This is a genomic window from Hyphomonas oceanitis, assembly GCF_036964545.1.
Taxonomy (GTDB): domain Bacteria; phylum Pseudomonadota; class Alphaproteobacteria; order Caulobacterales; family Hyphomonadaceae; genus Hyphomonas; species Hyphomonas oceanitis.
The window spans coordinates 1-222185 of record NZ_JBALTL010000002.1 but is presented as its reverse complement, the minus strand read 5'-3'; the positions used below and the strand labels follow the sequence as shown (position 1 = coordinate 222185).

Sequence of the window (222185 nt, the reverse complement as noted above, 5' to 3'; positions counted from 1 at the left end):
GTCTGGGCTGTCGGTGACTGCATTCCGGGACCCATGCTGGCGCACAAGGCAGAGGATGACGGCGCGGCTGTCGCCGAGCTGATCGCCGGCAAGGCGGGCCATGTCGACTATAATCTCGTGCCGAGCGTCGTTTACACGAACCCGGAAATCGCCTGGGTCGGCAAGAACGAGGAAGAGCTGAAGGCCGCTGGCGTCGAGTATGTGAAGGGCAAGTTCCCCTTCATGGCCAACTCCCGCGCACGCACGAACCACGAGACCGTCGGCTTCGTGAAAATCCTCGCGGAAAAAGGCACGGACAAGATTCTCGGCGCCCACATGATCGGCGTCGGTGTTGGCGAGATGATTGCCGAGATCTGCGTCGCCATGGAATTCGGCGCGGCTTCGGAAGACATCGCCCGCACCTCTCACGCCCACCCGACCCTGTCGGAAGCCGTCCGTCAGGCAGCCATGGGCGTCGAAGGCTGGACGATGCAAATGTAGGCAGGCATCCCCCCTGGGGGTGTTTGCGCGCAGGCCAAAAGCGGGAATAGACTAAACCCTGAGTGAGTTCAGGGGGACGTCTCAATGATCCGGTGCATGAAATTGACGGGGGCGGCCCTGTGCCTTGCCCTGCTGGGAATGCCTTCCTTGGCGCAGGGGGCGGACCCGCGCGCGCCCGCACCTGCGGCGCCCAATCCCAATGCGATCCTCGCAGAACTGTCGAACGTGGCGCAGATCACGGCCGCGGCGAAGAAGTGCAACTGGACATATCCGATCAATGTGACCGCGTCGGAAGCCATGCTGGCGATCAGAGCGGCGGACCTGAAGGCCATGGTGCCACCGGACGTTCGCGGACAGGTAGACACCGCAGTGGCGCAAGCCACGGCCAGCGTCACCGAGATGGCCTGCAAGCAGGCTGACGGATCGGACCTGCCGCAACAGCACCAGATCACCATGTTTGTGATGGACCAGTACTGGCGCATGATCGCACACGTCGATGTGTTGGGGAGCCTGCGCTGGGGCGAGGTGTTCCATTATACGCCAGCCGAACGCGCGGCACTCGACAAGGAGATCGCGCATATCAAGGAATTCAAGGGCTACGGCTATAATGAAGCCGCAAACCCGCTTGAGACACTGGCCGACAAGACCCAGGGGCTGGCCTGCCGGGAGCGGGCGTCAAATGTCGAACGCTGCCGTCCCGTGCCTGCCGAACTGGAAGGCAGTGCGCCAACCGTGAAGGTCATGATCGAAGTGACCGAATCCTTCGGCAAGGCGGTGGCCGCCGAGAAGATCAAGGAAAAGCAGGCAGCAGCGGCGGCCATCGGCGACGTCACGCAGTTCCGGGTGATCGGTGACGAGACCTGCACACTCGACACGCTGGCCCTGAAATATGGCGACGCGAAAATTCACTCCGTCACGCGGGAAGATACTTTCGGCAGTTCGACGGATACAGTCGCTTTCGTCGAGAAATTCAGGCTCGGAAAACCTGAGCGGGTCGGCTGGATCCTCCTGTACCTCAACACGATGGATTTGACAGGCGATGAGCGCTACTTTGTCCTGGCTCAGGATGGCGGAGAGTGGAGCGAAGAGGATGCGCGGATCGGCGCCGGGGACGTGACCGACCTCTATGCGGCGCAAGTTGCCCTGATTGACAGTCTGCCTGCGTCCGAAAAAGCGGCAGCGACAGAAAAAGCCAAGGCGGCGATCACTGAAACCTATTTCACAAATTTCGTGTCGATGGGTCTAATGCAAGCCATAAACGGCAGCGGCGGCCTGCAGCTTACCCCGTGCACCGCTGACTGATTAAAGCAGGCGCTTGCCGCTGGACGATCTAACGACGCCCGCTTACCCTGCCCCGCATGTACAGACATGCCGGAGCCGGATGGAGCATCAGGCCGTTCACACGGAACGACCGGATCGCGTGCCTGCGTATCTTTCGTGATTGCCTGCGCGCGTTTCCATGGCGGGGCGAATGGCAGGCCTACCTGCCGGTCCTGCAGAACGCCTTTGCGAATGCCCGCGTGCTGGTGGCGGAAGAGCGCTCGGCAGGTATTATCGGATTCCTGACACTCAATGTCTCGACCGGGTATGTGGACCACCTCTTCGTGCATGACGACTGGCGGCTTTGCGGTGTGGGACGCGGCCTCCTGGATGTGGCGCAGAGCGAGGCGGGAAAACCGCTGACGCTGGACGTGGATGCGCAGAATACAGGTGCGCGCAAAGCCTATGAGCATATGGGCTGGCAGGTCGTCGCCGATGCGCGGCCCTTACGGCCCGGCCAGCAAGTGAGGCTGATCAGCCCCTGAAACCTACTCGGCGGCTCGCATGAGCGCCTGCATACGGTCCAGCCAGGCCATCCAGCCTGCACGGCCTGCTTCAGTGAGGAACACGCGCGTCTGGGGCCGCTTGCCGACGAAGCGTTTCTCTATGCGGACATAGCCCGCCTCTTCCAGCTTGCGCAGATGGGTGGAAAGATTGCCGTCGGTGGCGCCGACCTTGTCCTTCAGCTCACCGAAGATGGCAGGACTGACGGAGGTGAGATAGGCCATGATGCCAAGCCTGAGGCGGCCATGGATGACATCGTCGATATCATTGTGGTCGAAGGGGTTTTCGCTGGCCATGGCGGCTTACACAGTCTCCGACGGTTCACCGCGAAGCAGGAGTATGCCGGGCAGGAAAACCGTCAGTCCGGCGACCAGCGCCCCAAGCAGCCAGACCATGTTCGTACCCGTGAGGAAGACGGCGGCGGCAACACTGGCAATGGCGCCCCACCCTGCCAGCGTCAGGACACGGCTGCCGGATATGAGCCCCGAGGTGAGCTGTGACAGGCCATAGGCGCCCAGCACGACCGGAACGGACCAGACGAAGGCATCACTGGCGCCGCCATCAGCAATTGAGCGCAAGATGGCACCGGAGAAAAAGGCAAAAAGCATCATGCCTGCACCCATCCAGACAAGCGACGACACGCGGTTTCCGGTAGAGGCTGCGCCCGGCTTGCTGAGCGGGAAGGTCAGCTGGAGCAGCTTGAAGCCGCCGAAGCCCAGCACGCCATAAGCTGCCCACATCCACGCGAAGGCGATCGGCTGCAGGCCGAACATGCCTTCGGCAATGGCATAATGGCCGAGATAGGCGAGCGTGGTCAGGCCTCCCCACCAGCTGAGGAAACGTCCGCCGAGCAGCGGCGCGTTCTGGCCCGCTTCGGCCATGTCTCGCAGATAGGATAGGTCGTCGGTGAGGGATGAATGGCTCATGAGGAAGGCTCCGATATCAACTTTGAAATACAAAGTAGTTTGCAAATTTTCCAGAGTCAAGCCGGTGTCAGGCTTTACGCGGCCGCGACACTCGCCATGGCGGAAAAAGCCCGTTAAGCGGGGGGATGACCGAGACGCGTTCCGACGATCCTGAAACCCTCTATGCCGCGCCCGCCAAATGGGTGGCCAGCGGCGCCGGGGCCCAAGGCAACCTGTTCCTCACCGGACGCGCAGGAACCGGCAAGACGACCATGCTGCGCAAGTTCCTCGCTGGCGCGGGCGACAAGGCGGTCGTGCTGGCGCCGACAGGCGTCGCGGCGATGAATGCCGGCGGGCAAACGATCCATTCCTTCTTCAAGCTGCCACCGCGCCTTGTGGAGCCGGGCGACATCAAGCGCCTGCGCTCGACACGCCTGATCAAGGCCGTGGAGACTGTGATCATCGACGAAATATCGATGGTGCGGGCCGACATGCTGGATGCCATCGATCGCAGCCTCAAGCTGAACCGGATGTCGAAGCGCCCGTTCGGCGGTGTTCGGATGATCCTGTCGGGCGATCTGCACCAGCTGCCGCCCGTCGTCTCGAACAGCGAAGCACCGATCCTGCAGGACCGTTATGGCGGCAGCTATTTCTTCAATGCGCCGGCGTTCAAGGATGCCGAGTTTGCCCTGCTCGCGCTGAAACATGTGTTCCGGCAGGAAGACCCGCGCTTTCTGGCGCTGCTGGGCGCGCTGCGCACAGGCAAGGTGACGCCGATGGACGAGGCCGTGCTGCGCAGTGTCGTGTCGTCGCGCAGCGCCGTGGATGCGTCCGAAACGCATGTCGTGCTGACACCAAACAATGCCAATGCCAACCGCATCAACCAGGCTCGGCTTGACGGCCTGAAGACCCGCTCGAAAACCTTCTCGGCTGAAGTGCAGGGACAGTTCGAGGAGAAGGCCTTTCCGACCGAAGCCGATCTCGTGCTGAAGGAAGGCGCCCGCGTCATGCTGATCCGGAACGATCCGGAAGGGCGCTGGGTCAACGGCTCGCTGGCGATCGTGGAAGGCTTTTCCGGCAAGGGCGTGATCGTTTCGATTGACGGAAAAGCCTATGAGATCGAGCCGTCAGCCTGGGAAAAATACCGCTACGATCTGGAGCCCGAGACCAAGAAGGTGAAGCGCGAAGTCGTCGGCACGTTCAAGCAGATGCCGCTACGCCTTGCCTATGCCGTGACGATCCACAAGGCGCAGGGCCTGACGCTGGACAAGGTGTTTATCGACTTTGACAGCGGCATGTTTGCCCATGGGCAAGCCTATGTCGCCTTCTCACGCGCGCGGACGCTGGAAGGGCTGGAGATCAGCCGCGAACTGCGCCCGCGTGACCTTGTGCTCGACCGTGACGCGTTCGCCTTCGGCAAGCTCGAGACGATTGAGGATACAGATGCCTATCTGCTGGCGAAGTTTGCCCGCGACGACAGCGCCCTGATCTGAAAAGCGCTGCGCCTAGGCGAAGACCTGCGAATAGGACGGCGCGGCATAAGGCGCCCGAGCGCGCACCATCGTGTTGCCGATGAGGTCATGCACGCAGCGCCGGTCTGCCCGGAACAGGCCGACAGCATAACCGCCACAGAACGGGATCAGATTCACGATCAATCGGCCAAGTGTGTTGCGCATGATGACCGCGCCAAGGGCTGGTTTCTGCCCGTTCGGGTCTGTCACGACCGCGCCGAACATGAGCTTGCCAATCGTCGCCTGCATGCCTGAGCTTTCCAGCAGGGTGCCGTAGAGCGCCTGCGCCAGGAAGCAGACGGCGCCAAACTTCAGTATTTCAATATTGGCGCGGGCCTCTTCGGGCGAGCCGACGTCTGCGCTGGCCAGTGCGCTGATGGCGCTGGTGAGAGACGGCATGAACATGATGCCGACCGGAATCAGGATGAGCAACTCGTCGATGATGCGCGCAGCGATGCGGCGGCCGAAAACGGGCTTACCGGCTGGCTTGCCTTGCGTCTCGCCCGATTGTGACGACGCGTAGGACGGCATTGGAATGGAAGATGGGGCCGCGGGCGCCGCTTGGCCACGCATGCTGCGCTCGGCTTCAAGAAAGGCGCGGGCCTCAGGGCTGAGATCACCTGCGGGATGTGCGGGCGCGCCGAAGACGCCAGCCGACGATGTCACCGCAGGGCGCTTGCCGAAGCTTGGCGCACCTGTTGTGCCTGCTCTCTTTTTACCAAAAGTCGCCATACGGCTGTCCTCCGTTTGCCATCTCCATACACGCAGGAGTTTAGGTTCCGGTGGACTCTAAGGGGGCAATTTTCCGCCCCGTGTTAAGGAAATGACTAGGCGAGCTTGCGAATTTCCTCAGCCAGCTGGCGGTCATTGTCGGTGACGATCTTCTCAAGCACGTGGACACGCTCTTTCAGCCGGTCGATCTCGGACTGCATGCGCGCCACATCCTTTTCGGACGCCGCATCGGCCTGCTGGTTATGTTTCATCTTGAAATAGTTCTTGAGCACGCCCGCACCGACACAAATCAGTACGATGATGACGACCATCTGAAATGGATCCATTTTAAGCGCCTCCAAGCATTATCGATAGTCGATATATGGGCAAGTCTCGGCCCGATGCAAGGCCTATTATTGCCCGGTCGAACCGAAACCGCCAGTGCCACGACTGGTCTCGTCCAGCGTATCGACCTTGGCCCAGCCCAGTTGGGTGACCGGGGCTAACACCAGTTGGGCGATGCGTTCGCCGCGCGCGATGGTGAACGGCTCGGCGCCGAGATTGATCAGGATGACCTTGATTTCGCCGCGATAATCACTGTCGATCGTGCCGGGTGTGTTGAGGCATGTAAGGCCATGCTTGGCCGCAAGCCCTGACCGCGGACGGACCTGGATCTCGTAGCCTTCGGGAATGGCGACGCTGAGGCCGGTCGGCACCATGGCGCGGGCGCCAGGCGCCAGAACCATCGGCTCATCCTCTGGTACGGCGGCGCGTACGTCCATGCCGGCCGAACCGGCGGTTTCATAGGCGGGCAGGTTCAGCCCTTCGAAATGCGGGAGCGGACGGACGCTGACAGTGACGTTTTTCATGGGGCGCAGCCGTGTTCGAGTCGCGTCGCGGAGTCAAGTAAGGGCGCGCGCGAGATAGAGGACTTCCTTCGTGTCATCGGCATAGGAACGCCGTCCGATCTCCTCAAAGCCAAGCCGTGTGTGGAAGCGGAGGGAGCCGGGATTGGGCGGACGCAGGTTCACTTCGCAGGTGATCCATGGCGTTTTTCCAGCATAGGCGCGGAAGGCGTCTTCATAGAGCGCTGCGCCGACGCCCTGCCCCCGGCCTGTTTCAGCAATGGCGATGCGGTCGACATAGATGAAATCGTCGCCCCATTTTTCGAGCCAGCGCAGATTGGCACTGTCATAGCCCATTTCGCCGGGGGGGATGAGGTTGATGAAGCCGAGCAGTGTGCCGTCTTCACGCGTGGCGACGCGGGCATCATGGAGGCTGAGCCACCTGCCGAGCGTTGCCTCGGTCTCGTCTCCCACACCGGGAACACCGGCCTGATTGATGACGTGGAGGGCTGGCAGGTCGGATGTTTCATAAGGGCGGATAATCATGCCCGGCGGGTGCGCCATGGCGACCGACCTGTCAAGACGGCCCTATTCCGCCGCGAGCTTCAGGCCACCATCCCCGCCGAGTTCAGCCGCAATCTTGCGGGCGAGACGAGTGGCAACCTCTTCCTTGCCCATGCGGGGCCAGCGTTCGGACTGGTCATGCGTGATCAGCACGACTTCATTCTCGGCGCCGCCCATGACATCGCCGGACACGTCATTGGCGACGATCCAGTCACAGCCCTTCCGGTCGAGCTTGGCGCGGGCATAGTCTTCCACATCATGCGTCTCGGCGGCAAAGCCGATGACGAGGCGCGGGCGGTTCTTGCGCTTGTTGGAGAGCGTCTTGAGGATATCCGGGTTTTCGGCGAGTTCCATGGCCGGGGCTTCGGCATCAGTCGCCTTGATCTTCAGCTTCTTGGTGGCCGCGCGCGCCGGGCGCCAGTCGGCAACGGCTGCGACGGAGACGAACACGTCAGCCGGAAGCGCGTCTTCGCAGGCCTTGAGCATCTGGCGGGCGGTCTCGACCTTCACGAGCGTGACGCCGCGCGGTGGCGCGAGGGCGACAGGGCCGGAGACGAGCGTCACGTCTGCGCCTTGCGCAGCGAGTGCCGCAGCGATGGCATAGCCCTGACGGCCGGAGGAGTGATTGGAGAGGTAACGGACGGGATCAAGCGGTTCGCGTGTCGGGCCTGCGGTGATGAGGGCGTGCACGCCCGCCAGCGCGCCCTGCCCTTGCCCCCCAAGCTGCGCTTCAATCTCGGCCACGATGGCACCGATTTCCGGCAGGCGTCCCGGGCCGAACTCGCCGCAGGCCATGGCGCCTTCGTCGGGCTCCATGACGGTCACGCCGTCGGCGCGCAGCTGGGCGACATTGCGGATCGTCGCCGCGTGCTGCCACATGCGCACGTTCATGGCGGGCACCATCAGGACAGGCTTGTCGGTGGCGAGCAGCATGGTGGAGGCAAGATCATTGGCGAGGCCGGCATTCGCCTTGGCCATCAGATCGGCCGTAGCGGGGCAGACGACGACGAGATCGGCCGAACGCGAGAGCTGGATATGGCCCATCTCGGCTTCTTCATCGAGGTCGAACAGCTCTGTATAGGCCTTGTCGCCGGAGAGCGCGGACACCGATAGCGGCGTGACGAATTCCTGACCGGCTTTGGTCACAATGCAGCGGCTCGCTATGCCGCGACGGCCAAGTTCGCGGATCAGCTCGAGGCTCTTGTAGGCAGCGATGCCGCCGCCGATGACGAGGAGAATGCGTTTCTGTTCCATGGCCTTCAGATAGGTTGCTGGCGCTGTCTTACCGCAAAATCCTTGCACAAGCCTCACAAAACCCCGTGAAACCGCAGTGACTGGTAAAGATTCAGCAGGGTTTCAGTCAGGAAACCGGTCCGGGCGAATGCGTGTGACAGATCCGGGCCGGTAAACAATGACCGTCTTGTAGGGATTCCGAGGGGGTTTCTTGACCCTTATCACGGTCTTCCCGGAGAATTCTGTGTCCATTCTGCGGGTCGGTGACAGGCCATGTTCGGTGACGGTGCTGCCGCGAAAGATGCGAATGCCGGATTTTTGCTCGCGCGGCGTAACCCGGATGATCCGGGTCTGGTTCGACACATGCGCGCTAGCCCCGCGTGGCCCGCCTTGCAGTTCACCCAGTGGGGCGGCGCCTGATTGGGGGAAGACCCCCCTCTGATCGAACGGCGCCGACAGGATGAGGCTATCGCGGGCGGCCGCAGTTGGCGCGAGCAGTGCGATGCCTGCAACAGAAAACAGGATGGCCTTCATGACGCGCCCCTTCCGACTCGGACAGGGCAAGCGTAGGCCAATCGTTAATACAGATTAAGGGCTTACACCCGGCACGGGAGTGCCAGGCCGAAAGCAGGCGCCTCAGGCGAGAGCGAGAATGCTGCCATAGGCAATCAGCGCCAGAATGATGACCAGCCCGAACCAGCCCCACCAGGGCGCGAAGGGGGCACGCCGGACCGTTGGCGGACCGTTCGCGGGTTCATCAAGGGACGCTTCGAACCTATCCATGACCTCCGGCAGGCGTTTCAGGCGGTTGGTGATTTCCTTCAGATTGCCGCTGATGAGGCGCGCGGCGCCCTCGGGGCCGAAACTGCGCCGCACCCAGCCGCCAACGACAGGCTCGGACGCCGTCCAGATATTGTGGCCGGGATCAATGGCGCGGGCGACGCCTTCGACCTGAACCATCGTCTTCTGGAGCAGGACCAGTTCGGGGCGCATCTCCATGCCGAAGGTCTGGGTGTAATCGAAGAGCTGGAGGATCACGCGGCCCATAGAGACCTCTTCGGCGGGCTTTCCGTGGACCGGCTCGCCGATGGACCGCAGGGCCTGCGCAAAGTCCCCGACCGACTGGGTGGAAGGGACATAGCCTGCCTCAAAGTGGACTTCGGCGATGCGCATGTAATCGCGCTTCAGGAAGCCCCAGAGGATTTCAGCGAGGAAACGGCGTTCGGTCATCCCGATGCGGCCGATGATGCCGAAATCGACCAGAGCCACCTTGCCTTCCGGCGTGATGATGATGTTGCCTTCGTGCATGTCTGCATGGAAGACGCCATGCTCGATCGCATGGGTGAGGAAGCCGCGTGTAATGTCATTGGCAAGCGCGACGCGGTCGATGGCCGGATTGGCCAGCGCGTCCGGGTGGGTGAGCGGAATGCCCTCGACCCAGCCGGTGGTGAGCACACGGCGACCGGTCCTGTCCCAGTCGACTGGCGGGACCTGGAAATAGCCGCTCTTTTCACTGAGCGCGCGCATCTCGTCGGCGCCGCCAGCCTCAAGACGCAGGTCTGTCTCGCGCATCATGGCGGCGGAAATGGTCTCGGTGAAAGCGACGGGCTTGAGACGGCGGCTTTCGACGGAGACGCCTTCGACCATGCGTGCCGCGCGCTTCATGGCGGAGAGTTCGCGCAGGAGCTGACCTTCAATGCCGGGGCGCAGGATCTTGACCGCAAGCGGACCGCTCGCCGTTTCCATGCGGTGAACCTGCGCGAGGGACGCCGCTGCGATGGGCTTGCCAAGGTCCGGGAAGAGTCGATTGGCTTCTTCTGCGCCGAACTCCTCAACCAGTGCTGCGCGGGCAAGTTTCACATCAAACGGCGGCAGCTTGTCCTTCAGGCGGCTGAGATCCATCGTTACTTCGGCGCCAAAGACGTCCGGGCGCGTCGCAAGGAACTGGCCGAGCTTGATATAGGCGGGCCCGAGCTTTTCGAGGGCCCGGGCGAGGCGTTCGCCGGGGCGTCCGCGGGCACCGCCGCTGAACACACGCAAGATGCCGCCGGCCATACGCGCAGGCAGCGGCAGACGCGACTGGTAAGCCCCCGGCAGGATCACGTCATGACGGGCGAGCGCGGTGCCCGCGCGCATCAGGCGCAGATAGTCTGACACTGCGCCCATCAGGCCACTCCATCCGGGCGGGAACCATCCCGCAGACCGGGGCGTTGTGAGAGCAATATTAACAAAACAAGGGGCCTGACATGTCTGGTTCAAATGCGAACAATAACGGTTTTCTGTACTTCCTCGTGGGCGCACTGCTGGTCGGCGTGATCGGCTTCGGCGTCTACTATTTCACGCAGGACCACAGCGCCAAGGCCGACCTCGAAATCTCGGTTGGCGATGACGGCATCAAGGTCGACGGCAACTAGCCGGCCCCGCATCAGACCGCCCAGCCAAAGTGCAGGGCGGCGATGCCACCGGAAAAGTTAGTCACGGAAACGCGGGAGAATCCCGCGTTTTCCATTTCTGCGCGGAAGGTTTCCTGGTCCGGGAACTGACGGATGGATTCCACAAGGTATTGGTAGCTCTCCCGGTCACCGGCAACGAGGCTGCCGAGGCGCGGGATGACGTTATAGCTGTAGGTGTCATAGGCCGCCTGCAGGGCGGGCGCTGTCATGTGGCTGAATTCCAGCACGCCGAGACGGCCACCCGGTTTCAGCACGCGGCGAAACTCTTTGAGCCCCTCAACGCGGTCAGCAAAATTGCGAATGCCGAATGACACCGTCACAGCATCGAAGCTGCGGTCGGGATAGGGCAGGTTCTGCCCATCGGCGCAGACCCAATCAAGCCGCCCATTCCATTTTGCATTGTCGGCCCGCGCCTTGCCGGCTTCCAGCATGGCATCATTGATATCGCAGACGATGGCCGTGGCCTTCGTATCAATACCGCGCCGCTTGCCGGCCTTGTCGGCAAGTTCAAGGAAAGCGCGCGCCAGTTCGCCTGTGCCGCCAGCAACATCGAGATGGCGTTCGCCCGGCTGGGGGTTAAGCTTGTTCATGGCGTCATGCTTCCACAGGCGGTGCACGCCTGCGGACATGAGATCGTTCATCAGGTCATACCGTGAGGCGACCGAGCGGAATACGCCCTTCACCCGGGCGACCTTCTCGGACTCCGTCACCTCCTCGAAACCGAAGGAGACCTTGCGCTCTGTTTCTGCGTCTGACATGCGCGCCACCATAGTTGCCTGAACCGCCATAAGCTATATGCGATAAGAATGCCTGAATTACCCGAAGTCGAGACAGTTCGCCGCGGACTCGCCCCTGTCATGGAGGGCGAGATCATCCAGTCATTGCTGCAGAACCGGGCGGACCTGCGTTTCCCCTTCCCCGAGCGGTTTGCCGAACGTGTGAGCGGCGCGCGGATTGAGCGCATGGGGCGGCGGGCAAAGTTCCTGACGCTGGACCTGTCGACGGGCGAAGTTTTGGTCATGCATCTCGGCATGACAGGGCGGTTCACGGTTGGCGGAAATGCAACGGGGGACTTCCACCACGCGACCGGCAATGACGCGCGCCACGACCATGTCGTGTTCCAGATGCAGGACGGCCAGACGGTGACCTATAACGATCCGCGCCGGTTCGGCTTCATGGAGCTGTGGCCAGCGGCGACCTTCGACACCTATCCACGCCTGATGGCGATGGGGCCGGAGCCGCTGTCGAACGGATTTTCGGCGGCCTATCTGGATATGGCCCTGAAGGGCAAGGCGACACCGATCAAGGCAGCGCTGCTCGACCAATCAGTCATTGCCGGGCTCGGCAATATCTATGTGTGCGAAGCGCTCTACCGCGCGGGCATTTCACCCAAGCGCAAGGCCGCCAGCATTCCCGGCCAACGCGCGGCGCGGCTGGCGCCTGCCATTAATCAGGTGATTGCCGAAGCGATTGATGCGGGTGGATCCTCGATTTCCGACTTTGCCAATGCGAGCGGGGAGCTTGGCTATTTCCAGCACCGGTTCGATGTCTATGACCGCGAGTACAAGCCCTGCAAGGCGTGCGGGGCGCCAATCCGGCGGATCGTCCAGTCCGGGCGGTCGACCTTCTATTGCGGCACCTGCCAGCGCTAGCGGCCGGGCTTCAGCCCAAGACGCCAGAGCGGCGCGCCAAGGCCGCCGGATACCATCGCTGCCAGAATCTGGGGGGCTGGCCAGATGCGGCTGACGGGTGCGGCGAACCCGTCGCGCACCAGCGGAAGGATGCGGGAGTCCGACTGGTAGACCGGTGTGAACAGGAAACTCATCAGCTGGAACAGGCGCACATGCAGGGCGCGCATCTTCGCATAGTCGGCCAGGGCATCGCGGACATCCTGCTTGCGACCAAGGGCGCGGCCGAGTGCAAAGGCATCCAGCAGGGCCATATTGGCCCCCTGCCCGAGCTGCGGGCTGGCCGCATGCCAGCTGTCGCCAACATGGACCATGCGGCCCGCGACGGCAGGCCAGTGCGTGCGGTGGCGATAGCGGGCGAAAGTCAGGTCGTCATGGGACCGAAGGGTCGCGAGGAGGGATTCCGTCTCGGGCCAGAGCGAGAGGGCCGCGTCGCGCCAATGGGTGAGCGGGGCAGCGCGCCAAGCGTCATGCTGGTCGCCGCGAATGGACCAGAAATAGGTGGCCGTGTCGGGCGCACCGGGCGTGGCCCGACCGGACGGCATGACCCCGGCCATGCGGCTGGCCGCTTCGTAGCGCTGTTCAAGGGCATCGGCATGGAAACCCGTCGCAGGCCAGGGCAATGTGGCCCAGAGCGCGCCATAGGGTAGTTCACGGCTCGGCGTTGTGGAGAGTACCGAGCGTACACCCAGGGCATCGACGATCAGATCGAACGGACCGTGCGTGGCGCCGCTGGCATCGACGAGTACGGCATCTTTCGGATTGGCCGCCGTAATGCGGGTGGAGGTCTCGATCCGCGCGCCTGCAGTCATTGCTGCACCATGGACCAGATTGAACAGGGCCGGGCGCTGGATGGAGACGCCCATGAGGGCTTTGCGCAGAGCGCCATAGCGGACGTCCAGTACGGTCCGCCCTGAAGGCCGGGACAGACCGTAGAGCCGCCGGATGGGTGCGCCGAGCGTCTCGGCCTCTGCGCGCAGGCCCAGCTCATCCAGAATGGTGAGGCCGGTCTCCTGAAGGATCAGGCCCGAGCCAATGGGCCCCACGGTCTCGAACTGGTCGAAGACAGTGACGCGGTGGCCCTCACGGGCAAGGAACGCCGCCGCCGCGAGGCCGCCAATGCCCGCGCCCGCAATGCCGATATTGAGTAAAGCCGCCAATTCCTGTCCCCCAACCGGCCTGCGTGCACCCTAGGCGAGGCGCATGACAGGCCGCAAGAGGACCGCTCGCTGGCTAGAAGACGGCCTTCACTTCAGGCTCTTCCATCATTTCCTTGTGGACGAGTGGAATGGGCGGGCCGCCATAGGACAGGAACTCGTCGTGGAAGGCCTGCCAGCCGGCACGCGGGTCATCTGCGTAATGCACCGCCGTCCAATCCTCGCGTAGCTTGCGGATCATGAGCTTGCCCATCGTGTAGTTGAGATAGGCCGGGTCATAGGTGCCGCGGGCCGCTTGCTGGGTCGCGTTGCCAACGTCCTGGTAGCACTCGTTACGGAAGAGGTCGTAGCTCTCCTCGACCGTCATGCCCTCGGCGTGAAGACCAATGGCGGAGAGATAGCGACAATCGCGCAGCAGGGCATTGGAGAGCTGACCGACATGGGTTTCAGCGTCGCCGTCGTGCAGGCCCGCATCATACATCATCTCTTCGGAATAGTGCGCCCAGCCCTCGGCGAAAGCATAGCCGACGAACAGCTTGCCGAGCACGGATTCCGACCGGTTCGAATGTAGGAAGTTCAGGAAGTGGCCGGGCCAGACTTCGTGCACGCTGGTGAAGAGCAGGTCTTCCTTGCCGGGCACGTAGGCGTTGCGGGTTTCCTCGTCCCAGGTCGGGTCTGGCGGGGAGATGTAGTAGACCGAAGGCAGGCCGGTTTCGTAGGGCCCCGGAATGTCGATATAGGCGGAGTTCTGCCGGTTATAGGGCGGGGATTCCTCGACGAGCGCCTGCTCTGTGCCGGGGATGGTGACGATATTGTTCGCCTCGATGAAGGCGCGAAGTTCCGGCAGCTGTTCGCGGGCTTCCTCGACCGGGCCAACCTCGGGCTTGTTCGATCCCATCTTGGCCATGCAGTCGCCAAGCGAGAGGCCGGGCGCATAGGCCGTGCAGGCCTCTTTCAGGGCGGTCTGGTTGCGCTTCAGGTCAGCCTCGCCGATGGCTTTCAGCTCAGCCAGCGGTACGTCGACCGCTTCTGTGAGGCGAACCATGTCGGAGAATTTCTCTGCGCCGAGGGCGTAGCCGTCCTTGGTGGCGGGCACCGAGCCGATATGGTCGGACAGGGCTTGCATGGCAACTGACGCGGCCGCTGTGGCCTCATCGAACTCGGCCTGCAGGGCCTCGTCCTTCACATCCGCGAAGGCGGCCTTGGCGTCGCCCGAATAATATTCTGCGAAACCGCCAAAGCCGGCCTGGCCGTATTTGAGATAGGTTTCGGGCAGCGGCAGCTCGAGGTTCGCCTCGATCTGCTTGGCGGCGGCGGGCACTGCTTTCGCGTATTTGATGAAGGCCTTCATGCGCGTTTCAGCGTCTGCATAGGGCCGGGCGATGTAGACGTTCGGGTCCAGCGCGCCGACATAGAAGCTTGGATTTTTGTGGGGCCAGTCGGCTTCGGTCAGCCAGAACAGTTCGCCCTGCAGGACGTGGATCAGGTAGCTGCGTTCATACTTGTCATTATCCGACAGCGCCGCATCGTCGAGGGCTTCAGCCGCTTCGATCGCCTGCTTGCGCTGGTCGACGGCGAACTGCAGGCCTGAGGGCGACCAGTCAGGCAACTGGCCGTCGAATTCGTGACGGCCCTGATAGATCGCGAAACCGGGATTGACGGGAAAATAAGACTCGAGGAAATCGGAGAGGTAGGCACCCCAGGCGGTGCTGGTGTCGATGGCCATCGGATCTGCCGCAACGGGCGTCGGCGTTGGCGTTGGGACTTCAGCCGCCGGTTCGGGCGCTTCGACATAGAGGTCAGGTTCCTGGCCCGCCATCTTGTTCGTGCAGCCTGTGGCGGCAAGTGCCACCAGCGAGACAGCCATCATCAATCCGTGAATTTTCATGGGACTTCCCTCTCCTGAAGCGCGCGTGGACGCACGTGTCTTTTTGTTACACTGACACATTCCCGGCGGAGGCCGCCAGTCACATTTATCAGGATTCTGCAGTTGGCAATCGCGGGCTAGACCATTCCGCCATCGGTTGGCAGGCCGAACAGGATGCGGCCCGTCAGTTCCCATGTTGAGGGCGCCGTGACGATATGCTGCGTGATGGCGTGGCTATCTCTGAAGCGGCGCTGCAGGTCAGAGGATTCGAACAGCGCGGCCCCGCCGCCGAGGTCGTAAAGCGTGCGGCAAATGTCTGCACCGGTGCGCGTCATGTGGGTGCAGGCCATGCGCAGGGCGGCGCGGCGCTCCATGGGGATGGCGCCCTCCCCTGTCGCTACGGCCCATGTCTGGTCGATCTCGTCGAAGAGATAGGCGCGGGCGGCACGCCAGGCCGCTTCGCATTTCGCAAACTCGGCCTGCATTGTCTGACGCTCGGCGAGCGTCTTGGCGGAACCTTGGGATTTCTTGGTGGTCGCCAATGCGGCGAAGGCATCCAACGCGCCGCGTGCATTGCCGAGCGCAACAGCCGACACGCCGAGCGACAGGAGCCCGAAGGCCGGGAATTTGAACAGGCCGCCTGTCTCGTGCGGCTGATCCACCATCAGCGACACGGACTGCGCCTTGGGCACCGCGATGTCCTTCACCTCGAAATCGCCGGAGCCCGTGCCCTTGAGGCCCATGACATGCCATGTGTCGAGCAGCGTCGCCTCGCTGGCCGGGAAGACCATCATGCGGGCATCCGGCGCGCCGCTGGGCAGGCGCTTCATCTCGCCATTCTCCCAGACCGTGCAGCCGCCGCAGAGCCATGTGCAATTGGCCGAGCCCGAGCCCCACTGCCAACGCCCGGAAACGCGGTAATGGTCGCCTTCGTCCACGGCCTTGCCCATGGGGGCAAACACGCCGCCCGTGATGATGTCGGGATCGGAATAGATCTCGCTGGCAGTGTCGGGCGCCATATAGGCTGCATTGAGCGCTGTCGTAGCGCCGATCATGGCGCACCAGCCAGCGCTGGCATTAGCCGTTGCCACAGCCTCGACCGCTTCGACAATCTCGCGGGGCGTCAGCTCAAGGCCGCCAAAGCTTTTGGGCGTGACCATGCGGAACAGGCCCGCCTTGGCCATCTTCGCGGCGAGATCAGCCGGGAGACGGCGGACCTCTTCCATTTCCGCCGCGCGGGCGGAGAGTTCAGGCGCGAGTGCGCGGGCATTGGCGAGCGTGTCAGTCGGTGTGAATGTATCAGGCATTCTCGAAGACTAGACCTGAATGCGAAACGATCAAGGCTTCAGTTCGTCGTGGTATTTTGCCGGGGCGGCATGGCGCCAGGACATGGTCAGCGCGGAGCGAAGGGTTGCCTCGTCGCAGGCGGCAAGCCAGATGGAAGTCGCGCCCTTGTCACCCCACTTGTTCGCCACCTTGAAGAAGATGTCTGCTTCGGCCTCGACCAGCATGGCCTGCTCCTCAGGCGTCAGGAAAACGTTCGAGAATTCATGGTGGGGCGGCAGCGTGCAGAAGATCTTGCCTTTGGGCACATCCACGCGAAAACTGGCCCAGTCAAAATGCGGTTTCTCGATTGCGTGGGGGAAGGTGAGCGCCACGCCGCACAACTGGTCAGACGTGATCATCCGGTCCCTCCCAGACATAGCGAACGTCGGGCTCCCGTTCCTCATTCGCCGATCCGTCGGTGAATGCCACAGCTTCGAACCCATGTCCTTCATAGAATTGGCGCGCCGCGTCATTGCATTGGAACGTCCATAATTCCAGACGTGGAACCGTGAGCATGGCCATGTGAAGCAGCGCAGTGCCAACGCCCTGCCGCCAAAAAGGCAAGGCAACATAGAGGTGGTCGAGTTCCCATTCCTTGCGCGCAGAGAATCCGGCAATACCGGCAGGGCTCGATGCAAGCCAGACATCCGAACCGGGGATCACATCGTCGCGAAAATATTCAAACACTTCGTCTTGTGTATGCACGACCGCAAGCAAGGGCATTGCGGCCGCCCTTGCCTGCATATGGATTTCGGCCAAGACTCGGGCATCGTCTGCGTTCGCCTGGCGCATGGACATATCCCGGATCATGCGGGGCCCTTCATAATGACAAGGCGCCGAGAATGGCGGCCATGAGCAGGGCAAACATCAATATGACAATGTAGAGGCTGTCGAGCGTGACGGTTCGCAAAACCGAACTGAACGCGCCCCGTCCGTACACCACCCTGTTCAGGCGGTAGAGGTAGAAATTGGAATAGACGATCAGAGCGAGGCTGACCCAGCCGAGACCGATGAATGGCACCAGGACAAGGCCGATGGACATGGCGAAGAACAGCGCGGAATGGAAATGCAGCGAGACGATCAGATGGTCGAAGAACAGGAATTGTCGTCGCCAGAAATAGACCAGGGCGAGCAGGCAGGCATAGACCGGAAGCAGCACGAACATCATTCGCGGGATCCAGCGCTGGGTCTCCTCGGCCAATCGTCCCGGCTCGTCCATGATTTCGGCAAAACGGGCCGCATCCTTGTCGCCGTTCGCCCCCGCCTCTCGCACGGCATCCAGCGCCTCACGCGGCATGAACCCGGCCCATTCCTCATCAGGCGGCGGCGCAACGTCACCTTCAGCATTCGGCACCGTGGGCGTTACCAGCCCGGGTATGCCGCCGCGCCAGACCTGTTCAGCCTGGTCGAGACCGCGGATCGCAGACTGATATTCCTCGTCGGTCATATCCCCATCATTATGGGACGCTTCGATTTCCGCCCGGGCATCCTCGAAATCCTGGGTGCCCTTGGGCATGAATGCGACGCCCTTCCCCATGATCAACGGCATCAGAATGAAAAAGATAAGCGACGCGAGCACGTAGAGGCGGAAGGGCGGCAGGAAGCGGGCGCGCTGACCGTCAAGATAGTGACGAGTCATGCGGCCGGGATGCGCCATCAGGTCGGGCACAGTTTTCGCGAAGCGGCTGTCGATGGAGAAGAGCGTTTCGACGCTCTCGCCGAGTAGCGACCAGAACGGTCGGCGCAGGCTGTGCGCGCCCTGCCCGCACTCCGGGCAATAATTGGCCTTGAGCGGTTCGCCGCAATTCAGGCAACGCGTGCCATTTGCCTCGCGCCGGCCCTCGGCGAGACCTGCGAACGCATCGGCGCCGGCGTGCTCAAGCGCCGTGTCGACAGCATCTCCCAGCGGATCACTCATTTGATTCCTCCACCCCTAGCGGAATACCAACGGTTTTTTCGCCATGAAACGGCGTGTCGCCGCGTCATATCGCAAGGTCTGGCCAACCGGCGCAAGCCCATATGTTTGCGCGCGCAGGAACTCCATCAGGCCTTTGCGCCTGCCGGCATCCTTGAGAGCGTCCGGTGTCAGCGTCTCGCCAATTACCACAGGCAGGGCCGTTCCCATGCGGCGTTTCACTTCGCGGAAAACGAGGGCGAGGCGCAGCTCGAGCGAAAAATGGCTGGCGAGTTGGAAGAGGCGCGAGTTCTGGCCCTCGAAATAGACCGGCGTCACATGCGCGCCTGAATGCGAGATCAGCTTGGCCGTGAAGGGCTTCCATTCGTCGTCAACAGCGGTGCGGTCGAACGGACGCGGCGTCGTGGCAACGCCACCGCCCGGAAACACGATGACGCAGCCGCCCGCCTTCACATGGTCCAGCGCTTGTTTACGCATAGCGACATTGGCCGCGAGCGCTTCCTTCGTGCCGGAAAAATCAACAGGCAGGATATAGGGGCGCGCCTCGGGCACCCCATCGAGGGCGGAATTGGTGAGGACCTTGAAATCCATCCGGCGCAGGCTGATCCGCCAGCAGATGACGAGGCCATCAAGCACGCCGAAGGGATGGTTCGCAACGATGACCAGCGGGCCCGTGCGCGGGATCTCGGCAAGCCGGGAGGCCGAGAACTGCACATCGAGATCGAGCAGGCGCATGGCCGCCTCGAAGAAGGGCACATCATGGGCGAGATGATCGCGGTAGTGCTCGTAGAGCTGTTTGATCTTCGGCTGGCCGGACATGCGCTCGACCGTACGGATGAGGTGCCGCTTAAGCGGATCGTCGAAATAGGACGCGTAGGAAAGCTCGGGCGACTCCAGCGTCTCGGTTGTCATTTAAAGTCTCAACATCCGCGCAAGATTGTTCTTCTGGATGTCCGACGAGCCGCCGACAATGGGCATGCCGAGCAGGTCGCGGACATTGCGTTCGATGTCATAGGCATCCGACAGGCCATAGGCGCCGATGACCTGCTGGCAGGCGAGGCCGATCTCGACGCCCGTGTCAGCGACATAGAGCTTCGCCATGGCCGTTTCGACGCTGCACGGCATATGCTCGCTGGCGAGCCAGGCGGCGTGGTAGAGCATGTGGCGGCAGGCGGCGAGCTTGGTGCGCGCGGTAACGAGCTTATGCGCGATGGCCTGGTGTTTGGAGATCGGCTTGCCGAACTGGGTGCGCTCCTGCGCATAGGCCCAGGCCTCTTCCAGCGCGGCGCGGGCAATGCCATAGGCGACGGCGGTGATCTCGATCTTCTCGACATCAAGGGCGCGGCCGGCAAGCGCCTCCCAACCCTTGTTCCATTTCTCGGGGCCACCGACGATGGCGCTGGCCGGCAGGCGGACGTCATCGAGGAAGACATCCATCGAGTCCGTATAGCGCAGGTTGGCATGTTCCAGCGGCTGCATCGAGACGCCGGTCGCATCGGTCGGCACAAGGACGAAGGTGAGGTTGCCGTGCCGGTCTTCCGGCCCGCCGGAGCGGCAGAGGCAGTAGATATAGTCAGACCAGTCGGCGCCCGTGCACCAGCGCTTGGCGCCATTGATGACGATCTCGTCGCCCTCACGCGTGACGCGGGTTTCGACGCTCGGCAGGTCGCCGCCGACATTGGGCTCTGAGAGGCCATAGCAGAGGAACATTTCGCCGCGCGCCAGCTTGGGCAGCAGGGCTTCCTTCTGTTCCTTCGAGCCGTTTTCGGAAATATTGAGGCCGCCATAGAAAGCAGCGTGGATGAAGGGCCCCGCCATGCTGGGACCGCCCTGACAGAGCTCCTCGATCACGGCGGCGGCGGCGTAGATGTCCTCGCCCTGCCCGCCATATTCTTCCGGGATGGTCAGGCCGATCAGGCCCATCTCGGCGAGCTCCTTGAACAGCGCGCGGTCCCATGTATGCGCCTTGTCCCATTCGCGGCGCTTCTCACGTGGCATCTTGTCGGCCACCCAGCGCAACAGCTGGCGGCGCAGTTCGGTGACATGGGCGGGTTCGGGGGCAAAGGATGTGGTCATGTGCGATACCTAGTGCGATTGCCGCGAACGGGAAAGCCGGATGTCGCTATGCCTCCCCTATCCGCGCCGCGTCAAACGGTGTGGTCTGGTAAACCTGGTTGATCCAGTTGCCGAAGAGAAGGTGCGCGTGGCTGCGCCAGCGGTTCAGCGGCTGCGCGGTCGTGTCGTCCTTCGGGAAATAGCCATAGGGCGGCTTGATCGCTTTTCCGGCGGCCACATCGCGCTCATACTCTTCCTTCAGCGAGGTCGAATCATACTCGATATGGTTGAAGCAGTAGAGATTGCGCTGAGCCGGCTCAGACAGGAGACAGGGGCCAGTCACATCGGACTCCATCAGCAATTGCAGGCCCGGCGCCTTGGCAATGTCATCGGCGCGCACTTCGGTCCAGCGGCTGACCGGGATCTGGAAATCGTCGGAAAAGCCGGAAAGGAAAGGTGATGTCGGCACCAGGTTGCGGTGGCGGTAAACGCCGAACGCCTTCTCCGCCAGCGTATGCTTGGGCACGCCGTGCAGGTGCCAGGCGGCCGCCATGGCGCCCCAGCAGATGAAGAAGCTGGAATGGACGTTTGTGCGTGTCCAGTCGAGAATCTCGGTGAGTTCCTGCCAGTAGCCGACGTCTTCGTATTCCAGCGTCTCGACCGGGGCGCCCGTAATGATGAAACCGTCAAACTTGCGGTCACGCACGTCCGCCCAGTTCTGGTAGAAGCTGATCAGGTGCTCTTCGGGCGTATTCTTGGGCGTGTGCCCGCCAACCATGATCAGCGTCAGCTCCACCTGCAGCGGCGAGGCGCCGATCAGGCGCGCGATCTGCGCCTCGGTGCGGATCTTGTTTGGCATCAGGTTCAGGAGGCCGATCTGCAGCGGGCGGATATCCTGACGGATGGCATCCGTCTCGCTCATCACGGAAACACCTTCGCGCACGAGCACATCGCGGGCGGGCAGCGTATCTGGGATCCTGATTGGCATAGCCATGACTCCAATTCTTCAGCATCGCGAGAAAGGGAGGCGGATTGCAGGCGTCTGCTGGCAGTTCCGCGCGGCCTTTTAGCGACTTGTTTAACGTGGCTGCAAGCCGACCGGCCAAATCACCACGAAAACGCAGATAGCGCTGACAGGCCCCGCCGTCAAATTTCTGTTGCGGTTGCCGCACTGAAACCGCTCGACTCGGATAAAATGTTCTGCTTATGTTCTCTTACAGGAGCCCCCATGCGTCAGCCGACAGAGATCGAGTCCCTCTACATCGACTTCGACGCGTTCTTTGCCAACGCGGAGAAGCAATTGCGCCCGGAATTACGGGACCGGCCGGTCGGGGTCATCCCGCTCCAATCGGACCATACGAGCCTTATCGCCCGTTGCTATCTCGCCAAGCAGGCCGGCATCAAGCGGGGCACATCCGTGCGCGAGGCGCGGGCGCTCTGCCCGGATATCGCCCTGCCCGTGGCGCGGCACGATGTTTATGTAAAGCTGCATCACCAGATCCTGGCAGAGATCGACCGGCACACGCCCGTGCACCGGGTCTGGTCGGTCGATGAAATGGAGTGCGCCCTGAGCGGTTCTGAGCGCCAGCGCTGCGAAGCGCTCGCCGGAGACATTCGCGAAGGTCTGCGGCAGAATATTGGTCCCTGGCTGACGCCGTCGATCGGGCTGGCGCCGAACCAGTTCCTCGCCAAGGTCGCTGCCGAAATGGACAAGCCAAACGGGTTTGTCATCCTGCGCCCGGAAGACCTGCCGGGGCGACTGTTCGATCTTGAGCTGACAGACCTGCCCGGCATTTCCAGTGGCATGTATGCGCGCCTTGGCCGAGCCGGCGTCTACACGGTCGAGCAGCTCTGGAACCTTTCGCCCAAGCAGGCGCGCCAGATATGGAACAGTGTCGAAGGTGAGCGCATGTGGGCTCAGCTGCATGGCTATGCCGTGTCACGCCCCGAAACCGTGCGACGCATGTTCGGGCATGGACGTGTCCTGTCGAATGACTGGCGCCAGCCTGACAAGGCGCGCGAATGCCTGCGCCTGCTGACCGCCAAGGCGGCGCGGCGCCTGCGCCGGGAGAATTATACGGCCAGCATGCTCGCCGTTTCCATGTCGTGCACCGACGGGCGGCGCTGGAGCGGTGAGCGCAGCTTTTTCCCGGCGCGCGATGATCATACATTCCTGCACGAGGCGAGCCTGCTCTATGACACAGGCCTTGCCGCCCTGCGCACCAGCCGACTGAAGAAGGTGTCTGTCATCCTGCACGGTCTGAACCAGAGCGGCGAAGCTAGCGCGGACCTGTTTGACCATCAAGACAGCCGTTCGGAACGCCACCGCTGGGAGCGGGTGACGGACGCAATGGATGCATTGAACGCACGCCATGGCACCTGCGTTGTGTCGCTCGGGACCCATAACGAACCGCCGGGCGGCTATGCCGGGGCCAAGATCGCCTTTGGCCGTGTGCCGGAGCTCAACGAATTCGATATGGTTGCTGACCGTTCCGGAACGGCCTGACCGCAAGGCTCAGCGTGAGCGCATCGGATGAAGCCGGTGCACGAGGCGTGGAAGCATGCGGCCGGAAATGGACGGGGACTCAGCTTCGCCATCCCGCTCGGCGCCCATCCGCATGTAGAATTTCATCGCGTCAGGATCGCAGTCAATCACGAGGTCGCGTGCTCCGGAATCCTGTGCGACACGGCAGGCCCAAACATACATCATCTGGCCAGTGCCTTCGCCGAGGCGCGTGGGCTCGACAAAGAGTTTCTCGAGCCAGGCCGTGTCACCGTCCAGCGCGACCTGGGCGACACCGGCAATGCCGCGAATATCGTCGGCCACGATAACGATGCTTGATTCCACATCTTCTTCAGCGATGGTCAATTCCGCGCGGAACTCCTCCAGCATGTCATCCGGATAACCCCAAACCGCCTTTGACCGCATGCAGAGGTCCGTCAGGGTGGCGTACTCGTAGTGGCTGGGTGAGCGAAGGCGCATTCTATTCACCCGTCAGCTTGGGTGCACGTTTTTCCTTGAAGGCCGCGACAGCTTCGCGGCGATCCCCCAGATAATTCGACACGCTTTCCCAGCCGATACTGGCATCCATGAGCTGGGCCGCCAGCGCGCGCAACGGAATGTTGGCGGTGGTCTTGGTCCAGCGCACGGCCCATTTGGGATTCGCCTGCAGCTTGGCGACAAGTTCTTGCACTTTCGCGTCAAGCTCCGCTGCGGGCACGGCATAGTTGATGAGGCCGAGGCGTTCGGCCTCTTTCGCGCTCAGCAGGTCGCCCGTCATCAGCAATTCCTTGGCCTTGGCAAAGCCGATCAGCTGCGGCCAGATCAGTGCGCCACCATCGCCAGCCACGAGGCCAACCTTCACGTGCGGGTCACCGATCTTGGCCGTCTCATCCGCAATGATGATGTCGCAGAGCAGCGCGATGGTCGCCCCGAGACCGGCGGCTGCTCCGTTCATGCGGCAGATGATCGGCTTTTCCATATTCAGCAGCGTCGTGACGATCTGCTTGGCGTCCCAACCGATGGCGCGGAAGCGTTCGGGATGGTTTATCTGCTCCTCGAACCAGTCGAAATCACCACCTGCGCAAAAGGCCCGGCCCTTGGCGGTCAGGATGATGATGTCGCTCTCGCTGTCGCGTTGCAGGCAATTGAATACGAGCGCGAGTTCAGTGTGCATCTGCTCGTCCACGCCATTGACCGGATGGTCCGATGTGATCGCGGCGGTGAGAACGCGGCCCTCGCGGGAGAAGGTGAAACGCTGCCATTTATCCTGCGTGATATCGTAACTGGTGCTCATGCTTCTTCTCCCACTTTCACAACGCGTCGTCCAAAATTTTCGCCGCGGAACAGGCCGCAGAAGGCTTCGGGCATGGCGGCGATGCCATTAAAGCGTTCTTCGTTGCTCTTCAGTTTTCCCGTCGCCAGCAGGCCCGCCATGGTCTGCAGGGCTTCGGGAAAGTCGCGGGCGAAATCGAACACGACGAGGCCCTGCATGTTCACACGGTGCGTGATGAAGGGCTTTGTGTTGACGATGCCAGGCGTCTCTTCCGGCGTCAGGTTATAGTCGGCCACCTGTCCTGAAATGCAGATTCGCCCGTTGAGCGCCATCAGCGGCAGGACGCGGTTGACCATCTCATTACCGACATTGTCGAACAGGATATCGACGCCCTTGGGAAAGTGTTCGGCGATGGCCGCTGTCAGGTCTGTCGCTGTCTTGTAATTGATGGCCGCATCGAAGCCTGCCTCGCTCGTCAGGAATTCGCACTTGGAATCCGCGCCTGCGATACCGACCACTTTCGATGCACCCCAGGCCTTTGCGAGCTGCCCCGCCGTGGCGCCGACTGGCCCGCCTGCGGAGGTGACCAGCACGGCGTCGCCTTCCTTGAACTTCGCGACCGTCTTCATCCCGAACCATGCTGTCAGGCCCGGCACGCCAAGGACACCGATCCAGGCGCTGAGCGGCACAGGCGCTTCAGGCACCTTGCCGACAAAGCCCCTGCCCGACTGGATCGAATGCGTCTTCCAGCCCCCGGCGCAGAATACTTTCGTGCCAACCGGATAGGCCTCGTTCTGGCTGGCATCCACGACGCCGACGCTGAAACCGTCAATCGGCTTGCCGAGCGGCAACGCCATGGCATAGGAATCGCCGCCTGACAGGCGCGAACGCGTGCCGGGATCGACCGAACACCAGACATGCGCCACCCGGAACTGCCCCTCTTTCGGCTCCGGAAGCGCCGCAGTCTCCAGCCCAAAGTCTTCCGGCACGGGCGGTCCGTCGCAATAGCGCTTCAGCACGATCTGCTGCATCTCGGCCATCAATGATATCTCCCAGAGCTTTCGAGACAGCATAGGGGGCAAGTGGTTCGTGTCACGCCATGACTTCGGGGCACGCTCATACTATGACCTGCAGATCATAGATGTGAGGAGTTATCGATGCCGAAGGATGTCCTGTTCCTGTTACCGCCGGGATTTGAGGATAAGGGGCGCCGCGAGTTCTGCCCGGAATGCGCCGAGATATGGGGCGTGCTCAGCTATTTCCCCGCCATCCGCGATGCGCTAGACATTGTGCATGTGGGGCTTGAGCATCCACGCTCAGAGATCGTGGCCCTGATTGGTGAGGGCAATCACAACGCGCCGACGCTCGTGCTGCATCCCGACACGCAGGTGCATCCGGACCTTGATGTGCAGGAGGCCAATGGCCTGCGCTACCTGCCGAGCGCCCGCAGCATCGCGCGCCATTTTGCCCATCGCTACGGCACGCCGGTTCCACGCGGCAGCTAAGCGACTTGCGCTGCCCTTGGGGCAGGCCCGCACCAAACAGGAAAACAAAGGCAGGAGACGTTCATGACAAGCAAGCCCGTAAAGACCCGCATCACCGAAATGCTGGGCATCGAAAAGCCGATCATTCAGGCCGCCATGGGCTGGATCGCCCGCTCGCATCTTTCGTCAGCCGTCTCCAATGCCGGGGGCATGGGCATTATCGAAACCTCGTCCGGCGAACTGGACGCTGTGCGTGAGGAAATCCTCAAGATGCGCGACCTGACCGACAAGCCGTTCGGCGTGAATGTGGCGCAGGCCTTTGTGCGCGACCCGAACATTGTCGACTTCATCATCAATCAGGGCATCAAGTTCGTCACGACATCGGCGGGTGACCCGATGAAATATACGAGCATGCTCAAAGAGGCAGGCCTGACCGTTTTCCACGTCGTGCCTAGCCTGCAAGGCGCGCTGCGCGCCATCGAGGCGGGCGTTGACGGCCTGATCGTCGAGGGCGGCGAAGGCGGCGGCTTCAAGAACCCTAAGGATGTGGCCTCAATGGTGCTGATCCCGCAGGTATGCGAGGCGGTGGACGTGCCGGTGGTGGCCGCGGGCGGCATCATGGACGGGCGGACGATGGCGGCGGCCTTTGCGCTCGGCGCCGAAGGCGTGCTGATGGGCACGCGCATTCTCTCGTCTGCCGAAAGCCCGGTGCACCAGAACTGGAAAGACGCGATCGTTAAGGCGGAGGCCACCGATACGGTCTTCCTCAACCGCGCCGGACCCGGCCCTGCCCTGCGGGCCCTGCGCACCGAGCGCACGACACGGCTCGAAACCGAAGGCAGCCCGAACATATTCGGTGAGTTTGCCGATACGCAGGCCGTGTACTTCGGCGGCGACCTTGAAGCGGGCATTGCGCTGACGGGACAGGTGGCGGGCCGTATCCATGACGTGAAGCCGGTGGCCCAGATATTCGAGGAAACGATTGCCGAATATCACGCGACACTTTCACGCTTGGCAGTCTAAGCCGCTCAGGCAAGCTGGTTTTTGCCAGGGTTTGAAGATAAACCGGACATAACCAGTCTGAGGACACTTGATGACCCCAAAGCATATTATGCTCGGCGCAGCCGCCGCGCTAACCCTGACTCTCCCTGCCTGCGAAAAGACATCCAGCGATGAGAGCGAGGCCGTTGCACCAGCCGCACCCGCAGCCGCAGCGCTGCCGGAAATAACGGTCACGGAAGCCGAGTTGCGTGACAATCCTTTCCGCCGCGAATGGACCGCCGATTTCGGCGTGCCGCCATTTAACGACATCCGCGACACGCATTACTTGCCGGCTGTGAAGAAGGGCATTCTGGAACAGCGCGCCGAAATTGCCACGATCGTCGATAATCCTGATGCGCCCACATTCGAGAACACAATCGTGGCACTCGACCAGACCGGTGCATCGCTCGACAAGGTGATGAAGACATTCGGCAACATCACCAATACGGATACGAACGACACGCTCAGCGCGCTTGAATCGGAAATCTACCCGATGCTGACGCGGGAATCCGATGCGATCAGCTTTAACCCTGCCCTCTTCGAACGGGTGCAGGCTGTCTACGCGAAGCGCGACCGGCTCGGGCTGGACGAACAGGACGCACGCCTGCTGGAACTGACCCATCGCAGTTTCGTGCGCCAGGGCGCCGCGCTTAGCCCGGACGCGAAGGCAGAGGTGGCCGCGATCAATGCGGAACTCTCCAGCCTGACAACCGAATTCGGCAAGAACCTGCTGCTGGCAACAAAGTCGTTCAAGATTGAGGTGACCGACGAAGCATCGCTTGCCGGCCTGTCGGACGATTTCAAGAATGCCATCAAGGTGGACGGCGAGGACAAATGGATCCTGACGGTCGACCGTTCCGTCTACGAGACCTTCATGACCGAGGGCGAAAACCGTGACCTGCGCAAGCAGATGTTCGACGGCTACCGCCTGCGCGCCTCATCCGGCGAACATGACAATGGACCCATCCTGATACGGATTGCGCAGCTGCGCGCCAAACGGGCCGAGCTGATGGGATACACATCCCACGCAGCCTATCAGTTGGCGCCACGGATGGCCAAGACGCCCGAGCAGGCCGAAGCCTTCCTCGTGCGCGTACTGGAACCCGCCCTTTTCCGTGCGAAAGAAGAGCGCGCTGACATGCAGGCGTTGATCAGCGATGACTTCCAGCTGGAAGGCCAGGACTGGTGGTTCTACGCCGATAAAGTGCGCCAGGCGCGATATGCCTTCGATGGCAATGCGCTGAAGCCTTATTTTGAAATCGGCGCTGTGCGGCAGGGCGTCTTTGATGTCGCCAGCCATCTTTTCAATATCAGCTTCACACTCGTTCCGACCGACACATGGAACCCGCACGTCCAGGCGTGGGACGTGAAGGACAGTGCGACCGGCGAGCATCTTGGCCTGTTCATGGCCGACATGTATTCGCGCGACTCCAAGCGTGGCGGGGCGTGGATGAGTTCGTTCCGCAACGCATCGAATGTGGACGAGAATATTCGCCCCATCGTGGTCAACAATCTGAACATCACGCCTCCGGCCAAGGGCGAGCCGACCTTGCTCTCCTATGATGAGGTTGAGACCGTATTCCACGAGTTCGGTCACGGCTTGCACGGCATGCTGACCCAGGTAAAATATTCGACCTTTTCCGGTGTCGATGGGCCCAAGGACTATACCGAATTTCCGTCCCAGCTGCTGGAGCACTGGGCAGACGACCCGGAAGTGCTGGCCAAATATGCGAAGCACTACAAGACAGGCGAGGTCATTCCGCTCGAACTGGTCGACAAGATGAACGCCGCTGCGACCTTCAACCAGGGCTTCAAGACAACCGAGTATATCGCCGCTTCCCTGCTCGACCTGCGCTGGCATTCGCTGTCCTCCGAGGAAGCCGCAAAGATCACCGACGCGCGCGCCTTCGAGAAACAGGTTCTGGAAGACTATGGAATCCCGCCGGAAATCGAGCCGCGCTATCGCTCGCAATATTTCAGCCATATATTCGCAGGCGGATATTCGGCCGGGTATTATGGTTATCTCTGGGCAGAAATTCTCGATGCCGACGGGTTCGCTGCCTTCAAGGAGACAGGCGATATCTACAATCCGGAGCTGGCGGCCAAACTGAAGAAATGGATTTACGAGGCCGGCGGCATGCGTGAGGCCGATGACCTCTACCGCAATTTCCGCGGCTCGGACCCGACGATTGAGCCCCTCCTCAAAAATCGCGGTTTTATCGAAGACAAGCCGAGTGAAGGCTGAAGCGTCCTGCCCTCAAAAACAAAAAAAAGCCCGCTGATGTGAACCAGCGGGCTTTTTAATTTTGTGCGTCGGAAATCAGATCGAGGTTTCGACTGATTCCTTGCAGATGATGGCTTTGACATCCTCAACCGTATTGGCCTCGCGCAGCGCATCGCGAACCGCAGGCTGACGGAAAACCCGGCTCACCTGCGCAAGCGCCCGCAAATGATCGGCGCCGGCTGACAAAGGCGCCAGCAGCATGAAGATCAGGTCGCAGGGCCGGTCGTCGATGGCTTCAAAGTCCACGCCTGTCGCCAGACGCATGAAACCGCCGATCGGCGCGTCGATGCCCTCGACACGCGCGTGCGGAATGGCAACGCCTTCTCCCACACCCGTCGAGCCGAGACGTTCGCGCTCCATGACGGAATCCTCGATTTCGCGTGCGGAAATCCCCGTCACACGCCCAAGCTCTTCAGACAGGGCATGCAAGGCCTGTTTCCGGCTGGTCGCCTCGAAACAAGGAAGAATGATCCCGCCTTTGAGCAGGGAGCTGAGATCGGTTGCCATAAACGCTGCTTCCGTATGCGGGCTTCAGTTCCTGGGCGTATTGGCCGGGTCAACCCAGCCGATATGCCCATCCGGGCGGCGGTAGACCATATTCAGGCCATCATGGCCAGCATTCCTGAACATGAGCGCCGGGACCTCCTGCAGTTCCAACTGCATGACGGCTTCGGAAACGCTCATTTTACGAATGCTTACGGAGGTTTCGGCCACGGTCAGCGGAACGTCCGAGATATCTTCGATCTCGTCTTCGAAATCTTCAGTATCGGCGCCGGTTCCATTGACCTTGAACACTGCGCCCATTGCCATTTCAGCCGGAAGTGGCGCGGACGGGTTGGCGTGGTGGTCCTTCAGGCGGCGCTTGTAGCGGCGCACGCGCTTTTCCATCTTGCCGAGGCTGTCTTCCAGGGCGGCGTAAGGATCGCCTGCCTTGCCGGTCGATTGCAGCACAATGCCCGAGGGGAGGTGAACATTGCAGTCCACCTCGACGAGATGACCTTGCTGCGAGACATAGACGCTCGCCTCTCCCGTGCGATTGAAATACTTACTGACTGCCGCCTCCAGGCCGTCTTCGATGCGGCTCCTGAGAGCTTCTCCGAGATCCATATGCTTGCCAGTAATTTGTATCTGCATGGGCGGTCTCCTTTGCTATTCGAGACATGGAAGTATGGCTCAGATTTGAGTCCGACGCGAATCGATTTGGTGAAAACCCTTGCTTATCCAAGGTTAATCTTTCTCCAGCCCGTCTAAACGTCAGCGGATGTGCCTGCTTTCTTGCCATACCCATGCTTCTTCAAGAGGCCGCGAAACTGGTGATATGTGAGACTGAGGGCCTCGGCGGCCCGGCCCTGATGGCCCTGCGCACCGGCCATGGCCTCATCAATGAGGCGCAGCTCCACCTGGGCGATCTCGGCATTGAAATCGACCGGCCCATGCCGCGCGCTGACAGCCGGTTCGGCTTGAGAGGCGGCCCGAACGGCTTCTGCTTTGGGCACGGCGCCCGGCCGCCACGGCGAGGCGAAAGGGTTCAGCGCCGCCGGATCAAACCGCACGGGCTCGTTCGGCGCCTCAAGCATGGACCGATGGGCCAGGCGCTGCGCGAAATTGCGCAATTCGCGCACATTTCCGGGCCAGTCATGACTTTCGATGGCCGCCACCGCCGATGGCGCAAATCCGGGGAAATCCTGCGCCATCTCGATGGCCATACGGCGCGCAAAGAAATCGGCGAGCAGGCTTGCATCGCCCGGCCGCGCGCGCAAAGGCGGCAGCGTGATGACATCAAAGGCAAGGCGATCCAGCAGGTCGGCCCGGAATTCATTGCGTTCGGCCATGGCTGGCAGGTCCGCATTCGTCGCCGCCACAATGCGCACATTCGTGCTGAGCACGCGCGAGCCGCCGAGGCGCTGCAATTCGCCATACTCCACGATGCGCAGCAGTTTTTCCTGCACCTGCTGGCTGGCCGTCGCGATCTCGTCGAGGAAAATCGTGCCGCCATCGGCGAGTTCGAACCGGCCCTTGCGCTGTTCGGTGGCGCCGGTGAAAGCGCCGCGCTCATGCCCGAACAATTCGGAATCCAGCAATTGCTCGGAAAGTGCGGCGCAATTGACCTTGATGAAGGGCCCTTCCCAGCGCTTTGACAGGAAGTGAAGTCGCTCGCCGATCAGCTCCTTGCCGGTGCCGCGTTCGCCGATAACGAGGATCGGGCGCTCAAGCGGCGCAACGCGGGAGACATGCTCCTGCGCGCTGAGCCAGGCCGGAGCTTCGCCAATAAGCTGGGTGGTTTCGCCAATCATGAGGCGTATTTAGCCATTCTTTATTGCATAATCGACTAATTTTTTCGTCTATTTGACCGATTCGTTGTTAACGGAATGGCTCTGAAATCTTTTTTTCTTATATTTTTCAATGCACTATGAAATTAATTTTCACTTGGCACGGTCCTTGAAATGAGATTGGCACTCAGAGCGACGGGGCGTCGCATTCAACAAGAAGGACCAAGCCCAAGATGGACGACCGCAATTACCGAACAGAAGCTCGCAGCGACGCTGGCCGATTTGGCCGCTGGCTGTCGACCCGCCCTGCCGAGAGCTGGATGTTTTTCGGCATCGGCGTCTTCCTCGGCGGCCTCTTCTTCTAAATCCTCCCAGTCAAATACGAAAGGATACCCACATGGGTCTGTTCTCCCGCCTCGGTGACATCATCAACTCCAACATCAACGCGATGCTGGACGGTGCTGAAAACCCCGAAAAAATCGCCCGCCTGATCATCCAGGAAATGGAAGACACGCTGGTCGAAGTGCGCACGGCCGCTGCCCGCGCCATGGCCGACAAGAAAGAAATGGAACGCGAAGTCGTTCACTTCACGTCGGCACGTGACGAATGGGCCGCCAAGGCTGAACTCGCCATCGACAAGGGCCGTGAAGACCTTGCCCGCGGCGCGCTGATCGCCAAGCAAAAGGCCGACGGCGAAATCGTCCGCCGCAAGGCTGCCATGGACGCTGCCGAAGAAGCCTTCGAAAAGCGCCAGGAAGACCTCGGCAAGCTGCAAGCCAAGCTGGATGAAGCCAAGGCCAAGCATCGCTCGCTGATGATGCGCCGCGAAGCCGCCGAGCAACGCATCCGCGTCCGCAGCCAGGTCTATGACGGCCGGGTCGATGACGCCCTTGCCCGCTACAACACGATTGAGCGCAAGGTCGACGAAATGGAAGCCTATGCGGACACGATCAAAGGTCGCGAGCCGAGCCTCGAAGCCGAGTTCGCAGCCCTCGAGCAGAACGAGAGCGTCGAGAAGGAACTTGAAGCCCTGAAAGCCAAGCGCTCGAAGGCGTCTTCCAAGTCCTCGAAATCGGAGGCCTGATCCATGGTATTCTCACTTGTCTGCCTCTTCGGCTTCCTGACGGTGGTCTGCACGCCGGGCCTCGTTGCCCAGTACCGCGCCGAACGCCGGGAGGGCTAAGCCATGGATGAAGGCCTTATAGCCCTCGTTGCCATCCTCAGCATCTTCGTCTTCCTGCCCGGAATGCTGTTCCACTACATTTCCCAGTGGCGCCGGCAAAAGACACTCCAGCCGGACGACGAGCGGATGCTGGAAGACCTCTGGCGCTCGGCCAAGGCGATGGAACGCCGGCTCGAGACGCTGGAAGCCCTTCTGGCCCACGATGACGACGACAACAGGGAGCGCGGCCGCCCCGTGCGCCGCCCCCGCTCAACCCTCGACGACTAAAGGAACATAGCCCATGACCCGCCCTTATTCCGACCACGACTCCACCTCGGAGTACCGGTCTCCCAACCCGAAGCGCTTCTATCGCTCGCGCAATGACAAGGTGATTGCCGGTGTCTGCGGCGGCCTCGCCGAACGGTTCGGCTGGGAACCCATCCTGATACGCGTCCTCTTCGTGCTGGCAACGCTCTTCATGTTCGGCCCGCTCTCGATCATCATCTACATGACGATCTGGATCATTACGCCGCGCACCCCGCTTGGCCGCACGATCACACCTGAGGAAGACGCCTTCTGGCGCGGCGTGTCTGACCGCCCGCGCGCAACGTTCGGTCACCTGAAGTACACCTTCATGGATCTCGACGATCGCCTGCAATCCATTGAGCGCAAAGTGACCTCCGACGAATGGCGCCTGCGCAAGGAATTCCGCGACCTGGAACGCGGCAACTAGAAACCATCCCACCTGACTTGATGACTTAACCCCAAACCCGACAAAGGACCGGAACAATGAGCAAGGGGACACTGCTTTACAATAATTGGCTGCTCGGAGGCGTAGCCGTACTGATCGTCCTGGCCATCGCGGCCGTGGCCAGCCTGAATGGAGGGGTTGCGCTGGAGATGGGCGGACTGGAGATGACGCTGGCGCCGCACGAGAATGGCGGTTTGCTCCACCTCTCCTTCGTGCGAGCTGCCTAGGCGTCTCCCCGCTTCAGGGCGCGCAGGATAAGGCGCACCGGACTGACCGCCGCAAGCGCGTCAGCCGGCGTCGGGGCCGGGCCACCGAGGATCATGGCGGACAGAATACCGCCAGCCCACGGCCCCCAGGTAAACCCACGCGCGCCGAAGCCGTTCACGATAAAAATACCCGGTAAAACAGGGGCGTCCGCATTCACCGGGCGCCCTTTTTTCAGGCCGTCAAACAGGTCCAGCGCCGCGGCATGGTCCGGCACCGGGCCGACCAGCGGGAGGCGGTCGACTGTGGTGGCCCGCAGCGCAGCACGGGAGACCGGCGTGTGATCGCGGGCATCGCGTATCCACCAGGGCGAAAGGGCTTCGAGGCCTTGCGCATTCTCCGCGCGGGCCGCGTCGGATACTTCAATGATGCCGGCAGGCGCGGGCTCGAACGTGGCGCCCCAGAGGCGATCGGTTCCGTGGGCAAGGGCATAGGTGCCGCTGGTGACGGCGTCGGGCGGTGCGGCGGTGGCATCGCCTACCCATTCGACCTGTCCGAGGCGGGCAACGAGGCTCAGCCATGGGAGCTGATCTGCTGTATCCATTGCAGTTGCGAGGATGATCGCATCGAAGGCTTCGCCGTTTACGGTGCGCGCCTCCATGTCCAGATTGGCCGTCTCACCGAGGCGCAGGTTGGCACCAGCAAGCAACGCGGGGATGAGCTGGGCGGGGCGCAGGATCATGGCGCGCTTGTGCAAGAGGCCGCCATTCTGAATGGATTCAAGGTCTTCCAGCGGCAAAGGCGGGTCGGCGAGCAGCTTGGCGAAGCGGGCCAGGTCTGTGTCATCCTTGGGGAGCTGGCGGACATCGGTTTCGGTGACGCCGGGCAGGGTTTCATAGGCGCTGCGGGCGGCGAGATAGGCGTCGATCAGCAGGCGGGCCTGCACCGTATCGCCCGCATCCAGGCGTGGCATCAACAGGGCCAGCTTGTTGCCGCTGGCGCCACTGGCCACTTCGGTCTCCTTGTCGAACACGGTGACCTCAGCCCCTGCATCCACCATCGCGCGAGCGGCAGAAGCGCCCGCTATGCCCCCGCCGATGACGGCAATACGGGTATTTGCCTGACCATTCCCGGACCATTCGCGGATCGTTCCCGGGGCAATGCGGGGGTCTGGCGGGGATTCCATGGGTGTTTCGATGGTCGCTTCGAGCCGTTCGCGCTTGCGGCCATGGCCCGGCTGGCGCGTGACCTCAAAGCCGGCGCCTGCCAGCCCCCGGCGGACGGCGCCCGCGACGGTGAACGTGCCGAGGCGCGCGCCGGGCGCGGAATGGAGGGAGAGTTCGGGATAGATCCACTCGCCCCACATGTCTTCATTCTTGGCCGGGCTGAAGCCATCAAGGAACCATGCGTCGGCGCGGAAGCGGGCGGCGGGGAGGGCCTCGCGAATGTCACCCAGATGGAGCGTGAGGCTGATGCCGGCCTCCGGCCAGACCATGCGGCGCACGCCCTGGACGGGTCCCGGCCATTTGGAAATCAGGAGGGCGGCCAGCTCTTCGAGTTCCGGCCAACTGGCGAGGGCGCGGGCGGCGTCTTCGACGTGGAGCGGGAAGGCTTCGAAACTGACAAAGTGGAGGCGGGCCGTGGGCGAGGGCCGGTGCATTTCCCATAGCTGCCAGAGGGCAAGGAAATTGAGGCCGGTGCCGAAGCCTGTTTCGGCGACGGTGTAGACTTCCCTCCCCCGCCAAGCCTCCGGCAGGCCGCAACCCTGCAGGAAAACGGCGCGCGTTTCCGCCAGGCCGTCACCGGCGGTGAAGTAGACATCATCATGCGCGCGGGCGACGGGGGTGCCGTCGTCGCGCCAGTCAATCTCGGGAGGTGTGAGCAGGCGGGCCATTCAGGCTGAACTAGCGGATGCGCGGGGAGTTGCACAGCCACTGCCTCACCCGCGCCCGTCCTTCGACTTCGCTCAGGATGAGCGCTCTCGCTAGCGAAACCTGCGGGAATTGCCGATCAGGTCGCCGAGGGCCATCAGCGATGCACGGCCAACCTGCGTGACGGTCGGCTTGCGGCGGTGAACGTGGCCGACAAAGTCGCCGCAATTGGAACCGGCAAGGCGATAGGATGCGCCAAGCGCGCGGCGGGCGCGGGCCTCGACATGGAGCGGATCGGCGCCGCCTGTCTGGCCATGATGCCTGATGCGGCGGCCTGCCGAAAAGTCTTCCAGCGACTGTTCGGTGACGCCATCATGCTTGCGCGAATTCGAGATAACCGTGCCGCGCGCGGTGACCACGCCATAATGCGTCAGCACCCCGCCAAAGGGGATGGAAACGACGTCGCCGGGCTGGAAATGCCCGAATGATTTCAGGTCTTTGCTCATGGTGAAAGCCTAGCCTAATTTCATCAATCTGGCCAGAACACTGCAGCTCTCCGAGATTTAATCCAACGATTTGCCAAGTCACGCGTTGATTGAATGACCGCAATAAAGCGGCCGCAAGAAAGGACACCACTATGGATAAGGAACACATCAAGGGCGCTGCCAAAAAAGCCGAAGGTTCGGTCAAGGAAGCGACAGGCAAGGCCATGGGCGACAAGTCGCTCGAAATGAAAGGCAAAGCCGACAAGGTTGAAGGCGAAGCCCGCAAGACGGCTGGCGACGTGAAAGACGCCTTCAAGAAAAAGTAAGCCCGCACGGCGGGTTTTGAAACACCTTCCCAGGGCCGCCCTTATTGGGCGGCTTTTTCTTGCGACATGATACGCCGGAACCCCTATATTCAGGCCATTCAGAGAATGGAGCTTGCATGACCGACATTACAATCACACTCGAAGATGGCCCCACGGGCGGGCGTTATGTGGCCGTCGTGGACGGTCATGAAGCCGAAATGACTTTTTCCAAGGCCGGCACGAGCCGCATCATTATCGACCATACCGCTGTTCCGCAGGCCCTTGCCGGCAAGGGCGTTGGCATCGCGCTGGTGAAGCGCGGCGTGGAAGACGCGCGCAAGAATGGCGTGAAGATCATTCCGCTTTGCCCCTATGCCAAGGCGCAGATTGGCAAGCACCCTGAATGGCAGGACGTGCTGGCATGAGCGGCGAGACCATCACGCATGATGCCGCCGCACGCCGCTACAGCCTGGTGATCGACGGGACCGAGGCCTACCTGACCTATGAGCGCCCGGCGAAGGACCGCATGCACATCACGCACACAATCGTGCCGGACAAGATTGGCGGGCGCGGCCTTGGCAAGCGCCTTGTGACGCGCGCGATGGAAGACGCGATTGCGGCGGGCGACAAGGTGTCATCTTCCTGCTGGTATGCGACCGCGCTGATCGAGAAAAAGCCGGAATGGGCCGCGCAGCAGGCATGAGCGAGCCGTTCTGGAAAACCAAGACGCTGCACGAGATGAACCCGCAGGAGTGGGAATCGCTGTGCGACGGCTGTGGCAAATGCTGCCTGCTGAAACTGGAAGACGAGGACACGGGCGAGATCGCCTATACGAAACTGCACTGCAAGCTGCTGGACGGCACGACCTGCCAGTGCACGAACTATGTGAACCGCAAATCCATCGTCGAGGATTGCGTGAAGCTGACGCCTGCGGGCATCGAGGAAATCAACTGGATGCCGAAGACCTGCGCCTACCGGCTGGTCATGGATCGCAAGCCCTTACCCGACTGGCACCACCTGGTCTGCGGCGACCGCGAACGCGTGCACGCGACCGGCAATTCCGTGCGTGGAAAGACGGTTTCCGAAGACACCGTCTTCGAGGACGACATGGAAGACTGGATCGTGGAGTGGGACGAGGAGGCGTGAGGGCCTGTATTGGGCGCAATAGAAGACATTCGACCATTGCGGCCCCAACGGTCGATATTGGCCCCTTTCGGACATTGTCCAAGTGAGCCAACTATGGCAAGAAACTTTGAACAGGAGGCAGGCATGTCTGGAGTTTCGAGGACACTCGCGTTCTTGGTGGCGTGCCTCATTCTGACAAGCTGCGCGCCTCAGCGACCGTCAGGTGTTCCCAAAGAAGCTGAGGCTGCTTGGTCTCTCAAGGGGGATTGGACTTGGACCTGGAAACGAGCGCTGAGCTCAGGATGTGTGGCATGGATGGCAAAGGATAGCTGGGCGTCTGTCCAGCTAGTTGTCGATTCCAATTGCGAGGACAAGCGCGGCGACGGCTACCTTGATGGACGTGGCATTTCGTATTTTTCTTTCCAAGACTACCTTGTTTTCAGGGCGTGCTGGCCTTGGACGCCCCAGGATTGGTCGGACCTGATAGTGTTTGATGATGAGGGCATGATCAGTAACATACTCGAGTGCCCGCACGTTCTTTCAAAAGAGCACATCATTGAGCTTCGATTGATCGCGGCACAGGCTTTGGCCAAAGCAACGACCGATGCGGAAAAACGATTGTTGGCCCGGATCGACCAGCGTTTGGCTGCGACAGATGGGGGGGCTCTATCGAGTGGGCAGGCAGGCTGCAGAAGTTCCCGCGATAAATCGAGCGATAGTCAAGACCTCTGGACTTTGCGCTAGCTGAAAGTCACGAGCGTGCATTCTCGGCGACATTCCTCCGACAGGCCGGGCCTCCCTCGAGCGACAGCAATGGAACACCAATGCCGTTTGAGGTAGATTGGCCCGCCAACGTGGCGGAACTGGTAGACGCCGCGCTACAGCGCGCCCGGTAGCGGGTGCAGGTTCAACCCCTGTCGTTGGCAATGACAGCTCTTGGCGATTTTCCGCCTTTCGAGACTCGGCTTGCCAGTGTCTGCATCGGGATGAAGCGGTCAAATCGCGTCCTTCACTGGATCGCCAGTTTTTGGCAGAAGCCGTCGCGGGCCGCCCGCCCGCGAAACCCATCCTTAATGCGCCGCTGTCACTCTGGCGGGATGGACACGTTGCCTGCCTTTCTTTCGCATCTGGAGCATGAGCGTCGGCTGGCGGAGAATACGGTTGAGGCCTATGGCAGCGATCTGGCGGACTTCTTCAATTTCCTGCGCGTGCACCTTGGCGAGGAGCCGACGCCAAAAGCGTTAGGCCGGCTGAAGGCGCGGGATATTCGGGCGCATCTTGCGCAGCGGCGGCGCGACGGCCTGTCGGACGCCTCGATTGCGCGGCTGATGTCGTCGATCAAGGCGCTGTATCGCTGGCTGAGCCGGGCGCACGATATCGAGAATGCCGAGATCGCCTATTTGCAGGGGCCGAAACGCAAGGCGCGCCTGCCCCGCCCCGTCTCCATCGAGGCGGCCAAGGACATGATCTTCGAGGCGGAGACGGACCCGGATTCCGCCACATGGATCGGCGCGCGCGATGCCGCCGTGCTGAGCCTGCTCTATGGCGGGGGCCTGCGGATATCCGAAGCGCTGAACCTGACGGGGGCGGACCTTCCGGCGCCGGAGCGCCTCCGCATCAGCGGCAAGGGTGGCAAGGTGCGGATCGTGCCGCTGATACCGGCGGTGCGCGAGGCGGTGGATGCCTATGCGGCGGTGTGCCCCTATGCGCTGACCAAGGCGGGGCCCCTCTTCCGGGGCGCCAAGGGCGGGGCGCTGAACCCGCGCCTGATACAGGGCTTGGTGCAGAAGCTGCGCGGCGTGCTGGGCCTGCCGGACACGGCGACGCCGCATGCCCTGCGTCATGCCTTTGCGACGCACCTGCTGGCCGCCGGGGCGGACCTGCGCGCGATCCAGACACTGCTGGGGCATGCGTCGCTCTCGACGACGCAGGTGTATACGGGCGTGGATGCGAGCCGGTTGCGCGAAGTGCACGCGGCGGCGCACCCGCGGGCTTGAGGTGGTGGGACTTTGAGGAACTCATCCTGAGCGAAATCGAAGGACGGGTTCCGGGCGCCCGCGCTCGTCCTTCGACTTCGCTCAGGATGAGCGCTCTGATGCGTTAAGGCGCGAGCTGCGCCGTGATGGCATCGGCCAGCAGCCAGCCAGAGGGTGTGAGCGACAGGATAGCGCCATCGTAACGGGCCCAGCCCTGCTCGACAAAGACGTCGATCTTCTCGCGCGGGACGGTCTCGTTCGACAACATCTCGATACGATCGAGATTGATGCCGCCAGCCGGACGCAGGCCCATGGCCATCAGTTCACGGGCAATATCGAGCGGCGGCAGCGCGCCTGCCTCGCTCCAGCCGGAGCCGAGCGCCTGGACATTGGCAATATAGGCATTGGGCTGGCGCTGCGCCTCACTGGCATAGCGCTTTCCGCCGACCGTGACGCGGCCATGCGCGCCGGGGCCAACGCCGATCCAGTCGCCGCCATTCCAGTAGATCATGTTGTGACGCGACCGGTATTTCGGGGCCGAGGCGTGGTTGGAAACTTCATAGGCTTCAAGGCCCGCGCTGGTCGTGATGGTCTGTGTCAGGTCGTAAAGGTCTGCCTGCGCGTCCGGGCCCATCGGGACCAGCTCGCCGCGCTCGACCGATTTGCCGAAGGCTGTGCGCTGTTCGATGGTGAGTTCATAGAGCGAGAGGTGGGGCGCGCCGAGGGCCAGCGCATCCGACAGCTCCTCCCCCCACTCATCCAGCGACTGGCTGGGGCGGGCATAGATGAAATCGACCGAGACATTGCGGAAGACCTTCAGCGCCCGGTCGACGGCCGCGCGGGCGGAGGCGGCATCATGGTCGCGGCCGAGGAAGGCGAGCGCATTGTCGCGCAGGGACTGGACGCCGATGGAGAGCCGGTTGACGCCAGCAGCCTTCAGGCCGCGCAGGTCGGCGCGCATGATGTCGTTCGGGTTGGCCTCCAGCGTGATCTCGGCGTCGAGCTTCACGCCAAATGTGGAATCCGCCGTGGCGAGGATTGTTTCAATCTCGGACGGCGTCAGCAGTGAGGGCGTGCCGCCCCCGAAATAGACGGTATCCAGCGCACCATGCTCCGGCATGCGCGGGCGGTGGATGCGGATGTCGTCATTGATGGCCTTGAGCAACGGGCCATTGTCGCGCGACTTGGCTGCATACACATTGAAGTCGCAGTAAGGGCAAATCTTGGAACAGTACGGCCAATGGACGTAGAGCCCGAATCCATAATGTGGACCGAACGGGGCGACGGTGCCGGCCATTACAGTAATGCCGCCTTGAGCTTGGCCACGGCAACAGCGCGGTGGCTCATGTCATGCTTGCGGGCAGGCTCCATCTCGCCGAATGTGATCGTCTCGCCTTCAGCAACAAATACGGGATCATAGCCAAAACCAAGCTCACCGCGCGGCGGCCAGACGAGCTGGCCATGCACTTCGCCCTCGTAGACTTCCTCATGCCCGTCCGGCCAGACCACGCCCAGGGCGCAGACGAATTTAGCGGAGCGGTCAGTGGCGCCGATCTCTTTCAGTTCCGCCTCCACCTTCTCCATCGCGCGGTAAAAATCGCGCGGTTCGCCAGCCCAGCGTGCGGAATAAATACCCGGCGCACCGCCCAAAGCCGTCACGGCGAGGCCGGAATCGTCAGACAGGGCGGGTGAACCGGTCGCGAGCATGGCTGCGCGCGCCTTGAGCAAAGCGTTGCCTGCGAAGGTGGATTCGGTCTCCTCGGGTTCCGCCAGATCAAGTTCCAATGCAGAAACCACTGTGAATCCAAGAGGTTCGAAAAGGTCTTTCAGTTCTGCCACTTTCCCCTTGTTATGGGTTGCAGCGACGAGACGGCCGGGCGTGAGGGTACGAGGTATAATTTTTTCACCTGCATATGAAATGGTTCAATTGTTGCTTTACCTGCAAATACCTATATCGTTAAACGGTAAAGGTGTGCGGTTTTGCGATAAGCGTGATCGAGGCATAGACCATGAGTGAAGAGCGGTGAAGAGACTGGCATGAGCAAACAGGCAAGAAACTCGATGGCCGCCATCATGACGGTACTCGTAACCATCGTTATGTGGATGACGGCGATTATTGGCCTGATCTTCCTCGCCAGTGTGGGCGCGGCCATCATTGCGCATCAGAATGGCGGATCGCTTGATACGCTGAACATCTCCGTCACCGACGGCACTGAAAGCCTGCCGGCCCTGATTGCCGGTCTGGTCGGCGGTCTGGTTGCCATTCCCGCCATTATCTATGTCTGCATTCAGCTGCGCCGCATTCTGGCGACGCTGGCAGAGGGCGACCCTTTCGTGCCGCAGAACGCCTCCCGCCTCACCCGCGTGGCCGCAACGATTGCCATCACACAATTTCTACGCATCGCCGTTGCGTTGGTGATACTCATGAATTTCGACAATACGACAGTCGGCCTGAATCTCGACCTGATCGCCTGGGCCTCGGTTGCGGCCCTCTTCATCCTGTCCCAGGTCTTCCGTGAAGGCACACGCCTTCGCGACGAAGAAAAAATGACCATATAGGAGGGTCGAAGATGTCTATTCGTGTAACCCTCGACCGTGTGTTGCTGGACCGTCGCATGTCCCTGACCGAGCTGTCGGAACGTGTCGGCGTGACGCTCGCCAACCTGTCCATCCTGAAAACCGGCAAGGCCAAGGCCGTACGTTTCTCGACGCTGGAAGCCCTTTGCCGTGAACTCGACTGCCAGCCGGGAGACCTGCTCGTGTTCGACGAAGAAGGCGAGGAAGACCGAAAACAGGTCGCCGCTGAATAGGCGGGCGATCCTTTGACGGAACAAGCGGCCCCGCCCCACGTAGAGGCCACATGAAAACTGCATCCATCGCTATCGCCGCTCTCTGCCTGCTCGCTGCTTGTGGCGGCAAGGACAATGAAGTCGGCGAGTTCAAGAATGACTGGGTCGGCAACGAGATCAAGATCAAGTCACTGACCGATCCGAAGATCGACGGCGTCATCTGCCACCTCTCCTATTTCGACCGCGGATTCTGGGATCGCGTCGGCAAGGGCAACTGGTTCGAGAACCCGTCCAACTCTTCCATATCCTGCCTGCAGACCGGCCCTGTCACGGTCCACAATATCGCTCTCGACAAGTCAGGCGAGGAAGTGTTCGACCAGAACCAGAGCCTGATCTTCAAGCAGCTCGCCGTGCGCCGCATCTATGATGTCGACAGCGACAGCCTGATGTATGTGTCCTTCAGCCGGAAGATCACAAATGGCTCGGCCAAGATGAGCCTGTCGACCGTGCCGCTTTATGGCCGCGAAGTGACCTGGGAACGCGGCAAGCCGTCAGCGGAATAAGTCCTATACGGCAGGGGCAGATTGTGTGGCTTCGGCCGCAAGGCCATATCCGATCAAGATAATAATCGGATGCCCGCCATGTCCCCCTTCCCCGCCCTTTTCATATCCCACGGTGCCCCGAGCATTGGCCTGGACCCGAGCCCCGCGCGGGACTTCCTTGCTGGCCTTGGCAATGCCTATGAGCGACCGCGCGCCATTCTGGTGATCTCGGCCCATTACGACGCACGGCGCCCCACGCTGACCTCCGGCGCGCAGCCTGAGACGATCCATGATTTCGGCGGCTTCCCTGACGAGCTTTACCGCATGACCTATCCGGCACCGGGCGATCCCGTGCTGGCTGCAGAAATTGCCTCCTTGCTGCAAGCGGCTGGCTTTGAGGCTGGCGGTGACCCGGCGCGGGGGCTGGACCATGGGGCGTGGGTGCCGCTGAAACTGATGTATCCCGAAGCCGATGTGCCGGTCATCCAGTTGTCGATCAACATGGCGGAAACACCCGACTGGCATTTCAGGCTGGGCGAGGCGCTGGCACCCCTGCGCGAGCGCGGCGTGCTGATTATCGGATCGGGCAGCCTGACACATAATCTGCGCGCCGTCTTTTCAGGGGGCTTCCAGATCGATAGTCCGCCGCCAGCCTGGGTGACGAAGTTTGCCGACTGGATGGATGCGCATCTCGAAGAAGGTGACACGGACAGTGTGCTGCAGGCCGTGAAGCAGGCACCACATGGCCGCGACAATCACCCGACCATGGATCATATCCTGCCGCTCTTCGTGGCCATGGGCGCTGGGGGCAGCACCGCGCGCCGCATCCACCACAGCACGACCTATGGCGCGCTGACGATGGATGCCTATGCGTTTGGAGGCATATAGGGCATCCCCCTTATTCTAATGGTGGTTCATCCCGGCTATAGGCTGGCACGCGCCTTGGGAGAGACAGCATGAACCATCTCTTGCGAACCGCCGAAGAACGCCGCCGCGAGATCCAGCGCAATGCCGATCGCATGGGCATAGATGACGCCTATATCTCAGAGCTCGTTGAGACCTTCTATGCCCGCGTGCGGGCTGACGCGGATCTGGGCCCGATCTTCGAGAAGGAGATTGGCGACAATTGGGCGCCGCACCTCGCCCGCATGAAAGACTTCTGGGCCTCGGTTGCCATGAATGCCGGACGCTATACCGGCAAGCCGGTGCCCGCGCACACGAAGCTGACCGGCGTGGACGCAACCCATTTCCAGACATGGCTTGGCCTGTTCCAGCAGGTACTGGAAGACACTGCGCCCAGCCCCGAAGCCGTGCCCTATTTCATGGAACGGGCGCAGCGCATCGCCAAGAGCCTGCAGCTGGCCATGTTTGGCCTGCAGAACCTGCCGACGCGCAACTAGGCCAGCGCGGCCTTCTGCGCTTCGAAGAGATTGTTGCAGCCCATTTCAGCGAGGCGGAGCATTTCATCCAGCTCCTTGCGCGTCAGCGGGCGTTCCTCGCCTGTACCCTGCACTTCGATAAAGCCGCCATCGGAGCTCATGACGACGTTCATGTCGGCTTCGCCCTGGCTGTCTTCGGGATAGTCGACATCCAGCACCGGATGGTTCTGGTAGACGCCAACGGAGATTGCTGCGGCCTGTTTCAGGATCGGATCCATCTTGATGACGCCTTCAGACTTCAGGTAGCGGCAGGCGAGCGCAAGGGCGACGAAGCCGCCCGTGATCGAGGCTGTGCGCGTGCCGCCATCGGCCTGCAGCACGTCGCAGTCGATCGTGACCTGGTTTTCGCCGAGCGCGGCAAGATCAACGACGGAGCGCAGGGAACGCCCGATCAGACGCTGGATTTCCTGCGTGCGGCCGGATTGCTTGCCAGCGGCGGCTTCGCGGCGACCGCGCGTGTGCGTGGCGCGCGGCAGCATGCCGTATTCAGCCGTTACCCAGCCAGCGCCCTTGCCTTTCATCCAGCCCGGAACGCCCTTTTCCCAGCTTGCGGTGCAGAGGACATGCGTGTTGCCGAACTTCGCGAGGCACGATCCTTCGGCATACCTTGTCACGTTGGTCTCGAGCGTTATCTCGCGCAACTGATCGAAGGCGCGGCCCGAAGGGCGGATAAGGTCTGTCATGGCGAGGTCCTCTTTTCTGTGCCGCCTGATTGCGGGTTTTCCCGCGCCTGTCTACACCGGAGCGGCACCAGAGATGACAAGAGGGGGCCACATGGCCAGTGATATCGAGATCGCCCGGGCGGCGACGAAGAAGCCTGTAACCGAAATCGGCGCCCGGCTCGGCATACCGCCTGAAGACCTGATCCCCTATGGCCATGACAAGGCAAAGATCGCCGCGCATTATCTCTCAAACCTCGGCGCCAAGCCTGACGGCAAGCTGATTCTCGTCACCGCGATCAACCCGACGCCCGCCGGTGAAGGCAAGACGACGACCAGCGTGGGCCTCGCCGATGCGATGAACGGGATTGGCGCGAACACCCTCCTCTGCCTGCGTGAGCCCTCGCTTGGCCCCTGCTTCGGCATGAAGGGCGGCGCAGCAGGCGGCGGCCATGCGCAGGTCGTGCCGATGGAAGACATCAACCTCCATTTCACCGGCGACTTCCACGCCATCACCTCGGCGCACAATTTGCTCGCTGCGATGGTGGACAATCATATCCACTGGGGCGCCGCCAGCGGCCTTGAAGCCAGCCGCGTGACCTGGCGCCGTGTGCTCGACATGAATGACCGCAACCTGCGCAGCGTGGTCACCGGCCTTGGTGGCCCGGCCAATGGCGCGACGATGGAGAGCGGCTTCGACATTACGGTTGCCTCCGAGATCATGGCGATCCTCTGCCTCGCGACCGATGCCGCTGACCTTGAACGACGCCTTGACCGCATCATTGTCGGCTATCGCCGCGACCGCACGGCCGTCACCTGCGCCGATATCAAGGCAACCGGCGCGCTGATGGCGCTGCTGAAGGATGCGATCCTGCCCAACCTCGTGCAGACGCTGGAGAACAATCCCTGCCTGATCCATGGCGGCCCGTTCGCCAATATCGCACATGGCTGCAACTCGGTGATCGCAACTCAGGCTGCCTTGAAAATGGCCGACTATGTGGTGACCGAGGCGGGCTTTGGCGCAGACCTTGGCGCGGAGAAATTCTTTGACATCAAGTGTCGCCAGGCCGGGCTGAAACCGGACGCTGCCGTGCTTGTGGCGACAGTAAAAGCGCTGAAAATGCATGGCGGACTGGCGAAGAGTGAGCTGGCAAGCGTCAGCTATGAGGCGCTGAATGACGGGCTCAGCAATCTCGGGCGGCATATCGAGAACCTGCAGCAATACGGCCTGCCCGTGATCGTCGCGATCAACCGGTTCACCAGCGATACCGAAGGCGAGATTGATGCCGTGGAAGCCTATTGCGCCAAGGTCGGCGTGCCCGTGGCGCTGTGCACGCACTGGGCCGAAGGCGGCCGGGGCGCCGAAGCCCTCGCGCGGATCGTGACAGAGACGCTGGCGACAAAACCGGCTGACTTCCGCACGCTCTATCCGGATGACATGCCCCTCTTCGACAAGATCGAGACCGTCGCCCGCCGCATCTACCGGGCCGATCATGTCGAGGCGCCGCGCGCCGTGCGCGACCAGCTCGCACGCTGGGAGGCCGACGGGTTCGGCCACCTGCCGGTCTGCATCGCCAAAACGCAGTACAGTTTCTCAACCGACCCCACACGCGTCGGCGCGCCGGAAGGCCACACGGTGCGCCTGCGCGAAGTGCGGCTTTCGGCAGGGGCTGGATTCATTGTCGCCATTTGCGGGGACATCATGACCATGCCGGGCCTGCCCCGTCACCCGGCCGCCGAGAGCATCCACCTCAACGATCAGGGGCTGATCGAGGGTCTTTTCTAGGCAAATCCTCTGACCGATTGTCCTTCGACTTCGCTCAGGATGAGCGATTTGCGTGGGTGTTGACTCATATTAGCAAAAAAGCTAATTAGCATTCATGCAAAACAGCGTGTTCAAAGCCTTGGCCCATCCTGCCCGCCGGCAAATCCTTGCGCTGCTGCGCAAAGGGCCGCGTCTGGCGGGCGATCTCGCGGCCGAATTCGACTCGAGCTGGCCGACGATGAGCCGGCACCTGGCCGTGCTGAAGGAGGCTGACCTGATCACCGCCGAGCGGCAGGGCAACCAAATTCTCTACCGCGTGAACACGAGCGTGCTGGAAGATGCCGCAACGGCCCTGCTGGGCCTGATCGGCAGTGACAATGGCGACGACGAGCTAAAGGAGGCCGCAGAATGAAACCTTACATCCGCACCGGACTGATCTGGTCTGCGCTCATGATCGCGATCATGGTGGCCGCGACGGTCTGGACACTTCACGCGCTACCGGCTGAAGGCCCCATCCCGGTTCACTTTAGTCTGGACGGCACACCGAACCGCTACGGCTCACGTCTGGAAGTCATGCTGGTGTTCTCGTTTGTGCCTGTCATTGCCGCCATCGTGTCGGCCATTCTGGCTGCCGCACCATATCTTGATCCGCGTGGGTCGAACATAGATGTCGGTCGCAAGGCCTATGTCGCGGTCTGGATTGGCGTCATGATCGTCCTCGCATTGGCTCATGTCGGTAGTTGCATGGTTCTGCTGAATACCATTCACGGCACACCAGCTGGTCCGGGCATTGTGCGCGGGATCATTGCCGGCTGCGCGCTTCTGTTCGTTGCCATAGGAAATTACCTGCCCAAGACGCGGCCCAGCTACATGTTCGGCGTGCGCACGCCCTGGACCCTGTCATCCGATATGGCATGGGAAAAAACCCACCGTCTGGCGGGGCGCCTGTTCATCATTGCGGGCGTGCTCGGCTTCATTGGCGCTTTCGTGTGGAGCGGTATCTGGCTGGCGTTGCAACTGTCGGCGCTTGTCTTCGCGGCGGCCATTATCAGCGTCGTCTATTCCTATTTCGCCTGGCGGGCGGCGGATGACCATGACGAAGGCACCAGCCTCACTGTCTGACCCCCTATTGTACAGGGGCCCCCGGCCCCCTAATCAATAGACATGGTCCTGACCCCCGAAAGCCAATCCCTGATGCAGCGCCTTGACCAGCGCTCGCGCGACATCTTCAAGGAGATTGTCGAGGGCTACCTGTCGACGGGTGAGCCGGTGGGCTCGCGCACGCTCTCCAAGGGCGGCATTGCGCTCTCCCCGGCCTCGATCCGCAATGTCATGGCCGACCTGACGGACCTTGGCCTGCTCGACGCGCCGCATATTTCTGCCGGGCGCGCGCCCACCCACAGGGGCCTGCGCCTCTTCGTCGACGGCTTTCTCGAGATTGGCGAGCCATCCGGCAGCGACAAGCGCGAGATCGAGGACCGGTTGCGCAGCGCCGGCAGCGACCTTGAAGCCGTGTTGGGCGAGGCCTCCGGCATTCTCTCGGGCCTCACCGGCGGGGCGGGCCTTGTCGCCTCCCCCACCCGCGATACGCCTGTGCGCCATGTTGAATTCGTGCCGCTGGCGGGCCGCGATGCGCTCTGCGTGCTGGTGACAGAAGACGGCGATGTTGAAAACCGCCTTGTGCGCGTGCCTGAAGGCCTGCCCGCCACGACGCTGATCGAGGCGGGAAACTATCTCTCCACGCGCCTCAAGGGCCGCACACTGGCCGAGGCGGCTGTGGATGTGCGCGAAGAAATCCGCTCGCACAGGGCTGCACTTGATGCGGCCGCTTCGTCCCTCGTGGAGGAAGGCCTTGCCCAGTGGAGCGGCGATGCGCCGGGCCGGGGCCGGTCGCTGATCATACGCGGGCGCGCCAACCTGCTGGAAGATGCCAAGGCCGCCGGCGACCTTGACCGTGTGCGCCAGCTGTTCAACGAGCTTGAACGGCAGCAGTCCCTGCTCGATATCCTCGATACGACACGCGAAGCCGATGGGGTTCGCCTGTTTATTGGCGCAGAGAACCAGCTTTTTCCGCTTTCGGGTTCAAGTGTCATCGTTGCCCCCTATATGGGAGGCGCAAAACATGTCATCGGCGCGCTGGGCGTCATCGGCCCCACAAGGCTGAACTATGCCCGCGTGATACCGATGGTGGATTATACCGCGAAGGTGATCGGCGAAATCCTCGCCGCCCGGCGCACGAAGGATGGGAAGTGATGAGCGACGAGACCAAGAACGGCGAAAGCGCCGACATCGATCCAAACGCCTCGAAGGCTGACCTCAAGGCGGCCGCTGATGCCATGCTGAAAAATGCACGGGCGCAGGCCGCTGAAACAATGGAAGCCGAAGCCGACGCAGAGATTTCGCCGGAACAGGAAGCCATGCGCCTGAAAATCGAGAAGGACGAACTGCGCGAACAGCTGCTGCGCACGCTCGCCGACCTCGACAATACGCGCAAGCGCGCCGAACGCCAGATTTCCGAAGCCCGCGTCTATGCCATCGAACGCTTTGCCGGCGACCTGCTCAGCGTGTCGGACAATCTTGCCCGCGCCCTCGCCGCCCTGCCGGACGAAGACCGCGCCAATCTCTCTGACGCCGGCAACAACCTGCTGAGCGGCATCGAGATGACCGCCAAGGAACTGGAAACCGCGCTCGGCCGCCATGGCGTGAAGCCGATCGACGACGCCCCCGGCGCCGTGTTCGACCCGAACCTGCACCAGGCCGTCGCGCAGATCCCGTCAGACCAGCCCTCCGGCACGATCGCCTCAGTCTTCCAGCCCGGCTGGAAAATCGGCGAACGCACGCTCCGGGCCGCTATGGTGGCCGTCAGCGCTGGTGGGGCGAACTAAACTATCAACGTGACGTTGTGACATATAGGCTCGCTCTCAACCGGAGCGTAAACCTGAAGTATGTCCAATGACGACGAGACACCGCAAGCTGTGGAGCAGCCCGTTCGCGAGATACCGAGGCCGTTGTTGAATCGCGAGGCGGCAACGGCAAGGAGCCGCTCAGTTTCCGGACCATCACAATCGGACACTTTGCGAATTGCCGCGCCAGCCTATCCCAGAATATGGCTTGCCTGGCTCATGGCAGGGCCGTTGAACCCGACAATACTCATATGGGTCGTCTTCTTCATGATCGACGGGGAAGTCTCGCCGTGGACCGTATTTTGGTTCGTCTCATTTCCGAGTGCTATCGCAGCCTTACTGGGAACCGAACTCGCCCGTGGGCGGAGCGCTTATTCGTCCAAGTACTTGATTTTGCTATCGCTCAAGATGTGGCTGCTGGTGAGCGTATTTTTTATTGTCCTTGCGAGCCCGTTGGCATTCAGCACCGCGCCCGGCCTTCTAATCTTGTTTTTAGGTATTGCGATTGTTTTCGGATTGCCCGCAGCACTTGCCGGCGCAGTCGTTGCGCGCTTGATCGTGTTTCGTCGAAAACACCCTCTGACTAACGGACAACTTTCCACGCCGTGACCGTTCCCGGCGTCCAGTTCGGGACGATGACCACGTCGCCGAATTCGGTGAGGTCGCTCTGCTGGATGCCTTCTTCGCTCGTGTCGAGCAGCTTGGTCACCGCGCCGTCTTCGCCGACATAGTGGATCTGTCCGCTCCAGGATGAGACGAGATAGCCGCCGCCCGGCACGATGCCGATGCCGTCGCCATTTGTCATGCCACTGGCGATCTCGGTGATCGCGCCCTCAGGCGTCACACTCAGCAGCGAACCCGTTGTCATGGTCGACACAAGCATCCGCTCGCCATCGCCCAGCACACCATTGATGCCGGCCAGGCGCTCGTCTTCCAGCCAGACCGAGGCCACGCCATCACGGATGCGATAGATGCGGGCCTGACGGGAATCGGAGACATAGATGTCGCCCTGCCATGCCGTGATGTCGTTCAGGAAAGCCGCGCCTTCGACCGGGATCTTCTCGCCAAGTCCGCCCTTGTCGACATCGAACACCATGACGGCGTCAATGTCGGCGGTGTAGACCTTGCCATCCGCGACCACGATGCCTTTGGGACCATTTAGCTTTGCGCCCCAATAGCGCTCGATCAGTTCACCTTCGGGCGATACTTTGGAAATGAACCCGTCGCCATCCTTGGCGCCGCCTTCCCCCATGCCGACATTCGACACGAGATAATTGCCATCCGGCGCAAGAGCCACGCTCTCGGGCGCAGCGAAATTCTCGGCGACCCAGAGTTTTTCCAGCGTTGGCACGGCGGCAACCTCGGCGGTCGGCGTGGCGCAGGCAGCGAGAAGCGCGAAAGCGGGCAATGTCAGATAGCGCATCATGTGGAATGTCCCCCTGAAGTTTGTGGCCTGCCATCTTGTGGGCAGTCCGCTCACTATGCCGGTGTCAGGCGGGCGAGGCCAGCCCCGTCGGGTCTCAGGCCTTGATCTCTACATAGACTCCGCAGGAATCATCGCGCGCCTTGAGGCGCGGCATGTCGCGGTCCGGTGTGCTCTCGAATGCCCGAAGGCTCGTGATCGCCGCGCCCAGACCGTCTTCCGCGACAAGCGCCATGAAGTCTTCCGGCGTGTGCGTCTGATAGGGCGAGACAAGCCGGTAGAGCCCGTCGCTCATCAGGCATATCCGGTCGCCCGCCTGCAGCGTCATCACCTGCGTCTGCAGGTTCGTCGCCGCGCGCGGATCAAGGCCGAAGCCCGTGGCCTGTTCATTCGATCGGCGCCGCGCCGCCTGCAAATGAGCCATCTTCGCCTCATGCGTGCCCGCCAGCAGCGTTCGCGCCACATCCGTCTCGTCATCCGCCTTGTCCGGCGAGCCGATCACGGTGACCACACTGCCGCGCTGATGGAAGCCCATACAGTCACCCAGCCAGGCGAACGTGGCCGTGTCGCCCTCAAGGCGCATCCACATGCCCGACGCGATGGGCAGCGCCTCGCCCGGCAGGCTGTCGAGCGGCAGGCGCGTTTCCTTGATTGCGCGCTGACGCACATCCGTCAGGACATGCTCGAAATAGGCCTCAAGCGTCTCGCCTTCATGTGGCGCGATGATCAGCCGGTCACTCAGGGCCTGCGCGACCCATGCGGCGCCACTTTCAGCCCGGTTGAACGGCCTCAGATCAGTCACATCGGTCGCCCCGTCCAGGACCCAGGCGGTACCAGCGGACGCGTCGAAGCCCACCCGGTCGTCACCGGTCTTGCCCGGCGTGCCGGGATCGTTGACGGTGTCGAGAATGGTGAGCTGCATGGCGCTACGAGACCTGGCTGCGGCGGTCATTGCCCTGCCGGTCCACCATCCAGCCCGGATATTCAGGCGTCAGCGCCGATATCTCGTCGAGCTTTGCCAGTTCTTCATCAGAGAATTTCACGTCGATACTCGCAAGGTTGTCGGTCAGCTGCTCGGCTGTGCGGGCGCCGATGATGACACTGGTAACGTGTTTCTGGTGCAGCAGCCAGGCGAGCGAGACCTGCGCCACGCTGACGCCGCGCGATTCCGCCATCGGCCGCATCACGTCAATAATGTCAAAGCCCTTGTCCTTGTCGACGGGCGGGAAGTCGAACACCGTGCGGCGCGCATCGTTGGGGCCGCCGCCATCACGGCTGAACTTGCCGGAGAGAAAACCGCCAGCCAGCGGGCTCCATGGCAGGATGGCCAGCTCCTGATCCTTCGCCAGCGGCACGACTTCGCGCTCAAGCTCGCGCCCGGCGATGGAATAGTACATCTGGCAGCTCTCGAACCGGTGCAGGCCCTTCTCGCGGGCATAGGCAATCGCCTTCATGATCAGCCAGGCCGGCATGTTGCAGAGGCCCACATAGCGCACCTTGTTGTGGCGCACGAGCAGGTCCAGCGCCTCCACCGTCTCCTCGATGGGCGTCAGCGGATCGGTGCCATGCACCTGATAGAGATCGATATAGTCGAGCCCGAGCCGTTCAAGGCTCGCGTCCACGCTGTCCATGATATGCTTGCGCGACAGGCCTGAAATATTGCGCGCCTTGTTCTCGCGGCGCTCGGCCTCGGCCTTTTCGGCGTCCGAGGCGTCTTCCGGCACAACCATGGACACCCGGCCAAAAACTTTGGTGGCGACGACGATCTCGTCGCGCGGCAGGTTATTGTTGCGGATCGCCTGGCCCAGCATCCGTTCGGAGACGCCGGCGGAATAGACATCCGCCGTATCAAAAAAGTTCACGCCCGCGTCAAAGGCGGTGCGCACCAGCGCATCGGCCTCGTCCTGCTGCTGCTTGCCGATGAACTTCCAGATCCCCCCTTCGCCGCCAAATGTCATCGTGCCGAGGCAAATGCGCGAGACGACAAGTCCCGTACGTCCGAGTTTCGAATAGATCATGGGGGCATCTTTCCTGCTGATTTTACCTGCAAGACATGGGTTCCCCGGACCGGCGAGGCAACCATACGCACCTTCAGAGTTTGCGCGCCCTGCGTGTCAAATCGGTAATCCCCGCCAAATGGGCCTGCCCGGGGGTGTTGATACAGGTTAAACCGCGTGTAAAAGCGCGTCTTTACCCCTTGAGCGGGGATCGTGGCTCACCATATCGCACCTGAACAGGCGAACGGCTTTAAACTCCGGCCTCGCCACCTCATATGAACCCTTGAGAGCCACTGGCTTCCGGGGCTGCTGAGCAGACCGAACCCAAACACGGCCCGTGGCGGCTAACTGAAGAGAGACCTGAACTATGAGCAAGATTATCGGTATTGACCTTGGGACCACGAACTCCTGCGTCGCCGTCATGGAAGGTGGCACCGCGAAAGTCATCGAGAACGCTGAAGGCGCACGCACAACGCCCTCCGTTGTTGCCTTCACGGAAAGCGGCGAACGCCTGATCGGCCAGCCAGCCAAACGCCAGGCCGTCACCAACCCGGACTTCACCTATTACGCCATCAAGCGCCTGATCGGCCGCACCTATAACGACCCGACCGCCCAGAAGGACAAGGCCATGTCCCCCTTCGGCATCGTCGAGGGCAAGGCAGGTGACGCATGGGTCAAAGGCCGCGACCAGGACTATTCCCCGCAAGAAATCTCCGCCTTCATTCTCACCAAGATGAAGGAAACGGCCGAGGATTACCTTGGCTCGACCGTTACGCAGGCCGTGATCACCGTTCCGGCCTACTTCAACGACGCCCAGCGCCAGGCGACGAAAGATGCAGGCAAGATTGCCGGCCTCGAAGTGCTGCGCATCATCAACGAGCCAACCGCTGCTGCGCTCGCCTACGGTCTCGACAAGGGCGAGAACAAGACAATCGCCGTTTATGACCTTGGTGGTGGTACATTCGACGTCTCGCTGCTCGAAATCGGTGATGGCGTGTTTGAAGTGCTGTCGACCAATGGCGACACGTTCCTCGGTGGTGAAGACTTCGACCTTCGCATCGTCGACTTCCTCGCAACCGAGTTCAAGAAAGAACAGGGCATCGACCTGAAGGCCGACAAGCTGGCCCTCCAGCGTCTCAAGGAAGAAGCCGAGAAGGCCAAGAAGGAACTTTCGTCTGCCAGCCAGTACGAAGTGAACCTTCCCTTCATCACGGCCGACGCCACAGGCCCGAAACACCTCAACATCAAGCTGACACGCGCCAAGCTCGAAAGCCTTGTCGAAGATCTCGTCAAACGCACGATCGACCCGTGCCAGAAAGCCCTGAAAGACGCTGGCAAGACAGCAGCCGACATTGACGAAGTCGTTCTCGTCGGCGGCATGACGCGTATGCCGGCCGTGCAGGAAGCGGTGAAGAAGTTCTTCAACCGCGAGCCGCACAAGGGCGTCAACCCGGACGAAGTCGTGGCGCTCGGCGCTGCGATCCAGGGCGGCGTGCTGCAAGGCGACGTGAAAGACGTGGTCCTGCTCGACGTGACGCCGCTTTCGCTCGGCATCGAGACGCTGGGCGGCGTGTTCACCCGTCTTATCGACCGCAACACGACCATCCCGACCAAGAAAAGCCAGGTCTTCTCGACCGCTGACGACAATCAGGGCGCTGTGACCATCAAGGTGGCTCAGGGCGAACGCGAAATGGCGGCTGACAACAAGCAGCTTGGCCAGTTCAACCTTGAAGGCATCCCGCCTGCCCCGCGCGGCCTGCCGCAGATCGAAGTCACCTTCGACATCGACGCCAACGGCATCGTGTCCGTGTCCGCCAAGGACAAGGCCACCGGCAAGGAACAGCAGATCACCATCCAGGCGGATGGCGGCCTGACGGACGAGGACATCAAGAAAATGATGGCCGACGCCGAAGCCAATGCCGGTGCGGATAAAGCCCGCCGCGAACTGGTCGAAGCCAAGAACAATTCCGAAGCGCTGATCCACCAGACTGAAAAGCAGGTGGTCGAGCATGCGGACAAGGTCTCGGCTGAAGTCAAAGCTGAAATCGAGAAAGCCATCGAAGAGCTGAAAGCCTCCCGTGAGGGCGACAATGTCGGCGACATCCAGGCCAAACATCAGGCCCTGATGACCGCTGCCATGAAGCTCGGCGAAGCGATCTATGCCAACCAGCAGGAAGCGGAAGCTACTGCGGATGCTGCGGCTGACTCGGCCGCTGACAGCGACGACGTCGTCGACGCTGACTTCGAAGAAGTCGACGGCAAGAACAGCTAAACCTGATTAGTCCTCCCAGAATGAAGAAACCCGCCGGAGCGATCCGGCGGGTTTTTCTTATCCGAGGTGGTCCGGAACGAGTTTGACCGGCAGGTCATCGCGTATGAATTTCACCCCAACGACCAGCGCCTTTTGCCACACGAGCTGGCAATGCGCACGGGACGACCGCCCCGTGTTCGGGTTCAGGACGATCAGATCGAAATGCTCGGGCAGCAGGTAGACGTCAGACATGACCAAACGCGCCCCGGTTTGCGACATGTCACGGATCAGCACTTCAAATGTGCTGGTCAGCTCATTGATCGCAATGCGCCCGGCTTTGAGCGTCCTTTGACGCGGCGCCCGGCGTTCAACGCGATGTTCGAAGGAATGATTCTGTATCATACCACATATACGGCATTAAATAGCCGTTGGATCACGCTATGCGTACGCCAAAGCAGGGCACAATCTCAGTCTGTAAAACGAACGCCGATTACAGTCCCCTTCTGCCATGCCGTAAGGCAGGCATGACGATCGGACTTGCCGGTATTTGGATTAAGTACGAGCAGGTCGAACTTTTCCGGCGCAATCCAGACAGCCTTTAGCACAAGGCGCGCGCCACGCTCCGACATGTCACGGATCATGCAATCGAACGTGCTCGCGTGCCCGTTCACCTCAATACGCCCTGCCTTCAGCGTGCGATGGCGGCCTTCAGACCGCGCATCGGCGGTGGATGTCGTGGGGGTATTGAGCACATCAGTCATATACGGACTATGCCCAGAAGGGGTATTATGTTCCGTATAATATACAGTTTGGACTACACAGCAGCCGTGGCGGGCCGGGCAATCCATTTGCCCGGCCCTCGACTTGTGCGGCCTAGATCGTCACAACGACCTTGCCCATCGCCTTACGGTCCATCAGCTCGCGGATTGCGTCAGCCGATTTTTCGAGCGGATAGGTGTTCGAAATGTGCGGGCGGATCTTGCCGTCGGCATAGAGTTTGAACATCTCGGCGCAGTTCTGCGCATGGGCTTTCGGATCGCGCGCGACCGCAGCACCCCAGAACACGCCGCGAATGTCGCAGCTTTTCAGCAGGGTCAGGTTCAGCGGGATTTTCGGGATGCCGGCCGGGAAGCCGATCACGAGATAGCGCCCTTCCCAGTTCATCGCGCGCACGCTTGGCTCGGCATAGTCGCCACCGACCGCGTCATAGATGATGTCCACGCCGCCGCCGCCCGCTTCCTTGATATCGTCGGAGAGCTGTTTCTGCTGCGCGCGGTCAAGATCGCCCGTCGGATAGACAATGCCCTTATCGGCGCCCTTGGAGAGGCAGAAATCCACCTTTTCCTGCGTCGAACAGGCGGCGATCACGGTCAGGCCCATGGCCTTGCCAAGTTCCACCGCTGCGATGCCGACGCCGCCAGCCGCGCCCAGCACGAGCAGGCTTTCGCCCTTCTTCGGGTCGGCCCGGTCCTTCAGGGCATAATAGCTGGTGCCATAGGTCATCAGGAAAGCGGCCGCTTCCTCGAACGGCATGCCGTCCGGAATGGCCATTGTGCCGTGCGCCGAGGCGACGACATATTCAGCCATGCCGCCATTTCCGCATGAAGCCAGAACGCGGTCACCCGCTTTCACATGGGTCACGCCCTCGCCGACCGCCTTGACCACACCGGCAATCTCGCCGCCGGGGCTGAACGGACGCGGGGGTTTGAACTGGTACATGTCCTGAATGATCAGCACATCGGGAAAGTTCACGCCGCAGGCTTTCACCTCGATCAGAACCTGGTTCTTGCCGGCTTCCGGCATTGCCACATCCTCGATCACGAGTTTTTCGGGGCCACCCACTTCTTTCGACAGTACAGCCTTCATGTTCTGGCTTCCTTACCTTGTTGTTTCTGTTGCCAGACGGTAGCGGTGTGGCTGGCATAATCCAAGTGTGACGTAAGGGAGATGTCCGACATGACGACCAAATGGGCGCTCGTTCTGCATGGCGGTGCCGGGCCGATTTTCGGCCAGGATTACTCTGCGCAGGAAAAACACCTCGCCTCCCTGCTCAAGGATGGCGGCAAGCGTCTCGCCGATGGCGAAGCTGCCGTGGACGTGGTCGAGGCCATGGTCGCCGCGATGGAGGCCTCCGGCCTCTACCTTGCCGGCAAGGGCGCCGCACCAAACCTGAACGGTGACTATGAACTCGACGCCGCCATCATGGACGGCCGCACCCGCAATGCTGGCGCTGTCGGTGCGCTGCAGGGGGTGCGCAGCCCCATCGCCGCCGCCCGCATGGTCATGGACCGGACGCCGAATGTCCTCATCGTGGGCGAAAGCGCCCGCCGCCTCGCCGATGCCGCTGGCCTCGCCACGGTGAAAGACCCCGCCGCCTATTACGAGCCCGTGGATGAGCGCACCCGCCAGGTCGGCGCGCCTGAGATCGGCACGGTCGGCGCCGTCGCGCTGGACTCCTATGGCGACATGGCCGCTGCCACGTCCACCGCTGGCGTCATGAACAAGACACCCGGCCGCCTCGGCGACACGCCGGTGATCGGCGCAGGTACATGGGCTGACGAACGCTGCGCGATTTCCTGCACGGGCCTTGGGGAATATTTCATCCGCGCCAATGCCGCCGCCGATGTCTCAGCCCGCATCCGCTATGGCGGCGACACGCTTATCTCCGCCGTTCAGGGCGCGCTGGACGATGTGAAACGTCTCGGCGGCGAAGGCGGCATGATTGCCGTTTCGGCCGATGGCGAGATGGCGGCCTTCTTCAATTCCGGCGGCATGAAGCGCGCCATGGCCGATTCCAATGGCCGGTTCGAGGTCGCGACTTTCCTGTGATGATTGTTTTCTGGATATTGTTGGGAATGGCCATTTTCGCCTTTGCCCTTGCCGCACAGATGCGGATGATCATCTCGGTCGCGCTGCGCCGCGCACTGGCCGACAAGTTTGGCGGCCTCCCCACCGATGCCGCCTACCGGCTTGCCGTAATCGAGGCAGCCAGCCCTGCCCAGGCCAGCGAGGCGGCCATTCACCTCGCCAAGACCTATCCCAATCCCCTCTCGCACCTGCGCCTTGCCCGGCGCGCATCCCTCATTGCCCCCGTCCTGATCCTGCTCCTCCTGATCATCGGACGGCTTGCCCTTGGAGTGATCTGACATGCGCGGTTATTTCTCGATCGGTTCGGAACGCATCTCGAAGCCGATGAATCTCGGCGCCCTGATGCGCACGGCCAATGCCTTCGGCGCGAGCTACGTGTTCTCGATTGATGCCGAACATCGCCTGCGCGACGCCTATCAGGCCGACACGTCAAAATCGGCTGGCCAGATCCCCTATTACCAATGGGATTCAGTCGACGAGATGCAGATGCCCCGTGGCTGCCAGCTCGTCGGCATTGAGCTGACCGATGACGCCGTCATGCTGCCAACCTTCCGCCATCCGCCGCAGGCCGCCTACATTCTCGGCCCCGAAAAGGGCAACCTGTCGGACGAAATCCTCGCCCGCTGCGCTCATGTCGTGAAAATCCCGACCAAGTTCTGCATCAATGTCAGCCTGGCTGGCGCGCTTGTCATGTATGACCGCCACCTCTCAATGGGCGGCTATGCCCCGCGGCCCATCATGCCGGGCGGCCTGGGCGGCGATGGCAGGCCCGCCGATCACGGGCGCGCCTGATCAGCGCCCCAGCAAGCGCTGAACGATCCCCATCGCACCCGTCAGGCGCAAGCCGCCGTGGATGATCAGCGCGTAGCAAACCTCGCCCTCGTCACCGACAGGTACGTGCGTGTCCTCAGGGCCTTTCACGGCCAGATCGCCGGGACCATAGCTGCCCGTGGCATCGCTGTAGCCGCCTGCAAGAACGAGCGTATATTCCTGCGCGCCATGCGTATGCCGCGGCACCGTCGCGCCGGGCTGGATCCGATACAGTTCCACCCGCGCATCGCTGCCAATATCGAGATTCAACCGGCTGATGCCCCGTGCCGGCCGTTTCCAGCCGCTCCGCGCATGAGCCTCTCGCGCGAGCTTCGCTACCGGCGCCGGCAAGCGTTCTATTTCATTACTCTCTCCTGTCGCGGCGCCCGTGTGCGAAACCTCGACCGTCCCGGCTGCATCAATGGCTGCAAAGACACGGTCAAGCGCGTCCGCCGCCATAGGCGAGCCCTCTTCCGCTTCCAGAAATACACCAGCGGCCGCTTCGCTGCTCGCCACCGCATCGCGCACATCCTGGCGCAACGCACCTTGCGTCTCGACCAGCAGCGCCAGGCCCGGATCAAGCGTGCCGGCTGCATAGGCCGCATAGAGTTCGCTGTAATGGGACCCCGTCTCGGTCATCAGGCAGCTCCGTGCGCCAGGAGGGACAATCTATTCGGCGTCATCAAGGCCACCCCGCATCCTGGCAAAGGCAAGACGTATACGGCTTTTGACTGTGCCCAGTGGAATGCCATAGGCCTCTGCGATCTCTGAATGTGAGAGACCATCATAAAAGGCTGCCTGCAACAAGACCAGCTGTTCCTCGGGCAGGTTGGCCATCGCGGCACGCACCTTTTCTTCCATCTGTCCACGGGCCACGGCGGCATCGGGCTGTTCGGCGGCCGCGGGCTGCAGCATCGGCTCGTCCGGTTCCAGCTCCGGCCGGGTCGTGCGGCGTTGCGCGTCGATGCGGCGATTACGGGCCACCCGAAAGATCCATGTCGAGACTGAAGCCTGCTGGCGATCATACAGGCCAGCCTTGCGCCAGACAGTAACCATGACTTCCTGAACCAGTTCCTCGGCTTCCGATTCCGCGGCCCCGAGGCGCTGCATGTAGCTTTTCAGGCGGGGCGCATAGAAGGCAAACAGCTCGGCAAATGACTCCCGGCACTGGTCAGACGCAATCTTGACCATGCAATCAGCATGACGCTCGCGCTGCTCCAGGTCGACCTTTCGGCCAGAGGCATCATTCACTTTGAGTCTCTTTGTTCCAACAGCAACATAGTATCGACTCGTGCCCGATTGCACGCAACCTTGCAAACCTGAAACCCGCCCTGTCGAGCGTAGCTCGCAACCGTCGTAGTTTGGCCTTAACTCTGATGCCATAAGAATAAACCTTAAGTGTGCCAGAAGGGTTATGTATACAACATGCAATATTTTATTAGGCGACGCAAACTGATTGCGATTTTCACGCTCCTGGCAGGTACAATGATCCCGAACGCCTGGGCTCAGCCGACGGCCATCGGCCGTTACAATGACTGGTCGGTGTTCACCGACACAAATGGTGGCGAAACAGTGTGTTACGCCGCCACGCCTGCGACAGACAAGGCCCCTGCCTCGGCCGATCATGGTGAAGTCTGGTACTATGTCACCAACTGGAAATCCGGCCGTGCGCGCAACCAGCCAAGCCTCAAAGTGGGCTTCAAATTGCGCGAAAGTTCCGGTGGAAAGGCCAGCGTGGGGCGCTCCTCATGGTCGCTTTTCTCCGTCGGACAGGAGGCTTTCGCAAGCGATGCCGACGACAAGCGCATCGTTGACGCCCTCAAGAAGGGCTCCGAACTGCGTGTCGAAGCCGTGTCCGAGCGCAATACGCAGGTCGCCTATCACTTCTCGCTGAAGGGCTCGGCTGCCGCCATCGACAAGGCCGCCGCCATCTGTCGCTAGTCACCCATCCGGCAGCGCGAACTGGTCCGCATTGAGCCCCTCGGCCGCCCTGTAGGGCGCGAGGATGGCCGGCAGGTCTGCCGTAAAATCACCACTCGTCTGCATCGGCCCTGCCAGGCGCACCGTGCGCGTGCCATAGTCGAGCACCGACATCAGAAGCGGAACGCCGGCCGAATGGGCGATGTGATAATAGCCGCTCTTCCACTGGGTTGCCCGCTGGCGCGTGCCTTCTGGTGCCACGGCCAGGAACAGGCTGTCGGCTGCGGCAAACGCCGCCCGCATCTGGCCAACAATATCCGTTGACTGGCCCCGCTCGATGGGAATGCATCCCGTCCGCTTCACCAGCCAGCCAAAAGGCCCCGTCGTCAGCGATTTCTTGCCCATATAGCTCAGCTTGACGCGGTACCAGCCGGCCACCGCCAGCATGTTGATCCCGTCCCAGTTGGACGTATGCGGCGCGGCCAGGATCACCATTTTCGGATCGGCCGGCCAGTCATCGATCAGTCGCCACCCGCCAAGGCGCAAGTACAATCCACACAGGTGATGGACGATTTCAGAGCCGAAACCGCGATAGGCCGAGGGCCGTCCCAGCCGTCGGCCGGGTTCTGGAGGGGGGGGCAGGCGCCAGCATCGCGCCACGTTTCATGTTTCGCCCCGCCTTGGCCAGCGCGAATTGAGGTCGATGGCCGAAAAAAGAAAACGCCCGCCAGCGCGGGGCTGACGGGCGTTTCGTAACTCTGGCCTTTTCAGGCTGCAGATCAGCTTTCGGTGATAGGCGTCAGGATGATCTCGACGCGGCGGTTGGCGCGGCGGCCAGCTTCGGTCGAGTTGTCGGCGATCGGCTGGGTTTCACCCATGCCATAGGCCTGAAGGCGAACCGGGGTTACACCCTGATTGATCAGGTAGGATTTGACCGAATTGGCGCGGCGCTCGGACAGGGCCTGGTTATAGGCATCATCACCATCGGAGCTGGCATGGCCAACAATGTCGACAGCCGTCGACGGATAGTTGACGATCGTGTTCGAGACATCGTTGAGCGACTGGTAGAAGCCCGGCAGGATTTCTGCGCTGTTCACGTTGAACGTCACGTTCGATGGCATGGTCAGGGCAATCTGGTCGCCATTACGGGCCACTTCGATGCCGGTACCGGCCGTTGCGGCGCGCAGTTCGCGCTCCTGCTTGTCCATGTACGCGCCAGCGGCACCGCCGGCGATCGCGCCGACAACAGCGCCGATGGCTGCGTTACGGCCGTCATCACCGCCCGCCAGCGTGCCGAGGCCTGCGCCTGCAATGGCGCCAGCGCCGGAACCGATCAGGACACGGTTGCTTGGGCCGGTTTCACAAGCTGTAGGGATAAGGGCGAGCGCGACTGCGCCAAGAATGAGATGTCTCATGGAGATCCTCCAAATTGCGGGCAGGGTTTTTTTAACTCAGCCCCGTTGATAAGCGTTCAATACGCGTGAACCGGGCTTTCGGTTGCGCGTGTGGCAAATTAAAGGCTGCCACATTAACTTCCGTCCATAATGCCCTGCCGCCGACGGTTTCTGCGCCGGTCAGCCCATGCTATAGCGCGATTTCATGACAATCACACTCGATCTCTCTCGCAAGCCCGACCAGCCCCAGGGCCAACGTTCCCTGGCCGGAATGCCCCTCCCTGCGCTGAAGGCAGAGCTTGAGGCCATGGGGCTCGATCCCAAGAAGGCCTCCATGCGCGCCAAGCAGATTTCGCGCTGGAGCCAGTATTTCGGCGCCACCAGCTTCGAGGGCATGACCGATATCGGCAAGGAGCTGCGCGCAGAGCTCGCCGCATGCTTCACGCTCGACCGCCCGGAGATCGCCGATCATCAGGTCTCGAAGGATGGCACCCAGAAATGGCTGTCGCGCTTCCAGCCCGGCGTTGAAGGCGAAAGCGTCTACATTCCCAGCGTCGGCATGGATGGCGGGGCGCTCTGCGTGTCCTCCCAGGTCGGCTGCACACTGAACTGCACCTTCTGCCATACCGGCACACAGGCCCTCGTGCGCAATCTCACCGCGCAGGAAATCACCGCCCAGGTCATGATTGCCCGCGACGCGCTCAATGAATGGCCCTCCTCCATCGAAGCACGCAACCTCACCAATATCGTCTTCATGGGCATGGGCGAGCCGCTCTATAATCTGGATAACGTCGCCGCCGCCATCGACACGATCTCGGACGGCGACGGCATTTCCATCGGCCGGCGCCGCATCACCGTCTCCACCGCCGGCGTCGCCCCGAAAATCCCCGAGCTGGGTGAGCGCACAAACGCCATGCTCGCCATCTCGCTGCACGCCACCAATGACGACCTGCGCAACGAGCTGGTGCCGATCAACCGCAAGTACGACCTGCAAATGCTGTTCGAAGCGATCCGCGCCTATCCGGGCAGTGGCAACTCGCGCCGCGTCACGTTCGAATATGTCATGCTGAAAGGCATCAATGACACGCAGGCCGAGGCGCGCGAGCTTGTCCGCCTGCTGAAGGGTGTGCCTGCCAAGATCAACCTGATCCCGTTCAACCCCTGGCCGGGCAGCCCCTATGAATGTTCCGACTGGGAAACCATCGAAGCCTTCGCCGAGATCGTGAACCGGGCCGGCTATGCCTCCCCCATCCGCACCCCGCGCGGCCGCGACATCGACGCCGCCTGCGGCCAGCTCCGCTCCGAAAGCGTCAAGAAATCCGCCGCCGAAAAACGCCGCGAAGCACTGGAAGCCGCCGCTTCGCCGGAGGCGTGAGGGCGGGATGGCCAGAGCCGTGAGAGCCGCCTCCAGCCCTTACGGGTCTAACCGTAAATCTGTTTGTACGTCTTAGTAGCGAACTCGATCAACAGAATATTATTGTCTTTGATACTCTCGCGGATGTGATCCGCCTCGATTGCCATCATATCCTTCAAGTGCTTCAAAACCATAGGGTTATCCCAATTCCATGTTGGAGAAGCGACGCCAGCTACAAACGCTTCAATGCGTTTGAAGTGCCATGTGAGCATCTCTACAGCTTCCTGACACTGCCCATAGTTGTCAAAGTTAAACACTTGTCCCTTCGCCGCCAATGACCTTAGCTTTATTACTGAAGGCCGGGCTTCTTGGAGGGCATCTAGCCAGCGTTCCTTGTCGCGGGCTCCATTGCTTTTGATGTACGCGATTGCACCTTTGACGTCTCTGTCTTCCCCATCTATCGGCGCGTAGCTTATCATTCCGATTTTTGCGAACTCCATGAGTGTGACCGGCTTGGACATCTCGGCTGTGTAGGTGTGAGCGGCTTCGATTAGAGCATCAATGAACTCGGCCTGCCTCTTTGCCTTGTCCTGCCGTTGCCAGTTCCTCAACGCCAAGAACGCAATGATCGCTGTCGTGATGGTCGCAAGCGTCCTTATGACCTCAAGCCAATTGACGCTGGTGATGGCTTCGAATGACCAGACAAGTTCATCGCACATTGAGTTTGATCAGCACTAAGGTTGTGTTGAACCAATGGCGGTCAACTTGTTCCTTCCTCAATGTATGGATTCGCAGCCACCTGCCACTGCGCGCGGATCCTCACCTCCGCACCAAAACGACACCGCCAACAATAATCACCAGCGCGCCTGACGCAAATACGATCAGGATGCGGCGCAGGTCGAACAGCACAATCGTATCCAGCCCCACTTTGCCCGTCTGCCAGTGGAGCCATTCGCCGCCGATCTCGCTGGCCAGCGTGGCATTGCCCGATGAGAGCACGATCAGGCCATTGCCCTTCGCCGGGTCGAGGCGCGCCGTGGTGTTGATGGCCGGGAAGTTGCTGCCATCATGGCCGATGACAAATCCCCCTGCCCCGTTCGGCGCATAGAGGGATTCGCCAAGGCCCCAGACCGGCAGGCTATAAACAAACGCCTCCGGCGCGGCCATCGCTGCCAGCGTCTCCGGGCTCAGCACACCGCGCCCCGGCACAGCGCCGGGCGCCGCCACCTGCGCCTCCAGAAACCGTGTCATGTCAGCCACCGACGTATAGAGCGACGCCGCTCCCGTGGCGGTGAACCTGTAATGGACCGCCTCTGATCCGTCCGCCGCATAGATCTCCGCAAGATGCTCCGGATCGGGATCAACAAAGGTCGACGCGCTCATCCCCAGCGGCGCAAACACCGCGCGGCGCATGTAGTCATTGAACGCCTCGCCCGACACTTCTTCGATGACCAGCTGCAGGACAAGATACCCGCCGCCCGAATAGCGCCATGTCCCGTCCGCTCGCGCGCCGACGCGCACAACACCGCTCCGGCCGGGATAGGCGTCCACCGGGTCGGTCAGCTCATCCACAATGGACGGCAGGTCCACATCCGGGCCAAAACCGAGAAAGCCGAGCCCATCCGTCAGGCCCGCGCTATGGCTCAGCAAGCGGCGCACCGTCACCTGATCATTGTCGAACGCGCTCTCCGGCAGCTGCCAGCGCGTCAGATAGCGCGAGACCGGGGCATCAAGGTCCACACGCCCGTCCTCGACAAGCGTCATCACGCCCCACGCCGTCAGCCATTTGCTGACCGAAGCGACCTGAAAAAGCGACTCCGCATTCACCGGGCGCCCATGCGATGCAAACCAGCTGCCTGACGTCTGCCCGCCTTCCAGCAGAACGATGGCCATATTGCCCTCGGACTCCGCCGCATATCGCCCCTCAGCCCAGAGCAGGAACGCCTCTGCATCCCCCCGCTCCGCCACCATAGGCCGCCACCACCCCTCACGCGCACCCACAGCCACCACCATGGCCCAAAGCCCGAGCGCAACCATAACCGCCAGAATGATACCCAAGACGCGTTTCATCCAGTCATTGCGACCATTTCCGAAGACCATCGTCAATCGTTGGACCGTAAGGCCGTCAGCCTTTAGAGTTACGATGACCTGACAAGCAGGGTGAGAGAACACATGCGCAAGCAGTATCACTTCAGGCCCAGCCCCGATGGGTTCTACGCGTGGGATGTTGACCGACTGGTCCAATTGTCTGGACCGCTTGCGCTGCAAGCCGTGGGACTCGAGCAAATTGCCGAGCTGGACGAAGCCTATTGGTTTTCAGCAGGCAACATCCCTTCGTGCCGGAGCATCGCCGAGCATTTTAAACTCATGATGGCGGCAGACCTTCAATACCCCATCATCCTCTGCGCGGAGGGGCGACTCATGGATGGCATGCACAGAATCACGAAAGCCCTCGCTCTAGGACAAAAGACAATTCCAAGCGTCCAGTTTGAAGAAACCCCAGAGCCGGATTTCACAGACATCCAACCGCACGACCTGCCCTATTGACCCGCCCCCGCCTAGCGCAGTTTCGCAATCTTGAGCTTGTCCAGCTTCGCGCGCGTATGGATCGATTCCTCGCTGCGCGTCATCGCCTTGCTGATGGCTTTGAGCCCCATGCCTTTCTTGGCCAGCGTGTGCAGCTTCTGCACCTCGTCGGTTGTCCATGGCTGGCGGTGGCGTTCGAATTTCTCGGCCATGGCGGCCTCCTTCTGGCAGGGCCGCACCATTGGGGCGGGGCTGGCCGCAGCCTAGCCCACACCGTCCGCCAGCGCGACCCTTCCCCGGCATCCCAAACGCCCCACAGAATTCTGCGCTTTGCCTGTCTGGAATTTGCCACGAACGCCCGCTAGCGTTCCCGAATGGTCCACGAATACCCCCGGAAGCCCCTTGGAATACTCCTCAGCGCCCTCGCGCTGGCCCTTCTTGTCGCCTGCAAGCCCCCAGCCGCGCACGCCTGCAACCCGGTCACGTTCGATGCCACGCCCTACACGGTCTGCGCCTATGATGTCGCGACAACCGACATACGCCTCTTCCTCACCCATCCGGACGGCGCACCCTATGCCCAGTTCGACCGGCTGCGCGACACGCTCCAGTCAGACGGATACGCCCTCGCCTTCGCCATGAATGGCGGCATGTATCATGACGACCGGCGCGCCGTCGGCCTCTATGTCGAAGACGGCGTCCAGCAGGCCCCGCTGGTCAAATCGGCCGGTCCCGGCAATTTCGGCATGCTGCCCAACGGCGTCTTCTGGTTAGACGATGGTGCAGCAGGCATTACAGAAACCAATGCCTATGCCACACGCTTCGATGCCGCCCCGCCGCGCTATGCGTCCCAGTCCGGCCCCATGCTCGTGCTGGACGGCCAACTGCATCCGGACTTCAACGAGAACGGCCCCAGCAAGAAACGCCGCAATGGCGTCGGCCTCAGCCCGGATGGACAAACGCTCTACTTTGCCATCAGCGACACAGCCGTAAACTTCCACAGCTTCGCCCGCCTCTTCCGCGACCAGCTCGGCACGCCCAATGCGCTCTATCTCGACGGCGTCGTCTCGCGCCTCTACGCGGCCGACCTCCAGCGCGACGAACCCGGCCTCGACCTCGGCCCCATCGTCGCCGTTGTCACGGACGCGCCCTGACACAATTCGGCCCTGCGCCAGACCTATGCTAGGCTAAGGTCAATGCAGGAGCCTGCGCCATGATTGCCGACACGGTTTGCGTCATCTTTGGAATCTATGCCCTCGCCGCAGGAACCGGCATGGTGATCGAGCCTGCCCGCGCGGGCCGCCTGCTTGCCGCCTTCGAGAACAGCCCGGAAGTGGCTTACGTCACCGGCGCCTTCATGTTCTTCCTTGGCGCGGGCGTGCTCGCTTTCACTGACGGCTTCAGCACGGTCACGCAGGGCATCAGCACATTCATCGCCGCCGTGATGGTGGTGGAAAGCCTGCTCCTTCTCGCCTGGCCAAAGCCCATCCTCGCCCTCGGCCGCTGGATGATGCCGGAGGACGACCATGTGCGCGGCTTCGGCCTTGTCACCATGGCCTTCGGTTTGGTTATCGCCGTGCTCGGCACCATATAGGGACCCATGACGATCAGACATTTCACGAAAAACATGGCTCTCGTGCTTGGCGTCCTCGCCGGAGCGCTTCAGGCGACCGGTGAAGGCCAATGCAGCGATCAGAACGCATCCATAATCGAAAGTGCGCTGGAATCCCGGCTTGAGGCCGAATCCAGTGCTGTTGTCTGGATGAGGAACAACAAGAAATTTGAGCTGAACAGCTGTCTCGCCTCGGGCGATGGCAATGAAGGCGAGGGCACGCTTTCGTTTACCGGAGCGGACGGCGCCGCGTATTGGGTCAAAGGGCGCGCCAGGCTCAACCCGGGTGGAAAAATCGTCTCAAACGAATTCATTGATGCCAGTAACAGCTTCAAAACCCTCGCCATCATGAAGGCGGGCGCGATGGCCGCCGGTGCCGGCGGGGGCTGATGGCGGGTGGAGCCGCGTCATCCTCCGCTTGCATTGCTTCCGGAATTCGCCTCTTTTTGTCCGCTGAATATGCATAGAAAGACGCGTTGAAATGTCCAATCCGCCCCTGACGCTTTACGGCCTGAAGAATTGCGACACATGCAAGAAGGCCATGCAGGCGCTGACGGCGGCTGACCATGAGGTCGCCTTTGTCGACATCCGCGAAGAAGCAGACCTGCCCGCCCGCGTCCCCGCCTGGCTGAAGGCTGTCGGCGCCGAGGCGCTCGTCAACCGCCGCTCCACCACATGGCGCGGCCTCACCACCGACCAACAGGCCAAGGCCCTCGGCGACGGCGCCGCCGCGCTCCTCATCGAAAACCCGACCCTGATCAAGCGCCCCGTCATAGACACCGGCGCCGACATCCTCGTCGGCTGGACCAGCGGCACCGAGCAGGCCCTGCAGAACTGACGCTGCCCACGGCCTGCCATCCCCTCCAGGGGTCATGACGTCCGCCCGCGCCGTGGCTAGGATTGCGAGAAGGAGAGCCATGACCCATGCTTCGTTTCGCTTTTGCTGCCGCCCTGTTCGCGCTTGTCACCCACGCCCCAGCTAGCGCCGAAGAGGCCGCCGCCTGCCCGGCCCGGACCGAGCAGAACCTCTATAATCTCGGCTACCAGGTTAAGAGCGGTCTCGAACACGATACGGTCAAAGTATTTCAGTACGCCGCGGCAGCGGTAGACCAATGCTCAGACCGGACTGACGTGAATGGCCTCGCCGTTCCGCTGCTTGATGCGGTGGCAAAAGCATTCCCGCCAGGTGAATCCCAGCTGGTTGCCCTCTCCAAAGCCTATGAAGCCGTGATCAACAATGGCCGCGCCTGGCGAGTCGAGATTCCGAGCGTTACGATTACCCTCCCCGATGGCAGCGCGAGCCAGGTCGATACCTACAGCGCGGTCACCGACTATCATTACAAGTCGATCATACCCCAATTGCTGACGCTAGCCGATGCCGGGACCGTCCACCCGATGTTCACGGGCGCGCCGCTCGCAGAATGCCCTTTCCCGCCAAGTGCTGAGGACCGTGTGCTGAAAGAGGCGAAAGCTCTGCGCGATGCGGCCGAGAACCGCTGGGATGGCGAGGTCACTTTCGCGACCAATCGCCTGCGGGCCCTGCGCGATGCCTGCGATTTTCTCCGTCCCCGGCTGACATATGAACTCGGTGAGCTTTATGCCCATGCCGCCACAGAGCAGCACACGATGACCCATAACGAAAAGGCGGTCGAACTCGCGGGACATGCGGTGACCGAACTCGAAGACTTCATGACCTATGCCGGTCTCGAGCCGCCCCTTGCAGACTGGAAATTTAACGTGCCAGCCGACATTGCAAACATGAAGAAACTTATCACTGACAACTGACCGCGCCGCCAACGCCGCCACCCCGGAACGCCCCATGACCCACCCACTGACCCGCACGCTTTTCTCACTCGGCCTCACGGCGCTGGCGACCTGCCTGCCAGCCGCCCATGCCGCGCCCGATGGCACCTGCCCGGCCGATGCCGAACAGCAGCTCTATGACATGGAAACGTCCATCCGGCAGGGCACGCAGAAAGACCCCGTCGCGATTGTCACAATGGCAGAATGGGCGATCGAAACCTGCCCCGACCGGCCTGACGCGCAGGCGATCGCCGCCACGCTGATGAGCGCGGCCGTACGCACGACGAATGATCTGGATGTGCTGGACCGCTACATGACGGTGATGCTGACGGCGATCCGGCAGAGCGACTATGCCTGGAATACCAAGCAGGACCCCAGTGTCCTCAAACAAGCCGATGGCAGCGAAGCCAGTTACTTCGGCTATAGCACCGCCACCGGGGTACTGACCGGAACGGCCCTGCCCTATCTCACCGCCATGGCCGGATCGGGCCGTATCCACCCCGCCATTTCCGGTGAACCACTCGGCATATGTCCCTATGCCGACCATTCGGATAGCCGACTTGAGAGTGAAGTCAGCCTGTGGGACAAATCCATAAAGGGAAAAAATGGCGATCCCATTTTCACATGGGCCGAGAACCGCCTTACAGCGCTGCACGCCGCCTGCCCCACCCATCGGCACGACCTGGATTTCTACCTCGCCCGCCTCTACGGCCAGGAAGTCGAAACCCTCACCCACTGGAACCACAATTACATGGAGGCGATGAATTACGGCAGCGGGGGCTACTACTGGTCCAACGCCTTCGCCGGCGATCCCATCTTCAGTGAAGAAAAGATGCAGGTGAAGAAGGCCGAACTGGACGCCAAGGCCCGCCCGCTTGCGGAAAAAGCCAAGCCCTATCTCGCCGCATTTTTCTACACACAGCCCGGTGAGGACCGGACTTTCGACACAAAACTGGATGCAGCAAAGGTCTGGCGAGACGCAGTCGAAAAGCTGGACGCCGCGCCGGAGTAGCGCGCGCGCCTACTCCCGCGTATCAAACGCCTCGCGTGACACTTCGATCTCTTCGAGATGGCGCTCGGCCCAGACCCAGACGCCGCAAAAGGCCGCGCCAAGGCTCTCGCCCAGCGCCGTCAGCGCATATTCCACCTTTGGCGGCACAACCGGATAGACCGTCCGCGTCACCAGTCCGTCGCGTTCCATCAGGCGCAGTGTCTGCGTCAGCATCTTCTGGCTGATGCCTTCAATCGCCCGCCCGATTTCGGAAAAGCGCATCACACCCTTTTCGTTCAGCTCCTCCAGGATCAGCATGGTCCACTTGTCGGCCACACGTCCGATCAGCTCATTGACCAGTCGGTCCACCTTGGGGTCGGTCTCCGGCGAGGGCGTATCGAGATGATGCTCCGCCTCGGCAATCTGCGCCGGTGTAAACGATGAAATGCCTGCCATGACGCATACTCTCTTTTTGGTAAGTATAATTCTTTCAGGTGCCTTCTTACGCAAAGAGAGCATGTCACCATCTTCAGCTCAACACCGCTGAACACAAGGAGCCATGCGATGAAAACCAAAGGCAACACGATCCTGATGACAGGCGGCGGGTCCGGCATTGGCCGCGAACTCGCCCGCGAACTCCACGCCCTCGGCAACACGGTCATCGTGGCAGGCCGCACATCGGCCAGCCTCGCGGAAACCATCAGGGATCGCGACGGCATGCACGCCCGCACACTGGATGTAAGCGCCCCCGATGACATTGCCCGCTTTGCTGCGGAACTGGTGAAAGACTTCCCCGCCCTGAACACGCTGTTCAACAATGCCGGCGTCATGGCCAAGGAAGACTGGCTGGCCGATCCGGTCGACCTCACGATCACAGAGAACACGATCACCACCAATCTCCTCGGCCCGATCCGCCTGACGGCCGCCCTCCTGCCCCACCTGCGCGCCCAGCCCGTCGCGCGGGTCGTGAACGTCACGTCAGGCCTCGCCTATGTGCCGCTGGCTCACACACCCGCCTACAGCGCCTCAAAGGCCGGCATGCACGCCTGGACACAGTCGCTCCGCTACCTCCTGCAGGATACGAATGTCGAGATGATCGAGCTCGCCCCGCCCGGCGTGCAGACCGATCTCACCCCCGGCCAGTCGACCCGCGAAGTCTACATGCCACTCAAGGATTTCATCGCCGAAACAATGGAAAGCTTCAGCATCGAGGACACACCCGATGAAGTCGCCGTCGAGCGCGCCAAGATGCTCCGAAGCGCCGAACGCGAAGGCCGCTTCGACCAGACCTTCAAGATGTTGAACGACAGCTACCAGGGCTGACCCATATGCGGGCGGGCGCGCCAAGAGGCCGCGCCCGCCCGCATTGACCCAGGCGCTCCGCTATGGCCCAAGGCGCCGGATCGGAGCGCCCATGTCAGATGCCATCAGCCTGTTCGTCTCTTCCCGTTTCAACGGGCCACCGGGCATGGGCAATGGCGGCTTCTCGGCCGGCCTTGCCGCGCAGCTGATTGATGGCCCGGCAGAGGTTTCCCTCCGCGCGTCCGTACCGCTCGACACGCCCCTCAGTCTCGTGCCCACGCAAGGCGAGCACGCATACGAATGCCGACAGGGCGACCAGATTGTCATGACAGCCAGCCGTGCTGCGCCGCTTGCGCCCCTGCCATCGCCGCCGCCCTCCCTCGCGATCGCCCGCAAGGGCCGCGACCATTATCCCCCGGTCGAAACGCATGCCTTTCCGGCCTGTTTCGTCTGCGGCCCCGCCCGCGCAGACGATGGCCTCTGCATCTTCACGGGCCAGCCGGATGGCTTCGACGGCGTTGCCGACACATGGACGCCGTCTGAGGCCTTTGCAGACAAGACCGGCCAGATCAGGCGCGAAGTTCTCTGGGCCGCGCTGGACTGCCCCGGCGCCTTTGCCATTGGCTTTGAGGACAGGCCCATGGTGCTCGCCCGCATCATCGCCGAGATCCACGCGCGCCCCCGCGCCGGCGAGGAGGTCATCGTCGCCGCCTGGCACCTCTATGATGAAGGCCGCAAGCACGGCGCCGCCACGGGCCTGTTCTCCGCAGACGGCACACTGCTCGCCCAGTCCGAACAACTCTGGATCGACCTGAAGCCCCCGGTGACCGCCGCCTGAGCCCGCCCGGCTCCGCCTTTCACTCCGTCACAATTCACGCTAAGCGTCGCTGCGTCCGGGGCGCCCAAGCCCCTGAGCTGGAGGGCTCTCCGAGTTGCGCAATGACGATGCCTGAGCTCCACTCCACCCCGGCCAGACCAACGCTGGACAGCGTGCAGGCGCTAAGGGGGCTGGCCGCCGTGATGGTGGTCTTCTTCCACGCCCAGACCGCAGAACTCGCCCCGGGCATCTGGGCGCGCGGCTATGCCGGTGTCGACCTGTTCTTCGTCATATCCGGTTTCATTCTCACCTATGTCTCGCGCGACTATACCCGCGACCTGCCGACCGTCGCGCGCTTCCTCTATGCGCGCGCCACGCGGGTCTATCCCCTCTGGTGGGTCTTCGCATTGATCCTGCCGCTCTATTTTCTCGTCACCTATGGTGCGCCCCTGCCGCCCGATCAGTCCGCCCTGATCACCAACCCGCCCGCCTATATCCTGAAATCCCTGCTGCTCTGGCCGCAGTCGGAAATGCCGGTGCTGAAAGTCGGCTGGACACTCATCCACGAGCTATTCTTTTACATGATCTTCAGTCTCGCACTGCTGTTCAGGCGCTCGGCCCTGCCGGTCCTGCTCATCGTCTGGGCGGGCCTGACACTGCTCGGTTCCTGGCTGGTTCAGGGCGCAAACCTGGAGAGCCCGGTTCTGGCGCTCGCCACCTCGCACCTGACGCTGGAATTCATCGCCGGGGCCTTTGTCGCCCTTGCGGTGACGCACCGGCTTCACATCCAGCCACGCATCATCCTCCTGCTGGGATTGGCCGGACTTGTCGCTGCGCTGGTTCTCTACACGACTCCCACGCCAAGGTCGCTGCTATGGGGCCGGGTGGGCGTCTTCACCCTGCCCTGCTGCGCCCTGCTCTATGGAAGTGTCGTGATGGAGCAGAACCGGGGCCTGCGCATCCCCGGCTGGTGCGTCGCGCTCGGCAACTGGTCCTACGCGCTTTACCTCGTGCACACGATCATCATTCTCGGCCTGCAGCGTCTCTCGCGCGAAGCAGGCCTCAGGCTCCCGGAAGGCTGGAAAACCTGGCTCGTCTATTCAGAGCCGGGCATCGTCGGCAATCTGGTCTTCGTCCTCGCCATCTTCGCGCTCAGCATCCCCGCTGCTGCCTTGGCGCACATCTATATCGAACGCCCACTGCTGCAGCTCACACGGAAAGTCATGCAGCGCCCCGGCGCGGCCGCCTGAGCCCGCCTTACGCCACGAGCGTTCCCAGGCGAAGCAGCGCGCTCTCCCAGCCTTCCTGCACCCCTGCGAGCAGGTCAGACCCGTCCACGGCCAGTGTCTGCAGCGTGAGGACCAGCCGTGTGCCCGGCCCGTCCGGCAGGAACTCCGCCGCGACCAGGCTAACACCTTCCAGGGCCTCAAGGCCCGCGATACTCTCTGTGTAGATGATCCGGCTGTCAGGCACGATGTCATGGTATCGCGCCCGCACGATCGCGATCGCCTCCTCGCCCATTATGCAGCTTGTCACATCCTCTCCGTTCACGGAAAAATCTTCAGCATCAAGCCTGAGATCGATTTCATCGGACGGCGAGCCCCAGATGCGACGCTTCTCCGGATCGGCCCAGGCGTCGAACACATGCGCCGGGCTGACGGCATAGGTTCGCTCCATTGTGACTGTGTCGTGGCGGATCGTGTCATGGCTCATGTCTGCTTGCCTTCTTGTCAGGTGTGTCGAGAAAATTGCCCAGCCGGTCGAGGCGCGCGGCCCAGGCCTGCTGGTATTGCGTGATCCAACCATCGAGTTCCGCCAGTCGCGCGGTCTCCAGACGGCACCGCCGCACCCGGCCCTGCTTGCGCGTTGACACGAGGCCGGCCGATTCCAGCACGCGCACGTGCTGGAGAAAGCTCGGCAGCGCCATGCCATAAGGCTCGGCCAGTTCAGCAATGCTCGCCTCGCCAAGGCTCAGCTGCGCGATGACACCGCGCCGCGTGGCATCAGCGAGTGCCTGAAAGCCTCGGTCGAGGGCGATGGGGTCAGCGGATGAATACTTAGGCATACGCCTATCTATTCCGCGGCCCGACCGAGAGTCAAGTCACTTAGGCAAATGCCTAAGTTTAGACCACACCCCCTTTCAATTCCGGCGCAACCCGCCTATCATTTCAGCCATCCGAGGGGTGTCCGCGATGGTCGCGGGCTGAGAGTTACCCTTTGAACCTGATCCGGCTCATACCGGCGCGAGGGACGGAGGACAGACTTGACGCTCGACGAGTTCACAGCGCATTGCAAATCCCTCGCCCACTCGACCTATGTCTGCCAGTGGGGCGGCTCCCATGTCTGGAAGATCGGCGGCAAGGTCTACGCCATTGCGGGCGACGCTAACGGCGAGATCACCGGCGTCTCCTTCAAGGTCACGCCTATCGCCTTCCATATCCTGAAAGAGCAGCCCGGCTGCCGCGGCGCGCCGCATCTTGCCTCGCGCGGAATGAAATGGATCCAGCGCACCGGCGACGAGACCATGTCCGACGCCGAACTCCTCACCTATATCCGCGACAGCTACCGGCTCGTCGCCGCCGGCCTCACCAAGAAACTCCAGAAAGAACTCGGCCTCTCGCCCGCCGTCCCGAAAGGGTTTCCGTCATGAGCAAAGGCGCCCTCGCCGCGCCAAGTGTGGAAGACGCCTTTGACGCTTTCCCGCCGCCTGCGCGCACCTACCTCCTGAAGCTACGCGATCTCATCCGCGCCACCGCGCAGGAGACACAAGGCGTCGGCCCGCTCACCGAAACCCTGAAATGGGGCGAGCCCGCCTACCTCACCAATGCAACCAAGAGCGGCACCACCATCCGCCTCGGCTGGAAGCCCGCCGCGCCGAACACCGCCCAGCTCCTCGTCCATTGCTCCACCACGCTCGTGAACGACTGGCGCGAACGCTACGCCGACACGCTCGCCTTCTCCGGCACGCGCGCCATCGACCTCGATATCACCGCGCCCCTGCCGCGCGCCGAACTCGCCCATTGCATCGCAATGGCCCTCACCTATCACGCAAGAAAGCCAGCCAAATGAACAAGCCCGCCGACCAGTCCGCCTTCGAAACGCCCACCGTCACCACGGGCCCCCTCCCCGCCAGCCGCAAGGTCTATTCCCATCCGCTGCCGGACCTCGCCGTCCCGCACCGCGAGATCGACCTTCACCCCAGCGCGAACGAGCCGCCCGTCGCCGTCTACGACACGTCCGGCCCCTACACAGACCCGTCGGTCACCATCGACGTGGAAAAAGGCCTCGCCCGCGACCGGCGCGAATGGATCCTGGAACGCGGCGGCGTCGAGGAATACGAAGGCCGCCATGTGAAGCCGGAAGACAATGGCGGCGCCAATGGCAAATACCTCGCCCGCGAATTCCCCGTCCGCCACAAGCCGCTGCGCGGTCTCGATGGCCACATGGTCACGCAATACGAATTCGCCAAGGCCGGCGTGATCACCAAGGAAATGATCTACGTCGCCACCCGCGAAAACATGGGCCGCGCTGAGGCCCATGAGGACGCCGCCGCCACCATTGCCGACGGCCAGAGCTTCGGCGCCCATATTCCCGAATTCATCACGCCGGAATTCGTCCGCGACGAGATCGCCTCGGGCCGCGCCATCATCCCCGCGAACATCAACCATGCCGAGCTTGAGCCGCAGATCATCGGCCGCAACTTCCTCGTGAAGATCAACGCAAACATCGGCAACTCGGCCGTCACCTCATCGGTGGAGGAAGAAGTCGACAAGATGGTGTGGGCCATCCGCTGGGGCGCCGACAATGTGATGGACCTCTCGACAGGCCGCAACATCCACAACACGCGCGAATGGATCCTGCGCAACTCCCCCGTCCCCATCGGCACCGTGCCGATCTATCAGGCGCTGGAAAAGGTCGACGGCGTCGCTGAAAACCTTACCTGGGAAATCTATCGCGACACGCTGATCGAACAGGCCGAACAGGGCGTCGACTATTTCACCATCCACGCAGGCGTGCGCCTCGCCTATATCCACCTCACCGCCAACCGCGTCACCGGCATCGTCTCGCGCGGCGGCTCGATCATGGCGAAATGGATGCTGGCCCACCATAAAGAGAGCTTCCTCTACACGCACTTCGAGGAAATCTGCGACATCATGCGCAAGTATGACGTCTCCTTCTCCCTCGGCGATGGCCTGCGCCCCGGCGCCACGGCCGACGCCAATGACGCCGCCCAGTTCGCCGAACTCGAAACCCTCGGTGAGCTGACGAAAGTCGCCTGGGCCAGGGGCTGCCAGGTCATGATCGAAGGGCCCGGCCACGTGCCGATGCACAAGATCAAGGTCAACATGGACAAGCAGCTGCGCGAATGCGGCGAGGCGCCCTTCTACACGCTCGGCCCCCTCACCACGGACATCGCCCCCGGCTATGACCATATCACGTCCGGCATCGGCGCCGCGATGATCGGCTGGTTCGGCACGGCCATGCTCTGCTATGTGACGCCCAAGGAGCATCTCGGCCTGCCAGACCGCGACGACGTCAAGGTCGGCGTCATCACCTACAAGCTCGCCGCCCACGCGGCAGATCTCGCCAAGGGCCACCCGACCGCCCACCTGCGCGACGATGCCGTCTCCCGCGCCCGGTTTGATTTCCGCTGGGAAGACCAGTTCAACCTGGCGCTGGACCCCGAAACCGCCCGCGACTTCCACGACCAGACCCTCCCCAAGGAGGCCCACAAGGTCGCCCACTTCTGCTCCATGTGCGGCCCCAAATTCTGCAGCATGAAGATCACGCAAGAAGTCCGCGACTACACCGCCGGCCTCTCCGACAACGAACGCGCCGACCTCGAAAAACAAGCCGCCGCCGCCCGCGCCGGCATGGCGGAGAAGAGCAAGGAATTCATGGACAAGGGCGGCGAGATTTATCTCTCGGAGAGTGGAGAAAAGCGCGAGGCGATTGATTAACCGAAGGGAAGTCGAAGGGGCATGAGGCCACTGGCCAAAATTTTATATGGAGCTTGATGGAACTACATCATCGTCAGTCAAAACCACCATTTCTCCCTTTATGTCGAGCTTATCAAATAAATCGAGCCCAAACCTGAAGAGCGTGCGATATGAGTTGTGCATAATGTTTAGCGCGTCTCTAGCTCCGGGCTGATTCCATTCTCCAGCTTTCTCCAAGAGCAACTCATCTTTACTAGGAGGAATACTGCTGTCATTCCGAAATTTAAGTATTTCTGAGGGGTCACCAGGAATCAAAAATTCCAGCTTTGGAATTCGGCGCCCCGACCATTCCATCTCACATAGACTCCAATGCCCCAATGCCCCTCTCGCCCCTATAGGAGCATTGTGAACTATTAAATCGCGGTAGAGAGATGTTTGCCTAATAGAATAAGGACCTTCACTAACAACGATATCCCTGACCCACCGCTCAATACTACCGGGCTCCTTTGACTTGAATTTTTTAATCGCAGAGTTCGCGGTAGTTACGGTATTTTCCGATCCATCAGCAAGTACACCGGAAAGCTCGCAAAGATAGTCTCTAAGCGTTCCAAAGTCGAAAAGCGCAGAATGAAGTGAGAGTATTAGCTCATTTTGCCAAAGATCCTGATAGGACTTGGGTTGGAGGTCGTCTTTTAACGCCCTTGCACGAAGCGCCTTATAGTACACTTCATGTACTTCCCTTAAACGAGCGTCACAGATGAGTGTCTGGATCGATATCCTACTTAGGACATCCCATGCCTGCATCTTATCGCGGTTCAGTGCCCACGTAGAACCTTGAGACGCTCGCAATTGGAGGTCTTTTCCTAAAAAGCCATCACCAAGAAAAAATGAATGCCATTCGGGCGGTCTAACCCCATTCGCAGTATCGGGATCGGATATAAATTCACACCCGATTGGAACCAAGCCGATCATATCGCAAATTTTGTAGAGATGACCAAATTCTCGAATCTTGAATTGGCCAGTTGGTCGATCAAGTCCGATCATGACCCTACATATTTCGTCTTGCACCCAATTGGCCACCTTTGTCCCACCCAAACATCTCACAGTTCGGTCGGTAGCTGGCCAGTTGCTCATAAATTTCAGGTCGGTCTGATGGGATTCCATTAGCATTTCCAATTGGTATTTTTATGCAAATAATCAGCACTTTAAGAAATTTAGCAAGCAAGCGTAGGGTGGGCCCACGCGGAGCGATACCCACCGCTATTACGCACCGCACACATCGCTTGGTGGGTTACGCCTTCGGCTAACCCACCCTACGGGGTCCCGCCTTGCCGCCGCCCCCCACCCCCGCCTTGAGCCCCGCCCTGATACCGTTTACGTCTAGGCCTCGGCTCAACGTAAGGTAATCGCGGCGGCGCATATCCCATGACCCAGACAGACTTCAACGCCCTGCTCGGCCCCGGCGCGCCTGATGAGGCCGCCCCGCCCGCGCCCCTCACCGGCCGCGAGCTGGAGGCGCTGCTCAGCCCCCTCACGCCCGAGGCCTTCGCCACTGACTATTTCGCCCGCCAGTCGCTCAATGTCGAAGGCCCCGAGAACAAGTTCGCCCATATCTTCAGCTGGGCGCGGCTGAAGCAGGCCCTCGCGCGCGGCGAGACCCTTCAGGACCGGCGCTTCAACCTCATGGCCTCCTTCGCGGGTGGCGAGGCCGATGGCAGCCGCCGCCCCATGTTCGAAGTGCAGATCCCCCAGGTCACCGAGCTGCTGACCGCCGGCGCCACCATCTGCATCACCAATATCCACATGGCCGACCCCGCGCTTGCCCGCTGGGCGCAGGCCCTCCGCACCCAGCTCAACTTTTCCGGCACGGTGGGCGTCAATTGCTATGTCTCGCCCGATGGCGCGGGCCTGCCCATGCACTATGACCGGCGCGTCGCCACCACGCTGCAAATCGCCGGCCGCAAGCGCTGGACCTTCTCCACCGAGGCCGCGCGCCCCTGGCCCGACGCCAACGCCACGTATAAGGACGGCCAGATCGTCTCCGCCGCCGCAGACCCCGGCACGCCCCCCGCGGACATGACCTTCCGCACCGTGGAGCTAAGCCCCGGAGACCTGCTCTGCCTGCCCGCCGGCGCCTGGCATTCGGCCCGCGGCGTGGGCGTGTCGCTGGCGCTCAACGTCTATTTCGCGCCCCGCAACCTGTTCGACCAGCTCGCCCCCCTGCTACTGGAATTTGCCAGTGCGAGCGGCCAGTGGCGCGGCGGCCCGCCTGCCACGGTCGGCGCCATTGACGGCCGCATGCCGCCCCCCGTCGCCGCCTATATGCGCGCGCGGCTGGAAGAGTTTTACACGCAGGCCCGCACCATCATCGACAACCCGCAAGGCATGGCGCGCCCCTGGCTCGACGCCCTCACCGACGGCCCCTATACGGGCTGGACGCCAGACCCCGTCCAGCCCCTGCCCCGCGCCACGGCGGAAGACCGCTTCCGCGTCGCCCGCGCCGCGCCCCTGCGCTTCATCGAAACCGGCGACACGCTGGCCCTGCCCTGCGACGGCGGCCTGCTCACCTTCCCCGCCACGCTCGCGCCCATCCTCCGCCGCATGACAACCGAAACCGCCGGTTTCACCCTCCCGGACGTCATCACCTGGCCCGAAAGCGCCACCGCCCCGCCCCCCAAGGACATCATCCTCCACCTGCAAATACTGTACAGGAACGGGCTGTTGGAGATGGTTTAGGGGGATGAAATTCCGCCGCATGAAGATCACCCGGCAAGTCCGCGACTACCCCGCCGGCCTCTCCGACAACGAACGCACCGACCTCGAAAAACAAGCCGCCGACGCCAGAGCGGGCATGTTGGAGAAGAGCAAGGAATTCATGGACAAAGGCGGGGAGATTTACGTTGAAGGGTAGTTCGCAACAAAGTGAACAAAAAAAGAACAACGTTATCAGGTCATTTACCGAATTCCCTCATGAGGGGTATTGCGAAAATGGCGACGCTACATATTGTAATAAAACTAACATGGAGAATTTCAATATGGCTGAACGAAAACCATTCATCAAAGCTATCGAGCCAGATGTCGAATTGGTTGAATTGCTAGCCAAAGCTAAAGATCGCGGCAATGTCACGGACGCTGAACTTCTGGAGCAGCGGATCAGCTTTGCCTATGGCAATGCACCAGAATCAAAAGCCATTACTAAGGAAAGCATTCGCAAAGCATCGAAGCGAATTCGATTAGTAGGGGTTTGAGCCACCCGCCCGATGGTTGTTAGAGAGCAGGACGATCCCGACTTTTTTGCCCGAGTGCAAGAGCAAAACTTGCTCCGGCAATATGATCTTCTGACTAACTGTATCGAGATCGGACTGCGAGGCGGACCAGAGGCATTTGACAAGTATGTGCTGTGGGCGCTGAACCATTCAGCTGTAGCGAACATAACCCAGTCGGCAGGCAGATACCGAGAGGAACCGATCTATGTTGGTTCTCATGTCCCACCACATTTTAAGGATGTGCCAAATGCAATGGACAGGTTCTTCTCATTTATTCATGAAAACTGGCATTATCAAAATCATCCGACGTTAATTCCGGCTTACGCACTTTGGAGACTCAACTGGATCCACCCCTTCGTCGAAGGAAATGGTCGGACAGCACGAGCAGCTTGCTATTACTTAATCTGCGCAAGAAGTGGCGGACTCCTACCAGGTAAGAAGATCGTACCTGAACGTATTCGCGAGAACAGACAGCCATACTATGAAGCGCTAAAGGTGGCGGACAGGGCATGGGTGGATGGGCACTTCGGACTTGAGCCGCTCGCAAATTATCTGAGTGATCTGCTTAAAGCACAGCTAAGAGATGAAGACTGAGCCAAGCAGCGCAAGAAGCATTGAGCGGATCGATGGCGCCATTTTCCTGTTGAAAATTGTGCGCACTTATTCCACATGAAATAATGAGGCCGCTGGAAATGGGGTTGGAATCCCAAACCAGCGGCGCTCGGTCCCCGACTTTCGCCGGAATTATCGACTCCTTGTGGAGGGGGGCCGAATATTAATCTGGCACTGCCATTGCCTTGATAACTGAAGCCAGCTTATTCGCTTCTGCTACAGTTAAATCGAATGGTAGCCCCTGAATTCTCACAATCAGATCGGCACGAATCGGGATGGGCAGTATACTGCTCGACGTGAATCCCGTTTCCTTTGTTGAGAACTGGGTAGCACTCGCCGAGGATGCTTGATCGCCGGCTTCTGATTTCTCGGCTTTTGGCTGCTTCGCCTTTCGCTCTCGAACCTGTGTCGAGGGCCGAAAGCCGAGTGGATTCTCCAAGTACTTCTCAAAATCCTCCAGCGCAGATTTCAGGCGGCTTTGATAGGTTGCTAAGCTCCCCGGCGAATAAGACTGCCCCTTCAGGTTGTGGAAGCGCCGCATCGCGTCATCCAAATCGACAGCGATAACATCCAGCTTTTCTTCGTCTGAAAGAATTTCAAACACCTTGCTGGCAGCGGCCTTGCGAGAACTCGCTGTTGCCGGATTCAACAAGCCTTTCTCTCCCAAGTAGTCGAGAAAGCGCGTAAGCCCTTCCAAAGATCGGTTGTTGCTCATCTTGCAATATCCCACTTGAATTTAATGTCAAATAAGACAATCAAGTCATCTTGTCAAGACTTGATGCGTCAACAATCGTCAAGATGGATTTTTGACGACGAAGAGGGTGCGGTTCCATACGCGTACACGAAGCTCGCTGTTGTCGCGCCTCCAGCGCCCAGAGGATCGTGGCCTAGCCTTCGGCTAGGAATGCAGCTCTCTCAATTCAAACAAACAGCCCCGCCAGCCCCAGCCCTGTCACCAGGCTGAACATCGGGATGACCGGGAAGCGGAGGGGCGAGAGGCCGGATTTCACTGCCGTGAACAGCGCCACGCACACAAAGCCTGCCGCGCCCGCCGTCGCGATGGCGGCATAGTCTGCGTACATGGGGTGCACCGCGCCGACCGCAAAGCCGAGCGCGATGAAGACGGTCGACACCGTGCCGAGGTGCCACATCAGGTAGGCCAGCCATTTGAGGCCCGGCTCCATCTCCACCGTAAGGAAAGGCCGCACGAATTTCGCCCCGCCCAGGAAGACATGGATGAACACGGTCAGCGTCGCCACGCCCGCCGCCGCCCAGAAGAATAGTGCCGTCATCGCCATGGCCTCCCCGCCGTTTTGCAGGAACGCTGTCACGAACACCCGTCATAGCACAAGCGCCGTGTCAGGCCGCCTCGCCCTCAGGTGTGCGCACATTCGCCCCCAATATGCCGTTCGCGCGCCGGGCCTTGCCGCATTCGAAACTGCCCGCCCGGAAGGCACGGCAGGCTTCAGGCCGGTCTTCATACACGCCGCATACGGCCTTTCCATCGGTCAGCTGCAGGTTCACGCAGCGCCCGCACGCAAACTTCACATAGGTCTGCCCGCCCTCGGCGAACAGGCTCTCGGCCGGCAGGCTGCGCGAGGCGTCATAGGGCAACAGGGCAAGGTAGCGCGGGTGCCGGCTGAAACAGCAGGCACCGCAGGAGACGCAGTCATAAGCCGGGTCGGTCATGGAATGTGCTTGATAGCTCCGCCGCCCGTTTGTGCCCATTGCATCAGTCGGCGGCGGCGGATGTTTACGCCTGCGCTCTCCTGCGGACAAGCCCTCATGCACGTGCCGCCGCCTATGGCTTTGCGCGCAGGAGAACCCGCCCGTTCTCCCCACCCCCTCGCCGCGCGCCTATACTGCGCCCCATGACCCCTGAAACCCGCGCCCGCCTCTTTGCTGCCGTGCCCCTCTATCTCTGGCCCTATCTGTGGCTGCAGCTATGGGGCCTCGAGCGCTGGATCCGCGCGAACAAGCGCGACGTGCTCTTCGCCGTCTCGCACCGCACCGGCAAGGTCTACATCACGGCCATCTCCGACGCCCCGGCGCCGGAAGGCCGCTATACCTACACGCCGCCGGAACAGTTCGCATGGGAACGGCTTGCCCTTCCCGTGGCGTCGGATGCGTCCGGGCACGCTCCGGGCATCGTTCGGGCTGTATCCGGGCATCCTTCGGATACCGTTCAGCCCCGACACGTCCTGACGCCCGCCCCTCAACCGGAATTCACGCCTCCCCCGCCGCATGCCCCCAGGGCCTGTGGCCGTACGTGCTGGCAGTTGCGCTTCGCCCGCGCCGCCTTAAGAATACTGCCAGTCCCGCAGCCATTCCGAAGGCCCGCCGCCCATGCCCGTCGCCCCGTTCCACCTCGCCTTCCCCGTTGACGATCTCGCCGCCGCCCGCGCCTTCTATGGCGACCTGCTCGGCTGCCCCGAGGGGCGCAGCTCGCCCGACTGGATCGACTTCGATTTCCACGGCCACCAGATCGTCACCCATCTCGCGCCAGAGGAATGCCGCGCCGCCACCACGAACGCCGTCGACGGCCACGGCGTGCCCGTGCGCCATTTCGGCCTGGTCCTCCCCATGGAAGACTGGGAAGCCATGGCCCAGCGCCTTGAAGGCAAAGTGGAATTCCTGATTGCGCCCTATGTCCGCTTCAAGGGCCAGCCCGGCGAACAGGCCACGATGTTCTTCCACGACCCGGCCGGAAACGCGATCGAGCTGAAGGCCTTTGCCGATATCGGCCAGCTTTTCGCGAAGTAGGCCCCGCCTTAAATCTCGGACATGTAGCCTTACCGCGCTTGACCCCGCGCCCGGCACACGCCGTCATGCCCCCATGGACGCGCCAGACCTCACCGCCGCCGAACACCGCATCCTCTCGAACATCGAGACGCATGGCTGGCACAGCCTGCACGTGTTCGATCCGGAACTGTCGAAACCGAACTTCACCTATTCCATCGGCTTCAGCCACACGTTGAACGCGCCGGAATTCATCGTCTTCGGCCTCCACCGCGACGTGATGCACGGCATGCTCTGGGAAGTGTTCCGCCAGATAAAGGCCGGCCGCAAAGTGGAGGGCGAACAGCACTGGCAAGGCCTCCTCGAAGACCATGACTGTGTCGGCAAGAAAGCCGGCCATCCCAAGCTGTTCACGGACTATGTGCCCTATGCCGACTGGTACTGGCAGCGCCTCGGCCATCGCGGCCATCCGGGCGTCGTCCAGCTCGTCTGGCCCGGCGACCTGGGCGGCCTCTACCCCTGGGATGATGATTGCGCCGAAGCCGTGATCGACGCGCAGCCCCAGCTCTGGGTCTGACGCCCCTTCCCCGGCCTGCGTCGCGGGTCTACAGTCCTCCCCATGATCCTTTACGACAGCACCCGTGCCCCGAATCCGCGCCGCGTCCGCATCTATCTCGCCGAGAAGGGCCTCCACGTGCCTGTCGAGCAGGTGGACATGATGGCCCGCCAGAACCGGCAGCCGGATTTCCTCGCCAAGAACCCTGTCGGCGGCCTGCCCGTGCTGGAGTTGGACGATGGCAGCTGCATTTCGGAAAGCGTTTCCATCTGCCGCTATTTCGAGGAATTGCACCCGACCCCGCCCCTCTTCGGCACCGGCGCCAAGGGCAAGGCCATCGTCGACATGTGGCTGCGCCGCGTCGAGCTGAACCTGATGTCGCCCATCGGCATGGTCTGGATCCATGGCCACCCGCTGACGGCAAAGCTCATCCGCCAGATTCCCGAAGCCGCCGCGCAGAACCGCGCCCGCACCGCCATCGGCTACAAATTGTTCGACGACCAGCTGGCAAAACACGCGTTCATCGCAGGCGACACCTATACCGTCGCCGATGCCGTCGCCCTCGCCACCTATGATTTCGGCGCCGGCCTTGTCGGCGTGCCCCCGGAAGAGAGCCTTGTGCATCTCAAACGCTGGCATGCCGCCGTATCCGCCCGGCCCAGCGCAAAAGCCTAGGAGGCCTAAGGCAATACTTGACGTGAGCGCGTGACAAGGCGAAGCCTTATGCCATGCCCATTTCCGTACCCGCCGATATTTCCCACATCATCCAGCTCGCCATCGCGCCGGTCTTCCTGCTTGCAGGCATCGGCGCGCTGCTCAATGTCATGGCCAACCGCCTTGGCCGCGTCGTTGACCGCTGGCGCAAGGTCGAAGGCTTCCTTGCCGATCTCGGCGAAGAGGCCCGTAAAGCCCACGTGCTGGAACTGGCCGCCATCGACCAGCGCATGATCCGCATCAACCGGGCCGTCACGCTGTCGACGCTCTCGGCCCTGCTGATCTGTCTCGTCATCGTCATCCTGTTTACCGGCCAGCTGATCCGCACCGACGTCTCAAACCTTGTCGCTGTGCTCTTCGTCGCTTCGATGGGCGTGCTGGTCGCCGGCCTGGTCTATTTCCTGATGGAGATTTCCATCGCCACGCGCACCTTGCGTGTCGCGCCGCATCTGATCACCACGGCGCGGGCCAGCGGCAGCCGGAAGAAAAGACTGCCGCATATTCTCGACTAGTCAGTCGCCTCAACCGGCTCTGGCGGCGTGACGGGCTTGGCCGTATCAAATTCAAGCCGGAAGAAACGCCCCGGCCGCTCCAGCTCATAGGCAAACAGCGTATGGGCCGGGCGCACTTCCACGGCCCAGATATTGGCCTTGGATTCCGGGATGCCCGCCTCATCGAACAGGGCCTTGGTCGCCTCATCCGCCGGGAAATTCTGCCGCGAGCCGCTGCTGTAATCCGCCGATGTCCCGCCATAGCCCGTCACCGCATCAAGGCTGCCATCGGCATGCCGGTGCTCATGATGCAGGGCCAGTCCATCCGCCCCGCGTGTCAGCACCCAGGTGCGTGACGTATCCTCCCCCACCGACAGCGGAATGCGTATCTGCGATTTCGAACAGTCGCGCACATGCATGACGATGCGCTGGCTGCGCCAGTCATCGTCTGCCGCATCCTCGCTGACGATCTCCCCTTCAAAGGCCTCGCCACACAGCGACGAGACGCGCCCCCAGAATTCCGCCTCGGGAGACGGGATGCAGGCCGAAACGGAAAGCGCGGCAAGGCCGCCAAGACATGAGCGCAAAAGCATGGGGCGCAGCCTAGACTGGCTGCGCCCCATTTCAATTCCTAATATCTGGCAGACGTCAGGCCGGGTTCGGCTCGGTGTCGCCCAGGCCGGCATCGCCCTTCGGCTTGCGGCGCTTGCCGGTGATCGGAACGGCAGAGGCCGGGCCGGAATCATCATCGGTCAGATCAGGACGCGTTGGCTTGTTGCCCTTCAGCAATTCCGCCATCTCGAAGCCCGACAGTGTCTCATACTCGAGCAGGCCTTCGGCAATGATCTCCCAGTCGCGACGCGTGTCGGTCATGATGCGGCGGGCTTCGTCCATACCGGTCTGGATCAGCTTGCGAACTTCTTCCTCGATCTTGCGCGATGTGTCTTCCGACACATGCGAAGACTGCATCAGCTGCTGGCCAAGGAACACGTCACCCTGGTCCGAGCCATAGTCCACCGGGCCGATATTGTCGGCAAAGCCCCAGCGCGTGACCATCGCCCGCGCAAGCCTTGTGGCCTGCTGGATGTCGGAAGCGGCGCCAGCGGTGACATTGTCATGGCCGAATTTCAGTTCCTCGGCGACACGGCCGCCCATCATGATGGCCAGGCGGCTGGTCATCTCGATCTTGGACATGGACAGCTTGTCGTCTTCCGGCAGCTGCATGACCATGCCGAGCGCACGTCCGCGCGGAATGATCGTCGCCTTGTGGACCGGATCGGCCGACGGCACTTTCATCGCCACGATGGCGTGGCCGGCTTCGTGCCAGGCCGTCAGCTCTTTTTCTTTTTCAGACATCACCATAGAGCGGCGCTCAGGGCCCATCAGGACCTTGTCTTTCGCGTCCTCGAACTCGGCCATGGCAACAACGCGCTTGCCGCGACGGGCTGCCAGAAGGGCTGCCTCGTTGACCAGGTTCGCAAGGTCAGCACCCGAGAAGCCGGGCGTACCGCGTGCGATCGTCTTGGAGTCGACATCCTTGGCCAGTGGCACATTGCGCATGTGAACGCGCAGGATTTTCTCGCGGCCGATAATGTCAGGATTGCCGACAGTGATCTGGCGGTCGAAACGGCCGGGACGCAGCAGGGCCGGGTCCAGCACGTCAGGCCGGTTGGTCGCGGCGACGAGGATGATGCCTTCATTGGCTTCGAAGCCGTCCATCTCGACGAGGAGCTGGTTCAGCGTCTGCTCGCGCTCGTCATTGCCGCCGCCAAGGCCTGCGCCACGCGAACGACCGACAGCGTCGATCTCGTCGATGAAGATGATGCACGGCGCCGAGCGCTTGGCCTGCTCGAACATGTCACGCACGCGGCTCGCGCCAACGCCGACAAACATTTCGACAAAGTCTGAACCGGAGATCGTGAAGAACGGCACACCAGCTTCACCTGCAACAGCGCGGGCGAGAAGTGTCTTACCTGTACCGGGAGGACCGACCAGCAGCGCGCCTTTCGGGATCTTGCCGCCGAGGCGCTGGAATTTCGAAGGGTCCTGCAGGAATTCAACAATCTCCTGCAGCTCTTCCTTGGCCTCATCGACACCGGCCACATCGTCAAACGTGACGCGGCCATGCTTTTCAGTGAGCAGGCGGGCCCGCGACTTGCCGAAGCTCATCGCGCCGCGTCCGCCGCCGCCCTGCATCTGGCGCATCATGAAGAAGACAAAGCCGACGATCAGGAGGATTGGCAGGATCGAGAAGATCAGCGAGGCGACACCATTGCGGCCGCTATCAGCGTCAACCGAGAACGGGACACCTTCTTTGACCAGCACGCCTTGCGTTTCCATGTCGAGGCCGCGCAGCTCGCTGACGAGCGTCCGGTTGTCGGTCGTTTTCACGACGATCTGCTGGTCGCCAAGCGTGGCTTCCGTGATCTGGCCGGAATCGATCAGCTTGTAGATTTCAGACAGTTTGGCCTTGTCGGCATGGTCGGCTTCGGAAGATCCGCCCATCGCAACGGCCATGCCGATAACAAGCAGGGCAATCGCCCCCCAGATGGCAAGATTTCGCACGCTCATATCAGCTCTTTCCGTTTACAGGGATACTTGATCTTTAACATAGGAGCAGCATTACACAAAAACGACTCCTTTCGGCTTAACACGCAGCAATAGTCATGCGCTGGCTGCATAGAGGCTTCGTAAACCATCAATTCGCCGCGCCGTCAGCGTTTCCGGGCCATCCCGCCCCGCTTCAGGCATAAGGTGGACCCTCCCCTGCTTGCGGACAAGCTTTGCCCCGCCAAGTGTCGCACCCGCAAAAACCGTGTCCGCCATCAGACGCGCCGCCAGACTGACCAGATTCTCCCGTCGCGGCGGCGTCTCACGCCCCGTCACAGCCTGGATCAGCAGACCCAGCCCGCGCACAGCCGTATCCATGGACAGCGCCCCCAGGTCCGTTTCGATCCCACCTTCGTCCTCGCTGATAACAACGTGATCGCACAGCCAGCGCCCAAGGCGCCGATCCTCGATCGCGCGCAGGCCTGCCAGCTCCGCCATGCAGCGCCTGACCCGCGCCGCCGTCTCGGGCGACCCAGCGAGCAGCCGACGCATGCGCACCCGCTCATAGGCCAGGTTTTCATTGCTCGGATCCTCGATCCATACCTGCCCGCGTGCATGTAGCAGGCTGCGCAGATCTTCGCGGTTTTCAGAAAGAACAGGCCGCGCGATGCGTACACCCTCCCCTTCCGGCCACACAGGGGACATGGAAAGGGCCTGCATGCCCGCCAGACCGTACCATCCGGACCCCTGACGCGCCCGTATCAGGAACGTCTCTGCCTGGTCATTGGCCGTGTGTCCGGTCAGCAAATGCGTGCCACCTTGCGCCTTCAACGCCAACGCCAGCGCCGCATGCCGCGCCCGCCGCGCCGAGGACTGCCGGTTCACCGGGTCGTCCCAGCGCAGGGTCTGGTGTGGAACATGCAGGTCGCGGCAGATCGTTGCGACCCGCGCCGCCTCGCCTGCGGCCGCCGTACGCAGCCTGTGGTCAAAGGTCAGCGCCGCCAGCTTGCGCCCGCGCGAACGGGCCCATTCATGGGCAATGAAGAGAAGCGCGAGGGAATCGCTGCCGCCCGAAATCGCAATCCCGACGGGACCGCGCGCATCGTGGCACAGCCGGTCAAACGCGGCGAGACGGGGCGCGAGCCCCTCTAGTTGTCGCACCCGGACTTGGTCCGCTCGACGGCAGACAGGTCGCGCGTCACGCCCGAAGCATTCGGATAGCGTTTCGGCAGCGTGTCCAGCGCGAGGCAGGCCTTCTCCTTGTCACCGATCAGGCGCATGTCCCGGGCGAGTTTGACCAGTGCATCAGGCGCACGCGGATCGTTCGGGAAGGAGCGGATCATGGTCGTATAGGCGGCGCCGCTGTCTGCATAAGCCTTCTGCTGGTAGAGCGTCTCGCCCAGCCAGTAATGGGCTTCGCCGGCCTGCGGGTCATTGCCGAAACGTTCGAGGAAGAGGCGGAAAGCCGCTTCGGCGCCGGCATAGTCAAACTGGATCAGCTTGGACTTGGCTGCCGCAAACAGCGGACCGGCCTCGCCCGGCAGGTCGCTGGCGGAAATCGTGCCCAGCGAGCCCGATGGCAGGCTGAGGCCATCCTCGGAAGGATTGTTCGATACGGAGGTCGGCGCCTCACGCACACCGGAGGCGCGATTGGCCACATCTGATGCAGAATCGTCGGCATTCCGGTTGATCAGTTGCGTCGGTCCGGAGGCGAGGCCGCCAGCGCGGGGGGCAGCAGGCGAGGCCGCCGGATAGTCGCTGCCTTGCGTTGCGCCGGGATAGCCAGCGGACGGGTCAGCGCTCGGATCGCTATACTCCGCGCCGCCAAGGCGGGCTTCAAGCGCGGCAAGCGTGCGCGACTGGGCCTCAAGCTGGCTGCGAAGTTCGCCTATACTGTCGGAAAGGGATTCATTGTCGCGTTGCAGGCCGTCATTCATGTCGCGTGCCTGCGAGAGCTGGAATTCCATCGTCTCGACACGGCCCGTCAGGGTCATGATATCGCCAAGCAAATTATTGACCTGAACTTTCAGATCGGCGTTCTGCTGGCGCACGGTGGCAACCTGGCTGGAGAGGTCTGAACTGGTTACGCCCTGCGTTATCGGGGCGCCACGCTGCGCCATCGCGGGCGAGGCAGCAAGCATGAGACAGGCGAAGGCGACAGCCGGGGCTTTGAACATCAATGCAAATTCTCCACGCGTTTAGATAAGCACAATACAAAAACAGCCGGGGCCAAAATAAGGCACCCGGCTGCAAATTGTCGTAAAGTCAGCAGTCCGGATTAGCTGGTCGAGCCGGAAACGATCTGCGTGAAGCCGTTACGGTTGAGGGCCCAGGACTGCTCGTCACTGCCAGCAGCGATCGGGCGTTCCTTGCCGTACGAGATCGTGTCGATGCGCGAAGGATCAACGCCAAGGCTGACGAGGTAATCTTTCACGACCGAAGCGCGACGCTCGCCGAGGGCGAGGTTGTATTCGCGTGTGCCACGCTCATCACAGTTACCTGCAACGAGGATGCGGACCTTCGGGTAAGACGCGAGCCAAGCGGCCTGACGCTTCAGGATTTCCTGATCGTCGGTGTCGAGGCGGTAGCCGTCGAGATCGTAGTATACACGCTCGCCGACGTTCACGCGGAAGTCGTCAAGCGAACCAGCCAGCGGGCCGGTAGGTGCAACAACGGTTTCTTCGACTGTCTCAGTTGGAGCAGGCGTTGTGTCAACGACTTCAACTGGCGCGGTTTCTTCTGCGACAGGCTTGGGTTTCGATGCGCATGCGCCGAGCGAAAGCAATACGGCGGCGGCAACGGTAAGTTTCAGTGAGGTTTGCATTGCTAAGACTCCCCTGGATGTCTTTAGAGCGATATAGGCGCCTTGCGGCGGGCGTTTGGTCAACGTGACGACGACTAGCGCGTGTCTGATTTCCATATGATTACGAAATCAGGCAATAATCGGGCGATGACTGAACCACGCCCCGTTTCGCACAATTTTATCCGTCTGTCTCCTGAAAGCAACGCCCCCGGGGCCTTTCCCGGGGGCTTTTGCTGCTTTTATTACTGCAGAAGCGGTGACCAGGCAGGGTCTGACGCATCTGTTTGCGTTTTGAGGCGCTGCTCATTGCGGCCAGACAGGTCAACTGACCAGAGCTGAGGGCCTGCACCGGGACGTGATTCGCGGAAATACACGATGACACGGCCGTTTGGCGACCAGTCCGGACCCTCGTCGAGGTAGGCTTCGGTGAGCAGGCGCTCGCCTTTTCCGTCCACACCGATCACGCCGATATAGAACTTGCCGCCCGATTGTTTCGTGAAGGCAACGAGGTCGCCACGCGGGCTCCAGACGGGCGTGGAGTAGCTGCCCTTGCCGAAGGTAATACGGCAAGCTGCATCACGACCGCCCGACGGACAGGTCCGCGGGCTGCCATCGGCATTCATTATATATAGCTGCGGGCTGCCGCCACGGTCGGACGTAAACACGATCGCATCGCCATCAGGTGACATGGACGGCGATGTATCAATCGCAGGGTGATCCGTCAGACGGCGTGATTCCCGCGTCCGGAGGTTCATGATGTAGATGTCGGAATTGCCACGCTGGGCCTGCGTCAGCAGCACGCTCTGGCCATCACGCGAGAAACGGGGCGCAAAGGTCATGCCCGGGAAATTGCCGAGCAGTTCCTGGCGGCCGGTCTCGATATTGAAGAGATAGACGCGCGGCTTGCCGCCCTCATAGGACATGTAGGTGATTTCCTGAGCCGACGGCGAAAAGCGCGGTGTCAGCACCGTGTTGCGGCCGGGCGTCAGGTATTGCTGGTTGGCCCCATCGCTATCCATGATGGCGAGGCGCTTGACGCGCTCCAGTTTCGGGCCGGTTTCGGCGATGTAGACGATGCGCGTATCGAAATACGGGTCTTCACCGGTCAGGCGCGTATAGATGGAGTCGGCAATCTTGTGCGCGATGCGGCGCCAGTTGTCAGGCGTCGTGGTCAGGCGGCGACCCGGCTGGCCATTGATGCGCATCACTTCACCGGCATAGACGTCCCAGAGGCGGAACGAGACGGCGATCTTGCCATCGGGAAGCTCTTCATACTGCCCGACGACCAGGCCGTCCGTGTTGATGATCTTCCAGTCGGCAAAACGCGGCTGCACGTCCAGCGACAGGTCCTTCTGGATGAAGGAAGCCGGGTTCTGCATCTCGAACAGGCCGGTCGAGGTCAGGTCGGCGCGCACGACGTCGCTGATCTGCTTGGCCAGTTCGGCATTGGCGCCCGAGATCTGAAAATCCGGAATGGCCAGCGGCGTGGGGGTGAAGTTGCCGTCGGTCACACGGACCTGAAGCTGCGCCGCAGAGGGAAGCGCGAAACTTGTGGCGAACAGGAACGCTGTCGCCAGCGCCATCAGGATACGTTTCATTCGTTTGCCTCCTAGAATAATGGGATGGGCCGTCAATTTTCGGGCCCGATTGTCACGTCGATTTCTTTCCACTGGTCGTAATCGTCGGCCGGCAGCTTGTACGGGGCGCACTTGCGCACGGCCCTCAGCGCCAGGTCAACGGGTATGCCGGCCCGGCCAATGGGGCGGGACTTGGGCAGCACAAGATCGGCCGAGTTGGACAGCGAGCCGTCGCGGGCGAGCTTCAGCCGCACCACGACATTGATCTGGTCTTCCTTCGGCAGGTCGTCGATGCCATTCCAGCAATAGCCGATCTGGCGGCGCACAGCGGCCTGCAGCGACGCGGTATTGCCGGTCCGGTCGCCCGCGCCCTTGCGGGGCTGCTGGGCATCGGCCAGCACGGGCTTCTCGATCCGTGGCGGCTCCTGCGCCGGCGGCGCCTTGCGCTCGTTCTGCGCCTTGGTCTTCAGCACGTCCTCGAAATCATTGAGGAAGTCGAGGTCGTCCGTCTCCGACTTTGGCTTTGTCTTCTGGACCAGCTTCTCTTCCTTCTTGGGCTCGGGCTTTTTCTTTTCCGGCTCCTTCACAGGCTCCGGTTCAGGCTCGGGCTCGGCCTTCTCATCTTCCACAACGAGGTCATCCTCGCTCGGTTCCTCGGCGCGTGTATCATTGGCGTCGACTTCATCCGGCGTCAGGTCCGGCTGGTCGTCCGGGACCGCCTCTTCCTCGGGCGCCTCTTCAGGCACCGGCTCGGCCTCTTCCTGCACTTCGGCCTTCGGAATGGCGGACACATTGGTCACCAGTCCGATGTCGAGAAACTCGATGGGCACGTCGATGGCGCTCGCGCATTCCGGCAGCCGCATCAGGATATCGACAGGCCCGAGGCCCGGCTCATCCCGCTTCAGCTTCTCGATGGCCTTGTCGCACTCGGTTTTCTGCGTCGGCCACGACATCACGGCCAGCGCGATAACGCTCGCGTGGAGAAGGGCCGAAAGGGTGAAACCGCGCATCATGAGTGTGGAAAGGTCCTGCTATTTCTTCTGTTCGGTCACGAAGGCGAGCCGCGTATAGCCCGCCGCGCGCACTTCGGACGTCACTTCCATGATCCGGCCATAAGGGGTGGCCTCGTCGGCACGCAGATACATCTGCTGCTCATAGCCCTCGCCAATAATGGCCGCGAGCTTGGCGCCAAGCTCATCAACACTCACTTCCGTGTTCTGAATATAGATCGCGCCGTCCGCCTTGACTGTGATCGCCAGCGGCGCGTCATTCGGCTCGGTCTTGATCGGGCCAGACCGCGTCTTCGGCAAGGCAACGTCCTCGCCGCGCACCAGAAGCGGCGCCGTGATCATGAACACGATCAGCAGCACCAGCATGACGTCAACGAAAGGCGTGACGTTGATTTCAGCGTTCAGCGAGCGACGTCCGCGACGTCCGCCCTTGCCGCCGGATCCGAGGATCATGCCCATGGCTTAGTCCCTCCCGGGATCAGAGGCGCGGCGGGACAGGCGCACGAGCACATCCTGCGAGAACGTGTCGAGCTGGTCACCGAAGCTGGTAAGGTCGCCCGTGAACTTGTTGTAGAAAATGACCGCCGGAATGGCCGCAACCAGGCCCATGCCGGTGGCGAACAGGGCTTCCGCGATCGGGCCGGCAACCGTTCCGAGGCTCGTATCCTGTTGGGCGGCAATGTTGAGGAAGGCGTTCATGATGCCCCAGACCGTGCCGAAAAGGCCGATAAAGGGCGACGCAGACCCGATGGTCGCAAGCACGCCCAGCCCCTTGCCGGCCTTGCCGATCTCGCGATCAACCGTCGCCCGCATGGAGCGCTCTGCCCGGCTGACCAGTGCAGCGGCTTCAGCAGGCGCCGGCATCCCGCGTTTGGCATCAGACCATTCGCGGGCCGCCGAAGCGAAGACGCGGCCGGCTGCGTCGCTGCCGACCTGGCCGGGGCGCATGTCGAAATCTTCCGTACGCCCGCCCCAGAAAGCGGCCTCGAACTGTTTCGCCTTGCGGCGTGCGCCACCCAGCGAGAACAGCTTCTCGACAATCACCATCCAGGACCAGATCGAGGCGCCGAGAAGGAAAAGGAGCACGAGCTTGACCACGGGGTCGGCGTCAAACACGAGAGAAAGCAGCGAGAAGTCAGTATTGCTGGCCGCCGTGCCAATCGCTTCGGATTCCATGAGATGTCCTGCTCCTTGAAGTCTGCGTGCGGGACGCGCACTGCATATGAGTCTGTGCCGATGGCGCGAAGCCTCGGCGTCTGCCCCTGTTTCAACACCAAATCTGGCGGAAACACGGCAGGGACGCCGTTTTCCGCAGTTGGTTAACCGCTAGGGCCATTTGGTTAAGGTTTCGTGCTGATGACATGCTTCGCTGCACTGCAGCAACCCCTCCGATTCGTATCTAGAGGAGTGGGGCGGCCAGTCGCAGGACATTCTCCTGAAGGCGCCTGAATCGCGGCCTTGCTGTCCACTCTTCGTGCGTCAGCGGCACACAATTGGCCAGATACCGTTCGCGCAGGGCATCCATATCCCGGTTCAGCCCGCGATCATAGGCGATGAGGGTCAGCTCGAGATTCAGGTAGAAGCTGCGCGTATCCATGTTCACCGTGCCGACCATGGAAACCTTGTCATCAATCAGCACGCATTTGGTGTGAAGCAGGCCATCTTGATAGCGCATGATCGTGATGTTCGCGCGTAGCAGCTCGGAGAAGACCGACTCGCTCGCCGACTGCGCCATGCGGGAATCAATGCGCTCCGGTACAATGATGTCCACGGCCACGCCGCGCTTCTGCGCCGCCTTCAGCGCCAGGGTCAGTGTCTCGTCCGGTATGAAATAGGGCGTGATGATCGAGACACGCTTGCGCGCCGCGAAGATGGCCGAGACCACCCATTCATGGATAAGCGAGTCATGGATTTCAGGGCCCGAGGGCAAGAGCTGCAGCGCCACATCGCCCGGCGCCGTCTCGCGCGGATGGTCCGTCGGCAGGTCGCGAAGCGCCTTGCGATCAATATCGAGCCCGACCGTGTCGAAGATGTAATCGGCGTTGAACACGACGCCGAGGGAATCGACGATATGGCCTTCCAGCCGGAACATGATGTCGACCCATTCGCCGACCGCCTTGTTCTGCTTGAAGAAGCGCGGGTCGACCAGGTTGAAGCTGCCGACATAGCCAATCTGCTGGTCGATCGCGATCAGCTTGCGGTGATTGCGCAGGTCGGTTCGTTGCGACAGCGACTTGATCAGGCCGACGGGGAGCGACGCTTCGACATCCACCCCGGCCTGCCTCAGCCGTTGCAGCCAGCTTGACCGGAACAGGGCCTTGCTGCCGAAATGGTCAGCCAGAAGGTTGCAGTCGACGCCGCGCTTCGACGCCCGCACAAGCGCCTCCATCACAGCTGTCACCCGGCCTTCCGGCTCGACAATATAGAATTCGAGATAGCAGGTGTTTGTCGCCGCATCGATATCGGCCACCAGCCGGTCGAGAATCTCGCCGGCATCTTCCAGCATCTCGACCCGGTTATTGTGTGTGACATGGAAGCCGGAATCTGCGGCGATGCTTTCGCTCATGGCGCGGAAGGCGTCTGAGACGTCCAGCTCCTCGGCGGCGCCGCCATCATCATCAATGCCATAACGTTTCTGGTAAAAATTGCGCACCCAGGCGCTCTGATGCAGCCGTTTGCGGCCCATCCTGTGATCGCCGAACAGAAAATAGAAAAAGATGCCTATATAAGGAATGGCAAACAGGATGATGATCCATCCCAGCGTCGTGCTGACGGCCAGCTTGCGGTAAAGCAGGCGGAAGGTGAGCGCGACAGCGATCACGATATGGAGCGCAAAGACCAATGAACTTGGCAGCAAGGCCGTCCCCTTCAGTTTCTAGCGCCCAACGCTGCATGGAACCACCTGTTCCAGACTGCATATGAAGGCCATGACACAGACACTCCGGATCCTGACATGGAATATCCAGGCCGCCATCGGCACTGCACGATATTCACATTACCTGACACGCGCGCATCATCAGGTGTTCAATACCAGTGCCAAGCAATCCACGCTGGAAAAAATTGCCGAAATCGTCTCCGAACATGATGTCGTCTGCCTCCAGGAGGTCGACTTGGGCGGCAGGCGGTCGGGATTCGCATGTCAGGCCGAGCGCATTGCCATGCTGTCCGGCCACAATCACGTCGCCAAGCAGCAGAACCGCACCATCCCTGGCATCTCACTGCACGGAAACGCCATCCTCAGTCGGTACGAACTGTCTCATATACATGATTTCAAGCTTCCGGGCCGCGTGAAAGGACGCGGCTGTCTAATCGCCAATGTACAGGTGGGACGGGGGATTTCGGTCGCCAACTTACACCTGAGCCTCGGTCGCAATGACCAGGCGTTGCAACTGGAGGCCATTGGCACACACCTGCCCCATAAAAAGGCCTTTCTGGTCGTCGGAGACTTCAACTGTACGAACAGTTCCACTCAGCTGGAGAGCTTCGCCGGGTCCGTCGGCGCGCAAATTGCCGACCAGCCGCCGATGCCGACCTATCCTTCCTGGCGCCCCAATCGCGACCTGGATCACATCATCTATTCCGACGCGGTTCGCCTCGAAGAGCGCCGCAGCCTGCCCCTTCAGCTCTCCGATCACCTGCCTCTGTCGGCTGAAATCAGTTTCTAGATCCCGCCAAATACATTGCGGGGCCCCCTCCGGAGCCCCGCATGCAGGTGTCTTGACGGAAAAGCCCTAGTCGAGCGAGTCGATCTCGTCTTTCGCCGCATTCAGGATTTCAACGATCCGGCGCTGGCGCGCTTCATCGGCCATCTTGTGGCGGGCCGTCTTGATGATGGCATGGCGAAGGCGATGCATCGCGGTGCGCACGTCAGTCGGATCAACGTCCTCCTCCGCCTTGAGCAGGTCGGCCAGCCGCTCATGGATCGCTTCGACCGTTGTAGCCTCGCGCTCCAGTTCCGCCTTCCCCTCATCGGTGATGTGGAAAGTCTTCTTGCCATCCTCGGTGCGCACTTCAGCCAGGCCGAGGTCCTGGATGATTTCCAGTGCGGGATAGATCACGCCGGGGCTCGGCTTGTAGGTGCCGCCGGTCCGCGTCTCGATTTCCTGGATCAGGTCATAGCCGTGGCGCGGGGTTTCATTGATCAGGCTCAGGATCAGCAGGCGCAGGTCGCCATGCCCCAGCGGGCGTCCGCCGCGACGTCCCATGCCACCGCGTCCATGGCCGTGTCGGCCGCCCATAGCCATTTTCATATGCCAGCGTGCGTGCCGGCCGTGTCTGTGATGTCCGTGCATGTTCTCTCCTCTTTCCCGGCGCCTGTGGCTGCCAAAGCTGTCGTCATTGTCCAAAAGCTCGCCTGACAGAACCATTCTGTCTTCGGGGTCTCTATTGTTCATTGATACTCCTTTTAGATATATCGAAATCAAAAATAGTTTTCGATATATCTAAATGCAAGTGCCAGGCGTGAGAAAACGGCTGCCGCAAAGACTGCGCCACTCAAAATTTGACAATAAATCGAATAATTACAGCACTATGGCCACCAGACAAAAGCGTCCAGATACTCGGCTACTTCGCGGATTGGCCGCCTTAGGCGCCCATCGGCATGGATCATTACGGCCGTAATTTCGGCTTCCGCGATAATTTGGCCGTCGCGCAGACAGGCCTGTTCAAAGCGAATACGCGGCCCGTCCATGCCGAGATAACGCGTTCTGATATGTAGGAGGTCATCCACCTTCGCTGGCCGCTTGTAGGCGACGTTCACATTGGTCAGCGTGAAGGCCGCCGGGTCGGGTCGGTCGAGCAGCGACTGATGCGAAATGCCTGCATCACGCAAATGGTCCGACCGCCCCCGCTCGAAGAAGCGGAGGTAATTGGCGTGGTAGACCATGCCCGTGAAATCAGTGTCTTCGTAATAGACGCGCACACTGATCCAGTGCTGGCGGTCCGCATCGAAATTCTTGTCGTCGAGTACAGGCAGGGTCATGCCAATCGCGTTAGCAGATCACCCCTGATCCGTCATCACCAGCGGGTCGGTCTTGTAGCCGAGCGCCTCGGCGCGGGCCTTGATGCGGGCAAGCGTGTCAGCGTCCAGCGTTTTATCGCGGGCGAGGATCCAGAGATATTTGCCACTTGGGTCACCCACGAGCACGGCGGAATAGTCCGGCTCGAGATGCAGGATCCAGTAGTCGCCCCAGGCAAACGGCACCCAGGACGGTGCGAACTTCACCTTCAGGCGCGCATTGCCGGAGCCTTCAACGACGCGTGCGACGCCATTAGCGACTTTCACTTTCCCGTCCGGGCTGCCCTTGTGGCATGTATTGGTGACACTGATACGGCCATCATCGCGCTGGGCATATTCGGCCGTCACGCCCGCGCAATTCTTTTCGAAGCTGTTCGGATAACGGGCGATCTCGTACCAGAGGCCGGCATATTTATCCAAGTCGACATGCGGCACGGTCGGCGGTGCAGTTTCCTGCGCGCGATAGTCCGGCTGGCTCATACAAGCCGTGAGGACGAGGCCGGCGATTGAGGCGGTGAGCAGATGCTTGATCATGAATAATGTCTCCTGTGCCCTATACGCAGCCATGCTGTGTTCGGTTGCAAGCCTGACTGGCCAGCAACTGTATGACGTGCAAAGCAGGAAACATCTGCCGGAGACGCCAATGACCCAACCAACTGATCCCGGCCTGAAACCCATCCTGCGCGGCCTGCGCGGACGATGCCCCGCCTGCGGCAAGGGCCGGCTCTTCTCGGGCTACCTGCGGCAGGAACCGACCTGTTCCCATTGTGGCGAACCGACGGGCCTGATCCGCGCCGAGGATGGCCCGCCCTGGCTGACCGTGCTGATCCTCGGGCCCGTGCTGGCGCCGCTCTCGTTCATGGTATCGATGAAATCGCCCGCGCCGCTCTGGATCAGTCTCGTCGCGCTTGGCGCGTTCGCGATTGGCGCAGTTCTGTTCCTGCTGCCGCGCATAAAGGGCGGTTTCATCGGCCTGCTCTGGCGCATGCAGCAGAAGGAACAGACTTAAGCCGGTTTCGGAAAAGCTTCAGGCAGGCGCGGCAGGCCGTCCTCGAAGTCGAAGAAGTCGGCCTTCTGGCTCGTCCAGATATGCACCACGGGCTTGGATGGCAGAGGGGAATCGAGGCTCCCGACACGAACGATCACCGCATCCTGATCATGCCATTCGGCCATCATATGCGTCCCGCATTTCGGGCAGAAGTGCCGCGTCTTCCCGGGCGTGGACTCAATGCCCGCCACGACATCAGCGCCCTTCGTCCAGCGAAACCCGGCGCGTGATGCCCGCGCCGTTGTGGCGAAGGCGGCCGAATGCGTCTTCTGGCATGTCTTGCAATGGCAATGGCCGACGGGCCCGAGCCCTTCCACTTCATAGGCCACCGCGCCACAAAAGCAGCTTCCGTGCAGAGCTTCCATCAGATCAATTCTCTCCAAAAAGGCCCGACTGGGTGCCGCCCGGCACGGGCAGGCCGAGGCGCTCATAAGCGAGCGGCGCTGCCGTGCGTCCGCGCGGCGTGCGAGCGACATAGCCCTTTTGCATGAGGTACGGCTCGATCACGTCTTCCACCGCATCGCGCGCCTCTGACAGCGCCGCCGCCAATGTCTCTACGCCCACGGGGCCGCCTGCATAGGTCTTCACCAGTGCATGTAGGTAGCGCCGGTCCAGCGCATCAAGCCCGTCCTGGTCAATTTCCAGCCGCTTCAAAGCGCGGCCTGCAGCGGCGGAATCGATCTTCGCGCCCTCGGCCTCGGCAAAGTCCCGCACACGGCGCAAGAGGCGCAATGCAATGCGCGGTGTGCCCCGCGCGCGGCTGGCAATTTCGACCGCGCCATCTTCGGTAATTGCCGCACCCAGTTTGCGCGCCGCCGCCATGACGATGCGCGCCAGCTCTTCCGGCTCGTAGAATTCGAGCCGCAGCGGAATGCCGAACCGGTCGCGCAAAGGCGTCGCCAGGAGGCCTGCCCGCGTCGTCGCACCGACCAGCGTGAAGGGCGACAGGTCCAGCCGCACAGAGCGCGCCGAAGGCCCCTCCCCGATCACGATATCGAGAGCATAGTCTTCCATGGCCGGATAAAGGATTTCCTCCACGATGGCCGGCAGGCGGTGAATCTCGTCAATGAACAGGACATCGTTCGGCTCAAGGTTCGTCAGGATCGCGGCGAGATCGCCCGCCTTGGCAATCACCGGACCAGATGTTGCCCGGAAACCGACGCCCATTTCCCGCGCCAGGATCTGCGCCAGTGTTGTCTTGCCGAGGCCCGGCGGGCCGAACAGCAGTACATGGTCCAACGCCTCGTTGCGCCCGCGCGCGGCGTCGACATAGACTTTCAGGTTCGACTTGGCTTTGCGCTGGCCGACATAATCGTCGAAGGTCTGCGGACGTAGCGCGCGGTCCAGCGCGTCGCCGCCCTGCGCGTTGGGATCGGAGAGTTCGCCCTCGCGGCTCATGCGAATGCCTCGGCTCCGAACTCGCGAACTAGAGCCTTTAAGGTCAGCTGCGAGATGGGGAGGTCTTCCAAACGATCGCCATTTTTAAGCCAGATGGTCATCGTTTCACTTCCGCGAGCGACCAATATGTCCGACAAGTGAAAGACTATAGACCCCGAGCCATACATTTCACGGTTTATAACCGCGAGGGAGTTTCGGCCCGTTTGTGATGTCTCGACGACAACGTTGCTGATATGGCGAGTTCCAGCAGGTTTTGGTGAGTGGTCGGCCAAAATGATCAGTTCCTGTTCCGGAACATGATAGGTCTTGCGGTTCTGAATGTATTTCATCGCGACAGTTCCTTCAGCGCCGCCTTTACCAGCGGGCCGACCTCCTTGTCATCCGTTGTCGAAGCTGCTGCCGCAACGGCCCGCGCTGCATCGCCCTGCGTATAGCCGAGATTGACCAGCGCCGAGATTGCCTCACTGCGCGGGCCTGTCGTGGCAGCGGCAGCCGGCGCTGTTGCCATGCCGGCCGCGCTCGCCGCATCGAAGCGTCCGAACCGGCCCATGGGGGGCGCCTTGCCGGAAAGGTCGAGCACGATCCGTTCGGCCAGTTTCTTGCCGACGCCCTTGGCGCGCTCCAGCACCTTAGCGTCGCCGAGCGCAATGGCATCCATCAGTTCGGCGGGCGTCAGCGCGTCAAGAATGGCCATTGCGGCCTTACCCGCCACCCCATGAACGTCCTGCAAGCGGACAAACCATGCCCGTTCTTCGTCCGTTCCGAAGGCATAGAGCGTGATCGCCGCTTCCGACACTTTGGTCTCGACATGCAGCACGGCCGTCTCGCCCGCATGCACACGGGACAGGAGCCGCGTGCCAGCCTGACAGACATAGCCGACGCCGTTCACGTCGATCAGCACATGATCGAGGCCCATGGCCGCGATCGTTCCGGTGAGCCGGCCGATGATCATGGCTCTACCCTCCCCGCGCCCGTCCTTCGACTTCGCTCAGGATGAGCGCTCATATCAGGCTCACCCTGAGCGAAGTCGAAGGGCGAGCCGGGCGATGCAAACTTCACACTCATGCCGCGCCCCGCTTCATCTCCAGAGGCATATGGTGCGCGGCGCAGATAGCGCAGGCGAGCGCGTCGGCGGCGTCTTCCTTCATCTCCCCGGCGCGGGGCAAGAGGCGTTTCACCATGAACATGACCTGCGTCTTGTCGGCGGTGCCCGTGCCCACCACGGAAAGCTTGATCTTGCGGGGGGCAAACTCGGCCACACTGATGCCTGCCATGGCGAGCGCCGCCATGGCCGCGCCCCGCGCCTGGCCCAGTTTGAGGGCCGCCCGGGGGTTTGCGTTAACGATGGTTTCCTCGACGCCGGAGGCATGCGGCGCGTGATGACGCGCCAGCTCGCCGACCGCCTCGAAGATGCCGCCGAGGCGTTCCGACATGGGCAGGTTCGGATCAATCGAGATGATGCCATGGGCCACATGCTGCAGCCGGGCGCCGGTCTGCTCAATCACGCCCCAGCCGGTATGGCGAAGGCCCGGATCAATCCCGAGGATACGAATCGTCGCTGTCATGGCGCCTACCCTATCAGGCAGCGAGGTTAATGACAGCTTGCATTTTCCCCATTTGTTCCTGCGGATATGCAAAGCGATTACCAATCAGCTGTGCGTCAAGCGCTATACCACTACCGATCACCCGCCTCGAACATATCAATCAACTCTGGAATGGAACCGATAGTGCGACTTATTCCACAATGCATCGGAGTTGAAATACTGAGTCTATATTTTTCGCACTCGTCTATCCAAAGAGCGTACCACTCGGTCTCAATTATGTCTGCGATATCCCCTCGATCAGCAGCCCGGAAAACGTCCGACAATTTGTGTACGTCTGCCTCTGCATCAGAATCGCCATAATGACTCGCATATGTTTGTGCTGATTCACTCATTTTCTGAATCGGATGTGGCACCCTTACGACCCACAGGTCTTGCGCAAGGCGGATCGCTTTTTCACTTGCCCCTACCTTGTGATAGGCATCGACATACCGCCACAGTGAATGTTGCCCCTCATCCATTGCCTCGTAACGACTACCGACAGATTCGTATAGGTAATCTACATAAGGCTCAGCAGCCACTGCGTTATCGCTGCGGATGAGCAGCCGAATTATCATCCATGCGAAATGCCCCTGAAGAGCTGTTAGCTCACCAGTCGCGAAAATGCGCTCGATTGTTTCGGCCGCCAGAGTATACTGGCCGGCCCCCTCATAGGCCGTCATCCGCATGATCGCCGCATCAATCAGCTCACGGCAGTTCAACCCGGTGGCTTAGAGCGTGGCGATGGCGTCCAATTTGGACTCCAGCGGCGCATCGGAAGCCACGAACTCGCTCGTTTCATTTCGGAGGGACTGATAGGGCTCGGTTTTGCTCAGCTTCGCTTCACACTGTTCCGCCCATGACACCTGGCCAAGCATACATGCGCAAACCACACAGATTGATATCACACGAAAAAACACACCAGCCCCCGCAACAAGATCCAAATTGTTACAAAATAACTTTGGTGTGTCGATACCTGGCTTTCGACTTTTATTTTCAGAATTGGCCCATAGGCACGGACTAAAAGCAGAACGGCCGCGCCTACGGGGAGACGCGGCCGTAAAATAATGTCAGCCGGGAAAGCCTATTCCTCGAAGCGAGGCAGCAGCACGGTGTCGATCACGTGGATGACGCCGTTCGAAGCTTCAATATCGCCCATCTTCACGGTGGCCGTGTTGACCATCAGATTGTCGCCGGTGCCGTCGACCAGCATGTCCTTGTTGTTCAGCGAGGCCAGCGGCTCGGACTTGCCGGCGAGGTCAGACGAGCTGAGTTTGCCGGGCACGACATGATAGCTGAGCACGGTGACCAGCTTGGCCTTGTTCTCAGGTTTCATCAGGTCTTCCAGCATGGCCGGGTCCATCGCGGAGAAAGCCTCGTTGGTGGGCGCGAAGATCGTGTAGGGGCCAGTGCCCGAAAGCGTCTCGGTCAGATCAGCCGCGCCAATGGCGGCGACGAGCGTCGAGAAATCGGGGCTGGAGCCCATCACGTCGACCAGTGTTGGCAGGGCGATCGGCTCAACCGGCGTTGCGGCCGTCTCGCTTGGCATCGTCTCGACCGTTTCAGCTGGCGTTACCGCCGACGTTTCCGTCACGGTTTCAGTCTTGTCGGAACAGGCCACCAGGAAAAGCGCGCTGGCAGCAATCGTCGTCAGGAGCAGGGTCTTCATAGGTGTATCCTCGTAGCAGGACGGGCGCGGTGGTTCAGGTATATCGCGCTGTCAAATGGGTCCGCTTCAGTTATCCGAGCGGCTGAATGTAAAACGCGATAATGGCAGAATTGGTTCCGCGCGGGCGGCTGTCAGCTCATCCAGCGCAGGACGCGCGGCTCGATCGGGTTGGCAAACTCACGCCCCTCGGAGCGGGCTTCGACCCATTCGCGCTTGAGGCGCTGATACCATTTGGCCTGCACGTCGATATCGTCGATCCAGAGCATGGCCTTCTGGTGCGCCATGCCCTGATTTTGCAGGTCGACCATGTCGCCGTCCTGGCGGAGGAACTTGCGGCCCGCAGGTTTCGCGATGGGCACGGCAAGGCGCAGCAGCGGCGCGCCGGTCCACCAGGTGAACTGGGTGATCCGTGTGCGTTTAGGGCCCTCCGGCGTCAGGCAGGTCAGCGTCAGGAGGCGCGCGGTTTCGTTCGAGACGATCTCCCAGCGAAAGCCCGGCAGCTGGAAGATGATCTCGGTTTCGACATTGCCGCCGAAAACCCAGCGATAAAGCAGCGAGTTCGATGAAGGCTGGTGACGGTCAATCGCCCAGCCGCGCAGCGCCGGCACGAACTGTTTCTCTTTCAGCTTCAGGCCAACAGAGGGCGGGCGCCACCACCACTGATTATGCACGAAGGGCACATGCGCCGGGTCCATCAGACCGACCACGGCATCATCCATATGCGCATTGAACACATCATGGATGACAAAGCCGGGCTTGTCCGGCAACGGACCGAAATCAGGCGGCGGCACGGCGGGCGGCGCGTCAACGCGCGGATTGTGGGCAATATAGATGAAGACCGCACCATTGGCCTCATGCACCGGATAGCGGCGCACTTTGACCTTTGACGCGTCGTAGGCGCTGTCTTCGGTCAGGCTCGGCATCAGCTTGCAGCCGCCATCCGTTCCAAAGCGCCAGCCATGATAAGGGCATTGCAGCGTCCACTCGCCATCGGTCTCCAGCTGTTTGCCCGCCGAGAGCGGCACCAGTCGGTGCGGGCAGATATCGCGCAGTGCAAAGGCCTCGCCCGTGGGCGTGCGACCGACAACGACCGGCTCGCCAAGCATCATGATGCGATGCTGCTTGCCTGCCTTCAGTTCGGTCGAGGGCGCGGCGAGATACCAGCAATCGGTGAGATAGCCGTCATCCGTTATGCCGAGGCGCGGAGCCGAAGAGGTTTGGGTATCTGCCATGGGGCCTTATTGCGCTGGTGTGACCGTGACGTCTATCCGCCACTTGCCGATCTCGTCACCGCCCTCCCAAGGGCGATGGTTCAGCATATTGATCGTCGCCTTGCCGGGCGCCGTGGCTTTCAGGTCAAACGACATGAAATGATTGCCGCCGGTAAAGCCTTCCTGGTTCTGGACTTCCGGATGGGTCGGGCGTGTGTTTTCGGCCACGAGGTCAAGGAAATCGGGCTTGTCCACGATCTCCCAGACATAACCAGCGGTCGGGATGGTTTCGAGTTCGATACGCAGGGTCTGACCGACCCGCATGGCCACGTCGCTGCCATCCTGTTCGACGCCCGCATAGAGCATGCCACCGGCCATTTCGGTCACCGGCTCGGCCGGAAGCCGGGCGCAGGCGCCCAGCACGCTGCCCGCAAGGGCAAGCACGAGTAAGGGGCGCAGCAGCATGTAATCTCCTCCGGCATGTATCTTCCTTAGCAGGCTTAGCGCAGCGCGCCATTACGTCCAATTCCGTATCAGTTCCGGATCGCGCCTTCGAATGTCACCGATGCGCCGCCTTCACGGAAGTATTCGGCCCAGAATTCCCGCAGGCGCGCGTCCAGTTCCGGGTCCAGCGGCGGACGGCCGGGATTGTGCGAGCGGCCAAAGCCGACAATGCGCACATCGGCGCCACGCACGGCTGGCAGGTAATTGAACTTCTCGGCCACTTTCAGCGCCGCATCCGGCGCCATTGAGCGGAACTCGGTCCAGGGCACGGCCTGGCTGTTCTCCAGCATGTCGGAGAAAATGTAGACGTGGGTGAAAGGCTGGTCGCCGGGCGGGGCCTGCGTCCACTGCGCGATGGTCGACATGATCGCCGAATGATCTGCCGAGGATGAGCCTTCAACGGCGGGGCGCAGGGTCTGCGCGAGGCTGCCCATGAACTGGCGCTCGTCGGCCAGCGCCTTCATGCTGCTGCAGCCGCCCATCATGGAATCAAGCGCGCCCTGCCCGTCCGGGCAGCCGGGCTTGCAGGCATTAATCAGGCGGGCTGACTGTGTGTAGTGCTCGCCAATCGTTGCCAGCACGATCCGGTCGCCGGCGCCAAGCTGGTCGACCACCGTGCCAATGCTTTCGGAGATGACTGCGCGGTCCGTGTCGTCATAGGGCGTCGTCTGGTCGATCAGGAACAGCGAGGACGTCTTGCCAAAGGCGCAATAGCCCGCCGCCTGCGCGCCCGGTTCGCTACCGGACGATCCCGAACATCCCGCGAGGACAAGTGTAACTGCCAGCAGTAACCGTCTCATTCAGGCGCCGAGCCTGCGCATCTGGTTGGCAAAGCGGCGCTTCTCGACGGCTTCCTCATCGGCGCGCTTGGCCTGCATCTTGGCGGTCTGCTTCTCCAGCTTGTGCTTCTTGCGGTCCACGCGTTCGAAATCCGGGTGCGGGTCGTGGCAGAAATACGCCGCCGAGACGCCAACCGCCACAACAGCGAGGTTGATCAGCAGGAAGATCCAGCCATCAAGGCCAAGCCCGCCCTTCAGCGCCATGATGGCGGCGCCGCCATATTCCTGGTTCTCCAGCGCCTGCCCGAAGCCCATTTCAGGCTGCGTGATGAAGGCGAGATAGCCCTGCCGCAGGATCGACACGCCATAGGCCAGCGCAAAGATGAGCAGCACGACGGCTGCGATCTGCAGCACCTCGCCCCACCAGTTCTTGCGCTTCTTGTTATAGCCGAACCGGCACATCATCATGCCCAGCCTGTGCGCCAGCGTGACCAGAAGGCCGCCCACGAGGAACGATACGAGCAGAGCCACAGCCGGGCTCTCCTGAAAGAACAGCTCAAAGCTGAACCGGTTGATCGGCACTTCGGCGACAGCCAGCGCAACCATGAAGGGCCAGTAGAACCAGGGCGAGGAATAGCGCGGCTGGCGCTCTTCGCTGGCCTGGATATCGTCCCAGATCTCGTTTGTGTGGTGCAGCTGGTCGCGTAGGGTTGTCTGGCGCGGGCTCCACCGGGTGTCGACGGCTTCCATCCGGCGCGCAAACTGGCGCTCAAGGATCTGCGCCTGCTCGCTCGACGTGGGCGGCATTGCCGGAACCTGATCGTCGTCTGGAATTTGCGTGGCTTTCAGCTCAGCCTGTCCGGGGACAACCTGCAAGGAAGACGGTGGCCGGCCAGTCGTATCAGTGCTCATTGGACTTAAATCCCACGATTCGCCCCCGTTAACACCTTCGCCCGAAATGTGTTTGCGGGAAGCATGTGGCATCTTCAAGGCGAAAAGCCAGTCTGCACTGCTACCGGGGCGGTCCATACCCACTTCCCGTGCGGTCCAAGCGCCGCTATATGCGCCAGCATGACCCCACGCGACAAAATCCGTAACTTCTCCATCATCGCCCATATCGACCATGGCAAGTCGACCCTCGCTGACCGCCTGATCCAGGCCTGCGGCGGCCTGACCGACCGTGAAATGAGCGCGCAGGTGCTCGATACGATGGAGATCGAGAAAGAACGCGGCATCACGATCAAGGCCCAGACCGTACGCCTCGATTACACGGCGAATGATGGCGAGACCTATACGCTGAACCTGATGGACACGCCGGGCCACGTCGACTTTGCCTATGAAGTCAGCCGCTGCCTGGCCGCCTGCGAAGGCTCGCTGCTGATCGTTGATGCCTCACAGGGCGTTGAGGCCCAGACGCTGGCCAACGTCTATCAGGCCATCGACCAGAACCACGAGATCGTGCCCGTCCTCAACAAGGTCGACCTGCCCGCCGCTGACGTCCAGCGCGTCAAGGACCAGATCGAGGATGTCATCGGCCTTGATGCCTCCGACGCGGTCGAAACCTCGGCCAAAACCGGCCTCGGCATTCCCGACGTGCTGGAAGCCATCGTCAAGCGCCTGCCGCCCCCGCGCGGCGGCGATGCGACCAAGCCCCTCAAGGCGGCGCTCGTTGACGCCTATTACGACCCCTATCTCGGCGTCGTGGTCATCGTGCGCATCCATGACGGCGTGCTGAAGCCCAAGCAATCCATCCGCATGATGCGCACCGGCGGCGTCTACGAGATCGACAAGGTCGGCACGTTCAACCCCAAGCTCACCGAAACCGACGCGCTCGGCCCGGGCGAGGTCGGCTATTTCGTCGCCTCGATCAAGGAAGTCGGCGAGACGGCAGTGGGTGACACGATCACCGAAGACAAGCGCCCCTGCGAAAAGGCCCTGCCGGGCTATAAGGAAGTGCAGCCGGTCGTCTTCTGCGGCCTCTTCCCGATGGACGCGGGCGACTTTGACGATTTGCGCGCCGCCATGGGCAAGCTGCGCCTCAACGATGCCAGCTTCACATGGGAAATGGAAACCAGTGCCGCGCTTGGCATGGGCTTCCGCTGTGGCTTCCTTGGCCTCCTCCACCTCGAGATCATTCAGGAACGCCTTAGCCGCGAGTTCGACCTCGACCTGATCGCAACCGCGCCGAGCGTGGTCTACGAGATCACGATGACCGACGGGACCGAGATCGAGCTGCACAACCCGGCCGACATGCCGGACGTGGTGAAAGTGTCCGAGATCCGCGAACCGTGGATCGACGCCACGATCTACACGCCTGACGAATATCTCGGCGCGATCCTGAAACTCTGTCAGGACCGCCGCGGCGTTCAGAAAGAGCTGTCCTATGTCGGGGGCCGGGCCATGGTGAAATACGAATTGCCGCTCAATGAGGTCGTATTCGACTTCTATGACCGCCTGAAATCCATTTCGCGCGGCTATGCGAGCTTCGATTATGAGATCGTCGGCCACCGCGCCGAGAATCTCGTGAAGCTGCAGATCCTCGTCAATGAAGAGCCGGTTGATGCGCTCGCCATGCTGGTCCACCGCGACCGGGCCGAAAGCCGGGGCCGCCAGATGTGCGAACGCCTGAAGGATTTGATCCCGCGCCAGATGTTCAAGATCCCGATCCAGGCGGCCATCGGCGGCCGGGTCGTGGCCCGCGAAACCATCTCGGCGATGCGCAAGGACGTGACCGCCAAATGCTATGGCGGCGACGCGACCCGCAAAAAAAAGCTTCTGGAAAAACAGAAGAAAGGCAAGCAGCGCATGCGCCAGTTCGGCAAGGTCGAGATTCCGCAGGAAGCCTTCGTGGCGGCCCTACGGATGGATAACGACTAGGTCCCTCCTCCACCTCCGTATCCCCGGCGAAAGCCGGGGTCTCATGCGGCTTTGTCCTTTCTCCAATTGCCTGAGGTCCCGGCGTTCGCCGGGAGCACGGATGTGGGGGATGCCCCCTTTGAGAGCCCCACTCACCGCCCGGGGATACCTGCGCAGGCAGGTATCCATGGACCGGATTGTCCCAAAGCGCTGTGAGGCCCGGCCAGTCCATGGGCCCCTGCCTCCGCAGGGGCCATCGGGGGGAGCGTTGGGTGTACGATTTTGAGGGATGTGGGTGCGACCGGAAACGCCCGTCAGGGCGCCCGGCTTGGGGGTCTGATTGTGAGGGGGATTCAGCCCGAACTTTCCCAGCTTTTGAACGCGGTGCGGAGCAGTTCCGGCAGGGCCGTGGCAATGGCGCCAAGCTCTGGCGGCATGCGGTGGGTGCGGGTCATGGGCAGGGCCATGGGTGCAGGATCTCCGGCCTTGCGCTGGCCCTCCAGCGTGCGGGCGAGGCGTTTGGCGTGGGCTTCGGGGGCCGCGAGCAGTTCCTGCAGCGCCGCGAGGCGGGCGAGAATTGGGGCGGCCTGAACGGGTCCGCAGGACCGCGCCGCAGTCGCAAGCCCGTTCCTGTCCATGTCCGGGCCCATGACGCGGGGCGACAGGCCGGTGAGGCCGGTCGAAGCTTTGGTTTCGACGCGCTCGGTGCACGAATGATGCCCGGACGATGCCCGAACAGGGACCGGCGGCAGCACGAGCCCCAGCGCCATCAGCACGAGCAGGCGCCGAATGATGATTTCGAGGCGCGCGAGTTCGGCGCGGGCGAGCTGCGCGAGGGTGCGTTTCAGGGTGGTGGGGTTGAGGTGTGCCTCGGTCATCACGGCGACGGCGCTCAAAGCGCGCTGCGCGTGGGCGATGCCATGGGTGACGAAGGCGGACGGGTTGGTCATGGCGGCCAGTATAGGCCGGACGGGATTCAGGTTGGATAAGGGGTGGGAGAGACGTGGCCTACGATTGGTGGGTATCGCGATTCTCAACCCACCTTACGCTTTCTAAGGATGGATAACGACTAGGGCACCTTACCCTACCGCCTCAGACGAAAACCCTTTTGGGTTGACTTTTTTATGTTTACTAATTCTTAATGTTCTGAAGCTGTCGAACGAGTTTGGGACATGAGAAACATTTTGATTGTAGCTTTGACAGCGGCGCTCTGCGGCGGATGCTCTTCGTTGCGGCCCTACGATATGAACCCGGCAAAAGTTCAGGGCAAAGAGCATTTAAAGGAGCTGGCGCGAGGAGAAAGCAATAGCACAAGTGTGAAGTGGGTTAGCACAAATGGTCGTTTCCGAACATTGCTCCTGGAAGCAAGTGAGAACAGAGCTACCGCGGATACAGCAAGACAGTATTTAAGTGCTGGCGTGGCCGTCGCTGACCTTTACTGCAGGGCATATTTCGAAAAACTTGGCGAGCAACGCGCTGATCAGGAAGCTCTTCAGGGCTCGTTCAATATTACAGATGGAGTAGCATCCGCTGCTCTTGGATTTGCGGAAGCCTCTGCAGAAACCATTTCACTAGTTAGTGTCAGCTTTTCATCACTTGAGGCTCTATTCGAGAATATTGATGCGGCCTATCTTGTGTCGCCGGATATAGAGCAAGTGGAAGCCTTGGTTTTTGCAGCCCGCGATACACTCCATGCAAGAATTTTCTCGGACACCTCCACCCTCACCTATTTCGAGGCCGAACGCCGTCTCGCCGCATATCACCAGCTCTGCACTTTCAATGGGGTTACACGCCTGGTCAATGAAGCGGTCGCTAATGGCGAACCTATTCTACAGACCAATAAGAGCAGCGCCCGAGATCAACTGTTTCTGACGGCCTCCGCACCTGTTCTTCAAAGCCTCACCTCACTTTTGGCGAATGACGGCTCAAATTTTTCTATGGACGATGCCAAATATATTTTTGCCTACTACGCAGGTTTCTCTAAAGACGATGGAATTGCCGATTCAGTTCTGGAAAAAGTAGGCAACAGCCTTGAGGGATCTACACCTACACAGAAGCTCACAACTTTGAATGATAATCGGCTTAGCGCAACCGCACTTATCTCGCAGCTCGATGAAATGGTAGGCTTGAAAGAGCCAGCAACAGAGTGGGCGAACTCTGTTCGGACAAAAACAAAGAAGATGGGCAAACTTCTACTGACTTTAGACCAAGACGTGAGTGGGGATAAGACGGCATCTAAAGAAAAATCGGACCTCTGCAATGATCAGCTTCAAACGGACCCGACGACGGAGTTTGGAAAAGCGTTTGTGGAGCTATCGGAACTGACCAATCTTGATGAAACCAAGAAGATGGCTGGTTGCGCCAATGCAGCTCCAATCGCCCCTAAGAGCCCAAAATTACCGGCTCAGATAGCATCAGAGGCTTCGCAACTCACCCTTAAGTTCCAGCCACCGGTCTTGAATTCACAAGTTGAGAATCAAACGTCAGGACTGGTGGTCCGAATAGAGTGAAGCTGCAGCAATACAGCTAGAAACGTGATGGCGCTTCTTAATATGTTAGCGCTGTTAAAACGACGCCTGAAATCGACCTCCTCCGTTCTTCCGTCATACACGCCTGCCCTCCAGCCTTCCCATTCTCCCCGTCCGGGCCTACATGCGGCGCATGACCCGTGCGCTCACCATTCTCGGCATTGAATCCTCCTGCGACGAGACGGCGGCGGCTGTGCTGCGTCTTGAGGGCGGGCGCGTGACGCTGCTGGCGGATGTGATCCATACGCAGCTGGAGGAGCATGCGCCCTATCAGGGTGTCGTGCCGGAGATTGCGGCGCGGGCGCATGCGGAGATTGCGGACAAGACGGTGGCCGCTGCGATGCGCGAGGCTGGTATCGGCTATGACGCGCTGGACGGCGTGGCCGCCACGTCCGGCCCCGGCCTGATTGGCGGCGTGCTGGTGGGCATGATGACCGGCAAGGCGATTGCGCAGGCCGCGGGCAAGCCCTTCATCGCGGTGAACCATCTGGAAGGGCATGCGTTGAGCCCCCGGCTTGGCGGCGATTGCGCGTTTCCTTACCTGTTGCTGCTGGTTTCCGGCGGACATTGCCAGTTTCTGGAAGTGCGCGGCCTTGGCCAGTACAAGCGGCTTGGATCGACCATTGACGATGCCGTGGGCGAGGCTTTCGACAAGACGGCGAAACTGCTTGGCCTTGGCTTTCCGGGCGGGCCTGCGGTGGAGCGGCTGGCGAAGGCCGGTGACCCGAAGGCCTTCAACTTCCCCCGCCCGCTGATGAACCGGCCCGGCCTCGACATGAGTTTTGCCGGGCTTAAAACCGCCGTCGCCCGCGCCGCTGCCGAAGCGCCGCTGACGGAGGAACGCCTCGCAGACCTCTGCGCCAGTTTCCAGGCAGCCGTCTGCGACGTGCTGGCCGGCAAGGCGCGCCGGGCACTCGAGGTGTTTGATCCGGGTGAGGGAGAAAGCCTGCGCTTCGTCGTGGCGGGCGGGGTGGCCTCAAACAAGGCGATCCGCACGGCGCTGGAAGCGGAAGCAAAGGCATTTGGCGGGGAACTGTTCGCGCCGCCGCTGCGGCACTGTACGGACAATGCCGCGATGATCGCCCTTGTCGGGGCCGAGCGGATGGCCGCCGGCGAGATAGGGGGGATCGGAGACCTTGGCGCGGGGGCGAGACCCCGGTGGCCGCTGGACGAAGCGTCAGCGACGCGCGATCCGGCTTATGCCACAGGGCTCAAGGGCGCCAAGGCCTGATCAGGCACCACTACACTGCAAATTCAGCAAGGGCGAACGTGGCGGCCAGGATGGCAGCGGCGAACGGAATGGCTGCAAGCAGGGCGTAGAAGGATTGGCGGGCTTCGGTTTTCGAGAGGGTCATTGGATCGCTCATTGAGGGTCTTCTGGAAGGCACCATAGTCTTCCATGACCCTGATATAGCAGGCCCTGAAAAATAATCAATGAACAAATTCGATTTTATTCAGCGTTTAGGATTTGTTATCTATCCGGCGTCTTTGCGCCACAGGAAAGCGCGGCCAGAAGAATATCGAGAACACCGACCAGTTCGCGTTGTAGTTTCGGCAGGGAGAGGGCCGAAAACAGCTGAGGGAAACGGAATTTCATCAGCGCCGCCTGCATGTATTCGGCGGTTTCCTCCGGCCGGTCGAGCGGGCGGAACTCGCCTGTCTGGGCGCCGTCATTCAGGATCTGCACCAGGTAAACGCGCTCCTGGGCCAGCTGTTCGTTGAAATAGAGCGGGCGTTCCTGCTTCAGCACATTGGCGACTTCGAGAATTTTTGCATCTTCTTCAATGGCCGTGAACGTGCGGTCGAGGCTCATCTCGAAAAACTCGCGAATGCGGGCAGAGGCCGAGACAGGCTTGCGGGCGATGGCCGCATATTCCTCGAAAACCTTGGCATTGAACTTGCGCGCCATGGCTTCGGCAATGTCGATCTTGGAGGCAAAGAAGCGGTAGATATTGCCCGCCGACATGCTGCAGTCGCGGGCAATTTCCGACATGGTTGTCTTGCCGTATCCATAATGATGGATGCGCTCCATGGCGGCTTCAAGGATCTGCTGGCGGGTGTCTGTCGTGTCATTCATGCGAAAACCATACTATCAAATCCTGAAGGATCAATGATTCATTCAGTGAATATTCGCGCCAAGGCTCTGAGAGTAGGCAGCGCACCGTCAGTATGCCATAGGCGTAGCGCCACTCAAACCTGCCCCCGGAGAGACCATCATGCCGCTGTTTTGCCTTCACTGCTTCGACAAGAAAGACGGCGGCGCCGCCCTGCGCGCCGCGACGCGCAGCGCCCATCTGGAATGGGTCGTAGGCAATGGCCCGGATGTGCGCATGGCAGGGCCGCTGCTGGCAGACGACGGCGAAACGATGATCGGCTCGGTCTTCCTGCTGCAGGCCGACAGCCTCGACGCCGCAAAGGCCTTCTCCGCTGCTGATCCCTATTCCAAGGCCGGCGTCTTCGGCGAGGTGCGCATCAATGAGGTCCGCTGGGCCATCGGCGAAGGCAAGCCTGCATGAGACAGCTGATCCTCGGCAATCTCAATTATTCCAGCTGGTCGATCCGGCCGCTACTGGTCGCGCGCCATGTCGGCCTGCCGGTGGAAGAAGTGATCGTGCCGCTCGATTTCCCGGACACGACAGCGAAGCTGAAAGAGATCAGCCCGACGGCCAAGGTGCCGCTGCTGCTGTGGGACGGACAGACCGTGTGGGAAAGCCTCGCCATCACGGAATGGATCGCGGAATGGGCAGAGCCGGGCCAGGTCTGGCCGGAAGACCCCGCCGCACGTGCCATTGCCCGCGCCGCAGCGTCTGAAATGCATGCCGGTTTCCCTGCCCTGCGCAAGGACTGCCCGATGGACATTCGCGGCCGTGAAGCGACGCCGGAAATGTCCGCCGCGCTGGCAGCAGACATTGCGCGTGTCGATGCGCTCTGGTGCGACCTGCGCATGCGCTTTGGTGAGGACGGCCCGTTCCTGTTCGGCCAGTGGAGCGCAGCGGATGCCTTCTATGCGCCCGTCGTGACCCGTTTCCGCACCTATGGCCTGCCGCTCAGCCCCGCCGCGCAGGCCTATGCTGATGCCGTGCTGGCCGATGCGAAATTCCTGACACTGGAAGAACAGGCCAAGGCCGAACCCTGGTGGATAAAGTACGGGCCAGATGGCCGCTCAAGCGGATCGCTCAAGCCGGAGGCATGAACAGGTCGTAGCCGAGATCATGCCGGAACAGGGTGCGCACCTGTTTGCGGTAAAGGTCCATGGCCGGGCCGGTGAACAGCTCTTCCAGCGAGGTCTTGCGGTTCTGCAGCACGTTTGGCTCGGCTTCAGGATCTGTATGCTTGGCCATTTCAGACTTGGTGCCCGCCGCCAGCGCCGCGTCGATCGCGTCCGGCGCCAGGTCCAGTGACCAATGCTCGGCCACTGCTTCCAGCACGGCGCGGGCATCCTTCAGCGTGTCCTCATAGTGGACATTGAGGATCAGGCCAGGCGCGTCATGGCGGACATCGCCCCAGCGGTTCCAGAACCGGGCGAGCCAGTAGATGTCGCAGCGATACTGTTTCCCGGCCGGGTCGCCTTCCAGATAGGTCATCCAGTCGACCTGGATGTCATATTCCCATTTGGCATGATGGCTGGCGAGAATGGCCATCGGGTGGCGCACGGCCAGTACATAGGGCGGCAGGCTGGCGAGGCGCCGCGCCCAGCCCCAGTCCGCCAGCCGGTGCGGGATCGTATGGCTAAAGGCGAGACGCGGGATCTGCGGGAAGACAGGCTTGTCCTTCGGCCAGCCGATATAAGGCCGCACCGCATTCTCGGAGAAGTATTTCGGTCGCTCGATACCGTGCGTGTCGGCAATGGCGATGGCCAGCATGTATTTCAGCCAGTGCGTGCCGGAATTCTTGGAGGTGACCAGCATGCCGTCAAAGGCGCCATGACGCAGAACCGAATAATTATGCCAATTGTCATTGCTGACACGGGCGCGATAGGCGGCGGGAAGAGTCTGGCTCATCTTTTTGCCCCTACAGCCCCGTCAGGCATCGCGCAACTGACAGGCTGGTCATGTGCGCAGGCCCGCCTTGTCGCGGAACACCTGCAGCAGGGAGAGCTGGTCCTTCGTCGGCGCGCCTTCCGCCTCGGAGACGGCGACAAGCATGCTGTCGAGATCGACCACTTCCTTGGGACCGAGATACTTGTCGGCCACGATCTTCTGGCTCAACCGGCGCATCGTCTCCTGCGGCAGCGGCGCCTTGTTGGTGACCCAGGCCGCATGCGCGACGAGTTCATGGGCCTCGTCCAGCGTGAAGCTGAAATGGCGGATCATCTCTTCCGAGATCACATCGCTCTGACGGTCCGTCAACGGCCCGCCCCGCGCGCGGGCAATCTCCATCATCATGATCGCGGCGGCCTCGCGCGGATCCTCGATCAGGTCGAGGCCGTTGCGTCCGGAGCGGTATTTGAAGGCCAGGCGCCGGGGCAGGTTGGCCGCCGTGCGGGCCAGGTCGGCCGCCTCACGCGCGCCATCCCGCGCCATGCGCAGGCGCCACGACCAGACGCCGATGGCCACAAGAATGGTGAGAATGCCAAGAATGAACTGCATCAAAAAAGTGTAGCGCGCCCCAGAGGGACGCGCCACATCATTCAGTCAGGTGACAAGACTATTGCTCGCCGCCCGTTGCGTCAGCTGTTGCATGGGCCTGAGCGAGGACATAGGCGCGGATGGCCTCTGACTCTTCGGGCGTCACGAACTCGGCGAACGAGACCATGCCATTGGCGGCAAGGTTGCCGTCGATGACAACGCCCTTCCAGGCTTCGGCATTACCGGTGATGGCCGACCAGCGCAGGTCCGGCAGCACGCCGGAACTCTTGGCGAGGGCGCCATGGCAAACCATGCAATTGCGCGAGAAGGCAATGGCGCCGTCCGCAACCATCGCTTCGTCGCCGAAGGCATCAGCCTTGGGTGTCCGGTCGATGGGAGGAAGGTTTGAATCGGCAATCAGGCCTGTGCCGCCCACTTTGAACGTGACCACCTTGCCGACGGATGAAGGCACGGCGTCGTCATAGGCATAGCCGGCAACCAGCGCAAAGGCGCTGCCCCAGCCGGTCGTGATCGTGACATATTGCTCGCCGTCGATCTCATAAGTTCCGGGGCCAGCGGCCGCGCCAGCTTTCACGTTCTGGCTCCAGAGCTTTTCGCCGGTCGTGGCATTATAGGCCACAAACTCGCCGCTGAGCTTGCCCTGGAAGACAAGATTGCCTGCCGTGGCCAGCACGCCGCCATTCCAGGCATTGTCATAATCGACTGTCCAGCGCGGTTCGCCCTTGACCGGATCCCACGCTATGAGATGGCCCTTGAGCGTCGAGCGGAGGAATTTCGCCACATCCGGCGGCGCAATTGGCGGAATGCCGGACGAGAAGTCAGCGCCTGTGTTCCAGCCGACGGCCTTGGACGCAAAACGCGGATCCTCGACATAGGCCTGCGGGATTTCCTGCGCCGGAATGTAAGCGAGCTTGGTTTCCGGGCTGTAGGCCATTGGCTGCCAGTTATGCGCACCGAGCGGGCCGGGCAGCTGCTGGTGAGGCGTCTTGCCGTAACGGGCCGCCGCCACTTCCATCGGGCGGCCATTCTCGTCGAGACCGGTTGCCCAGTTCATGGCGCCGTAAGCGTTGCCTTTGAGGAATTCGCCGGTGGCCGCATCCAGAACATAGAAGAAGCCGTTCTTCGGGGCCTGCATGGCGACGCGGCGCGTGGCGCCATTCTCGCCGAGGGGCAGGTCAGCCAGGATGATCGACTGGGTAGCTGTATAATCCCAATTGTCGCCAGGGGTGGTCTGGAAATGCCACTTGTATTCGCCCGTATTGGCATCCACCGCCACGATGGACGAGAGGAAGAGGTTGTCGCCGCCGGATGGGTCGCGGAACGTGCGGTTCCAGGGCGAACCATTGCCGACGCCGAAAATGATCTGGTCGTTGACTGAGTCGTACACGATCGAATCCCAGACCGTGCCGCCGCCGCCATCGGTGACCCATGCGCCTTCATCACCCCAGGTGACGTTGCCGACAGTCTCGAAAGCCTTGTCGGAGGCTTCATGGTCAGGCTGCTTTGTCGGGTTTGGAACGGTGTAGAAGCGCCAGAGCTTCTTGCCGGTTTCTGCATCATAGGCGGTGAGATAGCCGCGCACGCCCAGCTCGGCGCCGCCATTGCCGATCAGCACCTTGCCGTTCACGACGCGCGGGGCGCCTGTGATCGTGTAAGGCTTGGCCTGGTCGACGGTGACCGTGCTCCAGACCTTTGCGCCGGTCTTGGCATCAAGCGCATCAAGGCGGCCGTCGATGACGCCGACATAGACCTTGCCCTTGTAGACAGCGACACCGCGGTTCACGACATCGCAGCAGGCTTTCACACCGACGGCGCGGTCGACATCAGGATCATAGGTCCAGAGCGCTTCGCCCGTCTTGGCGTCGAGCGCATAGACGACCGACCAGGCCGAGGTGACATACATCACACCGTCAACAACGATGGGCGTGGCTTCAACGCCGCGATTGGTGTCGAGATCATGGGTCCAGGCAACACCCAGACGCGAAACGTTCTCGGTATTGATACCGGTCAGTGTCGAGAAGCGCTGCTCGTCATAGGTACCGCCATAGGTCAGCCATTCCGCGCCGCCGCTGGCCGTTTCAATGCGATTGGTATCGACATCTGCGAAGGGCGCCTCGACCGCTGGCGCTTCCGGCGCCTTGGCCTCTTCCTTCGGTGCGCAGCCTGCAAGCAGGGCCAGCGCACTGCCAGCCATGATGAATGAACGCCAATGTGTCATGGCCGTCTCTCTCCCGTGTATGGTTATGGTCGCGATCTTGCGCGCGATCTCTGATCAGGCGCGCATGCTAGTACGTGATCGGCATTTGTCGAGACGTTTCGCTGGGTCAGCTTCCCGTGAGGGTTCCGGCGCGATCCGTAACGCCGCTGAGCGATGTGAGATCAGCCTGTGCCGCCTCGATGGCCGCCGCAATGATGCGCTGCCATGCGCCCAGATCAGCAGCCTCGGCTGCACCTTCCGGGAAGTTCACAGAGCGGGAGGCATTGACCACGCCGCCTTCGAGATGGTTGCCGCGCCGCACGAAACCCGCCAGCGCATCGGCCGCGCCACTGCCCTGCGCGCCGTAACCGGGCACGAGCATCAGGCAAGTCGGCGCCAGAGCGCGCAGCTTGCGGGCCTCGTCCGGGCCGGTCGCGCCGGCCACCAGCATCAGGCTCGACCATCCCGACGCCCCTGTCAGGCGCTCAATGGCAGGCTGCAAGGCCTCAACAACGCGGGCATAGAGCGGCGCGCCGCCCATGTCCTGCGTCTGGAAGTCGGCCGAACCGGGATTGGACGTGCGGGCGAGCACGACGACGCCCTTGCCGTTCGCCTCGGCGGCCGCGAGGAAGGGCTCCAGCGTGTCCATGCCCATATAGGGGTTCACCGTGACCGCATCGGACGCAAACGGGGCGTGTCTGCCAAGATAGGCCTGCGCGTAGCCCTCTGCCGTCGAGCCGATATCGCCGCGCTTGGCATCCGTGATCACAATCAGGCCTGCGGCCTTGGCCGCGTCGCAGACGCGCTGCAGGGCGCGCATGCCATCCGGGCCGAGGCGTTCGAACAGGCCGACCTGCGGCTTGAGGACAGCGGCACGCCCGGCCACCTGTTCAACAATCGCTTCGCCCCAGCGGGCAAGGCCTTCAGGCGTGTCGCCGCCGAACAAGGCGGGCACGCGGCCGGGATGCGGATCAATACCGACGCAAAGCGGCCCAAGGGCCCGTGTTGAATCGACGAGGCGGCTGGCAAAATCAGTCATGGCCGCACCTGGCATGCAACCTTGACCACCTGCAAGCGGCGGCGGGCATTATCTGATTGCGGGCCATAGGTATTGGCCGTGAAAGGCTCGTTCGGGCCTTCGGTGATGGGCACATTCAGACTGGTCAGGAAGGCATCAACCGACGAGGGCGCCGCCGTATAGATGCGGCCCCGGCGCGGGCTCTCGGCAACGATCACGCCCCGCACGCCGCCATTCTTGTCAAAGACCGGGCCGCCGGAAATGCCGCCCAGCGTGCCGGTCAGGCCCTGCGTTCGGCCAATCTCGGCCCAGGCGAGGATCGGTTCCTGCCCGTCGCGGCGCCCGCGCGTGATCAATTTCGAGCGCGACAGCAGCCGCGTTGCCACTTCGCCCGGCCGTCCCTGCGGATAGCCGACATGATAGCCCTCGGAGCCAACGCGGAGCGGCGAATCGAGATCGAGCTTCACGGCGGAGGGGCTGCGGCCGGTGGAGATCAGTGCGAGGTCATGGTCCGGATCGACGGTGACGCGCGCAGCGGGCACGTACTGGTCCGGCGCGATCAGCAAGCCGACGCTGTTGCAGCCATCGACGACGTGCCGGGCGGTGACCCAGTCGCCTTTTGTGTTGATGGCAAAGGCCGTTCCGATACCGTCTTTCGGCTCATCGACCTGGACGAGGATCTGTTCATCGAGAATGGAGGGGGGCGGCAGCGTGGGCCCGTCGGATTCCAGAACTGTTGGCGGCGGTTCGGGCGCATCGACACTGCGTTCATTCGCAAAAAGGGTTCCGACCACGACGGTGAAGACCAACAGGTACAGGACCCAGTCAAACGATCTCATGGTCGGTGGCGCCTCCTGCGCGCTAGAACCTTTGCAAGGCCGGATCCCACAATCCGGCAGCCAGAATGAGGGCGGATGACAGCTTGGCGGCGATCAGCACGATGGCCGCGCCGGCCTGGTCATCCTCAATGCGCCTTGGCAGGTCGCGCAACACGACATCCACCAATCGGTATACGATCAATTGAAGCAGCAGCGCGATGACGCCCCAGATCAGCAGGTCGAGCAGGGAGACGCTGGAGGCCAGCGTGGATGCAATCGGGATGGCAAGACCGGTGATGGCGCCTGCCAGCGCGAGGCCGGCCGAGGCGTTTCCGCCTTTTACCAGTGCCAGTTCTTTCCACGGCGTCAGGAGTACATAAATAGTACTGGCGACAAGTAACATGACACCGGCCGCGGTCGTCCATATCAGAAAGCGAGGGAAAGCCTCAACGAAAGCACCGATTTCACCGCCCATCGAACCTGCCTATCCTCTACACTTACGCCTGCGACCCTCCCAAGGCCGCCCCTATCCCTAAACACAGCGCGCCTGCGCCTCAAGGAGACTTCATCATGCTGACCGGAAAAACTGCACTCGTCACGGGATCCACGAGTGGTATCGGGAAGGCGATCGCGACACGGTTCGCGCGCGAAGGTTGCAATGTCGTGCTCAACGGGTTTGGCGACGAGGCGGAAATCGAGGCCGAACGTGCGGGTTTGGCGAAGGAATACGGCGTGAAGGTCGGCTATTCGGGCGCGGACCTGACCAAGCCGGACGCGATTGAAGGGATGATGGGCTATGTCGCCCGCGACTTTGGCGGCGCCGACATTCTCGTGAACAATGCAGGCGTGCAATATGTTGCGCCCATCGAGGAATTCCCCATTGCGAAATGGGACCTGATCATTGCCCTGAACCTGACATCAGCCTTCCATACGACACGCATGGCCCTTGGCGGCATGAAGGAAAAGGGCTGGGGCCGTATCCTCAATACAGGCAGCGCCCATGCCAAGGTCGCTTCGCCGTTCAAGTCAGCCTATGTGACCGCCAAGCATGGCCTCGCCGGCCTCACCAAGGTGACTGCGCTGGAGGGCGCGCAGCATGGCGTGCGCTGCAACCTGATCTGCCCCGGCTATGTGCACACACCGCTGGTGGACAATCAGATCGCCGATACGGCCAAGGCGCGTGGCATGTCGAAGGAAGACGTGATCAAGAATGTTATTCTCGATGCCCAGCCGACCAAGCAATTCGTGACAGTCGAACAGATTGCCGGCTTTGCCGCCTTCCTCTGCTCGCCCGACGCCGACCAGATCAATGGCGCGGAACTTTCAATCGATGGTGGCTGGACCGCCGCCTAAGCCTAATGCCGCCTACTCGTCCAACACATCGGCGAGGCAGGCGGCAATGGTCTCGCTCGTGTCGTCATGGGTGAAGAAGGTCTTGAGGTTCCAGTCCTCGTCCATCAGGTAGAGCAGGCTCGTATGGTCCATCGTATAGCCGGCCGTGCTGCTGGGATCATCAACCCGGGAATAGTCGGCAATGAAGGCCTGCGCGGCGGCGCGAACCTGTTCGGGCGTGCCGGTGAGGCCGACCAGATTGTCCGGGAAGGCTGAGGTCGCAACATATTCGGCGAGTTTCTCAGGCGTATCGCGCTCCGGATCGATGGAGATCAGCAGTGTTTGCGGCGGGTCGATGCCTTCAGGCAGCATCTTGTAGGCGCGCGCCACGGTCACCAGCGTCATTGGGCAGACGTCCGGGCAATAGGTGAAGCCGAAATAGATCAGCGTCGGATGGCCCTTGAACGTATCCTGCGTAACCGCCTCGCCCTTGTCATTGACCAGCGAGATAGGCCCGCCAATCTCCGGATAGGCGCGGCTGAGACAGCCTGACTTTGTGCCGCCGGACTTGGCGCCTTCGGGCGTATCGGCAGGGCCGGACGGGGAACAGGCGGTGGCGGCAATGGCGCCGAGCGCCGCGATCAGGGTGCGATAGGGAAAGGTCATGGCCGCGATATGCCGCCAACGCACCGCTTGGCGCAAGGGTCACGCTGACGCATAAGCATCGCATGGACGATATCACCCGCGACTCCCGTTACGGCCTCGACGATGCCGTGTTCACACTGGCCCCGGAAGGCCTAGGCTCGGCCCAGTCGGCGCTGGGACGCACGCGGCTGCGCACCTTCATCACGCTGCGCTGGCTGGCCGTGGCCGGGCAGACCATGGCCGTACTCTTCGTGGCTTTCGTGCTGGGTTTCGAGCTGCCGCTGGCGCTGTGCCTGGCGATTATCGCCGCCTCCGCCTGGCTTAACGTGTTCCTGGCCTTTGCCTTTCAGAGCCAGCGCCTGACGCGCGGCTGGGAGGCAAGCCTGCAGCTGGCCTTCGACACGCTGCAACTGGCGGCGTTGATTACCGCAACGGGCGGCCTGTCGAACCCGTTCCTGCTGCTGCTTCTGGCGCCGGTGACGGTGGCGGCGCTTTCCGTGTCACAGATGCGGGCGACTTTGGTGGCCGTTCTGGCCCTTTTGCTGGCCGCGTTGATGCCGTTCGTGGCCCTTCCCCTGCCCTGGCTGAATGGCGAAGTGATCAGCCTGCCGCCCCTCTTCCAGTGGGGCCAGTTCACGGCGCTCGCCGTGGGCCTCGTCTTCTTCTCGCTCTCCGCTGTACGCGTCAGCCAGGATGAGGCCCGCCTCGTGCGCGCGCTTGATGCCGCCAGCGTGGTCATGGCGCGTGAGCAGAAGCTGTCCGCGCTTGGCGCCATGTCGGCGATGACGACGCACGAGCTTGGCACGCCGCTGGCCACGATCCACCTTGTCTCCAAGGAATTGCTGGCCGAGCTCGACCCTGATGATCCGAACATGGAAGATGTGCGCCTTATCGCGGAACAGGCGGACCGTTGCCGGTCCATTCTGGCGACCATCCGTGAGGCCCGCGAGGCGACCGACATTGTCCATGCCCTGATGCCGCTGGATGCGCTTGTGGAAGAAGCCGCCGCCCCGTTCAAGGGCCTCGGCGTCGACCTTGTCGTGCGGGCGGGACCGGGCGAGCGCGGCGAGCCGAAGGCGCCCATCCTGAACCGCAGTCCTGAAATTCTGCATGCGCTCGGCGCCTTCATCGAGAATGCTGTCAGCTTTGCCGACACGCGCGTGACGGCGGTCGCTTCATGGACGGACGACCAGATCCTGATCACGATCACTGATGACGGCCCCGGCTTTGCGGCAGAAGTCATGCCCAAGCTGGGAGAGCCCTATGTCTCCCAGCGCAGCGAAGCCCAGCTCGGCGGCGGAGACATGGGGCTTGGTTTTTTCATCGCCAAAACACTGATCGAACGCACTGGCGGGCGCATCGCCACGCGTAACCGCACACCGCCGAAACGCGGCGCCGTTGTGCAGGCCCTGTGGCCGCGTGCAGCACTTGAGGCTTCTAAATTGGCCTAAGCCGTGCAAAAGGCCTATATTGAATCTGAATCGCAAGAAGGAACGCGGCCATGGACCGCCCGGTGACAGTTAACGTGCACGAAAGCCTCAAGGGCGTGGAAGACCGTTCCTGCCTTGTGATGGATGACGATGGCCCGTTCGTACAACGCATGGCGCGGGCGCTGGCCCAGCGCGGCTTTGTGGTTTCCGCCGTCTCGACCGTCAGCGAGGGCAAGGATATTGCCCGCATGAACCCGCCCGCCTTTGCCGTGCTGGACCTGCGCCTGGAAGACGGCAGCGGGCTTGATGTGGTCGAAGTGCTGCAAAAATTCCGCCCTGATGCCCGCGCCGTGATCCTGACCGGCTATGGCGCGATTGCAACGGCGGTTGCCGCCGTGAAGGCTGGCGCGGTCGACTACCTGTCCAAACCGGCTGATGTTGACGATATCATTCGTGCGCTCACCGCCACGAAGGACGAAAAACCGGCGCCGCCGGAAAATCCGATGTCGGCCGACCGGGTGCGCTGGGAACATATCCAGCGCGTATATGAGCTGTGCAATCACAATGTGTCCGAGACAGCCCGCCGTCTGAACATGCACCGACGCACGCTGCAGCGGATCCTCGCGAAACGTGCGCCGCGCTGAGGAAAACACCTGAGGGTTGAGGCCTGTCAGCCATGACGCACGCGTCATGGAAATCGTAATAATTGCAGCTATTGCAAACGATTCTCGCGTGCCCTAATCGCGCCGGATGAAATCATCCTGCGCCCTCCCCGCCTCGCTTGTTTTGCTCTCCTTCGCCGCCCCGGCCCTTGCCCAGAATGAGGATGCCACGAAGCGTCTCGACCCGGTCGTGACGACGGCTGTACCGGGCGCGACGCCGCTCAGCGACATTCCTATGTCGGTCAGCGTGATTGGGGCGGATGACCTCAAACTGGCAAAGGCCTATCTCGGCGCAGAGGACGTGACCGACCTGCTGACGGGTGTTGATGCGGCGGTGGCCAATGGCACGCAGGTGGCGTTCCAGATCCGCGGCATTGGCGCGGTGGACCATCAGGCGCTGACGCCCGGCGCCGCAGCGGTTTATGCAGATGGCGTCTATTTGGCCACCAATGTGCAGACGGGCCTGATGCTGTACGACCTTGAGCGGATCGAAGTGCTGAAAGGCCCGCAGGGCACGCTCTATGGCCGCAATGCCTCCGGCGGGGCGATCAATTTCATCACGGCCAAGCCGGGCGAGGGCCAGTCGCGCTATCTGAGCGCCGGATATGGCAATTTCAATCGTGTCGATCTTGGTGGCGCCTATGGGGAGAGCCTTGGCGGCGGCTTCAGCTATCGTCTTGCGGGGCGCTACCTGTCGCGGGATGCGGCGCTGGACAACACCGCCGGACCGGAAGACGCTGGCGGCGTGCGTGACGAGTTTGGCCTGCGCCTTGGCCTCAACTGGGACGAAATGCTGGGCGGGCGCCTTCTGGTGCGCACGCATTACGAAGAAGACAATGGCGTCAATGCCTCGCCGCGCAATGACAGCCTCGACCTTGGCGACCATGAGATCGCGGTTGAAGGCACCGGCACGCAGGACACGGATAATGCCTTCTATGGCGCGTCGGTGGACTATACGCGCGACCTCGGCCGCTGGGAGCTGTCCTCGCTGACGGCGTTCGAAGGCTATGCGCAGCAATACGGCTTTGACTTTGACGGCGCGCAGGCTCTTTTCGGCAATGCGGCGCTCAGTGCGAACCTTTCCTATGACCGCTCATTCCGTCAGTATTCGCAGGAATTCCGACTGCAGACGGACAGGACCGGCGGGCATACGCTATTCGGCCTCAGCGCATCGACCGATGATTTCAGCCAGACCTATACGATCTGGTGCGGCGAGCTGGACCCGTCTACGCTGATCGGCACCTGCCCCTATGTCGGCGCAGCAAGCCGCGCGGGCCCGACGCCCGTCTCGCCCACCCGCGCCATGACGCTGGTGACCGATATCAACCAGTCACGCGATACGCTCGCGGCCTTCACGCACAATGATTTTGACCTGACAGAGCAGCTGACCGCCACGTTTGGCTTGCGCCTCACGCATGAGGAGATCGACGGGCATGGCAGCGGACGGCACGTCTTCGAGGATGGCACGATTGGCTATAACAATGTGAGCGGCCTGGGCCTCGCCTATGGGTCGAACACGATTGATGAGACGCGCCTCAGCGGTAATGCAGCGCTTGCCTATGATCTCGGTGCTGGCACGGCCTATGCGTCTGTGGCGAACAGCTACAAGTCCGGCGGCTTCAATGGTGAAGTGCAGAACAATGCGACGCATTTTGCTGATGAGGGCCTGTTCTCTGCGGAGTCAGTCACGGCCTATGAGGTCGGCTACAAGGCGCGCCCTACGGAGGCGCTGACATGGACGCTGGCGGCCTTCTGGCAGGACTATGATTCCCCGCAGGCCCGCATCTTTGTGAACTTCCCGCTGCCGGACGGATCGAGCATTACCTCGAACTCGCTGTCGAACCTTGATGCCGCGACTGTCCATGGCGCTGAGGCGGACGTTACGTGGCGGGCGACGGAGGGCCTGACGCTGGATGCCGGGCTGACGCTGCTGGACACGGAGATCGAGCAGAGCTCCGATATTGGCGGCAATGCGGCCACCTTTGACGGCAATCCCCTGCCCTTTGCCTCGGACGTGTCGGCGACGCTGGGCGCGCGTTATGACTTTGCGCTGACGCCGGGTGTGGACGCCAGCCTTGCGGCCCATGCCAAGTATCGCGGCGACTATTATCTGGACCCGGAAGGCCTTGAGGCGCGGATGCAGAAGGGCTTCACCACGCTTCAGGCCGAGGCGACGTTCGCCTTTATCGACACGGGGCTGAGCCTGACACTCTGGGGCCGGAACCTCACCGATGAAGACTATGCCCTCTCGGGCTATGGCTTTATCGGCTACAACACGTTCCGTTCAGACCCGCGCACCTATGGCGTGCGGCTGGATTACAGCTTCTAGCAACTGCCCATCACTCGGCAGGCGAGACGCCCGGGCAACCGCCGGTATCGAAGCGGATCGCCCGGAAATTGACCGGGTCGCCATTGGAATAGTTGAGGGCGTAGTGCGGCTCGGATTCGGTGACGCAGAGCTTCATCCTGTCGGCTTCTGCGCGCAGGTTTGCGACTTCATCGGCGATTGCAGGAACGGCTTTGCGGTCCTCGAAATTGACGAGATAGACGAGCGGATAGGCGGCTGTGTCTGTGGGCAGGTCGAGCGGGGTTTCAGGTGGGTGCAGGTTCTGCGTGCCCATGGTGAGGATGTAGGAGGGCTCTGCATAGCCGAGGGCCAGGATGCGTTGGGGCGCGACCGTGTTGCAATCCGCATCATCGCCGGGCACGCCGCAGACTTCTTCCAGTGCAGCGCGGGCCGTTTCGGTCGGCTGCAGCCAGACCTGGCTTGGCAGCATGAAGATGCGCACGTGCCAGCCGATCGTGATGCTGGCGGCGATGGCGAGCAGGATGGCGAGGCCGTCCTTGCGGCGCGCAAATTCCACGATGGCAAAGCCTGCAAGCGCAAAGCCGACCCACCAGAGCCAGAGCGGGAAGCTGCGATAGGCCGTCCAGGACTCGAGCACCTGGCTGGCCGCAACGGTTTTGAAATCACCCGCGGTTTCTTCCATGTAGAAGACAGCGACACCGGGGAACGAGACAGCGAGCAGGAGGATGGCGCCGATGGCGAAGAGCGTGAGCGATATCCAGCGGCTGACCGGCATGCGCACACCGTCCATCAGCTGCACGGCGGCATAGCCGCAGAGGAGACCCATGGCCGGATAGGCAGGCAGGATATAGTGGCTGAGCAGCGTCGGCATCAGCTCGAAGAAGACGAAGGTGAGCGCGGCCCAGGCCACGATAAAGCGGATGGCGCGGGTCTCGTCGGTGAGGCCGTCGATACCGATGGGCCAGCGTGTCTTCCAGTCGTCGCGCCCGGCAATGTACCAGAAGGCGGCGAGCAGAAGGGCCGGATAGGCCGGCAGTGTCTTCAATGTGGAAAGCGTGCCGAGCGTCTTCGCCATGAGCCCCGTGCCCTCTGGATGGGGCAGCAAGGGCAGCGCGAACAGGAGAACCGTGAGAAAGGCGAACACGACAGCAGCGATGGCGGCGGAGTCGCGCAGCCATTTCCAGCCAAGCTCGTTGCGCGGTTTCAGGCGATGCCATGCCGCGACGCAGGCCGGGGCGAGCATCAGCGTGGCCGGGAAGAACCAGGCTGGCAAATGGGTGAGGTGGTAGAAGGGCCAGCCGCCATGGCCTTCGGAGGCGCCGGTGAACTTGTCTTTCAGATCCTTGCCGACGGCGCCCTTGATGAATTCGCCATGGGTGGCGGCTTGAATCCAGAGGAACCATGGCAGGACGAGCGCGACGAAGATGAGCGGCCCGGGCCACCAGAGGAGGACTTTCCACCAGTCCCCGCCCTTGCCGACGGTCGCTTTCGTCCACACCCATGCGCCGATACCGGCATAGGCGGCGACCATGGGGCCGACGGGGCCCTTGATGAGGAAGACGAGGCCCATGGCCGTCCAGAAGAGAAGCGCCATGCGTTTCGACTGGTCATTTCGCATATAGAGGCGGGCGAGCGCGCCGATGCTCAGCGTCGTCAGGAAGACGAGGACGCCATCCGTCTTGGAAATATGCGCCTCGCTGGTGAGCAGCAGGGTCGCCCCGAACAGGGCCGCGCCGAGCCAGCTGGCGCGCCTTCCGATGAGGGGGATACCGCACCAGAAACAGGCGAGCGTGCCGAAGGCCGCGCCGAGCCAGCTGGGCACGCGATAGGTCCATATCTGTTTCGCTTCTGCGCCGGTGAAGAGGGCCGTCGACCCGGCCTGCAGCCAATGAATGCCGGCGGGCTTCTTGTTGCGCAGCTCGTCCTGGTAGCGCAGGCGAATATAATCGCCCGATTCCAGCATCTGCTTGGAGGCCTGCGCGAAGCGGCTTTCGTCGCGGTCGAGCGCAGGCAGGTTGAACACGCCGGGCGCAGCGGCCCCGAACGTGATCACGAAAAGCAGGACCCAGGCTTTCCAGCCGGTGGAGATACGGTCGAGGAATGTCATGGCTTTGCCTTCTAGCGGCACTCGCGCGCGCCGTCTTGTGGTTTTGGGCAGGAAAGCGGGACCAGCGCCAAGTGCGGTAGGGTCTCGCTTTTGCCGCCTTGCCTCGTTATGAGGCTTGGTTCGTTCTCCTGACAGCCCGAAGGCTTTCTGTTTTGGCCAATTCCCTCGAATTCTCAATCGTCGTGCCGCTGCATAATGAGGCCGGCAATGTCACCCGCCTGATCGAGGAGATCGCGCGGGCGCTGGACGGGCGCGCCTTCGAGATGCTGTTCGTCGACGATGCCTCCACGGATGACACACGTGCCGTCCTGGTGGAGCTGAAAAGCCGTTTCCCGATGCTGCGCGTTGTGGCCCACCGCAAGAATGCCGGCCAGAGCCGGGCCATTCGTTCGGGCGTGCTGGCGGCGCGGGCGCCGGTGATTGGCACGCTGGACGGCGACGGCCAGAACGACCCGGCCGACCTGCCGGACCTTTACCGCGCCCTGACGCGCGCTGATGCGCCCCAAGACCTGAAAATGGTGATGGGCCGCCGCGCCAGTCGCAAGGATACGGCGTGGAAGCGGTTCGGGTCGCGCTTTGCCAACAATATCCGCATGCGCCTGCTGAACGACGACTGCGATGACAGCGGCTGCGGCATCAAGGCCTTCTATCGCGAGACTTATGTGTCCCTGCCCTATTTCGATCACATGCACCGCTACATGCCCGCCCTGTTCCGGGCCGAGGGGTACAAGGTGGAATATCGCGACGTGAACCACCGTCCGCGCGCCACGGGCACATCCAACTATACCAATTTCGGCCGCCTCGGCGACGCGCTGTCAGACCTGCGCGGCGTGATGTGGCTGATCCGCCGGCGGCGCAATCCGGGCGGCGCGGACGAGCTTTAGGCGCCAATACGCTGGCGAATGAAGGCGGCACGGCCCTCGACGGGCGCCAGCGGCACGTCCACAAGCGAAAACCCAAGACTTTCATAGGCCTCGCGCACCAGCGCGCCGAAAGCGGCGCTGCCGCCGAAATCGAGCGTGCGCTCGGCGTCCTGCGTGTAGATCGCCTGCCAGGGCGGGAACCAGAACACGGCTTCCGGCGGGGGCATGGCCGCGATGGCTTCGCGAATGGCGACGTCCGGCAGCTGCCAATAGGTGGTATAGGCGAGCAGGTCTGGCAGGCCGCGGTCGCAGATGACGGGTCCAGAAACACCGCGCAGGGATTGCTGGTCGTCGATTGCCTGCTGCAGCATCAGCGAAACAAACAGGGCCGGGTCCCGATCGCCCGTGCCGCGCCCGCCTGTTGCACGCTGATCGGCAAGGACCCGCCGGGCAGGCTCGCTGACCGTTTGGAAATCTGGAGCGAGATGGGTCAGGACGCTCGACTTGCCGCTGCCAGGCGGACCGGTGAAAATATGAATGTCTGGCACGTATTTCTCCGTGGAGTGGCGTTTATGACCCGAAATTGCCGTGTTTACCGCTGTTTATGGGTAGAGGGCCGCACCGGGCGGCCAGCATGGGGAAATCCGCTCGCATCGCTGGGCGCATTACGGTAAACCTCGTGTTAACTCAGCCGCAGGACGGGTGGTGTTGAAATGAATAAAGACACGAAGATCGCGCTGGCGGGAGCAGCGGTCGCCAAGATGGAACGCAAGAAGCGTGAGAAACACGCTTCTGACGACTCGAATGAAAAGGGGTACTTCATGCGCGTAATTTTCGGGATCTTTCCGCTGCTGGTCATTCCGGTAGTGTTGTACAATCTGCTGGCGCTGGGCTTTGGCGGCGCTGTCGAGACAGTGAATGCGCAGGGCGAGCTTGTGCGCTCAACCGTGGCGCCGATCCTCAACCTGCTCAACGGGCCATTCATGCACCTGCCGATGATTTCCGGCGTGGACTGGATGCTGACCAAGGGCGACGCGATCCTGCTGGTGGCGGTGATCTTCCTGTTTCTGGAAATCCTCAAATCGACCAGCACGGGCACATCGACCATCATCAATCACGCCGTGTCGATGATGCTGTTCATCGTCTGCCTGATCCAGTTCCTGCTGCTGCCGAACTTTGCGACCTCGACCTTCTTCATCCTCATGTCGATGACCTTGCTGGACGTTCTGGCCGGTGTGGTCGTGACCATCGTTTCCGCACGGCGCGACTTTGGCGTGGCGGGCGACGTCTAGGCCTTCCTATTCCCCGGCCGCCGCGAAAAAGGTTTCGCTGGTGCGCCGGGACGCGGCCGCCCTTGCGAGGGATTGCAGGAAAGTGGCCGTCCACCAGTCATTATCATGTCTCGCGATCTCGCTCCACATGGCCGCGTGCCGTGTGCGACGCTCTTCCAGCGGCATGGTGACGGCGCGTGTGATGCCACCGGCAATCGAGGCCGCGTCATAGGGATTGATGAGCAGGGCGCCTTCGGCGAGCTGTTCGGCCGCGCCTGCGAAACGCGAGAGGATGAGCACGCCGGGATCGGCTTCATCCTGGGCGGCGACATATTCCTTGGCGACCAGATTCATGCCGTCATTCAGCGGCGTGACGAGCGCAATGTCGGCCCGGCGGAAGAGGCCGGCCAGACGTTCGCGGGGGATGGAGCGATGGATATATTGCACGGGCATGTAACCGATGTCGCCGAACTCTCCATTGACCTCTCCTGAGAGCTGTTCGAGGTCGCGCCGGATATCCTTGTAGGCCTGAACATCCTCGCGGGTGGGCGGGGCGATCTGCAGGAAGGCGATCCGGTCAGCCTCGACATGCCGATCCCGCAGGAAGGCCTGGAAGCCGCGCAGCCTGTGCGGCAGGCCCTTGGAATAGTCGAGGCGGTCAACGCCGATCATGACCTTCTGGGCTGACGTCGTGATCTCCGGCAGTTCAGGCGCCTCTTCTGCAGCCTTGCGGAAGCCGGTGGCATCTATGCCGATGGGAAAGCTCGCGACCTGGATGAAGCCGTTATTGAAGCGCAGACGCCCGTCAGACAGCAGTTCCGCGCGGCCAAGCGTGCGGAAGGCGCCGATGAAATTGGCGACGTCGCGCTGCGTCTGCAGGCCCACAAGGTCATAAGCCGAAAACCATTCGAGGAATTCGGCATTGTCCGAGAGGGCGCGGATGCCGTTGGCGACGGGAAACGGGATGTGCAGGAAAAAGCCGATGGGGTTTCGCACGCCGAGCTTGCGCAGCTCATGCGCGAGCGGGATCAGATGATAGTCGTGGATCCAGATCGTGTCGTCGGGACGCAGGTGCGGCGCGGAGAGTTCGGCGAGGCGGCTGTTGACGGATTTGTAGGTGGTGAACTGGCCGACGCTGACGCTGAGGAGGTCAGCCCGTCCATGGAAAAGCGGCCAGAGGACCGAGTTGGAATAGCCGAGATAATAACCTGCATGTTCCTTCGGCGTGAGGCCCATGGCGAGGCGTTCAAAGGTTGCCCCGGGATGATTGATGAGTGCCTCCGGACCATTGCCGGACCGTTCCTTGACCGTTTCAGTGCCGATCCAAAGCCCGCCCTGCGAGGCCATCGTGTCGTTGAGGGCGACAACCAGGCCGCCGCTCGGCTTGTCGCCCAGTGGCACACGGTTCGAAAATACGACAAGTCGCGTCACGTCTCCCTCTCCTGATTGTCAGTTCAACCTCTGAACGTAGCGGTCCCCTCCGGGTTCCGCTTGTATCGCTAACATCTGCATCGGCGCGCGCGGAACGATCCGAGGTGACGCTTCGTTGGTTCTGCAAGCACACAGTTTGAGCAGGAGACGAAACCCATGAACACGATTGCCCCCCAGATACATGAAGACGGCCTTCCCGGCAGCGAGGCAGACCTGTCGCCCAAGCCCGAATGGGAACCCCGCTATCCGGGCTCCGGCCGGCTCGAAGGCAAGGTCGCGCTGATCACCGGCGCCGATAGCGGCATCGGCCGCGCGGTGGCCGTGCTGTTTGCGCGCGAAGGCGCCGATATTGCCTTCGTCTATCTTTCGGAAACCGAAGACGCGGATGCGACCTGCAAGATGATCGAGGATGAGGGCCGCGACGCGCTGGCCATCAAGGGCGATCTCGGCGATCCGGATTTCGCGCAGATGGTCGTTGCAAAGACGATTGCGCGGTTCCAGACGATTGACGTCCTGGTCAACAATGCCGGGGAGCAACACCCCGACAAGGAGATTGAGGACATTACCGATGCGCAGTTGAAGCGCACTTTCCAGACAAATATCTTTTCGATGTTCTACCTGACGCAGGCCGCGCGCCCGCACCTGAAAGAAGGGGCGTCGATCATCAATTGCACATCGGTGACCATGTATGCCGGCGCCAGTGAGCTGCTCGACTATTCGGCCACCAAAGGCGCCATCACGGCGTTCACGCGCTCACTGTCGGAGAACATTGTGGGCGATGGCATTCGCGTCAACGCCGTGGCGCCGGGGCCTATCTGGACGCCGCTAAATCCAGCCGGCGGGGCATCGCCCGAAAAGCTGGAGCATTTCGGTGAGGGAACCCCCATGGGGCGTCCCGGCCAGCCGAACGAAGTCGCGCCAAGCTTCCTGTTCCTCGCCTGCGAGGATTCAAGCTACATGTCCGGGCAGGTCCTGCACCCGAATGGCGGCATCATCGTCGGCTCGTAAGGGCTCGCGCCTAGTCCTTTTTGGCGAGGTCGGCGAGCTGGTCCTGGATGGCCTGCATCTGGGCCTGCATGGCGGCGAGCGCCTCGGCCTGGAAATCCATGATCGGATTTGATGGCGTCTGTTTCTCGTTATGGGACGCCTTGTGGAGCGTGGGCATGAACATTTTCATGCCCTGCTCGAACATCGCCATGTTGCGGCGCGCCTGTTTTTCAAACAGCGACATCGGATTGGCGGCCTTGGTCCATTCCTTTTGCGTGTCGGCAAAACTGTTCATCGACATGTCGAGGAAGGCCGGAAGGAAGGCCTGTCCGCCACCACCATAGAAACCGATCAGCTTGCGCAGGAAGTTCAGCGGAAGGGCGCCCTCCCCCTTTGTTTCCTGCTCGAAAATGATCTGCGTGAGCACCTGACGGGTCAGATCCTCTCCCGATTTGGCATCGCGCACTTCAAAATCCCGGCCCTCACGGACGAGTTCGGAAAGGTGTTCCAACGTCACGTAAGATGACGTGGATGTGTCGTAGAGACGCCGATTCGCGTATTTCTTGATGATGATCGTCTGGGACGATCCATTTGGCTTGGCCATATCCTACCCTCAGTTCTCCTCAATGGGAGAAGCAATTATTGTGCTATGCAGCAATATTTGCACAGAATTTGCGTGTGACCAATGCGCTATTGAAGTCTACCGGCCATGAAGGCTAGAGACGGGGCAACAAAAGCCGGAGGAAAATTAGGCATGACAAAGACAGTACTGGTCACGGGGGGCACGCGCGGTATCGGACGTGCGATCAGCGAGACAATGAAAGCAAAGGGCTACAAGGTTGCGGCCAATTACGGCGGCAATGACGAAGCGGCCAAGCTTTGCGAAAAAGAAACAGGCATCCGTTGCTACAAGTTCGACGTGGCTGACTATGAAGCCGTGGGCAAAGGCATCGCGGCCATCGAGGCCGATCTCGGCCCGATCGACATCGTGATCAACAATGCCGGCGTGACGCGCGACGCACCCTTCCACAAGATGACACTCGACCAGTGGCAACAGGTCATCAATATCGACCTGACCTCGGCGTTCAACGTGACGCGCCAGGTGTGGGACGGCATGCGCGAGCGCGGTTTCGGCCGGGTCATCAACATCTCGTCGATCAACGGACAGAAGGGCCAGTTTGGCCAGGCGAACTATTCCGCCGCCAAGGCCGGCCTGATCGGCTTCACCAAGGCGCTCGCCCAGGAAGGCGCCAAGAAGGGCGTGACCGTGAACGTGGTCTGCCCGGGCTATATCGATACGGAAATGGTTCAGGCCGTGCCGGAGAAAGTGCTGGAAAGCATCATCGCGTCGATCCCGGTCGGCCGTCTCGGCAAGGCTGAAGAGATCGCCTCGATGTGCGCCTATCTCTCCAGCGAGGAAGCCGCCTTCATCACCGGCGCAACCATGACGGTGAACGGCGCGCAATATATCGCGGGCTAGGCCTGCCGACATTGCAAGCAAAACGAAGAACCGGACCGGCCCCGCGCCGTCCGGTTTTTCTGTATTTAAAGACGCGGGAGGCGAGGTGCCGGGAACGCGTTTTTTGTATTTCAGGATAGAAGCAAGGTCGCGATCCCTTGCCCCGTCTCCCGCGCTGCCCGGCGAGATGGGAGCCAGCCGGACGAGAAGAGAATACGCCGGGACGCGCGCTGTCGGACAAGTTTATGGTGAAAGCCCGGCTGGCGGGCGATTACGGGGTGTTTCATGTTGGAAAGAGCGCGCTAGACCTTGGGCCGCCAGTCAGGCGGGGCCAGTTCAAAACCCTTGAACTCGAAGCCCGGCGCGACCGTGCAGCTGACGAGGGTCCACGCGCCGAGCGTTTCGGCCGTCTGCCAGTGATGGGCAGGGACGACGATTTGCGGATGCTGGCCAGCGCGCAGGTCCGGGCCGAGCTGGTAGGCGTCGGCGCCCCTCCCGTCCGGCGGTGAAAGGGTGAGCGCAAGCGGGCCGCCAGCATGCCAGAACCAGCATTCATCGGCATCGACGCGGTGCCAGGCGGACACTTCATCGGCCTGCAGCAGGTAGTAGATGGCCGTGGATGTGGGCCGGTAGCCATGCATGGCCGGGGCGCGGAAGGTTTCGGCATAGTGGCCGCCTTCGGGATGCGGCTTCAGGCCGAGCAGGCGGATGATCTCATTGGCGCCAAGGTCCCCCGAAATGGCGTTCATCAGAACCGGTCCTTCCGGCCGCGGATTTCCGCGAATGTTGCCACAGGGTCGCCGGGATGGCCCATGGCCGCCTGAAGACCCGGATCGTCGGCGCGCAGGAAGGGATTGGTCTTCAGTTCGCGGGCGAGCTGGGTGGGGACGGTCCATTCATTGCGGGCGCGCTTGTCGGTGATCTCGTTCACATAGCCGGCGAGCGCCTCATTGCCGGGGTCGACCGTGACGGCGAACTTGGCGTTCGAGGCCGTATATTCATGCGCGCAGTAGAGTGCCGTCTCGGGCGGCAGGTTCTTCAGGCGCGAGAGGGAGGCCCACATCATTTCCGGATTGCCCTCGAAGACGCGGCCGCAGCCGAGCGCAAAGACGGCGTCGCCGACAAAGGCCGTGGCTTCGCCCGCCAGATGATAGGCGATATGACCAAGCGTATGGCCCGGCACATCGATGACATGCGCGGCCAGCGCGCCGAGGGAGACGACATCACCGGTCTTCACGGCGCGGTCGATGCCGGGGATTTTTGCCTCTTCGCCAGCGGGGCCGGTAATGGTGCAGCCGGTGGCCTCCTTGATGGCGAGATTGCCGCCTGCGTGGTCCGGATGCCAGTGCGTGTTCCAGATCTGCGTGATGGTCCAGCCGCGCGCGGCGGCTTCGGCGAGGTATTTCTGCGCGTCGGGCGTATCCACGGCAGCGGTCTCGCCGGACACGGAATCATGTGCAAGGAAGCCGTAATTATCATTCAGGCAGGGAAACTGGTGTATCTGGAACATCAGGTCGGATCTCCGGGCGGCTTCAATTCGTGGTCGTAAAACCCTAAATAACACAAGGAAGCCCATGCGTCAGGATGCCGTCACCTTGGAGCGATTCTATGCCTCCCCGCTGGGGAGCGCGGCCGCGCGCATCCTGTCGGCGAAGCTGGTCGACCTGTGGGGCGAGGCGAACAATTTGTCGGTTCTGGGCCTTGGCTATGCCATTCCGGTTCTGGATGCGTTTGGCGACCAGCCGGGCCGCAGCGTGGCCGCAGTACCGTTCGACCATGGCCCTGTGCGCTGGGACCCGACCGGACGCGGCAATGCGACCGTTTCCGTTGGCGACCTGCGCCTGCCCTTCCCGGATGGCCAGTTTGACCGCGTGATCGTACTGCATGGCCTTGAGGAAACGGGCGATCCACGCGCCTATTTGCGGGAGATCTGGCGCGTCATGGCGCCGGAGGGACGCATCGTGCTGGCTGTTTCCAACCGCGCTGGCCTGTGGAGCCGGGCGACCCGGACGCCGTTTGGCCAGGGACGACCGTGGAGCCGGTCGCAGCTGATGAACCTGCTGTCGATCGGTCTCTTCCAGGTAACGGCCAGCGCCAGCGCGCTCTATATGCCGCCTGTTTCGGCCCGGCTGGTGACCGCTGCGGCCGAAGGCTGGGACGCGATCGGACGGATCATCACGCCGGGCCTTGGCGGGGTCGTGCTGGTCGAAGCGGTGAAGAGACTGTATGCTGAACCGGGAGGCGGCGCCGTCGCGCCTGTGGCGGAGCGGGTGCGGATTGCCAAGCCTGCGGCGACGTCACGGCGCGAAAGACATTGACGCAAGCGGTGCGACCGATACGTTCGCACCTGCAAAAACCAAAGGGCTGGTGGACTATGAAACTCGTTACCGCAATCTTTAAACCAAGCCGTCTCGACGCTGTGATCGACGCACTGTCCGAGGCTGGCGCGACTGGCCTGACCGTATCGGAAGTGCGCGGCTATGGCCGGCAGCAGGGCAAGACGGAAGTCTATCGGGGGGCCGAATATGAAGTGCGCCTCCTGCCGAAAGTCCGCGTGGAAGTCGCCTGCAGCGAGGCCGACGCAGAGCGTTTTGCCGACGCGATCATCTCGGCGGCAAACACAGGCACGATCGGCGACGGCAAGATCTTCATCACGACGGTCGAATCCGTGGTGCGTATCCGCACCGGCGAGCGCGACGAGCAGGCCCTGACGGGCTGATCCGCCACGCCTCTATGGCAAACCATAGATTAACGCGGGCGGCATTGTTTTGCCGCCCGGCGCAAACCTTCATGAACGGGGGTTCTGTAAGGATGACCGCCTAGTATCGGGCGGGGTCATGCCATGCAGTATCTGTTTCACTCCTTCACAGGCGGGGCATTCTGATGTCCGTCCTGTCCGGGATTCTCCTCGCCAATATCTCGCTGGCCCTGCTGGCAGCCCTGATCTACTGGCAGGGCACCATGCATGCCGAACAACTGCGCGACGTGCGGCTTCAGTTCAACAAGCTCTCTTCGACCGATCCGGTCACCAATCTTCCCAATCGCGCCAAACTGCATGAGCGCCTGACCGAGGCGCTTGAATCCGACGGGCCGGACCCGGCGCTGATGGTGATCGAGCTGGACGGGTTCAAAGTGGTCAATGACACACTGGGACACGAGACCGGCGACGAACTGCTGAAGGCCGTGGCGATGCGCATGAACAGCTGCCTGAACGACAAGGACATGCTGGCCCGCGTTGGCGGCGGCGAGTTTGCCGCGCTGATCACCCGCGCGGACGCCGAAGTCCGCGCCACGCAGACGGCGCAATCGATTGACGAGGCCATGCACGCCCCCTTCCGCATCGGCGAGGACGTGATCAGTATGAAAGCCAATATCGGCATCGCGCCGACGCAGAAAGGTGAAGTGCCGGCAACCGAAATCCTGCGCCGGGCCGACGTCGCCATGTTTGCGGCCAAGAATGACCGGCTGGAGGCAATCCGCACCTATTCGCCCGCCATGGATGAAGCGCTGCAACTGCGCCGGACGATCAATTCCGAACTCGACCGTGCACTCATGAACAATGAGCTGACCTTGGTCTACCAGCCGCTTGTATGTGCACGGACGGGCAAGGTGATGAGTGCCGAAGCCCTGATGCGCTGGCCGAGCAAGCAGGGACTGGCCGGTTCGCCGGGCGTGTTCATCCCGATTGCCGAGGAAAGCGGGCTGATCACGAAACTCGGCGCCTGGGCGCTCGACCAGGCCATGCTGGAAATCAAGCGGCAGAAGACGATCCCGATCGCGGTCAATGTCTCACCCGTGCAGTTCCGCGTCGATGGATTTGCCAATAGCGTGGAAGCCGCGCTGGAGCGCCACGGCATCGAGCCCGCACTGCTGCACATCGAAATCACGGAAGGCGTTCTGATCTCGCATACGGGCGAAGCGCAGCGCACGATGAACCGCCTGCGCCAGATGGGCGTGCAGGTGCTGCTCGACGATTTCGGCACGGGGTATTCATCGCTAAGCTATCTGCAGCAATTCCAGTTCGACGGACTGAAGATTGACCGCGCCTTCATCCAGCAGCTCGACATCGGCCATACGGGCCGCGAACTGCTGAAATCCATCATTGCGCTGGGCCACAGCCTGAACATGAAAGTCGTCGCCGAGGGCGTCGAGACCGAGGACCAGGCGGCTGTGCTGCAGCTACTGTCCTGCGACTTCCTGCAGGGCTATGCGCTGGGACGCCCGGGTGCCGCCGACGCGCTGCATGCCATGACCGGCCCGGAGGAATTGCTGGGCGGACTGACCCGCAAGGGCGGCGGCTGGACCGGCGCGATCAACTAGCGATCCTTGATATCGGACGCGGTGACTTCTTCCGCGCCATGATGGAGCTGCAGGTTTAGCAGCACCGCCTTGGCGACAGGCAGGAGGATCATGCAAAGCCCGATCAGGACGATGCATAGCGCCACGAAGGACAGGATCTTCAGGCCCGTGGGCAGTGGGCTCATCGGCAGCAGGAACAGGAACGGCGCCAGCAGGATCAGTACGCCGAAGCCGACAAAAAAGGCCGGACCGTCTGCCGTATCAGCCGATGTCATGTCACGTCCGCAGACCGGGCATTCCGAATTGAGCTTCAGATAGCCCGAAAACAGCTTTCCTTCGCCGCACTTGCCGCAACGCAGGCGCAGGCCCGAGAGGATGGGGGATGCATTCGACATGTCAGACTCCGTGTTTCACCGCTCATGTAGGCGTTCAGACACGCCTTTAAGCCGTGCCAAACCGTCGCTGGAGCTCAAAGGTCGCAGTTGAGGCCCGCGCATTAACCTCAGACCACCCTTGACCTCGGGCCCCGCTTTGCACACCAGAGCAGCGCAGATGACCTGAACAAGAGTATACACAATGACCGAACCTGTCTTTCCCTCGATTGCCATTATCGGCACCGGCCTTATCGGCGCATCCATTGCCCGGGCTGCCGCCGAGTATGGCGCAGCGGGATCGGTCAAGCTTTATGACGTGAGCGACGATGTGCGCCAGCGCGCGGCCGGCCTTGGCCTGGGCGACGTTGCGGAGACGCTGCAGGCTGCTGTTGCCGACGCTGACTGCGTGTTGCTGTGCGTGCCGGTTGGCGCGCTGGCGGCTGTCGCAGCCGCCGCTGTGCCGCATATGAAGACCGGGGCGATCCTGACCGATGTAGGCTCGGTGAAGGGGGAAGCTGCCGCCGCCCTCATGGCCGCCGATGACGGCCGCGTGCATATCATACCCGGCCACCCGATTGCGGGCACCGAGCAATCCGGCCCGGAAGCCGGGTTTGCCACCCTGTTCCGCGACGCCTGGTATATCCTGACGCCGGGACCAAGCACGGACGAGGCCTATCTCGCGGGCGTCGATGCGCTGACGCGTTTCTGGCAGGCGCTGGGCTCGAAAGTGGAGACCATGGACAGTGCGCGCCATGACCGCGTTCTGGCCATCACCAGCCACCTGCCCCACCTGATCGCGTTCAATATCGTGGCGACCGCCTTCGACATGGAAACCGTGGAACAGGGCGAAGTGGTGAAATACTCCGCCGGTGGCTTTCGCGACTTCACGCGGATTGCAGCCTCTGATCCCGTCATGTGGCGCGACGTGTTCCTGACCAACAAGGAAGCCGTGCTTGAATGCCTCGGGCGGTTTTCCGAGGATCTCGCCGTTCTGCAGCGCGCGATCCGCTGGGGGGATGGCGACATGCTGATGCGCGAGTTCACGCGGGCCCGGACGATCCGCAAGGCGATCATTGATGCAGGGCAGGATTCCAGCGCGGTAAACTTCGGCCGCAACCCGCACCTGGACAAGGAGACGGGCGAGTCATGAAAGAGATCACGCTGACGCCCGAACGCCGCGAGGCGCTGTGCCGCGAAGTGCAGAAGACGTTCAGCGTGGCCTTTGATGAAACGCTGAGTGATTTTCGGGCGGGCGAGATTGTCGACCTGATGCTGAAAACGATGGGGCCGGCGGTGTATAATCAGGCCGTGCAGGATGTGCGGGCGCACCTGCAGGGCAAGCTGGACGACCTTGATGGCGAAGTCTGGGTGGATGGCGGCGTTTAGGCCCTCACGGCCTTGTGTGTGTTGCGTGTCTGAACCGGCGACTAAATCTGTGCGTATGAAACACATGACCCATTCACTCCTCTCCCGCCGCGCCCTGTTGCTGTCAGGCTCTGCCGCCCTTGCGGTTGCTGCCTGTTCGTCTGCCGGCGCGGACAAGAAGCCACCTGAAGCCGCCGCCGACCGCGATAAGTATGTCGGCAATGAATGGCGTGACCTGACCGAGGACCAATGGCGCGAGCGCCTGTCGCCAGCCGCTTTTGGCGTGCTCCGCAAGGCGAACACCGAACGCGCGTTTACCTCGCCTCTGGAGCACGAGAAGCGCGAAGGCATTTATCATTGTGCGGGCTGCGACCTTCCGCTGTTTTCATCGGACAAAAAGTTCGACAGCGGCACAGGCTGGCCGAGCTTTTTCGATGTGCTGCCGGGCGCTGTTGCGACAAGCGTTGACCGCAAGCTGATCTACACGCGCACGGAATATCATTGCGCCCGCTGCCTTGGCCACCAGGGCCATGTGTTCGAGGACGGCCCGGCCCCGACGGGGCTGCGCTGGTGCAATAATGGCGTGGCGCTGAGCTTCAAGCCCGCCTGAGCCTATTCGGTGATGACATAGCCTTCGGGAATGACAAACGGCGCTGTGGCGACGGCGACATTCTGTTCGACTTCCTCGCCGGGACCATTCTCGCGCCGTTCATAGGCCTCGACCAGTGATAGATAGGGCGGGACATAGACCCAGCCCTGATCGGCCATGTTCTGTACGATCTCGAAATGGAGATGGAACGTGGTGGCCGAGCCGCCAAAATCATTCGAGACATAGCCGAGCGACTGGCCGGCGGTGACGGTGTCGCCGGTCTTTACCTTGAGCTTGGCCATGTTGAGGTGGAGGTATTTGTAGATACGGCCACCGGCGCGCAGGCTGATCGAATAGGAGCCGACATTGGAGATGACGCCATCTTCTGTAGCGACGACTTCCTGCAGCGCGCGGTCAGCCTTGGCGGTGCGGCGCATCGTGTTGCACTGGGCGGGTGTGCCGACGCGGATGTCCTGGCCCTGGTGGATTTTCTGGGCCGGACAGAAGGGGGATCTCCTGTTGGCGCTGCGGGTTTCGCAGAAATTGTCGCGCCATGGATAGGCGAAGTTGCGCGCGTCGCACTGGTCGCCGCCGCCGATGCCGCCGCCGAAGGTGAAGACCTGGGACTGGAGGTAGGCAGGCGCTGATTTCACTGGGAAAACGATGCCGGGCGCGTGGACGATCTGGTCGATGTCACCCTGCCCTGAACCCGGCAGAAGCGCGCCGGGAGCATGGTAGCTGAAGGCCGGTTCGACGGGCGGTGTGACGGGTTCCGTGGGTGTTTCAGCCGTGTCTTCGGGGGGCGTTACGGTATCTTCCGGTGTATCGACGGGGGCTTCCGTGTCCGTTCCGGGGACTTCGGAGTCCGTTCCCGGGGTATCTGTGGCCGGCGTGTCGGTTTCGGCAGGGGTTTCGGGTGTCACGTCCGTGTCAGTCGGAGGTGTTTCGGTTGGCACCTCGGCGCTGGTGTCGGGGGGCGTGACAGTGTCCTCGCCGGAGACGGGGTCGGTGGCCGGTGTATCCGTTTCAGGGTCGGTCGGTGTCTCGCTGCCATCGGTTGGCTCCGCAGGATCGACCGGCGTTTCGCCATAGGGGTTTTCGACCGGTGTGCCGGGAGGCGGTGGACCGGGCGCGCCGGGCGGAATGGCCGGGCCGGGCTCAGGCGTGGACGGCGGCGGGCCGCCATCGCCCGGGAAGCGGATGAAGTCACAGCCAGCCAGGCCGGTGACGGCCAATGCGGCCAGAACGTACGCAACAGTCTTCTGCATCAGCGTGTCCCCGCGATGACCAGTTTACGGGCGATTTCGAGCGCCTCGTCCTCTCCGATGCATTCAGGGTCTTCGCCCGTTGCATTCTTGCATTCGAATTCGATGAGATAGTCAGCGCCATAGCGCGAGAAGGCGACCTGCGCGCCGGAGGCGGTGGCCAGATAGCTCGGCTCGGTATCGGCGGATGTGTCGCCGGCATCGCGCGCGCCGATGACTTCATTGGTGCCGTTGACCACGATGTCATAGTCGACGCCGGGATAGGTGGCGAAATAGCCGTCGCTCATGGGCATGAATTTCACGCCGCCCTCGGCTGACTGGGGCACAACGATGCCGGTGGGGAGGAGGACGGGCACAGGCGGGGCGGATGCGCCGGACTGGACCTGAAAGGCGCCTTCGCCGCGGTCCTCGCTGGGCACCGAGGCCATGTCGCGCCGGGCAGCTTCCCAGTCGATACCGGCCGTGCTTTCGACCGCTTCGGGGCGGACGGGCAGGTCGGGCTCGGTGGGGGTTTCAGCCACGGTCGGGGTTTCGGTGGCGGCAGGCGCAGCGGGCTGTTCGGGCGCCTTGATCCGGTCACAGGCTGACAGTGTCAGGGCCCCTATCGCCGCGAAGGCCAGCAAATGCTTTGTGGTCATCATCAGTTTTTCTCTCCGGGATGGGCGACGTAGTCGGGGTCTGCATAGGACACCCCGTCAACGGACATGATCTTTTTCTGTACATCGCTAATGGCGGCGCGGGTGGGCTCGGTGCCGGGCGGCATCTGGTAGGCGAGCTTGATCTCGCCGGAATAGCTGGCGCCGACGAGGGCGAAATCCGCCAGTTGGGGCGTGCGGCCCACATAATCGGCATAGGTCTGCTGGGCGGCGGCCGGATCTTTCTTGTAGAGGCGGGCAATGGAATCGATTTCCGGCGCGCCCTTGATGCGGACAATGAAGGTGACTTCCGCGCCCTTTGCCTGGGCCGTGATGACCGCAGGCGGGGCCTGTTCGGGCCGCACGAGCGGCGGCTCGGTCGGCACTTCATCCGGCACAATGTCTTCCGGCAGGGCGCCGACCAGCGGACTCTTGTCCCGGTCGACACGGGCATCAACCTGCGAACGGGACTCGCGCTCTGACATGCCTGACAGCGGCACGGCGGGTTCGTCCCTGTCTTCCGGCGAGCCGGCCAGCACAAACAGGCCCGTCGCGCCCGCAAGCGTAGCGAGGCCTGCCAGCCCGAGCGGGCCGCCGAGATGGAAAGGCGTGCGGAAACCGGCCATGCCTAGTTGGCACCTCCGCTGGTGGTGCTGAGGGCCGGCACATTGGCGAGGTTCAGGAGACCGCCGCAGGGACGGGCACACATGTCCGGGCTGCCCGGAATGGGCGTCGTGCCGGGATAGAGCGCGCAGGACCCGGCGCATTGCAGCGGCTCACGCGGATCAAGCGCCGCGATCAGCGTGGCTTTCAGCTCCTGCGGGGTGGCGTCAGGCTGGCGCGCCTTCAGCAGGGCCAGCGCAGCAGCGACGTGCGGGGCGGCCATGCTGGTGCCCTGCTCGTAGGCATAATAGCAATTGTCGACGCCTTCGCCTGTGACCGGATCGTAGCAATTGGTCGAGGCCTTGGTCGAGAGGACGCCATCAGGGCGGCCATCGCCATTGTCGTCGCGGGTGAGATCGCCGCCCGGTGCAATGACCGAGACATTGGGCCCGAAGTTCGAATAGGGCGCGATCTGGCCACGGGCATCACCGGCCGCGACCGAGATCACGTTCTGGCAGCCGCCGGGCGCGTAATATTGCGTCGAAACGCGGGCATTGCCGGCAGCGGCGACAACGATGACGCCGCGATCAGTGACGGCATCGATCGCATCCTGCAGCGAGGCCGGGCAGAATTCGAAAAGGCCGATGGAGAGGTTGATGATGTCGGCCGGATTCTCGTTCCAGACCTCATTGCCTTCGGTATCCTCACCCGGGATCAGGCCGCCAGCCCAGCGGATGGCGTCGTTGATGTCGGAGAGGCGACCGCCGCATTTGCCGAGCGCGCGGACCGGAACGATCTTGACGTTCCAGGCGCCGCCGGCAACGCCGGTACCATTATTGGAGGCTGCAGCGCCAATCGTGCCGGCCACATGCGTGCCGTGGAACGTGTCAGCGGCGAGCGGAGCCGTGGGGTCGCACATGTCGCCCGGATCGTTCGGGTCATTGTCGCGGCCATTGCCGTCATTACCCATGCGCGGATCGGAGACCATGTCCCAGCCAGCCGCGACATTGGGCGAGTTCTTGATGTCAGGGTGGACCATTTGCAGGCCGGTATCGACCACGGCAACAACGACTTCGCTGGAGCCCTCATTGGCCTGACGCGTCCAGAAATCCTGGAAGCCGGCACCGCCGGCAGACTTGCCTTCGCCTGTGCCCTGGTTCTGGAAATTCCATTGCAGGCTCCAGAGCGGGTCATTTGGCGTGATTTCAGAAGTGATCGTGACAGGCGGGGTACCGGTGTTGCCAGGTGTCTGGCCGCCCGTTGAAGGCGTGGTGCCGGGGTCGGTCGGCTTAGGATGGCGGACGAACTGGTTCTCGAAGATGTAGTCCTTCTCGACATATTCGAACTGGCCGGAGGCCCGCAGGTCCTGAACGATACATTCGGTGGCCAGCGCCGGATTGGACTGGACCGTTACCATATCGGTTGTTTCCGGGCAGCCTGCGCCCGTATCGACCGCAAGGTAGCTCTGCTGGGCATTGGCGACCTGTTCGGGCGTGAAGCGCGTGGGGTCAGCGCCGTCAGAGCCGATCTGGATAACCATCTGGCCTTCGCGCGAGAGGGCGACCTGCCCGTCCATGCCGTATTTCGACAGCGTGTCGAGCATGACGGAGTTGGCATCTTCCTGCTTGCGGATGGCGTCGCCCGTGATCAGCGAGCGGCGGGCGAGCTTGCGAGCGACTTCGCGCGTGGGCGCGGGCGCAGCAGACGACGGAGCGCGCGGGGCAAGGCTGCGCGTGCGGGGAACGGGCACAGGCTCTGACGCGGCGGCACGTTCAAGATCCTGCGTTGCCTGCGCGATCTGCTGCTGGGATTCTTCGGGGGCGTTCGGGTCAAGCTTCACCCTCGGCATAAGCCGCGCGGGCTGGGCCAGTTCCATTGACGCAGCAGGCGGGGGCGGCGCGGCGGGCGCAGGTGCAGGTGCAGGTGCAGGTGCAGGTGCAGGCGAGCCTGCCGGCACTTCCTCGGTGTCGACAAAATCTTCCTCAAGGTCGTTCAGGACGTCCTCGTCCTCCATCATCAAGGCCTCTTCCTCGGCAATGGCGGAGGGCTGGATGTTCTTCGGCTTGGCAATGATCGAGCCGATGGCGAACATGGATCTCTCGCCGACTGACGCGACCGCCATGTCGTTGACGAGCGTGCCGGCAATGGCGCGGTCCATGACCGAAGCGGTCATCAGCGTCTTGTCGGCGTCGGGTTCGACCACGGCGCGGCCGCTGATCTGGTCGAGTGTGGCATCAGCCAGCTCCCGGGCCCGGTCGAGCCTTGTGCCCTGCTGGTCGCAGGCGGCCAGAACAAGCAGGCTCGCCATGGCAGCACCAATTGCGATTTGCGTGGTTTTCCGCGTGAGGTTAGGCAGCATGTCAGAATGTCCCCTTACAATTGCCAACGTGACCCCAGCTCCCCTACATTAACCCTGTGTTTAGATTATGACGAGGCCGACTACATGTCCAATGCAAACGCACCACGCGGTATCGTGGTGCTTACCGGGGCCGGTGTGTCCGCAGAAAGCGGGCTCGGCACTTTCCGAGACGTGGATGGCATATGGACCAAGTATCCGCTCGAAGACCTGGCGACGCCGGAGGGCTTTGCCCGCAATCCTGACTTTGTGCAGGGCTTCTACAATGACCGCCGCGCACAGCTGAAGACATCAGAGCCCAATGCGGCGCATGTCGCGCTGGCACGTCTGGAGGCCGCGCTGCAGGCGGCGGGCCGCCGGTTCACGCTGGTGACGCAGAATGTCGACCATTTGCACGAGAGCGCCGGCAGCCAGAATGTGCTGCACATGCATGGCGAACTGCTGAAAGTGCGCTGTCAGGCGTGCGGCAGCGTGGTGCGCTGGCCCGATGACCTCACCAGCAAGACGCACTGCCCCGTCTGCGAGGCGACCGGCCTGATGCGGCCGCATGTGGTGTGGTTTGGCGAAATGCCCCTCTATATGGACGAGATCGAGGTGGAACTGTCACGCGCGGACCTGTTCGTATCGATCGGGACCAGCGGGAATGTGTATCCGGCGGCGGGGTTTGTGCAGCTGGCGCGGCGCGCCGGGGCGCGGACGCTGGAGCTGAACCTTGAGCCATCGGACGGCGCGACGTTTTTCGACGAGGCGCGCTATGGCAAGGCCAGCGATGTGGTGCCCGGCTGGGCAAACGACATCATGAAGTGGCTTTAGACCCGGCTTCACGGAAGAGGATGCCGGCCATCGCCTCGTGCTGCCAGACGAGTTCGCAATGGACCATATGCACTTTCTGGCCAGACCGGCTTTCGAGGCGAACGGTAAACCGGGGCGGGAGAGGCTTTGGCGACGCGAGCTCGAGGCAGGCGCCTGCGGCTGACATGTCGACCATGCTCGCACGGGTGATGAGCCGCTGGTCAAGGCTCCAGATCGAGCCGGTGCGGGTCATTTTCGTGCGCGTATAGCGGCGGTTCTCCGGCGACGCGCCGCGTTCATCCGCGAGCTTTTTCAAGACGATCATGGCATACCTCCTTCCGCCGTGTCTGGCAGCGACTCTATACGGAGGAGGCTGAAACCGTTCCATTTGCAGAACGGTTTGTGCAAGAGAGGCCATTACAGGATGCGATCAGGTGGGTGTCAGTGCCGGCCGATCAGGGCCTGGCTGATGACGGCCTTCACCAGGTCCACGCGGAATGGCTTGGGGATCAGGAAGACAGGTTCCTGCCCTTCGCCGGTCAGCAGAGCTTCCGGATAAGCCGTGATGAAAATGACCGGGCCATTCCAGGTCTTGCGGATGTCATTGACAGCATCGATTCCTGAGGATCCATCCGCCAGCCTTATGTCGGCCAGGATCAGGCCGAACTCTTCCTGGCTGGCCATTTCCACCGCGTCAGCATGGGTCGTGGCAACCGCGACGGTGGCATGCCCGAGCGACGCTACAATTTCCGACAGATGGGCCGCGATCATGGCTTCATCCTCGATGATGAAGACGCGGGTGGTGAGGGCTTCCATAAGCGCAGCTTCTGCATTGCTCAGGGCCGTTTCGACTTCGGTGTCGGATATGCCGAGAATCAGGGCGATATCATCCACCGGGAAAGCTTCGACGGAGGCCAACAGGAGGGCCCGCCGCTCCAGTGCGCCCAATTTCACGAGTATGTCGTCAGGTGGAGAGGCCTCGCGCGGCTCGGCAAGGACTTCGTCCAGACTCTTGTAAAGCCGGGTGCGGTTAAAGTCGGTATCGCCCGAAGCAACCTGCGGGAGCAGATGGAGCTCCATCATGGTCGAAACAAGCTGATCGCCGACCTCCTGAGAGCCGACAACAGCACGCGCATAACGTCGGAGGAAAGGGAGTTCGGACTCAATCAGGTCGGAGAGCATCTTTTGGCCTAGCGTCGGTCAAAGGGTCAGAATCTAAACTGCCTTTTTGGTGTATTCGTACTATATCCGACATAGTTTAGAGACGGAAATTTAACAATCGTTTGCACATTATGCACAGTGCTAGGACCAGGACTCTGCAAGGAATGCTTAACAGATTTTCCCCAGACTTCATCTTCCAAGCAGGAGTAGAATATACAGGATGTAGGGATCGCCACGATAGAGCATACGCGGCATTTCCGAGTTTGTGAAATTGCAGTTAGCCAAAGGATTTGGCGCCGATGAGTATCGCCGAGGAAGAAAAGAATCGATCTTTCAGTTTTGCAGATGAGCTTGAGCGCCTTTTGCCGGAGCTCAGAGCGTTTGCGCGAAGCCTTTGCCGCAACCGGGACCTAGCGGATGACCTGGTGCAGGAAACCTGCCTGAACGCCTGGGGCGCAATCGACCGCTTTCAGACCGGCGCCGCCATGCGGCCATGGCTTTTCCGAATCCTTCGCAACGAATTCTATCAGCATACGCGCCGGGCGTGGCGATCGACCGAACTTGAGCCCGAACAGGCTGAACGTACGCTGGTGGCCAATGAGAGCCTGGAAGCGCGTTCCGACTTCCGCGTCCTGCAGGCGGCCATCGACTCCCTTCCCCAAGCCCAGCGCGACGCCATCATCCTCGTGGTGGCCGCCGGCTTTACCTATGATGAAGCCGGGATCATCTGCGATTGCTCGGCCGGGACAGTCAAAAGCCGCGTCAGCCGCGCACGCGATGCGGGGATGCATATCATGACACAGGCCGAGAATGGCAACGGCGTAACCGGCGGGCATAGCGAACTGTCGCAAGCGACACGCGGCCTCGATGACCTGCTGAGCGATATCAAGCGGCTGAGTGAGCCTTCACCTCACCCGATAGACACCGCCGCCTGATCACAGGCCCGCGGCAGTCACTGGCCCCACGCTCAGCCTGTCAGGCTGTCAGCGACCTTGTTTTCCCCGAACACATTTCGCAGCATGCTGCCATCGACCGGTTCCGTCGTCTGGACAAGGATGATGCGCTTGATCGTGCCGCCGGCACCGAGGAGCGCGCGGCCACGCTCGACAACCTGCACCCATAGCCCTGTCGACATGCGCACGCGCAGACGGTGGACGAGTTCGGATGCGTCGCCTTCCAGCATGCGCTGGTAGACATGCCGGGCTTCAAGATGGTCGTCGGGATGGATGCGGGCGATCCAGTCAAAGATGTCCTCTGAGGTCGGCTCGACCCCTTGTGCGAACATGTCGGCCCAGCCTTCCGAATAGGTGACCGTGCCCTCTGCGACGGACCAGTCGATCACGCCTGCGGAGAGGAGGTCGCAGGTGATGTCTGCAAGCGCTGACGAGAGGTCGGCATCGCGCACTTCCCTGTCCTGACGTTGCCATTCGTTCTGAATCACCGAGACCGCCAGCAGGACGGCCAAGAGAGACGCGCCGAAGAGCGCCATGAATTCAAAGCGCCGCGCCGCGAGCACGGCGACGACGGGTGGCTCGGTGCCGATATAGACAAGCTGGAGCGCGCCGCCCGCAATGCCACGCGCTTCGATGAACCGTGAAGCGTCCTCGCCGGACACCTGGCTGGCCGCCGGGATATCGTCCCCGTGGAGCGGCACCCAGCCGAGCGCCGTTGAGGCAAGGTTGAGATCGGCCGCCGTGAAAGTCGCGCCGCGATCAGAGGCCGTGACGACGGGATCGCCATCGCGGTTGAGTAGCGCGGCACGCCAGTGCTTGCCGGCGATCGAGCCCGCCGAAAGCGCCGACTGGAAGGCACCCGAGCGCAGAACGAGAACCGCCGGAATCTGCCGGCCATCTGTCAGGGCAAGGTCACGGTAGACAGCTGCCCTGCCCGGCCCGACCGAGACGAGCTCGAGTTCGAGCGCTTCACGCCCGGCACGCCGACTATAGGGGCGCGGCGCGAGCGCGCCTTCGGCCCCGGACGGCATCTCGCCGAAAACACGCGGCGCTGCGCCATCGGCACCGGGAATGATGATGGCGGTGACCGGTGTATCCGCAAGTTGCTGGTTTATCTTCACCTGGAGTGCGCGCTGCTCGCTGGCCGGGACATTTTCCGCCATGGCGGCGGCAATGACCGGGGAAGCCTCGGTGCCGGCTGCATAGATTCGCGCGAGATCTGCCTCGACAGCGACTTCCCCTGTCCACGCCGTCTCGGCCAGCGCTGAACGGGTGGTGGATATGTCGTCGCCAACGACTTGCCAGGCATATATCAGCACACCAACGACACAGCCTATCAGCGCAGCCGCCTGGACCGCACGCATCAGGAAAGGATCGCTGCGCTCAAGCCGTCGGGCCAGACGCATAAGCCCGCCGGGGCGTGCGGTATCAGCTGCAGGCGGTGGCGTATGGATCATGGTTGGGTCCAGGCAGTTGGATTGAACGGATCTTGCGGCAGGTCATTGCGGACGAGGCCATCACGCCCGCCCGGCACCCATGTCAGGGCGAGGCCGACGCGGACATCTTCATAGGCTTCAGACTGTATGGCCGACAGATTGCCCGACAGGATGACTTCAGGCGCGATACGGCGTGCGGCGCTGAGATCGAGCGCGGCTGCGAAGCCGGAACTGTCGCTACCGCCGATGAGGGGCTGGGTGCCACGCATCAGCGGGTTGGCCCGGGCCGGGTCTTCCGAAACCGATTCATAGGCGACGGCGGCGTCGGCCTTGAGGATCCAGTGTTTCATCGGATCGGTCTGGGCATTCAGCGAGACGCCCGTGCGATGGAAAGTCTGCGGGCTGAAATAGCCGCCATGGCCGGGCGTGAAGAAGTTGGTGTTCTCGTCATAGGACTGGAACTGGTAGAAGAGGCCCGAGACGAGGTAGGCGAAACCCTTGCGGGCAAAATTGCGATTGGCCGCGACACCCAGCGCGAGCTTGCTGTTATCGGCGGTATTCTCGCCGTGCAGGCTGGTGGCTTCGATATCGGCCTGCAGCGTGTTGGACTTTCCGACCGGCAGCCGACCGCGCAGGGCGACGCCGCTTTCGATGACACGCCCGAAGGCCTCGCCGGTTGTGGCATCGCGCTGACCAGCGAATGACAGAACGCTATCCATTTTCGGCCGGGCGAAAACGCGTGCCTCGACAGCGCGGCCTGCATCTTCGTGTGCGATGGCAATCTCGCCGACAAGGGCCGGGTCAACATCGGCGTTCAGCGGCGTGACGCCGACACGCACGGCAATGCTGGTGTCACCTTCGCGGGCCCAGGCGAGATAGGGCATGGCGACGGTCTCGCGGGAGGCGTCTATGGCGGGGAGCGCGCTACGGCCCGGATCGAGGGAATAGACCGACACGCCGGCTTCAAAGCGATTGCGCCCCCGGATGAGGCCAGCCGATGTGGTGGAAACGACGCCGCTCAAGCGGTTCTGCCCACTGGTGCCGCCCTGGCTGCGGACGGCGACGGCCTGACGATACCAATTGGAGTCGATGCCTTCGAGCGGCGGGAAACTGTCCGGCGCGAGAGCCTTGGCGGTGAGATAATCGCCCTGATCAAAAGCGGCGGAGGCATTGAGGGCGGTAAGGCGTGCGCCAAGCGGTCCACCGACGGTGCGGGCGAGCGCAGCGGCCGTGTCCATGCCGCCGGTGCGCTGTGCGGCGAGGGCGTAACCTTCAGCCGATTCCGCTTCCGGACTTTCGACATAGAGCTGGCTGAAGAGGCTGGCGGCGGCTGCGTCATTGCCAAGGCGGAGATCTGACCAGGCAGCGCGCATGCGTCCGGCGCGGCGGGTCGGCGCGTAATCGGCGGCCTCAAGCGCGAGGGCGCGGGCCTTGGTGTAATTGCCGGCCTCTGTTGCAGCGCCAGCGGCATCCAGCAGGGCGCCGCCGGCGATCGTGCCGGCATCAACGGCGAGGGCGGGGAAAAACGTGACGGCGCTATTGGCGAGCGTGACGGCTTCGCGCCAGCTGCCCTGTTCGCGGTGGACGCGCGCGTCGGCTAGCTCGATACGGCCGCTGAGTTCGGCAAGGCTGGCCGGGTCGGGCGCGGTAGAGACGGCAGCGCGGGCGGCGCTGATATCGCCTGAAGCAAGTGAGGCGAGGACCAGCCCTCGGCGGGCGTCCTCGGGGCCGCTTTCGGCGAGGGAGCGGGAGAAGCGCTGGCCTGCGCCGGAGGGATCGGTTTCCAGCATGGCCCAGCCGGCCTGCATCAGGAGATCCGGATCGCCGGATGTGTCGGCAAGTGCGACAGCCGCGCCAATGTGGCCGGTATTGATGGCCGTGTTGAACTGGAGGCGGTTATCGGCCTGGACGATTTTGGCGTAAGCTGCACCGACCTGCGCGTTGTCGCTGGCGCGTTGCTGCAGCGGAGCAAGGGCGCGCAGGGCAGCCAGGCCGTCCTGATCGAGCACCGAGGCTGCGCGGGCGGCCAGAGTGGCGACGCTGTCTGGCGCATCGCAGACCGTGGGCGCGCGAACGTAGTAGGCATTGATGGCGGCAGGTTCACCCAGCCCTTCGAGCGCGTCAGCGCGGGCGAAGAGGCGGAACGGGGTTTCGCATTTATCTGCGGCGACAGGCGGCAGGGCGGAGAGGACCGTGGTCCAGTCATGCTCTGCCACGGCGTCGGCGATGCGCTGGTCGAGTGCGCCATTGGCGACATAGGCAATTAGATCGCGCGGCGGCTGCCAGCCGGGATTGGCGGCTTTCAGACCGGCCAGCCTGTCTTCCGCGCTGTTCCACTGGTTGGCGGCGCCAAGATCCCAGATGGCCTGGACATCAGCCGGCGCGGGACCGATTTGGACAAGCTGCGTCGCGGCGGCTTGTGCCTCCTGCTGCTGTGCGGGTTCATCGGCCGTCGGGATGCCGATGGCAATGACGCCTTCCGCCTTGCCTGCGAGCGCCGGGTCTGCGGCAGCCGTCATCACGCCGCCGAAAGACGGGGCGATGAGGGCACCGACCGCAGCCGCGCGCAGGAGGCGGCGAAGCAGCATCACTTTTCATTCATCCGATCACGCATGTAGCGGGCGATGAGGGCCAGCACGGCAGCGAGTGCGAAGAGCACAGCGCCAAGCGTGATGATCCAGCGCAGAGGCGAGCGGGCAGACTTCATGCGGGCCATTTCGGCCGGGCGCATCTGGCCGATCTCGAACGTGACCGCCGGAGCCTGCGTCACGACAGTCGCGGCACTGGTGCGCCAGACAGCCGCGCCGCCCTTGAGCTGGGTCCAGTGACTTGGCTGGACGAGCGAGCGAGCCGATGCAATGAGCTGACCCGGCGTTTCAGCCGTGACCACGGTGACGAGGCGACCGGCATGATCCGGCGAGTGGCCCTCGACGAGGAGACCATTGTCGCCAAGATCGATCGACTTGTATTCGCGGGTCGCAGTGACCTGCGGATCCGCAGAGCCACGGGTTGCAAGCGCGGTATACTGGCCTGTCAGGCTGACTTCAGCCGGGAGGAAGCCTTTAAGGGCCGTTCGCGTGCCGACCACAAGCGTATGCTCGTCCGGCAGGGCGAGGCCGAAACCGAAATCGGTATCGGTGAAGACTGTGCCATAGATCTGGCCAAGACGCGCACCGACGGTCCAGACAGAAGCGGCCGTCTCGTCGCCGGTGTCACCTGCGCGAATGGCGAAAGGCGTGCCTTCGATGCCGGAATAGGGAAAGCCGGACTCTGAAAGCAGCGCCAGGTTGGGCAGCTCAACGAATGTGTCGGCTTCCGGCAGCGTGAAGGTCGAACTGTCTTTCATCACGAAAGCGAGGTGATTCATGTTGTGCGACGTGCACTCGCCTTTTGTTTCGGTCGAGAGTTCCACGTCGAACGCGACATGGTTCTGGCCGGGATGGAGGGCATCCGGCGTGATCGTGAGCTGGTAGCCCGGCATCACTTCACCATCGGGATTGGTGAGACGAATGGCACGCTGGAACTCGCCATTGACCAGGATGTTCACGACGGAATTGGAATCAAGGCCCGCGCCATAGGCAAAATCGAGCGACAGCTCGACCTCGCTCTTGGAGCGGAAGCGAATATCGGCGGGCAGCGTGAAGTTAAAACCGATCTCGCCGCGCTCCTGCCCGAGCAGCGAGGTTTCAGCGAGGCCGAGATCGCGGAAGACGTATTTCGTGCCGGGCTGCAGGGGGTGCTTTTTCGCCAGGATCATGCCGGCTGGTGTTTCCGCAGGCGAGAGGATGACCGAGCCTGTGTCCGACAGCGGGAAGCGGGCGGCTGCGAGCGCACGAACGGCGCCCTCAATGGCTGCAGGGGTGCGCCCGGCCGCAACGATCAGGAAGCGGGACGGATCTGCCGGGGACGGACTGATCGACAGGAAGGAATCCTCACCTTCCAGATCAGCGAGGCCAGCGGGCGCAATGCCGGCCAGCTGCTCAGGCGTGCCGATTGCAATGAGGTCGGCGCCGATGGCCTTGTCGCTCATCTCGCTGACATGGACGCGGGTGATATCCGGCAGGCGGTAGGCAAGACGGTTGGCGACGGCCTGCGAGGCGAGCGTGCCCCAACGCAGGTTGTCAGCTGTCATCTCGCCGTCAGCCATGAGGATGCCGAGATTTTCGACGCCGCCAACGCCCGCCGTAACCAGCGCATCAAGGTCTGCCAGCGAGCCGGCAAACGGGCGGCGCGCATAGGTGATCTCGACATAGGAGCGAGAGGTATCAATGTCGGTCCAGAGCTCGGCTGCAGAAGGATCCTGGCAGCCATAGGTGTAGCGCTGGACGGCATCGATGCGCAGCGTATTGAAGCCAGACATGACGCTGGCGGGATCGAGCTGGATTTCGTTCACAGCGGCGGCGCGCTCTGTGATGCCATCAAGCTGGGCGACGAAGCGACCGTTCAGGCCGACACGGATCTGGGGACGTGCGTCTTCCTGGGCGCGGCCACTGACATGGCGCATGACCAGCCGTGCCGACTGCACGTCTGCCTGCGGCGCAACTGCGAAGGAAATGTTCTCGCTGGCCTTTGCGCCATCAAGGCGGATGGCCCCCTGCTCCGGCCGGAGCGCAGCCAATGGGAGACGGGCGCGCCAGAGACCGTTCTCGAGTTGCTCGACCGCAACCTGCGGATCATCCCGGAAGCGGGCATAGACGTCGTAAACGGCGTCTTGAGACGGGGCCTCCTGCGCGTGCGCAGGGACTGTAAGGGGCGCGGCTGCAAGTATCGCGGCCAACGCTGTGGAGCGGATAAGAGTGATCATGAGCGTGCTTCCCGGGTAACGGCTTGGATGTGGTTCATGGCGTGAGAGATGCTTGAGCGGACAAGACCGGCGATCTTGGTGCCCATATGGTCGGCCTTGGCGCGGCCATCGCGGAAGGTCTTCCAGTTCTCGCTGCGCGAATACATGAGCGCGACGACGGCCGACCATTGTTCATTGTTCTCGATGACGAAGCTGAGCCCGAGCTTCTGGCCCGTGGGCGTGTCGGTGGCAGAGAGGACTTTCAGATCAAGACGTGAGGGCGACGTGGCGCCAAGGTCGCGCGCATCGGCCTGGATAATGTCGCCGATAACGAAACGCTTGCCTTCGCCATAGGGCACTTTGCAGCCCATGCCGGTGATCGATACATCGGTCATCTGGCCGGGCACGGGCGCACCGAAATGCTTGAGCGTGATGTCGCGGCTGGTCTCGAAGCGCGGGAAGATGCGCTGCTGGGAGCGTTCGTAAAGGACGCCGAGGGCAGAGATGAGCAGCAGGAGGTGGAACGTGTTCCAGAACAGGAGGACCGTGATCACACCCGCACCGACGGGATCAATGAACCAGCGCACCAGGCCTGCCACTTCACCGAGACAGACAATGGCGATGAGAATGTAGAACGGGCGAGCGAGTGGAGAAACAAAGTTCTCGTCGAGGCTCTCGCCCTTGGGCGTCACGGCGAAGCTCGGCGAGCGCGGATTGCGCAGGACCTGCAGGATGGCGCCGGAGCAGTGGATCGACTGGATGACTTCGTAAAGTTCCGAGGCAAAGGCCCAGCGTGTGTGGCCGTACAGCATCGAGGAGAGCATCAGCGCACCAAAAATGTGCGGCAGGCCGTACATGAGGAAGTCTGACAGGTCGCCGACATAGACCTGGATGCCGAACAGGAGATAGAGCAGCGGACCGAGGATGAACGCCATGCGCGCCAACGGGAAGAACCAGTAGAAGCAGGAATTGAAGTAACCGACGCGCTGGCCGAAGGTGAGGCCCTTCTTCAGCAGCGGATTCTTCAGCAAGAATATCTGGACCATGCCCTGCGTCCAGCGCATGCGCTGCGTGATAAAACCGGAGAAGGTCTCTGGCGAGAGACCCGCCACCATGGGACGGTCGACATAGGCGCTGCGGTATCCGCGCGCGTGCAGTTCCAGCGCGGTTTCGGCATCTTCCGTAATTGTCTCGCCCTGGATGCCGCCAATCTCCATGACGAGCGAGCGGCGAAGCACGGCCGCCGAACCACAGAAGAAAGACGCATTAAGGCCATCAAGCCCCCGCTGGATGACCGAATAGAACATCTCGTTTTCGCTCGGCATCTTGCGGAATGTGCCGAGATTGCGTTCGAGCGGATCGGGGTTGAGGAAGAAATGCGGCGTCTGGACGAGGAAGAGTTTCGGGTCTTCCACGAAATAGCCGACGGTGCGCGTGAGGATGTCGGTCGACGGGACATGGTCGGCATCGAGGATGAGGATCAGTTCGCCGGACGTGTGAGCGAGGGCGGCATTGATATTGCCGGCCTTGGCATGGTCATTCTTTTCGCGCGTCAGATAATGCGCGCCGAGGCGCTCGCAGACCTGTTTGAGATAGACGTGCCGCTCCTGCGCCTCGTCCGCCTTTTCACGGTCCGCCTGATTGCGCTTGGCGACCGTGCCCCCATCGTCGAGCAGGTAAACGTTCACCCGGCCTGCCGGATAATTGACATTGAGCGCGGCTGTCAGCGTGACCTCGATGAGGTCGTCCGGCTCGTTATAGGTCGGGATCAGGATATCGACGGTCGGGCAGGCTTCAGGCGAAATCGGCGCCGGACGCGGGGCGCGCTTGTAGACGTCCACCGACAGGAAAGTGGAGAGGAGAAGCAGGATGTAGCCATAGGTTTCTGCGCCGAGCAGGAACATGCCGCCGATAATCGACAGAACGGAATCGGTCGGCATTGTCTCGGTGACACGCCAGATCATGTAGCGCGTACTGGTAAACACGATCAGCAGGGAGACAAAGCTGCGGAACGGGCCGCCGGATGGCCGGATCCAGGTCATCATGAAAAAGGTTGCGATGGTGGCAATGCAGAGCTGGATCTGGACAGAGTCGGGGGTCGGCGCCCCTGCCATCAGGGCAACACATATCAGCACCACCACCGCGCTTATCGTGCGCAGCGGTGCAAACCGGGAAGCCGGCGTGAAAGTCGCTTTAGGTGATGACGTCTGACTCATTGGTGTGTTTTTTATACTTCGCTATTCGAAATACTTGTTTCACACGTCGACGTGAATTGATTGATAATATGTAATATATGCTCAATGTACGGCTTGGTTAAATTTCTTTTTACATGCGTTTACCAAGTAAACAGAATTCTATTTATTGTTAACCAAGGTGAACAGCTCAAGCCCAGGCGATAAGGATCGGAGCGGATGGCATGACACAGTGCCCACACGCCTCCCGGGCTCGCGGGCACAAGCCCACCCAGCCCTCACTTTTTGCTATTGTCATGGTTACCGGGCGCCACGGATTCCACAGGAATGGACTGGCCCGTGTACGCAGCAGACTGGAATTTGAACGCGAATAAGTTCGCGAAGTCGGAGCGGCCAGCCTATTCGGCGTCGGCAGCGTCATCCTGGCCGACATCAGTGCGTCTTGCTTCTGCCGTCAGGCCCACGCCGCCGTGGCCGCGGGGTTGCTGCTGACCCTCGGAAGAATTGGATCTTTCGATTCCATGCACTGCGCCAATCGCTGCGGGCGTCGATGCCACGACAAATGGCATCGTCAGGAACAGTCGAATAGCAAGTTTACGCGGATCATGCATCTTCAGGTCCTATCGGGGCAGCAGCTTGATATGCTTCAGTGAGAACAGGAGACCCCGGCAAAGAGTTCCCAACTAACCTGGCGCACATCGTGCCGGAAATATGCGTCCGGCCAAAAAACAGTGGTTTTGCGGGCGCGCCATGAAGGTCGCTTCCGCTCAGGCGCGTGCTTATGATCGGGATCGCCGAATTTCACAAGTGCGATAAAAGGGCGCGACTTTAAGGCGCCTTTGGGGCGAGCCATCCGCCATTCTTCCGCAGCCGGATTTTTGGGGCACGCGATGCCACGTGGTGCTAGTCTTTCACCCGCTTGAGACGTTGCTCGGAATCGAATGCGCGCTTGAGCACGTCGTGGGCCGACCGGACCTGAAGCGCCTCGTCATTCACCCGCTGATGCTGATCATCGATGTCACGGACCAGTTTGCGGGCATGGCCCTGCTGGTGGGACAGGATCAGGGAGTCGATATCGGCCGCACTTTTATCCATTGCCTTGAGGCTGCCGGCGAGACGCTCGCGCTCAGCCTCGGCGCCGGCATGGGCCTGCTGGGCGGCAAGATAGCTCTGCTCGGCCTTTTGACGCTTCAGGGAGACAAGTTTTTGAAGGTCGGGTTTGCGACGGGCCATCTGACTACATGTGCTTACGCACACGCTCCACAAAATTGATTGCCGCGGCGACGGCGGCGAAGTGCTCGGGAAGGATTTCCTGATCGATTTCGACGAGCTTGTAGATAGAGCGGGTTGTCGGCGGATCCCGGAAGATCGGAACATCGTTTGTCATGGCAAGTTCCCTGATCTTGGCAGCGAGGTGGTCGACGCCCTTGGCCACGCAGACCGGCGCAAGGCCTTCATCAGGGTTCCAGCGCAGGGCAACGGCATAGTGTTCGGGGTTGACCATGATGACCGTGGCCGTCTTCACGTTCTTCATCATCTGGCCGCTGGCGATCTTGACGCCTGCCTGACGGCGCTGCTGCTTGAGTTGGGGGTCGCCCTCACTCTGCTTCATTTCCTTCTTCATTTCCTCGCGCGACATTTTCAGCTTGTTATTGTGCAGCCTTTGCTGGAGCGGCAGATCGACAGCGGCCAGGAGAAGCTGAAAGACGAGGAACCAGATGATGAGCTTCATCGCCTGGCTGAAAGTGAACATCGCGAACTGGTCCATCTGCATCGCGCTGCTGGCATAGTAATCCTTGGCCAGCTGCGAGAGGAACATCACGGCAATGACGGCCGCGATGACCAGCTTGAATGTGTCTTTCAGGAAGTCCGTCAGGCCACGCGCGCCATAGCGCTTCTTGAGATTTTCGACTGGCGAAATCTTCTTGGCATCAACCTTGATCTTCTTGAACGAGAAGGAGATCGACCGCTGGATAACGAGGGATATGAGAACGACGGCGGCGAGCAGGAGATAGATCAGGGAGAAGTGAATCAGAGTGCCCGAAAGCCAGCTGCGCGTTTCACTCCCACCAGAGTCGAAGATGTCGCTTGCAAAGGAATCCGCGTGATAGAGGATCGATGAGAAGTCGGTAAAGACCGCGTTGCCAACCGTGAACTGCAGCACCATGCCGGCAATGAGAATGCCGACGATCAAGGCGAACGCGTTGGCCTCCTTGGACTGGGGAACATTACCCTCTTCCCGGGCCTGACGCTGCTTGGTCTCGGTGGCGTCAAATTCCTTTTCGCCGCTGTCATTTTCCTCCGCCATGGCCTAGCTCACATCCATCCCACGACATCGATCACGCGCTCTTTCCAGACGACCAGAAGGCCAATGACCGAGAGAGCGAGGAATACCATTCCGCCACCAATCAACAGCGGTGCACCAACAAAGGCAACCATCAGCTGAGGCAGGGCTTTGTTGATGAAGCCGAGACAGATATTGTACAGGAGGTTCACAGCGACGAAGGGCCATGCGAGCAGGACAGCAAAGCCGACCGCCGAGAAACACTGATCGGCCAGCATGCGCAGATCGAGGGACCAGAGCGCGCCGACCGGTATTTCTCCGTAGAGGCGCAGGAGCGCGGCAACGACGCTGATATGGAAGTCTGCCGAGAGTAGAACCGCCGCGCCGGCCAGCGAGAGAAGGTTCGCTGCCATTGTCTGCGCTTCATGCTCCATCGCGACACCGAGGAGCTGCGACAGGCCGATCGACTGCGAGATAATCGTACCGGCGATACTGAGCATCCAGATGGTTACGCGCAGGGTGACCCCCAGGCAGAAACCGATGGTCAACTCGCTGAAAAGAACGGCCGCATAGCTGGAGAGCGGCCACGTGACCGGCACGCCGACTACGCCGGTCGTTGCCATTGCCATTGATATTGCCAGCAGGACAACAAGACGCATCTGAACGGGAATCGCCTGCTCGCCGAGGCCGGGCATCAGGAAGACGACAAAGGAGAGCCGTGCAATGACCACCATGTACAGGCCCAGCCAACCGGCCAGGGGGCCCGCCAATGGCGCCAGTGCCTCCATCAGACGACGCCGATAATATAGGGCTTGGTCTTGGAGCTGATTTCCTCATAGGCGAGAACGGAATTGCGGATACCCTTGCTGGCCAGAACGGTCTGGAGGAAGCGGCGGCGGCGCGAAGAGGTCGCCACGGAGGCCATGACGCCTTTCTTGGCCGCTTCATTGAGTTTTGACTGCACCTCGTTCGTCAGTTCGCCGAACATTTCCGGCGGCAGGGCGATATCGCTGCTGCCATTCTCGCCGGCGACTTCGTACTGCGTGAACTTCTGCTCCCACGCGGTGGAGAGCTGCACGAGCGGCAGGCGGCCCTGATCGTCCTGGAGACGGTCCACGATCTGGAAGGCGAGGCGCTGGCGAACCAGTTCGACCATGCGCGGCAGGCCGGGGTTTGCAGTCTTCGCTTCGGCAATGGTCTCGATGATGAGGAACAGGTTGCGGATGGAGACGCGCTCTTCAAGCAGGAGGCGGACAACTGACAGGAGAAGCTCGGGCGTCACCTTGGTGGGAATGTATTCGTCAAGGAAGCGGCGGTTCGAGGCCGCACGGTCACTGTCGCTGACCGTGGTCAGGGCATCCAGCGTATCGAGCAGGACCATGCGCGTGAACACGAGCGAGAAATTGGACTGGATGACTTCCAGCATATGCGTAGCGAGCACTTCGATGGGCTCGACAACGGGAATGCCGGTCGCGGCCAGCTCCTGCTTCTTGCTGTTCGGGAGCCAGCGAGCGGCCGCCTTGTAGACCGGCTCCTTGACCTTTTCGCCTTGCAGGTAAGGCAGTTGGTCGTCTTCCATCAGGGCGAGAATGGAACCGGGCCGCAGCATGCCGGAATCAATGCGGACACCCTGAATGCGAATGCGATAGTCATTCTTCTTGAGGGTCGGATTATCCGTCATGCGGATCGGCGGCAGAACGAAGCCGTATTCTTCCGCGATGTAGCGGCGGATCTTGTGGATACGGCTTTCAAAGCCATTCTCACCGATCAGGACGAGGTTCACGAGGTCAGGTGCGACTTCCAGATGGATTTCGTCGGCATGGATGGAGTCGCCGAACACGATTGCTTTTGGTGCCTCGTCTTCGATAATTTCTTCCTTGGCATCGCGCTTGTCGCGGTTCTGCTTGCGCACAAAGAAGGACGCGGCCGCAAATCCGGCAGACGCCGCCATGAAGGGAATGAAAGGCAGGCCCGGGAACAGCGCGAAGACGAAAAGGATGCCGGCCACGATCATCAGGGCTGCGACGTTGCTGCCGAGCTGCGCGAGCAGGGCAAGGTCGATAGCGCCTTCTTCACGGCCCTTGGACAGAAGCAAGGCTGACGCAACCGAGACAATGACCGCAGGAACCTGCGAGACCAGGCCGTCACCGACTGTCAGAATCGAATAATTGCTGAGCGCCTGCGAGAAACTGAGATGGTGGACCGTGAGCCCGATACCGATGCCCGCGACAAGATTGAGGGCGGTGATCATCAGGCCGGCAATCGCATCGCCCTTCACGAATTTCGACGCACCATCGAGGGAGCCGAGGAAGCCCGCCTCTTCCTGCTCGCGCTGGCGCCGCATCTTGGCTTCTTCATGCGTGATGGCGCCGACGGCAAGGTCGGAGTCGATGGCGAGCTGTTTGCCGGGCATGGCATCAAGGGCGAAACGCGCGCCGACTTCCGCCATACGGCCCGCACCCTTGGTGATGACCATGAAATTGACGATCACGAGCACGCCAAAGACGACAAGGCCGACAAACAGATTGCCGCCCATGATGAACATGGCGAAGCCTTCGATGACCCCGCCCGCTGCATGCGTACCTGTATGACCTTCGCCGATGATCAGCTTGGTCGATGACACGTTCAGCGCGAGGCGCAGGATCAGCGAGGCCAAGAGCACACTCGGGAAGGACGAGAAATCGAGCGGGCGCTCGATGAAGACCGCGGTTGCGAAGATGAGGATAGCGAAGGCGAAGGACAGGGTCAGCCCGACATCCATGACCCATGCCGGAACCGGCAGGATCATCACCAGAATCACCAGCATAAGGCCAATCGCCAGCAGGGATGTTGGCCTGGACAGTCCGTAGAGAATGGAAGTGTGCACTATGGGACCTATCGGGCAATCAGCGGCAGTACCGAATTGTTGAACAGGTCAAGGCAGATCCTGGTCATGTATCCGAGCGAAAGAAAAAACACGATCACGACGACGAGAATCTTCGGGATGAATGTCAGGGTGATTTCCTGAATGGATGTCAGCGCCTGGAGAAGGCCAATCGCAAAACCCACAATCAGTGTGGCAACAAGAATAGGCATGGCCATCATCGCGGCTGCCCAGATGTGGGCCCGCAAGACCTCAAAGACCTCAGCTTCCGACACGGCCTACTCCCACGCCTAGACAGGCATCCGCAGAAGTTCCTGGTATGCTTCGACAACCTTGTCACGAATGGTGACAGCCGCATCCAGCATAAGCTCGGCATTGGCCAAAGCTGCCACCATTGCGTGCGGGTCGGCGCCAGCAACGGCTGTCTGCATGGTGGATTGCTCCGCCTGCTGCATCGCCATCCGGAAGTCGGAAATACCTTCTGCGACAGGGCTCTTGGCCGCATCGGTTTTGCCTGCGGCCTGCGCGGTATCGGCAGGCTTTGTGGTGTTGAGCGCCGTATAGGCGTTGAAACTGACTGTGGACATGGGTGTCGATCGCCTCCCTAGCGACGCAGAATATCGAGCAGCGAGGAATACATGGAACGCGCCTGCTGAAACGCGTTCAAATTGGCTTCATAGGTTCGGTTGGCTTCGCGCATGTCAGCCATTTCCATGACCAGCGATACGTTCGACATTGTGACGTAACCGTCCTGGTCGGCCATCGGGTGGGACGGCTGGTAGTTGCGCTCGCCAGGCGTCTCGTCGAGCGTTTCCTTCATCGCGGCAAACGCGTCTGCGCCGCCGATCTGCGGCTGCATGGAGAGAAGCTTTTTTTGATAGCCGGGCGTGTCGACGTTGGAGATGTTCTCGGCCGCGACCGTGATACGGCTCGATTCGCGACCCATGCCGGCGACGGCTTGTTGCATGACTGCCTTGAGGGGATTCATGTGGTTTCCTCCTTACTCATCTCTTGCCGATGGCGGTGCGAAGCAGGTCGAGCGATTTGGTGTAGACCGTCAGGGCCATCTGGTGTTGACCCATGGCGTCGGCTGAATTGAACAATTCCCGCTCGAGGCTGACCGTATTTCCATTGGGCGCGGCAGGTGTGTTAGCGGCCTCGGTGCGGAAACTTCCGTTCAGGCCCCCGGATTCGCTGCCCATGCGGACGCGATCAAGAAACGTATCGAATGATTCAATTTGAGCGGCCTTGTATCCCGGCTGGTCGGCATGCGAGATATTGGTCGCGCTCACCTTCTGGCTCTCCGCCGCATGGCGAGCCATGGCGCTCAGGATCTGGAACATGGGAAGTTCTGAAATCATGACCTGCCCCTTTGGTTAACCCCATCACAAGATTTGGTAATCTATATTAAGGAAACCGTTAATTTAGGATGAAGGTTCAGAGCGCTCCCCATGCAGGTTTCTCCCGCTTCACTTCATCTCTATCGCCTATGGGGCACCGTCACCGATGTGGCACCCGGTATGATAAAAGTTGCCGGCGTCAGCGAGCTGGCGGGCGTTGGAAATGAAATTATCATAGAAAAACCGGGCCTTAAGGTTCTAGGAGAGATCCTGAATGTCTCTGGCGATAGTGTCACGGCGCTGCTCTTTTCGCCCTGCGATGCCATCCGCATCGGTGATCCCGTGCAGATCGAACAGGAGGCGAGGGTCAAGCCGGGCGACCATTGGCTGGGACAGATCATTAACTATCGCGGTGACGTTACAGGACACAGCGAATCGCTCTCAGACGGCCATTCAGCAGGTCGACGGCTGCATGCTGCCGCCCTGCCCGCCCACGACCGACGCGGGATAGGACCGCGCCTGGATTCGGGCTGGATGGTGACCGATACGATGCTGCCCATCTGTCGTGGCCAGCGCCTCGGCCTGTTTGCAGGCTCGGGCGTTGGCAAGTCCACGTTTCTGGGGTCACTCGCGGGCGGCATGGAAGCGGATGTCGTGGTGATCGCGTTGATTGGTGAACGCAGCCGCGAAGTGAACGAGTTTGTCCGCAATATCTTGCCCGCCGCCATCATGTCGAAGACGGTCGTCGTCGCAGCAACGGCCAGCGAACCGCCCGGCGCCAAGAAGCGCGCCGCCTATTGCGCCATGGCTGCGGCCGAACACTTCCGTGATCAGGGACGCAATGTCCTGTTCCTGTTCGATTCCATCACGCGCTTCGCCGAAGCCCACCGGGAAACCGCCCTGCTCGCCGGGGAGACACCTGCGCTGAATGCCTTCCCCCCCTCGACGGTACGCATGATTGCCGAACTGGCAGAGCGGACTGGTCCCGGCACAGACGGCAAGGGCGATATTACGGCGGTCTATTCAGTGCTCGTTGCGGGATCCGACATGGAAGAGCCGGTCGCCGACATGATCCGCGGCATTCTGGATGGGCATATCATCCTCTCGCGTGAGATTGCGGAACGGGGCCGTTATCCCGCAATCGACATCCTGCGCAGCGTTTCGCGCAGCCTGCCGCATGCCGCGACCGACGACGAGAATGCGCTAATCCGCGATGCCCGCCGAATGCTGGCGCTCTATGAGGAAGTGTCGCCGATGTTGCGCGCAAATCTCTACGAGCCCGGCAAGGATGCCGAAGCGGACCGCGCTATCAGATTATTTCAGGCGCTTGATGGGTATGCAGCGATGCGCAGTAGCGCCGGGATCAGCGATGCGTTTGCGCAATTGCGCGCGATCCTCTCAGCACAAGGTGACGCCGCCCCGATACAGGCCGCGCCATCCTGATCAGAGCAGGCTGAGGAACAGGTTCTGGCTGCCCTGGCTGCCGAGGCCGTTGCTTAGCAGCGTCAGCGCGGCAGAAGCTGGCGAATAGTTGGCCGCGCCTTCCTTGATCGACTCCATCAGGTGGAAGCGCTGGATAGCCTTGTCGACGATTTCAGGTGAGGCAAGCTCCGACATCTTGTTGATGCCGAATACGCTCTGGAGCCGTTCTTTGAAGATGTCCGCCTGACGCTCGATGGTCAGGTTTGTCACCTGGGACGGAATGTTCAGCGCACCCTCCAGCAATGTGCGCACGGGAACGTTCGCCAGGATGCGATAGAGAACTGCGGTATCGCTCGACCCATTGCCGACAATGCCGTCTATGTCTGATTTGAAATTGAGGCTGATGCGCATGTTGTCATCCACCTCACCAACTGCCGCCTCAAAAGACTGTGTCGCGAAATCTGCCGAAATGGCCGAGATGGCAGCTGGGGCAAGTGTAATCTTGCCATCGACGGGCTTCATTGCATTGGCAAACGCAGTGTAGTTCGGATTATTGAGCCGCGTCAGGAATGTGCTTTCAGGATCAGCGACCTCTGTCAGCACCTTGTCGATAAAGCCCCGCTTCCATTCCTCACCCCCCAGATCAAAGGATGTGAGCGAAATGCGCAGAAGCCGGGAATCCTTCAGGAAGTCTTCCACGGCAACCGGCTTGGAGAATTTCTCGGCGAGGTAATCCTGATCGAGGCGAACCTGCGCCGATTCAGTATAGGACTCGAGCTGGCGATCATAGGTCGCCTCAAGGAATTTCCAGCCCGTGTTACCAGTCAAGGGAATAACAGGCTGAAACATGCCTAGGCCACCTTTACATCCGATACAGACGAAGAACCCGTACGCGCCAGGAGCTGGCTTTCAAATGCCAGCATCTGCCGCATGTGGCAGAGCGCAGAGTAATAGTTCCCACGACTAATCATTGAGCGAAGCATCGGCACGAGCTCTGCGTCGAGCACGCGGAACACATCGAGAAGATTTGAACAGGCATCATCAATTGCCGGCAGTGTATCTGCTTCCTTGAGATCTCCTGTGATCAGGAGCTGGACAGCATAATAGACCTGCTTGACGGGCGTGTTGACTTCTTCCGGGCGAAGGGCGTCGCGGCAGCGCAACACGCGCGCGTCGCCATCGGCAATCCGGATACGGGCAGGCTTGTCGCCATTCTCAAGTACGGCGCCGTTTACGATAAAGCGCTCACCAGGGGCAATTTTCAGAACAAGACCAGACATCAGGCGGCTTCCTCTGTCACTGTCGACACTGGGATGCCCGATAGGCCGGCTATGATGCTCTTATTGATATCGATAAGATCCGCCATTCCATCGTTCCCGGCCAGCACGCGGTTGCTGCATTGGCGGACGAATTGGGAAAGGGAGATCAGGTTGTTTTTTGTTTCTTCAGGAAGCGTATTACCGGGCCCGATCAGGTCTGTAGCGATAATGGTCCAGAGTTGCTGATTGCGATATAGCGCGTCTGCCCAGGCTTCGAGTGGCGGCGTCTCAAGCTGCGCGACACTTTCCAGCGCTTCTGTGATCTGGCGAAAGAGAGATAGCTCTATCTCTTTGGCACCTGCGGTACGTTGTTGGACTTCACCGTAAGCCCTGAAAGCCAGATTATGCAAAGCGCCCTCCTGAACACCTTATTGATAGGGTGACCCGGGCGCGTCCCAGCGCCCGGGTCGGATAGTCATATTACCGGAACAGCGACAGCAGTGCCTGCGGTGCCTGGTTGGCGATCGAGAGCGCCTGGACACCGAGTTGCTGCTGAACCTGCAGAGCCTGAAGCTTGGCAGAAGCGGCTTCCATGTCGGCATCCGTCAAGCTGCCGATACCTGAAGTCATCGAGTCGATCAGCGTCATGACGAAGTCGCTCTGGCTTTCGATCTGCTTCTGAGCAGAACCGAATGTCGCAGCCGCATCAATGGCCGTATTCAGGAGCGACTCGATCGTCGTCAGGGCAGCCGCAGCGCCTGCTTCAGTCGAAACGTCCAGTGACGCCAGGGCACCGAGGCCACCTGCAGCAACGTCGGCACTCGTGGAAGCGAGACCACCAAGGTTGGCCACGACGTCACCGCCATCAGCCGTCAGCGTAAGCGTAGCGCTGTCTGCTGTCGGATCAGCCGCATCAGCCACTGTAACAGTCAGGTTGGAGATGCCTGCGGCGTCAATAAGCGTCTTGAGACCAGCAGCAACTGTGTTGTTGGTATCGTCCGCAACGGCCGTGTAGGTGTAGTCAGCACCGCCCACATTGACCGTAAACGTCTCGCCAACAGCAATCGTGCCGCCAGTGATGCCGACTTCGACATCATCGCCATCAGCGATAGCGCCTTGCGAGTAAGTTGCCGAGATCGCGGTATCATCGACGTCGAGGGCGTTGCTGGAGTCCGTGTTCGTGATCGTAATGGCCAGATCGTCCGCCGCAGGATCGGCAACATCCGAGAACGTGAACGTTGCATCAACAATGTCCGTATCCGTCACGGATGCGTCAAAGTCAGCCTTCAACCCAGCAGCAACTTCGTTGATCGTGTCACCAGCCTGGGCCGTATAGACCACGTCATGACCATCAATGCTGAGCGAGAACTTGTCGCCTGCAGCAATTGCACCGGCCTTCAGTGTCAGCGTGCCCGTACCAGAAGCAGCGATCGTACCGGAAATCGCCGTCGAGATGGCGCCGCCGTCGGCAGCATCTTTGTCTTCGTCGGTCGTAGTAACCGTGTCGGCGGTGGAAACATAACCGGCGTCGCTAGCAGTCTTGGCAGCCGCAGGCACAGCAGCGCCCGTCGACAGGTCAGCACGGTTCACGGTGATCTTTGTCGCCGCAACGGAACCATCCGAGCTACGATCAAGCGAAGCAAGGATTGCAACGCTGTCGGTGCCCTTCAGAAGATTCTGGCCGTTGAACTGAGCGGCGTTCACGATATTGCCGATCGATGTGCGAATGGCCGCAACGTCGGTCTGGATCTTGTCGCGGTCGACCCCGCCTTCCTGCGCAGAGACGATGAGGTTTTTCATGTCCTGGAGCAGGCTGGTGATTTTCTCGGAAGCCGAGCGGGCAACGCCCACAGTCGAGTTGCCGAGGTTCAGCGAGTCGGAGATTTGCTTGAAGCTGTCGACGTCGGTCGACATGACCGTCGAAATGGCCCAGATCGCCGCGTTATCCTTGGCGGAGCCGATTTTCTTACCGGTCGAAATTTCGTTTTGTACGGTCGCAAGATTTTTGTTGATATTGCGGAGCGTATCGAGCGCAACCATGGCGCTGTTATTTGTCAGAATACTGGACACAGTATGTTACCTCAGATTTTTTTCCACGAGCATCTCGTGGATTGATCAAACACGCGTCGTCCTGACAGTGAAAATCACCTAACCATTCTTTGGTCAGTCCAACCACTGATAGGGCCCTTGTGTGTAAATTGAGTTAACCAGTCAGGCCTTTCTGTGGAAGCGTCCGGTAACTTCCGCAAAAGGAACTTTTCCACCATCCCGGCCATAAGAACCCACATAGGCACTTGCGTGGAGGGACTGAAGTCGGTCGATCGCATGCCGGAGCCCGTTACGAACCGCAACGAAGTGCGCAGCATTCTCTTTTGCAGAGATTGCAATTGATTGCAGGATGCTCTGGTGATCATCGATCATGGCGCGCATCTCAGGGTTTGCCAGAGCGGTTTCCAGCGATGTGATGGCATCGAGCTTCTCATCCATAAGGGAAATGGCATCACGGGCGCGGCCAGAGAGGAGCATGTCCTTCTCGATTGCGAGTATGTTCTGCAGGCGCGTTGCCCTATCGCGGATGGAATCTGCCGGCACGTCTATTCACTCCGTTTTGTGGTGGTCAGCTCGGTCTCGACCGATGCCGCAAGCCCCATGGGATGGCTTGCCGCGAGGTCCTTGGCCACAGACTCAACCATGTAGCGCGAAAATGCGGAGGCCGCTTCACCTCCCCCCTGGGAGAAAGCTTTTTCCAGGCCCGCATGCGACAGCATCTCCGCCCAGAGCATTTGCTCGAACTTCTGCCCGATACTCTCCGCTTCAGACATACCCTTCTGGACGGGCGTCCGGTTGATCGGCGTTTGAGACGCGATGCCTCCCAGCTGGATACCTATCGGGTCCGTCATTTAAAATTCCGCATTCAGATTACTGATCAAACTGTGAATAAAATCATTTGAATTATTAACCTACTTTTTACGCGGCTTGGTTTTAATTTGGTTAATGCTAGCCAGAGCGGACCCGCGATGACATTCCTTCTCGAAACGGACTTCACCGTACGTCGGCAAACCGGTCCGGGTGAAACCAATTCGCGCAACCGCGATACAGCCAAGGAGGCTGGCTCCGGCGCAGAATTCGCACGGTCGCTCGCAAGCGCCGAGACTGAAGCGCCTGAGAGTGATGCGCCGAAACAGCTTATAATAGTTTCGCCTGACCGGTCTGGAGCCGCCTCCATTCTCATGGATCAACAGGCCCCCGCAGAAGTGCCGGAGCCGGATGAGACTGCAGGTTTGGAAACGCCTCTCGACGTCAAAAGCGACATTCGCGTTGACGGCATTGCCGCAGAGGGAGACGCGGAGCTGATTTTGGCTGATGGCGACGATGCGGATAAAGCATCGATGGCCACTGATCCACAGCAGGCCGCCGCGATGAGCTCGGCGCCAACGCCCAATCTTGCCCCCTCCCCTGCACCGGTCACGGCTTCACCTCAGGCCGACGGTGAGCTCTCCAAGTCATCCGACAAGGTTGCCACAAATGCCAGTATGGCAGCCTCGCCGCAGGCGACACTGCCTGGCAATCAGCCTCAGCAAGCTGAGGCCTCAGGGCAAACCCCGGAGCCCCTTCAGCCAGTCGCAGCAGACACCGTCCCCGATACGCCGCCCGCCGCGAATATGACCACAGTCGGCGTCGCGCAGGTGGCGGCGACCAAGGTGGCAGACACGCCCGTACCCCGATCAGAGAAAGCTGGAGCAGCACCAGCCGCCGCCCACACGCCCCGAACTGCCGAGGCGACGCCCGACACAAAAGTGAGACACGGCGATAAGCAGCGCGCCGAGGCGCCAGAGATGGAGGTTGATGGTCCCGACGCGGCTGCGCTGTCTGCACTTTCCGCCGAACAGAACAGCGCCACCAAAGCTGTCGCAACTCAAGACAAGGCCGCATCCGTTGACACGGCAGCCATGACAATGACGGCGACCGCACCTCCACCGGTCGCAACGCAATCGGCTGCGCCGACCGCTCCTCCTGTTATGGCACCAACGAACGCTCTCGTGTCCGCGACCCCTGCAGAAGTTGTCGATATTCTCTCAGACTCGCTGGCGTCGCCCGACGAGAAGAAGAACCACGTACATATTCAGCTCGATCCACCCGAACTCGGACGCGTGTCTCTCGACTTCAAGTTCGACGTCCATGGCCTGCAACACGTAACAATTGTTGGCGAGACGCCAGAAGCCATGCGGCAATTGCGGCTGATGCATTTTGAACTCGTGAATGCGCTCGAGCGTCAGGGCCTGTCGAGCGAGAACATGTCATATCAGCAACAACAGACCCCGCAGGACCCAGGCCAGCAAGCTGGCCGCGATCCGAGCAGATCCCAACCGAACACATCCGGTTCGACATCGCCTGCGCTTCCGGAACTGGTTGCACAAAACACCATTCAGTCACGGCCGACATCCATCGCCGGGCTCAATATCAAACTCTGAGGAACAGCCCATGACCACAGTGAACGGGACAACGCCCTACGCATCGAATGTGCCAACGGCACCGACAGCGCAGCCCGAAACGGGCGCGGAGTTCAACAGCTTTCTTCAGCTGCTGACAGCGCAGCTACGCAACCAGGATCCGCTCGCGCCCCTCGATTCCACACAGTTTGTGGAACAGCTTGCCACGTTCTCATCACTTGAGCAGGATGTTAAATCCAACACGAGCCTCGAAACGATCGCCGCGCGCATGGATGAGCTCTATGCCATCGCCGCGAGCCAGTGGATCGGCCAAACCGTTTCGGTTGAGTCCACATGGGAGCCGTTCTCGGGCAACCCCCTGCCCTTCGCCGTCGACATACCTGAGAATGCAGACACAGCAATCCTCTCGGTGAAGGATGAGACCGGCAAGACAGTTTGGACCAAGGAACTGGAAGCGGGAACGGAAACGTTTACCTGGAACGGAGAGAACCAGACAAGTGAAGAGCCGTCCCCTGCAGGCAACTATAAATTCGGCGTCGATATCTATATCAGCGATGAATATGCCGGAACTGTCGCGCCGCGCGTAACGGCAGGCTAGAGCTTAAGCCGCGACGGACTTCCTGAGCGCCTAGAGTTCCTGCTTCGCCATATCAACTATGAGGACATTTTCGATGCCTGTCGGGATGATCTTCTGCAGGTTCATCAAAACCGTCGCGCGGATCGACTCATAGTTATCGATATTGGAAATGGCTTCCAGCGTCTCCCCGTCATTGCTGAGCCCGATCAGCGTCGTCATGATGTTATCGCGTATCTTGGGCTCCATCGAAAAGAGCTTTGATGTGATACTGGAATCGACTTCAAGGTTGATGTTCAGGATGACGAGGCTGTCGACGCGCGCGTCGCGCATGACAGGCACTACAAACTCTCGCGTGAATTTGAAATAATCCACGCCCGATGAGGCTCCGCCGCCATGGGAGTCCTTCTCATGAGAATCCTTGGCATGCGAATCCTTCTTCTTCTCAGGTGCGCCATGCCCACTTTTGGCTTCTTCGCCATGCGAGGATTTCGCTTCCTTGGCGCCATGCTTTGGCGCGTCAGCCGAGGCTCCTCCGCCTGACGTCTTCAGGAAATTGCCCCCTATGCCGCCTGCGACGATGCATAAGATGACGATAATAGCGGGAATGATATTCTTCATCATGACACCTAGAACGGCAGAACCTTATCAATCATCCTGGGAACGACTCCGCGTCCCCCCATCCCGGTCGTGTCGCCTCCATTGACATATGAAAGCTGGGCATCCGCAATCTTCTCATAGGACACTGTATTCGTGCGCGTTATATCCTGTGCGCGGATAACACCCGCGACGCTCAGATAACGGACCTCGTTACCGACACGAGTCTGCTGGTAGCCCTGGATCACGAGGTTGCCATTGGGCTCAAGCCCGACGACACGCGCAGCAAGCGTGAAGGCAATCTTTTCCGCGCGATTCACCGCGCCCGCACCGTTGAGATTTGAATTCCGCGTATAGTCTACTGCCGGCGACAGACTGGCCGCACCGGGCAAGGCACGGTTGACGACTTCAGGCAATCCGAACAGAGCGTCGACGCCGAAGTTTTCGCTGGAGTCCCGACTCCGCGTCAGGGAGCTCTTCAGGCTTGCCTGATCATCCATCTCGACGACGACCGTGAGAAGGTCACCTACCTCCTTGGCGCGGCGCATGCTGAGCAGAGCGTTTGGCGATGTGGCCCAAAGCGACGGATTTGTGCCGTCCGCACTTTGGTCGACAGGGATGTTCCATTGGGTGGCGTATGACATGTCTGGAACCGCAGTGGGGGGCGGCGCACTTGCGCATGCCGTTATCGCAGTTGCCAGAACTGTGGAAGAAATAAGCGTTCTCATTGTGCCAGCACCCATCCACTCTCTTGGACCACGCCCTGGACGAGTTGCCGGGATTCCTGATTCAGAACCGTGACTGTTTCGTTTGCGGCCGCATCTCCCATCGCACGACCTGTCGTCGTGATCTCAAGCGCACCGCTGATATATTTGACGGATACGGTCTGGTTACGCTTCACGACCATCGGCGCGCGCGTATTGTTCGCGGTGATCGGTTGGCCCACATAGACTGTCCTCCGGACTTCACGTCCCATAAGTGGATCGGCGCTTTCGACGACATCTCCCTCTTCGGTAACGGCATTCGCCTGGGAAACCCGGTCACCAGCGCGAATGACTTCGGCGGCAACAAGCGATGAAGAATCGAACACAGTGGCGAGCAAGCCCAGTCCGAGTGCAGCGAGCATGGTCATGACGCTACCTCAACCGTGTTGTGGCCGCGAGCATCTCGTCTGATGCCGTAATGACTTTGGAATTCAGTTCGTATCCGCGCTGGGCTTCGATGAGTTCGGAAATCTCTTTCACCACATCGACACCTGAATCCTCGATAAAGCCCTGACGGATATAACCAGCGCCTTCGGTGCCAGCGACGACTTGGGTGGGTGGGCCCGATGCCTCGGTTTCGCGGAACATGTTGTCGCCGACCGCCTCAAGTCCCTTCTCGTTGACAAAGCGCGTCAAAGAGATCGTGCCAATCGCCTGGCCTGCAGCAGCGTTTGCAAAGTAGGCGACGACTTCACCATCACGGCTGATCGAGAGGCGGGTTGCATCATTGGGTATTGTGATGCCATCGGCGAGTGGATAGCCATCCATGGTCACCAGCTCACCCTCGGCACTGCGGTTAAGCTTGCCATCACGCGTATAAGCGGAGTCGCCGGAGGGAAGTGTGACCTCCAGGAAGCCTATACCGTCGATCGCAACATCGAGCTCCCCGCCTGTCTCCTTGAGTGTGCCCTGCGTGATCTCCATGGAGACGGTTGAGGGCCGTACGCCGGTACCGATCTGGATGCCGGCCGGAACGACCGTTCCCACCTGCGAGGTAATCGTGCCAGGCGTGAGATATTGCTGGTACATGAGGTCCGAGAATTCAGCGACACGCGGCCGATAGGCCGAGGTACTCATGTTGGCGATGTTGTTTGAGATAACGTCGACACGCATTTGCTGCGCCGCCATTCCCGTTGCTGCAATCTGTAGGGACTTCATGTCCGTCTCCTCTCGTTAGCCATCATGGCCTAGCGTTCGCGCACTGCTGAAATAAGCTGACCTATGCGCTGGTCTTCGGTTTCTAAAAGGGCCTGCCCGGCCTCATAGGCACGCTGCACTTCGATCATGCGCGAGACCTCAAGGACTGGCGAAACGTTGGATTGCTCGAGCGCGCCTTGCACGATGCCAAAATCCTTGGCAGCGGCAAAACCGTCCTTGGCCGAGAAATAGGTATTCGAATCCCGCATAAGCTCGCCGTCCGGAACGACTATCCCGACCTGATCAATCTGCAAGCCATTGGCCGAAATTGTACCGTCTGCGGAGATAACGAGATTGGTCGCCTCGGGGGGTATCGTGATCGGGCCGCCCCCCGCATTGAGGACATTACTGCCGTTCATGTCGATTAAATTGCCATTGGCCGCCAGCTGGAACTGACCAGCCCGCGTAAGGCGCGTACCCTGCGGCGTGTCGACCGTGAAGTACCCATCACCTTGCACCGCGAGGTCGAACTGACCACCTGTAACCTTGAGCCCACCCTGCTCCATTTCGAAGGAGTGGCCTGCAAGGCTACCCATGGACAGGGACGATGTGTCCGATCCGGTGCTCACCATGAATTCGGCGAATATGGCGCGGTCTGTCTTGTAGCCCGTTGTACTCGAGTTCGCGAGGTTGTTGGACACGACCTGCATTTCCTGCATCAGGCCATGCTGGCGTGCGAGCGTGGCATAAATCGCATTGGACATCAGTTACCTCCTCCTACCGGCACCGCAGATCCGCTGGCGCGGTTGAATATGGCTGGCGCCTGAGCGACAGAGACTTTGGTCTGTGTTACAGCGCCTTTGCGTGCGGCTCGTCGCAGTTCTGCAACCAGCGCGACACGGTGCTTGTGTTCGTCACCAGTCAGCATGCGCGCTGCCGTGTAGACCCATTCCGAAACGATCCAGTCGCCCGTAGTCGCATCATCTTCGATAAGTGCCAGAATGACGTCGGGGGCGATCTCGAGGCGATCTTCATAAACCCTCAGACGCTCCGGCGCATGCGTACGAATTGCGCTGCGCGCAGCGAGCAGGTTGAGCGATGGGTCGCCGATATATTTCGTCGCGAGTGCGAAGACCGTTTCATAGTCGCGGCGGCGGAACGCCAGCTCCGCGGTCTCGGCCGCAACGCCTTCTGTCATGGACACGCCGTTAGACAGCTTGCTTGCGAGATCGGCAAAGCCCAGCTGGACAGCTCGTCCCGAGGCAAGGCTGTAAAGCGCATTCCGGTCTGGCTCGTTTGCAAGAAAATCAGGCTCTTCGATCATCGCATCGATTGCCGCCAGATTGCGCACGCTTTCGCTGCTTTCGAGGTCCCGATGAAGGCTTGCCACCAATTGCCGTCTGACCTCTGTCTGGGCTTCCGGGTTCTGCAGGGCAGGCTGGGCCGCAAGCTTCATGAGGGGTTTGTAGCTGGATCGGGCGCTCAATTCTCTCAGCGCATACTGCAAACTGGCGACCAGCTCCTTGTCGCTGCTGATATAGCCAAACTTCTGCATAAGGTCGCCAAGCAACACTTCCTCATAGGCGGGCTCCACCGGCATTCCATGACGCTGCATGGCGGCGAGCGCCGCTTCCTGGAACCGTGGTTTGCGCAGGAAGCCGGACACGGTTTTCTGCGCTTCCGTATTCCCACCATCCATCTGGATCAACGCACGCGCAAACTGCAATTGCGGTGAATCCTGAAAGTCGTTTTCATCGAAGTCAGCGATCAGCTTCTGCGCCAGGCCGCTTTTGCCGCGCTCTTCAAGCTTTGGAATGCTCAGCAATGTAACATCCGAGCGAAGACGTAATGGAAGTTTCCGGAATTCGGACAATGCGCCCTGCAATCGTTCAGCACCCGCCTCACGACCCGAGACAAGTTCCGCAGCCGCCAGCCATATGGCAGTATCCGACTTGCAGGAAACCATTTGGGCGAAGAAACCGACATCCGGTGCGCCGCGGTTTTCCATGAGATCCGCCAGCTTACCGAGAGCCGTGGCTTCAGCGCCAGGCGTCAGCTTGAGCACCATCTGCGCTTCGGAATACAGGCCAAGAACCATATATGTTTTCGCCAGCTCATAGCCTGACGAAGCGGGCGTGGCGCTTTCCACATGACGGCCGGCTGTTTCGCGTGCGGTGTAGACCTGCTGGTATTCGGTTACGCCCTTGTAGTCCGTGAAATCGAAGGCATCTCCCGCATCGCATGCATCATACACGCGGTCTGGCACCGAGGCAGCCGGTGGGCGCTTCTTCACAAGCTGGGCGGGTTGATGATCCGAGCCTTCATCTTCGCCGTGCGACTCTACGGAAGCCGGCCCCTTTGGCGTCAGTATACCCTCTCGGATCGCACCTTGAACAAATAGTTCCAAATTGGATGAAAGATCAGATTCCCGGGATGTACGGTCCGGCGTCCCTGTATCCGGCTCAAGCGCAAGGCTCTGGGGAACCAGGCAGAGGCTGAGCATCAGGATGCAGGGAAGGCGCGTCATGCAGCGCGCTTCATGTTTCGAATGGCCTGGTCAACCTCGTCATACGTCGGGCGGACGCGGGATGGCGCATGTCTGCGTGCAACTTCTACGCAGATATTGACCGGGTTGAGATGGAGGTTGGAGACAAGGATCTCACCGATCATGGCGTAGAAGGCATGCTCTTCAACACGGATATCCTTCACTTTTTTCGCGAAGGGACCAACCACGCCATAGGCGAGGAACACGCCGAGGAATGTACCGACAAGTGCGCCGCCGATCATGCCGCCAAGAATTTCAGGGGGCTTGTCGATAGAGGCCATTGTCTTGATCACGCCAAGCACAGCCGCAACAATTCCGAGCGCAGGCAAGGCATCGGCCATGTTCTGCAGCGCATGTGATCCGTGAAGCTTATCCTCAGCCAACTGATCGAGTTGCTTCTGCATGAGCTCTTCGACCTGATGGACATTGTCAAAGTTCATGATCATCGAGCGAATGGTGTCGCAAACGAGTTCGATGGCCGAATGGTCCTTCAGAATTTTCGGGTACTTCGTGAAGATGCTGGATTCGCCCGGCGCCTCGATGTGGGTTTCAACCTCAACCGGGTTCTGCTTCATCAGGTTCAGCAATTCGTGCATCAGACAGAGCAAGTCCTGATAGTCTGTCTTCTTCCACTTTGCGCCGGTAAAAACCGCCGTGACATCACCCATGGTATGTTTGACGGTATTCATATCGTTACCGGCAAAGAATGCACCCAGTGCAGCACCGCCGATCATCATGCCTTCGAATGGCAGCGCATGGGTAATGATGCCCATCTTGCCGCCAGCAAGCAGGTAACCACCGAAGACCATAACGACGGTTATGATCAATCCAAATATCGTATTCACCCCAGAACTCCCTATCCCCGCGCGAACGGCGCGGGTCGCTGTCACAAATCCACTAACTCACGAGCGAAGTTTTCTGATATTGGCGTATGAAGCTTCACGGCTCTTTGCCGTTTCCACACACCCAGCTCTCCCAAGCCGATATCGACACTTCCATTTATTGTTTCTGCACAGAGCGACAGACGGTTCGCGTCAGCATTGGCAAGCGGCAGAACATTGCCAACTTCCAGCCGCGAACACTCGGCGATCGTGAGCGTCATGCGCTCTAGAACCACGTCCAGCGATATTCCCGATGCCCGGACAGATGCGCTGAGCGATTTCGGGGTTTGCTGGCATGCCTCCTGCTTCCTGACTTCCTCATGTCGCAGTTCGGTTTGCGCATGTTGCTGCATGAAATCAAAGGCGTACATAATCTTGAGAACGGAAACGCCGCCCCCAAACTCAAGCTCGAGATCCACCCGCAAATACCGACTGGCATTATCGAACCCGCCGACAGCCGATTCACTATCGCAAAGCGGAGATTGCTTCGCAGAAACTTCATGTCCTTCGAGAGGCGCACCCATCTTCTGCCAGAGGGCGACGGAAGTTTGCTCGCAAAGAAGCTTGAGAAAGAGTGAGGAAGCGTCTGCCAGACTTTCGACATCCTGATGCAGGCGTGCGGCTGCACATTGTATCGCAATTCGATTATCCAGCGTAACCGAGGCAATGCCAGACGACAGGTTGGCGGCCATAAAGAAGGTAAACGGATCCTCGAGGATATCGTCTGCAGCACTGGCACCAATCACGCGGCGACCGATGATCTTGACCATCGTCTCCGCACCCAAATTCGCATGGGCCCACGCCTCTGCGCTGGACTGCACCTGCTCCCAGAACGGACGCAGATTTGCGATGGATGGCGGAACACCAGCTCCCGCTTCAATCTTTTTCCGTAGAATGGCGGACACGAATCACCTGCAACTAGAGGGATAATAACCCTTCCAATTGGTGACTGACCCGTTGAAAAAGAATTAACGGAAGACCTAAAGTTAAGCATTGAACAAGCAATGATCCTTCACTGATCTTTGGTAAACGAGTCCCATCATTCGACTGGCGGGACCTATGGAAATTCAAAACGCAGCTATCGTGCAACCCACGATCATCAAGCGCCGGCGCGTGGTTAAGGCCGCCGAGCACCACGGTGGTGCCTGGAAGGTTGCATACGCCGACTTCGTTACCGCAATGATGGCGTTCTTCCTTCTGATGTGGCTGCTTAACGCCACGACAGAAGAGCAGCGTAAAGGTATCGCCGACTATTTCAGCCCTACCATCCCGATCTCCCGCATATCAGGCGGCGGCTCTGATGGATTGAACGGCTCCTCGATCATGACTGAGGAAACCTATGCCCGTATGGGAACAGGCGCATCTCGCAAGGAAACGATCGCCAACCATAGCGATGGCAAGCAATCAGAAGCCAACGAGCGTAAGATCGCCGCCGAACTTGAAACACTCAAGCAGTCGATGAGCGCTGAAGGCCACCAGCTTTCCGAGCACATGATGATCAAGATGTCGCCTGAGGGACTTGTCCTCGAGATAACCGATTCCGAGGACGCACCGCTCTTCCCGATCGGCCAGAGCGATCCGTCTCCCCTGCTCACGGGTATGCTGGGCCAGGTAGCGAAGTCCTTCGGGACGTTCCAGAACGATATCAAGATCGTCGGCCATACCGACAGCCTCAGCTACCGCGACGGTGCTGTATATGATAACTGGAACCTGTCATCGGACCGGGCCAATGCAGCACGCAAGCTATTGCTTGCCGCGAATATGGACCCCAATCGTATTCTCGAAGTTTCCGGCAAGGCCGACACGGATCCGCTGATCCAGGGTAATCCGTCCGCACCCCAGAACCGCCGGATCTCGGTCACCATCCTGACTCGTTAACAGAACGGCCCGATCGGTTAGCCGGTCATTAACTATCAAGGGTTAATTTTGGTTGCTATACCTTGCAGGAGCAACCGTACATGAGCATCTCTTCGTCCCTGAACGCAGGCGTGATGGGGTTGAACGTCAACTCCGCGCGTCTCTCGACAATTTCAGACAACATCGCGAACTCATCCACTGCTGGCTACAAGCGCAGCCAGGTGGATTTTTCAAGCATGGTGATCCAGCAGAGATCATCTGCATACGCCGCAGGCGGCGTGCGAGTGGACACATTCAAGGATGTTGCAGCCAGAGGCTCTCTCATTTCGACAGGCAGTGCAACGGATATCGCGGTCTCGGGCCGCGGGCTCCTTCCGGTCACCGATACGAGCGGCCTGACATCGACGGCGTCCAATCGTAACATGATGCTTGTCCCGACCGGATCCTTCTATGCGGACGAGAATGGCAATCTTCGGACGCAGAGCGGACTGTTCCTGCTTGGCTGGCCGGCAGATTCCTCGGGCGACGTCGGAAATGTCAGCCGTAATAGCGGTGTCAACCTCGCGCCCGTGAACATCTCGACGTCGCAATTTACCGCGACGCCGACAACTGAAATGGATTTCGGCATCAACCTGCCAGCCGACGCGACAAATGCCGGCTCCACGAGCGGCGACTTCAATCTGCCGGTCGAGTATTTTGATAATCTTGGACGTGCGAATACGCTGACCTTCCAGTTTACTCCGGTTGTTCCGGCCAGCGGTGCCAGCAATCAGTGGCAAGTCGATATCTTTGACAGTGCCGGCGATCCTGCTATCTCGATTGGCAGCCTTGCGCTCGAATTCAGCGATGCTCCCGCCTCGGGTGGCCGCATATTGACGGCAACTGCGGGTGGTGGCGCAGCCTATAACGCCGCAACAGGCGCCATTTCGCTCACACTCCCGCACGGGCCCGTAACGGTGAACATTGGCCGTCCTGATGACAGCCAGGGAATTACGCAGCTTGCAGCTCCATTCTCGCCAACAAACGTTACCAAGAATGGGGCACCGATTGGAGATCTCAAATCGGTTGAAATAGACGATAAGGGCTTTCTGCAGGCTGTTTATGATACGGGCCTGCGCCGTACACTTTACCAGATCCCCGTAGGCGACGTACCGAACATGAACGGTCTTCAGGCTCTTGATGGCCAAGCTTACAAAGTCTCAGGTTCGAGCGGCAGCATGTACCTGTGGGATGCTGGCGCCGGTCCAGTTGGCGCGGTCGCCGGGTATTCCCTAATGGAATCCACGACAGACATCGCCGCTGAGCTTACAGACCTGATTGAAACGCAACGCGCCTATTCGTCGAATGCAAAGATCGTCCAGACAGTCGACGAGATGCTGCAGGAAACGACCAATCTGAAACGCTGATAAGCAGCGCTGAAAGGCGGCCGCACACGTGACTCTGTCCAGTGCTATCAATTCTGCAAAGAGCGGCCTTCAGATCACAAGTCTGAGGGCCGATATTGCTGCAACCAACGTCGCCAATGCCTCAACGCCCGGCTATGTAAGCCGGGCGCTTGTCGTATCGGAAAGACGCGTTGGCGGCACCGCAGGTGGCGTGGAGGCCATAGGCATATCCCGCTCGCAGAATTACGCACTGACAGCAGAGCGGCGCAACCTGACGAGCGATTACGCGCAAGCGGACATGTTGACTTCGACATGGAAAACCCTGTCCGCCCAGATCGGCAATTCTTCGGAAGGCACAGGACTCTTCAAGGCATTCTCCAGCCTTGAGTCGACCCTATCAGATCTCGCCCTGTCGCCGGAATCCAGCTCGAATGCGGCAGCCGTGCTCAGCTCGGCCAAGTCCGTTGTTCAGGAACTCCATAACCTGTCGCAAATGGTCGACAGCCTCAGATCCGAAGCAGACCACGAAATCTCCAACGGGGTTGATATCGTCAATTCGGCTCTGAAGACGATCCAGGACATAAACGGTCGTTTGTCGAGTATGGACCGGACGTCCAGCCAGGCAGCCGGATTGATCGACGAGCGCAATCGCGCGCTCGACACGATTTCGGAATACATGCCGGTTCAAACCGTTGATCGCCAATATGGCGCCATTGATGTCGTGACGCCCGAGGGCGTCTTCTTGCTAGCGGGTACTGCGCGCAAAATCGAATTCAGCCCGACCTCCGCCTTTGGCCAGGGTGATACGCTAGCCAACGGGACCCTGTCCGGAATGAGTGTGGACGGCATCTCGATCACACCCGGCTCCTCCTCCTATGGCGCCGTATCAAGCGGCGTATTCGGCGCGCTCTTCACGCTGAGGGATCAGGACCTGCCGGCGGTCGGCGCCCAACTGGACGCGCTGGCAGGCGACTTGATAACACGCTTCTCCGATGATGCCCTCGACCCGACCAAGACACCGGGCGAGCAAGGCATTTTTGTCGATTCAACGGGTGCAGGCGGCGTCGGCCTTGCCAGCAGGATATCCATCAACGCCGCCATAGACCCGGACAAGGGCGGCGGCACATGGCGGCTGCGTGACGGCATCGGCGCGACCGCGCCAGGTCCGACCGGCAATGCAACAATTCTGAACGGCCTGCTGGGCGCATTCAAATCCGCGAACCCCATCAATGATTCAGGCATCCAGGGGTCGTTCTCTTCCGTCGAGATGGTCGCGCAATTTGCCTCTCTTGCCGGACAAAGCCGCGTTCAGAATGAGACTGTTCTGTCGTCCACGTCTTCTCAGCACGCAATGCTTCTCCAGGCTGAACAGGCGCAGAATGGCGTCGACGTCGACACCCAGATGCAGGACCTTCTGCTGATTGAGCAAGCCTACGCAGCCAATGCGAGGGTAATCGAGATCGCGAGCCAAATGATCCAGCGGCTGATGGATATCTGATATGCTTCGTTTCCTGCCACCCTCCTCTCTCACCTCATCGCAGGGCCTCAGTCCTGAGATAAAGGCCATTCGCGAGCGTCTGGAGACGACGTCAAAGGAGACGGTGACCGGTCGCTACGAAGACATGACGCGCCACCTCTCGGGCCGGATCAGCCAGGCCATGCTTGGCCAGAAGGCGATCGACGACATTGAGCAACAGGGTGTGCGTCTTCAGATCCGCGAAGGGCGGCTGGAACTGACCCAACGCAGTCTGGAAGTTGTTCAGAGCAGCATCAGTGGCCTTCCCGCACGTATGCAGGCCGCCCTGGCGTCTGATGACGTTGCGTCGAAAACGGCGACCGCTCGAGATTCCAAGTCGGCGTTGAGCGAGACCTTTTCGGCACTCAATGTCCGCTATGGCGAGAGATATCTATTTGCAGGCGACGCAGCGACAACGCCGCCCTTTGCCTCGGTCGACGACTTGTTGTCGGATATTCGGCAGATCGCGACCACGGCAACAGATGACGCTGACTTTGCCGCACAATTGGACACCTATTTCAACTCACCGACGGGCGGGTGGCGGGCAAATATTTATGCCGGAACGGAAACAGCGTCTGATCCTGAGTCCGTTCCCGGCACAAATGACAGCCTGTTAAAGATTATTTCCGGATTAGCCGTCATGGCGCTTTCCGGGCCGGACGAGGCCCTTCCCATTCTGAATGGCGCAAGCTCTGCTGTCGCTGTCGCCGCGCAGAGCCTGACTGACGGGCAGACTTCATTGATCAATGTGCGTGCAGTGGTTGGCCTTTCCCAGGCTCGCGTGCAGACAGAAAAAGAATCACTTGGGGTCGAGAAAACCGTTCTGACAGCAGCCTTCAATGAGCTGACAGCCCGCGACCAGTATGAAGCCGCCTCCGAACTCAAAGAGCTCGAAAGCAGCCTTGAGGCCGCCTATACGCTGACGTCGCGCCTCGCCAATCTGACCCTGCTCAATTTCTTGAGGTAATGCCATGACCCGCGCCCCCCGACTCAAGGCCCTGATCGCGGCAATCCTCTTTGCATTGCCCATGTCGGCCGCCGCTGAGCCACGCATTCGCGACATCGTGGATGTTGAAGGCGTGCGCGAGAACGATCTCGTTGGGTATGGCATAGTCGTTGGCCTCAATGGCACAGGCGATTCCGTCAAAAATTCCCCCTTCACCGAAGATTCCCTGTCTTATATGCTGGAGCGCCTTGGCGTGAACGTTCAGGGTGAAGACATCAAACCAAAGAACGTCGCGGCTGTACTTGTTACGGCGACCTTCCCGTCCTTTGCACGTAACGGCTCCACGATAGATGTGACCGTTGCCTCGATCGGCGACGCGAAAAGCCTTGAAGGTGGCACACTTATCCTGACGCCTCTCAAGGGCGCCGACAATGAGGTTTATGCTGTCGCGCAGGGCAGCATCATTGTCAGCGGCATCAATGTGCAGGCTGCCGGCGCCAGCGAGTCGCGCGGCTCGCCGACCACAGGCGGCGTGCCGAATGGCGCCCGTGTTGAGCGTGAAATCAACTATGCCTTCAATGACCGTAACATCGTCACGCTGGCCCTGCGCAATCCCGATTTCACGACCGCAGCCCGGATTGAAGACACGATCAACAAATCCGTTGGTTTCCAGATGGCTTCGATGCGCGACTCCGGCACGATCGACCTGGACCTGCTGCAAGTGACTGACTCCCCTTCCCGCGTGCTCGCCAGCATCGAGAACCTTTCGGTCGCCGTGTCGACACCTGCACGCATCGTGATCGACGAGAAATCAGGCACGATTGTTCTGGGTGAAGATGTGACGATCTCGAAAGTGGCGATCGCCCAAGGCAATATATCGATCAAGATCGTAGAATCGCCCATCGTGTCCCAGCCAAATCCGTTCTCGCAAGGCGAAACCACGACGGTACCACGTTCGCAGATCACGATCGGGAATACCGGCAATGGCAATATCGCGATGCTTGATGAAAACGTTTCCCTGTCCCAGTTGATCACCGGGCTTAATGCGCTGGGCGTGTCACCTCAGGAAATGGCCGATATCATCCGGGCGATGAAGGCCGCCGGCGCGATCCACGCCGAGCTGATCGTACGCTAGAGGACGTTACTTGAAGCTCAGGCTTCAGCTGGCGCTGGGGTCGTCACGAGCGTGATCTGACCACTGCGCTTCATGGTCATGAGCATGCTCAGGAACTCGCGCTGCACCTGTTCGCCTTCGACCGGCGAGGGCGCTTTGGCCTCCCCCAGTTCCTCACGCAGCTTGTCTGCCAGACGCGAGGAAATGTTGCCCAGCAGAAATTCCGCCACGGCAGGATAAGGCCCTTGCAGACTGCTGAGCAATTTGAGCGAGGTGGCCTCGTCCAGTTCGCGGAAAACGACAGGCACGCCATTCTTCGGCAGCATGTCCGGCAAGCCATCAATCGTGAAGAGTGACTTCTGGATACCCTGCAACTTGTCCTCATGCGAGGTCTCGAGGAACTTGACCAGCGTGTCGCGTTTCTCCGCCGGAATAAGGCTCAGCAATTCACCAATCGCCGACAGGTGATCATCATTCTCTTCAGATCCTTCGTCTTCATTGTTGAGAAATTCCATCTCGATCATGCGGGCCAGAACCTGGTCGATTCCCGGATCCACCTTCTGGGCCTGCACCATGAAGCCCATGGCAGGCGTCAGTTTGGAATCATCCAAGAGGGCCAGGACTTCCGATGCGACTCCAAGCTCCATCTTGCGGAGGATAAGAGCGATGATGTTGGGAGAGAGCTTGCCTAGATAGGCAGCGATCTGTTTGGGCTCACGGCGGGCAAAGCGCACCCATGGGTCGGCTGATACTTCAGCCGTTCCAGGCACAGCCTGCTTGCTGGCTTTCTCATCGCCCATGATCATCGCAAGCTTTTCGGCGTCGAGCACGCCCGCCAGCACTTCGCGGGCCTTATCCCGTCCGCCGCGCAGGGCACCATCGGAGCCGCGCAAATGGGTCAGGAAGTCGATGACGATCGCGACAATCTCGTCGCGTGCCACGAAAGAGATATTCTGCAATGCTACCGCCACCTTTGCCAGCGCCGCATCATCCAGTTTCTCGACAATCGGCTTGGCAGCCGCCTCGCCCAGCATTGCGATGATAACAGCGGCGCGTTGCGACGGCGAAATCGTCGACACCGGCACAAGCCGTGGCACAACCGGCTCAGGCGTTGTTGAGAGTCTCGTGGCCAGTTCCGTACGGGGCTGGGTGCTCATCCGGTATATCCTCTCAAAACCGCTTCGGTGATCTTTAGCCAACCATCAGCCAGAATGAAGAATCCAAGCTTAAACGGAAGGGAAACAACTGTTGGCGGAACCATCATCATGCCTACCGCCATCAGGACAGACGCAACGACCAGGTCGATCACCATGAAGGGCAGGAAGATCACAAAGCCGATCTGGAAGGCATGCTTGATTTCCGACAGCATGAAGGCGGTTGCCAGAAGGGAAAAAGACGGTGCCTCACCTTCCACAACCGGACGGTTCACAGCCTCACCGAGCACCACAATCGTTTCCGGCTCAATACGGCGCGACATGAATTCGCGAAACGGCCCGGTCGTGTCCACCCAGGCCTGCTCCTCTGTCGACACGCCATCCATATAAGGCGAGATGCCTGTCTCCCAGGCATCCTTGAAGACCGGTTCCATGACGAAGAAGGTCAGGAACATGGCAAGCGCCATGATCATCATGTTCGGCGGCGCCTGCGGCACGCCAATGGCCTGGCGCATGAAGGAAAACACGATCACCATGAAGGGAAGGCATGTGACCATCATCGCGATCGCCGGCACGAGGCTCAGCACCGAGATCAGCAGGAATAGCTGGATTGTCGAGCGGCTGAGCCCTCCCCCCGCCCCGTTCAGGACGTCATCGAGGCCTGCCATGGGCGTCGGCGGGGCGGCTTGCGCATGGGCAGCCATTGCGACGCACCCAAGCGCCGCAATCAGGATTGCCAGAAAGCGATAGACGCCGACGCTCCTAAGCGATGGCATCGCCTGCCTGCTCTGATATTTCGGTGATCTTGACGCCCAGCGATCCGTCTTCTGTTTCGACCAGTTCGCCCCGCGCGATCAGTTTGTTTTCGATCGTTATATTGACAGGATCATCAATGCGCGATGTCAAAGGGACAACTGATTCAGGGCGCAGTTCGAGAATTTCCGAGACACTCAATCGCGCCTGCCCGATCGACACCGTAACGGTGACCGGTACGTTGAAAATAGAGCGCCGGTACTTGTTCGCGGTCGTCGTTTCGCGCCGGTCGGCATCAGGTTGTTGAATCTCTTCGGGGTTTGCCATGATTTTACTCTTTGATCGGTGCTTGAGGGGAATCCAGCTGGGCAAGGCAGGCCGTTAGAAGCCCATCGAAATCGAAGGTGACACCGCCGGTTTCCCACGACACCTCTACGCGGGAACTCTCGTCTGGTCCGGCTGCGACGACGGCACATCGCTCACTCAGCGTTGGCGAGGCAGCAACCAGCTCACGCAACTTTTCGGCGAGGAGCGATTGCGCGCGAATCTCAACGGCGGGAGCCGTCGTCGGCACCATGGAACTCAGGTGTTGTGCAATCTCTTGTGCCAGAAACGCGCGAGAGAGCTCCGGAAAAAGGCGCGCAGCGAGGGCCTGTGTTGTCTTGAGCGTTTGTTGACGCGACTCTCTTTCCAGCCGCTCTATCGTGTCCGAGAGGGCCGCCACGACAATCTCGACATCAGCAAAATCCGGATGAACGGGCGCCATTATTTCAGGCTCGGGATCGGGCGCCGCGACTTCCGGAACAGGCTGTTCCAGCTCAGGCTCAGCAACCGTCTGTCTCAGAAGAATGCGGCGCGCATTGGACACAGGCGCCAGAGCGTCCATATCAAACCGCGGCCGAGTGGCAAGGAAGCCTTCACTCATTGACAGCCGCCTTCCGGTCTTCATTCAACCATTCCTGAAGGATGGCTGCTGCATCATCCTGGCGCGTAGAGGTATAGTCTTTCAATGACAGGAACGGGTCTGCGGCAGCGCCATCGACGCCCAGAGCAAAAGGATCACCCGCGCCGCCAGCCATGCCTTCCAGCTGCGGCTTCTGGCTGAGCAGGGGACGGATCACGCCGAACGCCAGCACAATGACCACGAGACCGAGAACCACAATCTTGATACCAGACCACATATAGCGCTCCATCAGCTGCTGCACGAGGCTGGGTGCCTGAACCATTTCAGGTTCTGGCAGCGCCTGGAAAGGCATGAATTCAACCGTCAGGTCATCGCCGCGGCTTGTGTCGAGGCCAGCGCCTGAAATGATCAACTGCTTGAAATCGACAGCCATCTGTTCGGTAAGGGTTGCCGCATCGGGGGCCGCAGGATCGATGCCAAGAACCTGATCGTTGAGGAGTACCGCCATTGAAATACGCTCAATCGCGCCCGGCATGCGCTCCGTTTCGGTGCGCGTCTCGTTGATCTCATAGGAGACCGTCTCATTCGAATTACGGGCTGTGCTATTGGACGAACCGCCAGGCGCATCATTCGCCTGCGGCAGGTTGCTCGCCGCCGTGACGGCGCCGGATGTTCCGCCGCTCGACTCGCTGACATCACCGGTCGACCGGTTTCGTACAACACGGGAGTCCGGATCGAACGTGACGGCGGATGTGCGCAGGCTCTCATGGCTGACGTCCACCGAAACAGAAACGCGCGCATTGTTTGGCCCAACGCGCGCCTCCAGCAGCCGCATGACTTTCTGCTCGAGCATGCCTTCCTGCGTTTCAGCCTGTACGCCCGGCTGCTTGGCAGTGTCGTTGCCCGGTCCGGCGAGGATGCCCTTCTTGGAATCGATGACCGCCACTTCGTCCGGGCTCATGCCGGAAATGGCGAGCGCGACCAGATACTGGATCGCCTGCGCCTGCCCGCTGGAAAGATCATACTTGGTGGCCAACGTTACGGAGGCAGTCTCTTTCGGGGCGCTGCGCGAAAATCCGCTTCGCAGGCTGGCTCCGATATGAACACGGGCCGATTCAATGCCAGGGATGGCGAGAATGGTGCGGGTCAGTTCGCCTTCTTTGGCGCGCCAGTACGCGGCGTTATACATTTCCGAGGTGACGGAAAAACCGTTTACGCTATCGAGCAGCTCATAGCCCTGAACTGACTGTTGCGGCAGGCCAGCCTTGGCGAGGGAAAAGCGAACGGCGTCGCGGTCCTTTGCGCCAACGAAAATCGCGTCGCCGCGAATTTCATAGGGCGTGCCACGCTTTTCGAGTTCTTCAATGATCTCGCCTGTCGGCGCTGGCTCAAGGCCGGAGTATAGCAGTGACATAGGCTGTTGCGTCGCGCCCCGCACGAGAAACGCCATTGCCAGTGCAACGCCAAGGACAGCCACCCCAAGCATGATTTGCCGAGACAACGGCAACCCTCTCAAGGTTGAGATAAAACTCATAACCCACCAACTCCGAACTGAACCCTGCTCCCGGTATTGGTTAATTTATTACGAGTAATTGTTAACGGTTCCTTTACCCCAACATTTGTTTAACAGACATCTGGGATGGTAAATTAGGTGACTGCCTATGGCGGGGAAGAAGGCTTCGAAGGCCGCGAGTACAGATGGCGTTGACGCTGCACCGGCTGGTGCGAAATCCGGCGGTGTCGTCGGCTTGGCGCTGCTCGCTGTGGGCGCGCTCGCAACCTCGTTTGCCACCGTCTTTTTTCTTACACCTTCGGCCCCTGCCGATGCGACACCGGTGTGTGCCCCCGGAGAATCACCTACAGTTGCCGAATCATCCATCAAGCCCAACCAGTCTTATGTCGAGCTTCGGGATATTCTCGTCACGATCGGAAGCGAACCAGCGACGCGGTACATAAAGCTGAAGATTGCGATCATATGCGACTCGGGCAGCACGTCCGCCGTCACCGATGCGGAGCCAGTGCTGGTCGACGCCTTCACAAATTACCTGCGGTCTGTGGAGCTGACAGATTTCGAGAATCCCGGCTTTTATTCCCATATGCGGGACCAACTCGGGCGGCGCTCACAACTGGTGCTCGGTGGCGGCGTTTCTGATGGCGTCCTGATTACAGAATTCCTGTTGAGGTAAGGCGATGAGTTTCGAACCCACAGACATTGCGATCATCCTGGTGTCGAGTGCGGCCTGCGTCTATTGCTTCGTGCTCAGTCGGCGCCTGAAGGCGCTGCAGAACACAAAGGATGGCCTTGGGGCCACCATTCTGGCCATGTCCAAGTCGATTTCGGCCATGTCGAGTTCAACACAGGAAACCCGGTCACATGTCGGCGAGATGGCCGGCCGCCTTGCCGGCCTCCTCGAAGAAGCCAATGCCACCTGCGCCCGCCTGGAGACGGTTCAGTCCTCACTGGAAACCACCCAGCAGAGCGCTGTCGATCAGGTGACCAACACGCAAACGGAACTCGGCATCATGATGCGGATCATCCTCGACCAGTCGAAGAGCCGAATCGTTGAGATGACGAACATGATGCAAGAATTCCGTGAACTGACAGAAAAAGATGCGGAACGCGGATGCGCCTCTGCGCCTGCGCGCAGGCCCGCCATCCCGTATCCGGCGGAATAACGCGATGAAATCATTGAATAACCGCGGCTCGTATGTCCTCCTGACGCTCGGCTTTCTCTTTGCCGTCGGTGCCGCCGTGCGTTTCCTGCCAAGCAATCTTGCAACTGCCGCAGAAGCACTGGCCGCAGGCACGCATGCCAGCGAGGAAGACGCGCATGAAGTGGTGGAAGCCGCCGCCGCACCCGAAGCAAGACCGATTGACGAAGTCTGCTTCACCGCCGAGACGGCAGCAGCAATCACCGCAGAGCAGGAGTTGATCGCCGCGCAGGAAGACCAGCTGCAGGGAGATACCCTTGCATTGAAGGCTCGCTCACTCGAGCTCGATAGCCGAACGGCTGAGCTGAACGCCCTTCAGGAAACACTCGAAGCGCGCTGGAAGGAAATGCAGACCACCTCGGACGAGGACATCATGCATCTGGCCCGCATGTACGGCTCAATGAAGCCAGACCAGGCGGCGGCCATTTTCAATCAGATGGAGCCTGATTTTGCCGGCAATTTCCTGCGCCTCATGCGCAGCGAACAAGCCGGCCTTATTATGGCCAGCATGGAAACCCGCAAGGCCTACGCTGTCAGCCTAAAACTGGCAGAGCTGAATGCCGATATACGGGATTCAGCCGCCTCCAACTGATGCATTGACCGAACTAGCGGTCCAGGCCCAGGTCATCTGCGCGAATATCCGGCGTTTGGCCCGAGATCAGGTCTGCAACCACCCGCGCCGACCCGCACGACATTGTCCAGCCCAACGTGCCATGCCCTGTGTTGAGATAGAGATTGTCAAAGCCAGTTTTACCGATCAGCGGCGTACCATCGGGTGTCATGGGGCGGAAACCGGACCAAAAAGACCGCTCCGTGGACTCAGTCGCCTTCGGGAACAGGCTCAAAAGCGAATGCTCAAGCGTTCTCTGTCGCCGAGGGTTGAGGCTGCGGTCGAACCCGGCAAGCTCTGCCATTCCCCCCACCCGGATGCGATCGCCAAGCCGGGTAATGGCTACTTTATAGGTCTCGTCCAGCAAGGTGGATTGCGGCGCGCTTTGGTCGTCGCCGACAGGAACTGTAATCGAATAACCCTTCACCGGGTAAACCGGCAAGCGCAGCCCGATAGGACGCGCCAGAACAGGCGACCAGCTTCCGCAAGCAAGGACAAATGCATCAGCGTTGATGCTATTGCCGGCAACGCACACCGAGACACGGTTGCCCTGACGCTCCAGTTTTTCGATCGGCGCATTCCACATGAAATGTACGCCGCGTTGTTCCGCAATTGCCGCCAGCGCCTGCGTAAACTTGAAACAATCGCCAGTCTCGTCAGCGGGCAGCCGTAGACCACCTACGATCGGCGTCTCTGCCTTGCGCAGGCCGGGCTCGATCTGACGGCACCCTTCCGCATCCAGAAGTTCGAAATTTACACCCTCACCCTTCAGGACGCCAATATCCATTTCAGCTGAATCAAGCTGGGCATGCGTCCGGAAAAGCTGAAGCGTGCCCAGTGTGCGGTGATCATATTCAATGGCCTCCGTTTCTCTCAACGCCTGCAGCATCGCACGGCTATAGGTCGAGAGGCGCACCATTCGCGCCTTGTTGATGGCATAGCGCTGCGGGGTACAATTGCGCAGCATACGGAGGCCCCAGCTAATCATGGCAGGGTCAGGCCGCGGCTGAACCACTAGCGGCGCATGCTCCATAAGCAGCCATTTGAGCGCCTTGAGTGGTATTCCCGGCGCCGCCCATGGCGCCGCATAGCCTGGTGATATCTCGCCTGCATTGGCGAAACTCGTCTCAAGGGCTGGGCCCGACTGGCGATCAATCACGGTGACATCATGCCCCGCAACAGAAGCATAATAGGCTGTCGTCACGCCGACGACGCCTGCACCCAGAACAACAACTTTCATTTTATACCTCTAAGCCCTATTGAGCCTGACCCGTGAAGCGCCGCTCAAACCGCTTACCAAGGCCGGTGAGAACCGCATGCGGCGCCGTGTCGAGCAGTGTCGCCAGATCGGATACGCTTTGATGCTGGCCGATCAGCTCAACCATGTCGCCAGGCTCTATGCTTTCCGCCGAGATTTCTGTGACGTCCGCCGTGCACGTATCCATCGAGACACGCCCCACGAGCGGGAGCGAAACGCCGTTTAGCCATACCGCGCCTTTGCCACCAAGTGCGCGCGGCCAACCATCCGCATATCCCACCGATAGTGTTGCAAGCCGCCGGGGTGAGGGCGTCACATAGTCATGGTCATAGCCGACCCCCACACCGGCTGGCACAGTCCGGATCTGGATCACCCGTGCAGAAAGTGCGATCGCAGGACGAAGACCTTTCGTCGGACCGGGCAAGGGATCAATACCATAGAGCACCAGTCCGGGACGAACCAGACCGTCAGCATGATCAGACATGCCCATGGCGGCTGCAGAATTGGCCAGCGATCTCTGCGCTCCCGGCACGCGTATCGCCATCTCCGCAAAACGCCTGGCCTGGTCTGCATTGGCAGGCGCATCAGGCATATCAGCGCAGGCCAGATGGCTCATCACAACGCGCAGGTCGACCCAGTCAAGGAAACCGGGCTGCCGCAGGAGCGTTTCCAGATCATTCATCCCGAGTCCCAGACGGGACATGCCCGTATCCAGCTGGAGGACAGCTGGCAATTTTTGGCCGATCTCGGCCGCCTGTCTCTGCCAGTGTCGCGCTTGTTCCAGCGTATTGAGTACCGGAAATATACCGGCCTGCGCACACAGACCTTCCATGCCAGGCGCAAGACCGTTGAGCACATAGAGGCGCGCAGATTCGGGAAGGCCTGGAACCAGTTCCAGCGCCTCTGCGAGATGCGCCACAAAGAAGTCCCGGCAGCCTGCACCTGCGAGCGCAGGCGCTATGGTACGCGCGCCCAACCCATAAGCATCTGCCTTGACCACTGCGCCAATGCGCGCCGCAGGCGCTTTCATCTGAACGAAGCGATAGTTTGCAATGACCGCCGAGAGGTCAATCGACAGAACGCCCGCCTCAGCATGAACGGATGATCCGATCCGGTCAGCCATTTCATTCAGCCGCACAGCTGCTTCAGTCAGCATTTGTGAGTTTGCTTAGTACAGCGAGCTTTTCGACTGGCGGTATCGCGCCTGCATCGCGAACAATCTTGAAGGCCTCGTCACTGGCCTGGAGCGTGTCGTCGATGTCTTTTTCTGTCATCGCCGCACAGATGAACATGTTGTGCCATGGGTGGAAATAAACGCCACGTTTCATCAGTGCATCGTTCCAGAGATATCCCTTCCCGAGCCCCGGATCGTTGTCGAACATGATAAGAGGCATGACAGCCGGGCCGGTTTGCCGAAGTGAAAATCCGTGGCGTATTGCCGCTTCGTCCAATCCGGACCTTAGACGTTCACCCAAAATCTGGGTGCGCTCAAGATAGTCTGTCTCGCGCACCATTTTCAGCGTTGCAAGCGAGGCAGCCATGGGGGCAGCAGAAAACCAGTAAGAGCCGGTGACATAGATTGTTGCCGCTGCGGCGCGCGCTTTCTCGGCGCCGAGAAGCGCGGAGATCGGATGGCCGTTTGCAATCGATTTGCCCCAGCTTGACAGATCCGGCTGGACTCCGACGCGTGACCAGCTGCAGTCACGCGCGAGGCGCAGGCCAGCCCGCACATCGTCGACTATCAGCAGCGCGCCCGTTTCGTCACATAGTTCACGTGCGCGGCGTGCATAGGCCGGGTCGAGATCTTGCTGATCCACAAATGTGTCGTGCTTGATCGGCGAGGCAAAGACAGCCGCCAGATCATCACCCGCCTCACGGACGGCAGCCTCCAGGCTTTCAACATCATTATAGTCGTAGAAAATCTGGTGGGCCCGGTCACTCGGCACAACACCGTTTCGCAATGGTGTGCACCATGGCGCGGCGCCGTGATACGCACCTTTGGCGAGTACGATGGTCTTGCGGCGCGTATGGTTGCGGGCGATCATCATCGCCATCGTTGTTGCATCTGTGCCATTCTTGCAGAACATTGCCCAGTCGGCATGCGTAACCAGCGCCGTAATCTGTTCGGCAAGCTCGACCATGAGCCCGGCAGGACCCGTCATCGTGTCGCCCTGCTTCATGCGGTCAATATAGGCGGCATCAATATCCAGTCGCCCATAGCCGAAAAGGTTGGGACCGTAGCCACACATATAGTCGATATAACGATTGCCATCGACATCCCACAAATAGGCGCCCGAGGCCCGATCAAAGAATTGAGGGTAATCATCCGGCAAGAGACGAACGGACTGGTGACCGTACATGCCACCCGGTATAACCGCCTCAGCCCGCTCACGCAGATTCTTGTCAACAGAATTAGACCACATGGCGCCCTCGCAAAGATTATGAATGATAGTTTTGACTATCTTACTATTTATGTCTAGGTTCGCAAGGCGAATTATGGAGGATAGTTCAGTGAAGCGGGATCTTATTTGTGTCGGGCTCATCACGCTGGACGTGGTCGGCCGTCCGATTACCGAAATTCCAGCCAATGAAGGCGGTCGGCTGATCGAACAGATCGCCTGTGCGCCCGCCGGAACAGCCGGCGGCACGGCATGTGTTGCGGCTCGCCTCGGGGTGAACACTGCGCTCGCAGGCGCGGTCGGCGATGACCTGACCGGACGCCTTGTGCGCTTTGCTCTGGAGGAAGGCGGCGTCGATACTCAACTCGTGCAGACGCTTGCAGGTGTTCCCACCTCGACGACCATCTTGCCCATCGACAATGAGGGGCGCAGGCCCACACTTCACGCCCCCGGTGCTGGCTCGATCCCTCCCCTGACCGACGCGCTCAAGGACGCGGTTCAGAACACGCGATACCTGCACTATGGGGCCATCGGTGCACCAACATTTGACGGCGGACCCGGCGCAGAACTGTTGAAACAGGCGCAAGCGAGTGGCGCGGTGATTGTGTGCGACCTGATCGCGCCCGGCCCCAGTGCACGGGACGAGCTGGCGCGCGTACTGCCGCACGTCGACTGGTTCCTGCCAAGTGCCGACGAAGCCCGCCGCATAACGGGTGAAGACGATCTTGCCATGGCAGCGCAGGCTTTCCTTGCCATGGGCGCACGCAACTGTGTCATCAAGAACGGACGCGCGGGCGCCGTGATGGCGGCAGGCGAACTGAAAGGGCGGCTTCCGGCCTTTTCCGTGAAAGTGGCCGACACAACGACTTGCGGCGACTCCTTTTGTGCGGGCTTCATCGCCGCGCACCTGAAGGGTTGGGCCGACCTTGAAGCCCTTCGGTTCGCGGCTGCGACGGCCGCGCAGGTGGCGCAAGGACTTGCAACTTATGGCAAACTCGAAAGCTTCGCGGCAACAGAGGCGGCCATGCACACACTAACCGTACTTGAGGACGCATGATGGACAAGGCACTTGAAAACAAACTGCGCGAGCAGATTACCGAGGTCATGCAAGCCATGGACGCGCGCGGTCTGAACCGTGGCACGTCCGGCAATGTGTCGGCCCGTTTGGGCACGTCGCTTCTGGTCACGCCGACCGGTGTGCCGCCGAGCGCACTCCTGCCGGAACATATCGTCTGCATCGATGCAGATGGACACTTTGATCCTGACGGCATGCGCCCGTCGAGCGAATGGCGCATGCACCAGCAACTCCTGGCCCTGCGACCTGACGCCAACGCAGTCGTCCACTGCCATTCCCGTCACGCGACAATGCTGGCCTGTGCCCATCGCGAGATTCCGCCGCTCCATTATATGGTTGCCGTCAGTGGAGGCGCGAGCATTCCCGTTGCGCCCTATGCGACATTCGGATCGGCCGAACTTGCAACGTCCGTGATCAACACGCTCGGCGGACGCTATGCCGCCCTCATGGCCAATCACGGGCAGGTCGTCGTCGCGCCGAGCCTCAAGCATGCCCTCCTCATTACCGAAGAAGTCGAAGAGCAAGCCGCGATCTATTGGGGCACTTTGGCCATCGGCGGGCCCGCCCTGCTTTCGGATGATGAAATGTCGCGCATCCTGGATCGCTTCAAGACCTATGGGCAGAAGAAGCAAGGCTGAATGCCGCAGCGCGCCTCACCGCCCTTGCACATAAGATATCTATAGCTACCGTCACTAAAGCACCCAATTAGGAGCTTCGCATGCTTGCCTGTTATACTGATCGCCTCAGCGTCCGCCCGGGCGAATCCTTTGCTTTGCATGCCACCGTTGCGAATGGGCCATGCCTCCTGGAGATCGCCCGCGTCGGCGCCGCACGTGAAATCGTTCTGACCATGGATAGCATCGAGGCAGGTGAATATCCCGTCCCGCCGCATGTCGACCGGGATGGCTGCAACTGGCCCGTGGCGCTGGAAGTGAAAGTTGGCGAGGACTGGAAGTCCGGATATTATGACATCTGCCTGACGGACACCGCCGGGCAAAAGACTCACCATTTTGTCTGTGTACGCCCTACAGTTGGCACGACTGGCTCGAAAGCCGTCATGGTCCTCTCTACCAATACGTACCATTCCTATAATTGGTGGGGAGGCGCGAATGCCTACTCAAACGTTACAGGCTTGATGAACGGCACCGTCCCGTTTGCGCAGGCCATGGACGAGGCAATCGGTGTTCTCTCCACGCAGCGCCCCTTCGTTCAGATGATTATCGCGCCACCGGAAAATCCGCCGCGCCTCGTCAATATGCGCAAGCGTGAATTCAAGGAAAAGCCGTGGGCCGCGGATCCGAAATTCATGCGTGAACACAGTGTGTCGCCCTATGACGGCTCGGCCGGATTCCTGCACAAATGGGAACATGCATTTGTGGCTTGGGCAGAGACCGAAGGCTACGCACTGGACTTCGTGACCGACTATGATCTCGACGTCGATCAGTCTATCCTCGAAAGTTATGAATCCGCCTATTTTGTCGGCCACAGTGAATACTGGTCCGGCAACGAGCGCGCGCAGGTCGAGCGCTTTGTCGACGCCGGCGGCAATGTGGCCATCCTGTCGGGCAATACCTGCTTCTGGAAAGTGCGCTGGGAAGATGATGGCCGCACCTATGTCTGCCACAAATGGAAAGGATTCGAGGCTGAAGACGTGCCAGCAGACCAGGCAACGCACCTCTGGTCCCATTCCGCCTTTGGCGCACCGGAAGCAGAACTCACGGGCCTCAGTTTCAATTTCGGTGGCTATCACCGCCTCGGCATGTGCGTGTCGCGCGGTCAGGGCGGCTTTACCGTTTACAATGACCGCCACTGGGCGCTTGAAGGCTCTGACCTCTTCTACGGTGATGTGCTGGGGGGCGACATTCCGCTCATAGGCTACGAAAGCGACGGCTGCCTGTTCGAATTCGGAAAAGACGGCCTACCGCGCGCAATTCCGACGCTGGGCGTGCCAGCGAACCTCGAGATCATTGCGCTGGCCCCGGTTGCCTTTGGTGAAGACGCCGAAACCGGATACGCCGCCATGATCCCACCTGAGAAACTCGATGTCATTGCCGAAGTGACCTATGGCGACAGCTCACCTGCATCGCAGCAACGCGTCCTGCGCGGCCACACGATGATCACGAGCTTCAAGCGGGGCAAAGGCGAGGTCTTCAACTCCGGCACGACGGAATGGGCGCACGGCCTTGCTGCGAAGGCCCCCTTCGTCGCCGCGATCACCCGCAATGTCCTGGACAAGTTTGGCGTGACACGCCGGGCGGAGGGCTAAACCCTTCGCCAAGGCACCTTGCGCCGATGCGTCAGGCGGGATCGATTTCCCGCCCGCCGCCTTTCACCAGAAAGAGCAGAAAGAAGCCCGCCGCAAACAATACGGTCACAGGGATAAAACCGGCCTGCTGCGATTTGAACACGCTGGTAAATATGCCGACGAAGAGCGGGCCAAGCCAGCTTGTGCTGTTGCCAGCCAGCGCAGCGAGCCCGAAGAAGGCGCCCATCTGCGACTTCGGGGCGATGCGCGTCAGCAGTGTACGGCTGGATGACCAGGCCGCGATCTGGAACACGAAGCCGAAAAAGCCGCAGAGCAGGAATGCCATTTCCGGCGCTGTCGTGAACATGGGTCCGTTCCACAAGGCAACCGGATCGGCGATATGAATGAACAGGATCTGGTCAGGCGCAGCGCCAATAATACTGATCAGGCCCAGAACCGATCCGGCGATCTCGATCTGGAAAGCCACTTTCGGCCCGAACATCTCGTCCAGCAAGCCAGCCGCAAAGCCGCCAATAAAGCCCGCTACACACCCAAGCAGGCCGTAAACCAGCATCTCAGTTGCGCCCCACCCCATCACGCCGGCCGCATAGACGCCACATAGGACAAGAAGAACGCCACCAGCATCTTGCGCCAGGGTCCGGGCCAGCAGGTATATCATTGCGTCAGAATTATCCTTTGCATTCCTGACTAGCCCGATCAGGGATTTAACCCCGCCGAGAATGGATTTCAGCGATGCCTTTTTGGCCAAGGATGGCGCGTCACGGCTGAACAGGAACATGGGGATGGCGCACAGGGCGAATGTCGCCGCCACGAGGATTGGTACGATCCTGTCCGGCTCATGCGTTTCCTTTGACAGCCCAAGCAAGGGCGTTTCCGGCAGCATGAAAGCGAAAAGAATGAAGAGCAGCAGCCCAATGGACGTTACGTTCCCAAGCGACAGCGCGAGTCCTGATGCCATCGGCTGCATGCGCGGCTTGGCGGCATAGGTGAGCATAGAGGAGAACAGAACTTCACCGCAGGACAGCAACACTGCGATCGCGGCCAGAATGCCGGCAACGACCCAAGGCGACAGAAGCGTTCCGCCCGGAAGCGCGAACCACAGACTTAGCATCAGCGGGATGACCAGCAGCGTGCAAAGCCCGAGCCATGGCTTGCGCGGCCCAAGCAAGTCGACCGTTGCCCCCAGCACAGGGCCGGCGAAGGCTACGGTCAATCCTGAAATGATGCCGACCTGGGCGATCATCGCCTGGCCCTTCACGGCATCGCCGACAACTTCCGTCGCAAAGTAGGGTGCGAAGAGAAAGCCGCTGACAAGGCCGATATAGGGATCACGGCCGCCCTGGTAGAGCGCCCATGACCACGCACTCCGGTCGAGTTTCCGGCCAGAGACCGGAAACTCGGGTGAGGCTTCCATCTCACCCGAGGGCCCTGCCGACATCAGGGCCATCCTAGTAGTTGTAGCGCAGGAAGATGCCCACGCTGCGAGGGCGCGAATAAGTCAGCAGATCAACACCGAGACTGTCGATCGGGTTAGCCGAAGTTAGGTAGGCCTCATCCGTGAGGTTACGTCCCCAGAAGCCACCTTCGATATGGCCGCTCGCGGAAGTCATAGCGAGCTCGGCTCCGACGAGCCACAGCTCCGGATCGGAAAGGCGCTCACGCTCCGTGCTGTCGAAAAACACTTTGGAGCGATAGGAGATGTCAACGCTTGGCGTGATCGTGGCGCCGCTTGGCATTTCAAATGTGTACTGGGCGCGTGACGTCAGGCTGTACTTGGGCGCCTGCGGCATCTGATCGCCGGAATAGTCATCGCCCAGAGACTTGTAGTCTCCATATTCAGCATGCAGCCAAGCCATCCCAAGAGACAGGTCCAGGTTGCGCACTGGCATGTAGGTCAGTTCCGCTTCGGCACCGTACATGTCTGCGGAGGCCGCATTGTCCAGCACCTGCACAGTGACCCCGTCACGCAGCACAGTCGAGTAAGCCTGTATGTCCTGATAGTCATAGTAGAAGCCGGACAGGTTCAGGCGAAGACGCTGGCCCATCAGATCGCTCTTGGAGCCGACCTCATAGGCATTCACCGTCTCGTTGGCATAGGGCTGAATCTGCGAGGCGTCATCGGCATTGCCGCCGAAGAAACCACCGCTCTTGTAGCCCCGGCTATAGCTTGCGTAGACATTCGACAGGTCGCTGAGATTGTATTTCAGGCCTACCTTGCCGGACCAGTCGCTGAATGTCTTGCTGTCCTTGACCGAGAACTGGACGATCGATTCTTCGATGGTGCGAGCATAATCCATCGTCTTGTCGTCCGAAGACCAGCGCAGACCCGTTGTCAGGATGAGGTCCGGTGTCAGCTCATAGTCGGCCTGGCCGAAAATGGCATACGTGTCAGTTGTCTGCTCGTAGGGATAACCGAAGACGCCGATCGAATTCTCAGGGCTTGCGCCATTTGGGTTCTCGGGCGTCACAAAGAATGGACGGTAGGCACGCAGAAGGTCGTAAGCGCTTTTGCTGTCAGTTGTATCGCGCATGTAATACGCACCGACGACCCATTGCAGCGCACCAACATCCGAAGCGAGACGCAGCTCCTGAGAGAACTCTGTCTGCTGGTTGATGTAAGATGATTCAATCATCTGCAGCGGGCTGGAATCAGTATTTTCCTGCGCGTTACGCTTAACGTCCTGCCAAGCCGTGATTGATGTCAGCGTCAGGTCGCCAACGCTACGGTCAACCGACAGCATGAGCGAGGTCAGATCAACCTTATCGAGACCTTCGAGATTTGAGTCGACCTTGTATGGATCGGGATTGGTATCGGCATATCCGAGCAGATCGGTGCAGAGTCCGCTGCGATAGGCATTCGGCGCGCAAACGCCGTCTGGGCCAGCCGCTTCCGGCGCCGATGGAAAGAGCGCGCGTGATTTTGGCTGTACAGCGCCACCACGGTTCATGAAACGATTGACCGTGAACATGACATCCGTGTCGCTGTCAGGTGTGAAGAGAAGCGAGCCGCGCACAGCATACTGTTCCGTGAAGTTCACGTCATGTCCGGTTGCCGCATTGGTGCTGAAGCCATCGTCTTCGGCATATTTGGCCGCAATCCGGAAGGCGAGCTTGTCTTCCACGATCGGCCCGCCGAAGGCTGCCGTGGCATCAACAGCGTTGAAGGTGCCATACTCAAGCGCGGCATAGCCCTCGGGCGAAAAGGTCGGGCGCTTGCTGATGACGTTTATGGCGCCGCCGGTTGTGTTGCGACCATAGAGCGTACCCTGTGGCCCGCGCAGCACCTCGACACGATCGAGATCGAAGAATGTCGCGAACTGCGCGAGCGGTGAGCCGATATAGACGCCGTCTGCATAGAGACCGACACCACTTGAAGACGTGGGGTTGAAGTCATTGAGGCCCGAGCCGCGGATGAAAATCTTCGGGTTTGCAGCCGCATCAGCTGCGGCAATACGCAGGCCGGGAACGAGATTGTCGAGTGAGACGACATTGGTCACGCGCTGCTTTTCCAGTGTCGACGACGACAGGGCCGTAATGGCGATCGGCACTTCCTGAACATTTTCAGAGCGTTTCTGAGCGGTCACAACAATCTGCTCAAGCACAGCAACGGCGTCTTCAGTCTCCGCCTGCGCTGGCGCACCCGCATCAGCTTCCTGTGCCTGCGCATATGCACTCGCGGCCATCAAAAGCGCCGCAGCGCTGGTACCAAGAAGACGCAATCTCATTACACTATTCCTTTCAATCTGCCTCTGAGGCTTTGGGATAGGGTAGCGATCGCTATATCTTTTACAATAGCTTTTATTACCATTTGATGATGTTACGTTTTCATGTGAGATAAATGTGCAACTTCACTCCGGGGACCGCCAAAGAAATGAGCAGCATGCCCAAGGCCGCCAGCGGAAAGCCTCTGAAAAAGTCCGCGTCACAAGTTGACACGACGACGAAGCAATTGCCGCAGCAAGCCCGCGCGCAGGACACGTTTGAACTTATCCTGGAAACGACCGGACACCTTCTGGATGAGGTCGGCCTTGAAAAGCTGTCCACAAATCTGGTCTGCAAAAGGGCCGGCCTGTCACCGCCCGCGCTCTATCGCTACTTTCCGAACAAGTATGCCATCCTGCGAGAGCTGGGCGAGCGTCTTATGGACCTTCAGGATCAGGCGGTTTTGGTCTGGATCGACAATGGCGGCCTGAATACGTCAACATTTGAGGAAGCCGTCGAAAGCCACCAGCTGTTGCAGGAAGGCGTGAACGAAATCACACGCAACTTCCCGGGCAATATTTTTGTGCTTCGAGCCCTTCGCGCCATTCCCCTGCTCAGGGAAGTTCGCATCGCGTCGCGCGACATGGTGGCTGAACGCCTGTCAGATGCGATGTCCAAACGCGACCCCAGCATATCCCGCGAGCGCTATGCCGCAGCTGCCCGACTAACGACAGAACTTGCCTATGCGGCCATGGAAATGGTGCTTGAAGAGCCTGAGCGTGATGCCGAGCATATCAGCACGGAAGTCGCGCGCATGATTGTCCGATACTATGCCGTGCTGAAGGATGACTAGCGAGGCGTGAATGGGCCAAACAAGGCCCCATCGGACCGAGATCAGTCAACAATGCGCGCCGTGGCACTTGCATCCCGCAATGCCTTGAATTCCGAAGTCTCCTTGAGATCCGGCCAAATCTGCGAATTGGCAAGGTCCCGCGTCATGTCGAGAAAGAGCTCTACATCCTGCGCCGCACCGCGCAGGTCCCACTCGGGATCCCATGCATCATACTGGTTGTGATAGCGATTATCCGTATAGCCTTTGACCCACGCATTGCCTGCTTCCCGGCCGCCATCGACCAGGTCAGGCCCACCGGCGATGCCCATGATCAGCAGCACCGGCACACCGCGGCGCGCGAGCGAGAAATGGTCAGCCCGATAGAAAAGCCCGTTCTCCGGCAGCCCCTCTGGCGAAACGGTCCGTCCCTGCCCTGCGGCCGTCTCCGCCATGAGCTCTTCCAGATCACTCTGCCCTTCGCCGACCTGAATCACATCACGCGCAGGTCCCGCTGTCTGGAGGATATCCAGCGTCAGATTGGCAACCGTCGTCTCCAGTGGATAGATCGGATCCTGCGCATAGGCCTCTGATCCCAGAAGGCCGCTTTCCTCGCCCGTCCAGGCGGCGAACACCACGGTTCGGTCAAGGAGCGGTCCGGCTTTCAGGTTACGCGCGATCTCCATGATCCCCGCAAGGCCTAGCGCATCATCATTGGCACCCGGCCGCACGACCCGCCCCTGCGCATCCGGCGCGCCGATGCCGTAAGCATCCCAGTGGCCTGACAGCATGACCGTCTCGTTGGGCCGCGCCTTGCCGGTGATCTTGCCTAACACATTCTGGCTTTCGGCCGTTTCAACCGATAGGGCGAGGTCTGCATTGAAGCGGAGATCACCCAGTTGAATGGCCTTAAAGTCACGCTGGCGCGCGGCCGTGCGCAGGACGTCCAGATCATAGCCGGCCTGGGCCAGCCATTGCTTCGCCATATCCTCGTGCAGCCAGCCCTGCAGGTCGACCGACGCCGCCTTGGCGCCCTTCCCGGCCACAGCATAATTCTCCCCCGGGGAGGATGACGCGACATTCCAGCCATAACCGGCCGCCTTGGTCTCGTGAATGACAAGCGCCGCCACGGCGCCGCGACGGGCCGCCTCTTCGAACTTGTAGGCCCAGCGGCCATAATAGGTCATGCGCCGTCCGCCGAACACACCGCTGACAGGGTCGTCTTCAGCCACACCGAAATCAGGATCATTGACCAGGAAAAGGGCTACCTTCCCCGTCAGGTCCATATCGCCGAAATCATCCCACTCCCTCTCAGGGGCGGTAACGCCAAAGCCGACGAAAACGACCGGTGCGTTCTTCACGGCAATGGTAGGGCGGGGATTGGCAGAGCTGATTTCAATATCGCGGCCTTGTTCAATGGGTATCGTGAGGTCGCCGTACCGCACATTAAGCGTCCGCACCTCCGTGACGACGGAATGCTTGAGGGTCACGGGATCCGTCCACTTGCCATCGCGCCCACCAGGCTCCAGGCCAAGTGCGGCAAAGCGCTTGATCAGGTAATCAACCGTTTTCGTTTCGCCTTCGGTGCCGGGCGCGCGCCCCATGAACTCGTCGGATGCCAGGACTTTGACAGTTTCGGACATGTTCGCCGTATTGATCGGGGAAACATCACCCCCGAGGGGCAGTGTGTGTGCACAGGCCGCCAGCACGAGACCAGCACTTACCGAAACCAATAATGTCCTGAGCATCTGCACGTCACCTGTCCTGCCTGCGGCTTTCAAAACTGGTCTCGCTTGTAACTCGATTTGCCACCTCGCCAAGGCCCCGGCACAGGCCACCGACGGGGAAGGCCTCGGGCTACGCGCTGCTACACATTTGATTTTGATGAGTTTTGCAAAACAAAACCGCTCCGGAAAGCGGTTTGGTGCAGAAGAGGACTCGAACCTCCACTCCCTTGCGAGAACTACGACCTGAACGTAGCGCGTCTACCAATTCCGCCATCTGGGCACGGGGTAGGAAGGCGGTCAAATACGTGCTGATGCAGCGGGCGTCAACGGGAAAACTGTAGGGCGATGCGTCAGAAACATTGGTGACCCCGGCGCGATTCGAACGCGCGACCTACAGATTAGGAAAATATACCAGGGGTTGTATTACGTTGCTGCGATTTGACAAAGTACAATAAATACAATGATTATTTTGCCTCACTTTGATATACTTTGTCAGGTCAAGTTGGAAAAAGTTACCAAGGTTACCACGGGAGCCCAAAATCACCTCATGAAACAGAGGCTGTATCTGTGGGTCGGACAGTCGCAAGGCTCGACCAGGATTGTCTCCCTGTGCTGATCTTTTGGGTGACAATAATTGCAGCTTTTTTTCATACTGAATGCGCAAGTTTATACGTTGGTAAAAGTTGCCAAGCGCTATTCCGCAACAACCTATCTAGTCTCCAAGGAACGCTTCCGAGTACACTTTTTCTACCTTCTCGACCTCCGGCGCAGTCATCAGCGCGAACTCTCCTTCACGGGCCCGTCTGGATAGCCGCCCATCGTTCTGGCTGAGGAAATGGTAGAGGAGGTCAATCGTCTTGTCGGGCATTTCGACAAACACCTCCACACCGGCCTTGAAGCGATCATAGCTTCTCAGGAATGCGACCTCCCTCGGGAGGTCTATTTCGATTGTCTGGCGCACGCATGACATCAGGAATTCAGCATGGGGCGTCGCATCGAAATATCGATAGAGATCCGACGTGTCGTTCTGCACGTCGACATTGCCAGCGGGCGTCGCGCGCCAGTCTACGAAGGGCAGTATCCGGCGAGAGTGGGATTCCAGCACGCGGCGGTATTCTTCGATACGCTCCAGGATGGCGCTCGAAATCGGGAATACCAATCCCGGCGGGTTGAACCCAGCCCGCGCGAGGACGTGGTGGATCAGGTATCTGTGCAACCGGCCATTTCCATCCTCGAATGGGTGGATATAGACAAATCCGAATGCCAGGATGGCAGCGGCGACGATGGCGTCCATCGAGGACGCATACTGATCGTCAAAGGCCAGCAGCCCATCCATCAAGGCGAGCAGATCCTCGGGCCGGGCGCTGATATGATCTGGAATTGGCGCGCGTGTCGCGCGGTCGTGCGCTCCCACGAAGCCGCCTTCGTTACGATAGCCCCTTTGCACAAATCGCGTGTCACCCAGGACGAGTTCCTGCAAGCGCCGGAGCTCTGCATGGCTTAGTGACCGCGCTCCAGCTTGCCCGATCGCAGCGCCCCATCTCTGGAGCCGATCTTGCGGCGGACTTTCGCCTTCTATCGCATAACTGGACTTGGAGTCATTGAGCAGCAGGAAAGCGGCTGCGCGCGTAATCATGTCCCTTGGCACAGATCCGATTGCAGCGGCTGCCTCGGACTTCAGGTCAAGCTCCAGCAAAGCCGCAATGTCCGGGGTCCGAAACACGATCGGACAAAATGCCGGTGTGCCCGGGAGATTGTCGCGCACACGATGTCGACGGGAATTTGCTGAGCGCCCGGCGAGTTGCTGCGTCTCATCGATGGCATCTACATAGTTGCCCGTCTGGGCATCGGGCAGGTCAACGGCCTCGCCGAGAAGCCATTCATAGAGAAACCAGGCACGTCGTGCATATTGACTGGTCGGCGCCGCTGTCACGAATTCTTCGATTGCAGCGGGACCAGTGGCTCGGAACAGGGATTTCAGGACAAGCAGGTCCAAACCTTCATATTTCAAAGCAAACGTCAGGTGGCCTACAAGGCTCGGCTCTGGCGCGTGGCGTTTCGTGTAGACAGTCCAGTCTGACACTTCCACCTCCCGATAATCCGCGCGAAATGCTGAAAGCGAATGAGGGGTCGGGACGACGAGGTCGTATGCCGCGATCAGCGCGGCGTAACCGACCGGTTGCGTATCCTCCGGAACCATACGATCCCGAATAATTCTTACATCTCGTCCAAAATCGATATCTTTGTCATTCATTTCGAATAATCATTATATTTGGAGCCATTCACGTTTTTCTATATAGTCGAAAAACGATTACAAATCTCGTAAATTTTTTAGTATTTGTGATTTATTCGAAAAATTATTATTCGAAGCTGTGCTGGCACATTTGAAGCAGGGCCTGATAAATCGTTTGAATTCAAGAGAGCGAGCCGCGCGAAGCGTTACACCACAATAGCAATTCCCGTGGTGTAACTGCCCTGCCCCTCCTTCGCCTTGGCGGATAAATCACATATTTTCTACCTTCAGTACTATATATTTCTACTTAATAGAGCTTTTGGCACGCCTCCTGCTTGGGCCCAGTCGATAGACAGGAGTCAGGTATGACCCAATCCATTTCGCCGCTGGACGATACACTCATCCGTTTCGATGCCGCAGCCGCGCTTCTGGCCAATCGCGAGCCGAATGCGACACCGGATGCGATGCTGGAAATGCTTGTACAGGCAGCCTGGCGCGGCGATTACAATCCGCCCTGCCAGTATGAAGAGAATGACGATGATCACTCACAACGCGATGATCCGGACAACTGGCTGCGAATCCCGATCGAAGCACCGTCTGCAAGTCTCACCCAAGGGCAACTCAGTCTCAAACCGCGACCCTTCAAATACTACGAAGGCGGCTGCGAGACCCTGCTGAGCGTCATGTATTGTATGAGGCTCCTGCCAGGTGATCAGTCCGCCTGGGACGATCTGCTCAATAATGGAAATGGCAGAATGTATCTGCATGGCGCACAAGATGCCCTGACAGCACTGGTCGGCCTGCCCCTCAACACGTACTCAGAAGCCGGTCGCGCCTATTTCGCCGGGCTCTATATTCCGCGCCGCATGCTGCAGGCCTGGCTCGACCAGCGGTCGTCCCGGTTCCTCCGTCTCTTCAACCACGATCAAGCGTCGGACCATCACCCCATCACTGAGCCTGCCAATGATCGACACAGTCACGCGACCCAGACCAGGCGCGGCCGTCCGACCCTCGGCGCATGGCCCTCGATCGCCGCCTGGGCATTGGAGCTCAACGAGAGCGATCCGGATATGCCACGCAAGGAACTCGCTGGCCGGCTATACGAACGCGCGCTTCAGGAATTCGAGGCTGCCGACGTCCCGAATGAAACCACGATCCTCAGGCGGCTTGCCGGCATGCTCGACAATCGCGAACCGCCCATGCGCGGCGATGCATGACACTGCGCGCGTGGCGACAGGATTGCTGCCCATGTCACAGAGTGATGCGCATGCACAAATGAGGATGGAATAAGACGAAATCATTCCTCTTTTTCGCCTGCGCCCGACGTGCTGGCCTCAAACTCACTCATCAAGAGAGGCGTAGAGTCCCATGTCCAGACCCGAACAAACCCTTCCCGAAATCGAGGATATCCTTCAGGACAATCCCGGCTGGCTCGATGAAGCCATCGACACGCCGTCGGTTGCCAGATTGACGGGCGTGCCCGTCTGCACCCTGGCGACCTGGCGCTGCCGAGGCGGCGGACCGCCCTACATGAAGCTCGGTTCAGCTGTGCGCTACCGGCGCCGGACTGTTCTCAAATGGCTGGCCGAATGCGAAAAGTCCGACGCCGACACCTCGCCCAAGCGCCATGTCTGAACCGACGCGGCCTCTGTCCATCCGCCTTGCCGCGTCCGACATTGATCAGTTGACGGCACGCGCCCGGCGCATCTCCGGCACGCCGACAGGCGTTGCGCGCGAATTGATCCGGTCCGGCCTGACAGACGGCGATCCCTTCACGCAAGCTGACCGACTCCTCAAGATCGAACGACGTCTCGCGGTCCTGTCCCAGGACCTTCGGGGAGTAATGACGGCAACCGATGGTCACTCCCACTCACTCGGACAGATTGAAGCCATGTTCGACGCGCTCCTCAAAGCGCTCGGCGGCGAGGTCGAACCTATGGAGGCACGTCATGCCTAGTATCAGAAAGCTGCTTGCCGGTGCTGGCTGCATTCTGGTCCTGGCGACACTGATATTCTACCAATTCGCAGTCGTGAGAGCGACGCCAACCTATCCGCTTCCATCGGGTGAAATCGTTGCGCTTCATCCCAGCTATATGACCGGTTGCGGGAAGGCAGAACTGTTTGCCCGTATTGGCGTAGCGAAGGCGCAAAACCAGAAGGTATATTGTGATGACGTCCTGAGCTCAGCCGGCATTCGAGGCGCGGTCTATTTGCGATGGATGATATTTGCGGCTGGGGTCCTTGCGACCGTGCTGCTCTTTGCTTTCGCGCTGATCGCCCTTCGCATCGAAAAGTCGGCCCCCAAAGTCGTACGCGGTCCCGTGCGCCTGACCGGAAGAAAAGCATACGCCGCGATAAGAAAGACAAGCAGAAAGGAGATCAGGCAGACCGGCGCGGGGATCGACTTCCCGCCCGGCCTCGCGATGAGCCGAGACCGGGAATCGCGTCACTGCCTGATATCTGGGTCTGTGGGCTCCGGCAAAACCCAGACCATCCAGCACATGATCCTGGAAGCCATGCGCTGGGGCGACAAGATGCTCATCCTCGACACCAAGGGGGACATGACCGAACGCTTGCCGGGCGAGATCACGCTGATTGCACCGCAGGACAAGCGATCAGCGGTCTGGGATATCTCAGCCGATTGCGTCACCAAGCAGGATGCGCGGGAGCTGGCGGCCCGGTTCATCCCGAAAAGCAGCGACCCGATGTGGGCAGAGGCTGCCCGCGAGCTGCTCGTTGCCTGTATCGTCAGCCTCCAGCGGGAAATGCCCGCCACCTGGTCGTGGGGCGATCTTCATGCCCGCGCTCTGCTGAGTGCTGAGGCGTTGAAAGACATGGCACTCATCCATCATCCGGCCGCCGCGCATATGATCGGCGATCCGGCCAGCAAGACGGCCATGTCCATCCTGACCACATTCAAGGCACATATCCATGTGCTGGAAGCAATGGCAGAAGCCTGGAGCGCAGAGGGTCAGGAAAAGTTCAGCGCTGCCAACTGGCTGACAGACCCCCACGCCACCAATTCTGTCATCCTGCAACGCGACGGGCGCTACCCCCAGCTGACCAATGCCTGGATCGGAGGTCTGGTCAGCCTGGTGTCATCGCACGTCTGCAGTCCGGCATTCGGCGAAAGCAGCCAACGCCGCATATGGCTCTTTCTTGACGAGTTTCCGCAACTTGAAGCGATGGATGACCTGGCTTCCCTACTTGACCTTGGACGATCGAAGGGCGTGTGCGTGGTGCTGGCAGCTCAGGACACATCGCAGATCCGCATCAGGTATGGCCGCGACCGGACCAATGCCTGGCTGTCGATGATCGGCACGCACATCATCGGCCGGATGAATCCGGGCGAAGGGGCCGACGACATCAGCCGGGCCATCGGCATGCAGGAGATCGAACGGGAATCACGCAGTAAAAGCCATTCTGGCGGAAACAGCTCGGTCAACATATCGACAGAACACTCGCTGCGTGCGGTGATAACGTCGAGCGAGCTTTCGTCTCGTCTTGGCCGCAAGGGTCGCAAGGTCCGGATGCTGGTGCTGGGCTTCGGAGAAAACGTTCACGAAATCGACCTGCCGATCACGATCCTTCCGCCTCAGCGTCCCGCGAATGTCCCGGCTGACTGGACCCGGCCAGACCAGAAAACGGCGGCCCCCGAACCGTCGCCTGCGCGCCCGGCCCTACCGGTCCAGCGGCCGCAAAAGGCAGGCCTGCTTTCAGCCGACGACATCGTCCGCATTCGCAAGCCGAAGCCCGGAAGCGTGGACTGATGGTCGCCTCCATCTCGGCCCGCAAATCGGTGAGCGCCGCCGTCAGCTATTTCAAGCACATGGCCCAGGACGAATACTATACCGGCACGGGCGAAGCCGACGCGGAAGCAGATGGCGAATGGGACGGGCGGGGCGCGGAACGCCTCGCTCTTGAGGGACCCGTCTCGAAGACCGACTTCGAGGCAGCACTCAACGGCATCGACCCGAAGACCGGCGAGCGCCTCACCCAGATCGGCAAGTCGCATGCCCCCGGCTGGGACATGACCTTCTCAGCTCCAAAGTCGGTCTCCGTCATGTGGGCGCTATCGCCGCCAGCAGATCGCAAGACAATCGAAGCCGCACACCGCAAGGCCGTTCATGCCGCGACCACGCATCTCGAAGACCACCACGCGTTTACGCGCCGGGGCAAAGGCGGGGCGATCCGCGAACCGGTCGCCGGGCTGACCATGGCCCGTTTTCACCATCACACGAGCCGCGATCTCGACCCCCAGCTTCACACGCACGCGTTCATCTTCAACACTGCGCCGCGCCGTGACGGAACCTGGGGCAGTCTTGTCAGCCGCGATCTCTACAAGGCCCAGAAGGAAGCCGGCGCCGTCTACCGCGAACACCTCGCCAACCGGCTTGAACGCGACGGCCATTCCGTCGAGCGCTATGGCAAAGGCTTTCGTCTGAAGGCCATCCCGCGCGACATCGAGCGCGCCTTCTCGAAGCGCAGGCAGGCCATCGAACAGGCAGCCGACACATATGGCTACCGGACGCCCAAGGGTATGGAACTCGCAGCGCTGCGCACACGCCAGGCCAAGCGCCCACGGGAGCGCGCGGCGCTGTTCCAGGCATGGCAGGCAGAGGCCAGAACGCTCGGCTTCGATGTCGCCAGGGCGCGTCAGCTACAAGCGCAGGTCGGCGGCCAAACCCGGCACGGTCCGATACGAGGCCCTCAGGTTCGCACAAGATCACCAGCCCGTATCCTGCCCTCAGCCCAGCAATTGATCAGCGCCATCGCCGTCGCGTCGCGCGCCTCATCCAGCATGCAGGGCGTGCAGATCAACCTGCGTCAGAAAGCCGACGGGCGCGACAACGACCGTGAACACTGACGTGTACGCATCTCTGCTGCGCATTCGCCTGTAGTCATTGGCGCGCCAGCCTATCTGCCACGAAATTGTAATCGCCGAACACGGCTGGCGTACACGGTCCAGACGTGCGCAATTCCCTTTGACTGTGGGTGTTTTAGACAGGATCGCCGTGCGATCTGTGAGCATCGAAGGTGCATGGGGTGTGACACCCGCAGTTTGGGCTTAACCAACTTCAATTTCCGTTACTGAGTTAACGTTCAAACCAAGTGTTCGCTTTATACGAACACCCAAATGAAAACGCTTTGCTTTTCGCTGGAAAAAGAATTGAGTTTACGCCGTCCAGTATCTAGTAGGCTGAACCAAGCGAGGGAATGTTCACATGAAACTGGCGAGCCGAGGTAGTGTCAGAGAGCTTGAAAAGACTCTTCGTGAAGTAGCGCGGTCGGCTGGATCCTATGCCGTTGAGTTCCCTTCTCGGATTACACACAGGGCTGCTGAGGGGGATGCCCGCCTCATCCAATTGCTTACGACTTGGGCGCAGAAGCAAAAAAACTTTGTGACTTCATTTCCTTCAGTTCAGAAGGTTCAACAACTCGAGGACTTAATCTTAGAACCCTACGCCTTAGTGGCCTTACTTCTCAGTGATGTCATTAGAATTGGGAAGATGAACTCCAATGTGACGACGGAAGCTTTAGAGTTAGCTATCCAAAGACTTGAGGAACAGAATTCTGAGAGCTTTCTTGTTCAAGCACGCCGCCGCCGGAGCACAGACAGTATCGTATGCGCTGATCATCTTGGGATGGGATACCCAAGAAACGTTTATGATGTTGTACGAGGAGAAGCAGAGTTAAAGCCACTTTCCGAGTTCGCTAGACTAGCTGAAAAACTCCTTCGGTCCGACAGTCGAACATCGCGCTCGCCAAATTTGCAGAGATTAGTAACAGCCACCGAGTCTTTGCTGTACGAGGCCTTTAGGAACACTCACGACCACGCTCGCCAAGATCTCGACGCATCCCCTTTGAAAAAATCTGTTAGGGGATTTTTTGCTAGTCACAATATTCCCGATGCGAATGATTTGCTGCAGGCCGTTTCAGAGAACGAGACTCTCGCAGGCTTTTTCCAGAGCAGCATTGGCGATGACAGGGATTCGGGGTTCTCTTATCTATCGATTAGCACTTTTGATTCCGGAATCGGTTTTGCTCAATCGTGGACAAAAAAGCCTTTGGAAGAGCTTTCATTGGCGCAGGAAAGCCAAGCGGTCCTAAGTTGTTTTGAAAAGCACAGCTCGAGCGGAAGGTCATCCGATGGGAAGGGCTTGGTTAGGATCACTGATTATCTGTCCGAACATCAGGGGTTTTTGAGCTTGAGAACCGGGCGCACTCTGCTGAGTATCGATTATGCGACGACCGGCAAACAGATTGTGCCCACCATCAAAACAGAAATTGATGACAAATATCCGCTGGAAAAGATATCGGGTACTGCCTTGACGCTAATACTACCCACTGGGTCGCGCTGATGAATACCGCTTTCATCGACCACCTGGAAATACGAAAATCTGGGCGAGTACACTCAATTTCACTTTTCTACCTCGCCAAGCACGAGATCGAGGCAGCTCAATTGAGCTCCGTTCTTGGTGATGCAATTGAAAACAGACTCGCTCCAGATGAAATAGTATTTCTTGTGCGCTCTTTCCTACAGGACGACTTAGTCAGCCTACTTAAAACCGACTCCAAGTTCGTCACTGCCTTGAGGCATTTGCCACCCTACACAACCGTCAGCGTTATTGCTTTCGATGACAAGGGTTCTGAGCTCCCCCCAATAGTTGTTGCAGGAACTGCGAAGCACAGTGCTGTCCGGATTGGGCCGCTAAAACGCCAGATACTCTCGAGGCTGTTTATTCGTAACAATGGTTTCGTAGAAGCGACGGATGCCTACCACTTTCGGAACCCTTCTGGTAGACATACGCGCAAGTTTATGAGGGCTTCGAATGTGCTGGTTTCTCAGGCCGAAGTTTCGTTTTTAGCCTTTTGCATTCTAGACCGAATATTCGAAGAGTGTCGGTATGTTTACGTCGATACACCGACGTTATTCTCTGTAGTGGGCGCTATAAACGACATACTGCACTCTTTCAAACGAGCTCCACTGTATGCGCACAATTTCCGGTCATATGAGGGCGCATTGAACGAACCATTCCGCGAGAACATTCACTCGCTTACACTCATTTCTGCGTCGTCAAGTGGTTCGCTAGCGGAATTGCTCACTACAAGGAAGAAGTTAGATCCGAACAAGATTGTACATCTATTCTTCTTAGGCCCGAGGCACGAAGAGTATCAGATAGTTGCGAACCTTGAACGAGATCAACGAGAAAACCCCGAGGGTGCCGACCGACTACCGCCGTCTTTCAGAGAATCGGAAGGTTGCAAGCTCTGTGATGATGGATCTTCTGCTGTTGAACTCAGAGGTGACCAGTTTCATATCGCCACACCGGACACGGAACCACTTATAATACTGCAAAATCATGGGCCCAAAGGCCTGCGGGATACAATGGCCCGAATCGCGGGGAATGGCGCAACAAGTGTTTCTATCGGCCCGAGGCCGAAGGGGGACAACACAGAGTACTATATCGACTTTCAGAAACTTCTCGAAACGCCAGCTTACGTCGAACGATTGAACTATTTCGCTGTCAAATGCGCACCCGCCAACACCAAGTACATTCTTTCCGCTGACAAACAATCGCTGCCCCTCATCGATCATATACAGTCCATTTGCCCCCAACTCGCAAGCGCCTCAATAGTTGACGTGAGCGATATCGAATCACTTCGTGTTGGAGCAACAGATGCGATAATGGTGGTTGCGAACGTCATTGAGAGCGGACGAAGTTTGATGGAGCTAAGTCAGGCACTCAGAAGCGTGGCAGAGAAGACTCCACTTACCTATTTCGTTGGACTCGAGAAGGACAGTCAATCCAAAGCTAGAGGAAAGCTATCGACCAACCTTACATTGACTGCCAATCCTGCGAGCCATGCGTATGTGGCAGTTGAAAGGTTGGTTCTTCCGAAATCACGATCGATGAACTCTTGGTCCCAAGAACGAGATTTTTGGTCGAACCCTCGAGTCAAACTTCATTTGATAGGCGCTGCCCGTGAGATAATACAGGCTCGGCTCAGTGTTCTTGGTAATGCGCGAGCAGGGGCCAAAGGTACGCTTTTTCTAAACGCTGACGTGACACATCCGATTTCGTTGATGCCTGGATGGGTGTTCTGGCCGGAAAAGTCTGATCCGGATATATGCTCCGATTCTGACGCGTTCTATATTGTTTCCGGGGTCCTACAGAGTCTTCGAGAAAGGGAGCGCGGTTCTTTGCCGCCAGGCAAGCTCTTGAATGACTGGCTGAATCACACGCTAGTTGATCCAGAGAACTTTAATCGGTTTAACGATACGATGATCCAAGCAGGCTTATTGAGAGCCGCCACTCCTGCGGAACTCAACTTCGCAAATAGCGAAAAGATTAGCCAGGAAATGAGACGTATCGTATGTCATTTAGTAGACGCTCATGCTTCCCCCCGAGGAGCTGCCGCAGCTGAATTTCTGCTGGCAGTATTGCTTGGCCGCTTAACGCTTCAGACAGCCGACCTCAAGAAAGTTGTGGAGCACTGCGGTTCAGCAAGCGATCTATTGCAATCGATGGGCGTCCTGATCGACCTCGTCCTAGTATCAAAAAAGCTCTCAGTTTCTAGCACCATCTAGCTTGCGTCCAATTTGCTCAGCAACGGCGTAGCCGCGAAGGAGCTTTTCCCCGTTGACGCCTGCCTCATCAGCAAGTATCTCCGCGCCTTCCTACCCCGTGCCCAGATGGCGGAATTGGTAGACGCGCTACGTTCAGGTCGTAGTTCTCGCAAGGGAGTGGAGGTTCGAGTCCTCTTCTGGGCACCAGAAATCCCTCTAAATCGTTGATTTTATTCGATTTATTGGGGGCTATTCATTTCAGACCACCTTTTGGTCCACCCTATTTTTCACGCAACTATGTTCAGCTATGTTGCCGAGTGACTCCCACATTCAAGACCGATACACTCAGTCTGCCTGGGTATTGTCGTAACCTTGGGCATCGCGATGCTCTTCAATCTTGGAGACATCGTGATGAGGATACTCTCAAAGCGCCAACTGAAGGAGCTGGTTTTGTACTCGCCCCAACATATCGCCAGACTGGAGAAGGCAGGCTCATTCCCCAAGCGGGTACAGCTCGGCCCGAACCGGGTGGGGTGGGTTGAGGATGAAGTCCTAGATTGGCTTCAGCAACGTCTGGAATGCCGCGAAGCGCCTACCCGACACTCCTGATGGGAGTACGAACAGCCGGGTCTGCAGACCCGGCTGTTCAACATCAGACAACGTCAGGACAAGCCTAGTCCACCCCATCGATAAACGTCTCGACAAAATCTCTGATCTTGTCGATTACGCGAGATGCAATCGTTACGCGCTGCTTTAGTTTCGGCTTCTCAGCCATAATCTCGATCACGTCGTCGCGCATGGGTGGTTTTTCAGTAAATAGATAGTCGCCAATCACGCGTTCGAGCCCCTCTAGATCAAGCCCTTCTTCGGCGCTCAAAGTCTCGATTGCCTTCTGCCGCTCGTCGCTCCAATACGAGTCGAAAGCGTCTCCTATATCACCGCCCGCAGGTACGTTGGAGAAGTGCTGCGAGATAAACTTCTCGATAAGCTCCTTCTTACTGCGCAGCTGCGCTTCGCTGTCGAGCATGTCCATGATCGTCTTGCGTTGCTTCGCGCGTTCTTCGGGCTTTGCATCCTGCATGTTCCGCAAGAGGGCTATGATATAGCTGACATTGATCTTGTCCCGACTGATCAGCTCAATTTCGAAGTCGATGTCATCTAGTATCGAGACTTTCTCTTTTTCCTTTTCGCTGCGAACCTTGTCATAGAGGTCAAGGTATTTGCTTCGATAATCAGCGAACATCTGCTCGCTCATCGGCAAGTCATCGAACTTGAACTGTGTGAAGCAGTCGAGCACGTTTTTGATCCGGATCACTTCCCGGAAGGCTTGGACGAATTTTGCTTCGTCCTCTTCCGTGAGCAGGTCATCAACGCTGTTTACAGTTGGCGTTACGACAAGCAAATTTTTGACCGCTTCTTCAAACCGAGCAACATAATCTTCGTAAGGCGCGAGAATGATTTCTTCCTGAGCATTCTTGTTGGCAAATAGTTCAATCGCCTTGTCGGTGGCCGGTTTCAAATTTCGAAAACAGACAACATTCCCTTGAGATTTCTTGCTGCCCATAGTGCGGTTTGTTCTCGAATAGGCTTGCACGAGACCGTGGTATTTCAAATTTTTATCGACGTAGATCGTGTTGAGTGGTTTTGAGTCGAAACCGGTCAGGAACATATTCACTACCAACAGAATGTCGATCTCGCGTTTCTTCACGCGTTTTCCGATATCCTTGTAGTATCCATAGAAATTATCGGTGGAGAAATTGGTTCCGAAGATTGTGTTGTAGTCGTCAATATAGTCGTCAAGCTTCTCACGACTGTGCTTGTTCACAGGCTCGCCGTCATCCGGCATCACATCGTCAGCTATCCCGTCCGCATCAGCATCCTCTTCATTGGCCTGATATGAAAAGATAGTGCCGATTCTCAAGTTGTGTTCACCCGCCTCTTTCTTGGTTTTGAACTTGTCATAGTATGTGACCAGACTCTTTACGTTCGACACGCACATAATCGCGGTGAAATCGCGCGCATGGGTTTTTCGATCATGGTTCGCGATAATGTAGTCAGTGATCTTGTCGAGACGCTCATCGGCCTCCATAACTTCTGCAGTGTCGATAGCCTCAACTTCGATGTCAGTCACTTCGTCCTTGCGCTTAAAGGTCCGGATATACTCGACAGAAAACTTCAGCACATTTTCATCGCGGATCGCGTCGGTGATAACATATTTGTGCAGGCATTCATCGAACAGGTCTTTGGTCGTTCGCTTGCCGAGCGCGTTCTTCGCTGCGTTCTCTGCGAAGATCGGCGTGCCTGTAAAGCCGAACATCTGCACATTGGGAAAGTACTCCTTGATCCGCCGGTGTGTGTCGCCAAACTGGCTTCGGTGACATTCGTCGAAAATGAAAACCATCCGTTGATCTTTGAGTGCATCCATCTTCGAGAGGTGCTTTGGATTTAGTATGGCAGTGTTGAGTTTTTGAAGAGTTGTTACGATGAGCGGTGTGTCATCGGAGAACTGCTTGACCAGCATGCTGGTGTTATTGGTGGCGTCGACACTGCCTTCCTGGAAGGAGTTGAACTCCTTGATCGTTTGGAAGTCCAAGTCCTTCCGGTCGACCACGAATACTACTTTGTGGACATGCGGGCTTTGCGTGAGGATCTGTGCCGTCTTGAAAGACGTCAGCGTCTTTCCCGACCCTGTCGTATGCCAGATATAGCCATTCTTGGCAGTGTTCAGCACTCGCTGGACAATCGCCTCAACGGCGTAGAATTGATAGGGACGCAGTGCCATCAACATCTGCTCGCTCTCGTTTAGTACGATGTACTTCGTGATCATTTTCGAGAGTTGGCACTTTTCGAGGAAATCGTTCGCGAATTCGCTAAGTGTGCTGATTTTCTTGTTTTCAACATCAGCCCAGAAAAACGTCTGCTTGAAGTCCCGCCGATTCACTGGATTGTTGGCATAGTATTTCGTGTTGACCCCGTTTGAGATCACGAACAGCTGTATATATTGAAAGAGCCCGTGCCCGGCTGAAAAGGAATGTCGGTGATAGCGATTTGTCTGATTGAATGCCTCCTTCATTTCGAGGCCGCGCCGCTTCAGCTCGATCTGGACGAGGGGCAAACCATTGACGAGTAGCGTGACGTCGTAGCGGTTGGTGTACTTGCCGGTCATGGTGACCTGGTGCGTCACCTGATACTGGTTCTTGCACCATTGGATCTGATTGATAAGCTCGACATAGCCGGTTGAACCATCGTCCCGCGTGAAGTCTACCTTGTCACGTAGGATGTTGGCTTTTTCAAAAATGTTCCCGCGCGAGAGTTTATTGAGAATCTGCCTGAATTCTACATCTGACAGCGTTGCCTTGTTGTGAGCTTCGAGCTGGGTCTTTAGGTTGGCAATTAACGCCGCTTCATCCGGGATTGACACCTTTTCCCAGCCTAGAGTTTCAAGTTGGGCGACAAGCGCGTTTTCCAACTGCTGTTCAGTTTGTGTGCTCATACGACTTCAGTTTCATTTTCCCACGCCCCGCCTGATAAGAGTTCAATTTTCTGATCAATCAGGTTCAGAAAGTCAGAAATGTCTTTCTGTTCAGCTGGGTCCAGAGTTGGAAGGGGCATGTCGAGAAAATCGTCAATTGAAATCGCCATTCGATCATGCCTAGCACCAAAATTTGCTATTCTATTCATGTAGCGATGCCACATACTGGATCGGAAGTAGTGCTTATAGAAATCTGTGTCAGCGGACTTAAATCGAAACACTGTATACAGTGGCGACATTATCCCAGCGGCCAAATCATTCCTATTGATGGGCCCAACTGGCGCTGAGACCGATATTCTGGGATTGTACACGAAGTCGCCCAACTTCACTACGTAGTAGCCATCAATGTTATCTACGTTCGCGATGTCTTTTTCGAAGTAGTCGCCCTGGTCAATGACACCTCTTGCTGCAGAATTGGTGAGAACTCGTGTGTATGACAAGTTCGAATTTTTCTCTGTGCTTCTGTCGGCAATGGCTCCCAATGTCGTCGGCTTCCATTCGGGATAGCTAGATCCATCAACTTTTAAAAATCTATCACTCTGCTTGAACAGGCGTTGCATACAGCCCACCTTGAAGTCTTTCAGCAGGCGGATGTTTTCGCCGGTTGGTGATGGCACGCGCAATTCACGACAACTCTTCTCTATTTCAATGTCCACAGCGTCAATGCGACTACCGATGTCAAGAAGATCCCGAGAGACGACTTGAAGATCTATAGCTGGTTCGTCCACATACTTATCGATATATCGAGGTATGTTTAGGTTGAAGTGGTTTTCGGCGACCTCGCTAATTGGCGCGACGTAGGAGTATTTTTCGAATGTCTTGCGGTTTGCATACGCAGATACGATTTTCTCGACATGCGCATCAGAAAGAGTATTCTTTGTCCCAAACTGCTCGTATTCATCTCGTGCGTCGACGAAGAGGATATCACTGTCATGTGGTCGGCATTTTTTCAGTATGAGGATGCATGCAGGAATCTCCGTTCCGTAGAACAAGTTGAGCGGCAGGCCAATTACAGCATCCAAACAATTTAAGGTGTCGATCAAATATTTGCGAACGGAACTTTCTGCACCGCTTCGAAACAATGCGCCGTGAGGTAAAACGACAGCGGCGGTCCCATTGTCTGACAGTTGGTGGACGATATGCTGCACAAATGCAAAATCAGCGTATGATTTCGAGACCAATTTTCCATACTGGCTGAACCGGTCGTCGGTCTCAAAAAGCGGATTATCTTTCCCGCGCCATTTTGCCGAGAAGGGAGGATTTGCAACAATCGCCTCAAAGCGGTCATCCAAATGCTGCGGCTCTTCCAGCGTATCTTCCTGGCGAATGTCGAATTTCGAATAGTGAACATCATGCAGGATCATGTTCATGCGTGCGAGATTGTAAGTCGTGCGGTTGAGTTCCTGACCGTAGAATGATCCAACATTAGTTTCCTTGCCAATCCGCAAGAGGAGTGATCCTGATCCACAAGCCGGATCATAAGCCGATTTGATCTTTTTTTTGTCGAGCGTAACGATCTTAGCGAGAATTTTCGAGACTTGTTGTGGCGTATAGAATTCACCCGCTTTTTTCCCGGCTCCAGAAGCAAATTGACTGATTAAGTATTCATAGGCGTCACCAAGTACGTCGGCATTGCCGTTCGCCAGCTCGAAGTCGATTTGGTCGAGATGAGCAAGGACTTTCGCGATCAGTGTATTGCGTGCATCAACTGTGCGGCCAAGTTTGGTGCTCGACAGGTCAAGGTCTTCAAACAGCTTGTTGAAGTCATCCTCACTGTCTGTACCCATTGTGGATTGCTCTATCCCATTGAGAATCCCTGCGAGGTCTTCAAGTATGAAATTGCTCTTGCCTTCTTTGTCAGCATTACCGCGCACTGCGACGGCGCTGAAGAGCTCATTCGGACGGAGAAAGTAGCCGAGCTTTTCAAGCGATTCCTCGCGGATCGCATCGACATCATCTTCATCGGTTAGCAGGGAATAGTCCTTAATGCCTTCCGTTTCGAGAAGCCGGTTGGCGAAAAGATACTGCTTTTCGGATAGGTATTTGTAGAAGATGAAGCCAAGGATGTAGTCCCGGAATTCATCGGCATCCATCTTGCCGCGAAGCTCGTTCGCAATCTTCCAGAGCTGTTGCTCAAGGCGCTTTTTTTCTTCTTCAGACATTGTTCGATTCTAACACGTGACGTGGAAATTGCCCGTTCGGGTATCCTTTGATGGAATAGCGAGATTCAACTGATCAACAAGCTTAATCCAATCAGGTCTCAGGATTGCTGATGACCTGTATCCCCATCTTATTTTCTCTTCGGTCCCTATACATTTCAGAGCATTGAATTTCATAGTTGTGCAGGATGTCCAACCCGCTTTTTGTGACTTCATCGTTCTTTTTTTAGTTGAACCCCGTGCTTGCAACCTATCCCTCTGGGTGAATTGGGTTGCAATCACGGGGTTCAACTCCTCACCTTTAGGTTACAAACCTAGGGGAGGATCATGGATATACTTTTCAAACGGGAACAGAACGCTGGTCACATGGGTCGCGTGACGTTCAAACTCTGGAGCAAACTGGAATTCGATGATTCCGAAAAAGCTCTGATCAAACGCTATCGTTTTGACGAGGCGATCATGATCGAAGCCCTGCAACCGACCCTCATCCGAAACGCTGGACTCCTCGGACTGGTCGCCGGGCTCTTTGCCATGGTCCTTCTTGACACGTTCCTGCCAGCGTCAGTTGCCATGCTATTTGGGTTGCTGGCCTTCGGCGGCACCGCATACTGGCACTACCACAACAAACGCGAGACAATCTTCGTGCGCGACTTGATACATGGCCGTAATTTTGCCTGCAAGACCGTCATTGATCTTGCCAAGAAAGAAGCCTGGCTAACCTCCATCGCCGCAATGTTGCGACAGGTTATGGAAAGCGCCAAGCACTGGGATGGTACTGAAACCATCCACATCGAAGCGTTGCCCAAGGAAGAGGCCCGGCAGTTCATCTTGAAAGCGGCTTAGATGCCACTTCACTTCGCGGCGCGCATGCACGCCAAGGTGCATGGCCTGTTTCGTCCCAAGGACGAGGTAGAGACGCGGGCGCTGTTTGAAGACGTGCTGGATCGCTATCGCCAGCATGACCTCGATACGGTAGCGGCGCGCTCTGCCTTGATCTCAGAGACTGCAAAATGGGTCCGTGGGGAACTTGGTCTCGACCCTTCGAATCTGCTTGCACGTCCGGTCGAGAAGTTTGTTGCGCGCCTCTTTGAGTACGAAGCGCTCCTGGCGGTTCTGAACCGCCCCGGGTTTGCCGGAGGCTCCTTTTCTTGAGAGACTGGAGCCATG

246 protein-coding genes, 3 tRNA genes and 2 riboswitches (1 of these 251 running past the window's edge) are annotated in these 222185 nt (G+C 60.5%); of the genes, 110 read left to right on the top strand and 139 right to left on the bottom strand.

Annotation, left to right across the window (positions count from 1 at the left end):
* The 3 genes from lpdA to V7651_RS05975 form a co-directional block, all read left to right on the top strand.
* On the top strand, window positions 1-480 hold the 3' end of the coding sequence (gene lpdA, locus V7651_RS05985; protein WP_335612576.1) for a dihydrolipoyl dehydrogenase. The gene continues 927 nt to the left of window position 1, outside the view; only the last 480 of its 1407 coding nucleotides appear in the window; its start codon lies off the left edge, out of view; its stop codon occupies window positions 478-480.
* Between the two features lie 96 nt (window positions 481-576).
* Window positions 577-1782, top strand: coding sequence for a hypothetical protein (locus tag V7651_RS05980; RefSeq protein ID WP_335612575.1), 1206 nt, complete (start codon window positions 577-579; stop codon window positions 1780-1782).
* A 56-nt stretch (window positions 1783-1838) separates the two neighbouring features.
* On the top strand, window positions 1839-2285 hold the full coding sequence (locus tag V7651_RS05975) for a GNAT family N-acetyltransferase (protein WP_335591151.1): 447 nt from the start codon (window positions 1839-1841) through the stop codon (window positions 2283-2285).
* A gap of 3 nt (window positions 2286-2288) precedes the next feature.
* On the opposite strand, the gene V7651_RS05970 is transcribed toward V7651_RS05975, so the two are convergent.
* Window positions 2289-2600, bottom strand: coding sequence for a winged helix-turn-helix domain-containing protein (locus V7651_RS05970; RefSeq protein ID WP_335612574.1), 312 nt, complete (start codon window positions 2598-2600; stop codon window positions 2289-2291).
* 6 nt (window positions 2601-2606) lie between these two features.
* Complete coding sequence (locus V7651_RS05965; protein WP_156950455.1) at window positions 2607-3230, bottom strand: hypothetical protein; 624 nt, start codon at window positions 3228-3230, stop codon at window positions 2607-2609.
* Between the two features lie 125 nt (window positions 3231-3355).
* Here V7651_RS05965 and V7651_RS05960 point away from each other — a divergent pair, with 125 nt between their 5' ends.
* Entirely contained in the window at window positions 3356-4702 is a 1347-nt protein-coding gene (locus V7651_RS05960) for an ATP-dependent DNA helicase (protein WP_035538260.1), read from the top strand.
* A gap of 12 nt (window positions 4703-4714) precedes the next feature.
* Here the strand turns inward: V7651_RS05960 and V7651_RS05955 are convergent, their stop codons facing one another.
* From V7651_RS05955 to V7651_RS05925, 7 genes are all read right to left on the bottom strand, one after another.
* Complete coding sequence (locus tag V7651_RS05955) at window positions 4715-5452, bottom strand: RDD family protein (RefSeq protein ID WP_335612573.1); 738 nt, start codon at window positions 5450-5452, stop codon at window positions 4715-4717.
* A 95-nt stretch (window positions 5453-5547) separates the two neighbouring features.
* A complete protein-coding gene (locus V7651_RS05950) occupies window positions 5548-5778 on the bottom strand; it encodes a hypothetical protein (protein WP_035538257.1) in 231 nt (76 codons plus the stop codon).
* Window positions 5779-5844: 66 nt separating this feature from the next.
* A complete protein-coding gene (gene dut / locus V7651_RS05945) occupies window positions 5845-6300 on the bottom strand; it encodes a dUTP diphosphatase (RefSeq protein WP_335612572.1) in 456 nt (151 codons plus the stop codon).
* Window positions 6301-6333: 33 nt separating this feature from the next.
* Window positions 6334-6840: a GNAT family N-acetyltransferase gene (locus tag V7651_RS05940; protein ID WP_335612571.1), complete on the bottom strand. Its 507-nt coding sequence runs from the start codon at window positions 6838-6840 to the stop codon at window positions 6334-6336.
* Window positions 6841-6864: 24 nt separating this feature from the next.
* The gene (coaBC, locus tag V7651_RS05935) at window positions 6865-8094 is read right to left on the bottom strand and encodes a bifunctional phosphopantothenoylcysteine decarboxylase/phosphopantothenate--cysteine ligase CoaBC (RefSeq protein WP_335612570.1); all 1230 of its coding nucleotides are present in this window, start codon (window positions 8092-8094) and stop codon (window positions 6865-6867) included.
* Between the two features lie 102 nt (window positions 8095-8196).
* On the bottom strand, window positions 8197-8607 hold the full coding sequence (locus tag V7651_RS05930) for a hypothetical protein (RefSeq protein ID WP_335612569.1): 411 nt from the start codon (window positions 8605-8607) through the stop codon (window positions 8197-8199).
* 102 nt (window positions 8608-8709) lie between these two features.
* The gene (locus tag V7651_RS05925) at window positions 8710-10239 is read right to left on the bottom strand and encodes an AarF/UbiB family protein (protein ID WP_335612568.1); all 1530 of its coding nucleotides are present in this window, start codon (window positions 10237-10239) and stop codon (window positions 8710-8712) included.
* An 80-nt stretch (window positions 10240-10319) separates the two neighbouring features.
* Here V7651_RS05925 and V7651_RS05920 point away from each other — a divergent pair, with 80 nt between their 5' ends.
* Window positions 10320-10487, top strand: a complete 168-nt coding sequence (locus V7651_RS05920; RefSeq protein WP_335612567.1) for a hypothetical protein — start codon at window positions 10320-10322, stop codon at window positions 10485-10487.
* An 11-nt stretch (window positions 10488-10498) separates the two neighbouring features.
* Here V7651_RS05920 and ubiE read toward each other — a convergent pair whose 3' ends face one another.
* Window positions 10499-11284, bottom strand: a complete 786-nt coding sequence (ubiE, locus tag V7651_RS05915; protein ID WP_335612566.1) for a bifunctional demethylmenaquinone methyltransferase/2-methoxy-6-polyprenyl-1,4-benzoquinol methylase UbiE — start codon at window positions 11282-11284, stop codon at window positions 10499-10501.
* A gap of 48 nt (window positions 11285-11332) precedes the next feature.
* Between ubiE and mutM the strand changes: the two genes are divergently transcribed.
* Complete coding sequence (mutM, locus tag V7651_RS05910; RefSeq protein ID WP_335612565.1) at window positions 11333-12178, top strand: bifunctional DNA-formamidopyrimidine glycosylase/DNA-(apurinic or apyrimidinic site) lyase; 846 nt, start codon at window positions 11333-11335, stop codon at window positions 12176-12178.
* Here the strand turns inward: mutM and V7651_RS05905 are convergent.
* From V7651_RS05905 to V7651_RS05865, 9 genes are all read right to left on the bottom strand, one after another.
* On the bottom strand, window positions 12175-13374 hold the full coding sequence (locus V7651_RS05905) for an FAD-dependent oxidoreductase (RefSeq protein ID WP_335612564.1): 1200 nt from the start codon (window positions 13372-13374) through the stop codon (window positions 12175-12177). The two genes, mutM and V7651_RS05905, sit on opposite strands and share 4 nt — an antisense overlap.
* Window positions 13375-13447: 73 nt before the next feature.
* Window positions 13448-15190 carry a DUF885 domain-containing protein gene (locus V7651_RS05900; RefSeq protein WP_418887226.1) on the bottom strand — a complete coding sequence of 581 codons (1743 nt, stop codon included), beginning with the start codon at window positions 15188-15190 and terminating at the stop codon, window positions 13448-13450.
* Between the two features lie 185 nt (window positions 15191-15375).
* Entirely contained in the window at window positions 15376-16545 is a 1170-nt protein-coding gene (locus V7651_RS05895) for an acyl-CoA dehydrogenase family protein (protein ID WP_335612562.1), read from the bottom strand.
* Between the two features lie 30 nt (window positions 16546-16575).
* Entirely contained in the window at window positions 16576-16923 is a 348-nt protein-coding gene (locus tag V7651_RS05890) for an MmcQ/YjbR family DNA-binding protein (RefSeq protein ID WP_335612561.1), read from the bottom strand.
* Window positions 16910-17356 carry a GNAT family N-acetyltransferase gene (locus V7651_RS05885; protein WP_206741559.1) on the bottom strand — a complete coding sequence of 149 codons (447 nt, stop codon included), beginning with the start codon at window positions 17354-17356 and terminating at the stop codon, window positions 16910-16912. The genes V7651_RS05890 and V7651_RS05885 overlap by 14 nt, the downstream gene beginning before the upstream one ends.
* Window positions 17357-17384: 28 nt before the next feature.
* Window positions 17385-18482: a DUF3667 domain-containing protein gene (locus tag V7651_RS05880; RefSeq protein ID WP_335612560.1), complete on the bottom strand. Its 1098-nt coding sequence runs from the start codon at window positions 18480-18482 to the stop codon at window positions 17385-17387.
* Window positions 18483-18497: 15 nt separating this feature from the next.
* Window positions 18498-19391 carry a lysophospholipid acyltransferase family protein gene (locus V7651_RS05875; protein ID WP_335612559.1) on the bottom strand — a complete coding sequence of 298 codons (894 nt, stop codon included), beginning with the start codon at window positions 19389-19391 and terminating at the stop codon, window positions 18498-18500.
* Window positions 19392-20555: an acyl-CoA dehydrogenase family protein gene (locus tag V7651_RS05870; RefSeq protein WP_335612558.1), complete on the bottom strand. Its 1164-nt coding sequence runs from the start codon at window positions 20553-20555 to the stop codon at window positions 19392-19394.
* A gap of 46 nt (window positions 20556-20601) precedes the next feature.
* Entirely contained in the window at window positions 20602-21522 is a 921-nt protein-coding gene (locus tag V7651_RS05865) for a homoserine O-succinyltransferase (RefSeq protein ID WP_335612557.1), read from the bottom strand.
* Window positions 21523-21580: 58 nt separating this feature from the next.
* Window positions 21581-21658, bottom strand: a riboswitch (SAM riboswitch).
* 104 nt (window positions 21659-21762) lie between these two features.
* Here V7651_RS05865 and V7651_RS05860 point away from each other — a divergent pair.
* A complete protein-coding gene (locus tag V7651_RS05860; protein ID WP_335612556.1) occupies window positions 21763-23040 on the top strand; it encodes a Y-family DNA polymerase in 1278 nt (425 codons plus the stop codon).
* A 9-nt stretch (window positions 23041-23049) separates the two neighbouring features.
* Here V7651_RS05860 and V7651_RS05855 read toward each other — a convergent pair whose 3' ends face one another.
* The 3 genes from V7651_RS05855 to V7651_RS05845 are packed head-to-tail and all read right to left on the bottom strand — an operon-like array spanning window position 23050 to window position 25350.
* The gene (locus tag V7651_RS05855; protein WP_084146252.1) at window positions 23050-23517 is read right to left on the bottom strand and encodes a GNAT family N-acetyltransferase; all 468 of its coding nucleotides are present in this window, start codon (window positions 23515-23517) and stop codon (window positions 23050-23052) included.
* A 1-nt stretch (window position 23518) separates the two neighbouring features.
* Complete coding sequence (locus V7651_RS05850) at window positions 23519-24331, bottom strand: enoyl-CoA hydratase/isomerase family protein (RefSeq protein WP_335612555.1); 813 nt, start codon at window positions 24329-24331, stop codon at window positions 23519-23521.
* A complete protein-coding gene (locus V7651_RS05845; RefSeq protein ID WP_206741558.1) occupies window positions 24328-25350 on the bottom strand; it encodes an NADP-dependent oxidoreductase in 1023 nt (340 codons plus the stop codon). Before V7651_RS05845 ends, V7651_RS05850 begins: the two co-directional genes overlap by 4 nt.
* Window positions 25351-25467: 117 nt before the next feature.
* On the opposite strand from V7651_RS05845, the gene V7651_RS05840 reads away from it, so the two are divergent.
* The 3 genes from V7651_RS05840 to V7651_RS05830 all read left to right on the top strand — a co-directional run bounded on the left by V7651_RS05840 (window position 25468) and on the right by V7651_RS05830 (window position 29080).
* Entirely contained in the window at window positions 25468-25815 is a 348-nt protein-coding gene (locus tag V7651_RS05840; protein ID WP_035538216.1) for a DUF3088 family protein, read from the top strand.
* 63 nt (window positions 25816-25878) lie between these two features.
* Window positions 25879-26817, top strand: a complete 939-nt coding sequence (locus V7651_RS05835) for an NAD(P)H-dependent flavin oxidoreductase (RefSeq protein ID WP_335612554.1) — start codon at window positions 25879-25881, stop codon at window positions 26815-26817.
* A 70-nt stretch (window positions 26818-26887) separates the two neighbouring features.
* Window positions 26888-29080: a M3 family metallopeptidase gene (locus V7651_RS05830; protein WP_335612553.1), complete on the top strand. Its 2193-nt coding sequence runs from the start codon at window positions 26888-26890 to the stop codon at window positions 29078-29080.
* 75 nt (window positions 29081-29155) lie between these two features.
* On the opposite strand, the gene V7651_RS05825 is transcribed toward V7651_RS05830, so the two are convergent.
* The 3 genes from V7651_RS05825 to pspF form a co-directional block, all read right to left on the bottom strand.
* On the bottom strand, window positions 29156-29626 hold the full coding sequence (locus V7651_RS05825; RefSeq protein ID WP_035538210.1) for a PTS sugar transporter subunit IIA: 471 nt from the start codon (window positions 29624-29626) through the stop codon (window positions 29156-29158).
* A gap of 24 nt (window positions 29627-29650) precedes the next feature.
* On the bottom strand, window positions 29651-30253 hold the full coding sequence (gene hpf / locus V7651_RS05820) for a ribosome hibernation-promoting factor, HPF/YfiA family (protein WP_335591175.1): 603 nt from the start codon (window positions 30251-30253) through the stop codon (window positions 29651-29653).
* 113 nt (window positions 30254-30366) lie between these two features.
* Window positions 30367-31413 (bottom strand): phage shock protein operon transcriptional activator, encoded by a 1047-nt coding sequence (gene pspF, locus V7651_RS05815; protein ID WP_335612552.1) that lies wholly within the window; start codon window positions 31411-31413, stop codon window positions 30367-30369.
* Between the two features lie 209 nt (window positions 31414-31622).
* Between pspF and V7651_RS05810 the strand changes: the two genes are divergently transcribed.
* From V7651_RS05810 to V7651_RS05790, 5 genes are all read left to right on the top strand, one after another.
* Window positions 31623-31754, top strand: coding sequence for a hypothetical protein (locus V7651_RS05810; protein ID WP_277812974.1), 132 nt, complete (start codon window positions 31623-31625; stop codon window positions 31752-31754).
* A gap of 32 nt (window positions 31755-31786) precedes the next feature.
* A complete protein-coding gene (gene pspA / locus V7651_RS05805; RefSeq protein ID WP_335591177.1) occupies window positions 31787-32473 on the top strand; it encodes a phage shock protein PspA in 687 nt (228 codons plus the stop codon).
* Between the two features lie 102 nt (window positions 32474-32575).
* The gene (gene pspB / locus V7651_RS05800; protein WP_335591178.1) at window positions 32576-32839 is read left to right on the top strand and encodes an envelope stress response membrane protein PspB; all 264 of its coding nucleotides are present in this window, start codon (window positions 32576-32578) and stop codon (window positions 32837-32839) included.
* A gap of 13 nt (window positions 32840-32852) precedes the next feature.
* Window positions 32853-33284: an envelope stress response membrane protein PspC gene (gene pspC, locus V7651_RS05795; RefSeq protein WP_335591179.1), complete on the top strand. Its 432-nt coding sequence runs from the start codon at window positions 32853-32855 to the stop codon at window positions 33282-33284.
* Window positions 33285-33340: 56 nt separating this feature from the next.
* A complete protein-coding gene (locus V7651_RS05790) occupies window positions 33341-33529 on the top strand; it encodes a hypothetical protein (protein ID WP_335612551.1) in 189 nt (62 codons plus the stop codon).
* Here the strand turns inward: V7651_RS05790 and mnmC are convergent.
* Window positions 33526-35400: a bifunctional tRNA (5-methylaminomethyl-2-thiouridine)(34)-methyltransferase MnmC2/FAD-dependent 5-carboxymethylaminomethyl-2-thiouridine(34) oxidoreductase MnmC1 gene (gene mnmC / locus V7651_RS05785; RefSeq protein ID WP_335612550.1), complete on the bottom strand. Its 1875-nt coding sequence runs from the start codon at window positions 35398-35400 to the stop codon at window positions 33526-33528. The two genes, V7651_RS05790 and mnmC, sit on opposite strands and share 4 nt — an antisense overlap.
* A 90-nt stretch (window positions 35401-35490) precedes the next feature.
* On the bottom strand, window positions 35491-35883 hold the full coding sequence (locus V7651_RS05780) for a hypothetical protein (protein ID WP_335612549.1): 393 nt from the start codon (window positions 35881-35883) through the stop codon (window positions 35491-35493).
* A 131-nt stretch (window positions 35884-36014) separates the two neighbouring features.
* Between V7651_RS05780 and V7651_RS05775 the strand changes: the two genes are divergently transcribed.
* The 7 genes from V7651_RS05775 to V7651_RS05745 all read left to right on the top strand — a co-directional run bounded on the left by V7651_RS05775 (window position 36015) and on the right by V7651_RS05745 (window position 39289).
* Window positions 36015-36188, top strand: a complete 174-nt coding sequence (locus V7651_RS05775; RefSeq protein WP_084146251.1) for a CsbD family protein — start codon at window positions 36015-36017, stop codon at window positions 36186-36188.
* Between the two features lie 116 nt (window positions 36189-36304).
* Entirely contained in the window at window positions 36305-36592 is a 288-nt protein-coding gene (locus V7651_RS05770) for a GNAT family N-acetyltransferase (protein ID WP_335612548.1), read from the top strand.
* Window positions 36589-36870, top strand: coding sequence for a GNAT family N-acetyltransferase (locus tag V7651_RS05765; RefSeq protein WP_335612547.1), 282 nt, complete (start codon window positions 36589-36591; stop codon window positions 36868-36870). Before V7651_RS05770 ends, V7651_RS05765 begins: the two co-directional genes overlap by 4 nt.
* Window positions 36849-37313, top strand: a complete 465-nt coding sequence (locus V7651_RS05760; protein WP_335612546.1) for a YcgN family cysteine cluster protein — start codon at window positions 36849-36851, stop codon at window positions 37311-37313. Before V7651_RS05765 ends, V7651_RS05760 begins: the two co-directional genes overlap by 22 nt.
* Before the next feature lie 294 nt (window positions 37314-37607).
* Window positions 37608-38036 (top strand): hypothetical protein, encoded by a 429-nt coding sequence (locus V7651_RS05755; RefSeq protein ID WP_335612545.1) that lies wholly within the window; start codon window positions 37608-37610, stop codon window positions 38034-38036.
* Window positions 38037-38140: 104 nt separating this feature from the next.
* Window positions 38141-38218, top strand: a tRNA-OTHER gene (locus tag V7651_RS05750).
* A gap of 171 nt (window positions 38219-38389) precedes the next feature.
* On the top strand, window positions 38390-39289 hold the full coding sequence (locus V7651_RS05745) for a tyrosine recombinase XerC (protein WP_335612544.1): 900 nt from the start codon (window positions 38390-38392) through the stop codon (window positions 39287-39289).
* 103 nt (window positions 39290-39392) lie between these two features.
* Here V7651_RS05745 and hemW read toward each other — a convergent pair whose 3' ends face one another.
* Window positions 39393-40565 carry a radical SAM family heme chaperone HemW gene (hemW, locus tag V7651_RS05740; RefSeq protein WP_035537716.1) on the bottom strand — a complete coding sequence of 391 codons (1173 nt, stop codon included), beginning with the start codon at window positions 40563-40565 and terminating at the stop codon, window positions 39393-39395.
* Window positions 40565-41167, bottom strand: a complete 603-nt coding sequence (rdgB, locus tag V7651_RS05735) for an RdgB/HAM1 family non-canonical purine NTP pyrophosphatase (RefSeq protein ID WP_418887225.1) — start codon at window positions 41165-41167, stop codon at window positions 40565-40567. Before rdgB ends, hemW begins: the two co-directional genes overlap by 1 nt.
* A 138-nt stretch (window positions 41168-41305) precedes the next feature.
* On the opposite strand from rdgB, the gene V7651_RS05730 reads away from it, so the two are divergent.
* The 5 genes from V7651_RS05730 to V7651_RS05710 all read left to right on the top strand — a co-directional run bounded on the left by V7651_RS05730 (window position 41306) and on the right by V7651_RS05710 (window position 43999).
* On the top strand, window positions 41306-41827 hold the full coding sequence (locus V7651_RS05730; protein ID WP_241766955.1) for a DUF2975 domain-containing protein: 522 nt from the start codon (window positions 41306-41308) through the stop codon (window positions 41825-41827).
* Window positions 41828-41838: 11 nt separating this feature from the next.
* Window positions 41839-42078, top strand: a complete 240-nt coding sequence (locus tag V7651_RS05725; RefSeq protein ID WP_035537713.1) for a helix-turn-helix domain-containing protein — start codon at window positions 41839-41841, stop codon at window positions 42076-42078.
* Window positions 42079-42128: 50 nt separating this feature from the next.
* Window positions 42129-42620 carry a CreA family protein gene (locus V7651_RS05720; RefSeq protein WP_335612543.1) on the top strand — a complete coding sequence of 164 codons (492 nt, stop codon included), beginning with the start codon at window positions 42129-42131 and terminating at the stop codon, window positions 42618-42620.
* A 78-nt stretch (window positions 42621-42698) separates the two neighbouring features.
* A complete protein-coding gene (locus V7651_RS05715; protein WP_335612542.1) occupies window positions 42699-43487 on the top strand; it encodes a DODA-type extradiol aromatic ring-opening family dioxygenase in 789 nt (262 codons plus the stop codon).
* Window positions 43488-43555: 68 nt separating this feature from the next.
* Window positions 43556-43999 (top strand): group III truncated hemoglobin, encoded by a 444-nt coding sequence (locus V7651_RS05710; RefSeq protein WP_335592303.1) that lies wholly within the window; start codon window positions 43556-43558, stop codon window positions 43997-43999.
* Here V7651_RS05710 and rph read toward each other — a convergent pair.
* Window positions 43996-44721, bottom strand: a complete 726-nt coding sequence (gene rph, locus V7651_RS05705) for a ribonuclease PH (RefSeq protein ID WP_035537707.1) — start codon at window positions 44719-44721, stop codon at window positions 43996-43998. The genes V7651_RS05710 and rph overlap by 4 nt on opposite strands.
* Window positions 44722-44812: 91 nt before the next feature.
* On the opposite strand from rph, the gene V7651_RS05700 reads away from it, so the two are divergent.
* The 6 genes from V7651_RS05700 (at window position 44813) to V7651_RS05675 (ending at window position 49974) form a co-directional block, all read left to right on the top strand.
* Window positions 44813-46483 carry a formate--tetrahydrofolate ligase gene (locus V7651_RS05700; RefSeq protein WP_335612541.1) on the top strand — a complete coding sequence of 557 codons (1671 nt, stop codon included), beginning with the start codon at window positions 44813-44815 and terminating at the stop codon, window positions 46481-46483.
* Window positions 46484-46577: 94 nt separating this feature from the next.
* Window positions 46578-46874, top strand: a complete 297-nt coding sequence (locus V7651_RS05695) for an autorepressor SdpR family transcription factor (RefSeq protein WP_335612540.1) — start codon at window positions 46578-46580, stop codon at window positions 46872-46874.
* Window positions 46871-47584 (top strand): SdpI family protein, encoded by a 714-nt coding sequence (locus V7651_RS05690; protein ID WP_335612539.1) that lies wholly within the window; start codon window positions 46871-46873, stop codon window positions 47582-47584. The genes V7651_RS05695 and V7651_RS05690 overlap by 4 nt, the downstream gene beginning before the upstream one ends.
* Before the next feature lie 42 nt (window positions 47585-47626).
* Complete coding sequence (hrcA, locus tag V7651_RS05685) at window positions 47627-48715, top strand: heat-inducible transcriptional repressor HrcA (RefSeq protein WP_335612538.1); 1089 nt, start codon at window positions 47627-47629, stop codon at window positions 48713-48715.
* The gene (locus V7651_RS05680; protein WP_335612537.1) at window positions 48715-49347 is read left to right on the top strand and encodes a nucleotide exchange factor GrpE; all 633 of its coding nucleotides are present in this window, start codon (window positions 48715-48717) and stop codon (window positions 49345-49347) included. Before hrcA ends, V7651_RS05680 begins: the two co-directional genes overlap by 1 nt.
* Before the next feature lie 60 nt (window positions 49348-49407).
* A complete protein-coding gene (locus tag V7651_RS05675) occupies window positions 49408-49974 on the top strand; it encodes a hypothetical protein (RefSeq protein WP_035537703.1) in 567 nt (188 codons plus the stop codon).
* Here the strand turns inward: V7651_RS05675 and V7651_RS05670 are convergent.
* The 3 genes from V7651_RS05670 to V7651_RS05660 all read right to left on the bottom strand — a co-directional run bounded on the left by V7651_RS05670 (window position 49949) and on the right by V7651_RS05660 (window position 52806).
* Window positions 49949-50791, bottom strand: a complete 843-nt coding sequence (locus V7651_RS05670; RefSeq protein WP_335612536.1) for an NHL repeat-containing protein — start codon at window positions 50789-50791, stop codon at window positions 49949-49951. The two genes, V7651_RS05675 and V7651_RS05670, sit on opposite strands and share 26 nt — an antisense overlap.
* A 94-nt stretch (window positions 50792-50885) precedes the next feature.
* Complete coding sequence (locus tag V7651_RS05665) at window positions 50886-51740, bottom strand: protein phosphatase 2C domain-containing protein (protein ID WP_335612535.1); 855 nt, start codon at window positions 51738-51740, stop codon at window positions 50886-50888.
* Window positions 51715-52806, bottom strand: coding sequence for an aldo/keto reductase (locus V7651_RS05660; protein WP_035537698.1), 1092 nt, complete (start codon window positions 52804-52806; stop codon window positions 51715-51717). Before V7651_RS05660 ends, V7651_RS05665 begins: the two co-directional genes overlap by 26 nt.
* Window positions 52807-53152: 346 nt before the next feature.
* Between V7651_RS05660 and dnaK the strand changes: the two genes are divergently transcribed.
* Window positions 53153-55057, top strand: a complete 1905-nt coding sequence (dnaK, locus tag V7651_RS05655; RefSeq protein ID WP_335612534.1) for a molecular chaperone DnaK — start codon at window positions 53153-53155, stop codon at window positions 55055-55057.
* Window positions 55058-55114: 57 nt separating this feature from the next.
* Here dnaK and V7651_RS05650 read toward each other — a convergent pair whose 3' ends face one another.
* The 3 genes from V7651_RS05650 to V7651_RS05640 all read right to left on the bottom strand — a co-directional run bounded on the left by V7651_RS05650 (window position 55115) and on the right by V7651_RS05640 (window position 56902).
* Entirely contained in the window at window positions 55115-55438 is a 324-nt protein-coding gene (locus tag V7651_RS05650) for a PilZ domain-containing protein (RefSeq protein ID WP_335592297.1), read from the bottom strand.
* 65 nt (window positions 55439-55503) lie between these two features.
* Window positions 55504-55797, bottom strand: a complete 294-nt coding sequence (locus V7651_RS05645; protein WP_335612533.1) for a PilZ domain-containing protein — start codon at window positions 55795-55797, stop codon at window positions 55504-55506.
* 112 nt (window positions 55798-55909) lie between these two features.
* Window positions 55910-56902 (bottom strand): NADPH:quinone oxidoreductase family protein, encoded by a 993-nt coding sequence (locus tag V7651_RS05640; RefSeq protein ID WP_335592296.1) that lies wholly within the window; start codon window positions 56900-56902, stop codon window positions 55910-55912.
* 90 nt (window positions 56903-56992) lie between these two features.
* Here V7651_RS05640 and V7651_RS05635 point away from each other — a divergent pair, with 90 nt between their 5' ends.
* From V7651_RS05635 to V7651_RS05625, 3 genes are read left to right on the top strand one after another with little or no spacing between them, the layout of a single operon-like run.
* On the top strand, window positions 56993-57865 hold the full coding sequence (locus V7651_RS05635; RefSeq protein WP_335612532.1) for an isoaspartyl peptidase/L-asparaginase family protein: 873 nt from the start codon (window positions 56993-56995) through the stop codon (window positions 57863-57865).
* Between the two features lie 26 nt (window positions 57866-57891).
* Window positions 57892-58182 (top strand): hypothetical protein, encoded by a 291-nt coding sequence (locus V7651_RS05630; protein ID WP_335612531.1) that lies wholly within the window; start codon window positions 57892-57894, stop codon window positions 58180-58182.
* 1 nt (window position 58183) lies between these two features.
* Window positions 58184-58696, top strand: a complete 513-nt coding sequence (locus V7651_RS05625; RefSeq protein ID WP_051624674.1) for an RNA methyltransferase — start codon at window positions 58184-58186, stop codon at window positions 58694-58696.
* On the opposite strand, the gene V7651_RS05620 is transcribed toward V7651_RS05625, so the two are convergent.
* Both V7651_RS05620 and V7651_RS05615 read right to left on the bottom strand, forming a co-directional pair.
* On the bottom strand, window positions 58697-59353 hold the full coding sequence (locus tag V7651_RS05620) for a ChrR family anti-sigma-E factor (protein WP_335612530.1): 657 nt from the start codon (window positions 59351-59353) through the stop codon (window positions 58697-58699). It lies immediately after the preceding gene.
* 30 nt (window positions 59354-59383) lie between these two features.
* The gene (locus V7651_RS05615) at window positions 59384-59965 is read right to left on the bottom strand and encodes a sigma-70 family RNA polymerase sigma factor (protein ID WP_335612529.1); all 582 of its coding nucleotides are present in this window, start codon (window positions 59963-59965) and stop codon (window positions 59384-59386) included.
* Between the two features lie 174 nt (window positions 59966-60139).
* Between V7651_RS05615 and V7651_RS05610 the strand changes: the two genes are divergently transcribed.
* A complete protein-coding gene (locus tag V7651_RS05610) occupies window positions 60140-60655 on the top strand; it encodes an invasion associated locus B family protein (RefSeq protein ID WP_335612528.1) in 516 nt (171 codons plus the stop codon).
* Here V7651_RS05610 and V7651_RS05605 read toward each other — a convergent pair whose 3' ends face one another.
* Window positions 60656-61180: a 1-acyl-sn-glycerol-3-phosphate acyltransferase gene (locus V7651_RS05605; RefSeq protein ID WP_335612527.1), complete on the bottom strand. Its 525-nt coding sequence runs from the start codon at window positions 61178-61180 to the stop codon at window positions 60656-60658.
* A gap of 233 nt (window positions 61181-61413) precedes the next feature.
* Window positions 61414-62049 (bottom strand): YiaD family glycine zipper/OmpA-like lipoprotein, encoded by a 636-nt coding sequence (locus V7651_RS05600; RefSeq protein WP_199285880.1) that lies wholly within the window; start codon window positions 62047-62049, stop codon window positions 61414-61416.
* 184 nt (window positions 62050-62233) lie between these two features.
* Between V7651_RS05600 and rlmN the strand changes: the two genes are divergently transcribed.
* A complete protein-coding gene (rlmN, locus tag V7651_RS05595) occupies window positions 62234-63403 on the top strand; it encodes a dual-specificity RNA methyltransferase RlmN (RefSeq protein ID WP_335612526.1) in 1170 nt (389 codons plus the stop codon).
* A 47-nt stretch (window positions 63404-63450) separates the two neighbouring features.
* On the opposite strand, the gene V7651_RS05590 is transcribed toward rlmN, so the two are convergent.
* Together V7651_RS05590 and V7651_RS05585 are read right to left on the bottom strand one after the other, a co-directional pair.
* The gene (locus tag V7651_RS05590) at window positions 63451-64101 is read right to left on the bottom strand and encodes a hypothetical protein (protein WP_335612525.1); all 651 of its coding nucleotides are present in this window, start codon (window positions 64099-64101) and stop codon (window positions 63451-63453) included.
* Between the two features lie 100 nt (window positions 64102-64201).
* Complete coding sequence (locus V7651_RS05585) at window positions 64202-65482, bottom strand: serine hydrolase domain-containing protein (protein WP_335612524.1); 1281 nt, start codon at window positions 65480-65482, stop codon at window positions 64202-64204.
* 72 nt (window positions 65483-65554) lie between these two features.
* On the opposite strand from V7651_RS05585, the gene V7651_RS05580 reads away from it, so the two are divergent.
* The gene (locus V7651_RS05580; RefSeq protein ID WP_335612523.1) at window positions 65555-65929 is read left to right on the top strand and encodes a ParB N-terminal domain-containing protein; all 375 of its coding nucleotides are present in this window, start codon (window positions 65555-65557) and stop codon (window positions 65927-65929) included.
* Window positions 65930-65940: 11 nt separating this feature from the next.
* Here V7651_RS05580 and V7651_RS05575 read toward each other — a convergent pair whose 3' ends face one another.
* Window positions 65941-66120, bottom strand: a complete 180-nt coding sequence (locus V7651_RS05575) for a hypothetical protein (RefSeq protein ID WP_035537671.1) — start codon at window positions 66118-66120, stop codon at window positions 65941-65943.
* Between the two features lie 162 nt (window positions 66121-66282).
* On the opposite strand from V7651_RS05575, the gene V7651_RS05570 reads away from it, so the two are divergent.
* The 6 genes from V7651_RS05570 to V7651_RS05545 all read left to right on the top strand — a co-directional run bounded on the left by V7651_RS05570 (window position 66283) and on the right by V7651_RS05545 (window position 70332).
* Complete coding sequence (locus tag V7651_RS05570) at window positions 66283-67059, top strand: phosphodiester glycosidase family protein (protein WP_335612522.1); 777 nt, start codon at window positions 66283-66285, stop codon at window positions 67057-67059.
* A 59-nt stretch (window positions 67060-67118) separates the two neighbouring features.
* Window positions 67119-67499 carry a DUF2065 family protein gene (locus V7651_RS05565; RefSeq protein ID WP_035537669.1) on the top strand — a complete coding sequence of 127 codons (381 nt, stop codon included), beginning with the start codon at window positions 67119-67121 and terminating at the stop codon, window positions 67497-67499.
* 6 nt (window positions 67500-67505) lie between these two features.
* Window positions 67506-67907: a hypothetical protein gene (locus V7651_RS05560; protein ID WP_335612521.1), complete on the top strand. Its 402-nt coding sequence runs from the start codon at window positions 67506-67508 to the stop codon at window positions 67905-67907.
* A gap of 91 nt (window positions 67908-67998) precedes the next feature.
* On the top strand, window positions 67999-68355 hold the full coding sequence (locus V7651_RS05555) for an ArsC/Spx/MgsR family protein (RefSeq protein ID WP_335612520.1): 357 nt from the start codon (window positions 67999-68001) through the stop codon (window positions 68353-68355).
* Window positions 68356-68441: 86 nt separating this feature from the next.
* Complete coding sequence (locus V7651_RS05550; RefSeq protein WP_335612519.1) at window positions 68442-69302, top strand: hypothetical protein; 861 nt, start codon at window positions 68442-68444, stop codon at window positions 69300-69302.
* A 34-nt stretch (window positions 69303-69336) separates the two neighbouring features.
* Window positions 69337-70332 carry a hypothetical protein gene (locus V7651_RS05545; protein WP_335612518.1) on the top strand — a complete coding sequence of 332 codons (996 nt, stop codon included), beginning with the start codon at window positions 69337-69339 and terminating at the stop codon, window positions 70330-70332.
* Window positions 70333-70341: 9 nt separating this feature from the next.
* Here the strand turns inward: V7651_RS05545 and V7651_RS05540 are convergent, their stop codons facing one another.
* On the bottom strand, window positions 70342-70767 hold the full coding sequence (locus tag V7651_RS05540; RefSeq protein ID WP_335592279.1) for a winged helix-turn-helix transcriptional regulator: 426 nt from the start codon (window positions 70765-70767) through the stop codon (window positions 70342-70344).
* 108 nt (window positions 70768-70875) lie between these two features.
* On the opposite strand from V7651_RS05540, the gene V7651_RS05535 reads away from it, so the two are divergent.
* From V7651_RS05535 to V7651_RS05525, 3 genes are all read left to right on the top strand, one after another.
* Window positions 70876-71634, top strand: coding sequence for an SDR family oxidoreductase (locus tag V7651_RS05535; protein ID WP_335612517.1), 759 nt, complete (start codon window positions 70876-70878; stop codon window positions 71632-71634).
* 91 nt (window positions 71635-71725) lie between these two features.
* Window positions 71726-72451: a hypothetical protein gene (locus V7651_RS05530; protein ID WP_335612516.1), complete on the top strand. Its 726-nt coding sequence runs from the start codon at window positions 71726-71728 to the stop codon at window positions 72449-72451.
* 101 nt (window positions 72452-72552) lie between these two features.
* The gene (locus V7651_RS05525; RefSeq protein WP_335612515.1) at window positions 72553-73680 is read left to right on the top strand and encodes an acyltransferase family protein; all 1128 of its coding nucleotides are present in this window, start codon (window positions 72553-72555) and stop codon (window positions 73678-73680) included.
* A 7-nt stretch (window positions 73681-73687) separates the two neighbouring features.
* Here V7651_RS05525 and V7651_RS05520 read toward each other — a convergent pair whose 3' ends face one another.
* On the bottom strand, window positions 73688-74143 hold the full coding sequence (locus V7651_RS05520) for an SRPBCC domain-containing protein (RefSeq protein ID WP_335612514.1): 456 nt from the start codon (window positions 74141-74143) through the stop codon (window positions 73688-73690).
* On the bottom strand, window positions 74133-74495 hold the full coding sequence (locus V7651_RS05515) for an ArsR/SmtB family transcription factor (protein ID WP_335612513.1): 363 nt from the start codon (window positions 74493-74495) through the stop codon (window positions 74133-74135). Before V7651_RS05515 ends, V7651_RS05520 begins: the two co-directional genes overlap by 11 nt.
* A gap of 104 nt (window positions 74496-74599) precedes the next feature.
* A riboswitch (TPP riboswitch) is annotated at window positions 74600-74698 on the top strand.
* Between V7651_RS05515 and V7651_RS05510 the strand changes: the two genes are divergently transcribed.
* The 3 genes from V7651_RS05510 to thiC all read left to right on the top strand — a co-directional run bounded on the left by V7651_RS05510 (window position 74694) and on the right by thiC (window position 77391).
* The gene (locus V7651_RS05510; protein ID WP_335612512.1) at window positions 74694-75080 is read left to right on the top strand and encodes an MmcQ/YjbR family DNA-binding protein; all 387 of its coding nucleotides are present in this window, start codon (window positions 74694-74696) and stop codon (window positions 75078-75080) included. Its footprint overlaps the riboswitch before it by 5 nt.
* Window positions 75077-75499 (top strand): DUF1801 domain-containing protein, encoded by a 423-nt coding sequence (locus tag V7651_RS05505; protein ID WP_335612511.1) that lies wholly within the window; start codon window positions 75077-75079, stop codon window positions 75497-75499. The genes V7651_RS05510 and V7651_RS05505 overlap by 4 nt, the downstream gene beginning before the upstream one ends.
* Window positions 75496-77391, top strand: coding sequence for a phosphomethylpyrimidine synthase ThiC (gene thiC / locus V7651_RS05500; protein ID WP_335612510.1), 1896 nt, complete (start codon window positions 75496-75498; stop codon window positions 77389-77391). The genes V7651_RS05505 and thiC overlap by 4 nt, the downstream gene beginning before the upstream one ends.
* A 42-nt stretch (window positions 77392-77433) precedes the next feature.
* Here thiC and V7651_RS05495 read toward each other — a convergent pair whose 3' ends face one another.
* On the bottom strand, window positions 77434-78414 hold the full coding sequence (locus V7651_RS05495; RefSeq protein WP_335612509.1) for a hypothetical protein: 981 nt from the start codon (window positions 78412-78414) through the stop codon (window positions 77434-77436).
* A gap of 381 nt (window positions 78415-78795) precedes the next feature.
* Here V7651_RS05495 and V7651_RS05490 point away from each other — a divergent pair, with 381 nt between their 5' ends.
* From V7651_RS05490 to V7651_RS05475, 4 genes are all read left to right on the top strand, one after another.
* The gene (locus V7651_RS05490; RefSeq protein ID WP_335612508.1) at window positions 78796-80106 is read left to right on the top strand and encodes a JmjC domain-containing protein; all 1311 of its coding nucleotides are present in this window, start codon (window positions 78796-78798) and stop codon (window positions 80104-80106) included.
* A gap of 4 nt (window positions 80107-80110) precedes the next feature.
* Window positions 80111-80281, top strand: a complete 171-nt coding sequence (locus V7651_RS05485; RefSeq protein ID WP_335612507.1) for a hypothetical protein — start codon at window positions 80111-80113, stop codon at window positions 80279-80281.
* A 124-nt stretch (window positions 80282-80405) separates the two neighbouring features.
* Window positions 80406-80618, top strand: a complete 213-nt coding sequence (locus V7651_RS05480) for a hypothetical protein (protein ID WP_335612506.1) — start codon at window positions 80406-80408, stop codon at window positions 80616-80618.
* Between the two features lie 12 nt (window positions 80619-80630).
* Window positions 80631-81230, top strand: coding sequence for a Fic family protein (locus tag V7651_RS05475; protein ID WP_335612505.1), 600 nt, complete (start codon window positions 80631-80633; stop codon window positions 81228-81230).
* A gap of 181 nt (window positions 81231-81411) precedes the next feature.
* Here V7651_RS05475 and V7651_RS05470 read toward each other — a convergent pair whose 3' ends face one another.
* The 3 genes from V7651_RS05470 to V7651_RS05460 all read right to left on the bottom strand — a co-directional run bounded on the left by V7651_RS05470 (window position 81412) and on the right by V7651_RS05460 (window position 82937).
* On the bottom strand, window positions 81412-81963 hold the full coding sequence (locus V7651_RS05470; RefSeq protein WP_335612504.1) for a hypothetical protein: 552 nt from the start codon (window positions 81961-81963) through the stop codon (window positions 81412-81414).
* 205 nt (window positions 81964-82168) lie between these two features.
* A complete protein-coding gene (locus V7651_RS05465) occupies window positions 82169-82540 on the bottom strand; it encodes a hypothetical protein (protein ID WP_335612503.1) in 372 nt (123 codons plus the stop codon).
* A 67-nt stretch (window positions 82541-82607) separates the two neighbouring features.
* Window positions 82608-82937 carry a YkgJ family cysteine cluster protein gene (locus V7651_RS05460; RefSeq protein ID WP_335612502.1) on the bottom strand — a complete coding sequence of 110 codons (330 nt, stop codon included), beginning with the start codon at window positions 82935-82937 and terminating at the stop codon, window positions 82608-82610.
* A gap of 182 nt (window positions 82938-83119) precedes the next feature.
* Here V7651_RS05460 and V7651_RS05455 point away from each other — a divergent pair, with 182 nt between their 5' ends.
* The 5 genes from V7651_RS05455 (at window position 83120) to V7651_RS05435 (ending at window position 85769) form a co-directional block, all read left to right on the top strand.
* Entirely contained in the window at window positions 83120-83632 is a 513-nt protein-coding gene (locus V7651_RS05455; protein WP_335612501.1) for a hypothetical protein, read from the top strand.
* The gene (locus V7651_RS05450) at window positions 83595-84011 is read left to right on the top strand and encodes a VOC family protein (protein WP_335612500.1); all 417 of its coding nucleotides are present in this window, start codon (window positions 83595-83597) and stop codon (window positions 84009-84011) included. The genes V7651_RS05455 and V7651_RS05450 overlap by 38 nt, the downstream gene beginning before the upstream one ends.
* Window positions 84012-84084: 73 nt before the next feature.
* On the top strand, window positions 84085-84564 hold the full coding sequence (locus V7651_RS05445; protein WP_335591920.1) for a DUF4262 domain-containing protein: 480 nt from the start codon (window positions 84085-84087) through the stop codon (window positions 84562-84564).
* 42 nt (window positions 84565-84606) lie between these two features.
* Entirely contained in the window at window positions 84607-85218 is a 612-nt protein-coding gene (locus V7651_RS05440; RefSeq protein ID WP_335612499.1) for a glutathione S-transferase family protein, read from the top strand.
* Between the two features lie 53 nt (window positions 85219-85271).
* Window positions 85272-85769 carry a DUF2721 domain-containing protein gene (locus V7651_RS05435; protein WP_051624669.1) on the top strand — a complete coding sequence of 166 codons (498 nt, stop codon included), beginning with the start codon at window positions 85272-85274 and terminating at the stop codon, window positions 85767-85769.
* Here V7651_RS05435 and V7651_RS05430 read toward each other — a convergent pair.
* The 10 genes from V7651_RS05430 to cls all read right to left on the bottom strand — a co-directional run bounded on the left by V7651_RS05430 (window position 85766) and on the right by cls (window position 96545).
* Window positions 85766-86341 (bottom strand): hypothetical protein, encoded by a 576-nt coding sequence (locus tag V7651_RS05430; protein ID WP_335612498.1) that lies wholly within the window; start codon window positions 86339-86341, stop codon window positions 85766-85768. The genes V7651_RS05435 and V7651_RS05430 overlap by 4 nt on opposite strands.
* Window positions 86342-86396: 55 nt before the next feature.
* Window positions 86397-88319: an ATP-dependent zinc metalloprotease FtsH gene (gene ftsH, locus V7651_RS05425; RefSeq protein ID WP_035537629.1), complete on the bottom strand. Its 1923-nt coding sequence runs from the start codon at window positions 88317-88319 to the stop codon at window positions 86397-86399.
* A 93-nt stretch (window positions 88320-88412) separates the two neighbouring features.
* A complete protein-coding gene (gene tilS / locus V7651_RS05420; protein WP_335612497.1) occupies window positions 88413-89459 on the bottom strand; it encodes a tRNA lysidine(34) synthetase TilS in 1047 nt (348 codons plus the stop codon).
* Window positions 89447-90475, bottom strand: coding sequence for a tol-pal system protein YbgF (gene ybgF, locus V7651_RS05415; RefSeq protein WP_335612496.1), 1029 nt, complete (start codon window positions 90473-90475; stop codon window positions 89447-89449). Before ybgF ends, tilS begins: the two co-directional genes overlap by 13 nt.
* A gap of 101 nt (window positions 90476-90576) precedes the next feature.
* Window positions 90577-91122: a peptidoglycan-associated lipoprotein Pal gene (pal, locus tag V7651_RS05410; protein WP_035537627.1), complete on the bottom strand. Its 546-nt coding sequence runs from the start codon at window positions 91120-91122 to the stop codon at window positions 90577-90579.
* Window positions 91123-91343: 221 nt separating this feature from the next.
* Window positions 91344-92699 (bottom strand): Tol-Pal system beta propeller repeat protein TolB, encoded by a 1356-nt coding sequence (gene tolB, locus V7651_RS05405; RefSeq protein ID WP_035537626.1) that lies wholly within the window; start codon window positions 92697-92699, stop codon window positions 91344-91346.
* A 32-nt stretch (window positions 92700-92731) separates the two neighbouring features.
* Window positions 92732-93691 carry a cell envelope integrity TolA family protein gene (locus V7651_RS05400; RefSeq protein ID WP_335591926.1) on the bottom strand — a complete coding sequence of 320 codons (960 nt, stop codon included), beginning with the start codon at window positions 93689-93691 and terminating at the stop codon, window positions 92732-92734.
* Between the two features lie 18 nt (window positions 93692-93709).
* Window positions 93710-94147, bottom strand: coding sequence for an ExbD/TolR family protein (locus V7651_RS05395; RefSeq protein ID WP_035537624.1), 438 nt, complete (start codon window positions 94145-94147; stop codon window positions 93710-93712).
* A 3-nt stretch (window positions 94148-94150) separates the two neighbouring features.
* Complete coding sequence (locus V7651_RS05390) at window positions 94151-94864, bottom strand: MotA/TolQ/ExbB proton channel family protein (RefSeq protein WP_035537621.1); 714 nt, start codon at window positions 94862-94864, stop codon at window positions 94151-94153.
* Between the two features lie 223 nt (window positions 94865-95087).
* The gene (gene cls, locus V7651_RS05385) at window positions 95088-96545 is read right to left on the bottom strand and encodes a cardiolipin synthase (protein ID WP_035537620.1); all 1458 of its coding nucleotides are present in this window, start codon (window positions 96543-96545) and stop codon (window positions 95088-95090) included.
* A gap of 70 nt (window positions 96546-96615) precedes the next feature.
* On the opposite strand from cls, the gene V7651_RS05380 reads away from it, so the two are divergent.
* Entirely contained in the window at window positions 96616-97353 is a 738-nt protein-coding gene (locus V7651_RS05380; RefSeq protein ID WP_084146231.1) for an endonuclease/exonuclease/phosphatase family protein, read from the top strand.
* Window positions 97354-97419: 66 nt separating this feature from the next.
* Here the strand turns inward: V7651_RS05380 and V7651_RS05375 are convergent, their stop codons facing one another.
* From V7651_RS05375 to V7651_RS05365, 3 genes are all read right to left on the bottom strand, one after another.
* Window positions 97420-98082, bottom strand: coding sequence for a PadR family transcriptional regulator (locus V7651_RS05375; protein WP_335612495.1), 663 nt, complete (start codon window positions 98080-98082; stop codon window positions 97420-97422).
* A 134-nt stretch (window positions 98083-98216) separates the two neighbouring features.
* Entirely contained in the window at window positions 98217-98669 is a 453-nt protein-coding gene (locus V7651_RS05370; protein ID WP_335612494.1) for a YbgC/FadM family acyl-CoA thioesterase, read from the bottom strand.
* A gap of 18 nt (window positions 98670-98687) precedes the next feature.
* The gene (locus V7651_RS05365; RefSeq protein ID WP_335612493.1) at window positions 98688-99239 is read right to left on the bottom strand and encodes a lipocalin family protein; all 552 of its coding nucleotides are present in this window, start codon (window positions 99237-99239) and stop codon (window positions 98688-98690) included.
* Window positions 99240-99348: 109 nt separating this feature from the next.
* Here V7651_RS05365 and V7651_RS05360 point away from each other — a divergent pair, with 109 nt between their 5' ends.
* Complete coding sequence (locus V7651_RS05360) at window positions 99349-99714, top strand: DUF983 domain-containing protein (RefSeq protein ID WP_335612492.1); 366 nt, start codon at window positions 99349-99351, stop codon at window positions 99712-99714.
* Here the strand turns inward: V7651_RS05360 and V7651_RS05355 are convergent.
* From V7651_RS05355 to V7651_RS05305, 11 genes are all read right to left on the bottom strand, one after another.
* Window positions 99711-100118 (bottom strand): GFA family protein, encoded by a 408-nt coding sequence (locus tag V7651_RS05355; protein ID WP_335612491.1) that lies wholly within the window; start codon window positions 100116-100118, stop codon window positions 99711-99713. The two genes, V7651_RS05360 and V7651_RS05355, sit on opposite strands and share 4 nt — an antisense overlap.
* 4 nt (window positions 100119-100122) lie before the next feature.
* The gene (gene ruvB / locus V7651_RS05350) at window positions 100123-101151 is read right to left on the bottom strand and encodes a Holliday junction branch migration DNA helicase RuvB (RefSeq protein WP_335612490.1); all 1029 of its coding nucleotides are present in this window, start codon (window positions 101149-101151) and stop codon (window positions 100123-100125) included.
* Entirely contained in the window at window positions 101148-101480 is a 333-nt protein-coding gene (locus V7651_RS05345; RefSeq protein ID WP_335612489.1) for a hypothetical protein, read from the bottom strand. The genes ruvB and V7651_RS05345 overlap by 4 nt, the downstream gene beginning before the upstream one ends.
* Window positions 101477-102103 carry a Holliday junction branch migration protein RuvA gene (gene ruvA, locus V7651_RS05340; protein ID WP_335612488.1) on the bottom strand — a complete coding sequence of 209 codons (627 nt, stop codon included), beginning with the start codon at window positions 102101-102103 and terminating at the stop codon, window positions 101477-101479. The genes V7651_RS05345 and ruvA overlap by 4 nt, the downstream gene beginning before the upstream one ends.
* Window positions 102104-102212: 109 nt before the next feature.
* Window positions 102213-102716, bottom strand: coding sequence for a crossover junction endodeoxyribonuclease RuvC (gene ruvC / locus V7651_RS05335; protein ID WP_335612487.1), 504 nt, complete (start codon window positions 102714-102716; stop codon window positions 102213-102215).
* 110 nt (window positions 102717-102826) lie between these two features.
* Window positions 102827-103414 (bottom strand): hypothetical protein, encoded by a 588-nt coding sequence (locus tag V7651_RS05330; RefSeq protein ID WP_335612486.1) that lies wholly within the window; start codon window positions 103412-103414, stop codon window positions 102827-102829.
* 401 nt (window positions 103415-103815) lie between these two features.
* Window positions 103816-104400, bottom strand: coding sequence for a fasciclin domain-containing protein (locus tag V7651_RS05325; protein WP_335612485.1), 585 nt, complete (start codon window positions 104398-104400; stop codon window positions 103816-103818).
* 131 nt (window positions 104401-104531) lie between these two features.
* A complete protein-coding gene (locus V7651_RS05320; protein ID WP_335612484.1) occupies window positions 104532-105632 on the bottom strand; it encodes an aromatic ring-hydroxylating dioxygenase subunit alpha in 1101 nt (366 codons plus the stop codon).
* A 6-nt stretch (window positions 105633-105638) separates the two neighbouring features.
* Window positions 105639-106076, bottom strand: a complete 438-nt coding sequence (locus V7651_RS05315; RefSeq protein ID WP_335612483.1) for a protease inhibitor I42 family protein — start codon at window positions 106074-106076, stop codon at window positions 105639-105641.
* 68 nt (window positions 106077-106144) lie between these two features.
* Entirely contained in the window at window positions 106145-106915 is a 771-nt protein-coding gene (locus V7651_RS05310; protein ID WP_335612482.1) for a hypothetical protein, read from the bottom strand.
* The gene (locus tag V7651_RS05305; RefSeq protein WP_335612481.1) at window positions 106916-107806 is read right to left on the bottom strand and encodes a hypothetical protein; all 891 of its coding nucleotides are present in this window, start codon (window positions 107804-107806) and stop codon (window positions 106916-106918) included.
* A 159-nt stretch (window positions 107807-107965) separates the two neighbouring features.
* On the opposite strand from V7651_RS05305, the gene lepA reads away from it, so the two are divergent.
* On the top strand, window positions 107966-109771 hold the full coding sequence (gene lepA, locus V7651_RS05300; protein ID WP_035537599.1) for a translation elongation factor 4: 1806 nt from the start codon (window positions 107966-107968) through the stop codon (window positions 109769-109771).
* Window positions 109772-110103: 332 nt separating this feature from the next.
* On the opposite strand, the gene V7651_RS05295 is transcribed toward lepA, so the two are convergent.
* Window positions 110104-110700, bottom strand: coding sequence for a hypothetical protein (locus V7651_RS05295; protein WP_335612480.1), 597 nt, complete (start codon window positions 110698-110700; stop codon window positions 110104-110106).
* A 222-nt stretch (window positions 110701-110922) separates the two neighbouring features.
* Here V7651_RS05295 and V7651_RS05290 point away from each other — a divergent pair, with 222 nt between their 5' ends.
* Window positions 110923-112260: a hypothetical protein gene (locus V7651_RS05290; RefSeq protein WP_335612479.1), complete on the top strand. Its 1338-nt coding sequence runs from the start codon at window positions 110923-110925 to the stop codon at window positions 112258-112260.
* 142 nt (window positions 112261-112402) lie between these two features.
* A complete protein-coding gene (tsaD, locus tag V7651_RS05285) occupies window positions 112403-113509 on the top strand; it encodes a tRNA (adenosine(37)-N6)-threonylcarbamoyltransferase complex transferase subunit TsaD (protein ID WP_418887220.1) in 1107 nt (368 codons plus the stop codon).
* A 10-nt stretch (window positions 113510-113519) separates the two neighbouring features.
* On the opposite strand, the gene V7651_RS05280 is transcribed toward tsaD, so the two are convergent.
* Window positions 113520-113645 (bottom strand): hypothetical protein, encoded by a 126-nt coding sequence (locus V7651_RS05280; protein ID WP_335612477.1) that lies wholly within the window; start codon window positions 113643-113645, stop codon window positions 113520-113522.
* 104 nt (window positions 113646-113749) lie between these two features.
* On the bottom strand, window positions 113750-114355 hold the full coding sequence (locus V7651_RS05275) for a TetR/AcrR family transcriptional regulator (RefSeq protein WP_035537595.1): 606 nt from the start codon (window positions 114353-114355) through the stop codon (window positions 113750-113752).
* Window positions 114356-114494: 139 nt separating this feature from the next.
* Between V7651_RS05275 and V7651_RS05270 the strand changes: the two genes are divergently transcribed.
* Both V7651_RS05270 and V7651_RS05265 read left to right on the top strand, forming a co-directional pair.
* Window positions 114495-114794 carry a YciI family protein gene (locus tag V7651_RS05270; protein ID WP_335612476.1) on the top strand — a complete coding sequence of 100 codons (300 nt, stop codon included), beginning with the start codon at window positions 114495-114497 and terminating at the stop codon, window positions 114792-114794.
* Entirely contained in the window at window positions 114791-115471 is a 681-nt protein-coding gene (locus tag V7651_RS05265; protein WP_335612475.1) for a glutathione S-transferase family protein, read from the top strand. The genes V7651_RS05270 and V7651_RS05265 overlap by 4 nt, the downstream gene beginning before the upstream one ends.
* On the opposite strand, the gene V7651_RS05260 is transcribed toward V7651_RS05265, so the two are convergent.
* The 6 genes from V7651_RS05260 to V7651_RS05235 form a co-directional block, all read right to left on the bottom strand.
* Window positions 115455-116279 (bottom strand): sulfotransferase family protein, encoded by an 825-nt coding sequence (locus V7651_RS05260; protein WP_335612474.1) that lies wholly within the window; start codon window positions 116277-116279, stop codon window positions 115455-115457. The two genes, V7651_RS05265 and V7651_RS05260, sit on opposite strands and share 17 nt — an antisense overlap.
* Before the next feature lie 48 nt (window positions 116280-116327).
* Entirely contained in the window at window positions 116328-116867 is a 540-nt protein-coding gene (locus V7651_RS05255) for a hypothetical protein (protein ID WP_035537591.1), read from the bottom strand.
* Between the two features lie 58 nt (window positions 116868-116925).
* Window positions 116926-119085: a PQQ-dependent dehydrogenase, methanol/ethanol family gene (locus V7651_RS05250; protein WP_035537589.1), complete on the bottom strand. Its 2160-nt coding sequence runs from the start codon at window positions 119083-119085 to the stop codon at window positions 116926-116928.
* Between the two features lie 106 nt (window positions 119086-119191).
* Window positions 119192-120103, bottom strand: coding sequence for an orotidine-5'-phosphate decarboxylase (pyrF, locus tag V7651_RS05245; RefSeq protein WP_335612473.1), 912 nt, complete (start codon window positions 120101-120103; stop codon window positions 119192-119194).
* On the bottom strand, window positions 120100-120921 hold the full coding sequence (locus V7651_RS05240) for a S1 family peptidase (RefSeq protein ID WP_335612472.1): 822 nt from the start codon (window positions 120919-120921) through the stop codon (window positions 120100-120102). Before V7651_RS05240 ends, pyrF begins: the two co-directional genes overlap by 4 nt.
* 22 nt (window positions 120922-120943) lie before the next feature.
* Complete coding sequence (locus V7651_RS05235; protein ID WP_035537585.1) at window positions 120944-121375, bottom strand: DUF350 domain-containing protein; 432 nt, start codon at window positions 121373-121375, stop codon at window positions 120944-120946.
* A 95-nt stretch (window positions 121376-121470) separates the two neighbouring features.
* On the opposite strand from V7651_RS05235, the gene V7651_RS05230 reads away from it, so the two are divergent.
* Window positions 121471-122253 carry a 3-hydroxybutyrate dehydrogenase gene (locus V7651_RS05230; RefSeq protein ID WP_335612471.1) on the top strand — a complete coding sequence of 261 codons (783 nt, stop codon included), beginning with the start codon at window positions 121471-121473 and terminating at the stop codon, window positions 122251-122253.
* A gap of 12 nt (window positions 122254-122265) precedes the next feature.
* Here the strand turns inward: V7651_RS05230 and V7651_RS05225 are convergent, their stop codons facing one another.
* A complete protein-coding gene (locus tag V7651_RS05225) occupies window positions 122266-122898 on the bottom strand; it encodes an SCO family protein (RefSeq protein ID WP_335612470.1) in 633 nt (210 codons plus the stop codon).
* A gap of 62 nt (window positions 122899-122960) precedes the next feature.
* On the opposite strand from V7651_RS05225, the gene V7651_RS05220 reads away from it, so the two are divergent.
* The 3 genes from V7651_RS05220 (at window position 122961) to V7651_RS05210 (ending at window position 127298) form a co-directional block, all read left to right on the top strand.
* Window positions 122961-124328, top strand: a complete 1368-nt coding sequence (locus V7651_RS05220; protein ID WP_335612469.1) for an ActS/PrrB/RegB family redox-sensitive histidine kinase — start codon at window positions 122961-122963, stop codon at window positions 124326-124328.
* A gap of 50 nt (window positions 124329-124378) precedes the next feature.
* Window positions 124379-124951: an ActR/PrrA/RegA family redox response regulator transcription factor gene (locus tag V7651_RS05215; RefSeq protein ID WP_034740167.1), complete on the top strand. Its 573-nt coding sequence runs from the start codon at window positions 124379-124381 to the stop codon at window positions 124949-124951.
* A gap of 106 nt (window positions 124952-125057) precedes the next feature.
* On the top strand, window positions 125058-127298 hold the full coding sequence (locus tag V7651_RS05210) for a TonB-dependent receptor (RefSeq protein WP_335612468.1): 2241 nt from the start codon (window positions 125058-125060) through the stop codon (window positions 127296-127298).
* Window positions 127299-127308: 10 nt separating this feature from the next.
* Here the strand turns inward: V7651_RS05210 and V7651_RS05205 are convergent, their stop codons facing one another.
* On the bottom strand, window positions 127309-129384 hold the full coding sequence (locus V7651_RS05205) for an ArnT family glycosyltransferase (RefSeq protein ID WP_335612467.1): 2076 nt from the start codon (window positions 129382-129384) through the stop codon (window positions 127309-127311).
* A 152-nt stretch (window positions 129385-129536) separates the two neighbouring features.
* Here V7651_RS05205 and V7651_RS05200 point away from each other — a divergent pair, with 152 nt between their 5' ends.
* On the top strand, window positions 129537-130268 hold the full coding sequence (locus V7651_RS05200; RefSeq protein ID WP_335612466.1) for a glycosyltransferase family 2 protein: 732 nt from the start codon (window positions 129537-129539) through the stop codon (window positions 130266-130268).
* On the opposite strand, the gene V7651_RS05195 is transcribed toward V7651_RS05200, so the two are convergent.
* Window positions 130265-130795 (bottom strand): AAA family ATPase, encoded by a 531-nt coding sequence (locus V7651_RS05195; RefSeq protein ID WP_335612465.1) that lies wholly within the window; start codon window positions 130793-130795, stop codon window positions 130265-130267. The two genes, V7651_RS05200 and V7651_RS05195, sit on opposite strands and share 4 nt — an antisense overlap.
* A 165-nt stretch (window positions 130796-130960) precedes the next feature.
* On the opposite strand from V7651_RS05195, the gene V7651_RS05190 reads away from it, so the two are divergent.
* A complete protein-coding gene (locus V7651_RS05190; RefSeq protein ID WP_241766950.1) occupies window positions 130961-131539 on the top strand; it encodes a hypothetical protein in 579 nt (192 codons plus the stop codon).
* 6 nt (window positions 131540-131545) lie between these two features.
* On the opposite strand, the gene V7651_RS05185 is transcribed toward V7651_RS05190, so the two are convergent.
* Window positions 131546-132949, bottom strand: a complete 1404-nt coding sequence (locus V7651_RS05185) for an alpha,alpha-trehalose-phosphate synthase (UDP-forming) (RefSeq protein ID WP_335612464.1) — start codon at window positions 132947-132949, stop codon at window positions 131546-131548.
* Window positions 132950-133105: 156 nt separating this feature from the next.
* On the opposite strand from V7651_RS05185, the gene V7651_RS05180 reads away from it, so the two are divergent.
* Window positions 133106-133957, top strand: a complete 852-nt coding sequence (locus V7651_RS05180; RefSeq protein WP_335612463.1) for an SDR family oxidoreductase — start codon at window positions 133106-133108, stop codon at window positions 133955-133957.
* A 10-nt stretch (window positions 133958-133967) separates the two neighbouring features.
* Here V7651_RS05180 and phaR read toward each other — a convergent pair whose 3' ends face one another.
* Complete coding sequence (gene phaR / locus V7651_RS05175; protein WP_035537567.1) at window positions 133968-134540, bottom strand: polyhydroxyalkanoate synthesis repressor PhaR; 573 nt, start codon at window positions 134538-134540, stop codon at window positions 133968-133970.
* A 150-nt stretch (window positions 134541-134690) separates the two neighbouring features.
* Here phaR and phbB point away from each other — a divergent pair, with 150 nt between their 5' ends.
* Window positions 134691-135416 carry an acetoacetyl-CoA reductase gene (phbB, locus tag V7651_RS05170; protein WP_035537566.1) on the top strand — a complete coding sequence of 242 codons (726 nt, stop codon included), beginning with the start codon at window positions 134691-134693 and terminating at the stop codon, window positions 135414-135416.
* A 281-nt stretch (window positions 135417-135697) separates the two neighbouring features.
* On the opposite strand, the gene V7651_RS05165 is transcribed toward phbB, so the two are convergent.
* On the bottom strand, window positions 135698-136144 hold the full coding sequence (locus tag V7651_RS05165) for a cupin domain-containing protein (protein WP_335591958.1): 447 nt from the start codon (window positions 136142-136144) through the stop codon (window positions 135698-135700).
* Entirely contained in the window at window positions 136144-136905 is a 762-nt protein-coding gene (gene gloB / locus V7651_RS05160) for a hydroxyacylglutathione hydrolase (protein ID WP_335612462.1), read from the bottom strand. Before gloB ends, V7651_RS05165 begins: the two co-directional genes overlap by 1 nt.
* Before the next feature lie 64 nt (window positions 136906-136969).
* On the opposite strand from gloB, the gene V7651_RS05155 reads away from it, so the two are divergent.
* The 3 genes from V7651_RS05155 (at window position 136970) to V7651_RS05145 (ending at window position 139715) form a co-directional block, all read left to right on the top strand.
* Window positions 136970-137713: a class I SAM-dependent methyltransferase gene (locus V7651_RS05155; RefSeq protein WP_335612461.1), complete on the top strand. Its 744-nt coding sequence runs from the start codon at window positions 136970-136972 to the stop codon at window positions 137711-137713.
* Window positions 137714-137769: 56 nt separating this feature from the next.
* On the top strand, window positions 137770-138114 hold the full coding sequence (locus V7651_RS05150; protein WP_035537557.1) for a P-II family nitrogen regulator: 345 nt from the start codon (window positions 137770-137772) through the stop codon (window positions 138112-138114).
* A 164-nt stretch (window positions 138115-138278) separates the two neighbouring features.
* Window positions 138279-139715: a putative bifunctional diguanylate cyclase/phosphodiesterase gene (locus V7651_RS05145; RefSeq protein WP_335612460.1), complete on the top strand. Its 1437-nt coding sequence runs from the start codon at window positions 138279-138281 to the stop codon at window positions 139713-139715.
* On the opposite strand, the gene V7651_RS05140 is transcribed toward V7651_RS05145, so the two are convergent.
* Window positions 139712-140089, bottom strand: coding sequence for a DUF983 domain-containing protein (locus V7651_RS05140; RefSeq protein ID WP_335612459.1), 378 nt, complete (start codon window positions 140087-140089; stop codon window positions 139712-139714). The genes V7651_RS05145 and V7651_RS05140 overlap by 4 nt on opposite strands.
* A 181-nt stretch (window positions 140090-140270) precedes the next feature.
* On the opposite strand from V7651_RS05140, the gene V7651_RS05135 reads away from it, so the two are divergent.
* From V7651_RS05135 to msrB, 3 genes are all read left to right on the top strand, one after another.
* A complete protein-coding gene (locus tag V7651_RS05135) occupies window positions 140271-141218 on the top strand; it encodes a prephenate/arogenate dehydrogenase family protein (RefSeq protein WP_335591960.1) in 948 nt (315 codons plus the stop codon).
* Window positions 141215-141454, top strand: coding sequence for a DUF2164 domain-containing protein (locus tag V7651_RS05130; RefSeq protein WP_034740142.1), 240 nt, complete (start codon window positions 141215-141217; stop codon window positions 141452-141454). The genes V7651_RS05135 and V7651_RS05130 overlap by 4 nt, the downstream gene beginning before the upstream one ends.
* A gap of 64 nt (window positions 141455-141518) precedes the next feature.
* Window positions 141519-142043, top strand: a complete 525-nt coding sequence (gene msrB / locus V7651_RS05125) for a peptide-methionine (R)-S-oxide reductase MsrB (protein WP_335591961.1) — start codon at window positions 141519-141521, stop codon at window positions 142041-142043.
* A 2-nt stretch (window positions 142044-142045) separates the two neighbouring features.
* Here msrB and V7651_RS05120 read toward each other — a convergent pair whose 3' ends face one another.
* From V7651_RS05120 to V7651_RS05105, 4 genes are read right to left on the bottom strand one after another with little or no spacing between them, the layout of a single operon-like run.
* A complete protein-coding gene (locus V7651_RS05120) occupies window positions 142046-143290 on the bottom strand; it encodes a M23 family metallopeptidase (RefSeq protein ID WP_335612458.1) in 1245 nt (414 codons plus the stop codon).
* Entirely contained in the window at window positions 143290-143928 is a 639-nt protein-coding gene (locus V7651_RS05115; protein ID WP_335612457.1) for a hypothetical protein, read from the bottom strand. The genes V7651_RS05120 and V7651_RS05115 overlap by 1 nt, the downstream gene beginning before the upstream one ends.
* A complete protein-coding gene (locus tag V7651_RS05110; protein ID WP_335612456.1) occupies window positions 143928-144548 on the bottom strand; it encodes a hypothetical protein in 621 nt (206 codons plus the stop codon). The genes V7651_RS05115 and V7651_RS05110 overlap by 1 nt, the downstream gene beginning before the upstream one ends.
* 2 nt (window positions 144549-144550) lie before the next feature.
* Window positions 144551-146884 (bottom strand): S8 family serine peptidase, encoded by a 2334-nt coding sequence (locus V7651_RS05105; protein ID WP_335612455.1) that lies wholly within the window; start codon window positions 146882-146884, stop codon window positions 144551-144553.
* A gap of 84 nt (window positions 146885-146968) precedes the next feature.
* Between V7651_RS05105 and cobB the strand changes: the two genes are divergently transcribed.
* A complete protein-coding gene (cobB, locus tag V7651_RS05100) occupies window positions 146969-147694 on the top strand; it encodes a Sir2 family NAD+-dependent deacetylase (RefSeq protein ID WP_035537544.1) in 726 nt (241 codons plus the stop codon).
* On the opposite strand, the gene V7651_RS05095 is transcribed toward cobB, so the two are convergent.
* The gene (locus tag V7651_RS05095; protein WP_035537543.1) at window positions 147678-147998 is read right to left on the bottom strand and encodes a PilZ domain-containing protein; all 321 of its coding nucleotides are present in this window, start codon (window positions 147996-147998) and stop codon (window positions 147678-147680) included. The genes cobB and V7651_RS05095 overlap by 17 nt on opposite strands.
* A 116-nt stretch (window positions 147999-148114) precedes the next feature.
* Window positions 148115-148855, bottom strand: coding sequence for a PhyR family response regulator anti-anti-sigma factor (locus V7651_RS05090; RefSeq protein WP_035537541.1), 741 nt, complete (start codon window positions 148853-148855; stop codon window positions 148115-148117).
* A 278-nt stretch (window positions 148856-149133) separates the two neighbouring features.
* Here V7651_RS05090 and V7651_RS05085 point away from each other — a divergent pair, with 278 nt between their 5' ends.
* Window positions 149134-149769, top strand: a complete 636-nt coding sequence (locus V7651_RS05085) for a sigma-70 family RNA polymerase sigma factor (protein ID WP_335612454.1) — start codon at window positions 149134-149136, stop codon at window positions 149767-149769.
* A 32-nt stretch (window positions 149770-149801) separates the two neighbouring features.
* Here V7651_RS05085 and V7651_RS05080 read toward each other — a convergent pair whose 3' ends face one another.
* From V7651_RS05080 to V7651_RS05020, 13 genes are all read right to left on the bottom strand, one after another.
* Window positions 149802-151244, bottom strand: coding sequence for a PAS domain-containing protein (locus V7651_RS05080; protein WP_335612453.1), 1443 nt, complete (start codon window positions 151242-151244; stop codon window positions 149802-149804).
* Window positions 151241-153811 (bottom strand): cellulose synthase subunit BcsC-related outer membrane protein, encoded by a 2571-nt coding sequence (locus tag V7651_RS05075; protein WP_335612452.1) that lies wholly within the window; start codon window positions 153809-153811, stop codon window positions 151241-151243. Before V7651_RS05075 ends, V7651_RS05080 begins: the two co-directional genes overlap by 4 nt.
* Window positions 153811-156027 (bottom strand): cellulose biosynthesis cyclic di-GMP-binding regulatory protein BcsB, encoded by a 2217-nt coding sequence (locus V7651_RS05070; protein WP_335612451.1) that lies wholly within the window; start codon window positions 156025-156027, stop codon window positions 153811-153813. The genes V7651_RS05075 and V7651_RS05070 overlap by 1 nt, the downstream gene beginning before the upstream one ends.
* A complete protein-coding gene (bcsA, locus tag V7651_RS05065; protein ID WP_335591556.1) occupies window positions 156024-158222 on the bottom strand; it encodes a UDP-forming cellulose synthase catalytic subunit in 2199 nt (732 codons plus the stop codon). Before bcsA ends, V7651_RS05070 begins: the two co-directional genes overlap by 4 nt.
* A gap of 374 nt (window positions 158223-158596) precedes the next feature.
* Complete coding sequence (locus V7651_RS05060) at window positions 158597-158809, bottom strand: hypothetical protein (protein WP_035539524.1); 213 nt, start codon at window positions 158807-158809, stop codon at window positions 158597-158599.
* Between the two features lie 292 nt (window positions 158810-159101).
* Window positions 159102-159431 carry a hypothetical protein gene (locus V7651_RS05055; protein ID WP_335612450.1) on the bottom strand — a complete coding sequence of 110 codons (330 nt, stop codon included), beginning with the start codon at window positions 159429-159431 and terminating at the stop codon, window positions 159102-159104.
* Between the two features lie 4 nt (window positions 159432-159435).
* Window positions 159436-160506 carry an EscU/YscU/HrcU family type III secretion system export apparatus switch protein gene (locus tag V7651_RS05050; protein WP_035539522.1) on the bottom strand — a complete coding sequence of 357 codons (1071 nt, stop codon included), beginning with the start codon at window positions 160504-160506 and terminating at the stop codon, window positions 159436-159438.
* A gap of 8 nt (window positions 160507-160514) precedes the next feature.
* Complete coding sequence (locus tag V7651_RS05045; protein WP_335612449.1) at window positions 160515-161270, bottom strand: flagellar biosynthetic protein FliR; 756 nt, start codon at window positions 161268-161270, stop codon at window positions 160515-160517.
* The gene (locus tag V7651_RS05040) at window positions 161270-163288 is read right to left on the bottom strand and encodes a flagellar biosynthesis protein FlhA (RefSeq protein ID WP_051624887.1); all 2019 of its coding nucleotides are present in this window, start codon (window positions 163286-163288) and stop codon (window positions 161270-161272) included. Before V7651_RS05040 ends, V7651_RS05045 begins: the two co-directional genes overlap by 1 nt.
* Window positions 163289-163356: 68 nt before the next feature.
* Complete coding sequence (locus V7651_RS05035; RefSeq protein WP_034740111.1) at window positions 163357-163620, bottom strand: flagellar biosynthetic protein FliQ; 264 nt, start codon at window positions 163618-163620, stop codon at window positions 163357-163359.
* Window positions 163621-163635: 15 nt separating this feature from the next.
* Window positions 163636-163932, bottom strand: a complete 297-nt coding sequence (gene fliE, locus V7651_RS05030) for a flagellar hook-basal body complex protein FliE (protein WP_335591559.1) — start codon at window positions 163930-163932, stop codon at window positions 163636-163638.
* A gap of 17 nt (window positions 163933-163949) precedes the next feature.
* A complete protein-coding gene (locus V7651_RS05025; RefSeq protein ID WP_335612448.1) occupies window positions 163950-164333 on the bottom strand; it encodes a flagellar basal body rod C-terminal domain-containing protein in 384 nt (127 codons plus the stop codon).
* 16 nt (window positions 164334-164349) lie between these two features.
* Window positions 164350-164706: a flagellar biosynthesis protein FlgB gene (locus V7651_RS05020; RefSeq protein ID WP_335612447.1), complete on the bottom strand. Its 357-nt coding sequence runs from the start codon at window positions 164704-164706 to the stop codon at window positions 164350-164352.
* 90 nt (window positions 164707-164796) lie between these two features.
* Here V7651_RS05020 and V7651_RS05015 point away from each other — a divergent pair, with 90 nt between their 5' ends.
* Complete coding sequence (locus tag V7651_RS05015; RefSeq protein ID WP_335612446.1) at window positions 164797-166128, top strand: FliI/YscN family ATPase; 1332 nt, start codon at window positions 164797-164799, stop codon at window positions 166126-166128.
* Here V7651_RS05015 and V7651_RS05010 read toward each other — a convergent pair whose 3' ends face one another.
* The 6 genes from V7651_RS05010 to V7651_RS04985 all read right to left on the bottom strand — a co-directional run bounded on the left by V7651_RS05010 (window position 166129) and on the right by V7651_RS04985 (window position 170266).
* Window positions 166129-166956, bottom strand: a complete 828-nt coding sequence (locus tag V7651_RS05010; protein WP_335612445.1) for a DUF1217 domain-containing protein — start codon at window positions 166954-166956, stop codon at window positions 166129-166131.
* A 2-nt stretch (window positions 166957-166958) separates the two neighbouring features.
* The gene (locus V7651_RS05005; RefSeq protein ID WP_335591564.1) at window positions 166959-167387 is read right to left on the bottom strand and encodes a flagellar biosynthesis repressor FlbT; all 429 of its coding nucleotides are present in this window, start codon (window positions 167385-167387) and stop codon (window positions 166959-166961) included.
* Entirely contained in the window at window positions 167387-167776 is a 390-nt protein-coding gene (gene flaF, locus V7651_RS05000) for a flagellar biosynthesis regulator FlaF (protein WP_335612444.1), read from the bottom strand. The genes V7651_RS05005 and flaF overlap by 1 nt, the downstream gene beginning before the upstream one ends.
* A gap of 70 nt (window positions 167777-167846) precedes the next feature.
* Window positions 167847-169436 (bottom strand): flagellin, encoded by a 1590-nt coding sequence (locus tag V7651_RS04995; protein ID WP_335591566.1) that lies wholly within the window; start codon window positions 169434-169436, stop codon window positions 167847-167849.
* A 141-nt stretch (window positions 169437-169577) separates the two neighbouring features.
* Entirely contained in the window at window positions 169578-169958 is a 381-nt protein-coding gene (locus V7651_RS04990) for a hypothetical protein (RefSeq protein ID WP_035539515.1), read from the bottom strand.
* Between the two features lie 2 nt (window positions 169959-169960).
* A complete protein-coding gene (locus V7651_RS04985) occupies window positions 169961-170266 on the bottom strand; it encodes a hypothetical protein (RefSeq protein ID WP_035539514.1) in 306 nt (101 codons plus the stop codon).
* Between the two features lie 117 nt (window positions 170267-170383).
* Between V7651_RS04985 and fliK the strand changes: the two genes are divergently transcribed.
* Window positions 170384-171838 (top strand): flagellar hook-length control protein FliK, encoded by a 1455-nt coding sequence (fliK, locus tag V7651_RS04980; RefSeq protein ID WP_335612443.1) that lies wholly within the window; start codon window positions 170384-170386, stop codon window positions 171836-171838.
* Between the two features lie 10 nt (window positions 171839-171848).
* Complete coding sequence (locus V7651_RS04975) at window positions 171849-172415, top strand: flagellar hook assembly protein FlgD (protein WP_335591568.1); 567 nt, start codon at window positions 171849-171851, stop codon at window positions 172413-172415.
* Between the two features lie 30 nt (window positions 172416-172445).
* On the opposite strand, the gene V7651_RS04970 is transcribed toward V7651_RS04975, so the two are convergent.
* From V7651_RS04970 to V7651_RS04935, 8 genes are all read right to left on the bottom strand, one after another.
* Window positions 172446-173015, bottom strand: a complete 570-nt coding sequence (locus V7651_RS04970) for a flagellar basal body-associated FliL family protein (RefSeq protein WP_335612442.1) — start codon at window positions 173013-173015, stop codon at window positions 172446-172448.
* Window positions 173016-173020: 5 nt separating this feature from the next.
* Window positions 173021-173632, bottom strand: a complete 612-nt coding sequence (locus V7651_RS04965; protein WP_241767026.1) for a flagellar basal body L-ring protein FlgH — start codon at window positions 173630-173632, stop codon at window positions 173021-173023.
* A gap of 80 nt (window positions 173633-173712) precedes the next feature.
* Complete coding sequence (gene flgA / locus V7651_RS04960; protein ID WP_035539509.1) at window positions 173713-174120, bottom strand: flagellar basal body P-ring formation chaperone FlgA; 408 nt, start codon at window positions 174118-174120, stop codon at window positions 173713-173715.
* Between the two features lie 4 nt (window positions 174121-174124).
* Window positions 174125-174910: a flagellar basal-body rod protein FlgG gene (flgG, locus tag V7651_RS04955; RefSeq protein ID WP_335612441.1), complete on the bottom strand. Its 786-nt coding sequence runs from the start codon at window positions 174908-174910 to the stop codon at window positions 174125-174127.
* 29 nt (window positions 174911-174939) lie between these two features.
* Window positions 174940-175653, bottom strand: a complete 714-nt coding sequence (locus V7651_RS04950) for a flagellar hook-basal body complex protein (protein WP_335591570.1) — start codon at window positions 175651-175653, stop codon at window positions 174940-174942.
* Window positions 175653-177416, bottom strand: a complete 1764-nt coding sequence (locus tag V7651_RS04945; protein ID WP_335612440.1) for a hypothetical protein — start codon at window positions 177414-177416, stop codon at window positions 175653-175655. The genes V7651_RS04950 and V7651_RS04945 overlap by 1 nt, the downstream gene beginning before the upstream one ends.
* Window positions 177413-178279, bottom strand: coding sequence for a flagellar motor stator protein MotA (gene motA, locus V7651_RS04940; RefSeq protein ID WP_335612439.1), 867 nt, complete (start codon window positions 178277-178279; stop codon window positions 177413-177415). The genes V7651_RS04945 and motA overlap by 4 nt, the downstream gene beginning before the upstream one ends.
* Window positions 178280-178320: 41 nt before the next feature.
* A complete protein-coding gene (locus tag V7651_RS04935; RefSeq protein WP_335591572.1) occupies window positions 178321-179220 on the bottom strand; it encodes a FliM/FliN family flagellar motor C-terminal domain-containing protein in 900 nt (299 codons plus the stop codon).
* Between the two features lie 154 nt (window positions 179221-179374).
* On the opposite strand from V7651_RS04935, the gene V7651_RS04930 reads away from it, so the two are divergent.
* From V7651_RS04930 to V7651_RS04910, 5 genes are all read left to right on the top strand, one after another.
* Window positions 179375-180193, top strand: coding sequence for a flagellar motor protein MotB (locus tag V7651_RS04930; protein ID WP_335612438.1), 819 nt, complete (start codon window positions 179375-179377; stop codon window positions 180191-180193).
* An 80-nt stretch (window positions 180194-180273) separates the two neighbouring features.
* The gene (locus tag V7651_RS04925) at window positions 180274-181578 is read left to right on the top strand and encodes a flagellar hook protein FlgE (protein WP_335612437.1); all 1305 of its coding nucleotides are present in this window, start codon (window positions 180274-180276) and stop codon (window positions 181576-181578) included.
* Window positions 181579-181606: 28 nt separating this feature from the next.
* Window positions 181607-183055, top strand: coding sequence for a flagellar hook-associated protein FlgK (flgK, locus tag V7651_RS04920; RefSeq protein ID WP_335612436.1), 1449 nt, complete (start codon window positions 181607-181609; stop codon window positions 183053-183055).
* A 1-nt stretch (window position 183056) separates the two neighbouring features.
* A complete protein-coding gene (locus tag V7651_RS04915; protein ID WP_335612435.1) occupies window positions 183057-184040 on the top strand; it encodes a flagellin in 984 nt (327 codons plus the stop codon).
* A gap of 4 nt (window positions 184041-184044) precedes the next feature.
* Window positions 184045-185154 (top strand): flagellar basal body P-ring protein FlgI, encoded by a 1110-nt coding sequence (locus V7651_RS04910; RefSeq protein ID WP_035539496.1) that lies wholly within the window; start codon window positions 184045-184047, stop codon window positions 185152-185154.
* Window positions 185155-185171: 17 nt separating this feature from the next.
* Here the strand turns inward: V7651_RS04910 and V7651_RS04905 are convergent, their stop codons facing one another.
* The 5 genes from V7651_RS04905 to fliF are packed head-to-tail and all read right to left on the bottom strand — an operon-like array spanning window position 185172 to window position 189430.
* Window positions 185172-186290 carry a FliG C-terminal domain-containing protein gene (locus tag V7651_RS04905; RefSeq protein WP_335612434.1) on the bottom strand — a complete coding sequence of 373 codons (1119 nt, stop codon included), beginning with the start codon at window positions 186288-186290 and terminating at the stop codon, window positions 185172-185174.
* The gene (locus tag V7651_RS04900; protein WP_335612433.1) at window positions 186287-187063 is read right to left on the bottom strand and encodes a flagellar type III secretion system pore protein FliP; all 777 of its coding nucleotides are present in this window, start codon (window positions 187061-187063) and stop codon (window positions 186287-186289) included. The genes V7651_RS04905 and V7651_RS04900 overlap by 4 nt, the downstream gene beginning before the upstream one ends.
* Window positions 187050-187367, bottom strand: coding sequence for a FliM/FliN family flagellar motor switch protein (locus V7651_RS04895; protein ID WP_335612432.1), 318 nt, complete (start codon window positions 187365-187367; stop codon window positions 187050-187052). The genes V7651_RS04900 and V7651_RS04895 overlap by 14 nt, the downstream gene beginning before the upstream one ends.
* Window positions 187368-187371: 4 nt before the next feature.
* Window positions 187372-187965, bottom strand: a complete 594-nt coding sequence (locus V7651_RS04890) for a hypothetical protein (RefSeq protein ID WP_335612431.1) — start codon at window positions 187963-187965, stop codon at window positions 187372-187374.
* Window positions 187958-189430 carry a flagellar basal-body MS-ring/collar protein FliF gene (gene fliF / locus V7651_RS04885; RefSeq protein WP_335612987.1) on the bottom strand — a complete coding sequence of 491 codons (1473 nt, stop codon included), beginning with the start codon at window positions 189428-189430 and terminating at the stop codon, window positions 187958-187960. The genes V7651_RS04890 and fliF overlap by 8 nt, the downstream gene beginning before the upstream one ends.
* A 175-nt stretch (window positions 189431-189605) precedes the next feature.
* Here fliF and V7651_RS04880 point away from each other — a divergent pair, with 175 nt between their 5' ends.
* From V7651_RS04880 to V7651_RS04870, 3 genes are read left to right on the top strand one after another with little or no spacing between them, the layout of a single operon-like run.
* The gene (locus V7651_RS04880) at window positions 189606-190130 is read left to right on the top strand and encodes a flagellar basal body-associated FliL family protein (RefSeq protein ID WP_335612430.1); all 525 of its coding nucleotides are present in this window, start codon (window positions 189606-189608) and stop codon (window positions 190128-190130) included.
* A gap of 4 nt (window positions 190131-190134) precedes the next feature.
* Window positions 190135-190620: a hypothetical protein gene (locus tag V7651_RS04875; protein ID WP_335612429.1), complete on the top strand. Its 486-nt coding sequence runs from the start codon at window positions 190135-190137 to the stop codon at window positions 190618-190620.
* 4 nt (window positions 190621-190624) lie between these two features.
* Entirely contained in the window at window positions 190625-191248 is a 624-nt protein-coding gene (locus V7651_RS04870; protein WP_335612428.1) for a MotE family protein, read from the top strand.
* A 13-nt stretch (window positions 191249-191261) separates the two neighbouring features.
* On the opposite strand, the gene V7651_RS04865 is transcribed toward V7651_RS04870, so the two are convergent.
* The 3 genes from V7651_RS04865 to V7651_RS04855 are packed head-to-tail and all read right to left on the bottom strand — an operon-like array spanning window position 191262 to window position 194947.
* On the bottom strand, window positions 191262-192506 hold the full coding sequence (locus V7651_RS04865; protein ID WP_335612427.1) for a D-amino acid dehydrogenase: 1245 nt from the start codon (window positions 192504-192506) through the stop codon (window positions 191262-191264).
* A gap of 16 nt (window positions 192507-192522) precedes the next feature.
* Window positions 192523-193680 (bottom strand): alanine racemase, encoded by a 1158-nt coding sequence (alr, locus tag V7651_RS04860; protein ID WP_335612426.1) that lies wholly within the window; start codon window positions 193678-193680, stop codon window positions 192523-192525.
* The gene (locus V7651_RS04855; protein WP_335612425.1) at window positions 193670-194947 is read right to left on the bottom strand and encodes an aminotransferase class III-fold pyridoxal phosphate-dependent enzyme; all 1278 of its coding nucleotides are present in this window, start codon (window positions 194945-194947) and stop codon (window positions 193670-193672) included. Before V7651_RS04855 ends, alr begins: the two co-directional genes overlap by 11 nt.
* A gap of 88 nt (window positions 194948-195035) precedes the next feature.
* Between V7651_RS04855 and V7651_RS04850 the strand changes: the two genes are divergently transcribed.
* The 3 genes from V7651_RS04850 to V7651_RS04840 all read left to right on the top strand — a co-directional run bounded on the left by V7651_RS04850 (window position 195036) and on the right by V7651_RS04840 (window position 198264).
* A complete protein-coding gene (locus V7651_RS04850; RefSeq protein WP_335612424.1) occupies window positions 195036-195980 on the top strand; it encodes a carbohydrate kinase family protein in 945 nt (314 codons plus the stop codon).
* Window positions 195980-196636, top strand: a complete 657-nt coding sequence (locus V7651_RS04845) for a class II aldolase/adducin family protein (protein WP_418887224.1) — start codon at window positions 195980-195982, stop codon at window positions 196634-196636. The genes V7651_RS04850 and V7651_RS04845 overlap by 1 nt, the downstream gene beginning before the upstream one ends.
* Window positions 196637-196716: 80 nt before the next feature.
* The gene (locus V7651_RS04840; RefSeq protein ID WP_335612422.1) at window positions 196717-198264 is read left to right on the top strand and encodes a N,N-dimethylformamidase beta subunit family domain-containing protein; all 1548 of its coding nucleotides are present in this window, start codon (window positions 196717-196719) and stop codon (window positions 198262-198264) included.
* Window positions 198265-198295: 31 nt separating this feature from the next.
* Here V7651_RS04840 and V7651_RS04835 read toward each other — a convergent pair whose 3' ends face one another.
* Both V7651_RS04835 and V7651_RS04830 read right to left on the bottom strand, forming a co-directional pair.
* The gene (locus V7651_RS04835) at window positions 198296-199702 is read right to left on the bottom strand and encodes an MFS transporter (protein WP_335612421.1); all 1407 of its coding nucleotides are present in this window, start codon (window positions 199700-199702) and stop codon (window positions 198296-198298) included.
* A gap of 10 nt (window positions 199703-199712) precedes the next feature.
* Complete coding sequence (locus V7651_RS04830; RefSeq protein WP_335612420.1) at window positions 199713-201989, bottom strand: TonB-dependent receptor; 2277 nt, start codon at window positions 201987-201989, stop codon at window positions 199713-199715.
* Between the two features lie 146 nt (window positions 201990-202135).
* Here V7651_RS04830 and V7651_RS04825 point away from each other — a divergent pair, with 146 nt between their 5' ends.
* Entirely contained in the window at window positions 202136-202819 is a 684-nt protein-coding gene (locus tag V7651_RS04825) for a TetR/AcrR family transcriptional regulator (RefSeq protein WP_206741576.1), read from the top strand.
* Window positions 202820-202860: 41 nt separating this feature from the next.
* Here the strand turns inward: V7651_RS04825 and V7651_RS04820 are convergent, their stop codons facing one another.
* The 3 genes from V7651_RS04820 to V7651_RS04810 all read right to left on the bottom strand — a co-directional run bounded on the left by V7651_RS04820 (window position 202861) and on the right by V7651_RS04810 (window position 206776).
* Window positions 202861-204543, bottom strand: a complete 1683-nt coding sequence (locus V7651_RS04820; protein ID WP_335612419.1) for a M20/M25/M40 family metallo-hydrolase — start codon at window positions 204541-204543, stop codon at window positions 202861-202863.
* A 174-nt stretch (window positions 204544-204717) separates the two neighbouring features.
* Window positions 204718-204802 (bottom strand) — tRNA-Leu (locus V7651_RS04815).
* A gap of 432 nt (window positions 204803-205234) precedes the next feature.
* A complete protein-coding gene (locus tag V7651_RS04810; protein ID WP_335612418.1) occupies window positions 205235-206776 on the bottom strand; it encodes a Fic family protein in 1542 nt (513 codons plus the stop codon).
* Between the two features lie 344 nt (window positions 206777-207120).
* Between V7651_RS04810 and V7651_RS04805 the strand changes: the two genes are divergently transcribed.
* The 9 genes from V7651_RS04805 (at window position 207121) to V7651_RS18675 (ending at window position 215936) form a co-directional block, all read left to right on the top strand.
* Window positions 207121-207972, top strand: coding sequence for a hypothetical protein (locus V7651_RS04805; RefSeq protein WP_335612417.1), 852 nt, complete (start codon window positions 207121-207123; stop codon window positions 207970-207972).
* 151 nt (window positions 207973-208123) lie between these two features.
* Window positions 208124-208390 carry a helix-turn-helix transcriptional regulator gene (locus tag V7651_RS04800; protein WP_273184492.1) on the top strand — a complete coding sequence of 89 codons (267 nt, stop codon included), beginning with the start codon at window positions 208124-208126 and terminating at the stop codon, window positions 208388-208390.
* Window positions 208383-208712 (top strand): hypothetical protein, encoded by a 330-nt coding sequence (locus V7651_RS04795; RefSeq protein ID WP_335612416.1) that lies wholly within the window; start codon window positions 208383-208385, stop codon window positions 208710-208712. Before V7651_RS04800 ends, V7651_RS04795 begins: the two co-directional genes overlap by 8 nt.
* Complete coding sequence (locus tag V7651_RS04790) at window positions 208705-210525, top strand: type IV secretion system DNA-binding domain-containing protein (protein ID WP_335612415.1); 1821 nt, start codon at window positions 208705-208707, stop codon at window positions 210523-210525. Before V7651_RS04795 ends, V7651_RS04790 begins: the two co-directional genes overlap by 8 nt.
* On the top strand, window positions 210525-211622 hold the full coding sequence (gene mobF, locus V7651_RS04785; protein ID WP_335612414.1) for a MobF family relaxase: 1098 nt from the start codon (window positions 210525-210527) through the stop codon (window positions 211620-211622). The genes V7651_RS04790 and mobF overlap by 1 nt, the downstream gene beginning before the upstream one ends.
* A gap of 358 nt (window positions 211623-211980) precedes the next feature.
* Entirely contained in the window at window positions 211981-213117 is a 1137-nt protein-coding gene (locus V7651_RS04780) for a hypothetical protein (protein ID WP_335612413.1), read from the top strand.
* Entirely contained in the window at window positions 213117-215348 is a 2232-nt protein-coding gene (locus V7651_RS04775) for a hypothetical protein (protein WP_335612412.1), read from the top strand. The genes V7651_RS04780 and V7651_RS04775 overlap by 1 nt, the downstream gene beginning before the upstream one ends.
* A gap of 99 nt (window positions 215349-215447) precedes the next feature.
* A tRNA-Leu gene (locus tag V7651_RS04770) sits at window positions 215448-215534 on the top strand.
* Window positions 215535-215711: 177 nt separating this feature from the next.
* A complete protein-coding gene (locus tag V7651_RS18675) occupies window positions 215712-215936 on the top strand; it encodes a helix-turn-helix transcriptional regulator (protein WP_418887219.1) in 225 nt (74 codons plus the stop codon).
* A 64-nt stretch (window positions 215937-216000) separates the two neighbouring features.
* Here V7651_RS18675 and V7651_RS04765 read toward each other — a convergent pair whose 3' ends face one another.
* Window positions 216001-218820 (bottom strand): type I restriction endonuclease subunit R, encoded by a 2820-nt coding sequence (locus V7651_RS04765; protein ID WP_335612411.1) that lies wholly within the window; start codon window positions 218818-218820, stop codon window positions 216001-216003.
* Window positions 218817-221021, bottom strand: a complete 2205-nt coding sequence (locus V7651_RS04760; protein WP_335612410.1) for a type I restriction-modification system subunit M — start codon at window positions 221019-221021, stop codon at window positions 218817-218819. The genes V7651_RS04765 and V7651_RS04760 overlap by 4 nt, the downstream gene beginning before the upstream one ends.
* A gap of 363 nt (window positions 221022-221384) precedes the next feature.
* On the opposite strand from V7651_RS04760, the gene V7651_RS04755 reads away from it, so the two are divergent.
* Together V7651_RS04755 and V7651_RS04750 are read left to right on the top strand one after the other, a co-directional pair.
* Entirely contained in the window at window positions 221385-221861 is a 477-nt protein-coding gene (locus V7651_RS04755) for a hypothetical protein (RefSeq protein WP_335612409.1), read from the top strand.
* A complete protein-coding gene (locus V7651_RS04750) occupies window positions 221862-222170 on the top strand; it encodes a hypothetical protein (RefSeq protein WP_335612408.1) in 309 nt (102 codons plus the stop codon).
* Window positions 222171-222185: the final 15 nt, after the last annotated feature.

Coding starts and splice junctions, on each gene's coding strand:
- V7651_RS04765 (WP_335612411.1), bottom strand. CDS start 218,820: ATGAGCACACAAACTGAACAGCAGTTGGAAAACGCGCTTGTCGCCCAA.
- V7651_RS04820 (WP_335612419.1), bottom strand. CDS start 204,543: ATGCTCAGGACATTATTGGTTTCGGTAAGTGCTGGTCTCGTGCTGGCG.
- V7651_RS05575 (WP_035537671.1), bottom strand. CDS start 66,120: ATGGCCGAGAAATTCGAACGCCACCGCCAGCCATGGACAACCGACGAG.
- V7651_RS05650 (WP_335592297.1), bottom strand. CDS start 55,438: ATGATACAGAATCATTCCTTCGAACATCGCGTTGAACGCCGGGCGCCG.
- V7651_RS05755 (WP_335612545.1), top strand. CDS start 37,608: ATGGCAAAGGATAGCTGGGCGTCTGTCCAGCTAGTTGTCGATTCCAAT.
- V7651_RS04825 (WP_206741576.1), top strand. CDS start 202,136: ATGAGCAGCATGCCCAAGGCCGCCAGCGGAAAGCCTCTGAAAAAGTCC.
- mnmC (WP_335612550.1), bottom strand. CDS start 35,400: ATGGCCCGCCTGCTCACACCTCCCGAGATTGACTGGCGCGACGACGGC.
- V7651_RS05590 (WP_335612525.1), bottom strand. CDS start 64,101: ATGTGCGATGAACTTGTCTGGTCATTCGAAGCCATCACCAGCGTCAAT.
- pspA (WP_335591177.1), top strand. CDS start 31,787: ATGGGTCTGTTCTCCCGCCTCGGTGACATCATCAACTCCAACATCAAC.
- V7651_RS18675 (WP_418887219.1), top strand. CDS start 215,712: ATGCTCTTCAATCTTGGAGACATCGTGATGAGGATACTCTCAAAGCGC.
- V7651_RS04830 (WP_335612420.1), bottom strand. CDS start 201,989: ATGAGATTGCGTCTTCTTGGTACCAGCGCTGCGGCGCTTTTGATGGCC.
- pspF (WP_335612552.1), bottom strand. CDS start 31,413: ATGATTGGCGAAACCACCCAGCTTATTGGCGAAGCTCCGGCCTGGCTC.
- V7651_RS05430 (WP_335612498.1), bottom strand. CDS start 86,341: ATGCTTTTGCGCTCATGTCTTGGCGGCCTTGCCGCGCTTTCCGTTTCG.
- V7651_RS04855 (WP_335612425.1), bottom strand. CDS start 194,947: ATGTGGTCTAATTCTGTTGACAAGAATCTGCGTGAGCGGGCTGAGGCG.
- alr (WP_335612426.1), bottom strand. CDS start 193,680: ATGCTGACTGAAGCAGCTGTGCGGCTGAATGAAATGGCTGACCGGATC.
- V7651_RS05540 (WP_335592279.1), bottom strand. CDS start 70,767: ATGGCAGGCATTTCATCGTTTACACCGGCGCAGATTGCCGAGGCGGAG.
- V7651_RS05890 (WP_335612561.1), bottom strand. CDS start 16,923: ATGATCACGTCTGACCAGTTGTGCGGCGTGGCGCTCACCTTCCCCCAC.
- mutM (WP_335612565.1), top strand. CDS start 11,333: ATGCCTGAATTACCCGAAGTCGAGACAGTTCGCCGCGGACTCGCCCCT.
- V7651_RS05235 (WP_035537585.1), bottom strand. CDS start 121,375: ATGGGCGGTGAAATCGGTGCTTTCGTTGAGGCTTTCCCTCGCTTTCTG.
- V7651_RS05965 (WP_156950455.1), bottom strand. CDS start 3,230: ATGAGCCATTCATCCCTCACCGACGACCTATCCTATCTGCGAGACATG.
- V7651_RS05880 (WP_335612560.1), bottom strand. CDS start 18,482: ATGAGTGATCCGCTGGGAGATGCTGTCGACACGGCGCTTGAGCACGCC.
- V7651_RS05940 (WP_335612571.1), bottom strand. CDS start 6,840: ATGGCGCACCCGCCGGGCATGATTATCCGCCCTTATGAAACATCCGAC.
- ftsH (WP_035537629.1), bottom strand. CDS start 88,319: ATGAGCGTGCGAAATCTTGCCATCTGGGGGGCGATTGCCCTGCTTGTT.
- V7651_RS04750 (WP_335612408.1), top strand. CDS start 221,862: ATGCCACTTCACTTCGCGGCGCGCATGCACGCCAAGGTGCATGGCCTG.
- ruvC (WP_335612487.1), bottom strand. CDS start 102,716: ATGACAGCGACGATTCGTATCCTCGGGATTGATCCGGGCCTTCGCCAT.
- V7651_RS05150 (WP_035537557.1), top strand. CDS start 137,770: ATGAAACTCGTTACCGCAATCTTTAAACCAAGCCGTCTCGACGCTGTG.
- V7651_RS05360 (WP_335612492.1), top strand. CDS start 99,349: ATGACCCAACCAACTGATCCCGGCCTGAAACCCATCCTGCGCGGCCTG.
- V7651_RS05920 (WP_335612567.1), top strand. CDS start 10,320: ATGTCTGGTTCAAATGCGAACAATAACGGTTTTCTGTACTTCCTCGTG.
- V7651_RS04985 (WP_035539514.1), bottom strand. CDS start 170,266: ATGACGGACCCGATAGGTATCCAGCTGGGAGGCATCGCGTCTCAAACG.
- V7651_RS04795 (WP_335612416.1), top strand. CDS start 208,383: ATGTCTGAACCGACGCGGCCTCTGTCCATCCGCCTTGCCGCGTCCGAC.
- V7651_RS05375 (WP_335612495.1), bottom strand. CDS start 98,082: ATGAACAATAGAGACCCCGAAGACAGAATGGTTCTGTCAGGCGAGCTT.
- tolB (WP_035537626.1), bottom strand. CDS start 92,699: ATGAAACGTATCCTGATGGCGCTGGCGACAGCGTTCCTGTTCGCCACA.
- V7651_RS04900 (WP_335612433.1), bottom strand. CDS start 187,063: ATGCCATCGCTTAGGAGCGTCGGCGTCTATCGCTTTCTGGCAATCCTG.
- V7651_RS05895 (WP_335612562.1), bottom strand. CDS start 16,545: ATGCCTGATACATTCACACCGACTGACACGCTCGCCAATGCCCGCGCA.
- V7651_RS05330 (WP_335612486.1), bottom strand. CDS start 103,414: ATGACGGCCTATGAGGGGGCCGGCCAGTATACTCTGGCGGCCGAAACA.
- V7651_RS05095 (WP_035537543.1), bottom strand. CDS start 147,998: ATGATCGTCTTGAAAAAGCTCGCGGATGAACGCGGCGCGTCGCCGGAG.
- V7651_RS05040 (WP_051624887.1), bottom strand. CDS start 163,288: ATGCTGGTGATTCTGGTGATGATCCTGCCGGTTCCGGCATGGGTCATG.
- V7651_RS05845 (WP_206741558.1), bottom strand. CDS start 25,350: ATGGCCGAGATGCAGCAGATCGTGCTGAAGCGCTATTGCGACGGACCG.
- V7651_RS05355 (WP_335612491.1), bottom strand. CDS start 100,118: ATGGAAGCTCTGCACGGAAGCTGCTTTTGTGGCGCGGTGGCCTATGAA.
- V7651_RS05005 (WP_335591564.1), bottom strand. CDS start 167,387: ATGTCTGGTCTTGTTCTGAAAATTGCCCCTGGTGAGCGCTTTATCGTA.
- rlmN (WP_335612526.1), top strand. CDS start 62,234: ATGACAATCACACTCGATCTCTCTCGCAAGCCCGACCAGCCCCAGGGC.
- V7651_RS05130 (WP_034740142.1), top strand. CDS start 141,215: ATGAAAGAGATCACGCTGACGCCCGAACGCCGCGAGGCGCTGTGCCGC.
- V7651_RS04895 (WP_335612432.1), bottom strand. CDS start 187,367: ATGGCAAACCCCGAAGAGATTCAACAACCTGATGCCGACCGGCGCGAA.
- V7651_RS04880 (WP_335612430.1), top strand. CDS start 189,606: ATGGCGGGGAAGAAGGCTTCGAAGGCCGCGAGTACAGATGGCGTTGAC.
- V7651_RS05710 (WP_335592303.1), top strand. CDS start 43,556: ATGAACCATCTCTTGCGAACCGCCGAAGAACGCCGCCGCGAGATCCAG.
- V7651_RS04890 (WP_335612431.1), bottom strand. CDS start 187,965: ATGAGTGAAGGCTTCCTTGCCACTCGGCCGCGGTTTGATATGGACGCT.
- V7651_RS05730 (WP_241766955.1), top strand. CDS start 41,306: ATGAGCAAACAGGCAAGAAACTCGATGGCCGCCATCATGACGGTACTC.
- V7651_RS05585 (WP_335612524.1), bottom strand. CDS start 65,482: ATGGTCTTCGGAAATGGTCGCAATGACTGGATGAAACGCGTCTTGGGT.
- V7651_RS05560 (WP_335612521.1), top strand. CDS start 67,506: ATGACGATCAGACATTTCACGAAAAACATGGCTCTCGTGCTTGGCGTC.
- tsaD (WP_418887220.1), top strand. CDS start 112,403: ATGCGGCGCATGACCCGTGCGCTCACCATTCTCGGCATTGAATCCTCC.
- V7651_RS05395 (WP_035537624.1), bottom strand. CDS start 94,147: ATGGGCATGATCCTCGGATCCGGCGGCAAGGGCGGACGTCGCGGACGT.
- V7651_RS05270 (WP_335612476.1), top strand. CDS start 114,495: ATGCCGCTGTTTTGCCTTCACTGCTTCGACAAGAAAGACGGCGGCGCC.
- flgG (WP_335612441.1), bottom strand. CDS start 174,910: ATGAAGTCCCTACAGATTGCAGCAACGGGAATGGCGGCGCAGCAAATG.
- V7651_RS05955 (WP_335612573.1), bottom strand. CDS start 5,452: ATGGCGACTTTTGGTAAAAAGAGAGCAGGCACAACAGGTGCGCCAAGC.
- V7651_RS05665 (WP_335612535.1), bottom strand. CDS start 51,740: ATGACCGCCGCAGCCAGGTCTCGTAGCGCCATGCAGCTCACCATTCTC.
- lepA (WP_035537599.1), top strand. CDS start 107,966: ATGACCCCACGCGACAAAATCCGTAACTTCTCCATCATCGCCCATATC.
- V7651_RS05365 (WP_335612493.1), bottom strand. CDS start 99,239: ATGATCAAGCATCTGCTCACCGCCTCAATCGCCGGCCTCGTCCTCACG.
- V7651_RS05135 (WP_335591960.1), top strand. CDS start 140,271: ATGACCGAACCTGTCTTTCCCTCGATTGCCATTATCGGCACCGGCCTT.
- V7651_RS05885 (WP_206741559.1), bottom strand. CDS start 17,356: ATGCGCCAGGCGAACGCAGACGATGCCCGAGTCTTGGCCGAAATCCAT.
- dut (WP_335612572.1), bottom strand. CDS start 6,300: ATGAAAAACGTCACTGTCAGCGTCCGTCCGCTCCCGCATTTCGAAGGG.
- V7651_RS04775 (WP_335612412.1), top strand. CDS start 213,117: ATGAATACCGCTTTCATCGACCACCTGGAAATACGAAAATCTGGGCGA.
- V7651_RS05565 (WP_035537669.1), top strand. CDS start 67,119: ATGATTGCCGACACGGTTTGCGTCATCTTTGGAATCTATGCCCTCGCC.
- V7651_RS05535 (WP_335612517.1), top strand. CDS start 70,876: ATGAAAACCAAAGGCAACACGATCCTGATGACAGGCGGCGGGTCCGGC.
- V7651_RS05110 (WP_335612456.1), bottom strand. CDS start 144,548: ATGGCCGGTTTCCGCACGCCTTTCCATCTCGGCGGCCCGCTCGGGCTG.
- V7651_RS05620 (WP_335612530.1), bottom strand. CDS start 59,353: ATGACCGAGACGGGGTCCCATTACAGCGAACTCTATGCGGCCTATGCA.
- V7651_RS05210 (WP_335612468.1), top strand. CDS start 125,058: ATGAAATCATCCTGCGCCCTCCCCGCCTCGCTTGTTTTGCTCTCCTTC.
- V7651_RS05025 (WP_335612448.1), bottom strand. CDS start 164,333: ATGAATCCCCTCAAGGCAGTCATGCAACAAGCCGTCGCCGGCATGGGT.
- V7651_RS05770 (WP_335612548.1), top strand. CDS start 36,305: ATGACCGACATTACAATCACACTCGAAGATGGCCCCACGGGCGGGCGT.
- V7651_RS05455 (WP_335612501.1), top strand. CDS start 83,120: ATGACCCCTGAAACCCGCGCCCGCCTCTTTGCTGCCGTGCCCCTCTAT.
- V7651_RS05020 (WP_335612447.1), bottom strand. CDS start 164,706: ATGATTTCAGAACTTCCCATGTTCCAGATCCTGAGCGCCATGGCTCGC.
- V7651_RS05435 (WP_051624669.1), top strand. CDS start 85,272: ATGCCCATTTCCGTACCCGCCGATATTTCCCACATCATCCAGCTCGCC.
- msrB (WP_335591961.1), top strand. CDS start 141,519: ATGACCCATTCACTCCTCTCCCGCCGCGCCCTGTTGCTGTCAGGCTCT.
- V7651_RS05050 (WP_035539522.1), bottom strand. CDS start 160,506: ATGGCGGAGGAAAATGACAGCGGCGAAAAGGAATTTGACGCCACCGAG.
- V7651_RS05700 (WP_335612541.1), top strand. CDS start 44,813: ATGGCCAGTGATATCGAGATCGCCCGGGCGGCGACGAAGAAGCCTGTA.
- V7651_RS05060 (WP_035539524.1), bottom strand. CDS start 158,809: ATGCATGATCCGCGTAAACTTGCTATTCGACTGTTCCTGACGATGCCA.
- V7651_RS05485 (WP_335612507.1), top strand. CDS start 80,111: ATGAAATTCCGCCGCATGAAGATCACCCGGCAAGTCCGCGACTACCCC.
- V7651_RS05780 (WP_335612549.1), bottom strand. CDS start 35,883: ATGAGCAAAGACCTGAAATCATTCGGGCATTTCCAGCCCGGCGACGTC.
- pal (WP_035537627.1), bottom strand. CDS start 91,122: ATGCAAACCTCACTGAAACTTACCGTTGCCGCCGCCGTATTGCTTTCG.
- V7651_RS05520 (WP_335612514.1), bottom strand. CDS start 74,143: ATGAGCCATGACACGATCCGCCACGACACAGTCACAATGGAGCGAACC.
- V7651_RS04925 (WP_335612437.1), top strand. CDS start 180,274: ATGAGCATCTCTTCGTCCCTGAACGCAGGCGTGATGGGGTTGAACGTC.
- V7651_RS05075 (WP_335612452.1), bottom strand. CDS start 153,811: ATGCTGCTTCGCCGCCTCCTGCGCGCGGCTGCGGTCGGTGCCCTCATC.
- V7651_RS05870 (WP_335612558.1), bottom strand. CDS start 20,555: ATGACCACATCCTTTGCCCCCGAACCCGCCCATGTCACCGAACTGCGC.
- ruvB (WP_335612490.1), bottom strand. CDS start 101,151: ATGAGCCGCGAGGGCGAACTCTCCGATCCCAACGCGCAGGGCGGCGAC.
- fliF (WP_335612987.1), bottom strand. CDS start 189,430: ATGCTTGGGGTGGCTGTCCTTGGCGTTGCACTGGCAATGGCGTTTCTC.
- V7651_RS05670 (WP_335612536.1), bottom strand. CDS start 50,791: ATGATGCGCTATCTGACATTGCCCGCTTTCGCGCTTCTCGCTGCCTGC.
- V7651_RS05045 (WP_335612449.1), bottom strand. CDS start 161,270: ATGGAGGCACTGGCGCCATTGGCGGGCCCCCTGGCCGGTTGGCTGGGC.
- V7651_RS05345 (WP_335612489.1), bottom strand. CDS start 101,480: ATGAAATACATTCAGAACCGCAAGACCTATCATGTTCCGGAACAGGAA.
- V7651_RS05760 (WP_335612546.1), top strand. CDS start 36,849: ATGGGCCGCGCAGCAGGCATGAGCGAGCCGTTCTGGAAAACCAAGACG.
- V7651_RS05010 (WP_335612445.1), bottom strand. CDS start 166,956: ATGTTTCAGCCTGTTATTCCCTTGACTGGTAACACGGGCTGGAAATTC.
- V7651_RS04755 (WP_335612409.1), top strand. CDS start 221,385: ATGGGTCGCGTGACGTTCAAACTCTGGAGCAAACTGGAATTCGATGAT.
- V7651_RS04970 (WP_335612442.1), bottom strand. CDS start 173,015: ATGATGAAGAATATCATTCCCGCTATTATCGTCATCTTATGCATCGTC.
- V7651_RS05255 (WP_035537591.1), bottom strand. CDS start 116,867: ATGCAGTTCATTCTTGGCATTCTCACCATTCTTGTGGCCATCGGCGTC.
- V7651_RS04965 (WP_241767026.1), bottom strand. CDS start 173,632: ATGTCATACGCCACCCAATGGAACATCCCTGTCGACCAAAGTGCGGAC.
- V7651_RS05325 (WP_335612485.1), bottom strand. CDS start 104,400: ATGAAGACCCTGCTCCTGACGACGATTGCTGCCAGCGCGCTTTTCCTG.
- bcsA (WP_335591556.1), bottom strand. CDS start 158,222: ATGAGTCAGACGTCATCACCTAAAGCGACTTTCACGCCGGCTTCCCGG.
- V7651_RS05470 (WP_335612504.1), bottom strand. CDS start 81,963: ATGAGCAACAACCGATCTTTGGAAGGGCTTACGCGCTTTCTCGACTAC.
- V7651_RS04800 (WP_273184492.1), top strand. CDS start 208,124: ATGTCCAGACCCGAACAAACCCTTCCCGAAATCGAGGATATCCTTCAG.
- V7651_RS05980 (WP_335612575.1), top strand. CDS start 577: ATGAAATTGACGGGGGCGGCCCTGTGCCTTGCCCTGCTGGGAATGCCT.
- phaR (WP_035537567.1), bottom strand. CDS start 134,540: ATGGCCAAGCCAAATGGATCGTCCCAGACGATCATCATCAAGAAATAC.
- V7651_RS05570 (WP_335612522.1), top strand. CDS start 66,283: ATGGTCCACGAATACCCCCGGAAGCCCCTTGGAATACTCCTCAGCGCC.
- V7651_RS04805 (WP_335612417.1), top strand. CDS start 207,121: ATGACCCAATCCATTTCGCCGCTGGACGATACACTCATCCGTTTCGAT.
- rph (WP_035537707.1), bottom strand. CDS start 44,721: ATGACAGACCTTATCCGCCCTTCGGGCCGCGCCTTCGATCAGTTGCGC.
- V7651_RS05555 (WP_335612520.1), top strand. CDS start 67,999: ATGTCCAATCCGCCCCTGACGCTTTACGGCCTGAAGAATTGCGACACA.
- V7651_RS05950 (WP_035538257.1), bottom strand. CDS start 5,778: ATGGATCCATTTCAGATGGTCGTCATCATCGTACTGATTTGTGTCGGT.
- V7651_RS05250 (WP_035537589.1), bottom strand. CDS start 119,085: ATGACACATTGGCGTTCATTCATCATGGCTGGCAGTGCGCTGGCCCTG.
- V7651_RS05105 (WP_335612455.1), bottom strand. CDS start 146,884: ATGCTGCCTAACCTCACGCGGAAAACCACGCAAATCGCAATTGGTGCT.
- V7651_RS05400 (WP_335591926.1), bottom strand. CDS start 93,691: ATGATGCGCGGTTTCACCCTTTCGGCCCTTCTCCACGCGAGCGTTATC.
- V7651_RS05550 (WP_335612519.1), top strand. CDS start 68,442: ATGCTTCGTTTCGCTTTTGCTGCCGCCCTGTTCGCGCTTGTCACCCAC.
- V7651_RS05970 (WP_335612574.1), bottom strand. CDS start 2,600: ATGGCCAGCGAAAACCCCTTCGACCACAATGATATCGACGATGTCATC.
- V7651_RS05015 (WP_335612446.1), top strand. CDS start 164,797: ATGCAGGTTTCTCCCGCTTCACTTCATCTCTATCGCCTATGGGGCACC.
- ybgF (WP_335612496.1), bottom strand. CDS start 90,475: ATGTTCAAAGCCCCGGCTGTCGCCTTCGCCTGTCTCATGCTTGCTGCC.
- ruvA (WP_335612488.1), bottom strand. CDS start 102,103: ATGATCATCGGCCGGCTCACCGGAACGATCGCGGCCATGGGCCTCGAT.
- V7651_RS04790 (WP_335612415.1), top strand. CDS start 208,705: ATGCCTAGTATCAGAAAGCTGCTTGCCGGTGCTGGCTGCATTCTGGTC.
- V7651_RS05390 (WP_035537621.1), bottom strand. CDS start 94,864: ATGGAATCCGAAGCGATTGGCACGGCGGCCAGCAATACTGACTTCTCG.
- V7651_RS05265 (WP_335612475.1), top strand. CDS start 114,791: ATGAGACAGCTGATCCTCGGCAATCTCAATTATTCCAGCTGGTCGATC.
- V7651_RS04780 (WP_335612413.1), top strand. CDS start 211,981: ATGAAACTGGCGAGCCGAGGTAGTGTCAGAGAGCTTGAAAAGACTCTT.
- V7651_RS04810 (WP_335612418.1), bottom strand. CDS start 206,776: ATGAATGACAAAGATATCGATTTTGGACGAGATGTAAGAATTATTCGG.
- ubiE (WP_335612566.1), bottom strand. CDS start 11,284: ATGTCAGACGCAGAAACAGAGCGCAAGGTCTCCTTCGGTTTCGAGGAG.
- V7651_RS04915 (WP_335612435.1), top strand. CDS start 183,057: ATGCTTCGTTTCCTGCCACCCTCCTCTCTCACCTCATCGCAGGGCCTC.
- V7651_RS05600 (WP_199285880.1), bottom strand. CDS start 62,049: ATGAGACATCTCATTCTTGGCGCAGTCGCGCTCGCCCTTATCCCTACA.
- V7651_RS05310 (WP_335612482.1), bottom strand. CDS start 106,915: ATGAGACGGTTACTGCTGGCAGTTACACTTGTCCTCGCGGGATGTTCG.
- dnaK (WP_335612534.1), top strand. CDS start 53,153: ATGAGCAAGATTATCGGTATTGACCTTGGGACCACGAACTCCTGCGTC.
- V7651_RS05855 (WP_084146252.1), bottom strand. CDS start 23,517: ATGCGCCTTCGCTCACCCAGCCACTACGAGTACGCCACCCTGACGGAC.
- V7651_RS05145 (WP_335612460.1), top strand. CDS start 138,279: ATGTCCGTCCTGTCCGGGATTCTCCTCGCCAATATCTCGCTGGCCCTG.
- V7651_RS05925 (WP_335612568.1), bottom strand. CDS start 10,239: ATGGGCGCAGTGTCAGACTATCTGCGCCTGATGCGCGCGGGCACCGCG.
- V7651_RS05875 (WP_335612559.1), bottom strand. CDS start 19,391: ATGACAACCGAGACGCTGGAGTCGCCCGAGCTTTCCTACGCGTCCTAT.
- V7651_RS05495 (WP_335612509.1), bottom strand. CDS start 78,414: ATGATCGGACTTGATCGACCAACTGGCCAATTCAAGATTCGAGAATTT.
- phbB (WP_035537566.1), top strand. CDS start 134,691: ATGACAAAGACAGTACTGGTCACGGGGGGCACGCGCGGTATCGGACGT.
- V7651_RS05220 (WP_335612469.1), top strand. CDS start 122,961: ATGGACGATATCACCCGCGACTCCCGTTACGGCCTCGACGATGCCGTG.
- V7651_RS05280 (WP_335612477.1), bottom strand. CDS start 113,645: ATGAGCGATCCAATGACCCTCTCGAAAACCGAAGCCCGCCAATCCTTC.
- V7651_RS05690 (WP_335612539.1), top strand. CDS start 46,871: ATGAAACCTTACATCCGCACCGGACTGATCTGGTCTGCGCTCATGATC.
- V7651_RS05765 (WP_335612547.1), top strand. CDS start 36,589: ATGAGCGGCGAGACCATCACGCATGATGCCGCCGCACGCCGCTACAGC.
- V7651_RS05055 (WP_335612450.1), bottom strand. CDS start 159,431: ATGGCCCGTCGCAAACCCGACCTTCAAAAACTTGTCTCCCTGAAGCGT.
- V7651_RS04835 (WP_335612421.1), bottom strand. CDS start 199,702: ATGTCGGCAGGGCCCTCGGGTGAGATGGAAGCCTCACCCGAGTTTCCG.
- V7651_RS05090 (WP_035537541.1), bottom strand. CDS start 148,855: ATGCTCTCCGACCTGATTGAGTCCGAACTCCCTTTCCTCCGACGTTAT.
- V7651_RS05930 (WP_335612569.1), bottom strand. CDS start 8,607: ATGAAGGCCATCCTGTTTTCTGTTGCAGGCATCGCACTGCTCGCGCCA.
- pspC (WP_335591179.1), top strand. CDS start 32,853: ATGACCCGCCCTTATTCCGACCACGACTCCACCTCGGAGTACCGGTCT.
- gloB (WP_335612462.1), bottom strand. CDS start 136,905: ATGTTCCAGATACACCAGTTTCCCTGCCTGAATGATAATTACGGCTTC.
- V7651_RS05260 (WP_335612474.1), bottom strand. CDS start 116,279: ATGAGCCAGACTCTTCCCGCCGCCTATCGCGCCCGTGTCAGCAATGAC.
- V7651_RS05290 (WP_335612479.1), top strand. CDS start 110,923: ATGAGAAACATTTTGATTGTAGCTTTGACAGCGGCGCTCTGCGGCGGA.
- V7651_RS05720 (WP_335612543.1), top strand. CDS start 42,129: ATGAAAACTGCATCCATCGCTATCGCCGCTCTCTGCCTGCTCGCTGCT.
- V7651_RS05370 (WP_335612494.1), bottom strand. CDS start 98,669: ATGACCCTGCCTGTACTCGACGACAAGAATTTCGATGCGGACCGCCAG.
- V7651_RS04875 (WP_335612429.1), top strand. CDS start 190,135: ATGAGTTTCGAACCCACAGACATTGCGATCATCCTGGTGTCGAGTGCG.
- V7651_RS05850 (WP_335612555.1), bottom strand. CDS start 24,331: ATGAGCACCAGTTACGATATCACGCAGGATAAATGGCAGCGTTTCACC.
- V7651_RS05530 (WP_335612516.1), top strand. CDS start 71,726: ATGTCAGATGCCATCAGCCTGTTCGTCTCTTCCCGTTTCAACGGGCCA.
- V7651_RS05460 (WP_335612502.1), bottom strand. CDS start 82,937: ATGACCGACCCGGCTTATGACTGCGTCTCCTGCGGTGCCTGCTGTTTC.
- V7651_RS05625 (WP_051624674.1), top strand. CDS start 58,184: ATGCGCGGTTATTTCTCGATCGGTTCGGAACGCATCTCGAAGCCGATG.
- V7651_RS05775 (WP_084146251.1), top strand. CDS start 36,015: ATGGATAAGGAACACATCAAGGGCGCTGCCAAAAAAGCCGAAGGTTCG.
- V7651_RS04910 (WP_035539496.1), top strand. CDS start 184,045: ATGACCCGCGCCCCCCGACTCAAGGCCCTGATCGCGGCAATCCTCTTT.
- V7651_RS05640 (WP_335592296.1), bottom strand. CDS start 56,902: ATGAAGGCTGTACTGTCGAAAGAAGTGGGTGGCCCCGAAAAACTCGTG.
- V7651_RS05960 (WP_035538260.1), top strand. CDS start 3,356: ATGACCGAGACGCGTTCCGACGATCCTGAAACCCTCTATGCCGCGCCC.
- V7651_RS05525 (WP_335612515.1), top strand. CDS start 72,553: ATGACGATGCCTGAGCTCCACTCCACCCCGGCCAGACCAACGCTGGAC.
- V7651_RS05380 (WP_084146231.1), top strand. CDS start 96,616: ATGACACAGACACTCCGGATCCTGACATGGAATATCCAGGCCGCCATC.
- V7651_RS05165 (WP_335591958.1), bottom strand. CDS start 136,144: ATGAACGCCATTTCGGGGGACCTTGGCGCCAATGAGATCATCCGCCTG.
- coaBC (WP_335612570.1), bottom strand. CDS start 8,094: ATGGAACAGAAACGCATTCTCCTCGTCATCGGCGGCGGCATCGCTGCC.
- mobF (WP_335612414.1), top strand. CDS start 210,525: ATGGTCGCCTCCATCTCGGCCCGCAAATCGGTGAGCGCCGCCGTCAGC.
- V7651_RS05790 (WP_335612551.1), top strand. CDS start 33,341: ATGAGCAAGGGGACACTGCTTTACAATAATTGGCTGCTCGGAGGCGTA.
- V7651_RS05810 (WP_277812974.1), top strand. CDS start 31,623: ATGGACGACCGCAATTACCGAACAGAAGCTCGCAGCGACGCTGGCCGA.
- V7651_RS05085 (WP_335612454.1), top strand. CDS start 149,134: ATGAGTATCGCCGAGGAAGAAAAGAATCGATCTTTCAGTTTTGCAGAT.
- V7651_RS04870 (WP_335612428.1), top strand. CDS start 190,625: ATGAAATCATTGAATAACCGCGGCTCGTATGTCCTCCTGACGCTCGGC.
- V7651_RS05155 (WP_335612461.1), top strand. CDS start 136,970: ATGCGTCAGGATGCCGTCACCTTGGAGCGATTCTATGCCTCCCCGCTG.
- V7651_RS05680 (WP_335612537.1), top strand. CDS start 48,715: ATGAGCGACGAGACCAAGAACGGCGAAAGCGCCGACATCGATCCAAAC.
- V7651_RS05295 (WP_335612480.1), bottom strand. CDS start 110,700: ATGACCAACCCGTCCGCCTTCGTCACCCATGGCATCGCCCACGCGCAG.
- V7651_RS04945 (WP_335612440.1), bottom strand. CDS start 177,416: ATGACGCGCCTTCCCTGCATCCTGATGCTCAGCCTCTGCCTGGTTCCC.
- hemW (WP_035537716.1), bottom strand. CDS start 40,565: ATGGCCGGCACCGTCGCCCCGTTCGGTCCACATTATGGATTCGGGCTC.
- V7651_RS05070 (WP_335612451.1), bottom strand. CDS start 156,027: ATGATCACTCTTATCCGCTCCACAGCGTTGGCCGCGATACTTGCAGCC.
- V7651_RS05465 (WP_335612503.1), bottom strand. CDS start 82,540: ATGACGGCACTATTCTTCTGGGCGGCGGCGGGCGTGGCGACGCTGACC.
- V7651_RS04930 (WP_335612438.1), top strand. CDS start 179,375: ATGGAAATTCAAAACGCAGCTATCGTGCAACCCACGATCATCAAGCGC.
- V7651_RS05180 (WP_335612463.1), top strand. CDS start 133,106: ATGAACACGATTGCCCCCCAGATACATGAAGACGGCCTTCCCGGCAGC.
- fliK (WP_335612443.1), top strand. CDS start 170,384: ATGACATTCCTTCTCGAAACGGACTTCACCGTACGTCGGCAAACCGGT.
- V7651_RS05695 (WP_335612540.1), top strand. CDS start 46,578: ATGCAAAACAGCGTGTTCAAAGCCTTGGCCCATCCTGCCCGCCGGCAA.
- cobB (WP_035537544.1), top strand. CDS start 146,969: ATGTCCAATGCAAACGCACCACGCGGTATCGTGGTGCTTACCGGGGCC.
- V7651_RS05725 (WP_035537713.1), top strand. CDS start 41,839: ATGTCTATTCGTGTAACCCTCGACCGTGTGTTGCTGGACCGTCGCATG.
- V7651_RS05230 (WP_335612471.1), top strand. CDS start 121,471: ATGCTGACCGGAAAAACTGCACTCGTCACGGGATCCACGAGTGGTATC.
- V7651_RS05860 (WP_335612556.1), top strand. CDS start 21,763: ATGCGTCAGCCGACAGAGATCGAGTCCCTCTACATCGACTTCGACGCG.
- V7651_RS05440 (WP_335612499.1), top strand. CDS start 84,607: ATGATCCTTTACGACAGCACCCGTGCCCCGAATCCGCGCCGCGTCCGC.
- V7651_RS05675 (WP_035537703.1), top strand. CDS start 49,408: ATGTCCAATGACGACGAGACACCGCAAGCTGTGGAGCAGCCCGTTCGC.
- V7651_RS05660 (WP_035537698.1), bottom strand. CDS start 52,806: ATGATCTATTCGAAACTCGGACGTACGGGACTTGTCGTCTCGCGCATT.
- V7651_RS05865 (WP_335612557.1), bottom strand. CDS start 21,522: ATGCCAATCAGGATCCCAGATACGCTGCCCGCCCGCGATGTGCTCGTG.
- V7651_RS05275 (WP_035537595.1), bottom strand. CDS start 114,355: ATGAATGACACGACAGACACCCGCCAGCAGATCCTTGAAGCCGCCATG.
- V7651_RS05190 (WP_241766950.1), top strand. CDS start 130,961: ATGAATAAAGACACGAAGATCGCGCTGGCGGGAGCAGCGGTCGCCAAG.
- V7651_RS05545 (WP_335612518.1), top strand. CDS start 69,337: ATGACCCACCCACTGACCCGCACGCTTTTCTCACTCGGCCTCACGGCG.
- V7651_RS05450 (WP_335612500.1), top strand. CDS start 83,595: ATGCCCGTCGCCCCGTTCCACCTCGCCTTCCCCGTTGACGATCTCGCC.
- V7651_RS04975 (WP_335591568.1), top strand. CDS start 171,849: ATGACCACAGTGAACGGGACAACGCCCTACGCATCGAATGTGCCAACG.
- hpf (WP_335591175.1), bottom strand. CDS start 30,253: ATGCAGATACAAATTACTGGCAAGCATATGGATCTCGGAGAAGCTCTC.
- V7651_RS04905 (WP_335612434.1), bottom strand. CDS start 186,290: ATGAGCACCCAGCCCCGTACGGAACTGGCCACGAGACTCTCAACAACG.
- V7651_RS05825 (WP_035538210.1), bottom strand. CDS start 29,626: ATGGCAACCGATCTCAGCTCCCTGCTCAAAGGCGGGATCATTCTTCCT.
- V7651_RS05975 (WP_335591151.1), top strand. CDS start 1,839: ATGTACAGACATGCCGGAGCCGGATGGAGCATCAGGCCGTTCACACGG.
- V7651_RS05745 (WP_335612544.1), top strand. CDS start 38,390: ATGGACACGTTGCCTGCCTTTCTTTCGCATCTGGAGCATGAGCGTCGG.
- V7651_RS04845 (WP_418887224.1), top strand. CDS start 195,980: ATGGACAAGGCACTTGAAAACAAACTGCGCGAGCAGATTACCGAGGTC.
- V7651_RS05240 (WP_335612472.1), bottom strand. CDS start 120,921: ATGAGATCGTTTGACTGGGTCCTGTACCTGTTGGTCTTCACCGTCGTG.
- V7651_RS05215 (WP_034740167.1), top strand. CDS start 124,379: ATGGACCGCCCGGTGACAGTTAACGTGCACGAAAGCCTCAAGGGCGTG.
- V7651_RS05580 (WP_335612523.1), top strand. CDS start 65,555: ATGCGCAAGCAGTATCACTTCAGGCCCAGCCCCGATGGGTTCTACGCG.
- V7651_RS05320 (WP_335612484.1), bottom strand. CDS start 105,632: ATGGCAGATACCCAAACCTCTTCGGCTCCGCGCCTCGGCATAACGGAT.
- flgA (WP_035539509.1), bottom strand. CDS start 174,120: ATGACCATGCTCGCTGCACTCGGACTGGGCTTGCTCGCCACTGTGTTC.
- V7651_RS05080 (WP_335612453.1), bottom strand. CDS start 151,244: ATGATCCATACGCCACCGCCTGCAGCTGATACCGCACGCCCCGGCGGG.
- fliE (WP_335591559.1), bottom strand. CDS start 163,932: ATGTCCACAGTCAGTTTCAACGCCTATACGGCGCTCAACACCACAAAG.
- V7651_RS05840 (WP_035538216.1), top strand. CDS start 25,468: ATGCCGAAGGATGTCCTGTTCCTGTTACCGCCGGGATTTGAGGATAAG.
- V7651_RS05140 (WP_335612459.1), bottom strand. CDS start 140,089: ATGTCGAATGCATCCCCCATCCTCTCGGGCCTGCGCCTGCGTTGCGGC.
- V7651_RS05225 (WP_335612470.1), bottom strand. CDS start 122,898: ATGACCTTTCCCTATCGCACCCTGATCGCGGCGCTCGGCGCCATTGCC.
- V7651_RS05115 (WP_335612457.1), bottom strand. CDS start 143,928: ATGATGACCACAAAGCATTTGCTGGCCTTCGCGGCGATAGGGGCCCTG.
- V7651_RS04950 (WP_335591570.1), bottom strand. CDS start 175,653: ATGTCCAATGCGATTTATGCCACGCTCGCACGCCAGCATGGCCTGATG.
- V7651_RS05490 (WP_335612508.1), top strand. CDS start 78,796: ATGACCCAGACAGACTTCAACGCCCTGCTCGGCCCCGGCGCGCCTGAT.
- V7651_RS05610 (WP_335612528.1), top strand. CDS start 60,140: ATGCAATATTTTATTAGGCGACGCAAACTGATTGCGATTTTCACGCTC.
- V7651_RS04865 (WP_335612427.1), bottom strand. CDS start 192,506: ATGAAAGTTGTTGTTCTGGGTGCAGGCGTCGTCGGCGTGACGACAGCC.
- V7651_RS04760 (WP_335612410.1), bottom strand. CDS start 221,021: ATGTCTGAAGAAGAAAAAAAGCGCCTTGAGCAACAGCTCTGGAAGATT.
- V7651_RS05475 (WP_335612505.1), top strand. CDS start 80,631: ATGGTTGTTAGAGAGCAGGACGATCCCGACTTTTTTGCCCGAGTGCAA.
- pspB (WP_335591178.1), top strand. CDS start 32,576: ATGGATGAAGGCCTTATAGCCCTCGTTGCCATCCTCAGCATCTTCGTC.
- V7651_RS05305 (WP_335612481.1), bottom strand. CDS start 107,806: ATGAGCACTGATACGACTGGCCGGCCACCGTCTTCCTTGCAGGTTGTC.
- V7651_RS05635 (WP_335612532.1), top strand. CDS start 56,993: ATGACGACCAAATGGGCGCTCGTTCTGCATGGCGGTGCCGGGCCGATT.
- V7651_RS05515 (WP_335612513.1), bottom strand. CDS start 74,495: ATGCCTAAGTATTCATCCGCTGACCCCATCGCCCTCGACCGAGGCTTT.
- V7651_RS05505 (WP_335612511.1), top strand. CDS start 75,077: ATGAGCAAAGGCGCCCTCGCCGCGCCAAGTGTGGAAGACGCCTTTGAC.
- thiC (WP_335612510.1), top strand. CDS start 75,496: ATGAACAAGCCCGCCGACCAGTCCGCCTTCGAAACGCCCACCGTCACC.
- V7651_RS05645 (WP_335612533.1), bottom strand. CDS start 55,797: ATGACTGATGTGCTCAATACCCCCACGACATCCACCGCCGATGCGCGG.
- V7651_RS05120 (WP_335612458.1), bottom strand. CDS start 143,290: ATGCAGAAGACTGTTGCGTACGTTCTGGCCGCATTGGCCGTCACCGGC.
- V7651_RS05630 (WP_335612531.1), top strand. CDS start 57,892: ATGGCCATTTTCGCCTTTGCCCTTGCCGCACAGATGCGGATGATCATC.
- V7651_RS05205 (WP_335612467.1), bottom strand. CDS start 129,384: ATGACATTCCTCGACCGTATCTCCACCGGCTGGAAAGCCTGGGTCCTG.
- V7651_RS05480 (WP_335612506.1), top strand. CDS start 80,406: ATGGCTGAACGAAAACCATTCATCAAAGCTATCGAGCCAGATGTCGAA.
- V7651_RS05830 (WP_335612553.1), top strand. CDS start 26,888: ATGACCCCAAAGCATATTATGCTCGGCGCAGCCGCCGCGCTAACCCTG.
- V7651_RS05715 (WP_335612542.1), top strand. CDS start 42,699: ATGTCCCCCTTCCCCGCCCTTTTCATATCCCACGGTGCCCCGAGCATT.
- pyrF (WP_335612473.1), bottom strand. CDS start 120,103: ATGACTGATTTTGCCAGCCGCCTCGTCGATTCAACACGGGCCCTTGGG.
- V7651_RS05315 (WP_335612483.1), bottom strand. CDS start 106,076: ATGCTGCTGCGCCCCTTACTCGTGCTTGCCCTTGCGGGCAGCGTGCTG.
- V7651_RS05900 (WP_418887226.1), bottom strand. CDS start 15,190: ATGGCGGGCCAGGAACCTGACCTCTATGTCGAAGCGCCCGAACCGGCG.
- V7651_RS05835 (WP_335612554.1), top strand. CDS start 25,879: ATGACAAGCAAGCCCGTAAAGACCCGCATCACCGAAATGCTGGGCATC.
- hrcA (WP_335612538.1), top strand. CDS start 47,627: ATGGTCCTGACCCCCGAAAGCCAATCCCTGATGCAGCGCCTTGACCAG.
- V7651_RS04840 (WP_335612422.1), top strand. CDS start 196,717: ATGCTTGCCTGTTATACTGATCGCCTCAGCGTCCGCCCGGGCGAATCC.
- V7651_RS05445 (WP_335591920.1), top strand. CDS start 84,085: ATGGACGCGCCAGACCTCACCGCCGCCGAACACCGCATCCTCTCGAAC.